Here is a 230686-nt window from a genome sequence, read left to right on the forward strand (position 1 = left end):
GCACGCATTGAGCAGACGTTCCGGGTGTACGATCCTTACGTGCTGGACCTGCTGCCGCTGACGCTTGAAGAAATCTTTATCTACGAAATGGGGGATGCCGGTTATGACGCGCAGCCGATTCTTCTTTAACGGCGGAATCTTCCGCCAGAATATGCGCCAGCATGGCTGGATCGGGATTATGTACACGCTGGGACTGCTGTTTGCCGTTCCGCTGCAAATGCTGCTCAGTGGCAGTGACGAACGGCCGCCGCTTGAAATCGACAGCTTGTTTGATATCGCCGGAAATGTGCAGATGCTGTTTATTCTTACTCTGCCCGTAGCCGCTGCGCTGTTCCAGTTCCGTTATCTGCAGTCCAAGCAGCCGTCGGATTTGTGGCATAGCCTGCCCCTGCGCCGGGAACGGCTGCTGGCCGGGCATATGCTCAGCGGCGGACTGCTTCTGCTCGTTCCAGTCTGGCTGACCTCGGTGCTGGCCGCCTTGCTGCATTCACTGGACAGCAATGCGTTTCTGTATCAGGCTGCGGATGTCTGGATCTGGTGTCTGAGTGTCAGTGTTATCACCGTATTCTTCTATTTATTCGGGGTCTTTGTCGGCATCTGTACGGGACAGACCGTGCTTCAGGGGATAGTCATTTATATCCTGCTGCTGCTCCCCGCCGTCCTGCTACTGCTGATCAATTTGCATCTCAATATGTATTTATACGGGTACTCGGATAATTTCAGCCGTATGGGAATGATCGAAAATTGGTCACCGGTCTACAAACTGATGGATATTACAGTAGAACCTTTCAGCATGACCGAAATAGGGATATATGCGGCATTAAGTGTTGTGTTCGGCGCACTTTCCTTTGTCCTGTACCGCAAACGGCAGGCGGAGAAGACGGGGTATGCGCTGGCCTTCACTTACTTTAATCCGCTGTTTAAAGCCGGTGTAATGCTGTGCGCCATGCTCATCTCCGGCACCTATTTTGCCAGTGTGCAGGCCCGGCAGCCGGGGTGGGTCATCACCGGTTATGTCCTGGGTGCGCTGATTGGCTATATTGCGGCCGAGATGATTATCCGCAAATCCTGGCACATCCTGACCCGCAGGGTTCCGCTGGAGTTTGCCTTGTATGCCGGCTTGCTGGGCCTTGCCATCTGGTTTCCGATCAGCGACTGGAACGGATATGAGAACCGTGTGCCGCAGTCTGCAAAGATTGAAGGAGTATACATCGGGGATAACTATCAGATGTTCGGCAGCGATATGGCCGGTGAAGACCGGCAGTTCGCTGATGAGCAAGCTTTATCGCAGGACAAGAATTATATCGAAGCTGTCCGCAAGCTGCATCAGGCCATCGTCACGGCTCGTCCCGGTGACGGTGACAATGATCGTGCGCAGTATTACGGGACGGGCAGTCATTATTTCAATCTTGCTTACAAGCTGGAGAGCGGCAGAGAATTGCTGCGTACCTATTGGCTCCCGGATGCCGGCTTTGAAGCGGAGCTGAAGGCGGTCATGGAACACGAGGAATTTAAACGCAAGCAATACAGAGTCTTCGCATTAAATGACGAGGTGGAAAGCTTCCGGATCGGCAATGGGGAAAAGTTCATCAGAATCTCCGAACCCGGAGAGGTTGCTGAATTCATGGATATCCTGAGACGGGAAATTCTCGCCATGTCCTATGAAGATCAGACGGGAGGGCAAATCCCCCGGGCTACCATTCAAACGGTGCCTAAACCGGGCGTCCAGTCCCAGATCTATTATAACTTCACCTATGAATGGGTGGAGTCCTATCATGAGCTGGACCGCTGGCTTGAACAGAAGGGATACGCCGATAAAGTCCGGACCTTGCCGCAGGAGGTGAAGTCTGTGGAAATCTTTCAGGATAATTACCCGGGCAAGCTGAGCTCCGAGCAGTTATACAATCTTGATGTCCATCTGCAGCTGGCCCGCAGCGAGAAGCGTACGTCTATTACAACCGATAAAACGGTGATTGCCGATATTCTGGACCACAGACGCAACTATCAAGGTACTAATGGAGCGTATGTGGTTATAATGGAGTATACCAACGGGCGATCCGAATATGTGTCGGTTGAAGAGAAAGACGCAACACCGGCGATCAAGGCATTGCTTCCGCTAAAATGACGGCCTCCGCCGTCCGGAAGCGGCAGGCCGGCCGATAAGCCGGGCATTTTCCTGAGACGGGAGGGGATAGCTTAATGAATGAGGTCCCGGATCATCTGGACCATGGTCTGAGCATTGTGTTTATCGGCTTCAATCCCAGCATCCGCTCGGGCGAGTCAGGCCATCATTATGCCAATCCGCGCAATAACTTCTGGCGCATCCTCCAGGGCTCGGGGCTGACGCCGCGCCTGTACCATGCTGCAGAGGACGGCGAGCTGCTGAAGCTGGGCTACGGGTTCACGAATATCGTTGCCCGCCCGACACGCGGAGCGGAGGATATTACGCGCGAAGAGTATGCAGAGGGACGCGAGCTGCTGCGTACCAAGCTGGCCTTGTTCAGGCCGGAAATTGCCTGCTTTGTCGGCAAGGGGGTCTACACGGAGTACAGCCGGAGGCCTAAGGCGGAGTGGGGATTTCAGGAGGGCGAGCCGGTGGTCGACGGGGTGCGGGAATTCGTCGCCCCGTCCTCCAGCGGGCTGGTACGGATGCCGATGGAGGAGATTGTAGATATTTACCGCCGGCTGGCGGAGTACATCCGGGAGCAGCCGTAACGGATGGCTGTTCCGGGATGAAAGATTGCCTGGCCGGCAAGCGCTTGGGATCAGCTTGCGCTTCCGGCAACATAGCCGTGACGGGGTTCGTTCCTTCACCGGTGTAACTATAAAGCGGCATGAAAAAAGAGCAGCGTTCTCTCCCGGAGGAGGAGCGCTGCTCTTCTTGTGCGGCACGGAGTATCTTATGTTTCAATTAACAGCAATATAATGGAGGACAGCGACAGGCAGACGCTGACCAGATACAGCACGGCGACGACCTGCTTCTGGTTGAGGCCGGCCTTCAGCAGCCGGTAATGCACCTGGGTGGCATCGGCTTGATAGATGGCCTGCCCCTTGAGGAAACGCTTGATAACAACGAAAATATTGTCGAAGATCGGTACGCCGAGAGCCAGAATCGGAATGAACAGCGACAGCACTGTAGCCTGCTTGAAGGCGCCGTCCAGGGCGATAACCGCCAGGATGAAGCCCAGGAAGGTCGCCCCCGCATCGCCCATGAAGATCTTGGCCGGCGCTTTGTTATAGCGCAGGTAAGCAAGCGTAACGCCGACAAGGATGATGGCCATCATGGCTGAGGCCGACTGTCCTTTGGTCAGAGCGACAATAAACAGCGTTACGGCGGAGATGGCGGTCAGTCCTCCCGCCAGGCCGTCCATTCCATCGGAGAAGTTGATGACTGTCGTTACTCCGAAGATCCACAGGATGGTCAGGATAAACTGCAGCAGCACCGGAAGCGAAACATAATCTCCCGAGAACGGGTTAATGAATCCGGTAAAGGCATTGCCGGAAAGGAATACAAGCACGGCTGCGCCAATCTGCACGACGAACTTCGGCAGCGCCGGGAAGTCTTTGCCTTTGGTCTTGTACCAGTCGTCAATGGTGCCTATAGTCAGCAGAAGCACGCCGCCGGCAAACAGAGCGAGCGTCTCCAGCGAGAAATCACGGGCGAATAGCAGATATGTAATGAAAAAGCCAAGAAAAATCGCATAGCTGGCGGTCAGCGGAATCGGTTCACGGTGAATCTTGCGTTCGGTATCCTGCCGGGGCCTGTCCACGAAGTCAAGCCGGAACGCCAGGCGGCCGAGCGGGGGGATCAACAGGTAAACAATTAAAAATGACACAACGAACGATAAAACGTATAAAATGACAATCACCACCGTTGTTTTTTGAAAAGCAGGGTTTAGGTTAGCCAAACGTTCAGAAGGGCTGTCCAAATTATAACGCAGATCGACAGCAGTTGTCGACGCGCAGAAGAGGGGCGAAGGTTACATATGAAATATGAGGTAATTTTGTTTGATGCCGATGATACATTGTTTGATTACGGGATGGCTGAAAGCACGGCCTTTTACAATGTGTTTGCGCATTTTGGGCTGCCGACGGGAGCGGAGGAATATGCTGCGAGCTACAGGGAGATCAATCAGGCGTTATGGAGAGATCTGGAGAAAGGCGTCATTTCCTCCGCTGCCCTGCGCGTGGAGCGCTTTAACCGGCTGTTTGCGCGCCATCAGCTGGAGCTCGATCCGTCAGCGTTCAGTGAGGCTTACCTGCGCTTTCTGGGTGAAGGCACCTATTTGATCCAGGGCGCTGCGGAGCTGTGCGGGCAGTTGTCCGGCTGCAGGCTGGCCATTATTACTAACGGGATCAAGGATGTGCAGTTGTCCAGGATTAAGGGCTCGCCGCTGGCGAAGACGTTTGAACGCATCATTATCTCTGAGGAAGCGGGCAGCCAGAAGCCGGAGCGGGCCATCTTTGATTATGCCTTTGCCGAGCTTGGCCTCAGCGACAAAGCTAAGGTGCTGATCGTCGGCGATTCGCTGACCTCCGATATCCAGGGCGGTATCAACTACGGCATTGACACCTGCTGGTTTAACCCGCTCGGACGCCCGAATGAGCTGGGCCTGCAGCCGACCTACGAAATCCGGGATTTAGCCGAACTGCTGGAGATTGTGCGTTAGAAGAAGAGTATACCCTGGATTTACCGGGATTTAGGGTTGAAACCCTCTCCCTGTGTTAAATATATAGCAACACTGCAATCACCATATTTATACACGGGAGAGGATTTGAATGAAGCGAAAATGGCTGATCGCGGCGGTAGCCGCGGGAATGATGGCGACCGGCTCGGCCGGTGTGTACGCGGGGGCGAATCTCCAGCAGATCAAGGCATATCTCAATAACAGCATCGGTGTAGAGGTGGACGGCTCGCCTTATTGGCTGCGGGACGGCAATGGCAAGACGCTGCGTCCGATCACCTATGAGGGTCTGACTTATCTGCCGATCCGCTCGGTGGCGGACGCTCTGAAGGTGCCGATTACGTATGACGCCGCCAATTATAAAGTGCGGATCGGCAGCGGCGCCGCAACGGGAGCTGGAACGGGCAGCGGCAGCGCTGCGGCTCCGGTGGAAAGCACCGTGCGTCCCGTAAATCTGCCGAAGGATTTTCCGATCCCGTCCGATGCCGTTATTGCCACTACGGTCGACACGGATGAGGGCGGCGTCAAGAAAGCGGCGTTCTCTTATTCCACCCAGGAATCGCTGGCAACGATGGGCTTCGTGTATGGCGAGTATGCGCGAATCAAGCGGCTGGATAATGCTTCGCAGACCGTAACCGCAACGACGGTCAAAATCACTGGCCGGCTTGGCGGCACCAGTCCGGTGTCCATCACCGGCAAGCCGTCCACTGCCCGCCCGGGCTATAATATTTTTACTATTACCTGGTCGGAGAGCTGATCTCCAGATATAATATTTCGTGCTATTGAACCGGTTCTGGCTTGTCTCTATCAATGTATGGTATATTATTCTCACAAAAAACATAGTAAGGAGATTGGAAATGGAAAAAACACTGGTGTTTGGACACAAAAATCCGGATACGGATACAATCTGCTCGGCAATCGCTTACGCGGCGCTGAAGAAAGAGCTGGGCTGGGATGCCGAGCCGGTTCGTCTTGGTGAAATCAACGGTGAAACCCAATATGCGCTTGATTATTTCAGCGTAGAGGCTCCGCGTCTGGTAGAACAGGTTGCCGCTGAAGCCAAGCAGGTTATTCTGGTGGATCACAACGAGCGCCAGCAAAGCGCCGGCGATATTGATCAGGTCCGTGTGGTTGAGGTTATCGACCATCACCGGATTGCCAACTTCGAAACGGCTCATCCGCTGTATTACCGCGCAGAGCCGGTCGGCTGTACCGCGACGATCCTGAACAAGCTGTACAAGGAGAATGGCGTTGCCGTAACCAAGGAGATTGCCGGCCTGCTGCTGTCCGCCATCATTTCCGACTCCCTGCTGTTCAAATCGCCTACCTGCACGGAGCAGGATGTGGCCGCTGCACGCGAACTGGCAGCTATTGCCGGAGTCGATGCCGACAGCTACGGTCTGGCTATGCTCAAGGCCGGCGCCGACCTTAGCGACAAATCGATCGCACAGCTGATCTCCCTGGACGCCAAGGAGTTTACAATGGGCAGCCACAAGGTGGAAATTGCCCAGGTTAATGCTGTGGATGTGAACGATGTGCTCTCCAAGCAGGCTGAGCTGGAGACTGCGCTCAGCGCCATCATTGACGAGAAGGGCCTGGATTTGTTCCTGTTCGTCGTTACTGACATCCTTAACAACGATTCCGTCGGTCTGGCTCTCGGCCGCATCGCCAGTGCAGTGGAGCAGGCATACAACGTGAAGCTTGACGATAACAAGGCGCTGCTGAAGGGTGTTGTCTCCCGTAAATCGCAAATTGTGCCGGTGCTTACCGAGACAATCGCCAAGCTCTAATTGAGCCACTGAAATAATGATTGAGCCGCTTTGACAGCGGCGGCAAGCTCCGCCGGCAGCCCTTGGGTATGCCGGCGGAGCTTTTTGCGTTGGCGGGGCAGGAAAGGGAAGCGGCGTGGCTGCGATTTCAGGATTTCCCGGGTATCTGCTAAACTAGGGTGAGCAGACCAAAGAGGAGGGAACTTGAATGATCCAGATATTTTCCGCCCAAACGGCGCATGTGTTTGATCATGGCTGGCTGAAGGGGAGCCATTTGTTCTCGTTCGGCGATTATTACGATCCGGAGAATACCGCCTTCGGGCCCATGCGGGTGTTCAATGACGATACGATTGCTCCGGGCAAGGGCTTCGGCGCCCACCCCCACAGTGATATGGAGATCGTCTCCATCGTGCTGGCCGGAACGCTGCGCCATGAGGATAACCTCGGCAATGTAGCGGAGAGCGGTTTCGGAGGGATTCAGCGGATGTCCGCGGGAACGGGTGTGATCCATACGGAGCATAACCCGTCGGCGGAGGAGCCGGTGCGGCTGCTGCAGCTCTGGTTCATGCCGGGCACGCGGGGAACCGCCCCCTCCTACCGTGCGGGACGCTATGATCCCGAGAAGCTGCACGGGCGGCTGCTGCCGGTAGTGTCGCCGGAGGGCGGCGCAGAGGTTATGGATATCGCCCAGGATATGACGATCTACCTGGGCCGGGCCGGTAATGGGCAGGAGCTCACCTTCCGGCAGGCGGAGGGACGGCGCGTATTTCTCTATCTGATCGATGGCCGGCTTCGGTTGAACGGGGAGCATCATCTGGCACCCGGTGACTCTGCACGGATCGTAGAGGTCGGGGAATTAACGCTGTCCGCTGATGAGGACAGTCTGGTGATGCTGATTGATTTGCCGTGAGACAGTCGAACCTTTAAGGGAGGGAAGAGGGATGGCGCAGCAGGAAAGAGTATTGGTGAAGCATGCGGTAACGGGCAGAATGCTGGTCAGCAGCACGGACGGGATTTCCTACCGCTTCGACCTGCAGGGCGGGCTGACTCTGATTACACTGCACGGCGTGTCACCCGAACAAGGCAAGGCGGTGACGGAGCTGAAGTCCGAGCTGAATGTGTTCCGCTTTGAGGAGCCGGAGGGCGGTCCGGTGGTCAAACATTGGTATTACGTCGGCAGTAATCCTGTAGAGTATGACGAAGCTGCAGGAAGCCTTGTAATTACTGTGCAATCAGAAATTGAATACCGGCCGGACCAGTATTGGGAGTGAACCCTCACATCAGAAGTTAATTTGATGTTTGTTCAGCGATTTCATAGAGGTCCTGTCCTGGTGGAAAGGACATTTGGCATTGACAATCCGCGCTGGGTATACTAGCTTTGTTATGAAACGTAACACGAAAGTATGGAGACAGGAGAAATGAACAAAATGGAACTGTTTGCGGCAATGGAGCGGGACGATTACGAAGAGCTGTTGTTTTGTCAGGATAAGGCGTCGGGCCTGAAGGCGATCATCGCCATCCATGACACGACACTTGGACCCGCACTGGGCGGGACGAGAATGTGGACATACGCTTCGGAAGAAGCGGCTGTGGTGGATGCACTGCGGCTGGCCAAAGGCATGACGTACAAGAATGCTGCTGCGGGTCTTAACCTTGGCGGAGGAAAGACCGTCATTATCGGCGATCCGAAGAAGGATAAGAATGAAGCCATGTTCCGCGCCTTCGGCAGATATGTTCAGGGCTTGAACGGCCGTTATATTACTGCCGAGGATGTCGGCACGACCGAAGCGGATATGGACATCATCCATCAGGAGACGGATTATGTGACCGGCATTTCCGCCACTTACGGCTCTTCCGGCAATCCTTCGCCGGCGACGGCTTTCGGTGTATATCAGGGGATGAAGGCCGCGGCCAAGGCCGCCTTCGGCAGTGATTCACTCGCCGGCAAGTCGGTAGCCGTGCAGGGTGTGGGCAATGTATCCTTTACCTTGTGCAAGTACCTCCACGAAGAGGGAGCGAAGCTTATCGTCACCGATATCAACAAGGATGCGGTGAACCGGGCGGTAGAGGCCTACGGTGCCAAGGCGGTTGATCCTGCCGACATTGTCTCCGTAGAGTGCGATATCTATGCGCCGTGCGCACTGGGGGCAACGATCAATGACGAGTCGCTGCCTGTACTGAAAGCGAAGGTTGTCGCGGGAGCGGCCAACAACCAGCTGAAGGAGCCGCGCCACGGCGATGCTCTCCACGAGAAGGGCGTGGTATACGCACCGGATTATGTGATCAATGCCGGAGGCGTCATCAATATCGCCGATGAACTGAACGGCTACAATAAAGACCGCGCGTTTAAGCAGATTGCCAAGATCTATGACAGCATCACCCGTGTCCTGGAAATATCCGCGCAGTCCGGTATTCCGGCGTATCAGGCGGCAGACCGTCTGGCCGAAGAGCGGATCGCCCTGCTCCGTGCAAGCCGCAGCACCTTCCTGCGCCGTGAGCATCATGCGATCAGCAGAAGAACCTTTAACTAAACCTATATCTATTGGCATGATAGCCCGGACTCTGTTACTGCGTAAGCAGGACAGGGGCCGGGTTTTTTGGTGATTTCCGTTCATGGCAAATCCATCAATTCATTATGTAAAATATTACTGGACTTAGTGAGAAATGTCGCGGTGTTCCGTGTGGTTGATCTAGGAAAATAGAAAACGATTACAGTGATATCACGAGGGGTGGAAGCCTGTGTCAGCCATCAATGCATACACGGAGTTTGATTATGGAAGCAAAGATTCTTATTTTGACGGGAAGCTGATAGAGTACATTGGCTGGAGATTGGCAGGATGGCTCGTCACCGTGTGTACGCTCGGTATTTGTTTTCCCTGGTCGGTCGTAATGATTTACCGCTGGAAAACAGAGCATACGGTAATAGAGGGGCGGCGCCTGCGATTCGAAGGCTCGGCCGTCAGCTTGTTCGGACACTGGATCAAGTGGTTTCTGCTGAGTATTATTACCCTGGGGATTTACGGCTTCTGGGTTGGCATTAAGCTTGAGCAGTGGAAGACAAAGAACATCCGGTATCAGTAGAACGGCAAATCACAAAGCCCATTTCCGCAGGCTGCGGGAATGGGCTTTGTTTACGAAGTAATTACTACATCTTCTGCGGCTCCGGATAGGCAACGTCAAGCGTGTCCACTGTTACCTTCTTCATAACAGGAGGCTGCTCCGGCCGGTCGGAATCGTCGCGCGGAAGGTTGACGATGGCGTCTACCACATCCAGTCCTTCGATGACTTTGCCGAAGGCGGCATATTGGCCATCCAGGTGGGGAGAATCCGCTGCCATGATGAAAAACTGCGAGCCGGCGGAATCCATCGCCTGGGAACGGGCCATCGACAGCACGCCAGTCGTATGCGCCAGGTTGTTGGTGAAGCCGTTGGCCGTGAACTCGCCGGCGATGCTGTAGTCCGGGCCGCCCATGCCGGTGCCATCGGGATCACCGCCCTGGATCATGAAGCCGGGGATCACCCGGTGGAAGATCGTACCGTCATAGAAGCCTTGTTTAATCAAGGAGATGAAATTATTAACGGTATTTGGGGCTACTTCCGGATACAGCTCAGCCTTGATGATTCCGCCGTCCTCCATCTCGATAGTGACCACGGGATGGCTGGCCGTCTCCGACGGTACGCCTTCGCCTTGAGCAGCTCCGGAGGCGTTGTCTTGCGGTGCCGCGCTTGGTTCTGCAGTGGCGTTGCTCTGCGGTGCATTATTGGCGGCATTGTTCGCTGCCGGCTTGTTGCCGCAGCCGGCCACTGCGAGTAGCAGCAGAGCCAGCATGAGCAGCAGCATGGATTGTTTGGTTGCGCGTTTCACGTCTTGATCTCTCTCCTTTTGTGTATAGCGATTCATTGTATTCCATTCCCCATCATACCCTCTTTGACCCGCTTCTTGCAAAACCGATGCTGTCCCAAACCTTGGCATCTGCGGCCAAAGAGGTTTACAATAAGTAAAGGTCTTCTTTGAAAATCCGGAAGAGGCGGTGCAGCAGCATGAAATTTTCATGGAAGCGGAACCTGATCGTGCTTTGGCTGGGAGTGTTTTTTTGCAGTACGGCTTATTCGATCTCGATTCCGTTTATGTCTATCTTTCTCAGTGACCAGCTCGGCGTTACGGAGCATTTGGAGCTATGGTCGGGGATCAGCTTTGGGATAACGTTTCTCGCCAGTGCGCTTATTTCCCCGTTTTGGGGATCTCTGGCCGACAAATACGGCCGCAAACCGATGCTGATCCGTTCAGGCTTTAGCCTTGCGGCGCTATATTTCATTAACTTTTTTGTTCAGGACCCTTATGTGTTCGTGATTGTGCGTATCTTCCAGGGACTCCTGGCCGGCTTTGTACCGGCGGCTATCGCCATGGTAGCCACCAACACGCCGGAGGAGAAGACGGGCTACGCGCTCAGCATTATGGCGACGTCCGGCGCCACGGGAAGCATCATCGGTCCGCTGATCGGCGGAGTGGTCAGTTATTATTCTAGCAACCGCAGCGCTTTTCTGTTCTCGGCGGTGATTGTGCTGGTATCGGCGCTAATCGCCACCTTTTTTGCAAAGGAGGAGAACTACGACCGCTCGGCGCCGCGCTCGCATGTGCGCGACGATATCCGTGAAGCGGCCCATAACCCCGCCTTCATGACACTCCTGTCCCTGGCGGGAATCGCCACCTTCTCGGTGATGATTCTTGAGCCGCTGCTGCCGATCTACTTGCTCGATATGGGCGTCTCCCGGGACAGTGCCTCCTTAAGCTCAGGAATCGTGTTCTCGGCCGTCGGCATTGCTACGGTAATCATGGCGCCGCAGTGGGGCAAGCTGGGCAGCCGCAAGGGCTTTGGCCTGATTTTGTTCATCGGGCTGATCGGCGGAGGCATCGGCAATATTCTGCAGTATTTTGTTACAGGCTATGTGGAATTTGCGGTGCTGCGTTTTGTATACGGCCTGTTCTACGCAGGGGTCCTGCCCTCGGTCAATGCGATGATTGTCCAATCGATCGATCCGGGCTTCCGCGGGCGGGCGTTCGGGCTTAACCAGGCGGCTACGCAGCTGGCGACGATGGCGGGACCGATCATCGGAGGCTTGCTGGGCGGGCTGATTCCAATCCGCTGGGTCTTTGTCGTCAACGGTGTACTGCTGCTGGTAGCGGCGGTGCTGGTGAAGACGCGCAGGCTCGAAGCCAAGGTGGAGGCCATCCGTGAGAAGGCCGTCTCCGCAGCTCTTCCGGGTTAAGCTGCTTCGGCAGGCGTACATAGCTGCGCTTCTATACTCTAATAAACAGCAGCGCCGCCGGACCCGTGGGTTCGGCGGCGCTGCTGTTGTCTGTGCAGTTATTCTTCTTCACCGGTGGAACCGTTCAGCACATCGGTTCCCGGCATAACATCCACCGGCGGAGCGGCAGGGTCTACCGCTGTGCCGGGCTGAAGCTCATCGGCATCGGGAATATCCTCCAGCGGCTGTTCCTCTTCGTCCAATGAATCCGCCGTCGTCTGCTCGTCCTCGGCATAATCAATGGCACCGCCGGCCAGCCCCGCAGCGCTGGCGGCGAAGAGCGCATCCGACTCGACGAGCTCGTCGCGCTCTGCCGGCGGTGAGCTCACAATGCCGCCATGCCGTTCAGCACGGCGGCCAAGCTCCGGCTCCGGCTGGTACAGGCCGATGTCGGCGGCCAGGATCGAATCGCCCGTCAGGGCAGGATCGGCCTCTTCGTCGGGGACCCCGTCGAAATCGATGGGATGCCGGCCGACCGGTTCATGGCTGGCCAGCGCCGACTCGAGCGGCCGGGTATTCGCCGCAATATCATCCTGGCCTGCGGTCTGTTCAGTAATCGTACCAAGAGGCCGCAGTTCCTCCAGCGGTATATCCTGATCTTCCGGTGCATTCCTCATGGTATTGTAGCGTTCATAGGCGAAATCAGCTTCGGTTTTATTGAATTCATTGCCCATAGCGGTTCAACTCCCTTTTATCTTTGGTTGATTTCCTGCCTGCGCATTACTTGTCCTCTGTCTCCTTATCCGCAGTCGGCAGTGCCTCCCGCACTGCGGCACGCTGATCGCTATCCGGCAAAGCCCCGGGATAGCTTCCTTCCTGAAACAGGCCAAAATCCTCATCAATATCCCGTTCGGTCACCAGATCCTCCTGGTGTGGCTGAGCCGCCGCGCGGAATTGTTCTTCTTCCTTCATAGGCGCCCTCCTTGTGAACTATAATCATTCTTTACCCGTTTACCCGGCGGCGAATCCATGCGGCACTCTTAATATAGGCAGCGCATGGGTTGTTTAACCGGAGAAGCAGGACGCTAATTTCGAGGGATTTTGCAATATTAGGCAGGGATGAGCGCGAAGCTTGTCGAAAGTAAGAATCATACGAACTATAAAAATACCACTTACGGTTTATTGAGGTGCCAAGATGAAGTTGCTATCGCCAAAGCGGACAGCTGCACTGCTGTTCCTGCTGCTCCTGGCCGCCGCCGTGCCATTCGGCACTGCTGTGGAATGGGACGGATATCCCGGCACTGTATTGCAGGGTTATGAATATGTGTGGGAGGGCCCGGAGTCCCTGACGCCCTTTGAGGCGGCGGGCCTTCCCGCCGAGCGCTGGAGTCCGCTGGAGGCGGAGGGGCATGTTCCGGAAGAACCGCCGGAAGCGGGAGCGGTCTGGCTGCGGGTTCCTCTTCCGGCAACGCCGGCGCAATCCGTGCTGTCTCTGGAGAGAATCTATGGCTCAGACCTGCAGGTATACAGAAATCAGACGCTTATCTATGAGTCGCTTGAACCCGTACGCTCGGGCGGCAGCAAGCTGCTGATTCCTTTAACAGGGGCCGAAGGCGAAGGGATGCTGTATCTGCGCAGCTCGGGCGGACATATTTTCGGAGTCGACGGGGACAGCAGGGTGGGAGCGTACAATCAATTGCTGGGATACCATATCAAGCGGGATCTGGTGGATCTGATTATCGGTGCGGCGCTGATCTTTATGGCGGTTGTCCTGCTGCTTGGTCTGATGTTTCTCCGGCTGGATTTCTTTGCGGGCGGCTTTTGGCTGATGCTGGTCGTACTGTCGCTGGGCGTGATGCTGATTGCCTATTCACCGGTTCTCCCGCTTGTCATGCATGGCGGAGACCGCTGGATTGAAGTGGCCTTTGATCTGGCGCTCTATACCCTGCTGCCTTCGTTCACTCTGTATTTCGAGAAAATGTTCTACCCGGAAGGGCAGCGGTGGCTGCGACTGTTCCGGAATATTCAGATTGCTTATTCGCTCGCCTGCCTTGGACTCATGGTTGCCAACTCCCTGTTATCCTTCCGGATGGATCATCTTTACCGGCTGTTCAGCGTCGGGATACTTGGAGTGGTGATGATGGGACAGCTGGTGGTCCTGCTGCTGCTTGCACTCTCCCGGGCCCGGCGCCACAACCGCTCCGCGATCTATTTCACCGCAGGCTTCGGCGTATTCGCCGTCATCACCCTTGGGGAACTGCTGGCTTACTACCTGAGCTCGGGAAGCTATCAGCTGTATTGGTGGAAATGGGGAATCGTTGTCTTTATCGTTGCGCTGATTGTTGTGCTTGGACAGAAATTTGCCGAGAACTATAAGCGCACACTGTCTTATTCCAAAGAACTGGAGAAGCTGGGCAACGAGCTGCAGCGCTCGGAAAAAATGGAAATGATCAGCGAGCTGGCCGCTTCCGTAGCGCATGAAGTGCGTAATCCGCTCCAGGTGACACGGGGCTTCCTGCAGATTCTCGGTGAACGCTCAGGCCAGAAGGAGAAGGAATATTTGCAGATGGCGCTCCAGGAGCTTGACCGGGCTTCGGTGATCATTACCGACTTCCTGACCTTTGCGAAGCCCGTTGTCGAAACTGTCGACGGGCTCGATGTGGAGGCGGAGCTGCGGCATGTTGCCGGAATTATGGTGCCGCTTGCCCACCTGCAGGGTGGCTCTATAGAGCTCCACCTGCAAAGCGGGCTGCAGGTATTGGGCAGCTCCTCCAAATTCAAGCAGGCCTTCATCAATCTGATCAAGAATAGCATCGAGTCACTGCAAGAGAACGGAGTCATCCGCATCACAGCCTGGAAGTCCGGACAGCATATCATTATCAGCATAAAAGATAACGGTGAAGGGATGAAGGTCAGCGAGCTGGCCCGGCTGGGAGAACCGTTCTACTCCAACAAATCCAAAGGCACGGGGCTCGGGCTGATGGTCACCTTCCGCATTATCGAGGCTATGGACGGAACGGTGCAGTTTCAAAGCGCCAAGGGAAAAGGCACCGAGGTCATTGTGAAATTGCCATTGTACGGAAATATAGAAAAAGATTAGCGAAAATTGTTTGGCGGGAGGGATAGGGACTGCCCGGGGCGAAATAATAACGGAGCAGAACATCGGTTCTGAAATTTTTATTCGGGGTGCTTGCATGCGATTGGTGGCTAAATTTGGACAAATCTCTCTGCTGTTATGCCTGATTTGGACGCTTTTCGGCTCCTTTGTGGCAGCGGCAGAGGGAGGATATGCCTCAATTGAAATTACAGACTGGCGGGTGAAATGGGGAGACTCGGCCGGGACCGGGTCGAATGCGATTCCTGATACCAAGGAGCCGGGATGGATCGCCGCAGACGGCGCCCAAGGAGCATTGGAGCTACCGGATGGGGCATCCTCTGCCTGGACGCGTGTTCAACTGCCGCAGTATAGCTTTACATCACCGTCTGTATACATTGAGAAGCTATATGCACTGCATGTGCGGGTATATGTAGAAGACCGGCTCGTGTTTGAAGCGGGGCGAGGCTATATCAAGGACCAGTATTCACTCCTCGTTCCGCTGAACACCGCAGACGCGGGTAAAGCCATGTATATCTGGACGGAGACGCTTCAGGACCGGATCGGTGTCAAGGATAAGATCATCATCGGGGAACATAGCGTGCTGGTCAAGGATTATATCAGGAACGGGCTGATCGACGTCATTTTGGGCGGTGCGTTTATATTTGTGGCCATCGTGCTGTTCGTGTGTTCCTTCTATTTAAACAAGGAGTATTTTCCGATTGCCGCAACTCTCGCCGTAGTGATTGCTTCCACAGGAGTGCTTTCGGTTACTTATTCGCCCTTTATCTATACCTTTTACAGTTATCTGGGACCGGCTAGCATTATCTTTTACGATATCGCCCTCTTGTCGCTGCTTCCGGCGCTCACCTATCTGTTTGAACGGATCTTTGGCGGGGGGAAATACGGCATCATCCGTAAATTCCGCAAATTTCAGGCGGGCTATTCCCTGTTCTGTCTGATTTGTCTTGTGATAAATCTAATCTCCGGCAACCGGTTTGTTGAGCTTTATTATTTCGTTTCGACCACGGTTGTGGGTGTCATCCTTATCCTACAGTTTGTATTGCTGATTGCCTGTGTCGTTCTGTTCGCCCTGAGAAGGAACCGGGATGCCATTATATTCGCGGTGGGATTCGGCTTCGCGGCACTGACCAGCGTGCTTGAGCTTAGCTGGTACTATTACCGTGAAGGGGATTATGATCTCTTTTACTGGAAATGGTCGCTGGTCGTGTTTATCCTGTCGCTGATCATTATTCTGGGACGCAGGCTGGCGCTGAATCACCAGCAGGTGGTGAAATACTCGCGCGAGCTGGAGCTGTTCAACAATGAGCTGCAGCGGTCGGAGAAAATGGAGATTATCAGCGAGCTTGCCGCCAGTGTGGCGCATGAGGTCCGCAATCCGCTTCAGGTGACGCGGGGCTTCCTGCAGCTGCTCAGCGAGAAGTCCAGCGGCGACGAGAAAAGCTATCTGACCATGGCGCTCAGCGAGCTGGACCGTGCGGCCAGTATCATTACGGATTTCCTGACCTTCGCCAAACCGGAATTCGAGCAGATTTCCTTGCTGAACGTACAGGATGAATTCAAGCATATCGAGAGTATCCTGCGTCCGCTCTGCCATTTAACCGGTGGCAAAATGGTAGTGGAAGTCGGCGACCAGCTCTGGGTAAGAGGCAATTCGTCCAAATTCAAGCAGGCATTCATTAATATCATCAAGAACAGCATTGAATCCCTTGGTGATGACGGGGTGATTCAGATGTCGGCTTATGCCAAAGGGGACAAGGTGTACATCCATATCAAGGATAACGGGGAGGGGATGGATCATGATGTGCTCGGCCGTCTCGGTGAACCGTATTTCTCCAACAAGACGAAGGGGACGGGACTTGGCCTGATGGTTACATTCCGTATTATTGAAGCGATGCGCGGCGAGATCCGGTTCATCAGCAAAAAAGGAGCCGGAACCGAATCCGTCACCGTTCTGCCGCGGGCAGACAATCCGGAGGCTTCCGACTCCCAATCATAGGACTACTGTTTACCAGGAACCGTAGGGCTTGATGTCGGCTTGCATAACTCCGGAAGAGGGACTCTGTGGAATCACGAGGTAGAATTCATTAGAGCCTTCTTCCACTGCTTTGAGTGTAATGTGGTCAGGAAGATGTACGCCCAGTGCTTCAAAGAGTGCTGCCTTTGGATCAGCGAGCAGCTTCTGCTTGAAGCCCGGGTCTTCCCATGCTTTTTGAATGACCTGATTCTTAAGAATTGCTTCGGACACAACAATCACCCTTTCGATTGGATATAATTTCCTCAACAGTATATCATAGGCTTTTCTATAATTCTATGACTCTTTCAGGTGTTTGGAGAGCCAGTAGCCGAGACCGCCGCCCTGGAGGCGGCGTTTCTCTTCTTCTATCGAAAGCGCGATGCTCTGCAGATTCTGGGAGAGTGTCCGGTGGAAGCCGGCCAAATGCGGAATCCGCAGCCTGCTGTCCGTGAGCTGTCTGTCATGGGCTGCAGCAATCTCGGAGTACTGGGTGAGGCCGCTCCGCGTAAAGATAAACGCCCTGACCTGCTCCGGGGATAGTTCCGTTCTGGCAATTCCGGACCGGCTGCTGGTAAAGGCGAGCAGGCAATTGTAATTGCCCTCCGCGAAATCCTCCTCCCAATCCTCGTAGTCGTCCAGCATCTGCAATGTAATCAGCACTGTATGAAGCAGGTCTTCCAGAGCGGAGATGTCCTCCGCACGATTGGTGAGCAGGAGAATGGCTGTACTGCAAAGCTTGAGGGGGCTGGCCTTATGGGCAATGCGGATACGGTCCTCCAGGAAGAAGTCGCTCTCTCTTTCACGGGTTACGCTGTCCGCCCATTCGCGGATATACCGGTTGAAATAGGACCAGAACGGAGAATCCGCCGGGAAGAGCGGACGGTATATATTCATGCATTCGGTGAACAGCAGATTGGCGAGCGGCAGCTTGTCCGCCGAAGCGGGGTCCCGGGTATCCATCAGATCATCCTGCAGAAAAAAATATAGCATCAGCAGAACATTCCCCGCGGACATGCCGCGTATCAGCTGGAGGTCAAGGTTATAGCCTGGGCGGAGCCAGAACGGCAGCAGATAACAAATAAAATTCTTGTGGCTGCCGTCACTGAAAGGATTAAACCGGTCAAGATAAGCCAGCCCCTGTGTGCACAGCGGCGGCGGGAAGGATGCGATAATACCGCGGCTGGTTGCAAAGACTTCGCGCAGGTCCGCTTCATAGTCATTCAGCCAATCCATAATGATATCCCCTGTCAATAAAATAAAGATAAAGTAAAAATATGGATGTATGTATGTTTTGATTATATACTTGCCTTTCGTTTCTTTACAATGAAATTATGGGAGGGAAAAGGGGATGAACTGGTACACTACCGGTCAGATGCTGCATGCAATCCGGATTGGTCAAAAAGCCTCAACTCCCGATGGACGTACAGTGCTGCGGACCGCACGCGGCCTGTTCTGGAGCGGGGGGAGAGCGGATGGCACCGTTGTCGAGCTGAAGGACTACTTGTTCACGGAGATATGGAACCTCTATGAGGATGCCGAGAGCCTTGAGGCAGGCGCCGGGCGGGAAGCGCAGGAGCGCCGCGAACGCGAGATGCTGGAGAATCAGTATGAGGAGGTACGCCGGCTGGGAAGTATCTCCGGCAAGGCAAACGCTGAGCAGGAAGGCCAGCTGTGAGGCGGAGCCAGCCGGAAAGGCCGGCTGCTGCGGGTCTGCCCGCCGCAGGCTGGCTGCCGCAAACACTGCTGCTGCAGGGATTGTCCGCCGCAGACTGGCTGTCGCAAGCTGCTGCTGCAGGTTTGCCCGCCGCAGGTTGGCTGTAGCAAACTGCTGCTGCGGGTTTGCCCGCCGCAGGCTGGCTGTCGCAACTGCTGCTGCGGGTTTGCCCGCCGCAGGCTGGCTGTCGCAAACTGCTGCTGCAGGGATTGCCTGCCGCAAGCTGGCTGTCGCAAAAACTGCTGCTGCTGCGGGGATTGCCCGCCGCAGGCTGGCTGTCGCAAGCTGCTGCTGTGGTTCGGCCGCCGCAAGTGCAACGTAAGCCCTATTTAGTATAGTTGTATTTTGTACACTTATTTCACTGAAAAGCAGCCGTCCAATGAAAATAGCTGCACTTTCTACAACTAAAAGTCCGGGGAACTGCCAAAGTAAAGGAATTCCCCCGGTTTAGTTGTATCGAGTGCAGCTATTTGCTCTTTTGCGGTTAATTTGCAGGATTTAGTTGTACAAAGTGCAATTAGCCTACATCATTCAGCCCATCCGATTCACCGATATATACATTGCGTGGCTGAGCGTTGGCGGATGTGAAGGGAGCATCGACTAACCTCCTGTATATCAGCGCACCTCCCTGGTAACAGCGCACGCTCCGGGATCAGCGCACGCTCCGGGATCAGCGCACGCACCGGGAATCAGCGCACCTCCCGGGAATCAGCGCACGCTCCCGGGAATCAGCGCACCTCTCGGGACACTAGCGAACATTCGCGAATACCGGCGAATATTCCCGGGCACGGTGTGCGCCGGGCCGTTACCGTTCCGGCGCAAGCCGCTGTGCCAGCGCTGTATATTCCCCGCGCAGCCGCAGCAGCTTCGCTGTGCTGCGCTCATAGCCGCCGGGCCGGTTGCGCCGGCTCCAGCAGCCCCGGTAATGGTGGAGCAGAGAATCAAGCTCATGAATCTGCCGCTCCACCATAGCGGTATTTATCGCTCCGGCATCCTGCTCCAGAAGCCGCTTGAGCCGGGCCAGCGAGATCGCGTGCTTGACGAACAGAATGCCGCTGCGCAGCTCCTCCAGCACCAGCTCCGCATCGTCACAGCCCAGCTCCAGCAGCGCAAGCTCCGCTTCAAGCCCTGTGATATAACGATCAAGGGCATCCAGATGCGCTGCAGTCAGCTTGCCGGACAACCGGAAATTGTCCAGACGGCTGCGCAGCAGCATTGACAATTCCGTATCGTTCGCACGGTAAGCTCCGGATTCCAAGAGGTAGTAATTGCCGAGGTCCAGCAGCAGTTGGCCGATTTTCCCCGAACGGTCACGATAGATGAAGCTGTTCAGGTAGCCTGTCACATCGGCCGTCAGGTTGTTCTCTACCTGCCAGGCCAGCGCTGCGCCATAGACGAACCCCGGATAGCTGACCGGCAGCTGCTGCCAGTGACCATGGTCGCCCCAATCGGTAATGAGGTAGCCGGCCGCTCCGTTACGTTTGCCGTGGATGGCGGCGCTGCGCAGGTTACCCAGCATATTGTCGGTTCGGCCGGTCAAGGAATTCCAGGAGCTGGTTCCCGGGCAGATATAGAACGGAATACCGGCTTCCCGGAATTTGTCCGTGTCTTCGGCGAAGGGATGATCGTCGCCATAGCCCCATTCCATAGCGATGATATTCTTCGGCAGCTGGGGAATCAGCTCCGGGTATTGCAGGATGATGTCTCCCCAGAACTGCATCGTTTTGCCGCGTGCCTCCACAAGCTCCTGTATTTTCTTCAGAAAAGACAGGTAGAGATTGCCCTTGCCCGCAGAAGCAGCCGCGGCCTTGCTTTTGCCCATCCCCACCTCATAGGTCTCATCGCAGCCTACATTAAATAAGTCCGAGGTGAAATAAGGAAGAAGGTCGTCGTACATTGTACCCAGCAGCTTCAGCACTTCAGGGTCTTCGGTATGGAATGTGCCCGGCTCCATCGACAGGCCGTCCGGATGGAAATCGCTGTCGTACATCCCTTCGGGAAGCATAAAGCCATCAGGCATTTCTGCAAGGTGGTTGAACTCCGGCCGGGTGAGCCAGCCCTCCATATGCCCGAAGCTGTTCTGATTGGGAACGAGTGCAATATAGCGCTCGCGGCAATAGTCATTCAGCAGCAGGATTTCTTCCCCGGTGATGGGGGTTTCCAGCTCCCAGACGGCGGGAAAGGACTCATAGGCAAAAGGAGCTCCTTCTATATATAGCTGCAGCTGGTTCAGTTTAAGGTCCGCCATCAGATCAACGATCCGGTACAGTGTGGCAAGCTGGGGAATTTTGTTGCGGCTGATGTCGATCATCAGCCCGCGGGCGGCGAAATCCGGCTCATCATAAATCTGCAGGCACGGCAGGCTTCTTCCGCAATGCGCCAGCAGCTGCTTCAGGGTTGCCACTGCATAATAGGCGCCTTCCGGAGAGCTGTAGGAAACGGAAATTTCTTCAACAGAGACGGCGATTTCATAAGCCTGCATGGAGAGCAGGCGGTTATAGCTGAACCGGAATGCGGCAAGGTCCTGCTCATGGTCGCCCAGCGACAGCTGCAGATGCAGGTGCAGGCTCTGCTCCAGGATTCGTTGAAGCCTGCGGACGGCGGGCAAGGCGGAGCGGTTGGCTTCTCCGGCCAGTGCAATGGTGGCTCCTGACGGAATACGGTAGTGCCCTTCCAGAAGCTGCAGGTTGCGGGGGCGCGGCAGCAGCGGCAGGCTGTTGGGATCTGACATAGCGGAACACCTCTTCTTCATGTAAAATATAGGCATCTTCGTAATCAAGATAACATTCCTGCATCAAGGGGGGAATAGAAGCTGTGTCTCAGCACATGGATTATATGATCAGTCCGTATCCTATCCGGATCATGGATCCCAAGGTGGAGGCTTCCAGGCTGCGGCTGAAATCGGTGGCGATCCATCAGGCCGGACACCTCCCCGGCAGAATCCTGTTCCGCCGAGAGGCAGAGTTCGAACATTGGGCGCTGGTACTGATTACCGCAGGTACCGGCAGTTACCTGGAGAGTGGAGGCCGGCAGCAGCAGGTGCGGTCCGGCAGCCTTTTTTTCTTCCGGCCGGGCTACAGCTACAATTTTGGCCCGCCTCCGGGAGGCTTCTGGGATGAATATTACATCAGCTTCTATGGCAAGCGGGTGGAGGAATGGCTGGAAGCGGGCCTTCTGACAGGGGGGACAGTGTTTCAGGGCGTTACGGTGCACAAACTGCAGACGTTCTTTGAAGAAGTATTGTCCCAGATGGACAGCGGCGATGCCGAAGATGCGGACCTGGCCTGCCTGACGCTTGAACGGATGCTGCTGGGAGTTGCGCGGCAGACCGGGACACAGGAGCGTCCCCAGTCCGAGGCCATGAGGAAGATCCGTACCGGTCTGCAGGCCTGTGTGTACGGGAAGACGGAGCCGGAGCAGATTGCCGCAGAACATCATATTTCGCTGTCCACGCTGCGCCGGCAGGTACGGAACAGTACGGGATACCCTTTACACGAATACATACACCGGCTAAAAATGGCCGAAGCGAAGCATCTGCTGCTAAATACCTCTCTGCAGGTGCAGGAAATTGCCGGCCTGCTGCAATACGGCGATCCGTTCTATTTCTCACGATTGTATAAAAAATATATGGGCGTATCTCCCCAATTTTCCCGCAGCAGCATGTGATTCCTGTACTGGTCCGTTTGGCAGCTGTTTGTCGGATTTTGAGGGTTTTTGTTGACACTCATAAATTTGAAATGCTATGATCTAGCTAATATTAACAGTTTTATGGGGAAATTCGACTATGTTAGGCCGGAGATGAAACCATGAGAGAGTATTACTGCATCGCTTGCCGCAGTCTCCATAAGGTGGATATGCATAAGAACCATGCCGTTCGCGTCCTTTCCACCGGGTATCATATCGTTGGCGAACAGCGCTATCAGATCTGCATATGCAATTACCGCAAGCTGCCTGCAGCCCCGCCGGTCCCTTCAAGGCAACCGACAGAGTAACTGAACCAGTTGCAGTAGTTCCGTAGAAATCAAGTGAGCGGCCTGTCTCTCCGGAGACAGGCTATTTTTGCATGCCAACCTTGGTATGTGAACTTTTCGTGAAGAATATTTTCCGCATTTCTATAGGAATTGGGCATAAATGTTTGAAACTTTGAAAAAAACTCATGGCATATTGTTATTTATTTGCAATGAAAACGGTGTCAACAAAAAGGGAAACTTGTTATTGTGATTTTTCTCATGTATGATGCTTTTAACAAAGCTTTAGAAAAGCTCGCATTTTCCAAAAAGTGGAGAATAGGGTGGTGGGATGAAAATCAAGACAACCGCAGATGACAAATGGATCGCCTTGTACAGAACCTTATGTTTGTCCCTCACATCGCTTATGTACCTCATGGACCCTACCGAAGTTTCCATTATTTCCAAATCCCTGCTGATTATCGTGTTATTTATATGCGCTTATATATTCACTTTTTATTACTGCAGACTTCGGAATCAATCGCGGGTCCTCATGATTGCTGTAGCTCTGGAGATGACGGGCGTTCTTGCACTGGCATGGTTTACAGGCGGCCACGATAGTCCGTTCGGCATTTATTTACTGAGCCCGCTGCTGATTGCCGCCGGCTTGCTGCCGCTTTATTTCAGCATCAGCCTGCTTCTGGGCTCGTCTGGGATTTATTTGTTTTTTTATAACATTTCCCCTGTGCACACCGGCATATCTTTTGTAGAAGCCTTATCGGATTTCACCAGCCTGTTTCTAGCCATGGTACTTGCGGTTATAGTTATGCAAATGGTTAATCGGGCGAAGCGGCAGCGGGATGAAGCAAACGCACGGACCAATGACACAATGGAACATATCAAATCGCTGTATCATATCGTGGAGAATTCCAGCCAGCATGACTTTATGAACATCGGCCAGGTTATTACGGATTATGTGGTGAAGCTTACCAAGCTGGATAAAGCTTTGTTCTGGTTCGCCAAGAAGAGCGGAGAGCCTGCGCCACAGAGCCGGCAGACCGGCTGGCTGCACGAAGAGGAGCGCTTCCTCTTCTCGGAATTGGATAAGCATGAGCAGGAGTGGCGGCTGCAGCGTGAACCGTTGTTCAAGAGCCTGCCGGGAATCGGCGATTTCCTGCTGATGCCGGTGCGGATGAGCACCCGTTTTGTCGGTATGATCGGCGTGAAGCTGGAAGCCTCGGAAGGTCTTGAGGGACGACGTTGGTATATCCAGCAGCTGATGTTCCTGTCCGAGCTGAGCGCCATTATTTTGGAGCGCCATGAGCTGGGCGTTATCGAGAACCGGCTGATCATTACCAACGAGCAGAACCGGATTGCCGACGAAATGCACGACAGCGTATCACAGAGCCTGTTCGGCATTGTCTATGCCACCCACTCCCTGAAGCAGACCTGGCGCAAGATGAGTGATACGGAGCTGGAGGAGCAAATCGAGCTGATCCATGATTCGGCGACCAAGGTGGCCAAGGAGCTGCGGATTACAATCTACAGCCTTAGCTCGAAGAAGAGCGGCGGTCCAACCTGGCTGGGCATGGTGAGATCGCATCTGAAGAGTCTGTCCAGACTGAACGATGTGGAGATTGAACTCAAGATAACCGGGGACGATTTCAGTCTCCCCTATCCGTACCATAAAGCCCTGTTCCGGATCATCTCCGAAGCGACGGGCAATGCCATCCGCCATGGGGCAGCGAGCCGGGTGGACGTGGAATTATCGCTCAAACCCAAATGGATCAGATTGTCGATTATCGACGACGGCGTCGGCTTTAACACCGAGCGGCTTTGGGCCGAATCCGAGGAGCACTCCGGCGGGCTAGGCATGAAGAATATGCAGTATCTGGCTCAATCGCTGGGCGGCGATTTTCAGCTGTCGAGCAGCGAGAATGCAGGGACGAGAATTTTAATTACGATACCGGTTGGTGTGGCTGAATTAAAAAATGCATAAACTTTAGGCAGGAGGTCGTTCAAGTGAATATCGTCATTGTTGATGATCACCCTTTGGTGAGAAGAGGACTCGCAGCGGTTATTTCCATGCAGCCCGATCTGAATTTTGCGGGGGAAGCGACCAACGGCCAAGAAGCGCTTCAGGTTATTGAAGAGACGCAGCCTGATCTTGTGCTGATTGATCTGAAGCTTGCTGATGAATCGGGACTCGATGTCATTAAAGCGGCACGTACGCGCGGATTCTCCAGCAAGTTCATTCTGCTGACCTCATCGGCCAGCCGGGAGGACTTCCTGAAGGCGGAGGAGGTGCTGGTGGACGGTTATGTGCTGAAGGAGGCTCTGCCCGAAGAGCTGTTATTCGCCATTCAGCTCGTGCACAAGGGACGCAAATATTATGATCCCGGTCTAATGGAAGATAAGATGCGAATCGGCGGCAGCAGTCCTACCGATGAGCTGACTCCCAAGGAGAAGGAAGTGCTGATTGAGCTGGGCCAGGGGGCTTGCAACCGGGAAATTGCGTCGCGCTTGTTCATCAGTGAATTTACGGTCAAAAAGCATGTGAGCCAGATTCTGGCGAAGCTGCAGGTGGCTGACCGCACGCAGGCGGCATTGTACGCAAATGCGGTGGGATTAAGCAAGTTTGAGATGTCATTCGAGTGAAGTTTTCAAGTAAACCCATATGATCGGCTGAGAACACGGACAATTGTCCGTGTTTTTTTGTGCTGTCTGCTCTCTGACACTGGCCCTGTTGCGGCATGGTACTAAAGTATACCATCGCCCTCCACTATCGTGCCAAACCCAATTACTCCAAAGTGAAGATGAAAGTAATGGTAGGAGCCATGTGGCAAACCCGGGGGATTGATAGAATAAAAGCAAGAAATCTGAAACTTTCATGATTGCTTTCAGAACCCAAAGATTACGGAAGGAGGTTTACTGTGGAAAAGACGATTTTGGATTACATTAACCTGATCAAGAAGAAGCTATGGTTAATTGTGGCATTTGTGTTAGTCTCCTGCTTGACCACCTTCTATGCCAGCAAGAACTTCGTTACTCCCGTCTACTCCGCCTCCGGACAACTGCTTGTCAACAACATCGCAAATGTCCCCGAGAGCAACAATCTCAACAACTTAAACTTCAGCCTTAATCTCATCGAGAGCTACAAGGAAATCATGTTATCTCCTACTATTCTGAAGAGCGTTGTTGCGGAACATCCGGAATTCAAGCTGACAGAAGAGCAACTGGCCGGAAGACTGCAGATTAAGACATCGGAGAAAAGCCAGGTCATCAACGTTAGCGTTCAGGATACGAACTACGCCAATGCCGCCAATATCGTAAACGCGGTTTCGCAGGAATTTATCCGCACCCTGCCGTCACTGATGATGCTGGATAACGTCACGCTGCTGACTCCGGCCGATCCCGCCGATGCACCGGCTCCGGTGAACGGCGGAGTGGCGATGAACCTGATTATCAGCTTTGTCGTATCGCTGATGGCTGCCGTCGGTCTCATTCTGCTGATGGAAACTTTGAGCGGTGCCTTGCGAAGCGAGCGGGAAGCAGTGCACGATCTGGGACTGCCGGTCATTGCCAGCATTCCGGTCATCCGCAAGCGCGATTTGGGCAAAGCGGCAAATGCCAATGCCAGAGTAGGGGAGGGTGCTTATGCTACGGCTGAATAAAAGCTTGATTACAGACCTTAATCCGGCTTCGCATATTTCGGAATCGTTCCGTTCGCTGCGCACGTACATCCGTCAGCTCGGTCTCCTCGGGGGAGAAGGCGGGAAGGTGCTGCTCTTCACTTCCGCCGAGGAAGGCGCAGGAAAGACGACCGTGCTGTCCAACCTGGCGGTATCCTTCGTCCAGGATGGCAAGAAGGTGGCCGTTGTCGATTGCGACCTGCGGCGGCCCGGACTCCACACGGTGTTTGAGGTCGAGGGCAGCCATGGGCTGGCAGCCTACCTCAGCGGTCAAGAGGAAGCCAAGGATGTGGCCGTGTACGGCAATCTGGCGAACCTGGCCGTTATCCCGGCCGGCATGAGCCGGGTTACTCCGCCGGATCTGCTCGGCAACGAACATATGGCGGCGCTGCTCACAGAGCTGAAGGCGAGCTTTGATCTGGTGCTGCTGGATACGCCGCCAGCGGTGGAATACAGCGATGCCCGCATCCTGGCCCCGTTGACCGACGGCGTTATCCTGGTGGCCAGACAGGGGAAATCGAAACGCGAGTCGCTCCGCAAGCTGAAGGCGGTCATGGAGCAAAGCGGCTCGAATATACTCGGGATTGCCATGAATCAGGCGAAGTAAGGAAGTCCGTACCGGCTAGGTTGTGTAAAGAGAAAGATGGGATGGAGAGAAACTTCACTTTCAGGAGGTAGTAGCGATGAAAAAGGTCAAGAAGGTAATCATTCCTGCAGCAGGTCTGGGAACGCGCTTCCTGCCTGCGACGAAGGCGATGCCGAAGGAAATGCTTCCAATCATCAACAAACCGACAATCCAGTACATTGTAGAAGAGGCGATTGCTTCCGGCATTGAGGACATTATCATCGTTACCGGTAAAGGCAAACGGGCCATCGAGGATCACTTCGACAACGCGTTTGAACTGGAATCCCGTCTGCTGGAGGACGGTAAGCTCGACTTGCTGAAAGAGGTGCAGCGATCCTCGAAGGTGGAAATCCACTATATCCGGCAAAAGGAGCCCAAGGGCCTCGGACACGCCGTATGGTGCGCCAGACGCTTCATCGGAGATGAGCCGTTCGGCGTCATGCTCGGCGATGATATCGTCACCGGCAAGGTTCCCTGCCTGAAGCAATTGATCGACCAGTACGAGGAAACGCAGAACTCGGTTATCGGCGTGCAGGAAATTCCGGATGAATTCACCAACCGTTACGGCATCATTGAGCCTGATCTTCAGGACGGACGCCTGTACCGGGTGCAGAATTTCGTGGAGAAGCCGGCGCTGGGAACAGCACCGTCCAACCTGGCCATTATGGGCCGCTACGTCTTCACTCCGAAGATCTTCAAGTACCTGGACCTGCAGGAAAAGGGTGCCGGCGGCGAGATTCAGCTGACCGATGCGATTCAGAAGCTGAATCAGAGCGAACGCGTCTATGCTTACAACTTTGATGGAACAAGATACGATGTCGGTGAACGTCTCGGTTACATTTTGACAACTCTGGAGTTTGCCCTGCAAAGCGATGATTTGCGCTATCCGGTCATGGACGCCATGGCGGAATGGCTCAGCAAAGCGGGACAAACCACCCTGAGCAGTTGAATCTGAAAAACTTGATTTAGGAGGAATGAGAAGAAATGAGCATGCAAAAACTGCCGGAAGACTATGAGGCCGTCCTGCCGAAGCTATACATGCTGCATGCCGAAGAAGGTAAAGAAATGGAATCCTACCTGTTCGTCAAGCGGATCATCGACATTATCTTCTCCGCGCTTGGCCTTCTCGCGCTGCTGCCGCTCTTCGTTCTTGTCGCCGTCCTGATCAAGCTAGAAGATCCTAAGGGCAAGGTGTTCTTCCGCCAAATGCGGGTGGGCAAGGACGAGAAATTGTTCCCCATGTACAAATTCAGATCCATGGTTTCCAATGCCGAAGAGCTGAAGGCTAATCTGCTCGCCTATAACGAAGTGAGCGGTGCGATGTTCAAGATCAAGAACGATCCGCGCATCACCCGGATGGGAAGATTCCTGCGCAAGACGAGCATTGATGAACTGCCTCAGCTCTGGAACGTGCTGATGGGCCATATGAGTCTGGTTGGCCCCCGTCCTCCGCTCGTTGAAGAGGTGGCGCAGTATACGGAATACGACAAGCAGCGCCTGATGGTTACGCCAGGCTGCACCGGTTACTGGCAAGTAACCGCACGCAATAGCGTCGGCTTCGACGAGATGGTACAGCTGGATCTGACCTACATTCAAATCCGCAGTACGATGCTGGACCTGAAGATTATCGTCAAGACCGCGCTCATGCTGCTCGGCTCCAAAAATGCTTACTAAAAATATGGGAATTAGGTGAATGCCGATGCATGAATACGGAGACGCTCCTAAGATTTCCATAATTATCTGCACTTATAACAGATCGGCTTTACTGCTTAAGACACTTCAATCGCTTCTGCCGCTCCAGGCGCTCAGCCAGGCGGAAATCATCGTGGTGGATAACGTCTCTACGGATGATACAGCGGCAGTCATCAAGAGCTTTATTGCCGCTCACGGTGCGGATATGGATATCCGCTATTTACTGGAGCCGGTACAAGGGTTGTCGGCAGCCCGAAACTCGGGCATTCTGGCCTCCAGATCGCCGATTATCGCCTTTCTCGACGACGACGCCATTCCGTGTCAGGAGTGGATCCCGACGATTATAGGCAGCTTCGCCGAACGGCCCGAGGTGATGGCGATGGGCGGCAAGATCGCCCCCATCTTCGAGAGCGCCCGCCCGGAGTGGCTGATCAAGCCGTTTGAGCTTCCTTATACGATTGTTGATTTGGGCAACCGGATCAAGGAATATCCGAAGGGGCTCCATCCCTGCGGTGCCAATATGGCGATGCGCAAGCTCGTCTTTGATATCAGCCTGTTTCCGCTGGAGCTGGGGAGAAAGGGCGACTCGCTTCTTTCCGGTGAAGAGACCTGGCTGTTCGGACAGATCAAGCAGCAAGGACACCAGATCCTGTATCATCCGCAGATGGCGGTGGATCACTTTGTCCCGGCAGGCCGGCTGACCGAAGACTGGATTATGAAACGGTATTACAGCCAGGGTATATCAAATGCAATGAAAAGCGAAGGCGTGAAAGGCCATCTGCTTCTACTGGGCAAGACGGCGGCCAAAGCGGTGTATATTATGGCCGATTCCGTCCTCGCCCGCAGCCAGGGCAGAAAGCTCCTTAACCGGTGCCGGCTGGAGAGCATTCGCGGAACGCTTCATATGGTATGGAACCGTAAGAGGGAATCTGCAGCGGGGTGAGGGAAGACAATGACCAATTTTGAGTGGGGCTCCAAATTAAGCAGTGTGCCATACGGAATGCTCTACCTGCTATCCGCCCTGTTTCTGGGAGCGGCGGTCATCTTTCAGCCGGTCATTGCGGTGGCAATGGTGCTTCTGATCCTGCTGCTAGTGGTTTCCATCTCGCGGCCGGAGCTGATCAGCTATTTCGTTCTGCTGACGACGGCCATATCCATTAACTTCTTGTATAGCGGGAGCATGTTCGGTGTCGAGATCCTTTCGCTTTACAAGCTGGTGATTCTGATGCTGCTGGTGCCATGCATCCTGGTGAACGGCCTGAAGTTCAAGCTCAGCCCGCCGCTATGGGCAATGGTGGGGCTGGTGTTTATCACCTTCGCCTTCTCGATCTGGCTGCCGGAGATGAGCGCATCGATCGCCATCAAAGCCTTTATCGGCTTGTCGCTGCCCTTCGTCTTCCTCCTGATCAACTGGAAGAAGGAAGTAGCTGAGAAGCAGATCCGCATCATCGCGCTTCTGCCGCTAGTCTCCGTACTGGCCGGGATCGTGATGCAGGCCGCTCATCTGCACAGCTTTCTGGCCGTCGAGTTCACGGGTGCAGTGCGGGTCCAGGGTGCCAACATTCCGGCGCATCTGGCAATGCTGGCCTTTATGGGCGTAGCGATTTCGTTCATCGAAATCAAGCGCAGCCCGCAGCATATCCGCTTTTTCTACACCATGCTCGCAGTCAACTTCCTGATTCTGCTCGGGACAGGAACGCGCGGCCCCATGCTGGCGCTGGTCCTGATGGTTCTGTACTATTTCTACGATATTTCCCGCCAGTACCTGAAGGGAAAGTCGCTGTATCTGATCCCGCTGCTGGGATCGGCCATCCTGCTGGGAGCGGCTGTGTACCTGCAAATGGATAATCTCATGAAACGCTCCTTCGAGCGGACTACGGACACGGCAGTAGACCTGTCGGGCCGGTCGGAGGCCTGGGAGTATTTCCTGAATAAAGCGGAAGGCTCGCCCCTGGCGGGCAGAGGCTTAGGAGCGGTGACCGTGGCGAATGACGGAAGTCTTTATAAAGGCTTTGTGGTTCCGCACAACGAGTACATCCGGTTCTACTTCGACGGTGGATATATTGGCGCCGTGCTGCTGTTTATATCCCTGATTGCCGTGTTTGTTCTGGTTTATAAAGTGTTGGCACCGCCGGCCAAACCCTATTATTTGCTGTTTATAGCAGCGTTCCTGATTTATTCGTTTTCCGATAACACGCTGTCGACGGTCCAATCCATTATTCCGTTCTGTTGGTACCTGAACTGTTTGTATCGATCTTCACAGCGGGCCGATTCTCCTCAAAAAGAAGTGATACGATGAACCAAGTGAACATGTTCGATGTCAACTTTAATAACTATGATTTCATGGATCTGCTTGACTACATCGACAAGACGATCAAGGAAAGGACACAATCCTACATCCTGACCTGCAATGTCGACCACGTGATCAAGCTGCGCAAGGACAAAGAGTTCCAGACGGTCTATTCCCAGGCCGGTGCGGTGGTGGCGGACGGCATGCCGCTGATCTGGGCCTCGAAGATGCTCGGCAAACCGCTGAAGCAGAAAGTGTCCGGCGCCGATCTCTTCAGCCGCCTTGGAGATGCCTTCGAGGAACGTAATTACCGGCTGTTCTTTCTCGGCTCAGCGGAAGGCGTGCCCGAGAAGGCGACCAAGAATCTCAAGGCCTCCTACCCGGGTATGAATATTGTCGGCTGCTATTCTCCCTCCTACGGCTTCGAACACAATGAAGAAGAGAATAAGCGGATCATTGAGATGCTGAATGAGAGCCGGCCCGATATCGTGTTTGTGGGTGTGGGAGCGCCGAAACAAGAGAAATGGATTTACCGGCATTACAACTCCTATCAGGCGCCGATTTCCATCGGTGTGGGAGCGACGTTTGATTTCCTCTCCGGTTCGGTGAAGCGGGCTCCCGACTTCATGCAGCGAACCGGCCTGGAGTGGTTCTGGCGGCTTAGCCAGGAGCCCGGCCGGTTATGGAAGAGATATCTCGTCGACGATGCCCAGTTCCTGATCTTGCTGCTGAAGGAATTGCGCAAGAAGGAGCGATTGAAGAAGGGCAGCCTGGAATAACATTGGCAAAGGTGATGGCCGTGCTGACGGAGGTGGAGGGAAAGTGATGAAAGCCAAGGATGAGGGCGGCCTGACGCTAAGGGCCCGATATTCGCTGAAGTCGGCCGGGTTAATGGCCGTGACATGTGCCGCAGGGCTTGCTCTTCCGCTGATCATCGGCTTAATCAGCGCACAGCTCAGCGATTCTGACAGCCTGCAGGGCGTCATACTGGCAGGGCTGCTGTTTCCGGCTCTTCTGCTTGCGCTGCTGAAGCCCAAGCAGCTGATTCCGTACACGCTGCTGATCTGGGCGGTGGCTCCGGAGTTGCGGCGGATCGCCGACTGGTCCGAGGGGGTTTATCACTCGGTCTCGCTGCTCAGTCTGGCCCCGATCCTGACGGGAGCGACACTGGCGATTCCGGTGCTGAAGGAGATCCACCGTATCCGCAAATCCTATGTCCGGATCATCGTGCTCTTCGGGGTCGCCCTGGCTTACGGAGCGCTGATCGGGCTGGCGAAGAACGGAATGGGCTCCGTGTACGATCTGGCCAACTATATCGTCCCGCTGCTGCTGATTCCATTCTGCGCAGTTACGCGGTTCACCGCCAAGGATATTGACCGGCTGCTGAATACCTTTGCCAACATTGCTGTGCTTGTAGCCATCTACGGCATCGTCCAGTATCTGACGGTTCCGCCCTGGGATGCCTTCTGGATGCGCAATGCCGATATGATGTCCATTGGAACGCCGTATCCTCTGGAAATCCGCGTCTTCTCCACCCTGAATTCTCCGGGCCCGGCGGCGACCTTTCTGGTCTTCGCGCTGGTGCCGATGATTCTGGAGAAGAAATGGCGGGGCATGCTGAGCTGGGCCGGTGTCCTGCTTGTGGTGGTCTGCCTGCTGACCACGCTGGTGCGTTCCGCTTGGCTGGTACTGCTGGTCATGCTGCTGGTGTACATTGCCACATCGCCTTCCAAGGGCAAGTGGAAGACGCTGCTGCAGCTTAGCATTGTCGCTGCGGCGCTCTTCTGGATTGTCCCCAAGCTGCCAGGGGCTGAAGGACTGGTAGCGCGGATGGAGACGCTGACCTCGGTGTCAGAGGACCACTCCTACAATGAGCGGCTGGTCCTGTGGCAGAACATGCTGCCGATGGTAGCTTCGAATCCGGTCGGCCAAGGCATCGGCAGCGTCGGCCAGAGCACCAAGCTCGGCAACGGAGGCGAGCTTGGCGAGTACGGTGTCATGGACAACGGCGTCATCGCCCTGCTGCTGACCTTCGGCGTATTGGGCGGGCTGTTCTTCTTCGGCGGCCTGGGCGCTGCACTGAAGCAGATTCTCGGCAAAGTCACCAGCAAGAACAGCCTGCAGCCTTATGCCCGGCTGGCTCTGGCCGCCTGGATGGGCGCTGTGGTCAGCCTGCTGTCGGACAACGGCTTTCCCGGACTGAAAGGATACCTGATTTGGATGCTGATCGGCCTCGGCCTCGGCGCCAAAGAGATGATAGAGAGCAGAAAGAAGGGAACACCGTATGCAGCAGTTGAACGCGAAATCACCGCCGGCTAATTCGGTCTGGTCTACGGTCAAGCGGTTTACGAAGAGCCGCAATAACAGCTCGGCCGCAGTCAAGACCATGATTGTCAGCATCCTGATCCTGCTGGTCAATATGCTGACCGGGGTCCTGACCGCAAGATATCTGGGCCCGACAGGACGCGGTGAGCAGACCGCCATGGTGAACTGGTCACAGTTCCTGGCCTTCAGCCTCAGCTTCGGCATCCCTTCGGCACTGATCTACAATGCGAAGAAGAATCCGGAGGATGCCGGTGCACTGTACCGCATTGCGCTGCTGATCGGCGTCGGCTTCGGGATTCTGGCGACCCTGATCGGGGTAATCGTACTGCCTTACTGGCTGGATGCCTTCGATCCGCAGGTTGTCCTGTTCGCCCAATGGTCGATGGTGCTGTGTCCCATAGTTGTGATTTCGCAGATCAACAACGCCGCCTTTCAGTTCCGGGGCGATTACAGCAAGTTCAACCTGATCCGTTATCTGGTGCCGCTGCTGACGCTGGCGGCCATCGGTATCCTGATCCTGCTGGATGCGATCACACCGTATACCACGGCGCTGGCGTATCTGCTCCCGGCGATGCCGCTGTTTATAGCGAACACCGTATCGCTGCTGCGCACTTACCGGGTGAAGATGAAGGATGCTTACCTGAACTTCAAGCGGCTGATCACCTACGGGTTCGGCTCGTACGGCAATGATCTGCTCGGCCAATTCACAACCTATATTGACCAGATTCTGATCGCCGCCCTGCTGCGGCCGGCTGATCTCGGATTGTATGCCGTGGCGGTAAGTCTCTCCCGGATGGTCAATTTCTTCTCAAACTCGGTGAAGGTGGTGCTCTTCCCGAAAGCCTCCGAGCTGTCGAAAGACGATGCAATTGCCCTGACCTTCAGGGCTTTCCGGATCAGCACCACCGTTACACTGCTCGGCTCGCTGCTTCTCATGCTGATCGCTCCGTTTATTATTCCGCTGCTGTACGGCAAGGAGTTCAACACTGCGCTGACGGTGTTCCGCCTGCTGCTGCTGGAGGTAACGATCAGCGGAGGAACGCTGATTCTGGCCCAGATGTTCATGGCGCTTGGCAAGCCGAAGTTCGTATCCATTCTCCAGGGTGTGGGCCTGGCCCTGGTCGTGCCGCTCCTGTTCTGGCTGGTTCCGGAATACGGACTGTTCGGAGCAGGAATGGCAATGCTGCTGTCGGGAGCGCTGCGCTTCCTGTTCATTATTCTCAATATCAAATTCGGGTTGAAGGTCAAGCTTCCCCGGCTGCTGATTACCGGGGGCGATCTTCAGTGGATGAAGACGACAATGAATTCTTATATCCGCAAGAAACCGGCGGATGCTTAGGCCAAACAACCAAAGGAGGAAACCTTCATGGATTCAGTGACCAGCGTGCTTGGCGGACCGGGCAGTTATCCCATCTCGGCTGTCATCATTGCACAGGATGACGAAGTTCGGATTGCCAAAGCCATCAAGTCCTGCCGGCTCTTCGCCGATGAGGTGGTTGTCATTGATGGGGGCAGCAAAGACGGGACGGTAGAGCTGTCCGAGAGCCTCGGCTGCCGGGTCTTCGTTAACCCATGGCCCGGATATGCAAAGCAGAGGGAATTCGGGGTAGAACGCGCCGTCCATGACTGGGTCTTCCTGATTGACACCGACGAGGTGGTCAGCGAAGAGCTGGCGCAGGATATCCTGCGGCGCAAGCCGGGGTTGACGGATGCTACAGTCGCCTATTCGCTGTACCGCATCGGCGACTTTCTCGGCCGGTGGCTTGACAAGGGCGAATACCTGGTGCGCCTCTACAACCGCAAGGCATACGGTATCCGCAACTCTCTGGTGCATGAGATGCCGGAGGTGTCGGAAGAGCGTACGGAGAAGCTGGACGGGGTGCTCTGGCATCAGGGCTTCCGCAGCATCAACGACCATGTCAACCGGTTCAACAAATATACCGATCTTGAGGCGCAGAGCGCCTATGCCAGCGGCAAGCCGTTCAAGCTGCGGAATCTCCTGCTGCGTCCGCCGGCACGGTTCGTGCAGAAGTACTTCCTGCATGGACTGTTCAAGAAAGGTATTGCGGGCTTCGCGGTATCTGTGTTCTGGGTGATGTACGAATTCATGGTCGGCTTCAAGCATTATGAATTGACCAGCTCCGGCAGGCTTGAGCGGCATAACGCGCTGGGCCAGGCCGAGACAGAGAAGAAAGGGGAGAGAAGCTATGCCGTACAGTGACGGACTCAATATTATGACAACCGGACTCAGCTGGCCTTCGCTGCAGCCCGGCGGCCTGAATACGTACTTCAAGCACGTATGCGAGCAGCTCTCCTTGCGCAACCGGGTGGATGCGCTGATCTGCAGTCAGGAGACGCCAGTCACCCCGAAGGATCTTATCATTCATAATGCCGGAGATCCCAAGGAGACGATCTGGAAACGCAAGGATGCGTTCCAGCGCAAAGCGGCGGAGCTGATGGGCGGCGGCAGCGGGCGGGTGGATATTCTCTACTCCCACTTTGCACCGTACGGCGTCGGTCCGGCACTTGAAGCGAAGAAGCGCGGGATTCCTGTGATTATGACCTTCCACGGTCCATGGAACGAAGAGATGAAGATTGAAGGGCAAGGCATCAAGCATAGAGTCAAGACGACGATTGCCAAGTCCATTGAGAATAAAGCCTATAAGCTGGCAGATAAATTTATTGTCCTGAGCGAGTATTTCCGCGATATGCTGCACCGCCTGCACGGCGTGCCGCTGCATAAGATTATCGTCATTCCCGGAGCGGCCAATGTGGAACGATTCGTTCCGGCAAGCAACAAGCTGGCGATCCGCCGGACGCTGAATCTGCCGGAAGGCGCAACGACGGTGCTTACCGTCCGCCGGCTGATGAACCGGATGGGGCTCTTGCAGCTGCTGGAAGCCTGGAAGCAGGTATCCGAGCGCTTCCCCAATGCCATCCTGCTGATCGGCGGCAAAGGGCCGCTGCGCGGCGAGCTGGAGGAGAAAATATCCGATTACGGCCTGGGGAACAAAGTGAGACTGCTCGGCTACATTCCCGACCAGGATCTGGCCAGCTATTATCAGGCTGCCGACATGTTCGTTGTACCGTCGCAGGCGCTGGAGGGCTTCGGACTGATTACGGTCGAGGCGCTGGCCACCGGGCTGCCGGTCATGGCGACTCCGGTCGGCGGGAACAAGGAGATTCTCCAGGGCTTCCGCCCGGAGCTGCTCTTCAAAGGCTCCGGCAGCGAGGATATGGCTGAGGGCATGATCCACATGCTGAGCAACCGCAAGCTGCTCCCGAGCCGTGAGGAATGCCGGAACCATGCACTGGAGAAATACACCTGGCAGCGTGTGGGCGACCAGGTGGAGGCAGTGTTCCATGAAATGCTCGGAAAGGATGTGGCGGCAGGATGCTAAAAGTCGCATATATCGATCATACCGCCAAGTGGAGCGGCGGGGAGGTTGCCCTGTTCAACATCCTCACCAATATCGGCAAGGAGATCCAGCCGCTGGTCATTCTGGCGGAGGAGGGGGCCCTTGCCGAGCGCCTGCGGGAGAGAGGCATCGACGTCCGCATTATTCCGCTGGACGAGAGCATCCGCAGCCGCGGACGGAATACGGTCAACCTCGGCGCACCGGCTGCAGCGCTCAAGCTGCTGTCCTACGGCGGCAAGCTTGCACCGCTGCTGAAGGAAGAGAAGGTGGACTGTGTGCACACCAATTCCCTGAAGTCGGCGCTGTACGGCGCAATTGCCGCCAAGAAAGCGGGCGTCCCGCTGATCTGGCATATCCGTGACCATATCGGCACGCCTTACCTGAAGCCGGTGGTCGCCAAGGCCATTCGGGTGCTGTCGCGGCTGCTCCCGAACGGCGTCATCGCGAACTCGCACTCCACGCTGAACGCGCTGGAGCTGCCCCGCACGAAGAAGACGCTGGTCGTCTACTCCGCCTTCGCGAAGGCGATTGGCGAAGGCGCGCTGAAGCGCAGCCAGCAGCAGGATTTCAACGTGCTGCTCGTCGGCCGCCTGGCCCACTGGAAGGGCCAGCATATCGTGCTGGAAGCGGCCAAGGCGTTCAAGCAGGACCCGCGGGTCAAGTTCTGGCTCGCCGGCGATGCGCTGTTCGGCGAAGAGGAATACAAGCAAGAATTGCTGCAGAAGATCGAGCAGGATGACCTCACGAACGTCAGCCTGCTGGGTCATGTGGATGATATACAGGGTCTCATGAGCAATGCCGATTTGCTGATCCACACCTCGATTACACCGGAGCCGTTCGGCCAGGTGATCGTCGAGGGCATGGCAGCCGGGCTTCCGGTTATCGCCTCAAATGAGGGCGGGCCAGTGGAAATTGTCGTTCCCGGTCAGACGGGGCTGCTCATTCAGCCCGGCGACCCGGCTGTACTGGCCGACGCCATTACCTGGATGCTGAACCACCCCGCCGAACGGAGACAGATGGCCGAGAATGGCATGAAGCGGGTCAAAGAGCATTTTGTCATCGAGAATACGGTGAAAGACATTGTCGATTATTACAAAGGACTGCTCGCGGCTACCTGACGCATAGCGGATAGGCGGCGGGACCCCAGGTGCTAAAGCGCCGCTCCCGCCTTCCGTCCACTCTTGATGATGCTGCTCCATAAAACTTTGAGGATGATTCACATGAAAATTGCGATAGCGCACGATTACTTAATCCAAATGGGCGGAGCGGAAAGAGTTGTGGAGGTCTTTCACCACATGTATCCGGAGGCTCCGATCTTCACAACGGTGTTCAATGGAAGCCGGTTGACCGAGAACCTGAAGGATGCGGATATCCGGGCCTCCTGGCTGCAGAAAATTCCGGGCGTGAAGACCAATTTTAAAGGGGTGCTGCCGCTTTATCCCATGGCCATCCGTGATCTGGATTTTCGCGGGTACGATATCGTCCTGAGTTCCAGCAGTGCTTTTATGAAAAGCATTCAGGTGCCCGAATCCACATTTCATCTGTGTTATTGCCATACGCCCATGCGCTTTGCCTGGGATTATGACACTTACATGGAGCGGCAGACAAATTCCGGCTTGTTCAAAAGACTGCTGAAGATTTACATGCAGCGGCTCAAGACCTGGGATCAGCGCACCTCCAAAAACGTGAACCAGTTCGTGGCGAATTCTTCCGTCGTGAAATCCCGCATTCAGAACTACTATCACCGTGATGCGGATGTGATCTTTCCGCCGATCAATACGGCCCGCTTCAGCAGCTCCAGCTCAATCGGTGATTATTATCTCATCGTTTCGCGCCTGGTCTCCTACAAGCGGATCGACCTGGCGGTTGAAGCGTTCAACCGCAATGGCCTGAAGCTGTACATTGTCGGCGACGGCCCGGACCGCAAGCGGCTCGAGGGAATGGCGAAGGATAATGTGTCCTTCCTTGGCCGTCTGGAGGATTCGGAAGTGACCGGGCTCATGGCCCAGTGCCGGGCGTTTATTTTTCCGGGGGAAGAGGATTTCGGGATTACGCCGCTGGAGGCCAACGCTGCAGGAAGACCGGTCATCGCGTATCAGGCCGGAGGCGCGCTCGACACCATCGTCCCTTATGTCAACGGCGTCTTCTTCCAGCACCAGGAGGTTGAGGATTTATTGAAGGCCATCCACGAGGTGGAATCTTACGCATGGGATATCGGCCAGATTGTGAACCATGCCCGCAAATTCGATGAACAGGCGTTTATGGTTCAGTTCAAGCAGTATGTGGAACAGGCCTACGTCAATTTTCTTAGAGGAGGACAATGAGATGAAGCTGACAGTAATCGGTACCGGCTATGTAGGTCTTGTGTCGGGGGTTTGCTTTACCCTTAACGGAAATCATGTCATCTGCGTGGATAAGGATCAGGAGAAGATCGACAAGCTGAACCGGATGGAATCGCCCATCTATGAGCCGGGGATCGAAGCGCTGATCGAAATGAACCTGCGGGAAGGCAGGCTGTCCTTCTCTTCGGATCTTGCGGAATCGGTACGCCGCTCCGAAATCATTATTCTGGCTGTGGGAACCCCTTCGCTGCCGAGCGGGGAAGCCGATCTCAGGTATATCGAGAATGCGGCTATCGAAATCGCCCAGGCGATGGAAGGCTATAAAATCATCATGACCAAGTCCACCGTTCCGGTAGGCACCAACGAAAAAATCCGCAGCATTATCGCCTCGCATACCAGCCATCCCTTCGATATCGTTTCCGCTCCCGAGTTCCTGCGCGAAGGCTCGGCCATCCGCGATACCCTGCATCCCGACCGTATCATCATCGGGCTGGATAATCCGCAGCTTGAGCCGACAATGCGCCAGCTTCATCTGGGCTTTACGGAAAATGTGTTCGTTACGGATATCCGCAGCGCGGAAATGATCAAATATGCGTCCAACGCTTTTCTGGCTACGAAGATCTCCTTCATCAACGAGATCGCCAACATTTGCGAAAAGGTGGGAGCCGATGTAACCGAAGTGGCGGAAGGCATGGGAATGGACCAGCGGATCGGCTCCAGCTTCCTGCAGGCCGGCATCGGCTATGGCGGCTCCTGCTTCCCGAAAGACACCAATGCGCTGATTCAGATTGCCGGCAACGTGGACTACGAGTTCAAGCTGCTGAAATCGGTCGTCGAGGTGAACAAGGACCAGCGGTTCATGATCATCTCCAAGCTGCATGAATCGCTGGGCAGCCTGCGCGGAGCCGTGATCGGCGTCTGGGGATTGGCGTTCAAGCCGAACACGGATGATGTCCGCGAAGCGCCGGCCCGGGAGATTGTCGAGACGCTGGTGAACGAAGGTGCGGTTGTGAAGCTCTATGATCCGATTGCCGCGGATAATTTCCGCAAGCAATACGACCATCCGCAGGTCCGCTGGTGCGGACTGCCGGAAGAAGCGGCGAACGGCAGCGACGCGGTGTGCCTGCTGACCGACTGGAGCCTGTTCAAGGAAATCAATCTGCATCAGCTTGCAGAATCCATGCGCCATCCTGTGCTGATTGACGGCCGGAATGTCTACTCCAAGGAACAGATTGAAGGCACGGGCCTGGAATACCATTCGGTGGGACGCCCGCAGATGGGCGGCCTCAGCGGCTTCTCGACAAGCGTGGCCGGAGCGGTCTAAGGGGCGGACTTGTGGGGATCGGGGTGAAACGGGCCGGAAGCGGCGCCGTTTCACCCAAGTATATGCACGTATTCGTGAACGGCGATATAGGTCCATTCCAAAAGCGGTGCACCAACATTTATTAACTCTTGAGGAGGGTTCACTTATGAAACTGGTACTTTTATCCGGAGGTTCGGGCAAACGCTTGTGGCCTTTGTCCAACGATTCGCGGTCCAAGCAATTTTTGAAGGTACTTGAGAGCCCATCGGGTGAACCGGAATCCATGGTTCAGCGCGTATGGAGACAGCTGGAGGAAGCGGGGATGGCCGGTTCCTCCTATCTGGCCACCGGCCGCAGCCAGGTGGAGAGCATCCAAAGCCAGGTCGGCGCCGGAGTGCCGATTATCGTCGAGCCGGAGCGCCGCGACACGTTCCCGGCGATTGCACTGACGGCAGCCTACCTGTATTCGATTGCAGGCGTTTCACCGAAGGAGACGGTGGCGATTCTGCCGGTTGACCCCTATGTGGAGAGCTCCTTCTTCGACACAATTGTCAAGCTGGAAGCTACGATGGAAGAAAGCGGAGCCAATCTGGCGCTGATGGGCGTCGTGCCGGAGCATCCTTCGGAGAAATACGGCTACATCATTCCGACAAGCGCCGAGGCCGAGGGCAGCGGGTTCCTGCGGGTCAGCCATTTCCAGGAGAAGCCCGACCGCAAGCTGGCCGAGGGACTGATCGGACAAGGCGCGCTCTGGAACTGCGGGGTATTCGCCTTCAGGCTCGGCTATCTGCTCGATATTCTTCAGCGGAAGGGCCTTCCGCTCAATTATGAAGAGCTGCAGAAGCAGTATAAGCTGCTGCCGTCCATCAGCTTCGATTACGAAGTCGTGGAGAAAGAGGAGAATATTGTGGTTCAGCCTTACGCCGGGTTCTGGAAGGATCTGGGCACCTGGAATACGCTGACCGAGGAAATGAACAGCAACCATGTAGGTAAAGGGTTCATTACGGAGGATTCCGAGGGCACTTCGCTGATCAATGAGCTGGATATCCCGATCACGGTCATCGGCGCCAAGGATCTTATTATCGCCGCCAGCCCGGACGGCATTCTCGTCACCCATAAGGCCGAAAGCCCGCGGATCAAGGAAGTGCTGAAATCCTTCGATCAAAGACCGATGTACGAGGAACGCCGCTGGGGCCATTACAAGGTGATTGATTATGTGAAGTACGATGAAGGCAACGAAGTGTTGACGAAGCGGATCTTTATCCGGGAGGGTAAAAATATCAGTTATCAGCTGCACCATAAACGCAGCGAAATCTGGACGATCGTCAGCGGTGAGGCGAGTATTGTGCTTAACGAGCGGATGCACAATGTGAAGGCAGGCGATGTGGTCCGAATCCCGGAAGGCACCAAGCATGCCATCCTGGCGCTTACCAATGTGGAGCTGATTGAGGTGCAGACCGGCTCAGAGCTGGTGGAAGAGGACAATATCCGCATCACACTGGATTGGGAGGATATCACGTTACAACAGTTCATTTCGTAGGTCCAAAATAACTATTTACCCAATTGTGTCAAATCCAAAACAGGTATTTGGAACCATTTTTAATTTTATTTCCAGTTTCGCTATAAACTAAAATTAAATAGCGTCGATACTTACGGTAAGAGGGATAAAACCTTCCAAAATTCGACAAAGGCAAACCTACTCGAAAGATAGGGACGCAAAGCTACAGGGCCTCCGCGAGGGTGGCAGCCTAGCTACCGAAAGGAAGATATTTTTGAGAACTTACCGTAAGCTTCGTCTGCTGTGCTTCACGTTGTCGCTGGCCGTATTGATGACAATTGTACCTATAGGCCCTTGGGCTGAACCAGGTACGGCGGAGGCGGCCTCCCAGACTAATGCGCCGGTCAATCGGAACGCATCTGCAGAGGCTGTCAAGCTGCTGAATACCCTGTATTCGATTACCGGTAAAGGCATTATTACAGGACAACATGACTATCTGGAAAGTCCGGATGAATTCAGCAACAAGCTTAAGGGAACCAGCGGCCAATTCGCCGCACTTCATGGTTATGAGCTTGGTGTAATCAGCGGCCAGTCCGAAAGCACTGCAGCGGCGCAGCGGAAGAATGTCGTGAACAGCGCGATTAACTGGCATAAGAACGGCGGAATTGTCGCCATGACGTTCCACCAGAATCTGCCGGGGACCGCCTATCAATGGTCCAATGTGCAGAAGCCGCTCAGCCAGAGCGAATTCGATAAATATGTAACTCCTGGCACTACCCAATACAACAGCCTGATTGCCGATCTCGATAAGGTGGCCGTATCGCTGAAGAGCCTGCGGGATGCCGGTGTGCCGGTACTCTGGAGACCGTATCACGAAATGAACGGCAATTGGTTCTGGTGGGGAAAAAAGAGCAATTTTGCCGTACTGTGGAATCTTATGTATGATCGTTTCGTCAATGTTCACCAGCTGAACAACCTGCTGTGGGTATGGAACCCGAATGCTCCCAACCAATGGTCCGATCCGTATAACCTGACCTATCCGGGCGCAGACAAGGTAGATGTTCTGGCAGTTGATATCTATGACAACGATTATATGAACAAATATTATGACGGCATTAACAGCCTGGCGGCCGGCAAGCCGGTAGGCATCGGCGAGAACGGCGAAATGCCAAGCACGGCCAAGCTGCAGCTCTCCCAGAAGAACTTCGTTTATATGATGAGCTGGGGAAAGATGCTTTACGAGAAGAATACCGACGCTACTATTAAAAGCTTCATGGGCGACAGCTACACCCTGACCCGTGATGAGTATAAAGCATGGGTGGCGCAGCCTGCGGCAACACCAACGGCCACGCCAACAGCGACACCAACGGCGACACCAACAGCCACGCCATCGGCCACGCCGACTGTGACACCAACGAGCACACCAACGGCGACACCAACGGCCACGCCAACAGCGACACCAACGGCCACGCCAACAGCGACACCAACGAGCACACCAACAGCTACGGCAGCGCCGGTTCCTGCACCGACTTCCGCTCCGGAAGCAGGGCTTGCAGCTCCGGCTGTAAACGGCCTGAAGGGCGAATATTTCAAGAACATGAACCTGTCCGGCACACCGGCGCTGGTGCGTACGGATGCGAATATCAACTTCAACTGGCGGCAGGGCTCGCCTGATCCCTCCATCGGCGTAGACAACTTCTCGGTCCGCTGGACCGGCAAGATCAAGCCTGCTTACAGCCAAACCTACCAGATTTATACAACCTCTGACGACGGAATCCGTGTTTATATTAATGGGGAGACCGTAATTGACAGCTGGATGAAGCAGAGCGGAACTGAACGCACCGGTAGTATTACATTGGAAGCGGGACAGCTGTACGATATTAAAGTCGAATATTATGAAAATGCGGGCGATGCACGGATTTGCCTGATGTGGCAGAGCCCCAGCCAGAGCAAGGCAACCGTGCCCGCCAGCGCTTTATATATGACCGGCGGAGCGGCAGACAGCCAGGCTGTAGCCGCAGCTCCAGCTGCAGCAGCACAGGCTGCAACCCCGGTGCCGGCGCCAACACCAACGCCGACCGCAACACCAACGGCTACGCCGGCGCCAACACCAGCGCCAACCGCAACACCAACGGCTACGCCGGCGCCAACACCAACGCCAACCGCAGCACCAACGGCTACGCCGGTACCAACGCCAGCGCCAACCGCAGCACCGACGGCTACGCCGGTACCAACGCCAGCGCCAACCGCAACACCAACGGCTACGCCGGTGCCAACACCGGTGCCAACCGCTGCGCCTGCAGCTGCTGCCAACGGGCTGATTGGCGAATATTTCGCCAATATGCAGCTTTCGGGTACACCGGCAGTTGTCCGAACTGATGCGCTGGTTGACTTCAATTGGCGTCAGGGTTCACCGGATGCCGCGCTGGGAATCGATTTCTTTTCCGTCCGCTGGACCGGCAAGATCAAACCGCTTTACAGTGAAACCTATCAGATTTATACGACTTCAGACGATGGTGTCCGTGTCTGGATCGATGGCAAGCTTGTCATCGACAGCTGGATGAAGCAGAGCGGAACCGAACGCATGGGAAGCATCAGCCTGAATGCCGGGCAATTGTACGATATCAAAGTGGAGTATTACGAGAATCAGGGGGATGCCAGAGCGCGTCTGATGTGGGAAAGCCCGAGCCAAACCAAGGGAACCGTACCTGCCAGTGCCCTGTTTCTTCCTTCCGCTTCCTAAGCCGTTAGCGACCGCTGCTGATTTCAGGGCGCAAAGCGCTGATGCCGGTAAGACACACCATAATATAATCCTGAAAGTCGAACCTTTCGGCCCTGCTTAACCGGCAGGGCCACTAGGCTATCATGCTCTGTTTTCTCATGAAGCCGGGGCTCGGGGCGAGCCGAAGGCAGTCAGCGGAAATAGCGCTCTACGACTGGAGAGAGGAGATTATGATTTGAAAACTTACCGCAAGTTCCGGTTATTTACAACGATTTTGCCTATTATTCTGCTGCTCACTTTACTGCCCTGGAGCGAAGCGCGCAGTCTCTCCGTACCCCGGACAGTGATTACCCCGGCTGCGGAGATTACTCCGATCAATCCAGCAGCTTCCAGTGAAGCCGCCGATTTGCTGAGCTATTTGTCCGATCTGGGCGGCCTGGGAATGATCGCCGGCCAGCATGACTATCTGGAGAGTCCCGATGAATTCAACAATAAGCTGAAGCAGGCAAGCGGCGAATATGCCGTGCTGCACGGCTACGAGTTGGGGGCAATCAATAACCAGTCGCAGAAGACCATTGCCAAGCAGCGTCAGGGTGTTGTTAACAGCGCAATAAAATGGCATAAGGGCGGCGGAATTGTCGTCATGACCTTTCATCAGAGCCTGCCCGGAACAGCCCCGGCATGGGCCAACGTGCAGATGGGGCTAAGCCAGGAAGAGTTCGACGCTTACGTCACTCCCGGCACAGCGCAGTATAAACGGCTGATTGCCGATATCGATGAGGTTGCTGTTTATCTGGAGCAGCTTCGCGATGCCGATGTGCCGGTGCTTTGGCGGCCGTACCACGAGATGAACGGCGACTGGTTCTGGTGGGGCGGCAAGAACAACTTCCTGAAACTTTGGGACATCATGTACAACCGGCTGACCAATGTCCACAAGCTGAACAACCTGCTGTGGGTATGGAATCCGAATGCGCCGAATGAATGGTCCGATGAATACGAGCCTTATTTTCCGGGACTCGGAAAGGTGGATGTTCTGGCTGCAGATATTTACAACAATGATTACAAACAATCCTATTATGAGAAGCTTCTGAAGCTGTCGGGCGGTAAGCCGATCGGTATCGGCGAGAGCGGCGAGCTTCCCGATCCCAAGGTCCTGTCTCAAACCCAGAGCAAATGGGTATATACGATGACATGGGGCAAGATGCTGACCGAGAATAATAACCTGCAGCAAATCAAAAGCTTTATGGGTAATAATTACATCGTTTCACGGACGGATTACATTAAGCAGCTCGCGGCAAGACCCGTAAAGCCTGTTCCGGCACAGCGCAATGGCTTAACCGGCCAGTACTATAATAATACGGACCTGTCGGGTACGCCTGTGCTTATCCGCAATGACGCCAAGATTGATTTCAACTGGCATGGAGATTCACCTGCAGCAGGCATCGGGAAGGACTCCTTTTCCGTCCGCTGGAGCGGCAAAATCAAACCGTCCTACAGCGAGGAATATACCTTCACAGCTTCCTCGGACGACGGTATACGTGTCTATATAGGCGGTAAACTGATCATCGACAGCTGGAAGAAGCAGAGCGGAGTCAGCCATAAAGGCAGCATCCGGCTGGCTGCGGGTACCTCTTACGATATCAAAGTGGAGTATTTCGAGAATCATGGTGATGCCAGCGTGCGCCTGATGTGGAAGAGTCCGAGTCAGAAGCAGGCTGTTATCTCCAAATCCGCATTCAGCTACTGAACATCAAATCTTTAAATTCCAGATCATATGTACATCAGCTCCCGAAGAAAGCGAGGGCAAAAGAAATGAGAACAAGGACGAGGAAAAAAAGAATCAAGCCATTTCATATTGTACTTAAATTTGCAGCTTTAGCCGTCTTATTTCTGTTGTCCGTCTCCGTTTTCGGAAATGACGGGACCTCCCGGACCGAGGTCGAGGTTGATATGTCCGAATTGTCCGCGGCAAAGGATATGGGGCCGGAGTTGCCGGATGGCACGCTTCTGTGGGAGATCGGCAAGGAGGACGGCTCTGCCGCCGAATTCGCCGAGTCTGTCTCTTCGGGGGCGAAGGTTATCGACGCGGCTTCCGGCACGATGAAGGCCTCGGTTGTGAAATCGGTGCCCTCCGGCCTCAAGGGAGACAGCAATCCGGAGCTGAGCATCAAATACAAACTGGATAAGATCCCGGAGCATGGGGTCTTATTTCGTGTGAGCATCCTGGATGCTTATAAATCCGTTCCACAAATGAGTGTGTTCTCGAACCGCCAGCTGTCGGGAATTATCCAGATCGCCGGCGTCTCAGGCACGGACAGCAAATATACCTTCCGCAAAACCTATGAGCTGTACATCCCCAAGGAACAGCTGGCTACAGGTGATAATGAGCTGAAGCTGAAGACTGTAAAAGGGATTTATTCTTCTTCGCTGGAAGACAAATATGATTGGTGGACCTGGGATTCCTTAAGTCTGGAGTCCCTGAAGAGTCCGATTGCAGAGCCGATTCACGGAAGCTATACCCTGACCGGAACGATGGTCAACAACAAACAGTTCTATTTCGATGAAGGTGCGGTATCGCATCTGCCGTATGTGATGAAATGGCTTGGCGTGGCTTACAGCGGCAATGTTATGCGCACAAGCTGTGCCAGCGACGTTGGCCGCTCCTGCTCCAATATGGAGGATTATTACAAGGTATTGCAGGATTACAATATGCAGGCGGTGGCGCTGTATCTGCATACCGGCGATATAACACTGAATGAAGACGGTTCGCTTCCGCAGGAAGCGGAGCAGAAGCTGACGGATTACTTCGAACAATACGGCCAGTACCTTCAGTATTACGAGGTGGATAATGAGCCGGGATTGTTTAACCGCTCCAAGGCAGTCAATCTGGCCATCGCGGACTGGTTGAATACGAAGGGGAAGACGCTCGCGCCACATATGCAGACCGTTGCCCCGGGCTGGGCTTACTGGCCAAGCTATAGCGCGGATTCCTGCGGTAACCAGAAGGGTGGCGTGAAGCAGTGCGGCGACCCCGACGGCTGGGAGCGTGATCCGGAGCAGCGCGCTGAGCTGGAGGATGTGACGGATTTGACCAATGGCCATTCCTACGGCGAATCTTATATTTTCAGCAATGGCGGCAGCTTTACAGAGAATCTAAAGACCTTCGGCGGTGCTGTGGACGGACTGCCCAAGAAAATGCTGACTACCGAATTCGGTACCTCGGACAGTCATGTTGACGCTTATCAATATGGAGCTTCCCAGCCGACGGCTGCGGTGTTCGACCGGATTATGCGGGGGCATATCGGTTATGCGGATATGTTCGTGCAGCACGCCGCATTCTTCAAGAACTTCAGCCTGTTCAAGTATGGCTTCAATCTAGAGGAACATGATCCGGCGAAAACGGAGATTTATTACACCAAAGAAGGTGAGGATTCCCGGGTCAGCATCATGAGAAGACTGAGTCTGGCCTATGCCACGCATGGAGCGCCGCTTGGTTATGAGGTGGGCAATAAGAGCGCCTTGCAGGATAAGCTGGTGTACGTGCGGGCGGTGGACACCTCTACCCTTGAGCCTCTGGCGGGCAGCGGAGCCACCTCCAACAAAGTGCTGGTGAATTTCGTGAACTTCGAGAACACCGAGCAAACCGTCAATGTGAAGGTGACGATGCCGAAAGCCGCAATATATGAAGGTGAACGTTTCGGCAACGGCGATACGTATGAGGAGGCCCGGACATATGTAACCGGAAAGAAGGCAAGCCCGGCCCTTGAATTTACAGAGACGCTTGCTCCGGGAGAGGCGGTGCAGTATATTCTGCAGCCGTCCTCGGAGGTGGCGGACGCGGCGCCGCAGGGATTCAAGGCGACGGCAGTCAAGGGAATGGCCGTTAAGCTGAGCTGGCTGGAGGCACCCGGAGCAAGCTATGAAGTGCTCCGGGCCGACGGCTCGGGCGACGATTTGAAAGTAATAGCTACCGGTGTTAAGCAAACCACTTATACGGATGCTAAGCTGGCGGAAGGAACGCTGTACACGTATGCGGTACGTGTCTCCGGTTCGGGAGTCATGTCCAAGGAGACGCAGATCACCGCTACCGGCCTGGTTCCGCTGGACCGCTCGGAATGGAAGGTATCCGCTAATCTCAACGGAAACAATATGTATCCTGTCAATGCTATTGACGGAGATAAGCGTACACGCTGGGATACGGGCAAGCACCAGAGCTCGGGCGAGTATTTCCAGATTAATCTCGGAGGTCCGCATAAAGTGGAGGCGATTGAGCTGGACTATTCATTGTCATCCTATGACTATCCGCGGGGTTACGAGGTGTTTGTATCCGATGACGCCAGCAATTGGAAGCGGATTGCAACGGGAAAAGGCAGTCTGAACCGGACGCGGATTGAATTTGAACCTATCAGCACACGTCATATCCTGATTAAGCAGACCGGTGCCGGCGGCAACTATTGGTCCATTCAGGAATTGCAGGTCTACTCCAGAGAATAAGGAACTTTAATAGATGTGCCGAAAAGGTGCCGTCTCGTTCTGAGAGGCGCTTTTTTTGATGTTGAATTTTTGGAATAGCTGCGTGTATTATTCAAGTGATAATCAGCAACAAGAGTATTGTATCTCCACATGGCAATACTATGGTTAGGTCCGGGACGAGTGTATGTAATCTTTTCTTCCGCTGTAAGGAATTTGTGGCAATCTCTGAGCTTTTAAAATGTTGTGACGGAGGTAACAGGAGAACGGCACAAGGTATGTTAGAATTTGCAGCAACAATATGAGAAAACAGATTGCAATCTGCGCATTTTTGTGTTAAATTGTATATAGATTTAGAACGAGTCTAAATACAATAAACTAATAAATATAACTGTGGGAGGTAATTGGAATGAGCACAGAAGTGAAGAACCTGACTGAATTGTATGCTGCATTGAACCGCCAAACTGCGAACTGGACACTGCTGGGAGTAAAGCTGCACCACTATCACTGGTACGTGAATGGCCCGCAATTCTTTACGCTGCATGAGAAATTTGAAGAGCTCTACAACGAAGCTGCAGGATTTGTGGATGAGCTTGCCGAGCGTCTGCTCGCCATCGGCGGAAAGCCTGCTTCCACGATGACGCAGTACCTGGCTCTTTCCGATCTGAAAGAAGCTGCTGGCGGAGAAAGCGCCAAAGAAATGGTCGCACAGCTGGTTCAGGATTTCACTTTAATTGTGGAAGAGCTGAAGGCCGGTATCGAAGCCGCCGAGGATCTGGGTGACCATCCGACCGCAGACCTGTTTATCGGAATCAGAAGCAGTGTGGAGAAGACCACCTGGATGTTGAACGCTTATCTGGGATAATGGAACTCCGGCGGAATATAGGCCGGAACGATAGCCCTGAGCCTTTGCTCGTTAAGCTGGTATAGAAGAGAAGCCCGTGTGCTGACGCACACGGGCTTTTTTGATGGGATTAGTATTCTCTAAATAGCTGCTTCTTCCTATTCCAGGCTTTATTTGATAATGACTCCGCCGAATGGAAGCGCCTCGCGCAGAAACCGTTTGATAATCCCGTCCTCCCGGTTATCCCGCTCAAAGCGCCGGTTCTGGCTGCCGGCTTGAAACAGCACATATCCGTGCCCGGTCATCTTCCAATGATAGCTCATATGCTGGCTTGCCAAATGATTGCCGTATACGGTCAATTCAAGCTTCGCGTTCTCCGGATAAGCGATGACGCTTCCGGCATCGACATAAAGCGGCTCCACCGGATGGAGAGCAGCCTCACATACAGTTCCTTCGGTGAGGATGCCGATGCTGCCTTCCCCCGAGAACTTTACCTTTACGACATCACGGGTCACCAGCATATTCTTCATATTGAGAATTCTCGACTCCATGGTAATTCCCTTGGTGTAAAAAAAGAGATGCCTGAAATCATACAGCAGATCGCTATGCCCGCCGATCCGCAGCGTCTTGATGCGGTAGCCGGGCGGCAGTGCGGCTACAAAGCTGCAGGGTCCGGACATTTCTGCCCGGATGAGCTTGCGCTTGCGGTACATGCCCTGCACATTCATTAAGCGGTCGGAACGGCCGGAGGAAGGTCCTTGATAAGCGATGATCTGCTGCGGATGCAGGACATGCACTTCTTCATGGGCGTCGACAATAATTCTGACGGCCTGTCCGCTGCCGCTGTCGCCCTCATCCTGTACCTCTACGTTCATGCCTCACTCTCCTTCAATACAGTCTATACAGTTTGAACCTGAAAATGATATCCAGGTCGGCACCGGGCATCAGCGCAGCCGGTCACTCTTGCGGGAACGGCTGCGCATGCTGAGCCGCAGCAGCCGGACCAGGAGAAAGTAGCCAATAAGAAGCGCGACTCCGGTGATGACAGTCACTTTAATCCGGTTAAAGTATTGCTCACGCGCTGTACGTTCGTTCTTTAATTCATCGACGACGAGACTGAGCTGGCGGTTCTGCTCCATCAGCGCCGCATTCTGGGAACGGTAGGATTCCATCTCCGTCAAGGTCTGGCCAAGCTGATCCTTGGCTTCTCCAAGCTCACTTTGGGTCTGCTGCAGCTCATCTATGGTCTGCTGATAGCTCTCCTGCAGCTCACTGACTTCACCAGGCAGCTCGGAAAACTTCTGCAGCCCGTTATATAAATCACTGAAATAATTGGCCTGTGCCGCCGGAGCGGGCAGAAAGGCGGACAGGCATAACAGGAGCATCGCTCCGCCTGAAATTCGGGCCAATCGTTTTCTTGTCGGTTTATTCCATTTCATCTTCTCTCACCACCTGATTAAGGGTGTTTTGTTGCCATTCTTTCTTCACATTGTAGCATAGCGGGACAAGCTTCGACACCCCGTGTCAGGCTCTCTATCCAAGGCCATAAGGCGGTTTCATGTCTGTTTATCCCTTTTTACCCGTGGGGCGGGGACAGTAATCTTGGGCTGGCAGGCATCTGGATATAATACCGCTGAGGCTGCCGGAAGGTTTCGTTTTACTGCAGTAATTATATAGAAGGAGGATGATGACGGAACGGCTCTGCCTAAACACGAAAACTATTTTTCGTCACAATTAGACAAAACACCGTTCTTTCGCAAAGAGGCAGCCGGATTTTTAGGATTGCAGCTCTTTTTTTGTCGATATTATAGGGGCGAACGTATATTCCATGACAAGGAGTTGTCCGCCAATATTGGTACATTAATAGAAGAACCAAAAAAAGAAAGAGGTGGAAATATGCAAGCAAGTATACAACCTGAATTTACCTGGAGCCGAAACCGGATTTATGCAGGCGGTGCTCATCATCTGATTTTACTTGTCGAGTGGAGGGGCATGGTCCAGCAGGAGGATACCCGGAAAAAATCACGCAAGGTGGTTGCCCGTGACATTGAGCTGCGTCTCTGGCTGGAGGCCCATGTGTCCTGCCGCGGATGCTACGGTGCTGCCGCCGAGGTGGAGGAAGGAGGGCCATTGGTGCTGAAGCTCGGCAGAATAAACGCCGGTCAGCGCAGAGCGCTCGCCCTGGAGGTCGACATGGCGCCTATGACTGCCGGCATTCATGAGGCCGTGTGGGTACAATGGCAGTATAAGCAGCCTGCAATCGAACGGGTCAGAGAGCTTCCATTGGCCAAGCTGGGCATAGAATACACCCGTCATACAGAGACGCTTAGTGCGGCAGACAGCTTTTATGTAGAAAGAACGTTTGAACTGCTGAAGACGGAGCAGGTGCTCCGGGAAGCGGAAAGAAGCGGTTTTGCGGGTGGCGGCGGCACGGAGGCTCTGGATAAACTGCGGAGGCAGGCGGATAAGCTGCTGCTGCTGGCGGCGCGGTCCGGTGATCTGCAGCTGGCCAAAGAAGCGGAAAGCCTATACCGCCGGCTGGATGCGGAGCAGGAACGGAGGAAGGCGAACAGAAGAACGGCCGACAACTCCTTTGTCCTCCGCAACTAGCGGATTATACATAACAGAAGACTTCTATACTTATATCGGACTTACTTAACAGCTAATGTAATATATATTCGTGGTAATATAGTAAAATAGTTCTATTATATTTTAGTATTTCGGTTATGTAATCGCAAGGAATAGATAAATATAACTAATTTATTTAAAATAATGGGTCTATTTTACCATAAATCAAGGGGAACTGAAGATGACAGACCGATTAATCCGGCTGATGCGTATAATAACGCTGGTGCAAGCCAAACCGGGTATTCTGGCCCGCGAACTAGCGGAACGCTGCGGCAGCAGCGAAAGAACGATTTACCGGGATATGGATGCGCTCAGCGCGATGCATATCCCCATTACCCATCTGGGGCATGGAAAGGGATATGCTTTTATCGGAAATTTTGCACTTTACCCTTTGGATTTTTCGGAAGAGGAAGCATCAGCATTTTCACAACTCCGCGGTATTATGAAGGAAATCAAGCCGCTGTTGCCTCCGGACTTCGAAGGCGCCTATGAAAAAATACTGGCGGCTGAATATAAGCATAAAACGGAGAGGGAAGAGAAGATGGAAAGTGTAAAAAAAGAAAACGGTCTGCAGCGGCTAGATCGGGGGAATACACAGGCGGAGCAGGCGCCCTGTCTGAATGAAATCATAACCTCCGTCATGAAGCAGAGAACCATTCAGGCGGATTACTATGAGAATGCCACGGAGGAAGCCGGCATTCTCATTGATCCCTATTGTCTGATTCCCCTGGAGAACCGTTACCATCTGATCGGCTTCTGCCACCGCTTCAAAACGCTGCGCGCTTTCCATATCAGCGGATTCTCCAGCATGGCCGTGCTTCCCCGCCGTTTTAACAGAAAGACTGTTGATGTACCGGCTTTTATGGAATCGAAGTGGAACCTTAAACAGGACAGTGTGCAGATTGAGTTCAAGGTGCGTTTCTCGGACCGGGCGATCGATTGGGTGATGCAGGAGGGAATTCCCGTTCAGCCGGATAGGCTGGATTTGGAGCAGGGATGCCTTTATTTCAAGGTGGGGGCGGCAGAGGATGTCGCGGCGGTAAGCTGGATTATGGAATTTGCCGAAGAGGCTGAGATTGTGGAGCCGGTATATTACCGGGATTGGCTGAAGGCTCAACTGGATAAGTGGCTGCAGTTGTATAAATGACAAGCAGAAACCGTATAGAGCAGTTTTTATTCCAATAATACCAATCGGGTTAGATTTTATGGCATTTTTTTCTTGTCTACTACGGAATTATATAGTAATGTTATACATTAAATAACAATCATGTTGGAATAACCCTTGAATTTCCCGTGTAATGTCAGTTTTGAGTTATAGATTCTGTCTCGCGGGATTTTTCGTTTCTTTCATTTGACCTTTGTTCAATTTTTAACGGAAAAGAGGGTTCGGCTTGAAGCAGCCTGTTCTGAGAATCGAGGATTTGCATACGCATTTTTTTACCGACCGCGGTGAGGTGCCTGCCGTAGACGGCGTTGATTTGGTGGTTAACTCCGGAGAAGTGCTGGGAGTGGTCGGTGAATCGGGCTGCGGCAAGAGTGTCACTTCATTATCTGTATTGAAGCTGGTGCCGAGTCCTCCCGGGCGAATCGTCGGCGGCCGCATTCTGCTGAAGGGCAAGGATCTCGTACCGCTGGGGGAGAAGGAGATGCGCGGCATCCGGGGAAACTTGGTGTCGATGATATTCCAGGAGCCGATGACTTCGCTGAATCCGCTCTTTACCGTCGGGCAGCAAATTATCGAAACGGTCCGGCTGCACCGGGGAATGTCCCGGAAGGCGGCGCGGGCCCATGCTGTCGAAATGCTGCAGAAGGTGGGCATCCCCCGGGCCGAAGAAATTGTCGATGAATACCCTCATCAGCTGTCGGGGGGGATGCGTCAGCGGGTGATGATCGCGATGTCCATCTCCCTTAATCCGGAGCTGCTGATCGCCGATGAGCCGACGACAGCGCTGGATGTAACCATCCAGGCGCAAATCCTTGATTTGATCCGCAGGCTTAATGAGGAGCAAGGGACAGCGGTCATGCTGATCACCCATGATCTGGGCGTTGTGGCCGAAATGTGCCACCGGGTAGCCGTGATGTATGCGGGCAAGGTGGTGGAAGAGGGGAGCGTATATGATATTTTCAATCATCCGCTGCATCCGTATACGCAAGGCCTGATCCAGTCCGTACCTCGGATGAATGAGCACCGGGAGCGGCTTTATTCCATTCCCGGCAATGTTCCTGTGCTGAGCAAGGACATGCAGGGCTGCCGCTTCGCGCCCCGTTGTCCCCATGTGATGGAGGTCTGCATGCGCTCGTTGCCTGAGCTGATTCGGCAGGAAGAGCATCACAGCTGCCGCTGCTGGCTGCATGGAAGCTCACAGGAGGATGCCGTATGAGTGAAATTCTGCTGGAAGTGAGCGGTCTCAAAAAGTATTACCCGATCCGCAGAGGGCTTATGAATCAAATCCGCGGCTATGTCAAAGCGGTCGACGATATTTCCTTCTCTGTCGCCAGAGGCGAGACCTTCGGTCTCGTGGGTGAGAGCGGCTGCGGCAAATCGACGACCGGACGTTCGCTGCTGCGTTTGATTGAGCCTACGGCCGGAGAGATCCGCTTCGAGGGTGAGGATATTACCAGGCTCTCCCTGGAGGCTATGCGCAGACGCCGGAGGGAGATGCAGATCGTCTTTCAGGACCCGTTCTCCTCGCTGGACCCGCGCAACACGGTGGCGCGGATTCTCGAGGAGCCGATGCGGGTACACGGTACAGGTGACGCAAGGCAGCGCCGGGCAGCCGTGGAACGGCTGGCTGAAGTGGTCGGCCTGACGAAGGCGCATCTGCAGCGTTATCCGCATCAGTTCTCCGGCGGGCAACGGCAGCGGATCGGGATCGCCCGGGCGCTGGCGCTGCAGCCGAAGCTGATCATCGCCGATGAGCCGGTCTCGGCGCTGGATGTTTCCATTCAGTCGCAGGTGATCAATCTGATGCAGGATTTACAATCGGAATTCGGACTGACCTACATATTTATCGCCCATGATCTCAGTGTGGTGAAGCATATTTGTGACCGCGTGGCCGTGATGTATCTGGGGCGGATTGTCGAGATTACAAGCAAGCATAAGTTGTATGAAAGCCCGCAGCATCCTTATACACAGGCGCTGCTGTCGGCGGTTCCCGAACCCGACCCGAATATCCGCAAGGAGCGGATTATTCTGCGGGGTGAGGTGCCAAGTCCGGCGAATGCGCCGGTCGGCTGCGCCTTTCATACCCGCTGTCCCCGGGTGATGGAGGTTTGCCGGAATGTCAGGCCGCCGCTACTGGAGACGGCTGACGGACATTTCACCGCATGTCATTTATACGTGGATTCAGCCCCTGCAAGCCAGACCCGGAACTAAGGCACCCATGAAGCTGCAAGGCGAAGGAGAGGTATATGGCTGTGCTTTGACACAGCTCCATATAAACGCTTTACCACTTTTAATGGGAGAAGGGAGTTTCGTTTCTATGGCGAAGAGAAAATGGGGTAATCTGGCACTGGTATTGACACTGGGTGCAGCTTTGGCTTTAAGCGGGTGCGGAGGCAACGGCAACAATGCAGACTCGGAAGCAACCGCCGGGACGAATGCCGGGGCGACAGCGGCTCCCGAGAGCTCGCCGGAAGCGGCGAAAGATGCGCAAGATACGTTAATTGTGGGCCGCGGCGGTGACTCCGCCTCGCTGGACCCGGCGATTGTCACTGACGGGGAGTCACTCAAGATTGCGCACCAGGTATTCGACTCTCTCCTGGAGTATAAGCCGGGCACCTCCGAGGTCCAGGCTTCGCTCGCCGACAGCTGGGAAGTATCTGCAGACGGACTGACGTACACCTTCAAGCTGCATCCTGGCGTGAAGTTCCATGACGGCACGGATTTCAATGCCGAGGCCGTGGTGTTCAACTTCACCCGCTGGAGCGATCCGGCCAGCGAGTACAAGTTCGAAGGCGATTCCTTCGATTACTACGACTCCATGTTCGGGCCGGACGGCAGCCGCGTCATCAAGGAAGTGAAGGCTGTTGATGAGACTACCGTGCAATTCGTATTGAACCAGCCGCAGGCTCCGTTTCTGCAGAACGTGGCGATGACCTGCTTCGGGATTGCCAGTCCGACTGCCATCAAGGAGAAGAAGGAGAACTTCAAGAATGAGCCGGTGGGGACAGGCCCGTTCGTCTTCAAGGAGTGGAAGCATAATGATTCCATCACGCTGGAGAAGAATGCGGATTACTGGGAAGAGGGATTGCCGAAGCTGAACAAGGTCATTGTCCGCTCTATTCCGGACAACTCGGCCCGCTTCAATGCGCTGCAGAACGGGGAGATTGATCTGATGGAAGATCTTAGCCCGGATGACCTGTCCACACTCGAGGGCAACAGTGAGCTGCAGAAGATCGAACGTCCGCCATTCAACGTAGCTTACCTGGGCTTCAATTTCAATAAGAAACCGTTCGACGACGTGAAGGTAAGACAGGCATTGAACCATGCCGTGAACAAACAAGCCATCATCGATGCTTTCTTCTCCGGCCAGGCAACCGCTGCCGTGAATCCGATGCCGCCTTCCCTGTGGGGCTACAATGATGCCGTGCAGGATTATGAGTACGATCTGGAGAAGGCCAAGGCGCTGCTGGCCGAAGCCGGCTATCCGGACGGGCTGCCGGAGACCGTGACACTTTACGCAATGCCGGTATCCCGGCCGTATATGCCGGACGGTAAGAAGGTTGCCGAAGCGATACAGGCGGACTGGGAGAAGATCGGGGTCAAGACAACCATTGAATCGCCGGAGTGGGCGACCTATCTGGATGATACCAAGGCCGGGGAGAAGGATGATATTTATATGCTCGGCTGGACAGGCGACAACGGCGACCCCGACAACTTCCTGTATACGCTGCTCGACAAGGACGCCATTCCGGGCAATAACCGCAGCTTCTATGTGAACGAAGAGCTGCATACCATTCTGATCAATGCGCAGAAGGAGACGGATCAGACCAAACGCTCCGACTTGTATAAAGAGGCCCAGGAAATTATCAAGGCGGATGCCCCGTGGATTCCGCTGGTGCATACAACACCGCTGCTGGCCGCCAAGGCTAACCTGAAGGGCTATGTTCCGGGGCCTACAGGTACGGAATATTACAGCGAAGTTTATTTCGAATAGCAGGGCTCCAAGGCAAGTCTGGCCGCCGCTCAACCGGCTGCGGTCAGACCCGTCTTTCCGGGCCGCTGGAAGGTGAGCCAACTTGAATTCCTACCTATTTAAACGTGTGATGGTTTTGATTCCTGTCCTGATCGGAATGACGCTGATCGTCTTTTCCATCATTCACGCCATTCCCGGGGACCCGGCAGAGACGATTCTCGGACAGAAAGCGACGGAGCAGTCCAAAGAGGCGCTGCGGCAGCAGCTCGGCCTGGACCAGCCATGGCTGCAGCAGTATTTTAACTATATGGGGGATTTGCTTCAGGGTGATCTCGGGACCTCCATCCGCACCAAGACACCGATTGCCGAAGAGATGCTGCCGTATCTGGCGGCAACGCTGGAGCTGACCGCTGCGAGCATGCTGTTCGCCACGTTCGTCGGCGTCAATGCGGGCATATTGAGCGCCTGGAAGCAGAACTCCTGGTTTGATTATGCCGCGATGATCGTGGCACTGATCGGAGTCTCCATGCCGATCTTCTGGCTGGGGCTCATGGAGCAGCTGCTCTTTGCGATCAAGCTACACTGGCTGCCTTCCATCGGCAGAATGGATCAGCGTGATCCGGTGGAGAGTATAACGAACCTGTATATCATTGATACCATACTTGCCGGCCGCTGGGACCAGCTGTGGACGGTAATTAAGCATTTGATCCTGCCCAGTATTGCCCTCGGCACCATTCCGATGGCGATTATCGCCCGGATGACCCGTTCCAGCATGCTGGAGGTGATGAGCTCCGACTACATCCGTACAGCCAAAGCAAAAGGAATGTCCCAGTTCCTGGTCGTGTACAAGCATGCCCTCAAGAACTCGCTTATTCCGGTCCTGACCGTTGTGGGGCTGCAGACGGGCTCGCTTCTCGGAGGCGCGGTGCTGACCGAAACCATTTTCGCGTGGCCTGGCGTTGGGCGATATATATATGAAGCAATCAGTTCGCGGGACTATCCGGTCATACAGAGCGGCATTCTCATTATCGCGTTCATCTTCGTCTTCATTAACTTGCTGGTGGACCTGCTCTATGCGGCAGTCGATCCGCGCATCAATTACAATAAGGGGTGAGACAATGGGACAGGCAACCTTAAAGATCACGCCCCCCAATGTACCTGCCGAGAAGGTATCCGGACCCTGGGGCGATGCGTGGAGGGCGTTCCGCAAGAACAAGACGGCTATGCTGGGCCTGTGCATTATTGTATTCTTCATACTGGTGGCATTGCTTGCACCGCTCCTCGCCCCATACGGCTACAAGGAGCAGGAGCTGGTCAACCGGCTGAAGCCTCCGTCGGGTGATCATTGGTTCGGTACCGATGATCTCGGAAGAGACATGTTTACGCGGATTCTATACGGGGCCCGTATTTCGCTGTGGGTGGGCTTCTTTTCCGTCATCGGCTCCATCATCGTCGGGACCTTGCTGGGAGTGCTCGCCGGCTTCTACGGCAGATGGATTGATATGCTGATTTCGCGCGTGTTTGATATCCTGCTGGCCTTTCCCAGCATCCTGCTGGCCATCGCCATTGTGGCCATCCTGGGCCCCTCACTCCGCAATGCGCTGCTGGCGATTGCCATTGTCAATATTCCGACCTATGGGCGTCTGGTGCGGGCCAGGGTGCTTTCCTTGAAGTCGGAGGAGTATATCACGGCAGCAAGGGCCATCGGAATGAAGAATTCGCGGATTCTGCTCACCCATATATTGCCGAACAGTCTGACTCCGATTATCGTGCAGGGTACACTCGGGATCGCAACGGCGATCATTGAGGCGGCTGCGCTGGGGTTCCTGGGACTTGGCGCCCAGCCACCCGATCCGGAATGGGGCAAGATGCTGTCGGATTCACGGCAGTTTATTCAGAAAGCGCCATGGACGGTCATATTCCCGGGGTTATCCATTATGCTTACCGTTCTTGGGTTTAATCTCATGGGCGACGGTTTACGGGATGTGCTTGATCCACGGATGAAGAATTAAAGATACGGAGAATTCCCCTTCAGGTGCTGTCACCTGGAGGGCTTTTTTTTGAACAATTCATTAATGTTATATTTGTGACTGGAGCACTAAAACATGCTATTAATAACCAAACATAATCAAACATAACTAATAATATAGATTTGTAAAACTGGATATGTTAGAATAGCTCCAAAATGAAAGATACATAATGGGAGGAATGGAAATGTTCAAGAAGTTGGCGTCCTTAGCGGTAGGAGCTGCGTTGCTTGTTGGGGGGATAGCGGTGCTGCCGGGACAGCAGCCGGCGGAAGCGGCCAAGAAGACCGAAATTATTGTGTCGGCGGCAGCCAGCCTGCAGGACAGTCTCGACAAGATAGCCGTTCAGTATGAGAAGCAGCATCCGGGCATCGATCTGGTGTTCAACTACGGAGCCTCGGGAACGCTGCAGAAGCAGATTGAACAAGGCGCTCCGGCTGATCTGTTCTTCTCCGCGGGCGACAAGCAGATGAATGCTCTTGTGGATGGCGGGTTCATCGGAGATCATACGGAATTGCTTAAGAATCAGCTGGTGCTTGTGGCGCCTGCCAATTCCAAAACCCCAATTACGACGATTACCCAGCTGACGGATAAAGCATTCAAGAAAGTCGCGGTGGGACAGCCTGAATCGGTACCGGCCGGACAATATGCGCAGCAAGCCTTGACGTCCAAGAAGGTGTGGGATACACTGCAGAGCAAGCTTGTATTCGCCAAGGATGTTCGGCAGGTGCTGTCCTACGTAGAAACGGGCAATGCCGATGCGGGCTTTGTCTACAAGACGGATGCATTGACTTCCAGCAAAGTTAAGATCGTGCTAACCGTAGGAGCGCATGCCCACAAAGCGATTAATTACCCTGTGGGAATCATTAAGGAATCCGATCATCAGGCGGAAGCTAAGGCATTCTATAATTATGTGCAGACCAAGGCGGCCGGCGATGTGTTTGCGAGTTACGGCTTCAAGCTTGCGGATTAGGCATAAGCTGAACAGCAGCTATTAACTATAACGAGAAAGATTGGCGGGGTGAAGGAGATGGAGATTAACTGGCAGGACTTTTTCGCCCCGGTCTGGCTGTCGCTCAAGATTACGGTAATTACCAGTATCATTGTGTTTGTTCTGGCCACCTTGGCAGCGAAAGCAATGGCCGGCCGGAAGTTTCCGGGACATAGCCTGGTAGAGACCCTGCTGCTGCTGCCGCTGGTACTGCCGCCGACGGTGGTCGGCTTCGTGCTGCTGGTGGTTCTGGGGCGGAGGAGCTGGATCGGCAGATTATATGAACAGTTTACCGACCAGCCGATTCTCTTTACCTGGGGGGCGGCTGTCATTGCTGCGGTGGTCGTGGCGTTTCCGCTGGTCTACCGGACGGTCAAGGCAGGCTTTGAAGGCGTGGAGAAAGAGCTTGAGGATTCTGCACGCGCACAGGGAGCGAATGAATGGCAGGTGCTGCGCTATGTAACGCTGCCGCTGGCCGGCCGTTCGCTGGCAGCGGGTTATGTGCTGGGCTTCGCCCGCGGGCTGGGCGAATTCGGAGCGACCATTATGGTCGCCGGCAATATCCCCGGCCGTACGCAGACGGTCCCGACAGCGATCTATGTCGCCGTCGACGGCGGTGACATGACCCTGGCCTGGCTGTGGGTCGTGGCGATTGTCGCCATCTCGGCCGTCATGCTGATGTTCGTAAACCGGAGATGGTAGCGGACGTATACAACACACAACAACCTCCGGGTGCGCGTAAGGAAAGCCGCGGACACCCGGAGGTTGTTTGCTGTTTCAAGGCTGCTGGACCTGCAGCCGTTCAGGTTTCATAGATGATTCTGCCGGTATCGGTGAGATCGTAGCCGTGCATGGAGCCCAGCTCGTTTCTGAAGGACGGTGAGCGCAGAATGTCCAGCACCGCGCCGATCCACTGCTCATGCTCCGGCTTCTTGACCATAACCAGATCGTAACGCTCCTGAATGAGCGGAATGAAATCGACGCCGTCGATAATCCGGGCCGCCTTCTCCGTGCCTACGCCTACATCGGCTTCGCCCCGCGCTACCACGCCGGCCACGGCCAAATGGCTGTTCTCTTCGCGGGCATAGCCCTTGATCCCGGCGGGGCGGATGCCGAGCAGCCGGAGCTGCTCGTCCAGCAGCACCCGCGCTCCGGCGCCCCGCTCGCGGTTGATCAGCGTAATCCCGGGCTTCTGCAGATCGGACCAGCCGGCAATCCCTTTGGGGTTGCCCTTCTGCACATACAGCCCGGCGCTGCGCGCCAGCAGATGCACAACCATATAATCGAAGCCTACCAGAATTTTGCGGATATAGGGCAGGTTGTATTCGCCGGTGTCACCATCCAGCAGATGGGTGCTGACGATATCCGATTCGCCGTTATACATCGCAATCAGACTGTCGAGGCTGCCCGCGTACGAACGAAGAGGCCGTGTGGCTGGCAGACTCCGTTCCAGGTGAGTGGCGAGAATATCCAGCGACATATCCTGGCCGGTGATAACCACCGTGACGCCGGCCGACTTAAGCGGCGCCGCCTGGGCTAGATGCGGCGGCATGACAAAAGCAGGCGGCGGCACAAACGGAACGCCCGCCGGCGGAGCAGCAGCGTTCGGAGCTTGCGCCGGGGTGCCCGGGCTGCCGCTGCGTGAATTTTGCTTGTATACCTCAAGGTCGGAAGCATCCACGCGCATCTGCTTGCCGACCCGGTAGGAGGGCAGCTCGCCCTTCTTGATCAGATCATACACCTTGAGCTTCGATATCTTCAGCAGCCGGGCGATTTCCTCGGTGGTATAGGAAGTATTCTCGGACATAGTATTGCCTCCTAGCGATGAACTGCGGCAGTCCTCCTTGCGAACCCCGAGCATAGCTCAAGACTACCCTATTTTGGAATTCCGCGCAATTGCCTTGGGTATAGGCGGCGGCAGTGCGGTCAGAACGCAAGCTTGTGGCCGTTCTTGGCCTGCTGCGTATCGGAGAGGCCAATCAGCTCCGAGACGGTGACGAAACGGTAGCCCTGCCGGGTCAGCTCGGGCAAAATAATGGTCAAAGCTTCCCTTGTCTGCGACTGCCCGTAGACATGGTCGTGGAACAGCACAATGTCACCGCTGCGGGCGTTGCGGATTACCCTTTGGGAGATGCTCCAGACCCCCGGCCGGTTCCAGTCACGGGTATCCTGATGCCAGGACCAGAGCACCGGCTTAAGCCCCAGTGCGTTGGATACCTCCACCAGCGCCTCATCGTACATTCCGCCGGGGGGCCGGAACAGTCTGCTGTGTCTCCCGGTTATTTTGACAATTTCATTCTCTGTAAGCACCAGCTCCTCGGCGACCTGCCTTTTGGAAATCGGGGGCTTAAAGTAGATATGATTATAAGTATGGTTCGCCAGCTCATGTCCTTCGCGGACGACGCGCCGGGCAATATCCGGATAGGCCTCAAGGCGTTTGCCGATGGCGAAGAAGGTGCATTTGGCCTCATATTCACGCAGCACGTCGAGAATCTGCGCGGTCTCCGCCGGATCGGGCCCATCGTCGAAGGTCAGTGCGATGACTTTCTGGTCGGTGGCGACCTCCCAGATCATGTCTCCCCGTTGCTCATAATAGTTACGGTTCTTCGCGTTCGGCTCAGCCTGTGCGCCGCTTGCCAGTCCGAAGCCCAGTGCAAGTGTCAGACATGTGATTCTCCAGTATGCATTCATCGGATAAGTTCACTCCAGACGGTTCCTGATATAGTGGGTCTAGGCCGCTTTGGTATAGGATGCGCCAGCGCCCAAGACAAATATTCACCCGTTTCGGTCCGTCTGAAAATGGCTTATAATGAAATACTAAATAAACCAAGCGATGGAGACAGGGGTGGCGGAGATGACACTTAGCGAAAAAAGAGAACACCGGCAGTATCCGGAGATTACCCGCCTCGAAACCTCAAGAGCCGTCTATGAGCGCGACTACTCGCGGCTGATCCATTCACCGACCTTCCGCCGGCTGCAGGGCAAATCCCAGGTATTCGGCGCAGGAACCGGCGATTATTACCGGACGCGGCTGACCCACTCGCTGGAGGTGGCGCAAATCGCCCGTGAGGCGGCCAAGAGCCTGCTGCGTGCTTATCCTGAAGTAGAAACAGGCCTTGCGGATAATCCCGGACTCGTCATTGATCCGGAGGTGGTGGAATGTGCGGCGATAGCCCATGATTTCGGGCATCCTCCGTTCGGACATAAAGGCGAAGAGGTGCTGGATAACATCCTGGAACAGCTGGTCGTCAAGAAGGCGGAGGAGGAGGCGCTGAAATCGGGCGCTGGACCGGTCCAGCGGTTGACCATTCAAGAGAGCCTGAAGCGGCAGTACGAGCATTTTGAAGGGAATGCCCACAACTTCCGTCTGATCATGTTCCTGGAGAAACGGGAGAATATCGACGGGCTTAATCTCTCCGATGCTGTACTGCTGGGGATCAATAAGTATCCTTTTCCCGGTACTGTGCTTAAGAAAGGGATGTACCTGCATGAATGGGAATATATTTCGCAGATCCGTAAAGACTGGGGCATACCGGATGGGAAAAAGACGCTGGAAGCCCAGCTGATGGACCTGTGTGACGACATCGCCTACTCGGCCCATGATCTGGAGGATGGCATTAAAGCGGGGAAGATCGAGGTGCATGAGCATTTCATGCATGATGCCCATACCGAGCGTATGATTGTCGAGAAGATTACTACACTGGAGGATTTCTTCTGGAAAGGCTGGAAGCCGGAGGCGATACAGCCCAAGGTCCGGGAAGTGCTCAGCTCGTTCCTGAAGGTCTGGAAGGAGAAAATGCCGACCTGTGAGAATGATTACTCCCGCACCCGCCGCGAGGTCAAGGCATACTGGGTCAGCACCTTTGTCACGAGCCTCGGGGTCGTTGAGGACGGAGACTGGAAGAAGGTCACCTTCGTCAAGGATGGCCAAGAGGATGAGGACATGCTGCGGACCGTCAGCGTGCTGAAGAGCTTCGCCTGGGTGACGATGATCCGCGACTTGCGCGTGCAGCGCCTGCAGAAACGGAGTGAGTGGATCTTGCGGCGGCTGTGGGCGGCATTCCTTGATCCGGAGACCTCCAAGGCGATTATTCCGAGCGACTGGCTGCAGCGCTTTGAGAAGGACCAGCGGAAGGCAAAGCCGATCTGGACCTGGGAGCATATGGTGATCGATTACATCGCAGGAATGACAGATGCTTTTGCCGAGAAAATATACAATGAGCTATACGGCCTGAAAGTGGGCTCCATTTATGATCTGGATTAAAGGCTAATTAACGGCAAGCTGACCTCGCGGGGAGGTTCAGCTTGCCGTTTTTCTGGTGTTTGGTTTGGAATAATGGGGTTGGTTTTGGATTTATGGTCTTCTGTTTAGATTATTTGTTATTATTTTGTTATTATAAATGTATGACTTATTCCGGACTGAAATATTGAATTTCTAATGGGTTTAATCCGGTTATAACCCTGATATTCCTTGATATATTTGCATGAATAGCGGGCCTGATCTAAATTTGAAGGTATGGGTTTGAGGCGAGAGTGAAGGCTTTGGGAGAAAATAATTAATATTTGTTATTGTTATTAGTTATTAATAATGCTAATATTGTCTTGGAATTATTAGCTGGATTATATTGGCCGGGAGGGATGCGGAAATCAAGCTGTACCCAACAAACTGAAAGCCCTTACAAATAAAAGGAGGTTGAGTTAGTGAAGAAAAAGAGCTTCAAGCAAGGTTTATTGCTGCTGCTGATCGGCATTATGATTATCTCAACGGCTGCGCCTACACTTGCCGCAAGCCGGCTGCCGGAGAAGCTGGAGGGCCACTGGGCAGAGGAGGCTATAGCCAAATGGATGCAAAACGGAGTAGTCCAGGGCTATCCGGACGGCTCATTTAAGCCGGACCGTGCGGTTACCCGGGCGGAGCTGACTGCTATTATTAACAAAATGTTTGGCTTCAGCCTTCCGGCCAGTACACCGTTCGCCGATGTGCCGCAGGATGCCTGGTATGCGAAGGATCTGGCGGTGGCGAAGCAGGCCGGCTATTACAAGGGATATCCCGGCAATGAAGCGAAAGCGGATACAGCTGTTACCCGGCAGGACGCTGCTGCGCTCTTGGCCGCGGTATTCTCGCTGAATCCGGCCACGGGTGCCGGTAAGGCTGCTTTTACAGACAGTGCTTCCATCAGCGACTACGCGCTGGAACCCATCCAGGCGCTGTCCGGAATCCTGAACGGTTACCCGGACGGCAGCTTCCGGCCGGAGCGGCAAATTACCCGGGCAGAGACGGTAAGCATTCTGGATCGGCTGGTCAGCCGCTTTTACAATCAGTCCGGAACGTTCACCGCCGGTGATATCGCCGGCAATGCTCTGGTGTCCCGCAGCGGGGTGACACTGCAGAACGGTTCAATCTCAGGCCGTCTGTATTTGGCTCCGGGCATCGGGGACGGCGATGCTGTGGTCAGTCAAGTGAGCGTGCAGGGAGCCGTATACGTTCAGGGCGGAGGCGGCAGCTCTATTCATTTTCAGGAGGCAAAGCTGAATCAGGTTCAGGTGAACCGCCTGGACGGCAAGGTCCGCGTGGTGCTGGAAGGAAAGACAGAGGTTACCCGTCTTCATATTGTAAGCGCTTCTATCTTGGATCTGGGTACAAATGCTGTCATCAGTGAGCTTCTGGTGGACAGCGGGGCGGAAGGTACAGTCGTTACCGGCAAGGGCGAAATTAAACGGCTGGAGATCAAGTCGGCGGTTACCCTGAACGGACGGCTGCTGGCTCCGGGGGTATACGCTGTAAGAAACGGGGACATTGCCGGCAGCGGGACCGTGATTTCTGCCGGAACCGGTAATACCGGCGGTGGCAATTCCGGTGGCGGCGACGGCGGACAGACCGTCGTTAAGACTGTATACATTGCCGATGCCGAGGCCACTCCTGCAACCCGTTCACTGCTGGCCTATCTTGGAGAAATGAGCGGCAAGCAGATCATGTTCGGCCATCAGCATGATACGACGGTGTCCATCTCCGGCAAGGATGAGAACGGCAAGGTGATTTCCGACGTTTACGGGGCAACCGGCGATTATCCGGCCGTATTCGGCTGGGATACCCTTAGCCTGGACGGGTACGAAACACCTCCGGGGGTGGCCGGAGACTATGAAGCCAGCCGGGAAGGACTCAGCGCGGCTATGAAAGAAGCGTATGAGCTGGGCGGTATCGTAACGCTGAGTACGCATCCGTATAATTTTGCGACCGGCGGCAGCTTCAATGATACGAGCAACACCAAAGGGGCCACCTCCTCGGTGGTGACACGGATTCTTCCCGGCGGGGACAAGAATGCCGATTTCAATGCGTATCTGGACCGGATTGCGGATTTCGCGAACCATCTGCAGGATGATGAAAGTGAGCTGATTCCGGTGCTGTTCCGCCCGTTCCATGAGCAGAACGGCAGCTGGTTCTGGTGGGGGGCAGGCACCACAACCAAAAGCGAATATGCCACGCTGTACCGTTATACGGTAGAGTATTTGCGCGACATTAAGGGCGTGCACAACTTCCTGTATGTATTCTCTCCGAACGGTTCGTTCGGCGGCAATGAAAGCGAGTATTTGAATACCTATCCGGGCGATGCCTATGTGGATATTCTCGGTATGGACCAATATGACAGCAAGGACAATGCCGGGTCGCAAGGCTTCCTGGACGGTCTGGTGAAGGATCTGAACATGATCTCGAAGCTTGCTTCGGCCAAGAATAAGATTGTTACACTGTCGGAGTACGGTTACAGCGCCGCCGGCATGAAGACCACCGGCAACAATGAGCTGGAATGGTTCACCAAGGTACTGAACGCAATCAAGGCCGATCCGGATGCGTCCAGAATCTCCTATATGCTGACCTGGGCCAACTTCGGCGAAGGCAATAATCTGTATGTGCCTTACAAGAACGTGCCAAACAAAGCGGACCACGAGCTTTTGCCGGATTTTGTCCGTTACTACAATGATCCGTTCACTGCCTTTGCCGGTGAGGTGAAGGAAGACAATAAGTATAACCGCGAAGTGAAGGCAGGCGTCAAAGAACCGCTGCTGCATATTGTGACACCGACGGATATCGGTACGGTCACCGCGGCAGAGACGGTCATCCGGGCAAAGGTGAGCGGTGTAACTCCGGATAAAGTCGTGTTCAGTGTCGGTGGGTCCGATGTAGAGACGGCAATGACCTTGGGCGCAGACGGATATTATTCGGCAGTCTGGAAGCCGGAGGCCGCACTGAACGGAACCTCCGTGGACATCGCTGTGAAGGCATACAGAACAGAGGCTGCTCCGCTTAGCGACAGCGTTACTGTGTTTGTGAAGATCGGCGAGGTACCGCTGCTGGAGCTGGGCTTTGATACAGCCGATGAGCTGCGGTTCATCCAAAATAACGGAACGTGGTCAGGACTCGCCGGCAATGGCGACACCATCAAGACGGAATTACGGCACGCTGATGTAGGTGGAAACGGCAAGCTGGATATTCATGTTACCGCCGGACTGGATGCCGCCGATACCTGGCAGGAGCTCAAATTGCAGCTTACTCCAGAGGCGCTGCAAGGTGTCGACCTTGCCAAGGCAGGCCGTGTGAAGCTGGATGTGCTGATCCCTGCAAATGCGCTGGATACGGACGACAGCGCCGCACTGCGCACCGTGGTCCAGCTGCCGGATGACTGGAATACCAAATATGGCATGGATTCCAGCTACAAGAAGCTGTCCGAACTGGAGAAGGTAGGCATTGAAGGTACAGAATACTACCGGTATGCAGCGGCAGTCGAGCTTAGTGATTCTGCGTTAACGGCGGCGGCAAAAGGACTGGCGGTGTCGATTGTGGGCAGCGGTCTGGCTTCTGCAGGTGAACTGCCTGTCTATGTGGACAATATCGGAGTGTACAATGTATATACGGCACCGGTAGCGGATAACGCGCTGGTCGATGACTTTGAGAGCTACGGCGCAAGTAACGACGCTTTGCAGGCCAAATATCCCAAGGCCGGCGGAGACGACATCGCAGCAAGCTTGAGCGCTGACCGCAAAGCCGGCGGCAAGTATGGCATGAAGCTGGACTACAATCTGGGCGCAGCCGGATATGCGGGAATCGGCAAGAATCTCGGCTCCCTCGACTGGTCGGATTATAACGCCGTCAGCATGTGGATCGCCTCCGAAGGAGACGCAAGCTACGCGGAAACGGGAGCGCCGCTGAAGCTGGTGGTGCAGCTGGTGATCGACGGGATTTATCTGGAGGCCTATCCGCAAATTGCTCCGGACAGCGAAGGCAGAGTTGTGTTTGCCTTGAAGGATCTGACCGAAATGAGCTGGGGGGCAAGCGGTCCGCTGACCCTGGAGAAGCTGGAGAAAGTCCAGAGCTTCAAGCTGTACATTAATTCGATGGATGGCCAGGCGCATGAGGGAACGCTGTTCTTTGACGATATTCAGGCGGTGTATGATCCTTCGCTGCCTGATTTCTCCGGGGGAAATGAAGGTCCGCAGCCTCATGAGCCGGGTGTTCTGTATCCGTTCAAGAGCGTAGACGACATCGCGGGCTGGACGGCAGAGAACGGCAGCACTGCCAATGCCGGAGCGGTTGAATACTCCGGTGAAGAACAGGCGGCTGCCGTACCTTTCGAGCTGAAGGCCGGGGGCTCGTTCGAGCTTGGCGTGTATCCTTCCGGGCTTAACCTCAGCGGGCTGGAGACTCTGAGCGCCAAGGTCAAGCTGTCGGCCGGATCGGCCAAGGCCCGGCTGTTCATCAAGACAGCCGGCTGGAAGTGGAGCGACAGCGGCACACCGGTCACCATCGATTCCGGCGGCTACACGACCTTGTCGATTTCGCTGCCGGCCGCTGCTGCGGCGGAAGGCGTGGACCTGTCGAGCGTACTGAGCATCGGCATCAAGGTCGAAGAGATTGCCGGTGGTGAAGGGACCGCCAAGCTGTACCTGCAGGAGGTGGCGCTTGCCGCTGCCGCGCCGGAGATCAGCTATCGGTTTGAGAATGGAGCAGAGGACTGAAGCCGGGACAACGACGGTATATGTCGATGATATCCAGGCCAGACCTTGAGTATGGCGATAAGCGTAAAGTGACTTGAAATGACAAAAGAGGGACCCGCAATGGTGCGGGTCCCTCTTTTGTTGGCCTTCGCACATATCAATACTGGCGCGAGTAGTCAACCACATTGTGAGAAGGGTTGCCTTCCTTCAGATAAGAGGCCATATTCTTGTTGAAGATTTCGATGATTCTGTCAGCATAACGGTCCGTTGATCCCGCGCAATGCGGAGTGATCACGACCTGCTCCATAGCCCACAGCGGATGGTTCTCCGGCAGCGGTTCGGCTTCAAAGACATCGAGTCCCGCTCCGGCCAGCCGGCCGCTGTCCAGTGCGGCGATCAGTGCTTCTGTATCGGTGGTGGCCCCGCGGCCGATATTGATATAATAGGAGCCTTCCTTGCAGGCGGAGAAGATCGCTTCGTTAAATAACCCGCGTGTCTCATCGGTCAGCGGCAGTGTATTGATGATGAAATCGGCTTCCTTCACGGCCTGCTCCAGAGCGCCGGTCTTGCGGACATCGTCGAAGCCTTCCACCGGCTTGCCGGAGCGGCTGACGCCCAGCGTCTTCATCCGGAATGCCTTGGCAATGCGGGCGGTTTCCGCGCCGATGGAGCCGGTTCCGCAGATGAGCGCCGTCTTGCCGGTCAGCTCGGTCAGCTTCAGATCCGGCTGCCAGATCCGCTGCTGCTGATTGCGCAGCGCGGTGTGCATGCTGCGGGTGAACAGGAGCATGAAGCTGAAAATCACCGCAGTGATCGGTTCGGCATGGACGCCGCTGGCATTGGTCAGCGCAATCCCGCGCTCTTCAAGACGGTCAAGCGGAAGCTTCTCCACGCCGGCCGACCAGGTCTGCACCCAGCGGAGCGCGGAATCGGGGGCAAGCAGCGCGTCAGCGCCGTTTTTACTCCAGCCGATTACAATTTCAGCCTGCTTGAGCAGCTCAGGATCAGGGTTCTTGGTATTATCGAGGGTCAGCGAATAACCAGGGGCGGCGGCGAGGATGGAGTCCTTCTGGCTGGATGAAAGCGGCTGCAAACAAACAATGGATTTCGTCATGACGGTTCCCTCCCGTGATATAATTTCGGCAATCAGTGAATCCTATAAATCCAATCCTGTAGAATAAGGATAACAAATCTGAGAGAAAAGGTGAAACCGACATGGAATATGCTGGTGCAGTGCGGGGGACGGAGCGCCTGTTTGTGGCGGTGAAGCTTCCGGAAACGCTTGGTGGAATGCTGGAAAAAGCCAGGAAGGAAGCGTCTTCCAAAGTGAAGTTTGCCAAATGGACACATTTTCAGGATTATCATATTACCCTCCAATTTCTGGGAGATACACCGGTGGAACAAATTCCGGCGCTGAAGGAGGCTTTGCGCGAGGCGGCAGCGGGACAGCAGCCGTTCGTGCTGGAGCTGGACCGCTGGGGGACATTTGGAGCCGGGAGTGCCCCGAGAGTGCTCTGGGCGGGGGTTTCCGGTGAGCTTGAGCGGCTGCATCAGCTTCAGCGGCGTGTTGTCGCGGCAACTGAACCGCTGGGCTTCAAGGCGGAAGCAAGAGCATACAATCCCCATATTACACTGGCCCGAAAATACAAGGACAAGCTGCCTTTTAACGAGTTAATATTGGAAGATTTAGGATGTAAAGCGAACCACACTGGGAACAATTGTTCGGAAAAGGACTGGACGGTGGACGGTTTTTTGTTGTATGCTACTAAAATGCATGCCATTCCTATGTATGAACCGATCGAAAAATTGTTTTTTTTGTAAGAAAAAATCCGCTGCGATAGTTTTCAAAGCTTCCCTTTTCGGTTACATACAGTAGGAGTGTGCCGTAAAATAGGAGGTAAATAATGGCAATTTTTAGACAAAACCGCTGCATTGCGCTGCTTGTGAGCGTTATTTTAGTGTGTTTCTCTGCGATAGTATTGATGAACCCGGAGGATATGGGCGGGTCGAATAAAGTGCAATTGGAGAAGCTGAGCGTAACGGGCCATGCTTCGGCGGAATCGGTGCCGGCAGCTTCGCTTCCCTCGTCATCCAGGACCATAACCAAACTGCAACCCATGCTCTACACCACAGCCGCAAGCCTGAGCCGCCACTGGGCAGGCAAATCGACCGCGGAATGGATCAGTGCAAGCAAGCTGGCGCCACCGAAGCCGGCCAAGACTGAGACTGTGAAGTCAACAGCGACTGTGATGAAGAAGCCGCCGGCCGTGAAGCAAACGGTGAAACAGGCGAATATTAAGGGGAGTCAGACTGTAACTCAGGCAAAAACGGCCTCTCTGCAACACCCCCCCACCACATTGTTCTTCTCTCGGACCAAGCTGTTAAGCCAGGAGCAGCAAGCGGAAGCGACCTGGAGCTATAAGGTAACCGAAGAAGACCTGCTCCTGCTGCAAAAGATAGTGATGGCAGAAGCGGAAGGCGAACCGTACCAGGGCAAAGTGGCAGTTGCCAATGTTGTTCTGAACCGGCTGCGGTCAGCCAATTTTCCCGATACAATTTATGATGTAATCTATCAAAAGAGCCAGTTCAGTCCGGTAGGCAACGGACGGATGGACCGGGTCAAGCCGGATGCGGACAGCATCAAGGCGGTCACGGCGGCGCTCTCCGGGGTGAAAGAGGTGTCGGATGACACATATTTTTTCCTGTCCCTAAAGCTGGCCCAGGATCTGACCGTGCATCATTCACGGACCTATGCCAAGACGATCGGCAATCATACATTTTATAAATAATTATAGCTACGCGACAGCTCCGGATGAGATAAAGGGTAAAATAGTTTTATCTGAACTTTGAGGAGGCGCAGTAATGATGAAGCTGACATATTACGGACATTCGGCATTGCTGGTAGAAACAGAGCAGGCGAAGGTGATCATTGATCCTTTCTTAAGCGGTAATCCGGACTCGGGAATTTCACCCGCTGATATTAAAGTAGATGCTGTACTGCTGACCCATGGCCACTCCGACCATTTCGGCGATAGCCTGGAGATTGCGAAGAACAACGATTGTCCGATCTTTGCCGTGTACGAGCTGGCGGAATACTGCCGGATGAAGGGTGCGAAAGTGCAGCACATGAATACGGGCGGAAGCCGGGCCTATGGAGGATTTACCGTAAAATACACCCAGGCCTTTCATTCTTCTTCGATCACAGAAGGCGATACCTGGATTTATGCCGGACAACCTGCCGGTATTCTGCTGACAAGCGGCGGCAAGACGCTCTTTCATGCCGGAGATACGGCCTTGTTCGGTGATATGCGGCTGATCGGCGAGCGCAACCGGATTGATGCCGCTGCCCTGCCGATTGGAGATGTGCTGACGATGGGACCCGACGACGCATTGCTAGCGGCACGCTGGCTGCGTGCGGAGAAGGTCGTCCCGCTTCATTATAATACCTTCCCGGATATTGCCCAGGATGCGTCTGAATTCTGCGACCGGCTGGGGCAGGAGGGCATACAGGGCTATGCGCTGAAGGCAGGCGAAAGTGTCGAAATTTAGGGATTTAGATTTCGCCCCAGCAATCAAATAAAAAAGACCCTCGTATCCGTGAACTTCACGGATACGAGGGTCTTTCGCTTTGAATAAGCCGATTACAGGGAAATTATGGCGTAACATAAACAGCTTCATCGTTTCTGGTCTGCTGCCGCGCCATCCAGGGCTCCATAGGGCCGCCTGCGGGCTTGCCGAGCAGGCCCAGCACCGTCGAGGCGCAGTGATGCGGTTCATGACGTTCCGGCGTAATCCGCCGCTGGCGCGGTTCCCCGAGGCCGGCATATTCGCGCAGCAGCAGGGTAGTCCATTTATTAACGACCTCGGAGTCCAGCTCCTCTGCCAATCCGACCTCGACAAAATACTGGCAGTTCTTCTCCTCCTGGCCCGGTATGGCACTGTAGAAGAGCATGGGTATGCCCTTGGCTTGCCCTTCGGTGCAGGTCATGCCGCCGGGCTTCGTAATCAGCAAATCCGATACATCCATCAGCTTGTTAATTTCGCTGCTGTAGCCGAGTATCCGTACATTAGGGTGGTTCAGCAGCGGATTAGCCCGCATTTTGGCGATGGCCTTGTCGTTGCTTCCCATACAGAAGATAAGTTGAACCTCGTTCATTCTGGCCGTCAGCGAGTTCATAACATCCTTGCCGAACATCAGACCCCAGCCGCCGCCCATAATAAGCACGGTAGGAATATCGGCCAGCCCCATTTCCTTGCGCAGCTGGGCTTTGTTATAGCGTTCCCAGAACTTCGGGTGGACGGGAATGCCGGTGACCGTAATCCGTTCAGGGGCAATTCCCCGTCCGGCCAAAATGGATTTGACCCGTGAGGTGGACACAAGATAGCGGTCCACTTCAGAGTTTACCCAGCTGGCATGCGCGTCGTAGTCCGTAATGACTGTATATAATGGAATATCCAGTCCCAGACGCTTCAACCGGGAGATGACCGACGCGGGCAGCGGGTGGGTGCAAATAATCAAATCGGGCTTAAGCTGCTCAATTACCTGTATGGCATGACTGTAAAAGACCCGGTGCAGTGCCACCTGGGTCAAACGGTTCAGCGGTTTGTTGTATTGCGTCTTATACATCATACCCACCAGCTTGGGCTGGCGGCTGACTGTTTTGCGGTAAGCGGAAAGAACCCAGGGGGCGACAGTCGGGTTCAGGAATGTTCCTAGCTCCATCACCCGGCACTGTACATCGGGGTTCAGCAGCTTGATTCCTTCGGCCAGAGCGTAGGCTGCCCCAGTATGGCCTGTGCCGAAGCCTTCCGAAAACAGCAGAACTCTTTTCTTTCGCATAAGTTCACCTGCTACTTTCCATTCGGGTGGAATAATTTCGGGAGTCCTGCAGGGTGATTGCAGGCTCCTTCGTACAAGCATCTCTTCTATTATACAGATATACGCTGCAATTAGCTTGTTTTCTCCAAATATATGCCGGTCCGCCGAATTTTTTTCGTCGCCGGAGGGTCCGGACATTCCCTGCTTCTTACATTATACAAATAAGACGTAAATAGAAAGTTAAAACACTGCAAAATAATTAAAATAAAGCTGCGGGGATATTGCAAACGGGCAGGTAACATGATAAAGTAGTCAATGACCGAATGACCGTTTTAGTAAACTGGTCATTATATGCGAGCGATTAGTGCTCACAGGGAAAGGATGTGCTGGAATGGCTGTGGTTGACCGAAGGCAGCAGGTGCTTCAGGCGGCGGCGAAATGTTTTACCCTGTTCGGGTATAAAGCGACCACCATGGACCAGGTAGCCCGGATAGCCAATGTGGGCAAAGGGACGATTTATACTTTCTTTATGAACAAGGAACAGCTGTTTGACGAGATCCTGCGTGGAGTCATTGTCGAGATGAAGAAGGTCGCGGAGCGGGAAATCAGGCGCGATAAAGCTTTCTTTGACAATTTGCACCGGGTTCTGGACGCCCTGCTGGAATTTCGCAGCGAACACGAGCTATTCATCAAGCTGTCCCAGGAAAGCCGCGATTTCGGAACGCCGCAGGCCGGTGAGGGTCTCGACAAGCTGGAGAGCGTAGTGCTTGAATATCTGGAACGGGAGGTGGAACACGCGATTCAGGACGGGGAGATCAAGCCTTGTGACCCCAAGATTGTATCGCTGGTGATGTTCAGGCTATACATTGTGCTGACTGCCGAACTGAACAAGGTGCATGAACCGCTCGGTAAAGAGCAGATCCAGCAGTATTTTCAGTTATTTATCGGCGATGGTCTGGCGCAGCGGGCTTAAGAAGAACCTGTGAGGGATGGCGCCCGTTGTCCGCTTTCCCTTAATCCCCAAGCAGGGAGCAGCAGTGGGTGGAGGATGCCGTATAGGCCTATTTTTTTGCTGAGGACTGACTGAATGGGGAAAATGGTCACCTGGTGTTACAGCAATCTTTCATCTAACTATCATTTCATTAACTATTATAAGTAAAGAGATTAAAAGGAGAGAACCAGAATGAAATCTTTGTCCGTGTTTGTCAAGGACCTTGGCGCGGCGCTTAAGAATCCGAAGGTGCTGATTCCGATGCTGGTCGTCCTCTTCATTCCGGTAATGTACAGCGGACTGTTCCTGAAGGCTTTTTGGGACCCGTACGGCAAAATGAATGAGCTGCCGGTCGCTGTCGTCAATGAAGATAAGGGCGCCGATTATGAAGGCACTAAGCTGGCTGCCGGTGAAGAGCTGGTAGCCGAGCTGAAGAATACCGACGGGTTTAAATGGAATTTCGTGACCCGCGAGCAGGCGGAAGCCGGTCTTCAGGACGATACCTATTATATGGCTATCATTGTACCCGAGGATTTCTCGGCCAAAGCGACCACACTGCTGGAAGAGCATCCGGAACCGGCCGAAATTATTTTTGAGCCGAATGAAGGGTATAACTTCCTGGCCGGCCAGATCGGCGGTACTGCCGTGAAGGAGATCAAGTCCAAGGTTTCCGCCAAGATCACGGAAGCTTACACGAATTCTGTCTTTGACAAAATCACCGATGTGTCCAGCGGTCTGGGTGAAGCCGGCGACGGCGCTTCCCAAATCGCCGACGGCGCAGGGAAGCTGGACGACGGCGCGCTTACACTGCAGGAGAACCTGGTTGTCCTGACCGAAGGTGCAGGCAAGCTGGTCGACGGTGTAGCTCCGCTCACGCAGGGCGTGAACGATCTGAACAGCGGCGCTGCCGCGCTGGAAGCAGGCAGCAGCACGCTGGCCGGCGGACTGCAGCAATTGTCCGCCGCTCATAAGCAACTGCAGGCGGGCGTGCAGCAAAGCGCCGACGGCAGCGCCAAGCTCAGCGCCGGACTGAAGCAGGCCGAAGCTGGAGCAGCTGCCCTTGCAGCCGGAACGCAGTCGGCCGTGGACGGCACAGCTAAGCTGGCGGCCGGTACGCAAAGCGTAGAGGACGGCAGCGCCAAGCTGGAGTCCGGCCTGACCGCCTCGACGGAAGGCAGCGCCAAGCTGGAAGCGGGCCTGACGGCTTCAAAGGAAGGCAGCGCGAAGGTTAGCGCCGGCGCCAAAGCCGTAGCCGACGGCCTGCAGCAGCTGGCCAAGGCCAATCCGCAGCTGGCCGCCAGCGCGGATGTGCAGAAGCTGATCGCGGCGGCAACCGCGGTCGCTGACGGCAGCGCGCAGCTGGATGCCAGCCAGCAGCAGCTCCTGGAAGGTGCGGCCGCGCTGCACAGCGGCCAGCAGCAGCTGCAGCAGGGGGCGACCCAGCTGCACAGCGGCTCGCAGCAGCTGGTGGACGGCGTCTCCCAGCTGCACGAAGGGGCGCAGCAGCTGAATGCCGGCAGCACACAGCTGCATGAGGCACAATCGCAGCTGCTCGCCGGAGCGCAGCAGCTGCAGCAGGGCGGCGGCACGCTGACCGCCGGGATGCAGCAGTTCGGCGCGAAGCTCGCCGAAGCAGCCAGCGGCGGGGCGAAGCTCGCCGAGGGCGGCAAGGCGCTGGAAGCCGGCACCTCGAAGCTGGCCGGCGGCGCTGGCCAGCTGAGCAGCGGCCTGGTCTCCGTGGCCGACGGCTCGCAGAAGCTGACCGACGGTGCGGGACAGCTGAAGGACGGACTCGATGAGCTGAAATCCGGCTCCAGCGAGCTGGCGACGAAGCTGGGCGATGCCGCCAAGCAGACCGCTGAAGTGAACAAATCCGATGAGCTGGTGTCGATGTTCGCCCAGCCGGTAGTTATCAATGAGCAGAAGTTTAATGAAGTGCCGAATTACGGCACCGGCTTCTCGCCGTACTTCCTGTCGCTTGGTCTCTTTGTCGGCGCGCTGATCTGCACCCTGGTGGTGCCGATGCGTGAATCCGCGGTAGCTGGTGCGAGCCGGTTCAACCGCTTCATCAGCCGGACGCTGACATTCTCAATGATGAGCGTCATCCAGGCGCTGCTCGCAGCCGTGATCGCATTGTACGGACTGGGCCTTGAGGTGCAGAGTGTTCCGCTCTTCTACGCATTCGCCTTCATCACCAGTCTGGCCTTTATGTGGATGATTCAGGCGATTGTAACCTGGCTTGACCAGCCTGGACGCTTTGTTGTCATCGTCATTCTGATTCTGCAGCTGACGACCAGCGCCGGCACATTCCCGCTTGAGCTGATTCCGGGCTGGATGAAGGTGCTCAACCCGCTGCTGCCAATGACCTACAGCGTCAAGGGCTTCAAGGCTGTCATCTCCAGCGGCGATTACAGCGCCATGTGGAGCGACGCCGGTACACTGGCTGTGTACGGCCTGGTGTTCCTGGCCCTGACCTTCACGTACTTCATGACCCGAGACCGGAACGATGAAGCTACCATAAAAAGTGAACAAGTTTTGACTGTATAAATTCTGATTGAAGGTTTGGTAAAATCATTGTAAAGAACGCCTCTTCCGAGGCGTTCTTTGCTTTAGTAAAGCGAAAATGCGACATTGCACTTACATCATATGGAAAGAAAACAGTTGAAGCGTTTTCAATGCATAAGGGCTTATTCATTAATAATGCATAATTATACAATCTTGAGTTTTTTTACGCTTTTATTCAGTAAAGCTGCAACGCAAAAATAAATGTTAATCAAACTCATAAAAAAGTTTAAATTGCGCTCATGTCAGGTCGATGATAAAATAATATAACCAATCTGCCTTGAATAATTATTAAGATTTCTCTGTGAAACTTTTTCCTGAAATCCGTTCACTTTATAATAGAAAGGTTGCGTAAGATGAGACACACAGAACTGCCCGGCAAACAGGGCCTTTATGATCCCCAGTTCGAAAAAGATGCATGCGGCATGGGATTTGTCGCCCATATCAAGGGGCAACCCTCCCATGATATTGTTAGTAACGCTCTGACGATGCTGTTCAACATGGAGCATCGGGGAGGGCAAGGCAGTGAACCGAATTCCGGCGACGGAGCGGGCATTATGCTGCAGCTGCCGCACCGCTTCTTTGCGGGCGAAGCCCGGAAGCTCGGCTTTGAGCTGCCGGCACAGGGCCGTTATGGCGTGGGCATGATCTTTCTGTCTCATAACGAGGAAATCCGGGGCCGCCATGAAGCGCTTCTCAGCGAGATTATCGCTGAAGAGGGCCAGCAGGTGCTCGGTTACCGCGATGTGCCAACCTATGACGAAATGCTCGGCAAGACAGCCAAGGCGGCCAAGCCTTATGTGCGCCAGGTATTTATCGGTGCAGCCGAGGGCATTCAGGATGAGATGGCATTCGAGCGCAAGCTCTATGTCATCCGCAAGCGTGCCGAGCTGGCCATCCGCTACGGCGGAGTGGAAGAAGGGGAATCCTTCTATGTGCCAAGCATGTCATGTCGCAAGATTGTTTACAAAGGCATGCTGACCACTGAACAGGTGGGCCAATTCTACCTGGATCTGCAGAATGAAGAGCTGGAATCGGCCATTGCGCTGGTTCACTCCCGCTTCAGCACGAACACGTTCCCAAGTTGGGAACGCGCACATCCGTACCGGTTCATGATCCACAACGGCGAGATCAATACGCTGCGCGGCAATGTGAACTGGATGCATGCCCGCGAATCCCTGTTCAAGAGCGAAGTATTTGGTGAGGATCTGCAGAAGATCAAGCCGGTAGTGAATCCGGACGGTTCCGACACGGCTATGTTCGATAACACCTTCGAATTCCTCTATCTGAGCGGCCGTTCCCTCCCGCATGTGGCCATGATGATGGTTCCGGAGCCTTGGAGCAACCACGACAGCATGGACGACAAGAAGAAGGCATTCTATGAATACCACAGCACGCTGATGGAGCCATGGGACGGACCTGCAGCCATGGGCTTTACCGACGGCGTGCAGATCGGCGCGATTCTTGACCGCAACGGCCTGCGCCCATCCCGTTATTATGTAACCAAAGACGATCTGATTATCCTGTCCTCCGAAGCGGGTGTTCTTGATATCCCGCCGGAGAATGTACTTTATAAAGACCGGCTGAGACCGGGCCGCATGCTCCTGGTGGACACCAAGCAGGGGCGGATTATTTCCGACGAAGAAGTGAAAGCCGAAATTGCCGCCCAGGAGAACTACCGCCAGTGGCTGGAGGAGCACCTGGTCAGCCTCGATGAGCTTCCGGATGCGCCTGAGCTGCCGAATCCGAAGCATGACAATGTCCAGCAGCTGCAGCAGTCCTTCGGCTATACGTTCGAGGACCTGCGCAAGGTGCTGGAGCCGATGGCTTCCACCGGTGCCGAAGCTGTCGGCTCGATGGGCTACGACGCTCCGCTTGCGGTGCTGTCCGACCGTCCGCAGCGTCTCTATAACTACTTCAAGCAAATGTTCGCCCAGGTCACCAATCCGCCGATCGACGCGATCCGCGAGGAACTGGTAACGTCCACGTTCACAACGATTGGTCCGGAGCGTAATCTGCTGAAGCCGGAGCCGGAAAGCTGCCGCCAGATCTCTCTGGAATCGCCGATCCTCTCGAACGAGGATTTTGCGAAGCTGCGCCATGTACGCCGCGCAGGCTTCAAGGCGATGTCGATTCCGATTCTGTTCCCGGCGGAGCTGGGCGCAGAAGGCATGCGCATTGCACTGGAGCGGATGAATGAAGCGGCTGACCGTGTAATGGCCAAAGGACATAACATCCTGATCCTGTCCGACCGCGGCGTGGACCGCGAGAATGCCGCCATTCCGGCGCTGCTCGCTGTTTCCAGCCTGCATCACCATCTGATCCGCTCCGGAACACGGACCAAGGTCAGCATCCTGCTGGAATCGGGCGAACCGCGCGAGGTGCATCACTACGCGCTGCTGCTCGGCTATGGCGTAAGTGCGGTCAATCCGTACCTCGCGTTCGAGAGCCTCGACGATATGATCGGCCAGGGCCTGCTGCGCGGCATCTCCCATGAGAAAGCCGTGAAGAACTATATCAAGGCCGCAACGAAGAGCGTAGTCAAGATTCTGTCCAAGATGGGGATTTCCACGATCCAATCGTACCGCGGCGCACAGATCTTCGAAGCTGTCGGCCTGAGACAGGATTTCGTGGACAGCTACTTTACCTGGACGCCTTCCCGTATCGGCGGCATCGGCCTGGAGGAAGTGGCGGCGGAAGCGCTGATTCACCACAACCGTGCCTTCACCGAGAAGGACGGCAACGACAAGGTGCTTGATTCCGGCGGTGAATACCAATGGCGCGCCGACGGCGAAGACCATCTGTTCAATCCGCAGACCATCCATCTGCTCCAGCACGCTGTGCGGAGCGGGGACTATCAGCTGTACAAGAAATACGCTGCGCTGGTGCAGGGCGAGACGAAGAACCATCTGACACTGCGCTCCATGCTGCAGCTGAAGCCGGCAGGCGAGCCTGTACCGCTGGAAGAAGTGGAACCGGCAGAATCGATCATGAGACGCTTCAAGACCGGCGCCATGTCCTTCGGCTCGATCAGCAAGGAAGCGCATGAGACGCTGGCCATTGCTATGAACCGCATCGGCGGCAAGAGCAACACCGGCGAAGGCGGCGAAGATCCGGCACGCTTCATCCCGGACGCTAACGGCGACTCCCGCCGCAGTGCGATCAAGCAGGTAGCCTCGGGACGCTTCGGGGTAACCTCGAACTACCTGGTGAATGCTGACGAAATCCAGATCAAGATGGCGCAGGGCGCCAAGCCGGGTGAAGGCGGACAGCTTCCGGGACGCAAGGTGTATCCTTGGGTTGCCGAAGTTCGCGGCTCCACGCCGGGCGTAGGCCTGATCTCGCCGCCGCCGCATCATGACATTTACTCCATCGAGGATTTGGCTGAGCTGATCTATGATCTGAAGAACGCCAATCCGCGTGCAAATATCAACGTGAAGCTCGTCTCTGAAGTAGGCGTTGGCACGATTGCTGCCGGCGTAGCCAAGGGACGCGCCGATATTATCCTGATCAGCGGCTATGACGGCGGCACCGGCGCTTCGCCGATGAACTCCATCCGCCATGCCGGTCTGCCGTGGGAGCTCGGCCTTGCCGAGACTCACCAGACGCTGATGCTCAACAATCTGCGCGACCGTGTCGTGCTGGAAACCGACGGCAAGATGCTCAGCGGACGCGACCTTGCGGTAGCTGTGCTGCTGGGAGCTGAAGAATACGGCTTCTCGACGGCTCCGCTGGTAGCTGTAGGCTGTATCATGATGCGTGTCTGTCAGATGGACACCTGTCCTGTCGGCGTAGCTACGCAGAACCCGGATTTGCGCAGAAACTTCACCGGCGATCCGCAGCATGTTGTGAACTTCATGACCTTTGTGGCCCAGGATCTGCGGGAAATCATGGCCAGTCTCGGCTTCCGTACCATTGAAGAGATGGTGGGACGGACCGACTGCCTTGATGCCACACAGGCTTCGACACACTGGAAGAAGAAGGGCGTCGATCTGACCAGCCTGCTGCATACGCCGGCTGTAGCGGAAGGCAGCACCCGCTTCCGCAGCAAACGACAGAACCACGGGCTGGAAGAAACACTGGATATGTCGAAGCTGCTTGAGCTGGCAGCGGCTGCTTTGGAAGACGGCCGTCCGGTGGAAGCATCCCTGCCGATCACGAACGTCAACCGTGCGGTAGGCACAATTCTCGGCAGTGAGCTGACGCGTAAGTACGGCGCTGCTGGACTGCCGGAAGACACGATCCGCCTGCACTTCTCCGGCTCAGCCGGACAGAGCTTGGGTGCGTTCGTGCCGAAGGGAATCACCCTCACGGTGGAAGGCGACTCCAATGACTATGTCGGCAAGGGGCTGTCCGGAGGCAAGCTGGTCATCAAGCCGTCGCCGAAGGCTACCTTCGCCGCGGAAGAGAATATCATTATCGGCAATACGGCATTCTACGGAGCGACCGGCGGTGAAGCCTACATCAGCGGTATCGCTGGCGAACGCTTCGCTGTCCGTAACTCCGGTGCCAATGTCGTTGTCGAAGGCGTGGGCGACCACGGCTGCGAATACATGACTGGCGGCCGCGTAGTTGTACTGGGCTCAACCGGACGCAACTTTGCGGCAGGGATGTCCGGCGGTATCGCGTATGTCTACGACCCTGAGAATACCTTCGTGAAGCGCTGCAACCTGGAAATGGTGCTGCTGGAGCGCGTGGAGGATGCGGAAGAAGCTGAACAGCTTAAGCGCATGATCTCCCGTCATACCGAATATACCAACAGCCAGGCAGGCGGAAGAGTGCTGGAGAACTGGAATGAGGCTCTGCCGAAGTTCGTCCGCGTTATTCCGAAGGATTACAAGCGGATGATGGAGCAGATCCGCAAGGTCGAAGAGACCGGGCTTACCGGCGAGGCTGCCTTGATGGCCGCATTCGAAGCGAACATGCGCGAGCTGGCCCGCGTCGGAGGCTAATCCGGCACTAATAGATGATGTAGAGGGAATAACTCCTCCTGATGTTGCTGAGTCGCTTGATTACAGGCGCGCACGGCAGGTTAGAGGGAGGGATTCCCTCTATTTTTTTCCTTGCAGGGATAAGCGCATGCACCTCGTCTAATCAACAGTGCCCTTTTTGCAATGCCGCTGTATTATTGCCTGTTGTTTTCTTGTTTTCAGAAAAAAGGCAAACTGTGGTAAACTACTAAGGGATTGCAAGTTCTGTATCGAATACTTCTTATTCTTAAAATGACGAAAGGAAGTGAAGTGATGTCGAATATGGCGGAGGTGGTGAAGCCGGTGGCGAGCCTCATGGGCGTAAGTAAAACCATCGGCTCCAAGACGCTGGTCAGCGATTTGACGCTCGATATCCCGCCTGGACAGGTATTCGGGTTCCTTGGACCGAACGGTGCCGGCAAAACAACGACCATCCGGATGATGGTAGGGCTGATCTCGATCAGCAAGGGGGATATCCTGATCTGCGGGCGCAGCGTCAAGGACCATTTTGAAGAGGCCATAGCCAATGTCGGTGCTATCGTTGAAAATCCGGAAATGTACAAGTTCCTGACCGGTTATCAGAATCTGCGGCAATATGCGCGTATGGTACGGGGCGTAGGCAAGGAACGGATCGACGAGGTCATCAAGCTGGTCGGACTGGAGCAACGGATTCATGACAAGGTCAAAACCTACTCGCTCGGCATGCGCCAACGTCTCGGAGTAGCCCAGGCGCTGCTGCACCGGCCCAAGCTGCTCATTCTCGATGAGCCGACCAACGGCCTGGACCCGCAGGGAATCCGCGAGCTGCGCGATTATTTGCGCAGACTGTGCATCGAAGAGGGGACGACGGTATTTGTCTCCAGCCACCTCCTGTCGGAGATGGAGCTGATGTGCGACAGCGTAGCGATTATCCAGAACGGGAAGCTCGTGGATGTGAAGCAGCTGAAGGCAGTCGGCGATTCGATTGCGGTAAGCAGCGTAGAGACCCTGTTCGACGTGGACAATCCGCAAGCGGCGCTGGAGCTGATCGGACGCGGACAACTGCAGCCGGGGGGCATTGTGCTGGAGGCCGGACGCGAGGAGGTTGCCGGACTGAACGCCAGGCTGGTAGCCGCCGGTATTAAGGTCTACGGCATCCGTACGCTTTCACGGTCGCTGGAGGATCAATTCCTGGAGATTACGGGAGGTGAAGGCATTGTCTGAGTTCACATCGCTCATACATAATGAGAATATCAAGATCTACAGCCGTGTCCGCACCTGGGTTATGCTATTCATTCTGGCATTTATAAGCGTGCTGTTTCCGGCACTGTTCCATTTCACCAGCAGCGGCGGCTCAGCGTCCTTGATGGGGTTATGGGAGAATTTCCAAACCACGCTGACGATCGCTTTTTTCCTCAATACGATCTTTACTGTCGTCATTGCTTCTGATTCCGTGGCTGGTGAATTCTCCTGGGGAACCATCAAGCTGCTGCTGATCCGCCCGTGGAGCCGGTCCAAAATCCTGCTCTCCAAATACATCTCTCTGGTGTTGTTCAGCTTGCTCAGCACAGCGGTTATGATGCTCTTTGCCTATGGCGCATCGCTCATCTTCTCTTCGGGAAATGCTTCGGCCAACGTAGGAAGCTTCACGGCATTTGAGTATGCGATGCTGGACGTGCTCTGCAGCTACTTCGAGATGTTTATCACTGCGGCACTGGCATTCATGGTCTCCAGTGTGTTCCGGGCCAGCGGCCTGGCCATCGGGCTGTCGCTGTTTATTATGTTTACCCAAAGCATGTTCGCCATGATCTTTAATCCGGAGCGCTATGCGTGGGCTAAATATCTGATTTTTACCCATATGGATTTGCACCGTTATATTCTCTCGGACACGGGTCCTGCCGGAATAACCTTCGGCTTCTCCGCCCTGGTGCTGGGAGTGTATTATCTGCTGTTCCTGCTTGTGGCCTGGTATGTCTTCCGCAAGAGAGATGTGGCTGCTTAAGCAGGGTTCGGGGATGAGCATGCCTATAACGATCTCATGCCCCAAAAAAGCGGGCCTCGCGGCCCGCTTAACCTGCTTCCAGTGTGCTCTGCGCCTTGGAACGCTTGCCGTTCTTGTCCGCTTTGCCGCTGCTCTGCAGCCCGCCCGCCGTTTCCGGGGCGGGCTGCTTCGCCATGGCCACCGAGCCGTTAAGCACGCTGCCCGCCGAGATGCTCAGTGCGCCGGCGACAATGTTGCCGTGCAGCTGTCCGGTCTCCATCATCGTCAGTGTGCGGTCGGCGGTGACATCGCCGAATACTTGGCCGGCGATAATAATCTCCCTGGCTTTGATGCTGGAGCGCACGGTTCCCTGTTCACCGACGGTTACGGTGCCCTGGCAGTCAATTTCTCCGCTGAAGCTGCCCTCAATCCGCAAATTCGTATCGCATAATACCTTTCCTTCCAGGGTGCCTCCATGCCCGATCAACGAATCCGTCGCTTTGACCGGCGTGTTCTTCTTCCACATTTGCTCTCCTCCTGACCTTATGGTTTGACATAATTTAAAGGATTGACCGGCTTGTTCTGCTTGACGACCTGGAAATGCAGATGGGGACCGGTGCTGCGTCCGGTATTGCCCAGCGTGCCGATCTTTTGACCCTTGATGACCTTGTCTCCGGCGGAGACGGTCATGCCGTTCAAATGCATGTACCAGGTCTCCAGCCCGTTGCTATGCTTGAGGATGATGTATTTGCCCCGCGCGCCCATCTGCTCGGATGCGGTAACGGTTCCATCCATGGCGGCATATATAGGGTCGCCGATATTCCCGGCGATATCAATGCCGGAATGGTAAGCCGAGACACCTTCGAACGGATCGGAACGGTAGCCGAAGCTGGAGGTGATGACCTTGGAGCTGGTAGGCCAGAGGACCGGCTGGGCCAGCCGCTTCTGTTCGGCTTGCTTCTGTCTGGCGGCCAGCTTCGCTTCGGCCTGGTTGGCTTCTTCGACCGCCGTGATGGTACTGGAAATGCTGGTCAGCATTTCATCGAGCATGCTGCGGATCTCTTCATAATCATCGCGCGTTTCCCGGGCCAGCTTCAGCGGGTCCTCCTCGTAGACGGCGATATACTCACCTCCAACCTGCGGAAGCACCGTTCTGCCGGCGGCTGCGTTCACCAGCGACAGACGGAACTGCAGCGCCTCTGAGGCCAAGACGGCTCCAGCATAAGCAGTTCCGGCTGCATCCCGGACGGCGGGCGCTACGAGATGGCCGGCGGCGGAAGACCCGCCGGCAAATACAGAATACTTGGCGGTGCTTACTGCGGTGCTGCCGGGCTGGACTCCGGGCGACCTCCAGGCAGCGGAAGCCTCCTGGTTCCTGTCCGTCTCCTCAGGGGTTCCCTGTTCCTGCTCAATCAGGGACTGCAGCTGCCGTTCAAGCTCGTTGACGTTCTGCAGCTTCTCTTTAATGCTATCCGCTTCCTCGGACAGTTCTGTCACCTGACTGCGCAGCAGCTGCAGTGTCTTGTCCTTGTCCTGAGCCTGAATTTCCATCTGTACATTACTCAGCTGCAGAGCGGCGGCTTCCGCTTCCAGCTCGGCAATGGAGCGGGAAGCATGAAAGTGCATGGAAGTGACCAGACTGGAAAGGGAAAGGGCGGCGACGGCAGGCAAGGCCAGGGCAAGCGGTTTGGACAGATGCAGTTGTCTGACCGGACGTCCGGCTTCACGGACGACTAGCAGCGTAATCCGGTTATGATCTGGCTGATTCTTCATTAGCTTCTCCTTCCTGCGGCCCTGTGCATGAGCCGCCGCTTGTAATCAATGAACGTTGCCCGAGGCAGCGGCGGGTGGAACAACGGTTTATGATGCGCCGAAGCGGGCTCATCCGAATGGTCCTATTACTCTATGTATTCCAGGCGGGCGGCGAACATGACTATAGTTGAATGAATAATGCGAGGGGGATCGGGCAAAACCTGTATGGGCGGCAGGCTCGCAGTATGCCCCCCCTGCTGCAAGAAGGATTCTGGAGGTGGCCGGTTTGAGGATTGCTGTAATTATTTTAAGTGTGTACATTATCCAAATTGCTCTGATTGCAATTCTGGAATTCCGCCGCCCGCAGCGGGCGGTGGCCTGGCTGATCCTCAGCCTGTGCTGCCCGCCTGCAGGGCTAGTGCTCTATTACTTCATGGGCGCAGATTATTGGCGAGGCCGTAGAATCCGCCGCCGTTCGTCAAGCGGCCACCGCGGACTGGTTACCGAGCTGCAGGGGAAGATCGACATTGTATCCGATGTTTCGCAAAGCGGGAATCCGCAGCTTATGGGCGAGGAGCACTTGCTGCGCCTGCTGTGCGGATTGTCGGAATATCCGCTTACCGGCGGGAATTCCTGCCAGATCCTTAGAGACGGGCAGGAGGCTTACCGGGCGATGCTCGAAGCAATGGAGGACGCCAGGGAGCATATTCATATCGAGTTCTACATCTTCCGCAGCGATGAGGCCGGAGAACGGTTTCAGGATGTGATGATCCGCAAGGCGCGCCAGGGGGTCAAGGTGCGGCTGCTGTGCGATGGCCTCGGGAGTCTGCGGCTGAGCCGGCCGTTTGTCCGCGCACTGAGACAGGCCGGGGTGGAAGTTCATTTCTTCCTGCGGCCGCTGCCTGCGCTGGCTTCCCGGCGGTTCAACTACCGCAATCACCGCAAGATCGTAGTTGTGGACGGAACGGTCGGGTTTACCGGCGGCTTTAATATCGGCGATGAGTACTTGGGCAAAGACCCGCATGTGGGACATTGGAGGGATACCCATGTGCGGATTGAGGGCGACGCCGTATATAGTCTGCAGGATGTGTTTCTGCAGGACTGGCAGCTGGCTGCCGGCAATGCCAGGAGCCATCCCCGGCTGTACCCGAAGCATTGCGGGCCGGGATCGGAAACGGTGCTGGTCGTCGCAAGCGGACCTGACCGGGCGGTCGACGCCACCCAGGCTTTGTTCACGGCAGCCATCGGTGCCGCCAAGCAGCGGATCTGGATTACTTCACCGTATTTCATCCCTGATCCGGCGATTAGCCGGGCGCTTAAGAATGCCGTGCTTGGCGGGACAGATGTGCGGATCATTATCCCGGGCAAGCCGGACAGCCAGCTGGTCTACCAGGCTTCTTTGTCGTATCTGGAGAATCTGCAGGATGCCGGGATCAAGTTTTACCGTTATACAGCAGGCTTCATGCATGCCAAAGTAATGGTTATCGATGATTTATTTGCGGCAGTGGGCAGCGCAAATCTTGACATGCGCAGCTGTTATTCCAATTTCGAGCTTACGACGTTGCTGTTTGATCCGGGCAGGATAACAAGCCTGGCGGAAGACTACAAGAGGGATTTGGAGCGCAGCGAATTTATTGAACCCCAACTATTCAAGCGGAGAGGGAGAAAAGTCAAGCTTATCCAAGGTCTTTGTCAGCTGTTTTCACCGCTTTTATGACAAAAAAGAGGACTAAAAACATGTTTTTCGAATGCGGGTATATACCGGAATCCGTTTTTGGGCTTCTTTTGTGATATAATATAGATAAATAATCTTTTTGATTTCGATTAGGGGGAGTTCTATGACTGTAAGCCAGCAAGTATTTACGAACGAGGAGGAGAAGCATCCGCGTAAATCCGGCGCTGCCAAGACGATGAAATTGGCCCAGCGGATTGTTATGATGGTGCTTGGAGCGGCCATGATGTCAGTGGCGCTGGAGATCTTCCTTGTTCCCAATCAGTTGATTGACGGCGGAATTACCGGTATTTCCATTATGTTGTCCCATATATTTGATATTCCCCTCGGTATATTATTGACTCTGCTGAATCTTCCATTCCTGGTTATTGGATATAAGCAAATCGGCAAGACCTTTGCCGTCTCCACCCTGTTTGCCGTTATTGTCATGTCGATTGGAACGCAGCTGCTGCATCCGGTTAAGCCGATTACTGTGGAGCCGTTGCTGGCGGCGGTATTCGGAGGCGTGATTCTCGGCGTCGGCGTCGGACTGGTCGTCAGGTACGGCGGATCGCTCGATGGAACAGAAATCGTGGCCATTCTGGTTGCGAAGAAGCTGCCTTTTTCTGTCGGCGAGGTCGTTATGTTCTTCAACGTGTTTATCCTTTCCACTGCAGGATTTGTCTTCGGCTGGAATAATGCGATGTTCTCATTAATTGCTTATTATATTGCCTTTAAATTAATTGATATAACGCTGGAAGGTCTGGATCAATCGAAATCGGTGTGGATCATTAGCGATCAATTCCGCGATATCGGTGAAGCGCTGACCGAGCGTCTCGGACGAGGCGTTACTTACCTTGATGGTGAAGGCGGCTTCTCCGGAGAGAACAAGAAAGTCATCTTTGTCGTCATTACCCGCTTGGAAGAAGCCAAGCTGAAGTCCATTGTAGAAGATTGGGATGCCGATGCGTTCATTGCCATTGGCAACATCCATGATGTCAAGGGCGGCCGCTTTAAGAAGAAAGCGATCCATTAGCTCCAGCGGAACCGATGCCCGAATGCCGTTTGAAGGAAGGTATATTTACGAAACTCAGCGTAACCAATCCGGTGCAAAGCGCCGCATTCTTATATAACATACCTTCCAAATCCACCTTTGGAACGAGGATAAGCCCGCTGCCTGAACCCAGGCGTTAGCGGGCTTATTGCTGTATTTCCAGCCTTTGCGGCGGCAGGCAGCTTCAGCTCACAGCCTGGAAGCAATGGCCTCCACCGGCTGGGGAGGCACCTGGGCAATAAGATCGCCCATGGACTGCAGGCGCTCCACGATGTTGAGCAGGTGGTAATCCAGCGGAGACACATCGCGCTTGACCTCCTCCCACAGCAGCGGTGTGGAGACTGTTGCCCGCGGCCGGGCCCGGGGGGTATAAGGCGCAGCCAGTGTCTTGCCGCCGTAATGCTGGAGATAATCAAAGTAGATTTTGTCGCCCCGGTGCTTCTTCAGCCGCTCCAGAGTAAACAGGTCGGGGCGTTTCTCCGTAACATAGCGGCCTACGAAATGCCCGATCTTGCGCAGCTCATCGAAGGTAATGCCCGGACGGATCGGCACAATAATCTGCACACCGGTCGCTCCCGAGGTCTTCGGGACGGATGCCAGCCCGAGCGATTGCAGGACATCCCCGACAAAGGCGGCCGCTTCCATAATCCGCGGCTCTATTTCCAGCGACGGATCAAGGTCGATCATCCATTCACAGGGCAGATCGCTGCCGGCCACATGCAGCGACGGATGGAATTCCAGTGCCGCCAGATTGCCCAGCCAGAGCAGCTCCGGCAGGCCCTGCAGCACGATGTACTCAATGCTGTCCTGGGTGGCCGTCTGAACATAAGGCGGGAGGGGATGCGGCGCATTCTTCTGATAAAAGGACATGCCGGATACACCGTGCGGATAACGGATGACTGTCAGCAGCCGGTTCCGGCAATACCGCAACAGATAAGGAGATAGTGCAGCAAGCTTCTCCAAATACATGCGCTTGGTGACACCGGCTTCCGGCCACAGCGGCTTATCGGGATTCGTGATGATGATCTCCTGACCGTCTACGGTGATGGAGCCTTTGATGGTTGCCGGCATATCGTTACCTCCTTCTCCACAATCGAATGCGTACCATTAACCACGCTGTTCCAGACGGCAGGCTGAGGGCGGAAGCTCCACCTGCGCCTGGATGACAGGCTGTCGGAAGGTGCCGGAGGGATTCCATTCCAGAAAATGGATCTTGAACACCAGCTCCGGCTTGAGCCACCGCGCACCCTTGCTCCGCTCCGGCAGAGCCTCGAAGGGCATGAGCGGTGACGCCAGCGTCTCCGCCAGTTCGGTCAGCCTGCGCCAATCTGCCGCCGTCATCTTGCCGGCGCCTGCATGTCCGATGTAGTGGAGCTTACCTTCGTCATCGTATAGCCCGAAAAGCAGCGCGTTGACAATGCCGTCCCGGTAGGTTACCCCGCCGGCAACAGCCGTCACATCGGCAATGATCTTGCGCTTCTGCCAGCGCGAGTCCTTGCCGCCGGGAGCATAGACGCTGGTGATATCCTTGCAGACAATGCCTTCCAGGCCATTGGTCCGCGCGGCGGTGTACAGCTGTGCTGAATCGGTATAGCTCGGCACGTTCTGGACATGCGGATGGGGCAGCAGCAGCTCACCCAGAAGCTGCTGACGGCGGGAGAGCGGCTGGTCCAGCAGCCATTTGCCGTCACAGTACAGCATGTCAAATACCATGTAGAGCACCGGAACCGCCGGCAGCGCGGCACGGATGGCCGCTTCACTTCTCAGGCTGTCGCGGCGCATCACCTCATGGAAGGACGGCTTGCCGCCGCTGAGCGCGATCACCTCGCCGTCGAGAATGAAGGAGCCGGCCCGGCAATAGCTCCTTGGTTCTGCCAGCTCTGGATATTGCAGAGTCCTGCGGTTTCCGCGCCGGTTGATCAGCTCGGTCTCCTCGCCGTCATGATAGCAGAGCATCCGCACGCCGTCCCATTTAATCTGGGCGATCCACTGGCTGCCGGACGGAAGCGCGGCCGCCAGCACAGGCTCGAACGGAATTATCGGTTTAAGCTTCATGGCTTACCTCCCCGGGGATTGTCGGTTTGAAGGCTTTATGCTGTCGGGGCAGGGCTCAGGAGACCGTCTCTTTGCTCTTGGCGGTGCGCCGCTTCGGCTTGGGAGCAATGACCGGAATCGGTCCCGTAGCTTCATCAATGACCGGTGCCGCCGCTGCTGCTTTTGATTTCGCCGTCTTCCGTTTGGGACCGGCTGCCGGCTTGGCTTTAGCCGCAACGGCACCGGCCGACGTTCCGGGATCGGCCGGAATATGCTGTACGGCCTCGATGCTGGCCTGCAGCGCGGCCATCAGGTCGATAACATTGGCCTCCTGCTTGGCAGGGGCGATATGGTATTCCTCGCCGGCGACCTTGTGCGAGATCAGATCCAGCATCCGCTGGCGGTAATCGTCGGTGTATTTCTCCGGCTCAAACGGTGTGGACAGCTGGGAGATCAGCAGCTTGGCCATATCCAGCTCCTTGTCGCTCACCGCACCCGCTTCCGGCAGTCCGGGTACCTGGGAGACCGGCCGTACCTCGTCGGGATAAAAAATCGTCTCAATGGCCAGGCAATTCGCCAGCACACGGATGGCCGCCAGACTGCTTTTGGAGCGGATGGAGATTTTGGCGATGCCGATTTTGCCGGTCTGGCGCATCGCCTCCATTAACAGCCGGTAGGCATTGGTTCCCGCCTGATCGGGCGAGAGATAATAGGTCTTCTGGAAATAGATCGGATCAATTTCCGTCAAATCCACGAAATCGAGTATCGTGATGTTCTTCGTGCTTTCTTCGGTCAGCTGGTCCAGTTCCTCTTTGTTGAACAGCACGAATTTGCCTTTTTCATACTCATAGCCCTTGCCGATCTCCTCCCAGGCTACTTCCTTGTCGCAGACAGGGCACTTGCGCACATAGGACAGCGGACTGCCGCATTCCTTGTGAATGTAGCGCAGCGAAATATCCTTGTCCTCCGTGGCAGAGAACATCTTGACCGGTACATGGACCAGCCCGAAGCTGATCGCCCCTTTCCAGACGGTATGCATGAATGATCGCCTCCTTTAAAGACGTGAATGTATAGTGTGGTTAGTTTAGTATGGGGCGGCGGGGCTTTTTCTAGCCGGGTGCATTTTTTGTGAAGCTTGGGAAAAAATATAGCCGGCAAGATGAGTTGCGGCGCGGCGGTGCAGCTATGATGACCGTCTCTCCCGCCCAGGAAGGGGATTAACGTGGACCGAACCGGAAACGAGTGGATTGATGCGCTATCAGAGCAGGATATTCCCGCAGACGTGGTCGACTGGGCGAATATTGTCGCTCCTGAGACCGGTGAAGCGTATGGGGAAGCGGAACTGCTCGATGCCGAGGATACGATTGGTGAGCCTCCGGCTCCCGAAGAATAAACCTAATTTAGCAGGAGGAAGATCATGGACATTAAACGCGCAAAGGATATTTATGCCTCCAAGGAGATGATCGCCGTACATTTGGACGGGGAGCCGGTCTGGATTGAGCATGTGGATGAGGATAACGGTATGGCGACGGTGCAGGTGGGCTCGCGCCCGACCAACGTGCATACTGTCGGCGTGGACCTTCTCCAAGAGCAGAGAAGCTAAGCTTCGGCCACAAAAGGCACAGTATTCTTAGCCCCGTGGCTGTTAAGCTATGTTCAAACAGCAGAATACAATGCTGCTTGAACGGGGGGATTCGTGCGTGCGGTCAGTCGGTTTTGATCTGGGAGACACCTTGATTTACTACGGAGGTGTAACGGGCGGAAGCTTTAAGGAGCATTTCAGAAGTGCACTGGTGCAAATATGCAGCGCGTTAGATATTGCTGCGGAAGCTGAATTTCTGCAACAGGGAGAACGGATCTTATCCGGCTACAATACCCGTGAGCATCCGCGGGACCATGAGGTTACGGATACGGCGATTTTTGCCAGCGTGCTGGAAGCCTGGCGGGTGGATGCGGTGAAGGTGCCGGTAGCGGTAAAAGCATTCTTTACTTATTTTCAGCAGACCTCCCGGGCTTATGCCGACACGGCTGCATCCCTGCGGGCACTGAAGCAAAGAGGCTTCAAGGTCGGGATTCTTACGGATGTACCTTACGGGATGAACCGGGAGTTCATAATGCGGGATGTCGCCCCGATACGGGAGTACGTGGATGTACTGGTTACTTCTGTGGAAGCCGGAGTCCGGAAGCCCCGCCCCGAGGGATACCTCATGCTGGCCGAGAAGCTGCAGTCGGAGCCGCAGCAGATGATGTATATTGGCAACGAGGCCAAGGATATTGCCGGAGCCGTGAGGGCAGGCATGACAGCAGTGCTGCTGGACCGTGATTCCGCAAGAGGGGACTGGAACCAGCGCTACACGATCTCCAATTTGCTTGAACTTGAAGACTTGCTTTAAATTGCAGTCTCAGTCTGACTATACCTGCCGGCGGAGCTATAGGCTCTGCCGGTTTTTATAGCTTACATAGAGGTTGACGCATCTGCCGCAAGGGACCTATATTGGGATGAGATTCGTGGAAAAGGATGATGATTCCAGTGCGTCCCATTATGCTTGGCGTCGCTTCGGCGCTGTTCTTCGCAATTACGTTTGTGCTCAACCGGCGGATGGAGCTGTCCGGCGGACACTGGGCCTGGAGCGGCTCACTCCGCTACCTGTTCACCTTGCCGCTGCTGCTGGCGGTTGTCGGCGTGCGGGGCAAGCTGCGGCCCTTGCTTGCGGCCATGCGGGAGCGGCCGGGCGCCTGGCTGCTGTGGGGGACGGTCGGCTTCGGCCTGTTCTATGCGCCGCTCTGCTTTGCGGCCGCTTATGCGCCGGGCTGGCTGACCGCCGGTACCTGGCAGATTACGATTATTTCCGGCTCGCTGCTGGCCCCGCTCTTCATGGAACGGGTGGACGGACCGTCAGGTCCTGTCTATAGACGGGGGCGAATTCCGCTGCGCGGTCTTGGCCTTTCCCTGATTATCCTGGCCGGCGTAGCCCTGCTTCAGGCTGAGCATGCGCGGCATATCGCGTTATCCCAGGTGCTGCTGGGCATCGTTCCGGTGCTGGTTGCATCCTTTGCTTATCCGCTCGGCAACCGCAAGACCATGGAGCTATGCGGAGAACGGCTGGATGTGTTCCAGCGTATTCTGGGAATGACGCTGGCCAGCCTGCCATTCTGGCTGGTGCTGGCCGTGTACGGGTGGGCCGACGGCGGTCTGCCGTCCGCATCGCAAGCGGGCCAATCCTTAATCGTCGCCCTTTCTTCAGGTGTGGTGGCTACGGTACTGTTCTTCCGCGCTACCGATATGGTCCGCGGCAGCATGAGCAAGCTGGCGGGAGTGGAGGCTACGCAGTCGCTGGAGGTGCTCTTTGCGCTGCTCGGCGAAATGCTTATTCTGTCCGCTCCGGCGCCTGCGCCGCTATCCTGGATTGGAATAGCCGTTATTATCGCCGGTATGGTGCTGCACAGTCTGTTCTCCGGCCATGCAAGCCGTGAATCCGCCGTGCCCCGCAAGGCCCGTCCGCGGCGTTCCGCTTAAAGTGGCGGTACCCGGCCGGGGGGCCTTAGCCGGGCTGTTGCGGTAAAAGTATCATACCGATATAATTAAACTTATTGTACCCGGGCAAGGACAGGATTTTCTTTGGAGAGGTGGTTGCAGCTTGGACAATGATGTAATGGCGGTATTCACCTGCCGTTCTGGCAGCCTGCAGGATACGCAGCTGCTGGCGGCTGAGCTGGCCGCTGCATCCACGGAGGGAATGGTGATCGGCCTTAACGGTGATCTCGGAGCGGGGAAGACGGCGTTTTCGCAAGCCTTTGCCCGCCATTTGGGCGTGGAAGGTGTGGTGAACAGCCCTACCTTCACTATTATTAAAGAGTATACGGGCCGTCTGCCCCTTTACCATATGGATGTGTACCGGTTGTCGCTGGAGGAAGCGGACGAACTGGGTCTGGATGAATATTTTTACGGGCAAGGGGTGTGTCTGGTGGAATGGAGTGTTCTGATCGAAGAGCTGCTGCCGCCGGAGCGCCTGGACATACAGATCGAAACTGCGGGAGTGGACGAGCGTTTCATTACAGTGACCGGAATCGGTGAGCCGTACGGGGAACTGTGCCGGGCTCTGACGGAGAAGTGGGGTAACTTGAGATGAGTATTCAAAATAACGGGCCGCGCAAGCGGCTTTTGGCGCTGGATACGGCGACGGCTGTGCTTGGTGTGGCAATTACCGAGAATGGACAGCTCTTGCATGAAACCAATGCCACCGGGGAGCGCAATCATTCGGTGCACCTGCTGCCGATTATTGAGCGGGCACTGGAAGAGAGCGGGACAGCCTCCGGAATGCTTGAGGGTGTGGTGGTCGGTGTCGGACCGGGTTCCTATACCGGGACGCGCATTGCGGTAACCGCCGCCAAAACCCTGGCCTGGGCCTGGAAGGTGCCGCTGACCGGTGTGTCCAGCCTGCATGCGCTGGCCTGGGGCGGGCATGAGGCCGGACTGCTGCAAAGGTCCGGCGAAGCGGAGGCGGCCAGCTCCGGCATGGACTGGATTGTGCCGCTGCTGGACGCGCGGCGTGGACAGGCCTTTACGGCGCTGTTCGCTGCGGACGGGGAGCAGCCGCCGCAGCGGCTTGAGCCGGACGGCATCCGCCTGATGGCCGACTGGGTGCAGGAGCTGGAGGCGCGCCTTCAGGACGCCGCCGCTGAAGGGACGCAGCCGCGTACCATTTGGTTCATCGGAGAGACGGGGCTGCACGGGAATGCGGCAGCGCTGGGGCTTTTGCCGGAAAAGGTGCAGGTGCAGGTGGTGCCTTATGAGCTGGAGGGACGATGGGTCGGTTATCTGGGTGAGCATGGGCCCTACAGTGAAGTGGAGCAGGTTCACGGTTTGATCCCCAATTACACTCAGCTTACGGAGGCGGAGGTCAATCTGCGCCGGGGCAGTGAAGGGAGCCTGAAGAAGCAATGACGGATTCGGAACGGACGAAAGATCCGGAAACAGAGCTTATCTTTCGCCTGATGAAGCTGGAGGATATTCCCGAAATTCTCGTGATTGAACGGGAAGCTTTTACCATGCCTTGGACGGAGGAAGCCTTCCGCAATGAGCTGACCCATAACCATTTCGCCAAATATATGGTGATGGAGCTGGGAGGACAGATTATCGGCTATGCCGGGATGTGGGCCATCGTGGACGAAGCCCATGTGACTAATATTGCCCTGCTGGAGAAATACCGGGGGCGTAAATGGGGAGAACGCCTGCTTGACGAGCTGATGCGGACGGCTGCCTTTCTGGGGATGAAGTCGATTACGCTGGAAGTGCGCGTCTCCAATTCGGTGGCACAGAATTTATATCGTAAAAAAGGGTTCCGGCCCGCCGGCACCCGCAAGGGCTATTACTCGGACAACCGCGAGGACGCGCTGATTATGTGGGCCGATCTGCCGGAGTACGGGGAAGAGCGCCTGATGGAAGGAAGAGTGGATTTCAAATGAACACCAATACAGGCGTTAATCAGCCTGTTCTGATACTGGCGATTGAAACGAGCTGCGACGAGACGTCGGTAGCTGTCGTTAAAGATGGCCGCGAGGTGCTGAGCAATGTGATCTCCAGCCAGATCGAGACGCACCGCGCCTTCGGCGGCGTCGTTCCCGAGGTCGCTTCACGCAAGCATGTGGAGGTTATCACGGTTATCATCGAAGAGGCGCTGGCACAAGCAGGTGTGGAGCCGCAGGAGCTCACCGCTGTTGCCGTCACGCAAGGCCCCGGACTCGTGGGCGCACTGCTGGTGGGCGTTGTGGCAGCCAAGAGCCTGGCGCTCGCCTGGGGCAAGCCGCTGATCGGCACGCATCATATCGCCGGGCATATTTATGCGAACCGGCTGGTCAAGGAGCTGGAATATCCCTGCATGACGCTCGTCGTCTCCGGCGGGCATACAGAGCTGGTAAACATGCCGCGCGAAGGCGAATTTGTCATCATTGGCCGCACCCGCGACGATGCGGTGGGCGAAGCTTATGACAAGGTGGCACGGGCGCTGGGCTTCCCGTATCCCGGCGGCCCCCATGTGGACCGGCTGGCGCGCGAAGCAGCCGAGGCTGTCCCGCTGCCCCGGGTGTGGCTGGAGCCGGATTCCTATGATTTCAGCTTCAGCGGCCTGAAGTCGGCGGTGCTGAACGTAGTGAACCAGAGCAAGATGAAGGGTCTGACGCCGGATGTCGCCGGAATCGCCCGCGGCTTCCAGGAATCCGTCGTTGAGGTGCTGGTGGAGAAGGCGGTGCGCGCCGTCCGCGCCTGCAGGGCACGGCAGCTGCTGCTCTCCGGCGGCGTAGCTGCGAACAAGGGGCTGCGCGAAGCTCTGACCGCCCGCTGCGCGCTGGAGAATATCGAGCTGATCATCCCGCCCCCGGTATATTGCACCGACAATGCCGCGATGATCGGCGCAGCGGCCTATGTGAAATGGCTGCACGACGGCGGCACGCCGCTGGACATGGTGGCCGATCCCGGACTGTCGCTGGAGAAGTGGTCAGTGGCTGATGGCGGCGGAGCTGCCAGAGAATAAAAGGGATTTCAAGGAATAGATTGGACGGTTAGCATTACCGGACATGAATAGCGGGAATGACCTAGAGATGGACGGAAAGAATGGCCGTAAACGGAAAGTGATAATATAATTGCAATAATGAGTGATATAAATAGCAATGAGTAAGGATTGAAAGCGATGGATAGCGGTGGGTAGCTTTGGAATGCTCCTCTAGAAATAACTAGAAACGAATGGCATTAAATTACAGAGAATAGCGATCATAGCAATGAATGGGCTATTGACAATCTTTGCACCTTGCAGGTATAATCTTGACAATTCATTTAAATAAACATGTAAAACGCGATGAACGGAAGTAGTAGGGTCATTCCGGGTTAAGAGAGCTGCGGTCCAGGTGCAACGCAGCCGATGGAGACCTGAACTCGTCCGGAAGCGGAGCAGTGGAACCGGGGGTGGCAAGTCTCACACCGGCGTACATTGTTACGGTTAACCTCCGTGAGCAGGTGGTCTGATACGGAAGCGCATAGGATACGCTTGAACCGTGTCCAGGCTGTTAAGGGGATATTGCCCGGCTGACTGAGGAAGCCGCCGAGCATATCAACAAGAGTGGTACCGCGACAGTTCAGCCTGTCGTCTCTTGATAGAGACGACAGGCTTTTTGACGTCTTCAGGTTGCTTTGCTGTAAGGTGAAGGACTGCTGCGGGGTTAATCTGCGATGGGTGAGTGAGGGATGGTTCACGGTTGGTTGATCATCGGCTGCGTGGGGTGAGTTGGTGCGTTTAATTTGCGGGCGGTTCTGGCTGCATATGTAATCGTACGATTGATCTAGTTTGATTTTCGCCACTTAATTCGGTTAAAACGTCTCATTTTAGAGATCTAAGTGGAAAACTGCAAACTAATTCTGCCTAATATGCACTGGAACTGAAGAAATGGCGGATTTAAGTGGACGAAATCGAACTAATGTCTCTGTGTGGCTTGAAAAGGCAAAATTAGTTGGCGGAAATCCACTTAGGTATGTGCTTTACAGGTGGAGAGTGTCTTGAGCTTCAAGTGACTAAGTGTACAGGAATGTTGAATCGGCGGGTTTGCAAGAATGTATAGAAGTGTGAATACAGTAAAACGCGATGAACGGGAGTAGTAGATGATTACGGTGTGCAGAGAGCTGCGGGGGTGGTGCGACGCAGTCGCCGGAGGCATTGAATCTCGCCCGGGAGCGGAGCGGCAGAAGAGAGGAGTATGCTGCTACGGTGTCCCCGTTACCGGACTCCATCTGTACCATGTGGTTCGGATGGAACAAAGCTGGACGTTAGCGGTGTGAATTGATCTTAATCAATCGCCCCGGCGTCAAGAAGAGTGGTACCGCGGAGGGTGTAACCCGCCGTCTCTTTGATGAGACGGCGGGTTTTTGTGTGGTTACGGGTACGGCGTTTTCACGTTCAAATCCCGGGACGCACGGGAGAGACTGTTCTAATACCGAATAAACGGCAACAGGCGTTTCTCCTTATCGCTGCCGGCAGCAGTGGGTGGGAAGATAAAAGCATCGTAAGTCGACGTACGGTGCTCCGACTTGGCAGGTCCAATTTCCCGGCTGAACCGGCTGTAATAGCCGCGCCAGCTGTAAGACTTCAAGCTTTAGGGATGCAAAGACAGATCCAAGGATTCCATCAATGCATACGGATGGTTTGATTAAAATGGCCATTTACCTCGCAAAGCGAGTCTGAGCAAGACTGGTTCACCATTCAAATCCAGGAGGAGATTTTATGATTATTCCAGTGAAGAAGCGGATTCAGATTTTTGATACGACGCTGCGCGACGGCGAACAGGCACCGGGTGCGAGTCTTACTCCCGAGCAGAAAATCATTCTGGCCCACAAGCTGGCCGAACTGGGCGTAGATGTGCTGGAGCCGGGGTTCCCCGTATCCAGCCCCGGCGATTTCGCGGCAGTGGAGGCAATCTCCCGGAGCCTCCAGGGCATTGAAATCTGCGGCTTCGCCCGCGCAGTCCGCGGTGACATCGACGCCGCTGTCCAGGCTACCCGAGATGCTGCCCGCCGGCGGATTCACCTCTTCATCTCCTCGTCGGACATTCATCTGCGTCACCAGCTGCGCAAGAGCCGGGCAGAGGTGGTCGCCACCGCCCGCGAGCTGACGGCGTATGCCCGCCAGTTCTGCGACGTGGTGGAGTTTACGGCCATGGATGCAGCACGGACTTCGATACCCGATCTGATCGAGATGGTTGAGGCGGTAATTGAGGAAGGGGCCAGCATTATCAATCTGCCGGATACGGTCGGCTACGCGCTGCCGCACGAGTATGGCGAGATGTTCCGGCAGGTGCGGCAGGGTGCCAGGGGCGGCGACACGGTCAGTTACAGCGCCCATTGCCATAATGACCTGGGCCTGGCGGTGGCCAACAGCCTGGCGGCAATTGCCGGCGGCGCGACGCAGATCGAAGTGACAGTCAACGGCGTAGGGGAGCGCACCGGCAATTGTGCGCTGGAGGAGCTTGTCATGGCGCTGGAAACCAGAGGCGAAGCACTGGGCGCGGAGACGGGGATTGTGCTGGATAAGCTGTATGATACTTCGCGAATCATCAGTGGAGCGATGCATTTCCCCATTGCCTACAACAAGCCGGTAGTTGGAAGAAATGCCTTCCAGCATGAGTCGGGCATCCACCAGGACGGTCTGCTCAAAGACCGCAGCACTTATGAAATTATGGACCCGGAGCGGTTGGGTATTCCGCGCAATATGATTATTTTGGGCAAGCATTCCGGCCGGCATGCCCTGAAGGACCGCGCGGCCAAATATGGCATTGTCCTCGATCCGCAGGAGTTAGAGGCACTGTATGCCTCCTTCAAGGAGACGGCTGACCGCCAGAAATCCGTCAGCGACGACGAGCTGCTGCGGATGGTCAGCAGCACTACCGGCCAGCAGGCGCAACTCTACGAACTGGGCGAGGTCCAGGTGCTGGCCGGCAGTGCACCGCGCCGGGTGGCCGCCGTCACAGTAAGGCATCTGGGAAGCGGCCGGGAAGACACTTATACCAGCAGCGGCACGGGTCCGCTGGAGGCAGTTATTGCCGCCATCGCTCAAGGAATCGCCGAGGATATCGGCTTTGACGGGTTGGAGCTTCATTCGCTGGGCAGCGGCGGGAACGCCCGGGCTGAAGCGGCTGTAATGGTGGAGTGGCAGGGCGGTAAATTCCGCGGCACGGCTATTCACCAGGATATTGTCATGGCGGCCGGACTTGCGTATGTCGCTGCTTGCAATGCCGCACTGCTCGCTGCAGAATCGGAGGCGCCGGCTTTTGCCACGGCTGATCCGGTGTAGCGTGAACTTGTGTGAAGCAAGGAGGGCTATAGATGAAATAGATTAAGAGTAACCGGTTATTTTACAAGTGGTGCTCATTCATCCCTAGCAGCTGTCTGTTATATATTTGATGGATCCGTGGGATGCTGGAACAGTTTTTTTGCTATGAACCTGCCGTAATAGAGCTTCGGTCCTTGTGAAGAACATTCCAGCATCTACCGTAACGGATTTCCACGTAATGGCTGTCAAAGTCACGCCGAGATTTAGTCCCTGAACCCAACCTAACTGCATTCTCGGTTGCTGGGAGTAACACTTGGTCTCCATGTCATGGACTCACTAGTGCTAATTCACAGAGTTACGCTGAGCTACAAATCGTAATGGATTACATTTGCTGTGTGAAACCACAACGGGTACCGTAACGGACTCAGGTGTGCTCCCTCTGTTCTTAGTGCTTTATCTCACGTATGCCCGGCCCAGCGGCTTGCTTCCCTCCAAAGGGTGCCAACGGCCAGCAAACACTTTGCCGAAAAACCTCGCAAAATAGCGAATGCTGTATTTGTCAAGTTGTGGACAACGTTATCCACATATTCCAGCTTATTTGTGTAAAAACCGTGTAAAATCAGCAATACCAACCCTTTTTGACAGACAGTAAATCGTGGATTTATTCCCGGGAAATAATCTGTGATTATTGTGGATAATGTGGATAATTCGGTGGATAAAAAGTTCTTGACAACGAAAAAGGCCATTTGAAGCCTAAAAAAAGGCCCGAAGGGCCTTTTTTAACGGTAAGTTATGCACGAATCCTGTGGATGAGCCTGTGGATAACAAATTATGAACAAATCGGGAACAGTTTAAAACTATTTATTTCATAACATTACCCTATTGCGCGGCAAGTATTTCCCATTCATCGAATAATTCGGCAAGACGGCCTTTTTTGTCACCCAGGCTCGTTTCATGGGCTTGCAGTGCGACATAATCCTGGAAAATCTCTGGTTTGGCCATTTCCTGCTCCAGTTCGGCAATCTCTGCCTCCAGCCGGGAAATCTGATCCTCCAGCTCGGTGATTTTGCGCTGACGCGTGCGTTCCTCGCGTTTCTGCTGTTTGTCGGCTTCATAGGAGTTAGCGGTCCCTTTGTCGGCAGCCAGGTTGTCGGTATCAAGGCTTCGTGCGCGTTTGGCGGCGGCCTGCTCGGCCTCCTCCAGAGCGATGGCTGCAAGCTCCCGCTTCTTCTCAATATAATCGTCATAGTTCCCGAGATAAGGATCAATGCCGCCGGGATGCAGCTCGAGTACACGCTCGGCCATTTTGTTCAGGAAGTAGCGGTCATGGGAAATGAAGAGCAGCGTGCCGTCAAAATCGATCAGCGCCGCCTCCAGCACCTCGCGGCTGACGAGATCCAGATGGTTGGTGGGTTCGTCCAGAATAAGCATATTGGCGCCGCGCAGCATCAGCTTGGAGAGCGAAACCCGCGCTTTCTCACCGCCGCTAAGCGCGGAGATCTTCTTCAGGACATCTTCGCCGCTGAAGAGGAAATTGCCCAGGACTGTACGGATACGCGCCTCCTCCAGCATCGGATATTCACTCCACAGCTCTTCGAGCACGGTGTTGCTCGGATTGAGGGCGGTCTGCTCCTGATCGTAATAAGCAATCTTGACCTTGGTGCCCCAGTTCACGGTCCCGGCCGAAGGCTGCCGGCTGCCGGTCAAACATTGCAGCAGCGTAGATTTACCGATGCCGTTCGGGCCGATGAGCGCCGCTGTATCGCCGCGCCGCAGCTCGAAGGAGGCATTCCGGAAGAGCGGCTCCGCATCTTCGCTGAAGGACACGGCCACATCACGAAGCTGCAGCACTTCCTTGCCGGACATGAAATCCGCCTCAAAGGAGAAGCTGGCTTTCTTCAGCTCACCGAGCGGCTTCTCGATCCGGTCCATTTTCTCCAGCGCTTTGCGCCGGCTTTGCGCCCGCTTGGTCGTCGAAGCGCGTACAATATTGCGCTGCACGAAATCCTCGAGACGCGCAATTTCATCCTGCTGCTTCTCATACTGCTTCATGCGGGTCTCATATTCAGCCGCTTTCAGCTCCATATATCTGCTGTAGTTGCCGGTATAACGGCGCGATTGGTGGCGTTCGATTTCCACGATGGTTGTCACCAGCCGGTCCAGGAAGTAGCGGTCATGGGAGACGACAAGGATGCCGCCCGGGTAGCTGCGCAGATAGTCCTCCAGCCAGGTGAGCGTTTCGATATCCAGATGGTTCGTCGGCTCATCCAGCATCAGGAGATCGGGAGCCTGCAGCAGAATGCGGGCCAGTGCCAGCCGCGTCTTCTGACCGCCGCTGAGTGTAGCAATCGGCGTGTCCGGCGGGAAGTCGCCGAAGCCCATTCCATGCAGTACGCTGCGGATGCGCGTCTGCATCTCGTAGCCGCCGTGGTCCTTGAACCAGTCGGAACGCTTGGCGTACCGCTCCAGGAGCTCCTCGTAACGCTTGGCATCATCGGCCAGCCGCGGATCGGAGATGCTCTCCTCGAGCTGGCGCAGCTCGGCTTCGGCCTCAATCAGCGGCGCGAAGACGGCCAGCATCTCTTCCATAATGCTCTTATCGGACTGCAGCCCGCTGTTCTGGGCCAGGTAGCCGACCGTAGTTTCCTTGGATTTATGAATTTGACCGCTGTCATAGGACATTTCACCGGCAAGGATCTGCAGGAAGGTAGACTTGCCGGCGCCATTGACGCCGACCAGGCCGACCCGTTCCTTCTCATTCACCTGCAGGCTGATGCCGTCCAGCACGTTTGTAATTCCGTAAGATTTGGTAATGCCTGTCGCTTGAAGAAGCATACTAAGTGAAACCTCCGCCCTGCAATATTAACCCGGAGCAGCTGCACTCCGGGCATCGGCAATTCTTTTTCTTAGTGTACATGAAAAGCGTTTCCGGCGCGAGTGGCAGCCCAAAAGGGTTCGTTTAACAACGTTAATGTTTCAACCTTGGCGAAGCGGGGATAAGAGTGGTAAACTGAATTTACATGCATGTGATATTCTGAGCATAGAAGAGAAGAGGAGGCGGCTGCCGATGACGGGCAGAGCAGCACCGCAGGCTGCCGTAAAGCGGGAGCTGCGGGCGGAGCGGATCTCCGTCCGCGATGCACTTCCGGCAGAGCGGCGGAGCTTCTTGTCGGCCGCAGCCTGCAGACAGGCGCTCGATTGGCTTGTGAAGGAACGGGTGAACACCGTGCTTGCCTATGTTCCATTCCGCTCCGAGCTGGACTGCCGCCCGCTGATTGAGGGCGCTTGGGCGCAGGGCATTACGGTACTGGTGCCGCGGGTCATCCCGGAAAGCGGAGCAATGAGCCTGCACCGGATTACCGGTTGGGACGAACTGGCGCCCGGGACATGGGGGATTCTGGAGCCGCCCGCGGCAGAGAACCTGCAGCCATTGCTGATTCCCGATGCCGTAATCGTGCCGGGGCTGGCCTTTGACCGGCGCGGGGGCAGGCTGGGTTACGGCCGGGGCTATTATGACCGGCTGTATGCAGCCTGGGCATCGGCTGAACGGCCGGAAGCGAAGCTGCCGGTACTGGCCGGACTGGCCTTTGGCGCGCAGCTCATCCCGGAGGTGCCGATGGATAGCCACGACGCTTATATGGACATATTGATTACGGAAGAAGGTCTTATTCCGTGCAGGAGGAGAGTTGAACCATGGAGCTGACTCATTTCAATGAGCAGGGCAGAGCGCGGATGGTGGACGTAAGCGGGAAAGAAATTACACAGCGGTCGGCGACTGCGCGGAGTATGGTGGCGATGAATCCCGGCACGCTGGATGCCATTAAGGAAGGGAAGATCGGCAAGGGCGATGTGCTCGCCGTTGCACAGGTTGCCGGAATTATGGCTGCCAAGCAGACATCGTCCTGGATTCCGATGTGCCATCCGCTGCCGCTGACCGGCATAGATGTCCGCTTTGCGGACAACGGGCAAGATGAGCTATATATTGAAGCAACCGTCAAGACCACCGGGAGGACCGGAGTGGAGATGGAGGCGTTGACCGCTGTTTCGGCAGCCGCACTCACCGTATACGATATGTGTAAAGCGCTGCAAAAGGACATGGTGATCGGACCGACCCAGCTCGCTGCGAAGAGCGGCGGTAAGAACGGGGATTACACGCTGGATCAATGAGAGCAGCATGAGGCATGCCCCCTACTGAGAACTGCACCCCATGATGGGCGGTTCTTCGACGGGGTCCTGCAGGCAACAAGCGTGAAGCAGGCTGCCAAGCGGCAGCCGACCATACATAGCACATGGAGAGGGAGGGACAACCTATGGCGTGGAAGACAGCAATCCTGACGGCCAGCGATAAAGGGGCCAGAGGCGAACGGGAAGACACGAGCGCCCAGGTTATTCGCGAGCTGGTCGAAGAGGAGCTGGGAGGAGAGATTATTGAGTACCGGATCGTGCCGGATGAGGAAGATGAGATTATCGCAGCGCTGATCGAACTGACGGATTACTTCCAGGCCGATCTGGTGCTCACCACCGGCGGAACCGAGCTGGCGATCCGCGATGTGACGCCGGAAGCTACACGGCGGGTGATTGAACGGGAAGTGCCCGGGCTGTCCGAAGCCATGCGCAGCACGGTGATGCAGAAGAACCGGGCTGTGATGCTCTTCCGCGGCATCTGCGGCATCCGCGGCAGAACGCTGATCGTCAATCTTCCGGGCACACCCAAGGGTGTGCATGAGAATCTGGCAGCCATTATGGATCAGCTGCCCGAAGCGCTGCTGATGGTCACCGGGCAATACCGTCAATAATCCGCAGAATGTGTTCCCTGCCGCTGCACAGCCAGGCGTCCGGCTGGTCGCTTGGAAAGTGTGAGATATGTTATGGTATGATAGACATACCTTTAACAGTATCAGAACGGTTGAGTGACAAGGAGGAATAGCATGCTGAATGGTATTGGTGCTCCCGGAATTATATTGCTCGTTATTTTGGCGCTCCTGCTCTTTGGTCCGAACAAGCTGCCTGAGCTTGGGCGGGCGGTCGGACGCACCTTCCGGGAATTCAAGGACGGTACACGCGATATGATTAACGAGCCGGAACCGACCAAGGCGGCTCCGGCTAACCCGGCTGTGCCGCATGCGTCCGCAGAATTGCCGCAGGACAAACGCCAGCCGGAGTAAGATATTCCATTAACCCGGGGGCGTAAGCTCCGGCTCTGTGCAGCCGGAAGGAGCGCCCCTTTGTTCAAGATGAGAGAGTCTAGGCTGAAACCTGTGAATAGCCTGATATTTTCCCGCAGAAACGGACACCGTCTTTAATTAGGATGGCTTAGCCGTTTCTTCTTGTTCAGGCTCATTCCTTGATATGTATTTTACAGGGTGGGGTGTTCCATGGCGGGCGAAGCGGAAGAAATGACAGTAGTACAGCATCTCGCCGAGCTGCGCAGACGGATTATCTATGTGCTCATTGTCTTTGCGGCCGGACTTGCAGGCGGACTGTTCGCGGCAAAGCCGGTCTACCAGTACTTGATCGGCGTGGAGCAGGCACAGCATTTCGTGCTGCATGCCTTCTCCTTCTGGGATGGCATCGGAATGTACATGAAGATTGCCATGGTTGTTGCGCTGGTGCCGGCTATACCCTTCACTGCCTATCAGCTATGGGCGTTCGTAGCTCCGGCGCTGCGGCCCCACGAGAGGAGCGCTGCGTTACGCTATGTTCCCTACGTGCTGGTTCTGTTCGTGCTCGGGCTGCTGTTTGCCTATTATATTGTGTTTCCGATGGCCCTTTCGTTCACCATCTCCGTTACCCGCAGTATGGGGCTGGAGGAGACTTATGGCATTGCCCAGTATTTCAGCTTCATGTTCGGGCTGGTGGTTCCGCTGGCGCTGCTGTTTGAGCTCCCGCTGCTGGTTATGTTTCTGACGCGGCTGCGGATTCTGAATCCGCTGCGTCTGAAGCGGATGCGCAGGTATGCTTATTTTGTCCTGGCGTTTATCGCTGTAGCGATTACGCCGCCGGATTTTATATCCGATTTCCTGGTGACCATTCCGCTGGTGATTCTCTATGAATTCAGCGTCTTTCTGTCGGCCCTGGTGTTCCGCAAGCAGCTTGCGGCGGATGCTCAGCTTGAGGCGCGTTACATCCACAAGGAAGCTTAAAGGGCATTGCCGGGCAGTAAGCGTGATTCTGAGGGGGCCGTGTGATTAGGTCAGGTGCGGCATATTTTGGCTGACGGTGGATAGAATGTTAGAGGGGATACGGAGGACGAGCCCGGAACCCTATTTTTTTCCTAAAAAAGACCGAGGATTTTACGTAAAAGACTTGAAATCCGGGAGTAAGTTGAGTATCATAAAAATTGTTGTTAGCACTGAAGGACGTCGAGTGCTAACGTTAACGGAGAAGGCCGATCCGGCCCCGAATTTGTGTTCAAGCTTAACAACATAATTTTAAAGGAGGCTATTTTTCATGATCAAACCACTAGGTGAACGCGTATTGGTACAACCCATCGAGCAGGAGCAAACGACTTCTTTCGGGATCGTGCTTCCGGACTCTTCCAAGGAGAAGCCGCAGGAAGGCACTATCGTTGCTGTAGGCAGCGGCATTCTGAAAGACGGCGTGCGTGTGCCGCTTGAAGTGAAGGAAGGCGACCGCGTTCTGTTCTCGAAATATGCCGGAACCGAAATCAAGTACGAAGGCACAGAATATTTGATTATGAAAGAAAGCGACATTCACGCGATTCTTGGTTAAGAAGACCGTTCATAAGCATAGCCCAACTTACTTACTATAATTTAAAATTCCGGGAGGTTTATACACATGGCAAAAGAAATCAAATTCAGTGAAGATGCCCGCCGTTCAATGCTGCGCGGGGTTGATGCTTTGGCAAACGCGGTAAAAGTAACACTCGGACCTAAAGGCCGCAACGTGGTGCTGGAGAAGAAATTCGGCAGCCCGCTGATCACCAACGACGGTGTGACCATCGCCAAAGAAATCGAACTGGACGACGCTTTCGAGAACATGGGTGCCCAGCTCGTTAAAGAAGTTGCCACCAAGACCAACGATGTAGCCGGTGACGGTACTACAACAGCAACGGTTCTGGCTCAAGCCATGATCCGCGAAGGTCTGAAGAACGTAACTGCCGGCGCTAACCCGATGGTTATCCGCAAAGGCATCGACAAGGCTGTTAAAGCGGCTGTTGCCGAACTGCAGAAGATCGCTAAGCCAATTGAAGATTCCCAGGCTATCGCTCAGGTAGCTGCAATCTCCGCTGCCGACGACGAAGTGGGCCAGCTGATTGCCGAAGCCATGGAAAAAGTGGGCAAAGACGGCGTTATCACCGTTGAAGAATCCCGCGGCTTCCTGACTGAGCTTGAAGTAGTAGAAGGTATGCAATTCGACCGCGGCTACATTTCCCCGTACATGATTACTGACACGGATAAGATGGAAGCTGTTCTGGATAACCCATACATCCTGATCACTGACAAGAAGATCAGCAGCACCCAGGAAATTCTGCCGCTGCTGGAGAAGATCGTACAGCAGGCCCGTCCGCTCGTGATCATCGCTGAAGACATTGAAGGCGAAGCACAAGCGATGCTGATCGTGAACAAGCTGCGCGGAACCTTCAACGCTGTTGCCGTTAAAGCTCCTGGCTTCGGCGACCGCCGTGAAGCGATGCTGCAGGATATCGCTGCCCTGACCGGCGGCCAAGTGATCACTGAGAAGCTCGGCCTTGACCTGAAGAGCACTACAGTTGATCAACTGGGTAACGCACGTCAAGTGCGCGTAACCAAAGAGAACACTACAATCGTAGACGGCAGCGGCGACAAAGCGGACATCAATGCCCGCGTTGGCCAAATCCGTGCCCAACTGGAAGAAACCACTTCCGAGTTCGACAAAGAGAAGCTGCAGGAACGTCTGGCTAAGCTGGCCGGTGGCGTAGCTGTAGTCAAAGTAGGCGCTGCAACTGAAACCGAACTGAAAGAGCGCAAGCTGCGCATCGAAGACGCCCTGAACGCAACCCGTGCTGCGGTTGAAGAAGGTATCGTTTCCGGTGGCGGTACAGCTCTCGTGAACGTATATAATGCAGTAGCCGCAGTAGATGTAACCGGCGACGAAAAGACCGGCGTAAACATCGTCCTGCGCGCACTGGAAGAGCCGATCCGCACGATCGCTGCTAACGCCGGCGAAGAAGGCTCCGTAATTGTGGACCGTCTGAAGAAAGAAACTGTAGGCATTGGCTACAACGCTGCTACCGGCGAATGGGTGAACATGTTCGAAGCAGGGATCGTTGACCCTGCCAAGGTAACCCGTTCTGCCCTGCAGAACGCCGCTTCCGTAGCTGCAATGTTCCTGACTACCGAAGCTGTCATTGCCGACAAGCCAGAACCGGAAAAGGCTGCTATGCCTGATATGGGCGGCATGGGCGGTATGGGCGGCATGATGTAAGTGAATTAACTAAACCCTTGGGGTGCCTGGTTTTACGGGCCTCTCAAGGGTTTTTTTGTGGAGGAAATGAGTAATTAACCTGAGAAGAGGTGATGGTAATGGCCTCCTGCTGATTTTGAAGCTGATTCTGGAACTGCTCCTGTATTTGAGTCTGAGCTTGCAGAATATATGGATTAGGCATAAAGTCGAACGGGGCTTATGACCGAGTATATTAGCACAATTTATGTGTTAAAGCCTAGTAAGAGAATAGTCCGACTTGCCCGGACGACAAAGACAAACTCCCGCTGCCGGCGGGAGTTTTTGTGTTCTTGTGCCTGAACCCCTACAGTCTTCACCCGCCAATCATGAAATTCTCCAGCAGCTCCAGAAGGATCTCTTGTCCGGTACTGCCGAAGTTCCGCAACTTGGAGAGATCGTCCAGACTGGAGTTGAGCAGAGCCTCAAGGGTCCGCAGGTTGTTGTCATACAGAGCATTCAAGATACGGGCGATGCTTCTCGGATTTCGTCCTGACCCCTTGCCTAAGGTGTAAATGGAGTGGCTATAGTAGGCTTCATTAATTTTGATCAATGATTTCAGGGGAGTGCTCGTTGAGATTGATATGCTGCTCATGCTGTTCACTTCCTGTTTATTTAAATGGAAACAATATGTAATTATAACCATTTTAAAGAAAAATACAATATGTTTTGTGAAAAAATGATGCTGAAATATATCGCTTTACGGATTACAGATTTCAATAAAATACTTGTACACCCAATCAAACAGGGTATTGCAAGAGTAGAGTGCTATATATACTTTTTCCGAGGAACTGGGCGAGGGTCTCCGGATGCTCCATAGCTTGACTTTGGTGAAAACGGAGGGATAATCATGGATCTCGATGCATTGACCGGCCTGTTCCAAAACAACAATGGTTCGGTCGTGCTTAATGTTCTCTTATCGGTTGCATTAATCTGGTGTATCAGGCAAATCGCCAGCAAAGAGAAGATCATTCAGAATTACCAGAAACGCGATGAGGAGAATGAGAAGCAGCTCAATGAATATAACCGTTCTCTCGTCAAGCTTCTGATTGAAAAAGGGGTCACCGATAAAGCCAATGGTGGGGAGGTCGTTGACAAGTGAAGCTCCTCGATTTATTCAGAAAAAATCAAATGCAGCCCAGCCGCGTCAAACAAGAAATTGAGAAGCTCGATAAAATCCGGGAGGCTTATGAGTCAAACGATATGGACAGCCTGATTGACCTGCACCGTTCCGGCTTAGGCAAGAGAGGAGATGATTTACATGGACGTTATTGATCTGATTCTGATTACACTGGAGGCTATCGCATGTATCGTGTTCACAGCTTATGTGATACGCTACCGTAAATATTTCGTCGGGCACGGGCCTGACCGTACGTATAACCTTTATCTCCGCAGCGTTTGGGTAACCTACGGCTGTGTTGCGCTGCTCTGTCTAAATCTGTTGTGGGGCAGATTGAATATCGTTTTTGGCTACAATGTGGACAGCTTGTCGAACACCTTCAGAGAGTTTGTCATGGTTCTGACGCTGATTCTGCTAGTGTTCGCGGGACTGCGGCATAAGGACATATGGGACAGCAATCATGAAAAATAAGCAGATGGGGCAGTCCGTCTCTTTTACAGGTATAATGAAGGAACGATGATGGAAAGGGAAGGACGGAATGGAATGTACAGAGTAGGAATTATCGGTCCTGCCGGTTCGGTGGAGCGTATCGCGGATCTGGCCCAAATGTTCGAACAGGGGATTGTCTTCCGGCCCTTTGTGTACGGACAGCCGAGGGAAACGGCGGAGATCATCCGCAGGCATGACAAGGAGGTCGATTCCTGGCTCTGTTCCGGGCCGATTCCTTACAGCTTTGCGCTGAAGGCGCTTGGTTCCGGGGAGAGGGTTGAGTATGTCTGGGTGACGGAGTCAGGCTTCTACAAAAGCCTGCTGGATCTGGCGTTTACCCGGGGCGTACTGCCCGCGCGGATCAGCATTGATATGCCAGAGAACGAGGGGATCGTCGAACATGCCCTGAAGCAGATTGAGAACGCTGGCATAGAGCTGCACACCCGTACTTATGAGATGGACGCTGATCCGGAAGAGCTGCTAGGCTTTCATGAGACTTTGTGGCAGGAGGGAGAGACGGAAGGGGTGATTACCTGTTTCCCGAGCGTTGCGGAGGGTCTGAAGGCCAAGGGTATCCCTGCTTATACGGTATCTCCCAGCAATCTGGAGATCATCCAATCGCTGCGCCTGTTCACCGAGAAGGTCCGTACCTCTTATTTCAAGGATACCCAAATCGGGATCGAGATCATTGAGTTTGAGCATTACGACCGGATTGCGGAGAAGCTGCAGACCACCTATCAGCTGCAGTATCTGGAGCTCAGAATCAAAGAAGAGCTGATTAAGCTGTGCGAACAGCTGGACGGAACGCTGATGGAGCAAGGAGGGGGCCGTTATATCATCTTCAGCACCCGGGGAGCCATCGAACGGGAGCTTACGCTGCTGGGCGACACGGCAGATTACCTGGCGGCCACGACGGACACCAGCATTGCCATAGGTATCGGGTACGGGGAAACGGTGTTCTCCGCCGAGACCAATGCATATCGCGCATTGCGGCAATCCAAGGATAAGGCGGAGCGGCGTATCGTCACCGTGCAGGAAGATGGGGTAATTGTGGAATCTGCGGGACAGGAAGTGGAATCGCTGGCCTATTCGTTCCGCACCAATGATCAGGAAGTGGCCGGCAAGCTGCGCAGCAGCGGCATCAGCGTGAAGACCTTCAACAAGGTAGTGGCGCTGGCGCGTAAAATGGGCTGGGAGCAATTTACTGCCAAAGACGTAGCGGCACAGCTGCAGATGACGGAGCGCAATGCCAGACGGATCATGACTGAATTGGCTGAAGCCGGGCTTGCCGATTGCATAGGCGAAGAAGCTCCGGGTGTACGCGGCAGACCCAGTAAAATATACCGTTTCAGCTAGGCATCCTTCAGTGGATGCTTTTTTTTGAAATGTATGTGTCATGTTTATTTACGCAGCTGTGTTATATACCGTAAAAAAGTATTGAAAAAGCGGACAACCCTCTATATTATGTATATAAGGAAATTATCCTTAATTGGTCCTTAAATAGAATTTGCGAATGGATACGGAGGGTCGCCACATGAGGAAGGCGCTGGGCAGCAACTGGATATTGGCGTTGTTATTTGTAGGATGGTCGCTTGGCAATTTGGACCGGTATGTTATGAATTATGCAATTTTGCCGATCACGGCGGATCTGGATTTAAGCGCGACGGCGAAAGGGATTGTACTCAGCTCCTTTTTTGCCGGATATGCCCTCATGCAGATGCCGGGAGGGTGGCTGGCCGATAAGCTCGGTTCGCGAAAAGTGCTGATCGCCGCGGTCGCGCTATGGTCGATCTTTACAGGGTTCACGGGGGCGGCCTGGTCGCTGGGCTCCATGCTGGTTGTGCGCTTTCTGTTCGGGATCGGCGAAGGCGGATTTCAGCCTGCCGCCTCGAAGCTGATCGCCGAGTCCTTTCCGGTAGAGAAGCGGGCCAGAGCGATGTCGATTCTGCTGACATCGGGTGGGCTGATGGCGTTCATTACACCGCTGTTCGCGACGACTGTGCTTGATTCCATCGGCTGGCGTCATATGTTTTTGTACATCGGGCTGGTGGGTATTGTCTTTGCCGTGCTGTATTGGATGTTTATTCAGAATCCGCAGTCGGGCGCTGCAGCGGAATCGGCGGCTGCACAGCCTGTCACTGTACGGACCGGATTTAAAGAATTGTTCAGGATGCCGCTGATGTGGAGCCTGCTTATCGCCTATTTCTGTATTTATGCGGTGAATTGGGGGCTGTCCGGCTGGCTGCCGACGTATTTGGTCGATGTCCGGGGCCTGTCGCTGGAATCGCTGGGAGTGCTGCAAATGATTCCGAGCCTGGCTTCCTTTGTGGGGCTGTTCGCCGGCGGATATTTGCTCGATAAGCTGTCCGGAGGCCAAGAGCGTCTGGCCGGCGCGGTCTCCTGTGCCCTTATCGGTGTCATGATTTACTTGATGTTTACGGCAGACAGTGTCACCGGGTTTATGGTCTACCAATCGGTAACCAGCTTGTTTATGGCCTTTGTGATCATTCTGCTGCCGGCTATCGTGCTGAAGCGGATTCCCAGCCATTCGACCGGCTCTGCCATGGGAATGGTGAATACAGGCGGGCAATTGGCGGGCTTTGTTGCCCCGACGGCAATCGGGTTCATGGTCGATGCATTTGACGGCTCCTACGATGCGGCATCCTGGCTGCTGATCGGCTCCGCTGCGGTCTGTGTCGTGGCGCTGCTCGGCCTGAACTATAACAAGGCTGCAGGTGCCGCCCCGAAAGAGAAGCTGTCCTAAAGAGCTGCAATATATAGCTGTTACATTATTCAGTGAGAGGGGTTCAGAATCATGACAAGATTGGCAATTATTTCTGAGATCATTGATGCCAAACGGGATGTGTTTACAGGTCTTAGCGATAAGTTGTGGGAGAAGGCTGAGGTTGCTTTTACCGAGCGGGCTTCGGCGGAGCTGTTATGCCAGGCGCTGGAGGAAGAGGGCTTCCGTGTGGAGCGGCAGGCCGCCGGTCTGGAGACGGCATTTGTCGGCAGTTACGGCAGCGGTCATCCGGTCGTTGCCATTCTTGGCGAATTTGATGCGCTGCCGGGGCTCAGCCAGAGAGCGGGTCTGTCCCGGCCGGAGCCTGTGGTGGACGGCGGGAACGGCCACGGCTGCGGACATAATCTGCTGGGAAGCGGCGCTTTGGCGGCAGCCGTAGCGGTCAAGGAGTATATGCAGCGCACCGGACTTCAAGGGACCGTGCGGTATTACGGCTGTCCGGCAGAGGAGTACGGCTCCGGCAAAGCCTATATGGCCCGGGCCGGTCTGTTCGACGATGCCGATCTGGCGCTCAGCTGGCATCCGTACACGGCGGCGCTGGTACAGAATTTGAGCTCACTGGCCAACTATGCGGTCAAGTTCAAGTTCACCGGCCGGAGCGCCCATGCGGCGGCGGGCCCTCATCTGGGGCGCAGTGCGCTTGATGCGGTCGAACTGATGAATGTCGGTGTTAATTATTTGCGGGAGCATATGATTCCGGAAGCGCGGGTGCATTATGCAATCACCGATACCGGCGGCACCTCGCCGAATGTGGTGCAGGCCTATGCGGAGGTGTCCTATCTCATCCGGGCACCGAAGCAGGAGCAGGTCACCGGGCTGTACAGCCGCGTCTATGACATCGCCAAGGGGGCGGCGCTGATGACAGGCACAAGTGTGGAGACGGAATTTGAAGGGGCTGCAAGCAGCCTGATCCCGAACCGGACGCTTGGCGAAGTAATGCATGCCAACCTGACGGCGGGCGGTGTTCCGGATTATGATGCCGATGATTTGCGCTATGCAGAGGAGATACGAGCCACCCTCTCTCCGGAGGATGTCCAGGCCGCTCTGTACGGGATGGACCCCCGGACGGCAATGGGGCTGAAGGATAAAGCCATTGCTGACGTAATTATTCCCCTCTATCCGGTAGAACCGGTAATGCCCGGCTCTACCGATGTGGGCGATGTCAGCTGGGTCGTTCCGACCGCCCAGTGCATGACCGCTTGCTGGGCGCTCGGCACAGCGCTGCACACCTGGCAGGTGGTAGCGCAGGGGACCCGGCCGATTGCCCACAAGGGGATGCTGCAGGCGGCCAAAGCCATCGCCGGCACCGCCGTCGAGGCGCTGGAGAATCCGGAGGTTATAGCCAAAGCCAAGGCGGAGCATAAAGAGCGGCTGCAGGGCCAGTCTTATGTACCGCTGATTCCGGAGGCGCAAATGCCCCCGCGCAGATAGTCAGACGAACACGAGAATTGTGCAGTTTATAATACATGAAATTCATGAAGAGGCCATCCTGTAGGTGGCCTCTTCAAACTGTATAAGGGATTTCGCCGGGTAAACTGGATTCCGCGCTGTAATTGTCGTAATATGCAGACAAGAGCCGGTGCCCGGGCCCGCCCAGGCACGAACCTGAAATTACCGGGAATTGGATTCCATGCTTACCTGTTCGAGTGCGGCCGTCTTCTTATCCCCGATAACCAGCAAATAAATAACGGTTACAGAGATAAGCAGGAGAATCGCCCCTCCAAGATAGAAGGAGGAGTTAACGCCTAACTGCTGCGAGAGCATGCCGAATACGATGGGGCTGAGAAGCTGACCTACCCGGTTCACGGTTTGGCTTACTCCTATAGTAACGGAACGCTCCTCCGGATCGGCGCTGTCAGCGACAACCGTATTGCTGAGAGGGATGGCCAGTCCCATAGCCAAGCCAATAATTACGGAGTTGATCAGTTGCAGCGGGAAATTGTTACAGAGCGGAATGATGCCAATGGAAAGGGCCAGAACAATGGAACACAGCACCAAAGCCCCGGTCCGCCCGCCCGCGAATCTGATCGCAACCTCAAGAATAGATCGGCTTGCAATGGCTGCCAGCGACCGTGCCGCCATAATAAACCCGATGGAGGTAAGCGTGTAACCGATATTCTCGAGATAAATGGGCAGGAACAGAAATCTGGCACCATGGGCAAAAAGCACTCCGCTGCCGACAAGCATGCCTATCACTATCTTCCAGTTCATCACCCGGCGCAAATCCCGAAGGCTGTTCTTCTTGCTGCTACCCTTCGTTTGTTGGCCGGAAAGCGTGTCCGACAGATAAAAGGAAAAGAACGACAAGGCAACCAGCGTAATTGTAAGCAGTAGCCAGACTGCGCCATAGCTTGCGTGATCGACCAGAAAACCGCCAATGATTGGACCAATTAAAGAACCTACGGATGCAAAGACCATAAACCAGCTGTAGTTCTTGTCCATATCATTGTTGAGATTGGTGCTGAGATTGGCCACATGTGTCTGCAGCCCCACGGCGAAGAAGATCTCGGCTACTTTCATTACGGATAGCATGGCCAGCAGTGAGATCACCGAGGGAAAGAGGAACAGCAGAAAACAAAAAGCGGCGGAAATCATGCTTGCTCCGAACAATGGAAGACGCAGTCCCCATCTCTTGATGGCAACACCGGCCGGAATGACTGCTATCAAAGGCGCCAGACTGGCGAGGGTCATGATGATGCCGACGGAGTTATAATTTCCTCCCCAGTCCGTAATCAGGATGGAGACGAATGAAGGGTACATATTGGTGCACATGAAGAAGATGGCGACCATTATTAATACAATGGCCAGTTCGCGGTTTTTAAAAAGGTTCAAGCTGTTCTTCCTTTCCTTCCAAACGGGCCCGGGTCCATTTAGCGCTGCATTATAATTCAACTAAATCTAATACTGCTATATTTGTACAATAACATCTACAATCATTAACACTGACTTTATGAAATGTGCCCTGGTAGTAGGGGCGAAGCAGGCCCAGATGTGTATAAATGATTATATGGAATGCAGCAAGGAGGGAAAGTGCAGGTGAAAGACAAAGATGACGGTGTCCAACTGGCGACCTTCGCCGGGGGCTGCTTCTGGTGCTTGGTCAAGCCCTTCGACGAGCTTCCGGGCATCCTTTCGGTGATATCGGGATATACGGGGGGACATACGGACAATCCGACCTACGAGGAAGTGGGGAGGGAGACCACCGGACATTGGGAAGCGGTACAGATTACCTTCCGGCCTGAGATCTTTCCGTACGAACGGCTGCTGGATATCTTCTGGCAGCTGATTGATCCGACGGATGACGGAGGGCAGTTTATGGACCGCGGACATTCGTACAAGACGGCGATCTTCGTGCGCAATGAACAGCAGCGGCGTGCGGCGGAACAGTCGAGGGCAGAGCTTGCTGCCAGCAAGCGGTTCAAGCGGCCGATTGTAACGGAGATCCGCGAAGCTGACTCCTTTTATCCGGCGGAGGCGCTGCATCAGGCCTATTACAAGACACATCCCATGGATTACAAAATGTATCTCAAAGCTTCCGGCCGCAGCGAGTTCACAGAGCGCCACTGGAATACCCCGGCAGATGAGAGACGGCTGCGCCGGCTGCTGACAGCGCTGCAGTATGAGGTCACGCAGAACAAGGCGATGGAGCCGGCATATGACAATGCCTACTGGAACCACTTCGAGCCGGGGCTGTATGTCGATGTCATCAGCGGCGACCCGCTGTTCGCCTCCGCCGACAAGTTCGATGCCGGGGACGGCTGGCCGGCCTTCACCGGGCCCGCATTGGAGGGGATAATCCGCAAGGAAGCCGATTACAGCGGCGGGAAAGTGCGGACAGCGCTGCGCAGCAGACTGAGCGGCGCCCACGTAGGCTATTTTCTTCAGCCAGCCGGACCGGAAGGAGCGAAGCCGCATTACCGGGTGAACTCGGCGGCCTTGCAGTTTATTCCGGAGACGGAGCTGGCGGAGCGCGGTATGGAGACGCTTAGGAATCCGCGGTGAAATGCCGTAAGTGCTATAGAGAGCCTGGCATATCTCATGCCTTCCCGCGCATAGAATTAACTGATAAAGTCCTGTCCAAGCAAAGGAGTTGTTAATGTGGTTAATGCGCTGCTGGGCAGCTTTTTGTCGGCCATGGCAACAGTGCTGGGTGCGGTTCCGATCCTGTTCGTCCGGCGGTTGTCGGAGCGGTGGAAGGATATTCTGGTCGCTTTTACCGCGGGTATTATGGTGTCCGCCTCCGCCTTTGGCCTGATGCCGCAGGCCATCGAGGAATCGGGAATTATCGCCCTCAGCCTGGGGCTGATTACCGGCGTTCTGCTGCTGGATCTGATCGAGCATAACATTCCCCACATCGATGTGGAGAACAAACCTGGCTTCACCAATATGGATTCAAAAGCATTGCTGGTTATGATCGCGCTCTTCATCCACAACATTCCCGAAGGGCTCAGCACCGGCTTCAGTTATGCCAGTGAAGAAGCCAGCCTCGGTCCCATGGTGGCGATTGCCATCGGGGCCCAGAATATGCCGGAAGGGCTCATTCTGGCCGTCTTTCTGATGAATTCGCAGGCCTCCAGGGCGAAGGCGGTGGGGATGGCTGCGCTGACGGGCCTGATGGAGATGGTATCGGCGGTAGTCGGTTATTTTACGGCCAGTTATCTGCACAATGTGGTCGGCTACGGGCTGGCATTTGCCGCAGGGGCGATGCTCTTCATCGTCTACAAGGAGCTTATTCCGGAGAGCCACGGGCATGGCTATGAGCGGCCCTCGACGTATTCTTTCATTGCCGGTCTGCTGGCGATGCTGTACATTACGCAGTTCTTCGGATGAGTCCCCGGCCTTTGTAAAATGACAACAAGAAGCAGCCCCGACCAGAGAATGGTTGGGGCTGCTTCTTGTCTTTCAGCGGTGCGCCGTGTAGCGGTTCGCCCGGCTTACGGAGCGTAGCGCCGTAAGCTCCGGCGCGCTCAGCGGCGGAGCCGAGGCCGCCGCGAGGTTGCCGCACAGCTGCTCCGCGCTGCTCGCGCCGGCAATGACGGCCGCGACCGCCGGCGCGGCCAGCGGATAACGCAGCGCCGCCTGCGGCAGGGTGCGCGGAGCCTGACAGCCGGCGAGCAGCCGGGCATGCAGCGCCGGCAGTTCCCCGGGGCTGTAGTCCAGGTAGCCCCGGGCAGCCTTGTCCTGACCGTGTTCGGTCAGGATGCCGCCGGCGAGCGGGCCGCGCGCGAGCACGCCGATGCCGTGCTGTGCAAGCAGCGGCAGCACCTCTTCCTCCGGCCGCCGGTCGAGGATGCTGTATTGGCTCATGACGCTGACGATGCCGGAGCGCCGTACATATTCGCGGATAACATTCGGACGGATGGAGGAAATGCCGTAATACCGGATGACGCCCTCCCGCTTCAATTGCTCGAACGCTTCAATCGTCTCATCGATCGGGTCCTCCAGCGTGCCGCCGTGCAGCTGATAAAGATCAATATAGTCTGTTTGCAGCCGGCGCAGGCTCTCCTTCACCGCCGACAGGATGTACGCCTTGGAAGGGTCCCAGACCCAGCCTTCCCGGCCGGGAACCCGGCGGTTGCCGACTTTGGTGGCGAGGATGACCTCTTCGCGCCGTCCGCGCAGCGCCTTGCCGATAATCTCTTCATTGCGTCCGGCATCATACAGATCGGCGGTGTCCAGGAAGTTCACGCCCTGCTCAAGCGCTTCATGGATTATGGGGATAGCCTTGCTCTCCTCGGTGCCGAGGGACATGCAGCCCAGCCCCATTTCGCTGATCACAAGTTCGGACGGGCCTAAACGGTTTCTGTTCATGGGTGCTCCTTTCGCATGCGTAGTGTCCCTATTATATCATCACCGCAGCGCAAGACGGCAACCCGGGCAGGCTCCATAGAGGGACTGCCCGGGTTGCCGTCTGTACATGCACTGTACCATAACCGGGTACTGAAGTTTATCAAGGATGAGCTGCAGGAGATTCGCGATAAGTACGGCGATGAACGTCGTACCTTGAGCGCTTCACCGTTTGCGAGATCCCGCTGCAACAGCCTGCTAGCTACGGTTATCCGCGCAGAATCGCTTCAATCTGCTCCAGCTCTTCCGCAGTCAATTCGGGAGCATGTACCGCAGCCACCGCATCCTCAATCTGGCTGACCTTGCTGGCGCCGATCAGTGCGGAGGTTACTTTACCGCCGCGCAGTACCCAGCTCAGAGCCAGCTGGGACATCTTCTGGCCGCGGGCGGCGGCCAGCTCGTTCAGCCGCCGCACCTTGTCCAGCACTTCCTCTGTGATCTCCTTCTCGGAGAGGAAGACGCTTGGTCCGGCCGCGCGGGAGTCGGGAGTGATCCCGTTCAGGTAACGGTCGGTCAGGATGCCCTTGTAGAGCGGCGAGAAGACGATAGAGCCGATGCCCTCTTCCGCCAGCACATCCTGCAGCCCGTCTTCAATCCAGCGCGACAGCATGGAGTAGTTCGGCTGGTGGATCAGGCATGGCGTGCCAAGGCGGCGGAGAATCTGCGCCGCTTCGCGGGTCTGTTCGGCGCTGTAGTTCGAGATACCGACATAGAGCGCTTTGCCCTGGCGTACGATCAGATCGAGGGCAGCCATCGTCTCCTCAAGCGGCGTATTCGGATCGGGACGGTGATGATAGAAGATATCGACATATTCCAGCCCCATCCGCTTGAGGCTCTGGTCGAGACTGGAGACAAGATTCTTCTTGGAGCCCCACTCCCCGTATGGACCGGGCCACATGTGGTAGCCGGCTTTGGTGGAGATAATCAGCTCATCGCGGTAAGGCTGCAGGTCCTTCTTCAGGATTTGGCCGAAGGTCTCTTCGGCGGAGCCGGCGGGCGGGCCGTAATTATTGGCCAGATCGAAGTGGGTGATGCCGAGATCGAAGGCCCGCCGGATCATGGCGCGGCCGTTCTCGAACACATCGATGCCGCCGAAATTATGCCACAGGCCAAGCGACACCGCCGGCAGCAGCAGACCGCTGCGGCCGGTACGGTTGTATTTCATTCCCTCATAACGGGCGGAGCTTGCTTCATACATAGGAAATCCTCCTTCACCAAGATTCGTTCCTATTGTAGCGTATGGGCCGGGACAAGCGAATGTCAGCAAGACGGCATTTTATAGAACAATGTCGCCTCCGTCATGGCGCTGCCGGTATTCCTTGGGGGAGCAGCCCTTTACCTTCTTGAACATCCGCGAGAAGAGCAGCGGGTCCTGGTAACCGACGGAACGGGCGATCTCACCGATGGTGCAGCCGGTTTCGGCCAGCAGCTCACCGGCTTTGGTCATCCGGAAGCTCAGCAGATATTGCTGCGGAGGCAGTCCGACGGTCCGCTTGAACAAGCCGGAGAGGTATTTACGGTCCAGCTTCAGAGAGGCGGACATCATCTCCATCGTGATGCTCTCGCCGTAGTGGGCATGGAGATAGTGCAGGCACTGTTCCACATATACGCTCCGCTGGCGGGGCAGCGGCAATGCCTCTTTGGATACGGGAACCGTACGCAGGAGCAGGGCGAAGAACTCGTACAGGATGCTTTTGAGCAGGAGTGCAGAGCCGATACCGCTGTCATTGCTTCCGCCGGCATCAGTTTCCGACAGCCGGTCGTACAAGGCGGGCATCAGCTTTTCGTCCATGGCGAACACCGGCTGCTCGGGCGTAAGCGAGGTCTGGGCCAATAGTGATGCAATTTCCTCCCCGGTAAAAGCGATCCATGAGTAGGTCCACGGCTCTTCAGTATCGGCCGCATAGTGGGTAACGATATGTGGATAGATCAGAAAGGCTTGTCCGGCGCCAAGTGCATGGGTCTGTCCGCCGACGCTCACCTTGCCGTTTCCCGCATGGATGAAATGGATTTTGTAGAGATCGCGTATGCCCGGACCGACGCTGTGGCCCGGCGCGCAGGCTTCCCGGCCCCAGTAGTGCAGATGCAGATCCGGCTGGCTCCGGGACGGGCGCGCGGAGTTGTATTTGAATATGGCCATGCCGCAGCCTCTTTTCTATATAATAATGATCCTGATAAACAGGGGGCTATCCCCATTATACATGACAACGCTTGCGGCAATCCAAACGCAAAAGGTCCCGGCGCTCCAAAGAGCGGGGACGAAAGTGCGGTTCTGATTCAATCTCTGACGGGGCAGCAGCTGCTAGGCTTCCATTTTGAGCATAACCAGCTCCTCCACCGGCTCGCCGCCTACCAGATGTTCTTCTACAATGCGCGGCACATCGTCAGTGGTCACATTGTAATACCAGATGCCGTCGGGATAGACGATGACAAAAGGACCGTTGCCGCAAAGACCCAGACAGCTGGTTTTGTTGATCTTCACGGTCTTGTTGATGCCTTGCTCCACCAGATGCTCCTTGAACGCCTGCATTACATCCTCGACTTCCTGATTATTGCAGTGCTCGCTGCAGCAGAACAGCAGATGCTTCTTCAATACCTTCAAACGCATATTCATGGCCGGGCCCCCTTGGAATTGTAAGAAATATTCACATATCCTATGTGGAGTATAGTCCCTTTTGCCAATTCTGTAATGAGCTTTGGCGTAATATTCGCAAAGGGTTAACAAATCAGCATAAATCACGGATTTCGTGTTATATAACTTTACTTGTTTGAATGAATTGTGTCTTTTTTCTGGTTGAGGAGTACATTTCCTGTTTCAGAAATTTAATTCTGGACCCGCTGAAATATTGATCTTTTGACAGTTTAACGCCAGGAGAGGTGGTTAATTAAAAGCTATGAAAGACTGCTTGACAAATTTCAAATCATCTGAAAATCAGGAGGGAAACGTGATGAATAAGAAAATCGTAGGTGTGTTTTATACAGAACATGAGGCATCGAGTGCTATTGAGGATCTGAAGGCGCACGGCTTCCAGACCGAGGATATTTCGGTCATAGCCAGAAACAAGGATGATGTGGAGTCGATCAGTAATGAGACAGGCACCAAGGCACCAGAGGGAATTGCCTCCGGCGCGGCGACCGGCGGTGTGCTTGGCGGTGTAACCGGACTGCTCGCCGGCATCGGGGCTTTGGCGATTCCGGGCATTGGCCCGATTATCGCCGCAGGCCCGATTGCGGCCACGCTGGCCGGCGCAGCAGTCGGTGCAGGCACAGGCGGACTGGTCGGCGGGCTGATCGGTCTTGGTATTCCCGAGGATGAAGCGCAAACTTATGATAACTATGTAGATGAAGGACGCATTCTGGTCATGGTGGATACGGATGACAGCCAGGCTGGACAAGTCTATACCGTGTTCCGCAAGCATAATTCGGCGAATTCGGACCGCTACATGACCGATGTTAACGATACCGCCGCCGATACTGCGCGCAGTTCTGTTAACGATACAGTGGATGCTGCCTTTAACGGGTCCGGACTGGAGGGTCGTAAGGATACGGGACTGGATACGATGAATTCAGCGCCCGTGCATGACCCTCTGGAAACCCGCAACTTGGACGATGTGAACAGACCGGGAATGACCGGGGATGTCTATTCCGGAACGCCGCGCGGCATCGGCGCGGAAGCCGCAGGCCTTGGCGGACCGCTGAACGAATCGGAGGAAGAGCGCAAGCTCCGTCTGCGGGAAGAGCAGCTTGATGTCTCGAAGAACAGGGTCCAGACCGGGGAAGTGAATGTCCGCAAGGAAATCGTGGAGGAACAAAAGACCATCAATGTGCCGGTATCCCACGAGGAGATTGTCGTTGAGCGCCGTCCGGTGAATAATGACACCTCGGCTTCGCCGATCGGCCAGGAGGAGACCATCCGTATCCCGGTCAGCGAGGAGAAGGTGGAGGTAACCAAGAACACGGTGGTTACCGGTGAGGTTGATATTCACAAACGCGAGGTCCAGGGTACCGAGCAGGTGAAGGATACCGTGAAGCGCGAAGAGGCGCGTGTGGACAAAACAGGCGATGTACGGGTGAACGCAAGCGATGAACTGCTGCGCGACCACAGCCGGAGCCGTTAAGCAAAGCGGTGCACGGGTGAAATAGCTGTAGCATAAATGGAGAGGCTCCCAGGGTCCGGTCAAGCCGGACTGTGGGAGCCTCTCTTTTTTGGGTTTTAGGGATAGGGGATGGCACCGCCTGAGTGTCTGAATCGGCAGGAGTGTGTGGGTGTCATATGAGCCTGTGGTGTCGGCGGCAGTAGAGTTGTGGCTAAATTGCAGATTGACGCTGGGGTGCTTGATGGGACGGATTAGCGGAATCGGCCAAGTCTGTATCGGATAAGCCGGCCGGCTGACGCTGTCTCTTCAGCATGTGCTTCAGCGCCTCCAGGTTAACCAGCACTGTACCGGCGATAATGGTGATTACCCCCAGCACCGTTATCCAGGTCACCGGCTCCCCGTAGAACAGATAACCGACAAAAACGGCAATCGGCGGCGAAATGTAGAGCCAGGTAGCAGGAAACACCGGATTGGTCTTGGCGACCAGCCAATAGAACAGCGTATGTCCCACCATGGAGCCGACTACGGTCAGATACAGCAGGGAACCGGCGGTGGGCAGGGACAGGAGGGTTTCGGGGTCGGGCCGCTCGGCGGCAAAAGACAGCAGGAACATCAGCGCCCCGCCGTACATCATCTGGACCGCGTTCAGCGCAACGGGAGACTGTTCCTTGAAGGTGGTGGTGACTTTTTTGGAATAGAGGGTACCGGCTGCGTAACAGCATTCACCGACCAGGACTGCAGTGCAGCCGATCAGCCACAGCGGGGACAACTCAATGACCAGACTGGGCAGAACCAGCAGCAGGACCCCGGTGAACCCGATCAGACAGCCGAGCAGCGAGCGGCGCGGCGCGCGCTGCCGCAGCAGAGAGGTCTGCAGCAGCAGAATCATCATCGGACCCGTTGCCGACAGCACGGCCGCCAGTCCGGAAGATACATATTGCTCGGCCCAATAGAGGGTAGAGAAGGTCCCGAAGGTCAGCAGCGCTCCGGTGAGCAGCAATTCCTTGCGCAGCAGCAGGGAGAAGCGGGCTTTGCCTTTCCAGACACACCAGAGCAGCAGGAGAGAGCCAGCCAGGAAGAAACGGATGGCAGCCGAGAAGAAAGGCGGGGCGCCCGCATCCACTCCGACTTTAATGGCCAGAAAGGTTGTGCCGAAGATCAGACAGACCAGTGAGTAAGCCAACATAATCATATTCATGTAACCCCTTTGCGGTAAATGTAGTTGCGCCGTTGAGCATTTCGTTAATCATAGCGGGTGAGGGATAGAACAGATTTTGGGATATAGAACAGATAGGATTGAAAATAGGTTACAATACAGGGAATACAAGAACGTGCAGGGCATAGCAGAACAGGGTAGAACGGGGCAAAACAGGGCAGGCAGAGCAGGGCAAGGCTGGGCAGGGCAGGGCAGGGCAGGGCAGGGCAGAGCAGGACAGGCAGGGCAGAACAGAACAGAACAGAGCAGATGTAGCCTGCGACTAATAGCGCAGAGTATACAGGGTAGACCAGATGTGGCCGCGTAGGCTGAAAAGCCGGGCAGGCGAAATACCGGGGGTAGTTGGAAGGAGAAGTAGAGCATGGCTAGAATGGCTGAAGCGGAGCATGGGCACCCGTTATTCCGGCAGGTGCATGATTATCTGATGAACCGGATAGAGCGCGGGGAATGGCGGCCCCATGACAAGCTGCCCTCCATCCGGCTGCTGGCTGAAGAGCTGCAGGTTCACCGGCTGACGGTGTTCAAGGCCTACCGCACGCTAGTGGACTGCGGCAAGGTGTATGTCAAGGATAAATCGGGATATTATGTCTCGCCGGGGCGCGGGGATGCGGAGGTTGCCGATGAGGGGGCAGCGGTGGCGACGTATTCGTTGACCAATGCTTTGTCGGACATTCAGCGGCTGCCGGTCAATTACCAGTTCTCCCAGGCGCTGATTGATCCGGGCCTGCTGCCCAATCTCTTCCTCTCTGATTATGTCAAAAAGGTTTTCGATCTCTATCCTAAGGTACTCGGGACCTACTCTTCCGTGCAGGGGGACGTCGAGCTGCGCGAGACGCTCAGCCGCCATTTCCGGCGGCAGCACCGGCTGCAGCTGACACCGGAGGAGCTTGTCATCACTTCGGGCGCACAGCAGGCGATCAATCTGATCGCCGACATCGTGCTCGGTCCGATGGATGCGGTGCTCGTGGAGCGCCCGACGTACAGTGTGGCGCTGGATATTTTCCGGCGGGCGGGTGCCCGGCTGGTGCCGGTGAACATTACGCCGGAGGGGTATGATCTGGAGGAGGTAGAGGCACTGATGCGTCGGTACAGGCCGCGGATGTTCTACATGAATCCGACGCATCATAATCCGACCGGCGTCACGGTTCCGGCCGCGCAGCGCAAGCAGATGGTCGAGCTGGCGGAGCGTTACCGCTGTCTGCTCGTGGAGGATGATCCCTTCCGCGATATGTATTTCGGCGCTGCACCGCCGCCGCCGTTCTTCGCCTATGATACGGAGGGCTGGGTGGTATATATCAGCAGCTTCAGCAAATATGTCGCTCCGGGGCTGCGGATCTGTGCGGTGGCTTGCCGCCATCCCTTCGCCGAGCGCCTGATTACCGCCAAGTCGCTGGCGGACAATGGTACTCCGCTGCTGAACCAGAAGATCTTTCTGCACTATTACACCTCGCCGCGACTTCAGCAGCATTTAGAGAAGCTGCGGATTGCGCTGCAGGTGCATAAGGAGATCGCGGAGGAGGAGCTGGCCGGTAGAGGCTGGGAGTGGACGGCGCCGCAGGGTGGCTTGAATTTGTGGGTGAAGCTGCCGGAGACGGTATCCGTCGACAGGCTGTTTGCGCGCTGCCTGGAGGAATCGATAGCCTTCGTGCCAGGGGCGATTTGCGACCCGCTTGGCGAGATGACCTCCTGGATGCGGCTCAGCTATTCCTTCGCCAGCGAGCAAGTGCTGCGCGCAGGGATCAGGCGCCTGACGGAGCTGGCGCGAGAGATGTGAGGCTGTGAGTGTATGGGAGGCGTGTCCGGTTGGCGGACTGAAGAAGTGTGGCTGACTAGAAAAGAGTGTGAAGGGTGGCAGAATGCGCAGCAGAAGACCCTTCCCGTTCATGGCTGCATAGGGTCATTTCTGCTTGCACAGTAGCAGCAAGTTGACTATGTGGTGCTTCCTGCTAATAGTTTGTTTGAAGCTTCTGTAAATGGACTATTTGAAGCTTTGCAAGGTAGATAGACAAGGCCTATTGTGCAGCTTTCTCCCTGTTCGGACGTTTCCCCCATATTGAGCTCAACCTTCTCATGTCTAAGTGTACATTTTCGTGGGGGAGGACTCCAACTTAATAAGGGGCTGTAGAGATTGTAGGCGAAAAAGCGACCACAATGGGCTGCCGCGAGGGCAAACGGTAAAATGTAGGCGAAAAAGTGACCACAATGGGCTGCCGCAAGGGTAAACAGGAAAAATGTAGGCGAAAAAGCGACCACAATGAGCTACCGCGAGGGTAAACGGTCAAAGTGTAGGCGAAAAAGCGACCACAATGGGCTGCCGCGAGGGTAAACGAGCAAAATGTAGGCGAAAAAGCGACCACAAGGGGCTTACGTGAGGGTGAACGGGCCAATTGTAGGCGAAAAAGCGACCACAACTCCACAAGCTATGTGTTGCTGGGGACGAGTAGTAGAGCTGGAGCTCTTTTGTTTAGTGACGAGTAACAGAGCATCGGGAGTTCAGTTATCTAAGTAGCAAGCAACTTGATACGGGAACCGGGTATGGCATCGAAGTTAACAATTACATAACAGCATTATTTTCAGGCATCTCTTCACGCGCTCAGATAAAAACCTGTGAACTACAAGCACCCGAACCTGCCGCAGGCTGCGGAAGTCCGGGTGCTTTGCTCTGTCTGCCGCTATCTGTCGCTGCTGTCAACCGTTGTCTGCCACTACTTGCGTTTGCTGTCTGCATCGTCTCTGGTATCAAACGCTACTGCCTGCTGCTGTCTGCACTGTCTCAGCTATCTGCTGTCTGCAGTGTCACTGCTATCTGCACTGTCGCTGCTGTCTACATCGTCTTCTAACTAACGCTATTGACTGGCTGTCTGCACTGTCTCATCTATCTGACGCTACTGACTGGCGCTGTCTGCCACTATCTGCGTCTGCTGTCTGATGCTACTATCAGAATTTTGCGAATTTTGTCTTAGGTTGGCTCTACTCTAAACCCATCCCAGCAAGCGGGCGGCCTGCGCGACAGCGAAGGTGACGGCAACGGCGATCCCGAGCGGAATGGCGGCAGAGAGTACCGCCCATTTCAGACTTTTGGTTTCTTTATAGATGTTCACCAGCGTTGTACCGCACGGATAATGCAGCAGTGAGAACAGCATCATATTCAGCGCGGTTAGCCAGGTCCAGCCCTGGCCCAGGAAGATGTCCTTAATCCCGCCGAGACCGTCGATATCGACCATCGCCCCAGAGGACATATAGCCCATAAGCAGAATCGGCAGGACGATTTCATTGGCCGGCAGGCCCAGAATGAAGGCCATAATAATGAAGCCGTCAAGGCCGAGCAGGCTGGCAAAAGGGTCGAAGAAGGCAGCCATATGGTTCAGCACGCTGTCGCCGGAGACCATCACATTGCCGAGAATCCAGGTGATGATCCCGGCGGGAGCGGCGACAACGATGGCGCGGGTCAGTACATTCAGCGACTTCTCCTTGGATGCGCGAAGAATGGTCTTGAAGATCTGCGGGCGGCGGTACGGCGGAAGCTCCAGTGTGTAATGGGTCGGTACTCCGCGCAGCGCAGTTCTCGACAGCACCCAGGAGACCGTAAGCGTAACGGCGATGCCCACCAGCACAATGCCCATCAGGACCAGGGCCGTGGCCAGCGTGCTAAATGCACCGCTTGCCGCCGAGCCGATCATGAACATGGAAGAGAGCAGAATCAGCGTGGGCCAGCGGCCATTGCACGGGACGAAATTGTTGGTCAGAATCGCCAGCATCCGCTCACGCGGCGATTCGATGATCCGGGTGGAGATGATGGCGGCAGCGTTGCAGCCGAAGCCCATGGACATGGTCAGCGCCTGCTTGCCGTGGCCGCCGGATTTCTTGAACAGGCGGTCCATGTTAAAAGCAACGCGCGGCAGATACCCGAAGTTCTCGAGCAGCGCAAAGACCGGGAAGAAGATCATCATCGGCGGCAGCATGACGCTGATGACTGAAGAGGTGCCGCGGTACAGGCCGAGCACCAGCACGCCGTGCAGCCAGGCCGGGGCGTGAAGGGCTGTGAACCCCGCCGTCAAATAGCCTTCAATGAAGCTGAACAGCGAAGCCAGCCAGCTTGACGGATAATTCGCGCCGGCGATGGTGATCCAGAAGACGAGCCCGAGTCCGGCGAGCATGATCGGAAAGCCCCAGACCCTTGAGGTGACGATATTGTCGAGCTTGTAGGTGCTGCCAAGCTTCTTGCGGTCGCGGTAAACGACGGCGCTGCTGCAGATCTCCGCCGATACACCGTAAATGCCGCCGACGATCTCGTCGCGGATGCTTCCCTTGTCAGCCAGCTTCTTCGCTGCTGTGCGCAGGGAATCGAGCGCGCCTTCCCCGTTAATGGCAGGCTGTAACTCCATGGCCGAGCACCTCCTTGCTGCTTGCGGCTTCCTTGCGTTCCATGTGCTCCTTGAGCGAAGCCAGCAGGCTGTCGTCACCGTCCAGCAGCCGCAGGGCAATCCAGCGGGCCGGGTAGCGGGAGCCGACTGTCCGCTCGACCAGCGGAGTAAGCTCGGCTATGCCTTGTTCAATCTCCTCGCTGTAGGTAATGCGGAGCGGCGGTGCGGTAACGGCGCCGGTGGCCACCCGTTCAATTTGATCAAGCAATTGCTTGATCCCGATTTCGCTGCGCGCCGAAATAGCCGCAACCGGGACGCCGAGCCGTTTCGCGATGGCCTTCAGGTCAATCTCGATCCCCAGCCGCCGGGCTTCATCGATCAGATTGATACAGATCACCGCCCGGCCCGTGATTTCGAGTACCTGCAGCGCCAGATTCAAATTACGCTCCAGAGAGGTTGCGTCCAGAACTACGAGCGTAACATCGGGCTGTTCAAAAATAATATAATCTCTGGCCGCCTCTTCATCGGCGGAATTCGAATACAGCGAATAAGTCCCCGGCAGGTCGACAGCCTTGTAGGTATGGCCGTTATGTGTAAACTCGCCTTCGGCGGTGATGACGGTCTTGCCGGCCCAGTTGCCGGTATGCTGGCGCAGACCGGTCAACAGATTAAACAGCGTACTCTTCCCGGTATTCGGGTTCCCGGCAAATGCGACCGTGAATTTACTCATCCCTTCCGCCTCCAATCCTTTCTCCGTATATGAGCGAGCTTTCCTCCCGGCGCAGGGCAATGGTGGTATTGCTCACCCGAAAGGCGACCGGGTCTCCGAGCGGACTGCGCCGCAGTACTTCTACGGCATTGCCGACCACAAATCCAAGATCGAGCAGTCTTCTCCGGAGCACCCCTTGAACATCAATACCGGTAATGCGCAATATGCTTCCGTTCGCAGCTTCGGATAACGGAGTGCCGGCAACAGTCATATTGTTCCCTTCTTTCATATGTTGGTATAGGCATCAAAAGATGGCCTCATGAATGTTTATTGTATACTTCCACAATATTAGTATATGTAAATAACTTTGTCCTGACAACAAAAAAGTTTCCCTGAGGAAAGATAATCGGCAGTACGAAAAATACCGGTAACTCAGCAACATCTGTAACACAGCAACATCTGTGAATCAGCAACATCTGTAATACAGCAACATCTGTAACACAGCAACATCTGTAACACAGCAACATCTGTAACTCAGCAACATCTGTAACTCAGCAACATCTATAACTCAGCAACATCTGTAGCCCAGCAACATCTGTAACACAGCAACATCTGTAACTCAGCAACATCTGTAACACAGCAACATCTGTAACTCAGCAACATCTGTAACTCAGCAACATCTGTAACTCAGCAACATCTGTAACTCAAAATATCTGCAGCACAAAAGTTTCTGCAGCACAAAAATCAATTAACCCATCGATATTTCCGTAAAATCCAAAAACGCCGTCTGCCAAAGGGCGGACGACGTGTTGGTTTAAATCTGATAGTGGGGATACGGGACGCCGGGCGGATCAACCGCCGAAATCAAGTGTTCCGCCGGTCTCCACCAAGGTCTTGATGTTGCTCAGAATCTGCCACCAGGCGCCGGCGCTGGGCGCATAGGAGGGATCTTCCGGATGCCATCCGTCATGAATCAGCGTCAGCCGGGTGCAGCCGCCGGCCGGCTCCAGCAGCCAGGAGATGCGGGATTCGTAATTTTCGCTGCCGCCGGAATAGGCCGGGCCCACCTTATGGGTGAAGCGCAGTGCCCGTTCAGGGACAAATTCCAGTACTGTGCCATAGACATGTACGGTTTCACTGCCTTCCGCGCCCGGACCGACATACTCCAGCATTTCACCGGGAACGAAGCTGGAGCGGATGATACTGCCGTAATAGATCTGCTTCACTTGCTCCGGCGATATGAGCGCCTCCCAGACCTTGGCCGGTGTACTTCCAATATAAAAATCGTATTTCAGATCCTGCATTACCTGGCCTCCTGTCAAGATTTACTGTCCAAGCAACCTTGGACTACATCCACTATACCCGGCCATTGCTGACAGATACGGTCAGTGATCGGAATTTTCCGCAGGCTCTTCACTGTAATGGGCGGCCAGCCCGGTGGCCACGGCTGCCATCCGCCGCTTTAAGGATGCGGGCTCGACAATGGTCAGCGCTTTGGCGTACGGCAGCAGATAGTAAGGCACATACCGGTTCATCGTGGTATCCTCCAGCAGAAAACGGGCTCTGCCGGGTTCCCGACTTTCCAGGGTGTGCCCGAACAGCCAGTGGCTGCAAAGGTCGTTTAGTACCTCAGCAGACGCTTCGATAACCAGGGATACAGGCGGGGAGTGTGTTTCCCCGCCCGGCAGCAGTCCCTGCAGCAGAAATTCCCGCGCCGAGAAGCCGTCCGGACGGACGAATATGTTGTCCGTCCGCCGGAGCCCGGCGATCCGGTCCACACGGAAACTGCGGATCTCGCCGCGCAGGTGGCAATGCCCGGCCATGTACCACCGGCCCTTCCAGAGGACGAGACCGTAGGGGTCAACCTGGCGTGAGGTGGTACCCTCTCTTTCGTTCCCCTTGCGGTAATCCATCTCCAGTGTAAGCCTTTGGGTGACGCAGGCTGTCAGGTCGGCGAGGCAGCCTGCAAGGTCGGCGCCGGGCGTATGCAGAATCTCAATGCCGCCCGCATCGCGCTCGAGCTGCGCAAGCTGGGCGTCATTGCTGTAGCGCCGCAGCTTGACCATGGCCCGGTCCAGCGCCTCCTCATGCGGGTAGCCGCTTCCGCGGGCGAAGGCGGAGGCTTGCACGAGCGCCTGCCGCTCCTGCGCGTCAAAGAACAGCGGCGCCGCCCCCGTATGCTCCGGCAGGCTGTAGCCTCCGCCGGGACCGGCGTCCGCCAGAACGGGGACACCGCTTGCGCAGAGCGCATCGATATAGCGGTATACGGAGCGGACGCTAAGCTCCAGCTCCGCTGCCAGCTCTGCGGCGGTTCGTTTACGCTGCCGCAGCATCCACAGAATTGATAGCATATGATCGGCTTTGGCCATAGCGGCGTATCCTCCTTGGTGCGCTCGGTCGGAACCGCTCAAGTGCGCACAGATATACTTTAATTCTCCAGGAAGATTGTCCTTGTTGCAATCCCTTTATGCCGCCGGCCGGGCATGGGGAAGGTCCAAAAATGCAGGGCACAGCAAAAAGGCATTCCGCTGTCTGAAACAGCAGAATGCCTGATTGAGAATCTATGGTCTAATCACAAGCACCGCGGGGCTTACTTGGTCTTGACGACAAGCGCATTGCTGATGAGCCGGCCCGGCTCGGTCAAATATCTGCCGCCGTAATACAGGCCGCTCGAAGCGCCGCCGTCCATGTTCATTGCCTGGTAAGCACCCGCCAGCTTCATAATTTGCGCCAGCTGGGGAATCGTTGCACCGCCCGTGGTCAGCAGAATCAGCTTGTGGTCACGGGTAAGCCCCAGCGCGCTGCGCGCTCCGCCCCCGGTCAGGATTTTGGGGTCCTTGAAGCCTTCGGCGACGGCGTTTATCGCCGGCTGGCCGTTAAGCAGAAGCCGGGGGCCAGCCTGAATGGCACCGGCTACCGCCCCGCTGTTGAAGCGGTCCATAAATTCGGTCCCGGGAATCACATCGGCCAGAAGATTGGCGTCATATACAAACACCGTCCGTTTGTTGCCGGGGCTGTCCATCAGCAGCTTGCCGCCGCCGGCGATATAGCCGTAAGGGGCTTTGTAGGCATCCTTGGTGTAGGCGTTGAAGAAGGTGCCGTTGATGGCGGCCTGCGCCTGGCTGCGTTTGGCAATGCTGCCGAGCGACTCGGTCTTGCCGACTGCATTGCCGGCCAGAACGGCATCCAGGCTAACCGCAGGATGCAGCAAGGATACGGTGACCATTTGCACCGTGAACGAGCGGCTGCCAACCTTGAAGGTCCGTGTGGCGCTTGTAGTTGCCGGGGCCTCCGCCTGAATCAGATTGCCGCTCTGCACCGGCATTACGATCTTGTCATCGCCCGCTGTCAGCGTCAGCGAATCAGGGGCTTTATTCCACTGCAGGCTAATGCCCAGCGTGCTGCTTACTGCAGAGAGCGGAACATACGTGGTCCCGCCGCTCGCGAAAGCCGGCTTGGCCAAGGTCAGAGTATGGTCACCGGCGGTTGCGCTTTTGCTGCCGCGCTTGAAGCTGAGGGTAAGCTTTCCCCTTGCAATGACGATGCTTCCGTCGTTTCCTGCGGTCGCAACGATGCCGTCCAGGCCGTTTAAAGAACGCAGCGGTACAAAGGACGTGTTCGCTTTATCGAGATATGCGACATTTTTGGGCGGCGGCGCCGCTTCTGCGGACCCCGGCAAGGACAATGCGGCGGTAAGCGACAGGAGGAAGGACAGGATGAGTAGGCTTGCTTTTTTCATGGGACAGGTCAGGCTCCTTTGATCTGTACAGCTGTTCTGCTGTAACCGGGATGTATGTATAGGCCACTGTAAGCAGCCGGATTAATTATTATATAGGACAAGCTTGCCGTCAATCGGTCTGAAGTAACGACGGGCAGGCAGCAGCCTCGTTCCATGCGTTATGGCGTCCGGAGGAGCAGTGTTATAATTTACATGCAACAGCAAATAACAACACACAGAAGGCGGGAGCGCAGATGACAAGAATAGGTCTTATTCGGCACGGCAGCACGGCATGGAACAAGGAAGGCCGGATTCAGGGCCATACAGACAATCCGCTGGACGAAGAGGGCTTGCGCGAGGCGGCTGCCCTCGCCGGACGGCTGAGCGGTGAAGGCTGGGAGTATCTGTATACGAGCGATCTGCTGCGGGCGAAGCAGACGGCAGAGGTTATTTCCGCGCGGCTAGGACTGCCGGTTACCGGAATCGTTCCGGAGCTGCGCGAGATGAACGGCGGACTGCTGGAGGGCTCTACGGAGCAGGAGCGCTTGGCGCGCTGGGGGCAGGACTGGAGGGAGCTGGAGCTTGGCCTGGAGCCGCACGAATCCGGCATGGAACGCGGGGTCAAGGCGGTGACGGAGCTTGCCGGGCGCCATCCCGGCGGCAATATTCTTCTTGTCAGTCACGGCGCTATATTGCGCAGCACGCTGAAAGGGCTCGTCCCCGCACTTGATGTCAGCCGGCTGCTGGGCAACACGTCGATTACCGTCCTCGTCAAGAACGGTGATGAGTGGACCTGCGAGCTTTACAATTGTGTGAAGCATGTACAAGAACAAGAGTAGAGGCCCCAGAAGCTTCCATCAAAGAACGGGCCGCATCTGCCGATAAATAGATTAACAGTACTGAAGGATGTGATTGTCCTTGGAAGAAGCACGCAATTATCTATTTATCATATGCACCGTTCTCGTTGCCGCTGCTGCCGCTTACGGCATATTGTGGTTATCCCGGCGGTTCTCCGCTAAAGCCCCCAAGACCCGTGCGGTTCGCACGAGCCTGAATATTGCCGCCGCAGGCGGCGGATTGGGTATCATGCATCTGCTGGGCAAGCAGACGATCTCCGGCTTCCTCCAGCCTGATGACAGCCAGATGGTGGCGCTGGGGCTATATGCGCTGTCCATTGCCGGTTTCCTGCGGCTGTTCATCTGGGGACGCCGGCTGCTGGCTGAACGGGAGCAGCTTAAGGAATTGGCTTACAAGGATAGCTTAACCGGTCTGCTCAATAAGAACGGTATGGAGCATTTCTGGAACCGCTGCAAACCGGGGGAGCAGCTTGCCGTGCTCTATATGGATCTCAACCGCTTCAAGTCCATCAACGACAGTCTGGGCCACCATGTCGGCGATCTGCTGCTGCAGGCGGTCGGCGGCAGCCTGCAGCAGTTCTCCCTGAAGAACAGGCGCCATCTCTTCCGGGTCGGCGGCGATGAATTTGTCATTATTGCCAAGCGCTGCGGACGTAAAGACGCCGAAAGACTTGCCGTGCAGGTTATGGAGCGGATCAACGGCCATTACCTGCTGGAGCAGCACAACCTGTATTTATCGGTCAGCATCGGCGTAACGCTCAGCCACGGCAAGGTGGACCGGGTGCGTCTTCTGAAAGAGGCTGATTCGGCCATGTACAGCGCCAAGCAGCTGGGCAAAGGCCGCTACGCCGTCTACCGCCAAGGCGGTCAGACGCAGCCCGTGCAGCAGTGGGTTGGCAGCTCCAGGGCTAATGAAGCGTGATCAGACCGGGGTCAAGGGCACTTCTGGCACTGCAGAGCCTGGCCCGGTTCAGGATTCCCGGGAGTAGGCGGGGGTTCCGGCGTCTTTGGACGGCCCTTTCATCAGAAACAGGCTGAGCAAGGCCAACGCCATACTGCCGGCTGCGGCATAGAACAGAATGGCGTAATCCGTCAGGTCGATGAGCAGCCCCAGCAGGGGCGGGGAACTGATGGCCGCCAGCGAGGAGACCAGATAATACATCCCGGTACGGGTTCCGATGCTTTCCTCGGTGCCCGTCGCCACGATATAAGGATATGAATTAATATTGATGCAGGCCCAGAACATCCCGCCCACCAGCAGCAGCCCCCGCAGCGCCAGCAAACTCTCCGTCAGGCTCACCAGAATGAATACGGCCGTCAGTCCGATGACGCCGATGGTAATGACCTTCTTTTTCCCAAAGCGCCCGCCCAGCCATCCGCTCGGAATGGCAAAGATCACAAATGCCAGCGAAAAAAAAGTAAGCGAAAAGGAAGCCGCCTGCTCGCTAAGCCCCAAATGGTTCTTGCCGTACAGGGTGAAGAGCGTCTCTACGCCCTGATAAGCGACAAACCAGAAGAAGATGGCCGTCAGCAGCCAGATTGTGGTCCGGTCCAGCTGGCGCAGCAGTGAAATACGCGGAGGTTTGCCGTTAATACCCGTCACAGCTTCTGTCAGCGCTCCGTCTGCAGGACCGTTCGCAGTGCCGTTCGCAGTGCCGTTCGCAATGCCGTTCGCAGTGCCGTTCGCAGTGCCGTTCTCCTTACCCGGCGCCCCCGGTGCATATGTCGTGGCCAGTCCAGCGTTAATCCCGTCCCTGGACTCCTTAATGCTGCGCGATACGATGAACAGGCAGAGCAGCGTGATCAGACCGGCCACCAGAAAAGGCAGCACCGGGCTTGTCTCGTACAGAAAGGAGCCTGCACCGAAAGCCAATATGGAGCCGACGCCGCCCATAAAATTGATCAGGCCGTTGGCCTTCGTGCGCCGCGCATCCGGCGTAATATCCGGCATCAGCGCCACGGTCGGCGAGCGGTAGAGGCTCATCGCCAGGTTCATCATCATCATGAACAGCAGCAGGGTGAAGAGTCCGCTGTGGAACGGCAGCAGCATCGTCAGCACGGCCGCCAGCGGCATTCCGGCCAGCAGGTAAGGCATGCGCCGTCCGAACCGGGTGACCGTCCGGTCGCTGCGGTTGCCGACCCACGGCTGCAGGAACAAGGCGAAATAATTGTCGATCGTCATCATAAAGCTGATTAATGCGACACTCTCCACATACTTCTCCAGGAAGAACGGAACAAAAGCGTTATACAAGCTCCATGTGATGCTGATGCTGAAAAAGCCAAAGCCGAGCAGCCAGACTTTTTTCACAGCTTCACACTCCCTTGGCAGCCAGCAGTCCGGCCAGCATATCGGGATGGTCGGTAATGATACCGGCCACGCCGGCGTCGATCAGTTCGGTCATCCGCTTGGGATCGTTGACGGTGAAGGGATGGTAGACTACGCCATGTTCAGCCGCTTCGGCGACGAATTCCGGCAGCACAGCGAAATGAAACGCGTGAAGCGCATCCGCGTGCACGGTAGCGGCATAATCCCATGGACGGTACAAGCCTTCCCCGTATAAAACCCCTGTGCGGATCTCCGGCGCCAGCGATTTGCAGTAGGCGAGCGAATAGTGGTTGAAGCTGGATATCACAACGCGTTCAGTCAGCCCGTAGGCCCGTACAAGCGCAATGACCTTCTCCTCCATTCCCGGGTACAGGAATACGCCGTTCTTCAGTTCGATATTGAGAATGGTGTCGCGGTTCTGCAGCAGCTCCAGCAAATCCTCCAGCAGCGGCAGGCGTTCCCCCTGAAATTCCGGAGCGAACCAGGAGCCGGAGTCAAGCAGCTGCAGCTCACTCAGAGTAAGGTCTTTAATGAAGCCGCTGCCGCTGGTGGTACGGCTTACCTCTTCGTCATGGATGAGCACCAGCCTGCCGTCCCGGGTCATTTGCACATCGGTTTCAATGCCGGTGGCGCCGAGCTCCAGACTTTTGCGGAATGCCGCCATTGTATTTTCCGGACAGACCGCCGATGCGCCGCGGTGTGCAAAATTGATAATGTTCATGAACGTGATTCCTCCGCCTCTGATAGAAGTTAGCGGGACCGCAGGATACGCGGACCTCCTTCTTTGTATTCCACACTGCGGCCGATAACCCTGTACGGATGGGGCGGGAAATTACCGCAGCGGAAAATTTTACAGAGCGTTTACCTCGCTGTGACAAAAAAAGGGGACCGCGTCAGGCCGACACGATCCCGTGGATAATTTCATGCACCTGCTTCGCTTCGCTGAAAGCCTCGTTATACTGCGGATCGGTCTTTCGGGCCGGGGCCAGGCCGGGCAGAAAGGGGATGGACAGGACGGGGGTGTCCTCGTTCAGGAGGTAGATTTTGAGCGTCAGCTCGTTAACTTCCTCGGGGATATCGGGCACTGCTTGGCCGGGCGAGCAGGGTGTGTCTGCGGGTGGGAATGCGCCGGGGTGCTGGTGATCCGGCTGGTTTTGCTGACCTTGCTGAGGGTCAGGGAATTCTCTACCAGCTCGGAGCCAAGGATAGCCTCGAAGGAATACAGCCTGGCCACAGGGGGTGCCTCGGTTCCCGGAAGATACGAGCCGACCGCCAGTGATTTGCCGTTATCGTCCAGAGCGATGATGTGCGACTGGTCGGGGGTAATGAAGCGTTCCGGAAAGCTTAAATTGAAGGGGGCAAGCGAGCGCGCCAGCGTATGCAGCGGGGCCGGGGGAGCGACCAGCCTGAATTGCAGCACAGCGGCTGCAACCAGCAAGGCAGTTCCGGCTGCGGCGCAGAAGATAGCCAGGGCAATAAGCATGGTACCGCCTCCTAAAAGTTTTTGAGCAGAGCATCCGGGAATCAGCAACGTACAAAACTTGCATCGAAAGCATGGGCCTGGTTTTGTGAGCAAAGCATCCGGGAATCAGCAACGTACAAAACTTGCATCGAAAGCACGGGAGAGTTTTGTGAGCAGCGGGGTTATTAATAGGTATGCGGATAAAGTCTCTTTCTTGCTGACTCATCGGTACATCCCCTCCATGATTTCGGGTTTGTCGTAATTATATTCCGCCCGAACCGTTCAGCCAATCAAGAGACACTCACGGCATGCCCAAGGAAGACTTGCTGTTTCTCCGTGCAAGCAGCTTGGGCAGCAGCACCAGCAGCTTCTCCCGTGTTAAGGCATCACCGAAATTCCATTTGGCGCTGTCCAGCAAATAAACGCAGCCCTGCTGCACGGCGGGCAGACTGCGCCAGAGGCGGCTCCGCAGCAGTGTCTCCATGGCTGCCCGCGAGTCCCTGCGCCCCGGAACAAGCATGAAGATCCGGTCACCCGCATAATGAGGCAGCTCAGACGGAGAGATTTCCGTGAAGCCGAGCCCCTCATCCAGGATGGACTTGACCGCTTGCGGAGGACGGAAGCCGCCGGGAACATACAGGGCGCTGGACAGTCCTGTCGTCCCCATGGCGAACAGCCGGTCACCATGATCGTAGAACAGAACGGTGGCGGATTCCCCGGAATTCAGCGACTGCCGGAAAAGCTGTGACCACATGGCTGCATTTTTGCCGGCGTATGCCGTGATCCAGGCTTCGGCTTCCTGCTGCTTGCCAAACCATTTTCCCAATATCCGCATACGGTGTTCAAGGGGCGCAAAGGTGTCAAAGGTAAGCGTGGGAGCAATGCCTGCCACTGTTTCATAGGTCCGCTCATTCGGACTCGCCAGTATAATCAGGTCCGGCTTTAAAGACCGGGTTAATACCGGGTCCAGAGGAAAGCCGACATTGGCCACTGATTTGAGCCTGTGCTTGTACACGCTGTTCAGCGTGAACGCCTTGTCCCCGCCGACCGGCCGGATTCCAAGCGCCAGCAGATCGCCCATCGTTTCTCCATGATAGACAATCCTCCGCGGACGTTCCGGAATTTCTACGGTATGGCCGGTCCAGTCAGTGGCCTTTGTCCGTGGTTTGTGCTCAAGCGCATACTGCCCCGGAGTCATGCCGGTCTTCTGGCGGAAACGGCGGCTAAAGTAATACTCATCGGAGAAGCCGACCAGTCTGGCGACCTCGCGGACGGGCTCGGCCGTTTCCTGCAGATATTGCTTGGAGCGTTCAATCCGCTGCACGGCAACATAATCAAGCGGTTTCTTCCCGGTTAATCTCTGAAAAATCGCGGTGTATTGCCAAGGGGAGACCCCGGCCATTTCGGCAAGCTGTTTTACCGTGATATTCTCGGTGTAGTTCTCCTCGATGTAGCGGACCGTGCGTTCCACAGATTGCGCCGGACCGGGCGATTGACGCGAGGGAAGATGCTGCTCGAACAGGAGCAGCAGCAGCTCCTGGAAGATCAGCTGCCGTTTGAAATGCATCACCTCATCCGCCGGTTCACCGCTTAGCGCGACAATCTCCCGGGCCAGCCGGAGAATTCTGTGGAACGGAAGACAGATCAGCTCTATTTTGGCCGGAAAAAGCTCTCCATGGAACGGCTTAGCTTCCTCTGCCGCATGCAAAGCCCGGAATGTGAACTGACAGTATTCGAGAACCCCGTGCGGTGCTTCAATCGTATAAGAGTCGCCGGCTGGCGGCAGATAGCATTTATCGGCACTTATAGGCATCACTTGGCCGTTGATATGCAGCTCTCCGGACCCCGTGGACACCAAGATAAGCGTATGATGAGCATCATTGTAAGGAAGGGCTCGGAAAGAGGGGGATTGGACCACCTGCTTGGCCTCAGCCAACTGAAAGAGCAGCGAGCGGAGCGGGACAGAAGGTGCAGGATCATGGGACATATGCGGCGCTCCTTTCACTAATGAGAATAATTATCAATTATTTAATTGTATAAAAAACAAAGAAGCATATCAACAGTTGTTGATACGCTTCTTTCGTGAATTCGGAGCCTGATCCTGTGCGTTTATGGTCTGGTCTGGCTGAGCATGCCAGGAAGCTCGTCTAACAGCCATTTTCTGGTGGTGGCATCGCTGGAGCTTTTCGTAATGTCCATCGTATAGACATAACCATTCTTGACCGCGGGCAGGCTTTGCCAGATCGGGCTTTGCATCATTGCGTCCGTTGATGCCTGAGCCTCTTCGTCAACGGGGGTCAGAATGAAAATCCGGTCACCCGCATAGTCCTCCAGCACCTCGCGGGATATTTCCTGGAAGCCCATGCCTTCATCAATAACCTTTTGAACGGCTGCGGTTGGCTTGAAGCCATTCTCCTCGTATAGCATCTGCGGCAGCCCGGTCCCGGCCATCACGAACAGCCTGTCCCCCGGATAATAAGTGAAGACCGTGGCGGTCTCGCCTTCCTTCAAGCCGGATTCCTTGAGCTGCTGCCACATTGTCGCTTCGTCCGTCTTATACTGGGTCAGCCATGCTGCGGCCTCATCGCTCTTGCCCAGAATTTTGCCGATCTCCGGCATCCGTTCCTCCAGCGGGGCGAAGGTATCAAAAATAACGGTCGGCGCTATTTTGGACAATGCCTCGTAATCGGCCTCGTCGGTGCCTGCATAGATGATCAGGTCGGGTTGAAGTTCCAGTGTCTTCTCCAGGTTAATCGGGAATCCCACATCTTCAACACCGCTGAGCTGATCCTCAAAAATTTTCCCCTCGCCCATGGACAGCGGGTAGCCGGCTGCTTTTACGCCAAGAGCTGTCAGATCCCCGTAGGTTTCGCCGGAGTATACAATCCGCTCCGGATGGGCGGGAATTTGCGAATTATGCCCCATGTAATCGGTATAAGTCCAGTCTGCCGCCTCGCTGCTCCCGGCTGTTTCAGCAGCAGGAGAGGCCTCCGCCGTGTTATTTTTGTCTGCAGCCGCCGGTTCATTCCCTCCGTTGCCGCATGCCAGCAGCAAGGTTGCCATCAGCACGATGACACTCAGGAACGTAATTGATTGTCTAAACTGTTTCATCATCTCTATGCCCCCTAAAATATCGATCACCAATAATGATAATCACTCTCAATTAAAGGATATCATAAAGGATTATTTTCTGCCGCTCAATGGACAAAACACAGACAGGATCATTGTCTTTGTCCAATGCATAGCCAAAAAGCCGCCATCCCGCAAGCAAATGGCTTGCAGGACAGCGGCGTATTACACCCGGCGATATTACTGGAAGCTGCGGCCCTGGTTCAGGGAAGAGCCGAAGGATTGTCCCATTGGCATCGGCGACGGGATATGCTGCTGCGAACCGAATGACGTGTTCAGCGGCACTTGGTTCAGATGCTGAGGCTGTTGGTTAAAAGAGGGCGTAAACGTTGAAGTGTGTACCGGATTAAAGGTTTGCCCTGCAGAATTAAAGCCCGCTACGGAACCTTGTTCGATCTGGCGCAGGCTTTGGGTTACCTGCTGCAGCTGCTGAATTGCAGTGTGATGTCCCTGCAGTGCAGTCTGGATGATTTGAGCTGCTTTATGCTCGCGCTGCGACAGCTCTTCCAGTCTGGAAGCATTCTGCTGCTCCTGCTGCAGCAATTGTTGATAGTTTTGGCTGGCTTGCTGGGTTTGGCTCACCAGCTGCTGGATAATCTGCTCACATTGATTGATCTGGTTCGAAATGTTGGAATACAAAAGGGTTGCCTCCTTGGCATTAAATTGTCCTGCAGGCTTATTATCCCGAGGCCAGGACTGGAATATTCATGCTGCCGGAGGCCGGACGAGCCGGGCAAAAAGGGTACAGGCAGTCCTGCAACTAATTACAGCGAGCTGCGTCTATGTAGAACGAGGTTACCATTATTGCCCATTACTGGAGGTGTGGCAGCATGAATCTGCAGACAGCCGTCCGGCAGCGGACTGGCGGCGCGCGCTTGCTGGCGTTTGCCCTAGCGTTACTGTTATTGTGCTTGACCGGTTTGGCGGGAAATACAGCATCAGCAGCATCTTCGTCCTCATCCAGTCTGATCGTCGTCAACAAAAAAACCAATCAGCTCGGCTATTTCACAGCAGGCAGACTGGAGCGGACGTTTCCGGTGGCGACCGGAAAGACAAGGGAGCTGACTCCCGAAGGCACGTTCAAAATTGTAGTCAAGGTAAAGAACCGCCCGTATTACAAGGAGAAGATTCCCGGCGGCGATCCGGCCAATCCGCTCGGCGACCGCTGGCTGGGGCTGGAAGTGAACGGCACGATGGGCACGACGTATGCGATTCACGGCAATAACAATGAAGCCTCTATAGGCAAGTACGTCAGCGCAGGCTGCATACGGATGCATAATGAGGACATTCACTGGCTGTATCCGCGGGTGCCGAAGAACACGGAAGTCATTATCACCTCGACAACTCTGGGGATGAAGGAGATCGCAAAGCGGCACGGCTATCCATTAGGGAAGATGACCTTCGCCGGCGCAATCACCGCCGGCGGAACAACGGTGCAGCTGGAGCAGCCCTTTCTGCTGGAGCAGTCGCGGGTATATGTTCCGCTTCGGGAAGCCGCAGGGGTGGTTGGCGCTGTCCTGGGGCAGGAAGCCGGAGGCGCGCTGGTGATTACGCGAGGCGGACACAGAGCGGTCTTGAAGCCGCTCGCCGATACTGTAACGGTAAACGGTGAGGTGCAGAAGATGCTGCCCACGCGTTACCTTAGCGGCAGACTGATGCTTCCGCTAAGCGCTTTTCCGCAGGTGTTCGGGGTGCAGTTCAAGTGGGATCAGACCTCGAAGACGGTTCATATCCTTTAACAAGTTGAAAGCCGTTCTCTCCATCTGATGAGAGAACGGCTTATCGTTTCTTACTGTGCAGGTTCAGTCAATCTGCGGCGCGGGAGTATAAGGTACCTTGAAGCCCTGGGCGATAACGGCCTCTCGTCCGCCGTGCAGGTCCAGGCGCCGCCGCTGGTCCTTGCGGGCCAGCTGATCGGTCTCCTCGGGGACGACCAGTTCCCGCAGCTTCTGCTCGAAATGCCCGAGCAGCTCTGCGAACCGGGGATCGCCGGCAAGGTCGGCGGATTCCTCCGGGTCCTCGGCAAGATTGAAGAGCTGGGGCGGGTAATCCACATAGTGGATATACTTGTAATCTCCCTCCCGCAGCATGAAGAAGCCTGTAATGCTTGCGGCGGCATGGTATTCGCTGAAGATGATGCGCTTAGGCCAGGCTTCCCCTCTGGCCAGCGGCAGCAGCGAACGGCCGGGAAGATCGCCGTCCTCCGGCGCGAGCCGGACGCCGGCTGCTTCGACCAGCGTCGGGAACACATCGACGAGTGAGACCGGCTCGTTGATCTTAACGCCCTTCGGCAGATCCAGTCCGGCAATCATACACGGAATAGCCACCGAGCCCTCATACATAGTGGACTTGAACCAGAGACCGTGTTCACCCATGGAGTCGCCGTGGTCGGAAGCGTAAATAATCCGTGTGGTCTTGTCGAGACCTGCATCGCGCAGCGCAGTCAGAACGGCTCCTGCCTGGGCATCCATAAAGCTGCACAGCCCGTAATAAGCGGCGAGGGCGTTCCGCACTGCGGAGTCATCCAGTTCATCGTCCGCTCCGATCAGCCGGCGGTACTCATCGACCACCGGATGGCTCGGACGCTCGCCAAGCCGGTAATGATGCGGGATTTCGATGTCCTCCGGGTTATACAGATCGTAATATTCCTGGGGGGCGATGAGCGGATAATGCGGTGTTACAAAAGAGACGAACAACGCCCACGGTTTCTCTTTTGCAGGAGCCTCGTCGCGCAGGAAGCGGACGGCCTCGGCTGCAATCGCCCGGTCATAGCGGGTATACTCCGATTCGCCCGGGCCTGCTGCCAGGACTTGCTTGCGGCTTAAATTCGCGCCCGGCAGCCCGGTCTCCCGGATCAGCGTCAGCAGATCCCCGATGCCCCCCAGCACGTGCAGCGGCAGGCGCTGATCGGGGAAGCCCGTATCGTCGGCGGAGTCGCGGTAATGCAGCTTGCCGATGGTGGTGACATCGACGCCCTGCTCTGTCAGACGGTGCCCCCAGCTTGCCCTTTCCCCGGTGTAGGGAGCTGCATTGTCCCACGCCCCGATGTCATGGACATAGCGCCCTGTGGCCAAAGAAGCCCGTGCAGGAACGCAGATCGGGCTGTTGGTGTAAGCATTAGTGAAGGAAACGCCTTCCCCGGCAAGGCGGTCCAGGTGCGGAGTGCGCACGTTCGGATGGCCGTGTGCGCCAAGCATGTTGCGGTTATGCTGGTCGGAGCAAATAAACAGAATATTTTGCGGTTCAGAGTTCATGCTGTCAGCCTCTTTTCCTTGTCGCTTGAGTATATAAGCCTCATTCCAGGATGGCAGAGGGATCGTTTCCAGTGGACCGGTCAATTCTCCATACCAAATGACTATAAAGTCATTTTGTGGCCTATATTAGCACTATAAAATATGGGCTGTCAATACCCGATAAAGTGGGTGAGTATAATAAGGATTTATCTCAAGCTATTCTGCCTGATCATCAGGTGATCATTTAGTGAAGATTTCTAGAAGCTGGTGTTTTTTCCTGTGACACTGCTAAACTGTAGGTATCCGATGTACTAGTCATAATCGTAGGAGGATTCATTCATGCCACGTAATCCAGAACGCGACCGGCAACTGCGCGAGGAACGGCGTAAGCAGATCCTTGCCGCCGCAGCCCGTGTGTTTGCCCGAAAGGGATTGCTTGCCAAGATCAGCGATATCGCTGTCGAAGCGGGTCTCAGCCATGGCCATGTCTATAATTCATTCAAGTCGAAGGAAGAGCTGCTGCTGGCGGTTATTGAGCAAAGCCAGCATCTTTATGAGGACAAGCTGCGTGCAGCGCTGGCGATGGAGGGAACCGCGGCAGATAAATTCCGTTATCTTGCCAGATTGTCGCTGCCGAGTGCAGGCAGCACAGGCAGTGCAGATGCTTACCTGGTGCTGCTGCAGACGCTGAACACAGATCTGGTGGGGGACAACGACAAGGATATTATCCGTGCACGGGGGAGAGTCAACCGGGAACTGCTGCTGGCACTGATCCTGGAAGGACAAAGAGACGGAACGGTTATGCAGGGTGATCCGGTGCAGCTGATGAGCCTGTTCGCGACGCTGATTCAGAATCTGATGCTGCTGGAAATGCGGATGCATGCGCAGCCGAACGAGGCCACCGTTGATCTCCTGATCCGAATGATCGGGCCTTAATGTTACATGAAAGCGAAGCTTGATAGTATCCATCGAGCTGCGGACAGAGTTATATGCAAACGGCGATTAAGCAGAGCTATTGATATAGGACAACTGGAAAGGGATGACCATGTACAATTGGAATGGGGAGCAGTCCAGCTTGGCTAAGTTTGCTATCATCACGGATATTCACGGCAATGCACCGGCCCTGGAGGCGGTGCTTCAGGATATTTCAGCGCGAGGAATCGGGCGGATCGTCTGTCTTGGCGATACGGTGGGTATCGGTCCGGACTCGGACCGGGTTCTCGAACTGCTGGCGGCTTGGCCGGACATAGCCCTGATCAGCGGCAATCATGATCTGGCTCTGGTGGCTGCCGCCCGCAAGGAGCCGCCGCCGCCGGGAAACGCTGCGGAAAGAGCCCACCATGAGTGGCTGGCCGGACGGATCAAACCTGAGTATGTAGAATGGATCAGCGGTTGGCCCATGACGCACATGGAGCTTACCGGAGATATCCGGATGCTGTTCACGCATTATCACTCCGGGAGCAATGAGCATGAGCTGTTTGCTCCTGTCGATGTCCGCCCAAGCCTGGCAGACCTGGAACGCCGCTATGCGCAGAACGGGTATGGTCTGGTAGCCTTCGGCCATCATCATGTGGTTCATCATTTTGTTTCGCCGTCTACGGTATATTTCAATCCCGGAGCGCTGGGCTGTCCGCATGGGCCGGAGCCGGTTGCAAGATACGGAATTGCAAGCATTAACGATGGACGGATTCAGACCGAGCTGATCGAGATTCCGTACGATAACGGGGCGTTTCTGCGTTCTTATGCGGAACTGGAGGTACCGGACCGCGAAGCGATCCTGCGGATTTTTCACGGAGTGGAATAAGTATGAACGGGCTGGTACCGCTCCGTGCACAGCCGGAAGCTGAAACCAGTAACTACGGTTATGCTCACAGGGATTTCACTGCTCTTCATTTTGTTGCCGTTCGGGCTGCCGCTTCTTGCATAACCGGTACAGTTTGGTTATAACTGTTGTTGGCCTTGATTTGGCCGCGAGATTTCCGGTACACTATACAAGATTAATAACTACGGACAATTAACGGAGGATTAGCCGACCGATGAATAAATAACACGTTTCCTGCTGAAGACCATTTTACTTGTGATGTGCATATGCACAAGCCACGGGACGCCCATTGTCGGGTGTACGGTCAGGGATACGTGTGTCGTCGGGAGTCTATAAACGCCTATGCTGAAATAACACGCTCCGCTCAGGCGGCTGCCTTGCTATACGTGCAAGGACTGCTGAGGGAGAGATGGTGTGTTTGCAGCGGCTTTCTCCCTTCATACGCGATTTCAACCGCAGCCCGCCGGCTGCGGTTTTTTGTTGCCCAGCCGGCCTTGCGATCCGGATGTGTGATATGCGCGGAAAATGAGGAGGAAGCTGTATGACCTTAATTAAAGCAAAGAATCTACAAAAAGAATGGAACGGAGTCCCGCTGTTTGCGGAGGTCTCCTTTGATATATCCGAAGGCGAACGTGTATTGCTGTTCGGACGCAACGGCATCGGCAAGACGACACTGCTGCAGGGGCTGCTGGGCCGTCTGGAATTCGAGCAGGGCACGATCCACTACGGCCTGCCGCCGCAGGAGTGGGGCGTACTGCAGCAGCAGCTTGAGGACGCTCCGGAGGGAAGCGTGCTGGATTATGTCATTTCCGGATCGGCGGAGCTTGCCGGACTGAGGCACAGCCTGGAGGAGCTGAACGGCAGGCTGCAGGCTAGCGGCGGCGATGAAGCTGTGCTGGCGGAGTACGGCGAGGTCTATGAGCGTTATTTGCAGCTTGACGGCTACGGCTGGGAAGCCAAGGCGCAAAAATGTCTCCGCCAGCTGAAGCTTGGGCCGGAGCAGTGGGAGCTGCCTTACCGCCAGCTCAGCGGCGGACAGAAGACCCGCGTTCAGCTGGCCGCGCTGCTCGCCCGGCAGCCGAAGCTGCTGGTGCTGGATGAGCCGACGAATCACCTGGATGAGGAAACGATGGAGTGGCTGGAGCAGTGGGTGCGTACGTACCCCGGAACCGTGCTCTACGTCTCGCATGACCGCACCTTCATCGACCGGACAGCTACGGCTGTGCTGGAGCTGAGTCCGCAGGGCTGCCGCCGTTATCCCGGCGCCTATACGGAATACCGGGAACAGAAGGCCGTCGAGGCACGGACGCTTGAGGTGCAGCACCGCAAGCAGGAGCTGGAGAAGGAGAAGCTGCTGGAGAGCATCCGGCGGTATTCGGAATGGTTCCAGCAGGCGCACCGCGCTGCGGGGAGCAATCCGTTCCTGAAGGCCAAGTCCAAGAAGAACGTCACCCGGCTTCATGCCAAGGAATCCAGCCTCGCCCGGCTGGAAGAGAACCGCGTGGAGCTGCCGAAGGCGGCCCCCAAGCTGAGCATGCGGCTGGAAGGCGGTGAGTTTCAAGGGGATGCCCTGCTCTCCATGAGCCATATCCGATTGGCCTACACTGGCCAGCCGCCGCTGCTGGAGAATGTGGATCTTACGCTGCGGCGGGGCGACCGGCTGGCTGTGCTGGGACGCAACGGCGCTGGCAAATCGACGCTGCTGAAGCTGATTGCCGGGATTCACAATCCGACCGGCGGCGAGATCAAGGCCCATCCGCAGACCAGGATCGGCTATTTCGCCCAGGAGCTGGATCATCTTGATACGGACGCCACCTTGCTGGACAGCCTGCTCGTCCTTCCGGGGATGACGCAGACGGAGGCAAGGACGATTCTGGGCTGCTTCCTCTTCTCCCGGGAGGATGTCTTCAAGCAGATCGGCGACCTCAGTCTCGGCGAGAAATGCCGGGTGGCCTTCCTGCGGCTCTACTTCGGCAAGGCTAACCTGCTCGTCCTGGATGAGCCGACCAATTACCTGGACATCGATACCCGGGAGATGGTGGAGGAGGCACTGGCCGCCTATCCCGGGGCGGTGGTTATTGTATCTCACGACCGCTACCTGCATTCCAAGGTGGCGAACCGGATTGTCCGGCTGGAGCGCGGCCGGCCGCCGCAGTTCTTCCCCGGTACTTATGCGGAGTACAGCGCCGGAGAACGCAGCCGGGTGCTTACGCCCGAGGAGCAGTGGCGCGAAGGCGAGCTGCGGCTGCTGGAGCTGCGCCTGACGCAGCTGCTGCAGTGCGAAGCCCAGGGGACGGAGGAGGAGAACCGCCGTTTGATGCGGGAAATCACCGAACTGCAACATTTGATCGGCCAGTTGCAGGAGGAAAACAGCAGAGGGTAGAGAATTCGGGTAGTGTATCTCATATAGAGGGAGGCACTCTCGAATGAAGATGAGGAGAACTAAGCTGATTGCTTCAACTTTGCTGCTATTCAGCATGGCACTGCCGGTGCAGTACACTTCGGCATCGGGCAAAACTACTTCCGCCAAAACCGTAAAGGTGCAAGTCACGCTGGTTAGCGCGGAGCTGGTTGAGAACAATCATGTAGGGAATGAATGGTACACAGAAGCTTCTGCTAACGGCAAAGCCATTGAAGAGGATTCGCCTGTAGTTCTGGATGTCAAAGCTTCGGGAAGCATTGAGCTACAGGCTTATGCGGAGGAACAGGATAAAATACCTGAATCAGATACTTCCACCGCCACTGTCAAGATATCTGAACTATCCAAACCGGTAACCAAAGCCGTCAAATTGACGGTAACCGAAAACCGCGGTAGATATTCCGGCGAAACGGCCGAGTGGAAATTTACATTTAAACTGCAGAAGAAGTAATTATATAAGTTGAATTTAAGATTAGGTTGGGAAAAGGCCGGAAAGTGAATTCGGTAAAGCGAGGGACTTCCGTCCGCGACCCGCGGCCCGCTCCTCGTTCTCCGATTTTCGGATGAATGCCGCTAATTGCTGTAGAATCCGCTGGCTGCCCGCTCTGTATAGGTATGATAAACGAAAGGCAACCCCTGTTTGCGGACTGTAGTTGGAAAATCGCCACTTAATTCTACCTGTATGGAGGATAATCACAGACTTAGTTGGATATTCGCCACTTAATATAGAGAAAAAATAGTAATTCACTCAATATGAACCAAATTAAGTGGCGATAATCCAATTATATGGCTGAAACCCGTAATATAGGCTGAAATAGTGGGCGAAAATCGAACTAATTGCAGTGAACGATCTACATTTCAGCAGCTTAAAACGGTGACAGCTCGTGCTTCGGTTATCAGCTTTCCTGTGGAAAGCAATCAGGCGGAGGCCGGAACTGCAACTAGCGGTATACATCAAGAAATCTGTGGACGGGAAGCGACCGGAAGTCTAAATATTCTCTGTCACGACTAATCCCAACGCACAATAAAATTTGTAGTTCAATCTATATAGAAGCTGAAAATGAATAGAAGAGGTAAAAGGGATAGAAGCGGGCGGCCGATCGGCGACGCCTCTATCCCTTTTTGGTATGTGCAAGCTTATGTTACCGCTGAGCCCAATAAGCGGCGGATGACTTTAATTTACACTCAGTACCGCCTTCATAAATGACTTCAGCGCCGAAGACCCGCTTGCTTCGGCCCATTGCTGCACGGCTTCCTGCTGCCCGCCCCAGTACAGCGCCAGCTTCGCCCGGAGCTCCCGGTCGAAGCTGCCCGGATCTGCAGCCCGTTCGGCCTGCAGATCCCGGAGCAGCAGCGGCCAGCGGTAGCCGCTATGACCATAGCTGTGCTCGGGGTAGCGCTCCGCAAGCTCCAGCGCTTCACTCAGCGAGGCGCCGGCATGCAGCTCGGCAGCCAGGTAGCTGCCGATATAGCGGTGGCTCCATTCGGATGCCACGTCAGCTGCGAAGGCCTCCAGCGCGGCCTCCGTCTGCCCCTGGAACATCAGGGCTGAAGCATGGGTGGAGTCGGTATACCCGTCCGGCTGATCCGGGACCAGACTGAGGTACCGGGCATGATACCGGTTATAATTCTCCCAGTCGGACTGGTTATAGTAGTAGTAGCTCAGATAGCTGACGGTCTCCCGGCTTGGCTGAAGCTCTACCAGCTTCACAAGCAGCCGGATCGCTTCCTCCTCGACCTGTGAATCCTTGGTATGCGAGGATTTGGCGAGGAGGAGGTGCACCAGCATTTTTAGGGAGTGGCTATCCTGAGGATCTGCGGCAACGTCCCGCCGGTATTCTTCGATGGCCTCGGCCAGCTTGCGATCCTTGACGAGCCGATCTGCTGCGGTGAGCGTCCGTTCTTTATAGTAAAAGAAGGGCAGGTTGCCCACAGTATTCTCGTTCAGCCGATACCCGTTGCTGCGGGTAATGATATGGCCGTCGGCGCCATATGCCTCGATATACCAGGAGAACCGGCTCTCCGGATCGGCAAAGCTGAGCAGCGAGGCAGGGTCGATCCCTTTCCAGTTGTCCGGGTCACCTGGGCTGGGGAACCCGGTCTCGGCAGTATAGCTGCTGGAAGTAGAGAAGCCGCTGCTCGTGTACAGCTGCTCCGCCGGAACCGTTACTTGGGTGTTCTCTATATACTGGCTGACGGGCGAGGAGAAGGAACCGCCTTCCGAATTCACACTAGCCCATAGTTTGTAATAAGCCGCACCTTGAACAGGCTCCCATTCAAAGGTCACGGAAGGACCGGTCACCACCTCTGAGTTCACCGGAGACTTCAGCTCCAGCAGGGGCTGCAGGGCGATATCTTCTGTGAGCTGTGTGCCTTGTTCCAGCTCCAGCCAGTCCTCGCTGCCGACCGGCCAGGTCCAGCCGTCAATCTGTTCGAAGCTGAGGCCAAGCTGCAGCTGATAGAAGCCGGGAATTACGCCGGAGAATGAGTAATGACCGTTCTCATCGGTCACGGTCTGATAAGGTTCATCGCCGTAATAGACACTGTGGTATATTTCGCTCTCTGCGCGGAGAAAGACGCCTGCACGGGCGACGGGAGTGCCGTCGCTGCGCTTCAGCGTGCCCTCCACGTTGGCCGGGCCAAGCTTCCCCATACTGACCGCCTGGCGCAATGCGGTTTGTAGCGCAGCGAGCTTTTCCTCAGTGGACGAGATGTGTACCGGCTTGGATGTGGCAGTGCCCGAATCCCCATTCCCGGCAGCTTCTGCGGAGATTGAAGCCTCGGCTTCCTGCAGACCGCGGTAGCTGCTGAGCGCCTCATCGACCAGCTTCAAGGCCTCGCTGCTCTTTCCGGCAGCGAACAGCACACGCCCGCGGAGCCAGGCGGCCTGCGCATTCCACTCCATATCGCCGGTCCAATCCTCGGCAGGCGTCAGCCGGCTTGCGAGTGCTAGATCGCCGCTGTTCAGCGCACGCTCGGCCCGGAGCAGCCGGAGCTGCCGTCCCGGGCCCGACTTCTCACTGACCCGTTCTGCCGCTGAGGCAATCAGCGCGTCGGCTTCACTGCCCTTGCCGGCGATGTCCAGCTCATATACCAGCTGCTTCACGGCGCTTAGCAGGGTATGGTCCGCAGGGCCTTCAAGGACATACTCTTTAAGCAGCACTATCGTGTCTTCGGGCAGCAACGGGGAGGCCTTGGACTCTTCCGATCCGTCCGACCACTGGCTCGAACCGCTGCCGATATATACATCGAAGTGGTATGGCGTGCCTGCAAGAGCAGGGTCAATGATTTCGCTGCGGATCAGGTCCATCCTTCGGGTTCCGCTGCTCGCAGCAAGCTTGCCCAGCAGCTCCTCGCGGTCCATGGCCTGGACAGCAGGGGACAACGGCACAGCGGAGCCCCCGAATGCCGCGCTGTACCGCAGTGACAGGCCTGCACCCAGCAGGGTGAGGGGCAGCAGGACCAGCAGGACCAGATGCTTAACCTTAATTCTAATGCTCAACCCGTCTCACCGCCTGTTCATAGATATCCTTCCAGTAGGTGTTGCCTCCGGCGACAATCAGTTCCCGGACGCCAGGTGGAGAACCGGCCTCCTGCTCTTTTCCGGACTCACCGCGCGGAGCAAGGACCAGTACAATCCCGAGCAGAACAATGGCCGCGCCTGCGCCCAGCGGCCGCAGCGGGATCTCCAGCTCCTTGTTCCACCAGGCGTGCAGCCGCCCGCTGCGCGATGCCGGGTGAGTCTGCCGCAGCACCCGCTCAGCCCCGCTGAACGTCAGCGGCTCCAGTTCTTCCTCCAGCTGCTGCCGGATACGTTCCCGTTCATTGTCCACCCTTCATTCCCTCCTTCTCCAATAGCTGTTTCAGCAGCGCTCTGCCCCGGGCCAGCCGGGATTTCACCGTATTCTCCGGCATCCTGAGCTGAGCGGAAATTTCCCGGATGCTCATTTCATGATAGTAGTACAAGGTCAGACATTCGCGGTATATGTAATCCAGGCTGCGGATGGCTTCTCCAAGCTGCGCATTCTCCCAATGCGCCATGAACAGCTCCTCGGCGGCAGCGAAGCCGCCGCTCTCTTCGTCCGCGCGGATAACGCTGCCTGCGGCGGGGAAGATGCTCCGCCAGCTCCAGGTCCGCTGCCGCATCCGGCAGCGGTTGACGGCGATGGCAATCAGCCAGGCGCGCAGCCGCTGCGGGTCCTCGAGCTGGCCGATTTTGGCATAAGCCTGAATGAAGGTGTCCTGCACCGCCTCCTCCGCGGCTTGCCGGTCCTTCAGCAGCAGCCAGGCGGTCCGCAGCAGCATATCTCCGTAATCCTCCATCAGCAGCCGGAGAGCGGATTCGTCTTTGGCTTTGATTCCTTCAATAATATCCAGCTGAAGCTCCCCCTTTAACAAGTAAGATGCGGGCTGGCGGCGGAAGGTTGCGTGGTTTGCGGAATTTTTTTGCAGCGGAATGAAGGAAATGTCTGTGATTGTTTTGATAAGAGAGAGGGCGAAGGTATGATAGTTTAGATTAAGAGTGTGATCGCTTAGATCTGAATGTGATAGTTTGGTTTGGGAACGAAGCTGATGATTCAGATAAAGCCTTATAAGGAGGAGAATACAATGGAAACCTTGGTATATATGGTACGGCATGCACAATCCGATAAAAGCACAGGTACGGAAAGCTCGCGGGGATTGTCCGAACAGGGGCGCATAGATTCGCGGAAGGTGACGGCCAGATTGCGGGAGGAAGGTCTTGCGGCGCTGTACAGCAGTCCGTATGCTAGAGCGGCAGATACCCTTGCCGGACTGGCGGAGGAATTGGGGCAGGATATCTACCTGGTGGACGATTTGCGGGAAACCCATTTCAACGGGGAGAACCGTATTATGACAAATAAAGAGCTTGACCCGATACTGGATGCCATGTTCGACGACCCGGATTACGCCCCGCCGGGCGGTGAGTCGCTGAATGCCTGCCGCCGCCGGGCGGTTGGTGCGCTGAAAGAGATTATAAGCAGACATCCTGGAGAATCGGTTGCCATTGGCACCCACGGGCTGGTGATGACGCTCATGATCAGCGAGTATGCGCCGGAGTACGGAACGGAGTTTCTGTTCGCCTCCACGACGCCGGATATCTATGCGCTGAGGTTCGCGGATGAAGCACTGAACGGTGTCGAACGGTTAAGTCTGTAGCGGGGGCCGGAGGATGAAACGCCGGATTCTGTTGATTCAGCCGGAGAACCGCAAGATCAATGCCTTCCGCAGGAAGCAGTTCAACAATTTCGTGCAGCTGACCATGCCTTATCTGGCCGGTTTTATTAATGAAGCAGACTACAGCATTACCCTTGTGGACGAGTATCGGCAAAAGATTCCCTACACGCGTCCTTTTGACCTGGTCGCCATTACCGTGAACACTCCCAATGCAGAGCATTGCTATGCGATGGCGGCGAAATTCCGGACTCAGGGTGCGACGGTGGTCATGGGCGGTCCGCATGCCACGCTGCTGCCGGAAGAAGCGGCGCAGCACTGCGATGTGCTGGTGATCGGGGAGGCGGAGGAGAGCTGGCCGAGGCTGCTGGACGATTTCATCCGGGGTGAAGTTGAGACGGTGTACCGCTCGGAGAAGGTGCCTCAGCTGGCCGGTCTTCCCCGGCCCAGGTGGTATCTGCTGCGCCGCAGCCCGCTGTTCAAAGGCGCGGTCTTCTCCACCCGAGGCTGCCCTTACCGCTGTGCCTATTGCAATCTGAAGCAGATCTACCACAGCGGGTTCCGTACACGGCCGGTTCCGGAGGTGATTCATGAGATATCGCTGCTGAAATCACGGTTTCTGGTGTTCTGGGACGATAATTTCTTCGCGGACAAAGCCCATGCCAAAGAGCTGATGCGGCACATGAGGCCTCTGGGCAAGAAATGGGCGGCACAGGTTACGCTGGCCGATTGCGCCGACGAGGAACTGCTGGAGCTGGCGAGCGCCGCCGGATGCCTGTATCTGTTCGTCGGGCTCGAATCCTTCTCGCCGTCCGCGCTGCGCGGAGTGAATAAGGGCATCAACCGGGTGGACGCTTACGGCGAGCTTGTCGGCAAGCTGCACAAGCACAGGATTATGATTCAGGCGGGGATTGTGTTCGGCTTCGATGAGGACACACCGGATACCTTCCGGCAGACGCTGGAGGGCTGCGAGGCGCTGGGGATTGACGGGGTGACCGTCAGCCTGCTGACCCCGTTGCCGCAGACGCCCGTCTACGAGCAGATGAAGCGCGAAGGGCGCCTGCTGGGGGACGACTGGAGCCTGTACAATGGCAAGACAGATGTTGTGTTTCAGCCGCGGGGGATGACTTCCGAAGAGCTGTATGCCGGGTATCTCCATTTCCGGCGGCAATTCTATTCGCTGCCGTCGCTGATCCGGCGGATGCGGAGGTCGAAGACGCACCTGTTCTACAATTTGTTCATGAATCTGGGCTACCGGCTGGCGCTCAGACGCTAAAGGCTCCGCAGCGCCGAGACCCGGTAGAACCGCGCCGTATTTGCGGTCAGCATATGCTCTGCCTGATCGGCGGAATATCCGCGCAGCTCGCCCCAGGCTGCAGCGACATCCCGGATCATCGCCGGGTGCGTCCTCCGGCCGCTGAAAGGACCCTCGAACGGCCAGGGCCCGTCCGTCTCGGCCATGACAAGCTGCGGCGGGTAGCGGCGGGCGAGCGCCTGAATCTCCGGTTCGTATACGATATCCGGAGTGAAGGAGATATAATAGCCGTGGCCGATCATCCGGGCCACGGCTGCTTCCGGTCCCTTGAACCAATGGAAATGGGCGTCACGGATGCAGTGCTTATCCAGTAAATCGCAGGCCAGCAGGGCATCTTCATATACGGCATGCAGCACCACAGGCTTCCGGTGCCTTGCCGCGAAAGCGAGGAGGGCGTCCAGCAGCCGGATATACGGCTCCATGTCAAACGACTCCCCCCGTTTGACCGCCTCCATCCGCCGGTAGTAAGGCAGACCAATCTCGCCGACGGCCGCCATGGACGAAGCATGCTCCTCCATCCAGGCCAGCAGCACGGCCAGTTCGGCTTCGCCTGGCGGCGGCTGCTCGGGATGATAGCCGTAGGCCGGCAGCACCCGCTGCGGATAACGTGCGGCGAGCTGCTGTGTACGGATGCAGGAATCCAGATTCATGGAGACTGCAACCACGGCTTCAACGCCGTGCCGGGGCAGCTCTGGAAGCAGCTCCTCCAGCTCGGGTACCGGATATTGCTCCAGATGAAGGTGGGCATCAATCATGGTCCTGAGTCTCCGTTATTTCTGCCGGATAATATTTGTCGAAGGGAATAAAGGTCACCGATTCCGGCTCCATGCCGGCCTTGCCGGCTTTGTAGACAATCTTCAGGTCGCCGATGCTTTCGGCAAAGCCGATCAATACATTGGTGTTGGCCACAAGGCGGCCGGACTCTACTTTATAATAGACGACAGAGCCGAAGCCTACCCCGGACACTTCGTCTGCGGCCCGGTCAGCGATTCGTACGGCGACAGCCGGTGTCGTTGAATACTGCAGCTTCAGGTTGACGAGCACATCCTCGCCATCTTCGGTAACGCTGGTGGAAATGAGCTGCTTGGCCGCTTCTCCGGCGGGCAAGACGGATATTTCCGACCCGTCTTCCGGACGGATGACATGGATCTCCTGGTCCACGAGTCCGGTTCCTGTGCCCAGGGTGAGCACAATAACGACTTCCTTCCGGCTGTCTGCGTTAATATCGCTATAATAAAGCTCCGGCGGGTGGCTCAAATCCCTGTAAGTCTCCCAATCAAAGCTGTGCTTCTTGCCGTTTACTTCGAGAATGTATCCTTTATAGGTACTGCCGTCCTTCAAAGCTGCGTACAGCTTGACCGAAGGGCTGCCTTCAGCCAGAGCAAGGGGCTCCTTGGGTACCCGCACCGTAGTGCTGACAGAGCCGGATTCGATGAGCACCTGATTCTTGTCTTCATCCAGCCGGTAGCTGGCTCCGCTCAGGCTGTTCAGCTCCCCTGCCGGGAGATACACATGCCCCTTGCGCAGAATGACTTTGCCTTCCATGGAATAGGAGCCGCCCCCTCCGTACAGCAGCAGGGAGGTGCCAGGCTTCAAGGTCAGGCTGCTGTAGTCCGTACTGACGGTCAGCAGCTTGCTTTGATTGTTCCAGCTCAGCTTCGCCGGATAGAATTCGTTTAATACGCGTACAGGTACATATACCAAGCCTTTATCGGTAAAAGGGCGTAAGGGTGTCAAGGCGCTCTCGCCGTCAACTACCAGCCGCAGCGGTGCGGCGGCCAGGGCATTATCTATAGAAGATGCTGCCGGGCTTCCGGCAAGCATAAGGGTGAGGGCGACGGTGCAGATCAGTAGAGATTTTTTCATGAAGAGCCTCCGCATTTATATTAAAAATTCCATGCCCTTATATTATAGAATAAATTTACCCGCTTAAGGTCTCTTTCCGGCAACAAAAGAACAACAAGCTTGTTACAGCTTATTTCATAGACTGATAGTTACCTGGTTTACCATTGCGGCGGGGTCGCCATGCAGATGGAAATGAAGTTGCGGACGGCTGCCGGCGGCTGTTCGTTTCTCCGCGTACAGACTGCAATATTGTTATACAGCTGCACCCCGTCGACCATAACCCGCGCAAGCTGTCCCCGCTCGACATACTCGCGCACGGCCAGTGCCGAGATGAAATTGACGCCATATCCGGCGATGACGGAACGGATGGCTTCTCCCAGACCGCTGAATTGCAGGGCAATTTGCGGCGGCCGTAACCCATGGGTGGTACAGAGCGCCATCAGGCGTGCGCGTGTCGAGCTGCCCTGCTCACGCATGATGAACGGCTGCTCCATCATTTCCGCCAAAGCTACCGTCTGCCCTGCATAAGGATGGGCGGGAGATACAACGAACCACAGTTCATCGCGAAGCAGCTCCTGCCACTCCACATCCACCGGTTTATTCTCCGCTCCGCCTCCGTAGAAGGCGACATCCGCCTCATGGCGTTTCAATCGCTCGAAGGCCTGGGACGTATTGACTGTCGTGATGCTCAGCTCCATGTCCGGATGTCCTGCCTTGAAGACGGCAGCCCAGCCGGGAACGAGAAAATTGGCCGGCAGATAGGTGGCAGCGATACGCAGCTTGCCTCTGCGTCCTTGCAAGTAATCCTCCACAAAGCTATCAATCTGCTGTTCATAGGTGAAGAAATTGCCGGCCTGCTGCCATAGCTCTACACCGAACGGGGTAAGGGTTACGCCGCGTCCGCTGGGGCTGAACAGCGCCATGCCTAGCTCCTTTTCGAACTTCTTGATCTGGCTGGTGACCGCCGGCTGGCTAATGTTCAAGTGGGCGGCGGCTTTGGTGACACTTCCTGTCTCTGCAACGTAATAGAACAGCCGGAGCGCATGGATATTCATCGGCAACCTCCCTTTCATAAACTAAATGTATGGATTACACAAAAACATATATTAGTATTATGGATCATTCAGGCCTACACTGAAAGCAGAACTTATCAATTCTCTGGAGGGATTACAATGAAGGAATCTGCGACTTGGAGTAAAGTGGATGAATATTTCAGTGGGAAGCTGCTGCCTGCCGACCCGGTGCTGGAGGCTGTGCTGGACGCCAATGTCAAGGCCGGGCTTCCGGCAATTGATGTGGCGCCGAACCAGGGGAAGCTGCTGTATCTGCTCGCCAAGATGCGCGGGGCAGCGAATATACTGGAGATCGGTACGCTGGGCGGCTACAGCACGATCTGGCTGGCCCGGGCTCTGCCGGAGCATGGTCGGCTGGTGTCGCTGGAATATGAGCATGAGCATGTGGTCGTTGCCGGGAGCAATCTGCGGCTGGCCGGACTGGACCGCAAGGTGACGGTGCTGGAGGGACCGGCACTGGAGACCTTGGCTACCCTTGAGGAGTCCGGCTATGGCCCCTTCGATTTGATCTTCATCGATGCCGATAAGCCGAATAATCCCGGCTATCTGGAATGGGCGGTGAAGCTGGCCCGGCCCGGTGCGGTGATTGTGGCGGATAATGTGGTCCGGGACGGAGAGGTTATTGATCCGGAAAGCGCCGATGACCGTGTACAGGGAATCCGCCGGTTCACCGATCTGCTGGCCGCCGAGCCGCGGATTGAAGCGACCGCCCTGCAGACCGTCGGCGCCAAAGGCTATGACGGATTCGTGCTCGGCATTGTGACCGGATAAATAAGTACGCGGATAAATAAGTGACCGGATAAATAAGGAACCGGTAATAAAATCGAACGGATTACGCGTTTCCCGCCAATATACAGTGTAAGCCTGAAGGGAGGGATGGCGGATGAAGCATCCGGTAGAATACACACGGCTTATCGAACGTACGCTAGCCGGCAGCCGTGAGGCGTTCGCTGAACTGTATGAAGCTACTGTGCATGATGTTTATCAGACTGTCCGTTTCTTCGTTTCGGTGCCTTCCGATGCAGAGGATGTGGTGCAGGAGATTTATTTGGAGGTTCACCGGTCTCTTGGCCGCTTTGACCTGGGCAGGCCGTTTCGGCCCTGGCTGATGGGCGTGGCCATGCGGCAGATCAAGGCCCACCGCCGCAAAGGCTGGCGGCAGTTTCGCATCCTGGAGAAAGCGGGAGCCGGCAGCCGTCTGGTGGAGGAAGAAGATATTGCACGGAAAGTTGTGGAGCGGCTCTCTAACCGGCCGCTGCTGGATTCTGTGCATGCGTTGTCCTTCAAGCTGCAGCAGGTGGTTATTCTGCATTATGGGCAGGAGTGCTCACAAGAGGAAATTGCCGCTATCCTGGGCATCCCGCCGGGAACCGTCAAATCGCGCATCCATGCCGCTCTGCAGAAGCTGCGCCGTAAACACCGGGCTGACACCATAGCTATAGGGAAGGTGGAGGATCTGCATGAGTCTGGAATATGAGCTGCGTTCTTCGCTTCAGGAGGAAGCCGCCGATTGGAGCGCCCCGCCTGAACTGAAGGCGCGGATTCTGGAGGCGATCCCGCCTGGAGAAGGGGGAAGACGACGTATGAAGAAGTGGTGGGCGGTCACAATTCTGGCTGCTGTGCTGTTACTTCCGACCGGAGCTTATGCCGGTTATCATTATTTGGCGGATGACATTTACGGGTCCGCAGAGCAGGTGGTTCCGCAGTTCGGGACACAGCAGGGTTATGACAGGCTGGAGGCCAAGCTGCAGCAGGCCAAGGAGCATCTCGGCAGCGAGGACTTTGAAGAATTTATGTCTTTGCTCCAGGAGATCGGGGCCTATAATTTGAAGATTGCCGATGCTGAAGGCAAGCTTCATCCGCAGCGGCTGAGCGCTGCTGAGCAGGAGGCTTATAGCCGTCTGGCCGATGAACTCGCCTCCTATGCGGAACAAATGGAGAATGGAGCAGGGACTGAAACTGCAGTCCCAACTCTGGACGGGGACACCTTCTGGGCGGAGCCGCTGGCGAAAGCGGAGCAGAGCTTTACAGCAGAAGAGTTTGCCGATTTCAAGGAACTCGTTGAAGAATATCGCGCTTATGAGTCAGGAAACGGGAAGACCGGTGCAAGATATACGGAACTGCTGGAGCATCTGAATGAGTATCTGAATAAGCTGGGAATCCGCATTGCACCCGGTTCCTAGCAGCATGAGGGTCCTGCGGACTATTACAGTCTGCGGACCTTTTTCTTAGATTATAGAACGTTTAAGGAAGATTTACGGATAATTACCTGCTATTTTCCGTAATGCAATGATTCTTACGTCCTATATTTTTACAGTTCCTAGTACAATATTGTACCGGGAGGTTGGTTATAGGAATGAGGAGACTGGAGTTTATCCAGAAGAGAATTGAAATTGAACGGATGAAGCTGAATTTGCTCGAACAGAGACATGGCATTCTTCATCCGGATGTCATCAGGCAGTCGATGAAGCTTGATGAATTGATAAATGAATATAATAAATTAGAGAGTTTCACCAGAAACGAACCTACATAATAATCGGTGTTATAAGCCTGAACATGCAGATTAGCCTTCTTACTCCGATAATTCCCCTGCATACAGAAGTGTCCCCCTTGAAGATCATTTAAGCAAAAAATGTCCTGTCTGCTATCTCCCTGGCTATTATACTTAGTTTAATCGTTGCAACGAGGAAGTGAAGCGCAATTGGGTTATGTTGAACTGTTGCAGAGAACGGTGGATTATATTGAAGAGCATCTGAATGAGCCGATCACTTTGGAAGATTGCGCGCGGATTTCGGGGTTTTCCAGGTTTCATTTTCATCGCTTATTCGGAATTCACCTGAACCTTAGCCTGATGGAGTACGTACGGAAGCGGCGGCTCGCCCATGCCATGCTGGACATTGTAGAGGGCAAACGGGTTTTGGATGTAGCACTTGAATACGGTTACAGCTCTGAACGTTCTTTCAGCAGGGCTTTTATGCAGGAATTCGGTCAATTGCCCAGCTGTGCGAGACAGGCCAGGTATTCATTGCCGCCCAAACCGATGCTCGGGGAGCCGGTGTTTCCGGGAGCTGGTCACGGAGGAGGAAGTATGTTGGATTATTTAAGTGAAGTAAGCATAACCGCACTTGGAGACATGAGGGTGGCCAGCGCATTCAGAGTCAGTGCCGAACCTGAAGATGAAGTGGTCAGATTTGTAGAGCATTGGGTCAAAGCAAGGGGAACAGGTAAGGAAGCAAGGCGGTTTGGTTTTGATGTGCCGGTGTCCGAGGAGCAGCAAGAGAATGGCCTGCGAGGCTATGAATATTGGGTGGAGACAGACGCGCCACTCTCTTCCCTGGATGAGGGGATGGCAGTGAAGGAGATCGAAGGCTGTAAATACGCCTCCCTGCGCATTACCGACCCCTTTGCCGATCCGTTCGTACGCATTCCGCTGGGCTGGAGACAACTGGCCGGGTGGGTGAACAGCAGGGGGTATCAGGCGTCCTGCGACCAGGAGCGGTATTGGCTGGAGGAAGTGCTGGAATGCGGCGATGGGACTGTAATGGAGCTGTATTTTCCGATTGAATAGGTAAGCAGCAGCCCCCGGCCCTCCGGGGGCATGTATGGTCTCACAAGCATTCCGGTCATGACTTTACAAACTTCAGGCATGTTCGCAGCATGCGCCGGGTGAAGATATGCGAGCAGAGCAGCACAGCTGCCAGCAGGATGCTGAACGGCAGGACGAGAATCTGCGGCAATACGGTCTCCGGTCTGAAGCTAAGCGTCACCCTCTCCCAACCGAGCAGCCCTAGCATCCCCGCAACCATTGCAATCCCCGTACAAATGAAGCTTCCTGCCGCCCATACCCCCAGAACAGGAATGACGAAGAGCAGAACAGCCCCTTTGCCGATGAACTTGAGCGTATGGAGAAGGGCAGCAGACCGCCCGCTCATTGAAAATCCTCCTTGGCGCTGAGATCGCTGCAGTACACGGAACTGCCTACCCTGGAGCCGGGCGCAACTGTCAGGCTTTGGCTGTAGCGGATTTCCCCGATATCGCAGCCCGGTCCTACCGTAATATCCGTTCCACAGACAAGTTCGGCCGTAGTGCGCTCCAGGCAGATGGTTTCCCCTTGAATCAGCCGGCAGGCCAGCCTGCGGAAAGGACCCATACTTAGCCCCAGCTTCGGAGAGGAGCGTCTGATGATAACCGGTCCGGCTGAAATCAGCTGCTCGGCCTTACATGTATTTCCCAGTACAATTTCGATTCTTTCGGTGGCATGAAGCTGCTGAAGCTTCACAGCACCTTTTGCAGCAAAGGTGATCGCCTGGATCGGCCCCGCTGACGACAGATAGCCCGCAGAGCGGACATGCTGCGCCTGCAGACGCTGCACACGCAGACTTCCCAAATTCTCTACGCTCTCCGAATAGCAAGCCTCCGCAATGCTGCATTCGCCGGATACCTTGAGCAGTGCAGTTGCTAAGGTGCTGTTGACTTTCAGATGACCGGTCACATGTATGGATGCCGCGCGGATAGGGTCCCGGGAGATGAGCGAGCCTCTGACCTTCAGGGGAGCCTCGCCTTCGACCGAAGTATGCCTATACAAGGGATAGACCGCCTTTCTGAAATTTATTTTAACAATTAAAATATATAACAGATATAATATATAGTAAAAATAATATGTTATAAAAAAAACGCCCCGGCAAAGGAGGCGATGTACATTAAGGATTCTACCGGACAATGCCGTTCATCAGCTCATGAATCTGCTGCAGATTGTCCGTAATCCGCTTAAGCTCTTCGGCGGAGAAACGGTCGAACAGCCGTAATATCCGCTGTTCGCCCTCGCCGGTGAGCGCAATATTGACTACTCTGCGGTCTTCCTTGGTCCGGACCCGTTCAATAAGGCCGGCATTCTCCAGCTTGTCGCACATGACCGATGCGGCGCCTGCCGTAATGAGAAAGCGCTCCGAAATATCGGTAATGTTCAAGCTGCCGGCGAGGCGGAGCTGGAACATCAGCATGATTTGATTCACGGAGAGCGATTCCCCGCGGGTAATCATCTCCATAAAGGCCTGCGATTTCCGCTGCACCTCGGCCATGGCCACCATTACGTTGTCCAGGGCCTGCGGGTTCACATGTTCTGTACTCATAAATACGCTCCATAGGTTATAGTTTCTCAACTATATAGAAGCTGTTACCAGGCTGTCAAGTAGAGTGGGCAGAGGCCGCCATTCAGAGTCTTCCAAAGTGAGACCGTTGTTGCTATAGTGTTTTTATAATAGAAGTCATTAGCTGACCGGTGTACATAAATTGGAATGAGGAACGGGGAATCACGATGGAAGTGGAATGGCTGGAAGCGGAATTGACAATCGTGGCAGGCGGAGAGGCCGTGGAGCTGCTGCCCAAAGAGTTCGCACTGCTGCGCTTTCTGTACCGGGGCAGGGGGCGCGTCTTTAGCCGGGAGCAGCTGCTTGATCAGGTATGGCCGCTGGAATATCCGGTAGAGCGTACGGTGGATGACCATATCTACCGCCTCCGCAAGAAGCTGGCCAAGCTGAACGGAATGGAGATTAAGACTGTCCGAGGGTTTGGCTACAGTCTAAGCATGCCGGCTTCAGCGGCCGGAGCCATAGCCAAGCCTACCGTGAAGGATGCAGGACTGCATGAGATGATGCACGGACTGCTGGGAACCTATCATAAATACGGCCAGGGCCACTCCATGCTCACCTTGGCGCGCCAGCAGGATGCTTTGGGTTATGAGCTGGACACTTTCTATCAGGTGTGCGTGCATTTTGTGCAGGGAGACCTGGAATGGTTGCTGTATACCGGTGAGGTGGAGCTGAAGGAACGGGTCTATTATCTGTTGCTGTGTTATCTCTTCGGCGAGGGTGCTCCCGGGGACAAGCTGGCGTTCTGCGAGGAGGTGCTGGAGTGCCGCAGGCTTCCTGAACTGCAGCATGAGGAGCTCTACATTCTGAATATTCTGCAGCTGTATGTACTCGCCGGAGAGCCGTACAAGGCCATAGAACGCTTGAAAGTGACATATGATGTGATTGCCGCACCGGAATATATCGAGTTCATTCCGGTTACAGCCATTTCGGAAATGGCTGTACATATTCTTGCCGGTACAGCCGACGCGCAGGTGAAGGAGCTGGCAGAGAAGGTGGACCGGATTCTCGGGGAGCAGCCGTATTTGCGAGAAATCGGCCAATATCATGTGGTACAGGGATTATGGCGCATGCGCCAGGAGGCCCCGGGGGAAGCGGAGAAGCTGTTCGACGAAGGGCTGCAGGTACTGGAGCTGAGCGGCTTTGTGCCGCTGCGGATCTATGCGCTGCAGCAGATTGTTTATTACTGTGTCTTGTTCTCCAATGAAGCACTGAAAGCCAAATATACGAAGCTTCTGGAGGCGGAACAGGAGCGGATGGGCCTTTCCCGGCTGCAGCAGCCCCTGGAGGCCCTGCTGCGGAAGTCGCTGCTCACCCTCTGATATTCCTCTGATATTTCTCCTATACAGTAACAAGCATGATCTGCATGACTTGCGCTGCTAAATGGAGGAATGAATGATGACTCGTATTCTTACAAAAAATGCCGACAGCCTGCTGCATAACAAGGTATACACACGCGTGTATACCGCATTCGCCACGGCAACCTTCGGCGACTGGTTCGACACCCTGGCCATCCAGGTGCTGGTCGGGTACCGCTGGCAGGCCAGCCCGGTGATGCTGGGACTGATTCCGGTGGCGGTGGCGCTGCCCGGCATCCTGCTGGGGGCGCTGGCGGGGAGCGTTGCCGACAGATTCAACAAGCTGAAGCTGATGCGCATCTGCGATCTGCTCACCGCGCTGATGACGGTGCTGATCCTGTTTGCGCCGAGTATGTACTGGCTGCTGCCGCTGCTTGCGCTGCGTTCCGCGCTCTCCACCCTGAATGTGCCGGCACAGCAGTCGCTGACCCGCAGCATTGTCCGCGAAGATCAGCTTATGCAGGCTTCATCGCTGAACGGGATCGTGAACCAGGGCTCCAAGATTGCCGGGCCGCTGCTCGGCGGCCTTGCCCTGTCGCTTCTCTCTCCGCAGTGGTGCATTCTGCTGAACAGCATTCTGCGGCTGGGCTCCTTCATGCTGCTGCTCACGGTCAAAAATACACCGGCTGCCGGAGAAGGTCCAAGCGGCGGGGAAGAGGAACATATTCCGCTGCGCAGGATGTGGATTGAGGGCTGGGTATTCATCTTCCGCAGCAGGCTGCTCTTGAATACGCTGCTGTTCGGTCTGTTGGGCTCACTGGCGCTTCAGATGATCGATTTTCAGTTTACCAGCCTGTTCCGGCTGCTTGCCCCGCAGCAGGAGGGGCTGCTGGGCTGGATGGTGGCTGCCTCGGGCGTAACGGCCGTAGCCACGATTCTGGCGATGAATAAGGTGAACCGGAACAAGGGCTACGGCCTGCTGCTGGGCGGCGGAGAGCTGCTGATTGGTCTCTCGGTGGCAGGCTTTGGACTGCTTCAGCCGGGAACGGCAGTCTACCCGGTACTGCTGCTGGGTGCTGTGCTCGGTGTCGGCAACGGTATCCTTATGATTACCTTCAATTATTGTCTGCAAAAAGAAACGCCGCCGCATATGATCGGCCGGGTATTCGGAATTCAGAATACCGTACTCAGCGCCATAATGATTATCGCGCCGCTGCTGGGAGGGCTGCTTGTTCAGGCCTCCGGGCCATCCAGCATCTTTACGATCATCGGAACGGTAGTGGCTGTTCTCGGTATAGGCGCCATTCTGCTCAGCCGGGTGCTGTGGCCTGAAGCCAAGCCTGCCGCACATGCTGAAGTTCCGGCTACAGAGTATCTCGGCTAATATTTCACCAGATTCAGCGAAGCTGTATAAGATCACAAGAACAAGAGCCGAGCCATAATTCTCCCTTCACCGGAGGATTATGGCTCGGCGTTTTGCTGCACCACGGCTGCTTTTCCCCGGTTATAAATTTTATAACAGCAAACTTTATATCTTTTTGGTAAGCTATGGAATGCTTGTTTATAATAGCCGGGGGATAGAAGGAGAGATTTGCATTGATGAGAAAAGTATGGAGTCTTCTGATTGTACTGATAGTTATTGCAGCTCCGTTAGACCATAAGCCCGCTTCAGCTGAAGCGGCGGTTCCGGATACAGGATTGCAGCAGTCATTGGAGCAGCAAGACCCGATCGACTTTGTTGTCGCTACGGATGAGTATAATTATTTGGGAACGGCCAACGGACTTCTGTACTTCAAGGCGCCTCTTTGGAGTAAGAATCCGCGTAATGCCAAGGGGCAGCTGCTGCAGGAGTATGTCATTACCGTCAATGCCAAGACCAATAAGGTGGAGTGGAAGCTTCCGATTTATGGGGGGTTCAAATTCGTGGAGCGTACTTTTTTTGATAAGGCAGGTAATTTGTATAGTGTAGTTGGAGCGGGGTTAAAGCAATCCTCCAATGAGACGTTTCTCTATTCCATTAGTCCAAAGGGGACAATGAACTGGCAGACGTTATTCCCCGACACGCTTGAGATTGACGGTCTGATCAATAATAAATTGTTTGTACATGGCCGAACCACCGTCTACGCAGTGAATCTGAACGGTACAGTGGCCTGGAGTAAGAGCTTCGAAAGGAAAAAAATGCAGGCTTCCCATGATGTCGGCGGGGTTACCTCGAATGAAATATTGACGCTCAAATATAATTCGCAGCATAAAGCAGTATCTTTTGATGTGCTGGACTGGAATCTAAAGACAAAATTAAGCTATCCGCTAACTGCGAGCAGTACAGTTGAACAATCGCTCAAGCTGAACAAGGAGATCTATATCCTCAAAATAAAGAAATCCGAGAGCACCACGCTGCTGGCCGCTATAGGAACAGACGGGAAACAGAAATGGACTAAGGGGATTGATCCGACCACGAAGCAAATCTATATTTTGGACGGCAAGCTCTTATTCGCCAATAATAAAGGATTCTATGTGCTGAATGGCAACGGCGAACAATTGAATCATACCCCGCTTGCTCCAATGCCTTATAAAGGATTTGGCTACAGAGTAAGGATGGATGACAAGTACATTTCTATTTCGTTTGATGGCAGAATACAAACAAAAACTGCGCTGACAGTATTGGACCGGAAAAGCTACAAAATGCTGTATTCATTCGCCTATCCGCTCCAAGTAGAAGGACAACCAGCGATCCACTATGATGATATTTTCTTTACTCAGGACAGGTTCTTCAGAGTCTATGACAATCAGCTCATTCCGTTTAAATAAAATCCAGACCCGAAGCCCGTGCGCCCGCACGGGCTTTTGCGGTGCGGCGTAACGGTCGTCCCGGATATTCCCTCCCTGCTTGTCATGCCCGTCTGCATATTGGGGCCAAGTCCCTCATAGACATGTACTAATCAATGCTTCACAAAACAGGTTAAGGGGATGATGGCATGCGCCGGATCACATGGGTACTCGCAATCATTATGAGCGTGGCCCTGATTATGACGGGATGCGGAAAGAAGGACGCCGCTTCCGTAGTCAAGGATTTGAATGACATCTCAGACAAGCTGGAGAGCAAGCAGGGAGCCTATCAGGGAGCGGGCACCATGACCCTGTATACCGGCGAACAGCCGCAGGAGTACAAGGTCGACGTCTCGTACAAGAATCCGGCATATTACCGGATCAGCCTCACCAGTGTGCAGAAGGATGTGACCCAGATTGTGCTGCGCAACGATGACGGTGTGTTCGTGCTGACGCCGAGCCTCGGGAAGAGCTTCCGCTTCCAGAGCGACTGGCCGGACGATCAGGGGCAGGTCTACCTGTACCAGACGCTGCTGCGTGGCATTATCTCCGACCAGAACCGCCAGTTCGTCGAGGACGGGGACAATTATGTGTTCGAGGTGGCGGCCAATTACCAGAGCAGCGCCCTGGTACGCCAGAAGATCTGGCTGGGCAAAAAGGATTATCAGCCGAAGCAGGTGCAGGTCTCCGATTCCGAAGCCAAGGTGGTCGTGGATGTGAAGTTCGACACCTTCAGCTTTGATCCGGAGTTCACCAAGGATTCCTTTGATATGCAGCGCAACATGACAGGCGGCTCCGCTTCGGAAAGCACTGTAGCCGAGGTAGATGAGAACGGCAACCCGCTTCCGGCCACAGAGAACGGGGAAGCTGCCGATGAACCAGCCGCCGCCGAGCCGGGTGATTTCGGCATCATCGAACCGGAATATGTTCCGGCCGGCGTGGAATTCAAGGACAGCCACAAAATTGAGAACAGCAAGGACCACTCCGTGCTGATCCGGTATGACGGAATTTACCAGTACACCATTATCGAGAGCCGTCCGCTGGACCGGACTGTCTCGCTGGCTCCGCAGACGGTAGTGGATATGGGCTTCGCCGTAGGGATGCTCAGCGGCGAGGAGCAGCAGACGCTGACCTGGATGAGCGATGGCGTGGAGTTCCGGATCACAAGCGCCAATCTGCCGCTGGATGAAATGATGCAAATTGCCGCTTCTATGGACGGACAATCGGGTAAGTAAATATCAGCAGCGGATACTGCGCCGGGCGGGGAGATTCCCTGCGGCGAGCCGTATCCGCTTTTTTCTTCAGACGGCCGAGATTGACAGTGTCTCTCCTTAGCATTACCATTGGCAGTAAGACTATAATCTAATGCTTTAATGCAGAGATGTTTTACTACAAGCTAAGAAGGTGACAGGGAAAGTGCAAGCAAGCTATCGACCTACAGTTGCCGAGATCAATCTGGACGACTTGCGTGCCAATTACGAAGCCTTCCGGGGCGCGCTGCCTGCGGAGACCAAGTTTATGGGATGCGTCAAAGGAAATGCGTATGGCCACGGTGCAGTGGAAGTAACGCGGGAGCTGGAAAGGCTGGGCGCGGATTATGTCAGCGTAGCCTTTTTGGATGAGGCATTGGAGCTGCGTCAGGCGGGAATACTGATTCCTATACTGGTGCTTGGCTACACCTCTCCGGAAGGCATTGCCGTTGCCTGGAAGAACAACGTGACCGTAACACTGTTCACACCGGATGTGCTGGAGGCGATCAAGCGGCTTCCGGATGATCCGCAGCACCGGCTGAAGGTGCACATCAAGATTGACAGCGGGATGGGCCGGCTGGGATTGCTTCCACCGGATGCCCCCGATTTCATCGCTGAAGTGCAGCGGACAGCGCAAGCGGAGCTGGAGGGAATGTTTACCCATTTTGCCAGGGCAGATGAAGAAGACAAAGACTATACACTGATGCAGTACCGACGGTTCATGAACGTGGCGGACACGCTTCGGGACAGACAGATCCACATCCCGATCATACATACGGGCAATAGCGCTACGGCCATTGATACACCTCTTCTATCCAGTAACATGGTGCGTGTAGGCATAAGCTTGTACGGATTTTATCCTTCAACAGAGGTGAACCACGAGCGTGTGGCTCTACACCCGGTAATGACGCTGAAGACCCGGGCGGTCTATGTCAAGACACTGCCGCCGGATTGGGGAATCAGCTACGGCACCCGGTACTTTACGGGCGGCGAGGAGCGGATCGCTACGCTGCCGGTAGGGTACGCAGACGGATATTCCCGCATGCTGACAGGCAAAGCGGAGGTGCTAATACGCGGACGCCGCGTTCCGGTCGTCGGAACCATCTGCATGGACCAGTGTATGGTAACGCTCAAACCTTTCGCTGAAGAAGCGAACCAAATTCAAGCCGGCGAAGAGGTTGTACTCATCGGACGCCAGGGCGCCGAAGCTATTACAGCGGATGAACTGGCGCTTCATCTGGGCACGATCCACTACGAAGTGATTTGCATGCTGGCTCACCGGGTTCCCCGCGTATATGTGCGGCAGAACGCCATTCCTAATCTGGTGAATCCCCTGCTTCAACGTGAATGCTCTGATTCATATTGACATGTACAAGGAACGACAAAAGGAAATAATTCGTGCAGACAGGTGTGACTTATGGTCTATACGAACCGCCAAATGTAGTTTATAATGGGATGCAGCATACTTGATATACTGGCGGCATATATTCCTTGTATAAAATTCCTTGTATATTGTAACAATGGAACACAAGGGCAGTAGGTTTGTGGGGGTGGAACAAGAAGGTGGCCAATTTGCAAAGCACCAAAAGAATCATGATCAGCTTGCCCGATCATCTCTTGCAGGAAGTGGATGGGATCGCCCAAATGGAGAATTCTAACCGCAGTGAATTGATCAGGCAGGCCATGAAGCTGTACTTAAGCGAACGGAAGAAGCGCACGATCCGGGAGTCGATGCAGCGCGGGTACATGGAAATGGCTAAGATCAATTTAACGATGGCATGCGAGGCATTCCTCGCGGAAGAAGATGCAGACAATACTCTGGGCCGCTTAGTAAGCGGGGTGTAGATCATTGATCGTTAAACGCGGCGACGTTTTTTTTGCCGACCTTTCGCCGGTTGTAGGTTCAGAGCAAGGCGGAGTAAGGCCGGTACTGGTCATTCAGAACGATATTGGCAATCGATTCAGCCCGACGGTGATTGTGGCGGCCATTACCGCCCAGATCCAGAAGGCCAAGCTGCCGACGCATGTGGAGATTGATGCGGCTGCCCACGGCTTTGACCGCGATTCGGTCATTCTCCTGGAGCAGGTTCGGACAATTGACAAACAACGCTTAACGGATAAGATCACCCACCTGGACGAGGAAACAATGAAAAAGGTGGATGATTCGCTGCAAATCAGCCTTGGCCTGATTGATTTCTGAGCACAGGCAGGGTAACCATATCAAATATGTATTAAAGGGCGTACCTGTTTTTGCGGGTGCGCTCTTTTAATTAATAACAGCAAGGGGCCGAGGTGGCCTCCGGAAACAGAGCTTTCCTTAATAATTTTACGGTGATATAATTGGACCGGTTGGTCGGTTTATAGGGGGTGCTGAATATAAAAGGACGTTCTGACGGAGAAGAAACAAAGAAACGGATTGTGCAAAAGGCGGCGGCGCTGTTTGTGCAGAAGGGCTATGCGGCCGTGACGGTGAGCGAAGTATGCCAGGCGGCAGGCGTCAGCAAAGGGAGCCTGTACCACCATTTTCCCAGTAAAGACGAGCTCTTTCTGCATGTGGTTGAGGACGATACCGTGCAGTGGCTGGCAGAATGGAAGGTCATACGGGAGCGTACCACCGGTATCGAAGAGCGGCTGCTCGCCCTGGCGGAGCATTATGCCAATGACTTTCAGAATCCGCTGATCCGTGCGTTAGAGGAATATGCCAGATCGCGCAATCTTCCCGAAGAGATATCCAGGCGGTTGTCGGCCATTTATGAATCGGGTTCCCAGGCCTGCCGGATGGTGCTGCAGGAAGGGATGGACAGCGGGTATCTGCTTCAGGGCAATCTGGACCATTATGTGATAATTGTCAGCGGCCTGCTGGAGGGTGTGGGCAGAGTCAGCGAGATGGCGGATCTGGCCAGTACGCGCGAGGATGTCAAGAAGTATAGCCAGGAAGCTATACGGTTGTTATTGCAGGGAATGCGCAGCCATTAGAGCCCGCTAAAAGTTTGGTATGACGGGGACAGATTTTTTTATTGTCATTAATTAGACCGGATGGTCGGTCTTGTATGACTGGAAACAATGGAAGTTGCAAAAGATATAGAATCCAAACCTGCAGAAAGGTTGCACTGAAAGATGGAGGGAACACCATGTCATTATTGTTAAGAAACCGGGGAGCGATGCTGCTCCTGATGGTGAATATTTTTCTGGCGTTTACGGGGATCGGCCTGGTCGTCCCCATTATGCCCACTTATATGAATGAGCTGGGGATCGGAGGCGGGATCGTCGGATTACTTGTGGCCGCCTTCTCATTGACCCAGCTGCTGATCTCGCCGATTGCCGGAAGATGGTCGGACCGGATGGGCCGTAAAAATATTATTGTCGGCGGGCTTATCATCTTTGCACTGTCCGAGCTGCTGTTCGGGCTGGCCGATGCTCCCTGGCAGCTGTTCATTTCCCGCATGCTTGGCGGTGTAGGTGCAGCGATGATTATGCCGGCGGTTATGGCTTATGTGGCAGATACCACGTCGATGGACGAACGTGCCAAGGGGATGGGCCTGATCAATGCGGCGATCACCACCGGATTCATCATCGGACCGGGAATCGGCGGTTATCTGGCCGAGTTCGGCATCCGCGTGCCTTTCTTTGCCGCTGCCGTTGCCGCAGCCTTCGTGGCGGTCGTGACCTTTGCGGTACTGCCCGAATCCCGCTCTGCAGCGGCTGCAGTGCCGGGAGTGGAGAAGAAGGCGAACAAAGAGAGCCTTGTCGCCCAGTTGGTCCGTTCGTACCGTGAGCCGTATTTCTTTGGGCTGGTAATTGTATTTGTGCTTTCCTTCGGACTTGCCAATTATGAGACAGTATTCGGTCTGTTCGTCGACCACAAATTCGGCTTTACGCCCAAAGACATTGCCTTTGTCCTTACCTTCGGCTCCATATCCGGTGCCGTGGTCCAGGTGACTGTCTTCAGCTGGATTCTGAATAAATTCGGTGAGAGCCGGGTGATCTCGGCTTGCCTCTTCATTGCTGCCCTGTTTATCGGCCTGACCTTGCTTGTACACGGCTTCTGGGCGATCGTCGCCGTCACGTTCATTGTCTTCCTGTCGATCGACATTCTGCGTCCGGCTGTCGGCACACAGCTCTCGAAGCTGGCGGACGAATCGCAGCAGGGCTTCGTGATGGGCATGAACTCGGCCTATACCAGTCTCGGCAACATCGCCGGTCCGATTGTCGCCGGCTTTCTGTTCGATCTGGACTTTAATTTTCCGTACTGGGCGGCTACAGGCGTGCTGGCGCTTTGCTTCCTGATGACACTGGTGTACCGCAAGCGTTCAGCTGGATCTGTCAGAACCAGAGTATAGCGTATGGAGGCTAGGATATAGAGCAAGCAGCATAACGGCACAGTGAAGAACCGGGGCAATGCGCTACAGATTACCTTTCCGGAGTCTTGCTGATATTTTGGTGCAGCCGCGATCTGTGATACTATTTGAATTATGGATTATGTATAGTAGCAGAACGTATGCAGAAAGAGGGATACTATTGGCTGCAGAGAATACTGGCTCTGCGGCGGCACCGGAAGAGGCAGCCGCCCGGCAGGAGCAGGAAACGATTATTCAGGCGATCGCCAAGGAACTCGGCATCGGCCAGAAGCAGGTCCGGACTACAGTCGGACTGCTGGACGAGGGGAATACGATTCCTTTTATCGCGAGATACCGCAAGGAAATGACGGGGGAGCTGGATGAGAACGCGCTGCGCGATATCGAGGAGCGTCTTGGTTATCTGCGCAATCTCGGCGAGCGCAAGAAGGATGTGCTCCGCAGCATTGAAGAGCAGGGCAAGCTGACCGGCGAGCTGAAAGCAAGCATCCTGAAGGCGGTCAAGCTGCAGGAAGTTGAGGACTTATACCGTCCGTACCGCCAGAAGCGCAAGACACGGGCCAGCGTGGCCAAGGAGCGGGGGCTGGAGCCGCTGGCTGACTGGATCATGGAGCAGCGCCGCCAGGGCAGCCCGCAGGAGGAAGCGGCGAAGTATATCGACGCAGACAGGGGTGTGGAGACGGCGGACCAGGCGCTGCAGGGCGCGCTGGATATCATCGCCGAGAACATCGCCGATGATCCGGCCATCCGTTCCTGGGTACGCCAATACACGGCCAGCCAGGGTGTGCTGGTCTCCGAAGCCAAGGATGCGGAGCAGGAGAGCGTCTACGAGAACTATTACAGCTACCGCGAGCCGGTGCACAAGATGCCGCCGCACCGCATTCTGGCGATCAACCGCGGTGAGCGCGAGAGTGTGCTGAAGGTCGGTATAGAAGTTACAGTCGATAAAATTCATGCCTTTATCGCCCGGAAGGTGATCAAAGGGCCGTCCCCGGTGAAGGAGCTGCTGGAGTCGGTGATCGAGGACGCCTATAAGCGGCTGATTGCTCCGTCTGTGGAACGCGAGGTGCGCGGCGAAATGACGGAGAAGGGCGAGACGCAGGCGATTTCGATCTTCTCCGGCAATCTGCGCAGCCTGCTGCTGCAGCCGCCGGTCAAGGGAAGAAACGTGCTCGGCGTTGACCCCGCTTACCGTACCGGCTGCAAGCTGGCCGTGGTGGACGACACCGGCAAGCTGCTGGAGGTGGCGGTCACCTATCCGACGCCGCCGAACAACAAGAAGCGCGAGGCGGCGGCGAAGTTCAAGGAGCTGATTGCCAAATACGGCATCCAGCTCATCGTCATCGGCAACGGCACCGGCTCGCGGGAGACGGAGCAGTTCACCGCCGAGGTCATCGCCGAGATCGGCGACCCTGATCTGGCGTACCTGATTGTCAATGAAGCGGGCGCCAGCGTGTATTCGGCCTCCAAGCTGGCGCAGGAGGAGTTCCCGGATCTCGACGTGGCGGAGCGCAGCGCCGCGTCGATTGCCCGCCGCGTGCAGGACCCGCTCGCGGAGCTGGTCAAGATCGACCCGAAGGCGATCGGGGTCGGGCAATACCAGCATGATGTCTCGCAGAAGCATCTGGAGGAGAGCCTCAAGGCCGTGGTGGAATCGGCCGTCAACCATGTCGGCGTGGACGTGAACACGGCGTCCCCGTCGCTGCTCTCGTATGTGGCGGGCGTCAACGCGACCATCGCGAAGAACATCGTCAAGTTCCGCGAGGAGAACGGCAAGTTCACGACCCGCAAGCAGCTGCAGAAGGTACCGCGCCTGGGCGCCAAGTCCTACGAGCAGTGCATCGGCTTCCTGCGGATTCCCGGCGGGGAGAACACGCTGGACCGGACGCCGATCCATCCGGAATCGTATCCGGTAGTCGACCGCCTGTTCCGCGAGCTGGGGCTGGATGTGAAACGGCTGGGCGACAAGGCTGTTGCCGAGGAGCTCGCCGCCCAGAACGCGGAGGAGCTGGCGGTGAAGCTGGATGTCGGCGTGCCGACGCTGCGCGACATCCTTGAGAGTCTCCAGCGTCCCGGCCGCGATCCGCGCGAGGAGCTGCCGGCGCCGATCTTCCGCACGGATGTGCTGAAGATCGAGGATCTCGTTCCCGGCATGGAAATGCAGGGAACGGTCCGCAATGTCATCGATTTCGGCGCCTTCGTCGATATCGGCATCAAGAATGACGGGCTGGTGCATATCTCCCAGCTCTCGGGCAGCTTCGTGAAGCACCCGATGGACGTGGTGTCTGTTGGCGACAACGTCACAGTATGGGTGCTGGGCGTTGACCTGAAGAAGGGCCGCGTCAGCCTGACAATGGTCCCACCGCGCAGCGAAGCGGGGAGCGGAAAATAAAAGGGACGCAAGCCGGGATCAGCACCGGCAGGAGTTCGTATAGCCTCTGCCGGAGCTGATCCGGCAGAATGATTGAAAGCCCGCGCCGGGTGCATGACGGCGCGGGCTTTTTGCCGTGGCAGGGAGGATGACGGCTTGGCTGTCCAGATACGTAAGGAGGATTATCGGCCGTCACTGTCATTTTAATAAAGTAACCAATATATGAATTCTCTTGTATATTCTAGATACTTAGAGCCGGAGCGAAGTTACGCCGCGGGATTAAACATACCCTTAGAGTATAAGTATGGAGGAGTATATGAGCAGATTTAGGAGAGTCTCCCTGTATGTGTCCGGCCTGGTTTCGGTGATTCATTTGGTGGTTCTGTATCTGTTCTGGGGACGGATTCCGGAGCGGATACCGCTGCATATAGGCCTTAACGGGACCATCGACAACTACGGCCATAAGACGAATTTGCTTCATTTGGCGGTGGCTGGATGGGGAGTGGCCGTGCTGTTGTTTGCCTTACACTACAAAGCCCCGAGGTATACCGGTTATGATCCGGCCGGAAATAAGAAACTGGTCCTGGGTATTGCCTCTATTCTCATCCCGCTCTTCCTGCTGCTGTTCTCGTGCGGAATTATATTTCAGTATGCCCCATGAAAATCAATCCCCGTATAAAACAAATTTAACCGACTTCTCCATTACGATATGCGTGTGGCCATGTTACGATTTGGAAAAATAACAGCAAAGGTGGCAGGACATATTGGGCGAAGTCGAAATCCGGAATTACCGCCAGGAGGATTTGCCGGCGCTGGGCGGATTGTATGAAGAGGTAAAAGCAAGCGGCAACGTGATGTTCTGGTGGGTGGGCGAAGAGGGGAATTGGTCTAACGTATGGTGTGCATTTGAAGGGGAGCGGATGGTTGCCAAAGGCCAAGTGGGCGTGTTCAATATCATGCCTCCCGGACGCTCGCCGGAGGGTACGCATAAACTGTTCCTTAATCTCAAGACCTGGCCCGGCCGGGAAGGAGACCGGGGACTGCTGGACGCCCTGTACGAGCGGGTGCTGAAGTCGGCCCGGGAGCTGGCGGCAGAATTGCCGGCGGAATACCGCACCGTTCTGTGTGTAGGCAACTATGCCGGTGAGGAGCAGAATAACCGGTATTTCACGGACTGTCTGGGGTACCAGCCGCTGTATAATCTGTATACGCTGGAGTGTGATTTGACCCGGCCGCTTCCCGTGGCGGAGCTGGCTGCCGGTCTGGAACCAGTATATTGGAGCCTGGGCACGGAGGCTGACCGCGCGAGTTATCTTCAGCTGGAGTCCGAGGTCTGGCCGGAATCGGCACTGGGCGCAGAGCGGCTGGAAGAATACCGCGGGCATGCGCTGTTTACGGCCATTGTTGTACGGGAAGCCGGTGAAATTGCCGGCAGTGTGCTGGTATGGCGTGAAGATCAGAGCGGAATCATCGAGGATATATTCGTACGGGAGCCGTGGAGACGGCGCGGCATCGCCCGGGGGTTACTTGTACAAGCACTGCGCTATCTGAAGGATCATGGTCTGGAGAAGGCACAGCTGGTCATGCACACCGACAATGCTTCGGCGCAGGCCCTGTATCAATCACTGGGATTTCAAGCGGTGGGCGAAGAAGAAGTGCGTTTCTATACCAGGCTGAATTGAGCCGTCGCCGGCGGACAAGGCTGCTGTAAGCTTGCAGCGCTATCTGCTATAACCCGGTTTCATTGCCGGAAGGCTACCCTTTCTGCTTTTGAACATAATTCACACAAGCTCTGCGTGCCAGCGGCTGCAAGCGCCTACTTATCGGGTGCGGCAGCCGCTTTTTGCTGACTATATCCAGGGCTGTCGCAGGTTTGAAGGTCAACTGGCGTATTCTTTTTCGAAGATAGGGTAATCCTATACAGGCTAAAATCCACCTATTTACTGGTAAACACGTTGGTCAACTGCACAATGCATTTCGTCTGTTCATCAATATTTTTCATCCGCCGAAAGCGTTACAATGAAACCGTATTCAACAAGTGCTATAGGGGGTCGACATCATGGAAGGATTAACAATTGGCTGGTATGGAGCATTGGCGGGTCTGGCTTTAGCCATTATCCTTATACTGAAAAAACTGAATCCGGTTTATGCGCTGTTTCTGGGGGCGATTGTCGGGGCGCTGATCGGCGGCGCCAATCTGGAGCAGACGGTTAACGTTCTTGTAAGCGGTACCCAAAGTGTCATGGGCACGGTGCTGCGTGTACTGGCGGCCGGCGTACTGGCCGGTGTTATGATGGAATCGGGGGCTGCGGAGACCATCGCCCAGGCCATTGTCCGCAAATTCGGCGGCGGTAAAGCCATTCTGGCGCTGGCGCTGGCCACGATGATTATTACGGCGGTGGGCGTGTTCATTCCGGTGGCCGTGCTGATTGTCGCTCCAATCGCGCTGTCGGTCGGCAACAAGATGGGCATCTCCAAGCTGGCCCTGCTGCTGGCCCTGTCCGGCGGCGGCAAGGCGGGGAATATCATCTCGCCCAATCCCAATACGATTGCCGCAGCGCGCGGCTTCGATCTGGATCTGAGCCATGTGATGCTGGCCGGACTGGTTCCGGCGGTGTTCGGACTGATCGTAACAGTTATTGTCGCTTCGCTGCTGAAGAAGAAGGGCGTAATGGTCTCCGACCAGGAAGCGGTTAACGGGAATGCGGATACATCCAAGTATCCGCCGCTGGGCAAAGCCATCGTCGCTCCGCTCGTAGCGGTCGTGCTGCTCATGATCAATCCGATTGGCTCGCTGTCCGGTATCGACGCTCTGGCGAACTTCAAGGTGGATGCGCTTTACATCCTGCCGCTGGCCGGAATCATCGGAATGCTGGCCATGGGCCAAGGCAACAAGATTCTGCAGTATACCTCTTCCGGTCTGACCAAAATGACAGCTACCGTCCTGATCCTGATCGGTGCGGGCGGCATTGCCGGTCTGATTTCGGCATCCGACCTGTCCACGCAGGTGGTTAGTCTGATTGAAGCTTCCGGGATTTCCGGAACGTTCCTTGCACCGATCGCCGGTATTCTGATGGCCGCAGCTACAGCTTCTACGTCAACCGGTGTTATTCTGGCGACAGGCTCGTTCGGACAAGCCATCCTGGATATGGGCACTGCACCGCTGGCCGCAGCCGTAATGGTGCATACCGGGGCAACCGTCATTGACTCCCTGCCGCAAGGTAACTACTTCCACGTTACGGCGGACAGCATGAAGATGACGATCAAGCAACGTATGGGCCTGATTCCTTACGAGGCCATTGTCGGCGGAACGATGACGATTGTGGCAACGCTTGTATACGGCTTCCTGTTCTAATTCGATATCATATCAATCATATGGGGTGAGAGAAATGGGCAACAAGACATTTGTATTGGCACCGGATTCTTTCAAGGAGAGCATGACGGCGAAGGAAGTATGTGTAGCCATGGAACGGGGGCTGCGTAAAGTCTATCCGGAGGCCGAATATATCCATGTTCCGATGGCGGACGGCGGTGAAGGCACCGTACAGTCGCTGGTCGATGCTTCCGGAGGCCGGCTGGTGGAAGTACAGGTGACAGGCCCGCTCGGCATTCCCGTCTCCGCCAGCTACGGCATCCTTGGCGACGGGGAGACCGCGGCGATTGAAATGGCTTCCGCCAGCGGTATCCAGCTGGTCGATAAGGCGGACCGCAATCCGCTGATTACGACCACCTACGGCACCGGTGAGCTGATCCGGGCCGCCCTCGACCAGGGCATCCGCAAGATCATCATCGGCATCGGCGGCAGCGCGACCAACGACGGCGGCACCGGCATGGCCGAGGCGCTGGGCGTCCGCTTCCTGGACGAGGCCGGGGAACCGCTGCCGCGCGGCGGCGGCAGCCTGGACCGGCTGGCAACGGTGGATGTCTCCGCGCTGGATCCGCGCCTCTCCGGGACGCAGCTGATCGTAGCCTGCGATGTGACCAATCCGCTGTGCGGCGAGACCGGCGCTTCCCATGTGTTCGGCCCGCAGAAAGGGGCTACGCCGGAGCTGGTGAAGCAGCTGGACGCGAATCTCGCCCATTATGCAGAGGTGGTCAAGCAGCAGCTCGGCAAGGATGTCCGCGATCTGCCGGGCGCCGGTGCAGCCGGCGGGCTGGGTGCGGGTCTGATGATCTTCACACAGGCCGAGCTGCGCAAGGGCATCGAAATTGTCATTGAATACACCGGTCTGAAGCAGAAAATGGCGGACGCGGATCTGGTATTCACCGGCGAGGGCGGCATCGACTTCCAGACCAAGTTCGGCAAGACGCCGTTCGGGGTCGCCCGCACCGCCAAAGCCAGCGGCAAGCGGGTCATCGCCGTGGCCGGTTACATCGGCGAAGGGATCGAGACCTTGTATGGCGAAGGCATCGATGCGGTATTCGGCATCGTTCCCGGCGCTTCCGCCCTCGACAAGCTGCTGGCCGAAGGCCCGGCCAATGTGGAGCGGACGCTGGAGAATATCGGCAGAGTGCTGAAGCTGGGCGAATAGAAAGATCTGCAATTGAAATTTGTGCGAAGGGGCGTCCCGGAGGCCGTGAGAATGGCTGCAGGGATCGCCCTATTTGCTAGTTGGTGATTAATCATGCGGTCGCGCTTTTTCTTTACTAGTCTCCAATTCAAATAGATCGATTTTCGCACACTAATTTTCATGTTTTTGTGGATTTTTGCAATCTTGTTGGATTATCGCCACTTAATCAGGATCTTATTGGTATGATGGATAATTTTCAACCATTTTAAGTGGTTAATTTCCAATTAGATTGGTGAAAAGCTCCAGATTGGTGAAATTAAGTAGCGATTTTCCAACTATTCAGGTTGACCAAAAGAAGAATTATACAAACCTCATGACAAAACCACATGTTACATTTCAAAAATTTCAGCTTGTTCAGTTAGGTCTCGGTAACAAGCTTGCGGTGGTGTGTTCGGTTTAGCTATACATCGCCAGGAGCTCGTACGTCAGCTCGAACAGCTGCAGAATATTGCGCGGGTCTTTGCCGGTTATGCTCTCGATCCGTTTCAGGCGGTATTGCAGCGTGTTGCGGTGAATATTCAGGGCATCCGCCGTATGGGAAACGCTGCAGTTATGGTTAATAAAGCTTTGCAGCGTCTCCAGGAGATCGAAGGTATCCTCCAGTCTGGCGGCATTGTTCGGTTCATCGGTCAGTCCCGCCTGGCTCAGCCGCACCAGAAATTCAGTGTCTGCATAGCGGATGGACGGTGCAGCCGGCTTCAGCGCCTCAAGAATACCCATAGCCGATTTGGCTTGGGTATAGCTTGCGGCAATGCTTGCTTCCTCCAGACCGGCGGCGAGCCGGACCGTGGGGCCGCTGCCGAGAATCTGGGCGGTCAGCTTGTCGCACTCCGCCGGGTTCTGTACCAGGACCAGCCAGACTCCTTCCTCCAGCTGGAAGGAGGGCTGCCGCAGCGCCAGCTTGGCCTCTTCTTCATCCGGCTGCCAATGCTTGATGTACAGCACGGTTGTTCTCAGATGGAGGTCGATATGATAAGCAGCAGCGGCCTCCTTCTTCTGCTTCTGCGTGTATGCACCCTGATGGGACAGCAGCTGCTCGAGGAAGGCTTTCTTGCGGCTCGCCGCATTGGCTAGATCCTCCAGGGCGTTCTTCTGCTCAATCAGCAGCGCGACGGTGGTCCGCACAATATTGCAGAACGGGCGAACCTCATCGGGATTGCCGGTAATGCCGATTACGCCGACCCGGGTATCGCCAATGACAATGGGCTCGTTGGTGCCTTTCCGCTCATACCGGCCGTCCTCCCACACCTCGACCATGGTCCCGGTGGCCAGAGCCTTGACGGCCCCGCGGTGGACGGTACCGACCCGCTCTCTGGTGCCGCTGCCGACGATAATGCCTTGATGGTTCATGATGTTGATATTATAGGGGATGTCCATCATCATTTTATCGACAATTTCCTGAGCCTGCTTCTCGGATAGCTGAAACAAAGGGAACACGCTCCTTCTCGGGGTTACAGATTGTGCATATGAACAAAGTATATTTCATTTGCCGGTAGGATGAAAGCATAGGGGCGGCTGTGTGCGGTTGTTTGGATTATGATGTCCAGAATATGTGCTTATTTGGGGGGATGGCGAAAATAAGCGTTATAGGGTCCGTTGGCCTAAATTTGCGCCCATTGAAACTTTATCCAGCCCGGAGCCGTCAGAGGATTATGGACCAGACTGAGGAGGGATACAATGCGAAATCGTATGGCAGTACACCTAGCGTTGGCGGGAGGCCTATTGCTTCTTGCCGGCTGCGCGGCCGCAGGCGAAAAAGGCTCCGCTCCGGCTGAAACGCCGGTGCAGACGGGGGGGCAGCTAACGGCTGCACCATCCGCCAGCCCGGCGGCGACTTCGTCGCAGGCTTCCGCCACAGCGGCGGCCACAGTCAGCCAGGCCGGCGCGACAGCTCCTGCCGGAACAGCGGCACCTGAAGTGCCGGACGAGGGGCAGCCGCCGACTGCGCTGGAAGCGGCGAAGACGGTGCTGCGGGCGCTGAGCCGCGGCGATATGGAAACGGTGGCGGCCTGGGCTCACCCGGACCGGGGAGTACGCTTCTCCCCTTACGCCTATGTCGATGTGCAGAGGGATATTGTGCTCACACGGGATGAGCTGGGCAGCGCAATGGACGATAATACCAAACGGGTATGGCGGGAGTTCGCCGGGTCCGGTGAGCTGATCGAGCTGACCTTTGCTGATTATTATAAGAAATTTGTGTATGACGCCGATTTCTTCAGCGATGCGGAGATTGCCCTTAACCAGGGACTCGGGCAGGGAACGACGGTGAATAATATCAATGAGGTCTATCCGGCGGAGACCCATGACTTCGTAGAATACCACATCGACGGCATTGATCCTGCGGTAGAAGGCATGGATTGGCGCAGTCTGCGGCTGGTGTTCGAGAAGATGGACGGGGACCATGCGCTCGTCGGCATTGTGCATGACCAGTGGACGCCGTAGCCTTGCTATGACACAAGAATGCGATACCCGCGTTCACCGCAAAGGAGGAGGCTACACCGATATCCGGTGCAGCCTCCTTTTGGCATGCATGATTAGGGACTCCAAGCGACGTTCCTGCTCCTTTAGCCGGTGGACAGATTATTCCGTGATAATCAGATTCGTGCGTTTGGTCCGGAACGAGTGCAGCCAGTTCTTGTTGAGGCCATTAAAGATCTTTTTTACTGGCACAGACAAATTAACTGAAGCTCTATTTAGCCAAAAGTACTGAATAGGGTAGCATTCGAGGACACTATTCAATATCGTAGTGAGACCTTTAACTATTAAAAGAAAACAGTTTAACCTGTTTTTTTTAGAGATGTCTTAATGATAGGTGTATTCGACAAACAATGTGGCTCTAAAAATTATAATATAATACATAAAACGACATTTATAACATGGATGTGAAATGTAAAATAGGAATAAAATATCATTTAAAATATATTATGGATGAGTATACTTGAGAAACGGCGCTGGGGTTTAACTTGAGTTACAAAAGATGAGAAGGAGACTAATACATGAAGAAAACTGTATCATTAATTGCTGGATCTTTAATATTACTCACGGTTCTTCCCTCAAGTATTTTTGCGTACACTTATTCAGATAATGGTAAACCTTTTCCGGATATGAATTTCACTTATTATTCAACTTTATCTGCAAATTATAGCGGCCCAGCCTCTGCAGCTATGACCGACTGGTCAAGAGCGGTTGGTGCGACTTATACCGCATCAAACTCAACTTCTAAAGAAATTCACTTTTCAGATAATGATTATGGTGCTACTGGGTGGAATGCTACAACGGATCACCACCATGTCCAGTTTAGTAGTTACGATTACTTAGATGAAGTGAGAGCAAATCGTCACTATATGGGGAGCATGAGTGCTGTAGATCGCGAAGGTGTTTTTGGTCATGAACTGGGCCATGTTTTTGGTTTAGGTCACACCACTGATCCATGGACTCTGATGTGCAATTCTCTTAACGGAAGAGTCGTTGTTACCCCACAACTTGACGATATTCAAGGTGTTGAATCACTTTACTAAACGGAGGGCACTATGAAAAATCAAAAAAACAAAATCTTCGGTTCTATTATTGCAGTAGTATTACTAATTGGAATCGTATTCATTATTAATGATAATAGGAAGGCTTCCCATGTACACTCTAGTGCAAATGAACTAAGACAAAACAATCAAATCTTAGTAAATGACACAACCAATGAACCGTCTTCACATACTAACGATATTATACGTTATCATGGAGACTTAGCAAATAATTATAATACAGTCACTGAACTTACCTACGATTCAGAAGCTATTTATAAAGTGGAGGTTATTAATTCAAAATCTTTTGAGTATGAGGGAGTAGTATTCACGGTTTCGACGGCAAATGTTGTAGAAAACTATAAAGGTGACGTTATAAGCTCTTTCGTAAACATCCTGGAAACAGGTGGAAACTATAATAATACGGAATATGTATTTGAAGATTCGAGTGTTTTAAAAAGTGGTGATAAGGCCGTAGTTTACCTTAAAAAATATGAAGGCCCAATTCCTGAAGCGCAAGGTGCCTTCGTAATCTCGGGAGTCTATCAAGGGAAATTTAACATTGATGAAGCGAGTGGTGATTTACTAGTACCTGCAGCTGTCGAACAACAAGAATTGACTGAAGTTCGATCGCTTATTGATTTGAACTTAGAATAATTAAATATTCCTTTTGTGATAGAACGTCTAGGATTTTCTTTAGACGTTCTATCACATTTTATAGAAAATGGTGGGGGTGATAAATATGAACTTAAAAAGATTCTTTATTGTTTTGTTATTTCTAACTTTTTTCGTTGTCGCTTGTTCTAAGTCGTTGAAGTCCGATGAAGCAGCAGAAAAAGGATACGTAGTTTTTAGTAATGATGGGGTAATGAATTATGAGAAGTTCGAGCTGTTTATTGATAAAGTAGATAATGATGAAAATGCACGTGTTAAAATAGTGAATTATACGGATGAGGGAGATCCCATATTCCATACTCTTGAATATACTAGTGAGCAGAATACGATTTCCTATACGTTTGACAGCAGTGAGGATGAGTTTGGTGAAAGAAAAAAGGTAAACACTCAGTGTAAGTATATAATCGAAAACGAAGCTATCTTTACTTTAAGTGACTGTGAAGATGAGCTGATAGGGAATCATTTTTATGTTAAACAACAGAGGTAATAAAACCAGTCTCTCATTCTTAGCTGATGATAACGGTGAAGCCGGCGACTTCACGGAGGGCAAAGAACAGACGGGGAGTTGGCGGAATGACTGCTCTATTCATTGCCTGTGTAACGCGGTAGCAGCTTTTCTTTGCGGCAAGTTATACAGTCTCCCCCGCTAAACGGACTGTATTAACATTAATCGGGGGGGAAGCGGTGGCAGAACATAGTACAGGCCGTATTTCCCGATTGTCGGAAATACGGCCTGTTTGTTGTTGCCAATGGGGCTTTGGGTCACTACGTCCGTTGATCCTGTGCAAGCGTCCGTGAGTGCTATCCATCCGCAAGACGCCAGCCTGATCTCGGATTCCAGGGCCCGCCCCGGTCCGGAATTCTGGTTACTTACTTCGTCGGGTTAGCCGGCAAGGTTCTTGAGCTTGCATTTTCATTCGGGCTCGTCAGGCTCTTCACTGTCGCCGTATAGCCATCCGGCAGATACGTTACCGCAGAAGCGCTGGAGATCACCTGCGGATACATGCCGCCTGGAGCGGGCTTCGTTACGCGGTAGTAAATAACAGCTGACTTGTCCTTGAATTCAATCTTGTCAATCTTCAGGCCATAGCCCGGATTCGGCAGATTGTTAACGGTGACGGTGGCTTTGTTGACGCCTTCGCCCGCTTTCTCCAAATTCACGGTTGCGTCATATTCATAGGACGGGGTTTCATTTCCGTTGTCCGTGCCAATTACCTCCTTGGCGAATTTCGCCGCATCATGGAGCCATTCCGCCGCTTCGGCGCGGGTAACTGCATCGGTCGGACGGAAGGTGCCGTTCTTTTCCAGAGTGACAATCTTCGTATTAATCAGGATTTGCAGGCTGTTCATTTCCGCGTTCGACAGCTTGCTGCCGTCAGTTACCATTGCATACATCAGAGTAACCGGGAAGTTACCCTTGCTCTGCAGGGCCTGGGTCAGCAGATGTGCGAACTGGGCGCGTGTCATCACCCCGTTCGGGTCCACAGTCTTGTCCAGAGTCAGCCCGCTTTCCTTGGCTGCAACAAAGGCGGATGCATACCATGCTTTATCCTTGACCTTGTCGAAGTAGTCGCTGGCTTTGGCAGTGCTGCCGGCCTCAGGCGACAGCTTCAGGCCGTTGACAATAAACAGTACGCCCTGCGCGTAGGTCACCTTGGATTTCGGGGCGAACTTGTCGCTGGATACACCGTTTACGATGCCCTGCTTATGCAGGGACTCAATTTTGGCTTCGGCCGAATGGCCCTTCAGATCGGAAAATGCAAACGCCGATGTACCGAAAGATACGCTGGCTGCCAGAATGCTGCACGCTATCATCATTTTTTTAGCGGACATCTGGTAGGATGGTTTTCTCATTGTGCCTCACCTCTTGTATCCTTAGATGATGGAAGACGGCAAAATGTTGCAGGACGGAGACAAAAATCGAAAATTTATGTGACTAACCGCGCAGCAGCAACTCAGCCCCATCCACAAAAATCTCCGTCCCCGTCACATGGAACGATTCGTCCGAAGCCAGAAACAGCACCAGATTGGCCACCTGCTCCGGCTTGCCGGGCGCCTGCTCCAGCGGATGGCCGCCGTCCGGGAATTCCACTGGAATCTTGACTTCCTCCACATCTTCGCTCTTGTACGTATTATCGCCAATTTTGGTGTCGATTGATCCGGGACAACTTCAGTAACTAATACCCGCTGCACCCGGGGTGAACCAGTATTATATTGCGGCCGGTGATTGAACGGAAGGCTGCTTTGGCTGTACACTTAGGAATGATAGCGCTATATCATATTGAACGCTTAGGACAGAGGAGAACATAGATGGCTATGCAGCAGAGAACAGAGCGGATTAACGTCGGGATCTTCGCCCATGTCGATGCCGGGAAGACAACGACAACAGAGCATATTCTATATGAAAGCGGACGGACGCGGGCGCTGGGGAGCGTTGACGCCGGGACGGCGGTGACGGATTCGCTGGAAGTGGAACGTCAGCGGGGGATCTCGGTCCGTGCGGCACTGGCTTCCTTCAGCTGGAAGGGCGTGCAGGTCAATCTGGTCGATACGCCGGGACATGTCGATTTCCTGTCCGAGGTAGAGCGGAGTCTGCGGGTCATGGACTGTGCGGTGCTGGTTCTGTCGGCGGTCGAGGGTGTGCAGGCACAGAGTGAGATGATCTGGAATGCGCTGCGCAAGCTGGGGATTCCCACCCTGATCTTCGTCAACAAGATGGACCGGACCGGGGCGAACCCGCAGGCTGTGCTCAAGCAGGTGCGGACCTATCTGTCCGACGCTATTATTCCGGTGCAGCGGCCGCTGGGAAGTGAACAATCCTATACAGGGGCGGCAGATCTGTGGAGTGAACCCGGGGATTCGGCAGAGCGGACCGGGCTGCTGGAGACACTGGCCGAGCGGGATGAGCGGCTGCTCGATCTGTACATGTCCGGCGAGCCTGCGGAGCTTGCCGTCTGGAAGTCGCACCTGCAGGCGGAGACGGCTGCAGGGCGGCTGTATCCGCTGGTATACGGAGCGGCTGCCAAAGGATTGGGCATCCGGGAACTCCTTGATGCGATGATCGACTACCTGCCCCGGGCGGGGGGAGATCCGGAGCAGCCGGTGTCCGGGATCGTGTATAACATTCAGCGCGACAAAAGCATGGGACGCATGGCGTATGTCCGCCTGTATGAAGGCACCATCCGCAACCGCGATGCGGTGAGGATTCATACGCAGGATGTGCAGGCCAAGGTGACGCAGATCCGCAAGGTGGAGGGCGGCAAGGCCGAGGATGTCGGCGAGCTGGCCGCCGGCGATATCGCCGTCCTGTACGGGCTCGCCGGCGTGCGTATCGGCGATGTACTGGGCAGCCCGGATGCGATCCCGCAGGAGGCGAAGCTGGCCGTGCCGCTCCTGACGGTGCGCGTCTTCTGGCCGGCGGACACCGACGACCAGAAGGTGATAGCCGCGCTGCAGGAGCTGGCGGACGAAGATCCGCTGCTGGACGCGCAGTGGCTGCCGGATGAGCGGGAGCTGCACATCAAGGTGATGGGGCCGATCCAGCTGGAAGTCCTGGGCAGCGTGCTGGCGGAACGCTACGGCCTGAAGGTCACCTTCGGCCAGCCGTCGGTGATCTATCAAGAGACGCCCGCGCAGGCGGGCGAGGGCTACGTCGCTTATCTGATGCCGAAGCCGTGCTGGGCGATCCTGCGCTTCAAGATCGAGCCGCTGCCCCGGGGGAGCGGGCTCGTCTATGAGTCGGTCGTGCGCAGCTCCGACCTCCTGCCGCAGTACCAGAGCGAGACGGCGCGCCGCGTGCCGGAGGCGCTGCAGCAGGGCCTGCGCGGCTGGGAGGTCACCGACCTGAAGGTGACGCTGGTGGAGGGCAACCACCATGTGTGGCACACCCATCCGCTCGACTTCGCCGTCGCCACGCCGATGGGCCTTATGGACGGGCTGGCCCGCACCGGCACGAAGCTGCTGGAGCCGGTGCTCGCCGTACGCATCGTCGTGCCGGAGGAGAACGGCGGCCGCGTGATGAACGACCTCGTGCAGATGCGCGGCAGCTTCGAGCCGCCCGTGCTGCAGGGCGGGCGGATGGTCATCGAGGGACGGCTGCCGCTGGCGACGTCGCTCGATTACCCCGTGACGTTAAGCTCCTTCACCAAGGGGCGGAGTACGTTCACCTCGTTCTTCGCGGGCTATGAGGAATGCCCGCCGGATGTCAGCGCCGAGCGCACCCGCCGGGGCGTGAACCCCCTTGACCAGGCCAAATATATCCTAAGCGTGCGCAATGCGCTGCAGGGGTAGCAGTCGTATGGGGGACCGGACCTGCCCGCTTAGTTCCCAGACAATGTGAACTCCATATTGAATTTCCGGAACGCAGTTTCAGCACAAACCGTTGCTGGGACTGTGTTTTTCTTTGTATTTTGCTTAAATAATGCTTTAACGCTGTGAAAGATTAAAAAGTAAAATATTGACATGTTAAGTATTGGAAATGCATAATTTGATTATATCGGTTATGAAACCTTTTTTCTCTATTTTATATCGCTTGGAGAGGGGATATATCATTGTTTGAAATCATGAGTTATTACCTGGACAACGGGATTAGAGTGATGCTGCACCGGGAACCGCGGATCAAGGTCGTGAGTGTCGGTCTTGTTGTTAACCAGGGCAGCATGAACGAGAGTGATGACAATAATGGTATTTCCCATTTTATAGAGCATATGCTGATCAGCAATAACGACGAGAACCCGAAGATCAATAAGTATTACAATGATTTGCTGCTGTACGGGGCCTCCTACAATGCCAGAACGGATAAATCGAGCACAGCTTTTTACATAAACGGATTAGCTACAGGATTGGAAACCTACCTGAATTTGCTGAAGGAAATCGTCTTCAACAACACCAGATTCACCAATGAGATTCTGGAGAATGAGAAGAACATTGTAGAAAGAGAATTGGTATCCTATTACTCATCCTTTAATCAAATATCGGACAGGGCCGTTCAGTCTCTGTATGGCGAGAGCGGTATAGGCCGTATCGTAGTTGGAAAGAAAGAATGTGTAAGAGGCTTTGAAATGGATGAAATTGTGGAGAAGATTAACAATGTCTATACACCGGAGAATTCGGCAATCGCGATCTTCGGCGATATTGATTATTCCAAGGTCTCCAAGCTGATCGAGGAATGCTTCGGTGATCTGAAGGATGTGCCTACGAAGCAATACTTCGAGCCCGTGCAGAAATCAGCCAGCATTTATTTCAATCCCAACTACCAGGGGGAGAACGCGGTTGTCTCCGTCTGCTTCCGCAAGATCACCAACGAGAATTATGACCTGGTATCCAATGTGCTGGAGTTAATGCTGTATGCGCTGTGTAATCCGTCGCTTAGCAAGAGAATGGGCTATGTCCTCCGGAAGGAAACGGGGTTATCCTACAATCTGGGCGGATTCAGCAGCATTATCAAGCAGTTCATGGCCTTTGGCGTAACCTCGGTCTTCAAATCGGAGAATTCAGAGCAGGTCGTGGAGATCATTCTGGAGAGCCTCAATGAGATGAGGGAGCAGGGTTTTACCGAGGAAGAGCTGTTAAAGGTCAAGAAGAATGTAATCACGGAGAAGCTCTATATGAAGAATGACCTGAAAAAGCAATCCGACCAGTTGCTGAAGATGGCGACCAGCCAATATGCATACTCGCCCGACAATGAGATCCGCATCATTGAACAGATTACGCTGGAGGACATCAATCTCAAGATCAAGGATTTTATCAATTCGGATAACATCGGCCTTGCGTGCATCGGAAAATGTGACATAGACAAAGTTGTGAATAGATTCACTCTCTAATAACGAAAGGGGATTATTCTGTGGAGAAGACACTGAAGGTAAGTCTGGGTGAGTATGTCAACGACTGCAATAGTGAGCGGCTCGACAGCGGTACGCTGACATCGATAATTTCCTTTATTTACGGTGATAAAAAAACGATCGAACAGATTGCCAAATCGTTAAAAGTCCACAAAATCCAGATTCTGCATTACGTAGACTATTTGGTCCAAACCGGGGTTCTGGGCTTTACGGAAGAAGACAACATGGGAATGAACGAGAAGTATTTCTTCGTCCAGAATGAAAGCACCCATGCGGACATCAAGATTCAAGAGACCGAAACACAGCTGTTCTACGCCAAGAAGCTGGCGGGTGCACTGGAGGATATCGTCGTCTCCCTTAAAGGCGAGGATTTGAACTACATTACACTGACTACCGTGGAGTTATCGCATGCCGACGCTGAGGCTGTAATTCAGGAAGCCAAAGTGCTGCATGAATTAATAGAGAAGCTGGAAACCAACTGTAAGGACGCGGAGGCGGAGGACAAACAGAAATACACCCTGATCACAGCCTTCTCTCCCACTAAAGAGTAAGAGGATTATCCCATCGTTATCAACGCTCCCAAGTGTGAAAATAGCAAACAACTACATTTTAGGAGGTTTTACAATGGCTGAGGAAAGCAAGAAACTCACGCTCAAGCGCAATGATGTGCAGATCGTCGACGGCAAGGTCATTTTGAACAACACCGATTTGGCCCATGTTTTTGAAGAAGAAAGCTTCCTGGTAGATTCAACCGAAGGGCAGGAAGGGATTAGCTTAACCATCAGCAAGACCTAATACATTCCAATACATTCGGGTGATGTAAAGCGTTGATATGCAAGGTGTTTGCTATTTTTCACATGCTTTAACGGGAGGCTTTACTATTATGGATATACTTTTAGTCAATGGCGTTGATTTTCTGTATACCAATATCGTAACCCAGCTTGGCCTGCTTTCATTAAAAAATGTGTTATCCGGAAAATATGCGGTGGACATTGTTAATTTTGATTATCTGCACCATTCCGGTGAGCTTCCGTTTAAGGATACGGTGGAAGAGAATATCGAGCTGTTCGTAGATTACCTCTTAAGGCTGAACCCGAAGGTCGTGGGTTTCTATACCATATGCAACTCTTATGCGATTACGCTAACTCTGGCAAGAAGAATCAAAGAGAGCAACAGGGACATACAGATTGTGTTTGGCGGTCCGCAGGCAACGTTAACGGCCGAAGATACGCTATCCTACTTTCCCTTTGTCGATGTCGTGGCGCTGGGGGAAAGTGAGCTCTTTATCGAAGAGCTGATGGATGCACTGGTGAACAACAAGGAGCTGGCTGCTGTCCCGAGCATTGCCTACAGAGAAGACGGGGTGTTTGTACGGAAGGAAATGTGTCCGCTCATCCCCGGAGATCAGTTAGGCAGCTATACTGTGTTCAATTATGATTCCGAGGAATTCGAGGAGTTTCCAAGGTTCTTTCTGGAGGCCGGCCGCGGCTGTCCTTTCGGCTGCACCTTCTGCTCGACCAGTGTCTTCTGGGGCCGGAAATTCAGAATCAAGCCGGTTGGCGTGCTGATCGATGAAATGAAGATATTTTATGAAAAATATGATGTGAAGCTGTTTGGGCTTACACACGATATGCTGACCGTGAACCGGAAATATATTCACGAATTCTGCAACCGGCTCATCGCCGAGGATTTACCGTTTCATTGGTCATGCTCCTCCAGAATTGATATTCTCGACGATGAGACGATCAGGCTGATGTGGGAAGCCAAATGCACCGATATTTATATCGGCATTGAGACAGGCTCCCAGCACATGCAGCAGAATGTGAAGAAGAATATCAATATCGACAAGGCGCGCAGCACCATCCTCAAGCTGAAGGAAACGGGCTTCTCGCTTACCGTCTCGTTTATCTATGGCTTCCCCGATGAGACGGCCCGGGATTTGCATGAGACGCTCTCCATGATGGAATTTCTGTACAAACATGATATCCGCAGAGTACAGCTCCATCTGTACATGCCGCTGCCCAGCACAATTGAAACGGACAAAATCAAAGAACAGCTGTATTTCGATGAAACCGACGTGGACTTATCCATTTATAATGCGAAGATATTCAATCATGAATTAAATGATATGGTCCGTAAATATCCCAGCGTGTTCTTGCAGTTCTACACGTTTGAGTCGGATGTCAGAAACCGGTATAAGCGGCTGGATCTGCTGATCAGCTTAATTTCAACCGTGATGAGCTATTACAGCTCCTGTATTAATTATTTGATTCAGAAATACGGCTTGGCCCGGCTCTATGACAGGTATCGTCCGCAAATTAACGACTGCCACAACCGGATTAACGAGATGCCGATTGATGTGAGATTTGATTATGAATCGCTGATTCCCGTCTATTTTGGTTTGGCGGATACGATGTTCCGGGATGAAATCGCCGGAAGTCCTTCATTATATTTTGAGCAGGTGTACCGGTGTGAGGACCTTCTGTACCGTTACTTTACGGACAAAACACAGGAGGATGTTGTATACAAATTCGATATCGACATTATCCAGGCCAGACGCAGCGGCGTCTGCATAGAGAAAGAGAGCTTTATTAAATTCTCCAGACAGAACGATAAGATCAAGGTATCCAGTCTGAAGCTGGAATTGGTTTAGCCGGATTCAGGTTGGATATGGAGAGGAGAAGGAGATGACCAGGTACTTTTTTCGTAGCAAAACGCTTGCTGTATTCTACGTGCTCTGCTCCATCGCGGCGTATGCTGCACTAACCTTGGTGTTTCATGCTTACTCATGGATTACCGAAGCCACCGAACACCTGAGTCTGTCTGAAGGCTACAGGGTCACCTTCCTCAGTGCCGCCATACTTATTATCCTGCTGCTGCTGCTGATTGTACTGGCTGTGCTAAAACGGTTTATGCTGTTTGAGATTACAAAATCCCTGCGCCAGGATGTGTTCTCCCGAATTTCAGGCCTGAGCCTGCCGGATTACTTCGCACACAACACCTCCCATTATTCATCCATCCTGCTGAACGATCTGGACACCATTGAAGAGGGTTATTTCTCGACGATGCTGGAATTAGCCGGCGATGTTATCCAGCTGCTGATTATGCTGATCTCCATCTACCTGATCGGTCCATCCTATCTGCTCGTCGTTCTGATATTCTGTATACCTTCAGCCATTCAGCCGTTTCTGATGAAGAATAGGCTCGGCAGGCTGGGCGCGAAGGTGTCCGGAGAATTGTCCCGGTATACCGGTAAAGTGCAGGAATATATCTACTCCTTCGAGCTGGTCAAGACCTTCAGGAAGGAAGCGCTGATCAAGAGTCTGTTCGCAGGGGATGTTGAACAGCTTGAACAGCAGCGGCAGCGGCAAAATGCGGCGAAAGTCATCAATATGACGCTCGTGATTCTCGCAGTCTACGTGCTGAAGGTTGGCTCGCAGATGTATTTTACCCACGCAGCGCTCACAGGATTAATCTCTGTAGCTACGGTATCGCTGCTGTTTGGTCTGGCGAATAATGTGGGGAATCCGCTGGCGAGTATCCTCGGATATTTCACGGCGCTTCACGGAACAAGAGAAGTCAGGGGCAAGGTGATGGAGCTGTTGTCCAGCGCTGCGGATCATAACTTGAAGAGCGGCGGAGGTTCGGCGCTGACCCGGTTTGGCGAGGAGATTTCGCTGCAGCAGGCCGGTTTTGCTTACGGGGATAACCTTATTCTGCGGAATATTACGTTCCGGTTCGCTAAAGGCAAGAAATACGCCCTCGTCGGCAAGAGCGGGAGCGGAAAAAGCACTCTCCTGCGGCTGATGATGGGCTACCATTCGGATACATATACAGGCAGCATCCAAATTGACGGACAGGAGCTTAAGGACCTGGAGCTGTCCAGCCTGTGGTCACATATTGCGGTGATTCACCAGCAGGTGTTCATTATGGAAGGAACACTGCGCGATAACATTACATTGTTCAACGAAATGTACAGCGGGGAACAGATTGAGGCGGCTCTTCAGGCTGCAGGTCTCGGCCCATTGGTTCAGTCTCTGCCGGACGGACTGGATACGGTCATTACCGAAGGCGGCAAGAATTTCTCCGGCGGAGAGAAGCAGCGGATTGCCATTGCCAGAGCTGCGCTCTTGAATGCGGAAATCCTGCTCATTGATGAAGGAACCTCTGCACTGGATAACATCACGGCGCTCGAAGTGGAGAACACTCTGCTTTCTCTAGCGGGTACAACCGTCATTGCCATTGTTCACCGGATCAATGATACCATCCGCAATTATGATGAGATCTGTGTACTCGACAACGGCGAGATCGTCAGATCCGGAACCTATGAAGACCTGATGCGCCGGGGCGGCATTTACCCCGGGGAGCTTCTGGAGAAGGGAGGGGCAAGTGCATGAGGAGAAATGCACTACAGCGCAGCTTTTTATCCGGAAAAGGCTGGCTCATACTGTTTCTCGTCGTATATCTTGGCTACGCGTGGGTTACCGTTACATTCTCAAGGCAATTGGGCCTTTCGCTTGATGTGGCACAGGGGGAGGACCGGAGCGCGTTTCATGATTTTTTGGGCCAAATCGCAGGCATCACCGCTGCGGTTATCGTGCTCTATTTCATCTACGGTTATTTGGAGAGCAAGTATATGCGCCGGGTTCTGGTTACGGTACGGACGAAGCTGCTGCATGGCATCCTCGATAAATCGCTTCCGGAATTCCAGCAGGAGGGGGAAGCGGCGTTCACCTCCGATCTGATCAATGATATTAAGGTGCTTGAGACTAATTATGTGAAGCCCGTAATCGATATCACCAAGGAGCTGCTGCTGCTTGTTATTACATTGGCAGCGCTGCTGCAGATGAACGTATGGGTGACCTTGTTTATTGCGGCGGTAAGCTTTATTCCAATCCTGCTGCCGAACCTGTTCATGAAGAGACTGGAGGCCAAGATGGGGGCCTACTCCCAGGAGCTTCAGCTGTACACGCTAAGGACCGGCGATTTCTTGAACGGATATGAGGTGTTCAAGAATTTTCAGGCCGAAGCCAAAATGCGGGAGAAGCATCAGATTTACAGTGAGGCCCTGGCTGCCCAAAAGAGAAAAACCTTTTTATTTCTGGATATCGTTTCGAATTCCGTCGCCATCTCCTCCATTATGATTACCATCGGCGTGCTGCTGGTGGGCATGTTTCTGGCGATTCATGGCCATCTGACCATCGGCGAGGTGTTCGCCGTCAGTTTTATTTCAGGCGGAGTCTCGGCGCCGCTGGGCAACATCAGCAATTATCTGCCGATGATCCGGGGAGCGAAAACCTTTGTTCATAAATACAATGAGCTGATTCCAGAGCCGGCTTCAAAGCCTGCCATTCCTCACATGAAGGAATCCATTGAAGCAGTGGACGTGTCCCTTGTGCTGAACGGGAAGCCGGTGCTGCAAAATGTATCACTGCGGCTGGACAAAGGGAAACGGTATGCAATTGCCGGTGCGAGCGGCTCCGGGAAAAGCTCCTTGCTGAAGCTGATCATGGGGTATTACGAAACATATACCGGCGATGTCCGGGTCGATCAAGCTTCCATTTCCGATTCGGACCGCAGCACTGTCTTTGAGTTTGCAAGCAGCGTCTCGCAGAATATGTTTCTGTTCCAGGCCAGTGTCAGAGACAATCTTACACTGTTTGACCCGGAGATTAGCGATGAGCAGATATGGGCGGCGCTGGGAGCCGTGGACTTAAAGAGCCGAATCGGGGCGCTGGCCCAAGGGCTGGATACCGGCATTGAGGAAGGCGGCAAGAACTTCTCCGGCGGGGAGAAGCAGCGGCTGGGCATTGCCCGTGCGTTATTGCGGAACAAGGAGCTGCTGATTATGGATGAAGCCACGTCAGCACTGGACGGCGGTACGTATCTGGAGATTGAGCATAACATCAGCGCCATGACCGACCTGACGCTCGTCTCCATCACTCACCGTCTCGACGGCGGTGTGCTTGCCCGTTATGACGAGATTATCGTCATGGATAGCGGGCGTATTGTGGAGCAGGGCACATTCAGTGACCTGATGGAGCGCCAAGGGTATTTCTATGAATTGTATTTGAGCCAGGAGAATGCGGAGCAGGCGGGGTGAGGGCTGGGCTCCGGGTTCACCTTGAGAAGACCTGTGCCCGTCGCTTTTAAGCGGCCCTGCACAGGTCTTGTTATTTGAGTCAATACGAATGCCAAGCTCCCATGTATTTTCCCGGGGGTTCTTCCGATGCGGATGTTCCTATTTGGCAGGATTCCAACGAAAGTGTTTAACTGCATCATGGAGTTCCTTATCGAACTGAAACCTTCCGAATGCATTAAATTCATCCTTATTATTCAAAGTAGATCCATTGAGCGGTTGAACCTGAATCTCTTGATTGGATTCTTCAAAAGCAACGGGATAATCAACAATCACACCATCTTGTCTGCAAATCCAGGCGTGGGTCCCATCTTCATATTCGTAGAAATTCGCTATATAAACATCCGCATCTTTCCATTCTTCATAGGTATGATCCGCACCTTTATAAAAATCCTCTAAAGCCCATCTGATCTTCGCTTCCACTGCAGCAATCATCCTGTCCTTACGTGGAGACGTCCCGTAATAAGGCTGTTGGGGTTCTGCGATAACGAATGAATACTTGTCGATTACCATATAGTTTCCGGTGTTGTCAGGCCAGCCGCTTTCACCTTTGCTTACTTGCCCGTCACAATAGATGATTCCATTTTTTATTTTGAATACAGCCAGCCATTCCCCAATACTGGTCTTTGCATATACAGATTCGTTAGACCCGGTACTGTATACACGAACTTCTACGTCTACAGATTTTCCGATATATGGATCGAAATCCTTGTCTGATACAGCGTCAAGTATTTTTTGGGGATACAGCCACAAGCGGTAATTCACATATTCGGATAAAGCGTTCTTAATTGTATCTTTTGTAAAACCTTCCGGCAGCTTTATTTCCCGACTGTGCTGTAAGTCACTGGTGTTTGCCGCAGTTCCTTCATTGGAATTGGCCTTATGAACTTCGTTCATGGAGCAGGCAGACAATAAAGTAGTAAAAAAAACGATAATTACTAATTGTTTTATTTTCATACCATCACCTCTCGACACGTAACTGACAATAAGTATCCCCAGATCAGATAATGGCTCTTCCGATCTGGGGATAGTATTCAATACAAGTACGACTTAGTAGTTAAAGAATATATTGTGCGATGCCCGTTCACCGGAAGTATCTAGTTGAGAATTGCTGGTAATAGCAGACTTGCTACCCGGATTTTGAAGTGTAGTTAAATCAAAAACTATGACTACATCTTTGATCTTAACATAAGAGCTGCCACTGCTAAAGCTATACATCAGTCCTATGATTGCTTGTGTTGGGTACACGTGATAGGGTCATATTTTATTTCATTGAAACCCTAAATTATCCATGATTTAATATCCATAGCAGAGAACGCAAAATACACCTAAAGACAGACGGTTAGAAACCTGTTGGGAGAAAGGATAAGCATACATGGTTAAATGGGGAAGGGTGCTTATTGTCTTATTGGTAATTGGAGCGTCTTTATACCTCGGCGCCTATGGTATAGGTTTGACGGGGATTATTGTACTTGGTCTACTCCTGAGCATTTATTTCCGTACAAAGGCAATCGAAGCCGACCTCCAAGACATTAAGAGACATCTCGGACTTATAAAAGAAGAGCGGCCGGTGAGCAACGAGGAGATTGAAGCGGAATTGGAGCGGGAGATGAGTGCGGGGGCGGATGGGAAAAAGGGATAGGCTATGCGCTCCTACTAAGCGGGAAGGTTATACGACAAATTCAATATATAATATATAGAAATATTATATCGGTCCTTATATCCGGTTAGATAGCTTTATATCCAAGTGACATTCGCATTTCACAAGATAATCTATCTTGAGGTGCGAATGCCAAGCTCCCATGAAATTCCCGGGTGATTCGCACCTCAAAATTTGTCGATTGCAGACGAAAATGCATAAATTCTCATAAGTCAATATCTGATCTATATCCAATATGATATTGTTAGGGAAGAGTTACATAGAAATGATACGAAATTCAGATCGAACAGGGATGTTTTGCTGTCGCACTCCGTGTGGAGTGCGTGGATTGAAATCTTTGGGATGCTTGTGTAGTTATATGATTTTTTGGTCGCACTCCGTGTGGAGTGCGTGGATTGAAATCTGGTTGGATAAAGGATGATTATGAGAAACATTGGGTCGCACTCCGTGTGGAGTGCGTGGATTGAAATAATGATGCCGACCGTAAGGGCATGTTTGGTATTAAGTCGCACTCCGTGTGGAGTGCGTGGATTGAAATTCCTCGCTCTTAATTATCAAACATCAAACATCAAGTCGCACTCCGTGTGGAGTGCGTGGATTGAAATGTAAACGAAAAAGGGCGAAAACGGAATGTTACGAGCGTCGCACTCCGTGTGGAGTGCGTGGATTGAAATGTCTTCAGATCAATGCTTTTGGTGCTGTTGTCGGTCGCACTCCGTGTGGAGTGCGTGGATTGAAATCTATGCTGGATAAATCAAAAGCTGAAGTTGCCGGTCGCACTCCGTGTGGAGTGCGTGGATTGAAATGCTAAAAAACGCGAACGATGAGAACAAAAACGAGTCGCACTCCGTGTGGAGTGCGTGGATTGAAATAAAATCACATCTAATTCCCAGAAGCAATCTGATAACGTCGCACTCCGTGTGGAGTGCGTGGATTGAAATGTCGTCGGCCGTTTGGAATAGCGAGTGTGTTGCGGGTCGCACTCCGTGTGGAGTGCGTGGATTGAAATTCTGCGCCAGTGGTGCAGAAGGAACAGGCCGTCGTCGCACTCCGTATGGAGTGTGTGGATTGAAATATTCCGGCCGGTGGCCGGGAACTTGTCCGCGAACGTCGCACTCCGTATGGAGTGCGTGGATTGAAATAATGATAATTAAAAAAGACCCGCACAGGTCCGCTATCGCACTCCGTATGGAGTGCGTGGATTGAAATTCTATTGACTGGATTTTGTCGATCCTGTCTTCCTAGTCGCACTCCGTATGGAGTGCGTAGATTGAAATGAGCAGCGACTGTAATCGAAAACAAAGGGAAGACGCGTCTCACTCCGTGTGGAGTGATGGAATGAGATTAGACACTATTTTCAAGGAAGCGAGCTGCTAGGAACGTAACCGAATCGGCGGCAGCAGATTTGAAGGTTTTCCAGACTTCCTTGACAACATCGAATTTTTAGGAAACGATGAACATGGTATACTATTGGTAAAGGGGGGATTTAAGTGCACGATTTGCTTGATCCGCGTGTGGATATTATTTTTAAGCGTATTTTTGGCAGTGAACATAACAAGGATGTGCTGCTCGCATTCCTTAATAGCACGTTTCGTGCGGCAGGCGAAGCGCCACTAACAGAAATTATTCTACTGAATCCCTACACTGAACCGGATAGTCCCAACGATAAGATGTCCATAATGGATATTAAAGCACGTACAGCCAAAGGGGAACTGCTGAATATTGAGATGCAGCTGTTCAATCCTTATCATATGGAGAAACGAACGTTATTTTATTGGTCAGAGATGTATTATCATCAAATTCCACGTGGCGGTAATTACAGCACCCTGCAAAAATGCGTAACAATCAACATTCTGAACTATTCCTGTTTGCCTAATGACCGCTTCCATAGTGTGTTTCATCTGCGGGAAGATTTTAGCGGAATTTCCTTGCTCGATGATATTGAAATTCATGTAATTGAACTAACCAAGTTGGACCAGCAGGCCGTTACGTTGGAGGAAGGCGGACTGGTTAACTGGCTGCTGTTCCTAAAAGGCATAGACAAAACAAGCTGGGAGGTGCTTTCAATGAAGGAACCGATGTTGAAAAAAGCGATGGATACTCTGGAATTCCTAAGTCAGGATGCGACTGCACGTATGGCGTACGACGCTCGGATGAAGGCGCTCAGTGATGAAAAGTCCAGGATCGAAGGAGCGTTGGCAACTGGAAGAGTTGAAGGGAGAGCAGAGGGTAGAGCTGAAGAAAAATCTGCGACAGCTGTTAAATTGCTGGAACTCGGTGTGGATATTGAAACTATTGTTAAAGCGACTGGACTGACGGTTGAAGAGATTCGGGCTCTGTCTCCTATCCAATAACTCAACTGTTTTAGAGAAGCAACTCAGACATAGCAGTGGTACTTAACGGCTCGTTAATAATTGAAGCAGAATCAGCTTTAGTTAAAAATAAGTTTACCGTTAATGGTACGGTTATAGAACCACGTAAGGTTGAGTAAAATACATTGAAAATGACTTGTTCTGGAGGCGTTATGCTTACTTTGAATAGGTCATTTTTTTGTATTTACTATTTTAAGCGTTTAAAGAGTGGGCGAATTTACTATCAAGTGTAAAATGCATTGGCTGAATTCTGGTACAAATAGAATTGAGTTGAAGTCTAAAAGTGAAATGAAATCGAATGAAAAAGGGACGAAGAGCACTGGTGCGAATGGTAAGCTCCCATGAAATTCCCGGGAGATTCGCACCTCGAAATTTGTCGAAACACTGCAATGGACCATAAGTCTCAAAAAAGTCAATATTCTATCTATATCCATTATGATAAAGTTATGGAACAGTCGCTTTGAAATGATATGGATTTTAGATGGAATAAGTATGAATTTGCTGTCGCACTCCACACGGAGTGCGTGGATTGAAATTATCTTACCCGAACCGGGTATATTTGGCAATGACGTCGCACTCCACACGGAGTGCGTGGATTGAAATCTGTATCCACGCCTGCTTGCTGGGGATTGTCTTGTGTCGCACTCCACACGGAGTGCGTGGATTGAAATGGCAATCCCAGCATACGGCCGGATTCGCGGAACCTAGTCGCACTCCACACGGAGTGCGTGGATTGAAATCGCAAGTTGTTACTGATGCGGTCTATAGTGCGGCGTCGCACTCCACACGGAGTGCGTGGATTGAAATATCGTTGCAATGGGAGGTAGACTCTCATGAATAAGTCGCACTCCACACGGAGTGCGTGGATTGAAATGTACACATAGAGAAGAAAAAAGCCCATCAGTCATAGTCGCACTCCACACGGAGTGCGTGGATTGAAATTTTAATATGGTTGTTTCTGGCGGTTCGCTGTATGTCGCACTCCACACGGAGTGCGTGGATTGAAATCTGTAACGTTACGCCGCAAGCGTCTGTTTCCAGGTCGCACTCCACACGGAGTGCGTGGATTGAAATATTTTTGTTACCTCCTTATTGGTTACCTTTATTATGTCGCACTCCACACGGAGTGCGTGGATTGAAATCTGGTTGGATAAAGGATGATTATGAGAAACATTGGAGTCGCACTCCACACGGAGTGCGTGGATTGAAATCGAGGACTGGAGAGGACTATAAGATTAAGATTCCGTCGCACTCCACACGGAGTGCGTGGATTGAAATCACATCCGCATACCCTTCGTAAACGAAAAAGGGCGTCGCACTCCACACGGAGTGCGTGGATTGAAATGTCCAATGGAACCTTACCAGCAGTAAAGTGGTCAAAGTCGCACTCCACACGGAGTGCGTGGATTGAAATTGGTTTCGAGGAGGATTTTGATAGACGAGAGTTTTTGTCGCACTCCACACGGAGTGCGTGGATTGAAATCGGAGGATATCGCAGGCCCGGCGTCACGCGAGTATGTCGCACTCCACACGGAGTGCGTGGATTGAAATCTCGGCAGCGACTTGTCGTCTATTGAGCCCCGTCGTCGCACTCCACACGGAGTGCGTGGATTGAAATCATAATGTAAATTAAGTATTACAGGAAGGAGTGATTGAGTCGCACTCCACACGGAGTGCGTGGATTGAAATCTTTCCCAGTCTCGCAAATTCGGTTATGACTTCGTCGCACTCCACACGGAGTGCGTGGATTGAAATCTTCGCTGCCCGTAGCGGTCAGAGTTTGGAAGAGTCGCACTCCACACGGAGTGCGTGGATTGAAATCTACCATAGCAGCCGTGATACTACCGACCATTTGGTCGCACTCCACACGGAGTGCGTGGATTGAAATAATGTCCGTGGACACGGAAGACTGACTCCGGTTCCAGTCGCACTCCACACGGAGTGCGTGGATTGAAATCCGAGAAAAGATCAGTTACAGTACCTGCCAATTTGTCGCACTCCACACGGAGTGCGTGGATTGAAATCTTACAAAAGGATCAAAAAATTTGTGAGGGAATTTAGTCGCACTCCACACGGAGTGCGTGGATTGAAATAACGGTGCCAATGGTTAGGTGGTCAAATGATTTGGTCGCACTCCACACGGAGTGCGTGGATTGAAATGTTTAAGGCTCTTATTGAATATTACGAGACGATAGTCGCACTCCACACGGAGTGCGTGGATTGAAATAATAGCTTTCACTACTTCACTCAAGATGTCGCATAGATTTAAATAGTGTCCTATTAGAGGAAAAAACATCCTTATGTCGAATTGTAAAATATAAGTCGGATTTCCTGGGTTTAATTAGTTTTTTCTTCCTAATCTGAGGAAAGGAGAACAGGAGCTTATGACCTATGTTGCGCATATTCGTCAAAGTGATGATGTTGCTCAGAGCGTACCAGAACATCTTCGTGGTGTGAGCAAGGCCAGTGGAGAGGCTGGTGCTAAGATTGGAGTAAAGCATTTGGCTGAGTTAGCAGGTTTACTCCATGATATGGGAAAGTTCACCGATGAATTTCTAGACTATATTAACCAAGCGGTGTCCAATCCTGACAAACCTCCTCGAAAAGGTTCCGTAGATCATTCTACTGCCGGCGGGAAACTGCTGCACAGTCGGTATCATACCTCTCAAGCTAAGCAAGCTGCTAAGCTTACAGCCGAATGGCTTGCCAATTGTATTATTTCACATCACCAAGGGCTGCGGGACTATATTCCACCTGAAGGTGAATCCCCCTATCTTAAGCGTGTATTGAATCCGGAACTACCTGGATATGAACAAGCGAAACAACAGTTTTTTCATCATTTCCCAGAGGAAGAACTGGATCGGCTCTTTAATTGCGCCGTTGCTGAGTTCAAAAGTTATTTTCAAAAAGTAAAACAACATACCTTACCCCCTATTGCAACCTCCTTGATGATCAAATACATATTTAGTTGCCTGATTTATGCAGATCGCAGCAATACCCGTGAGTTTGAAGAACAGGAACAACCCGGAGAAGTACCGGATTATAGACCATTTTTTCAAAAAAGCTACGATAAGCTCATGCAGTATTTGGACGAGCTTAATGCCATTGCCGACCCTGATAACCCGATTCCGGCTTTGCGGCGGGCGATGTCTGAACAATGTGAAACGTTTGCTTATCGCATATCGGGGATTTATACCCTCTCTATTCCTACAGGCGGCGGCAAGACTTTGGCCAGTATGAGGTATGCGTTGAGGCACGCTCTCCAGTGGAATAAGCAACGCATTATTTACGTGGTGCCTTATACGACAATCATCGAACAGAACGCAGCCCAGATTCGGGCCATTTTTAATGACAATGACATGATTCTCGAACATCACTCCAACGTGGTGGACAACGCAGATGATGAACGGCAAGACGGCGATGAAGGCGAACGTTATGATACTCGCCGCAAAAAGCTGAAGCTGGCTCGTGACAACTGGGATCGACCAGTGATTTTTACGACAATGGTACAGTTTCTGAATACTTTCTTTGCCAAAGGAACGCGCAATGTCAGAAGGCTGCATCAATTGTCCAACGCGGTCATTATTTTTGACGAGGCCCAGTCGGTACCGGTAAATTGCATTTCGTTATTTAACGAAGCGCTTAATTTTCTTCATGTTCTGGCTAACTCCACATTGCTGTTATGTACAGCGACTCAACCGGCATTGGATCAAGTACAGCACAAGCTTCGGTTAACCACACAGGGCGAGATCGTTGAGCAACTTGACGAGGTCAGCCAAGCATTTAAGCGGGTGGAACTGATTGATATGACTGAACAAGCTCCTGCCGGATGGAATGCGGAGGAATTGTCCTTGTTTATAGAAGAACAGATGAAGGAGGTCAACAGTACACTCGTCATTTTGAATACGAAGACGGCAGTGCGCAAATTGTTTCGTGAACTACAAAGCTCAGCTTGGGTTAATGAGCAAGGAGTTCGGTTGGTGCATCTTAGCACGAATATGTGTGCCGCTCATCGAAAAACAGTGTTATCGGGAGTGAACGGAGTCATACCGGCATTATCTGCAAAAGATCGCGTGATCTGTATCAGCACTCAACTAATTGAGGCCGGAGTAGACATTAGCTTCGAATGCGTAATCCGTTCCTTGGCCGGGCTAGATTCGATCGCGCAGGCAGCTGGCAGATGTAACCGAAACAGAGAAGCTCCAATGCGCAAGGTGTATATTATCAGATCGGCGGATGAAGTGCTGAACCATTTGCCGGAGATTAAGCTGGGAGCTGAGACTACGGATTGGCTACTATACCAATTCCGAAAGAATTCAGATGAGTACGGAGAGGAACTGCTGTCGGTTAAAGCGATGACCTGTTATTTTAACAAGTATTTAAAAGGTCTAGGAGATAAGCTGCTATATCCGATAAGCGAATTGGAACAAAACCTGTTTGACCTGCTCAACTACAATCAATTCAATGTGGGAGCGTACAATAACAGATTTAAATCAGGTACTCAATTGGCTAACCAATCTGCAATCGCAACCGCTGAACGCTATTTCGAAGCGATCTCAACTAAGGCAAAGGCTGTTCTCGTCCCTTATAACGAAGAAGGACGCAGTATTATCGCTGAAATAAACGGTGAACTGGGACCGGGCCGTTTAGGGGAGCTGCTTAGGGCTGCACAACAGTATACGGTAAACCTCTATGAACATGAACTGAAGGTACTTGATAAAAATGATGAGCTGTTCCCGCTATTAAATGGACAAGCATTAGCCTTGCGGGACACAGCGTATTCGGACGAGTTTGGTGTTCAGTTGGAGGGCAATGGGGAGTGGGGGAGCTTGATTTTTTAAAAGGCTTGTTACCACGGGGACAGCATGCCATGCTCTCCCCGTGCACATTCCATTCTGCCAGAGAGGAGGAGCAACATGCGGAATCAAATTGAATTTAAGGTATCCGGAAAATACGCGTTGTTCACTGATCCGCTTACTAAGCTTGGCGGTGAGAAGTTCAGTTACCAGGTGCCGACATACCAAGCTCTAAAGGGAATCGTGGAGTCAATTTATTGGAAGCCGACCTTGATCTGGATTATTGATAAAGTCAGAGTTATGAACCCGATCCAGACGGAATCCAAGGGTATGCGTCCTATTGAGTATGCAGGCGGCAATACGCTTGCCTATTATACTTATCTGAAGGATGTAAGCTATCAGGTGCAGGCTCATTTCATCTTTAATCCATACCGTGAAGATTTGGCTGCAGACCGAAATGAGCATAAACATCACAATATTGCTAAGCGTGCAGTGGATGCCGGAGGACGTCGGGATGTTTTTTTGGGTACTAGGGAGTGTCAGGCATACGTTGAGCCTTGTCAATTCGGTGAAGAAGAGGGCGCATACGATAGTCTTTCGGAGCTTCATTTCGGAACCATGTTTCACGGCATCAACTATCCGGATGAGACTGGACGTAATGAGCGGGAAATTAGACTATGGAGAGCGACTATGAAGCAGGGCATCATTTCATTCGACCCCCCAGACGAATGTTCACTGATTCGTAAAGCCGGAGAGGGAACGCCGAAAGTATTCAGCGGAGATAACATGCAGATGGTTGATTCATTACATGGAGAGATGTTTGAAGGGCGGGAGACGGTATGAGTTGGCTGGCCAATCTAACACAAACCTATGATGACCATATTGAATTGGTTGGGCAGTTTGAACGCAAAGCAAACGGCAGGGAGTATGCGCTAATCCCAATATCTCACACTACGCAAACCGCCCATATTGAAGTACACCTGGATGAGGAAGGGAACTTCATCGCGGCCTATGTCCGGGACAAGGTGGAAGGCAGTACGATCATTCCTTGTACAGAGGCAGCTGCCAGCAGAACCAGTGCCCCAGTGCCTTATCCCCTTTTTGACAAACTGCTATATGTCGCTGGAGATTATGTCCAGTATTGTGGTGAGGTCAAGGGAACGCCATATCAGGATTACTTGGATCAGCTGAAAGCCTGGTGTGATTCGCCATACGGTCATCCTAAGGTCCAAGTAGTGTATGACTATGTGAGCAGAGGAACGCTGATTGCTGACCTTGTTACTCGCAAGGTGTTGCATACGGATGGAAACGGTAAGCTGCTTAAAAAGTGGGAGGCTCCTTCAGAGGATAAAACAATAGCAAAGCCTGAGATATTTAATGTATTAGCTGGTGATCAGAGCAGCGCCTTTATCCGTTTTGCTGTGAATATTCCAGGCGACGAAGAGCACCGGTTGTGGCGCGATACAAGTGTGCAACAATCCTTTATCCGATTTCATGAGAGTAGCTTGAGTGATACGGATATTTGTTACGTTACCGGAGAAGTGCTGCCCATCGCGGAAAAGCATACGTCGCGTATCCGGCATTCCGGCGATAAATCGAAGTTGATTTCGGCCAACGATTCTGCGGGCTTTACGTATCGCGGGCGGTTTCGTACCAGCCGGGAAGCGGCTTCCGTTAGCTACATGGCATCACAGAAAGGACATAATGCGCTCAAATGGCTTATCGACCGGCAAGGCATTACGCTTGACGGAAAGGTTTTTCTGGTGTGGGGAAACCAGAATTTGGACATGCCGGAGCCGCATCAGGACACGCTTGATTTATATGAAGAGGCTGGGGTAGATTCCATTCTGGAAGACTTGGATATGGATGATGACTTTGACATTTACGGTGTTGAGAGCGCAGCGGGCATTCCACGGCCGGCAGGTATGGGGGACTCAACCCTTAAGGCGTATACCAGACAGATTATGAAAGCAATCGGCGGCTATCGTTATGATGGCCAGCAGCATGCACATGTAACGATTATGATCCTGGATGCAGCTACACCGGGTCGAATGTCCATTACCTACTACCGTGATTTGAATCATGAGGAATATTTGAACCGTTTGGAAGCTTGGCATACCTCTTGTTACTGGCAGCATCGCTATCGTAAGAATGGGATCGGAGAATGGCAGACTTTTGTCGGAGCACCTGCCACACGGGATATCGCCTTTGCGGCTTACGGTCCGCGTGCAAGCGACAAGGTAGTGAAGGGGCTGATGGAGCGTATATTGCCTTGTATAGTGGAGACGAACAGAAATGTGCCGCAGGATATCGTTCGCAGCGCTGTCCAGCGTGCATCCAATCCGGTAGGTATGGAGCCCTGGGAATGGGAGAAGACGCTGAGCATCACTTGCGCACTTGTTAATAAGTACGAGGAAGGGAAGGGGTTTGAGGTGGGCTTAAATACGGAAACGACTGATCGTAGTTATCTATTCGGCAGAATGCTGGCTATTGCAGATATATTGGAACGGGAAGCTTTAGGACGGGAAGAGAAGCGGGCAACTAATGCTATCCGTTATATGAACGCTTTTGCTCAGCATCCGTGTCGCACCTGGAAGGTAATTGCATCGAATCTCCAACCTTATCAAGAAAGAATGGGAATAGCAGCCAATAAGTATACTAAATTGCTAGTTGAGGTTGGCTCAAAGATTAAATTCGAAGATTTCAATGATGTGCCGCTAACCGGGCTGTATTTACTAGGTTATTATAGTCAGCGCAACGATTGGTTTACGAGTAAAAAGGACAAGAATACTGGAAGCATAACAGATGCGGTAGTAGATTTAGCAGACCAAAATGAACAAAGAGAAGGGGAGATATAAATGTCCGTACTGGATCATAAAATTGACTTTGCTGTTGTACTGTCTGTCCACAATGCTAATCCAAATGGAGACCCCCTGAACGGAAATCGTCCACGGCAAAATTATGATGGCTTCGGCGAAATATCCGATGTCTGCATCAAACGCAAAATTCGTAACCGTCTGCAGGATTTAGGAGAGTCCATTCTGGTGCAATCGGATGACCGCAGAGATGATAGCTACCGTTCAATCAAAGATCGGGTGGATGCGAACGAGGCGGTACAGGAGCACGCCAAAGGCAAAAAGGCAAACAAAGAATTGTATGCAGAAGCAGCCTGCCGCTCTTGGATGGACGTGCGCAGCTTCGGTCAGGTGTTTGCTTTTAGTGGTTCAGATGTGTCGGTTGGCATTCGCGGTCCGGTTTCTGTACATACGGCGGTTAGTTTAGAGCGTATCGATATTAGCAGTATGCAAATTACCAAAAGTGTGAATTCTGTAACCTCGGCAAGCGATCCCGACAAACGCGGCTCCGACACCATGGGCATGAAGCACCGCGTCGATTTTGGAGTGTATGTATTTTACGGAAGCATTAACACCCAACTGGCAGAGAAGACCGGATTTACCTATGAAGATGCGCAGAAAATTCGCGAAGCATTGATTACTCTTTTTGAGAATGATACCTCTTCGGCTCGTCCGGACGGCAGCATGGAAGTCCACAAAGTATACTGGTGGGAGCATAAATCCAAACTCGGGCAATATTCTTCTGCCAAAGTACATCGGTCACTGGACGTTAAGCCGAATCCGGAGGTGGCGACTCCCAAGTCTTTTAAAGACTACGAAGTAAAGCTTGAGCCACTCGACGGGCTGGAAGTTCATGAGTATGACGGATTATAACGAAGACGATTATCTCATGCTGTCGGGCATACAACACTTTAATTTTTGCCGGCGGCAGTGGGCGTTGATTCACATCGAACAGCAGTGGGCGGAGAACGTGCGAACACTTGAAGGTAGTTATGTACATCGGGTAGCAGATCAGGCACATTTGCGCGAAAAAAGAGGCGATAAACTGATTGTCCGTGCTCTTCCGGTCCAGTCCCGCCAGCTTGGGATTAGCGGTATTTGCGACGTGGTCGAATTTGTCCGGGACTCCTTGGGGGTCCCGCTTTCCGGCGAAGAAGGAACTTATCTGCCATACCCCGTGGAGTACAAAAGAGGTAGGCCAAAGAAAGATGACTCTGACCGCTCACAGTTAGTTGCCCAAGCCATATGTCTGGAGGAAATGCTGGCCTGCGAGATAACGGTAGGCTATTTATTTTATGATGAGATTAAACACAGGGTTGAAATTCCAATTACAGAGTCTGACCGCCAAAGAGTTCAGGACACTTTTCGAGAAATGCACGGCTATTACTCAAGGCGTTATACTCCTAAAGCTAAGGCGGGGCCACATTGTGACAGCTGTTCACTGAACATGGTCTGCCTGCCCCATATGATGGAACGTAGAAGCGTTGCCAGCTATATTGAAAGCAGGTTGAACGAATGAAGAAGCTGCTCAATACCTTGTTTGTAACGACGCCGGAAGCTTATTTGTCACTTGATGGGGAGAATGTAGTAGTCAAAAAAGAGGAGACGGTGCTGCAACGTTACCCGCTGCATAATTTGGAGGCTATCTGTACTTTTGGATATACAGGTGCAAGTCCTGCCTTAATGGGCACATGCGCTGAGCGCAACATCGGGCTGACTTTTCTCACTCGTAATGGACGTTTTATTGCCAGAGTGACAGGCGAGAGCCGGGGGAATGTGGTTCTGCGCAAAGAGCAATATCGGATTTCCGACGATCAACGCAGAAGCGCTTTGTTTTCCAGAAATATGATTCTTGGGAAAATTTATAACGCCAAATGGATTTTGGAGCGCGCTACTCGGGACTATGCCCTTAGGCTGGACGTCGTGAAGTTGAAGAAAATATCTGCTTCCCTATCGGAAATTATGAAGATTGTAAGGGATGTCGAGGATCTCGATATTTTGCGTGGCTTGGAAGGAACAGCGGCGGTTCAATACAATTCTGTGTTCGATGAACTTATTCTTCAACAAAAAGAAGACTTTTACTTTCATGGACGCAATAAGCGCCCTCCCTTGGATAACGTTAACGCGTTGTTGTCGTTTGCCTACACTCTACTTTCCAATGATATGACTTCGGCACTTGAAGGTGTGGGACTGGACGCTTATGTGGGATTTTTGCACCGGGATCGGCCGGGACGGGCCTCACTTGCGTTAGATATGATGGAGGAGCTTCGCGGTATTTATGCGGACCGCTTTGTTCTCTCCTTGATTAACAAAAAGCAAATTCAGACCAAGGGGTTTCAGCGTAAAGAGAATGGCGCCGTAATCATGGACGACTCAACCCGTAAGCAGGTATTGATTGCCTGGCAGGAAAAGAAACAGGAGAAGATCATCCATCCTTATTTAAAAGAAAAAATTTCCTGGGGGCTCGTTCCGCATGCCCAAGCTCTTCTGCTTGCTCGAACACTGCGCGGGGATCTGGATGAGTATCCGCCATTCCTGTGGAAGTAGGTGGTCTAAGTTGCTTGTACTGATTACTTATGATGTAAGTACCAAGAGTAAAGAAGGAAGAAGACGTCTATCCCAAGTCTCGAAGAAGTGCTTGGACTACGGCCAGCGGGTGCAGAATTCTGTATTTGAATGTATCGTTGATGCTACAGAGTTCCGTAAGTTAAAGTTTGAACTGGAAAATTTAATAGATGAAGAAACAGATAGCCTGCGGTTTTATAATTTGGGTGAGAAGCATAAGACCAAGGTAGAACATATCGGAGCGAAGGCTTCCTATGATATGGAGGGGCCGTTGATCTTGTGAGTAGTCTCAGGTGCGAATGCCAAGCTCCCATGAATTCCCCGGGAGATTCGCACCTCGAAATTCGTCGATGGTTGTCGAAAATCTATGACCACAAAAAATGTCAAGATGGAAACGATGTAATTAATAGAATGATGAAAGCGGAATACAGCCCGTTCTATAGCAATGAGAGAATAGTTGGGTGGATTTTCGCAGTCGCACTCCGTATGGAGTGCGTGGATTGAAATTTCCGTGCGCTGGAAGTTACTCATAATCCTGAGACAGTCGCACTCCGTATGGAGTGCGTGGATTGAAATATCAATGTGCACCAAATCAGCATCTTCAACGTCTGGTCGCACTCCGTATGGAGTGCGTGGATTGAAATCGCAAGATCAGACCCGACGAGCTGCAGGAGCCGCCGTCGCACTCCGTATGGAGTGCGTGGATTGAAATAGGCTCTTATCCCTCCTATTCGTGGTTACCTGACGGTCGCACTCCGTATGGAGTGCGTGGATTGAAATCCCATCGCCTACAGCGCTGCCGGATCTGGGACAAGTCGCACTCCGTATGGAGTGCGTGGATTGAAATCAAGACGAAATCACTGTTGAGTGGTTGATGGCCATGAGGTCGCACTCCGTATGGAGTGCGTGGATTGAAATATCAGCATTTGCAGCGTCGCTATGTCCTTCGTCCTTGTCGCACTCCGTATGGAGTGCGTGGATTGAAATTATTAAGCATAACAAAAAGCCCTCCATCAGTACCATGTCGCACTCCGTATGGAGTGCGTGGATTGAAATAGGGCCGCCCTGCAGCACTCCAGGGTGCAAGAATCGCGTCGCACTCCGTATGGAGTGCGTGGATTGAAATTGAGAAACATCATGCTTGTAAATGGCGATGGAACGTCGCACTCCGTATGGAGTGCGTGGATTGAAATCCCATGTCGGAATTAGATTAATAACTCACAAACGTCGCACTCCGTATGGAGTGCGTGGATTGAAATAGGGCCGCCCTGCAGCACTCCAGGGTGCAAGAATGTCGCACTCCGTATGGAGTGCGTGGATTGAAATCGTGGTGTGGTTGATGGCATCTTGCAGCAGATCGTCGCACTCCGTATGGAGTGCGTGGATTGAAATCCACCAAGGATGAACCGACCAACGTGTCCGGCGTGTCGCACTCCGTATGGAGTGCGTGGATTGAAATAAATTCACAAGATCAAGAGTGGGTCTGCCATTAAACGTCGCACTCCGTATGGAGTGCGTGGATTGAAATACGTTGATGTATTGTATCCGCAAGATATCGACTCTGTCGCACTCCGTATGGAGTGCGTGGATTGAAATGTAAACTAAATATCTAAAGAAGACGCAGATATTTGTCGCACTCCGTATGGAGTGCGTGGATTGAAATCATTAATCCCATCCACCTTATGAGCGAAGAGTATCAGGTCGCACTCCGTATGGAGTGCGTGGATTGAAATCTTCCGGAAGTTATTATAACGACCGCCAGAGCTAAGTCGCACTCCGTATGGAGTGCGTGGATTGAAATCAGTACCCGGCAAACTCGGACCATGGAATGTCTGGCGTCGCACTCCGTATGGAGTGCGTGGATTGAAATCTGTACAACCACATGCGGAGTTGTCGTAGGTAGTTGTCGCACTCCGTATGGAGTGCGTGGATTGAAATTAATCATATCGTAGAGGCTATTGGAGTACTCACGTCGCACTCCGTATGGAGTGCGTGGATTGAAATGGATACAACAAGCTCCGGGGCGTTGAGTCGGAATCGTGTCGCACTCCGTATGGAGTGCGTGGATTGAAATATAATCTCATGATCAGCGCAGGAGGACGGCCGCGTCGCACTCCGTATGGAGTGCGTGGATTGAAATATTGGCACCCAGAAAGGCACCGGGCAGGAAGAAGTCGCACTCCGTATGGAGTGCGTGGATTGAAATTACGCCGAGAACATGGCCTATTTCACATCGACCGCGTCGCACTCCGTATGGAGTGCGTGGATTGAAATCATTAATATCTCTCCTATTAATAAGAATGAAATCCGTCGCACTCCGTATGGAGTGCGTGGATTGAAATTGATAATTGACGTTGTATGTCTGTGATCCAGGCGTGTCGCACTCCGTATGGAGTGCGTGGATTGAAATGCACTATGGCTAAAAGTCAAAGTAACCATTGTACAGTCGCACTCCGTATGGAGTGCGTGGATTGAAATGAAGCCTACGCTGCTTATCGTCGTGGTGAAGATGCAGTCGCACTCCGTATGGAGTGCGTGGATTGAAATGCGCTTTTGAGTAAAGTTTTCTGGATTGTACCGATTGTCGCACTCCGTATGGAGTGCGTGGATTGAAATTGCAAAGTGAGGTTGTGCCCGATGTGCAGCTGGGTCGCACTCCGTATGGAGTGCGTGGATTGAAATATTGACTTGCTTGGAACGGTATAACTCAAAGTATTAGTCGCACTCCGTATGGAGTGCGTGGATTGAAATAATGCCCGAATAGTCCGTCATTATCGGTGCTGGCGTCGCACTCCGTATGGAGTGCGTGGATTGAAATAATCTCTTCGAGTGGATACTGCGCCAGCTGATGGTCGCACTCCGTATGGAGTGCGTGGATTGAAATAAGTAGCTGAAGAATCATTTTAGCCTATGGTTACTGTCGCACTCCGTATGGAGTGCGTGGATTGAAATCGGTTTCCTCTCTATCTTGCTTAGATGCCGATCCAGTCGCACTCCGTGTGGAGTGCGTGGATTGAAATCTTAACGCTGTAGCTACGAACATTGAAGCAAGAAGTCGCACTCCGTGTGGAGTGCGTGGATTGAAATATACACGGCATACACGTCTCAACAAAAATGGTTTTTTCGCACTCCGTGTGGAGTGCGTGGATTGAAATCGCAGAGTCACAGTGATGTCATCAATTCCCGGGACGTCGCACTCCGTATGGAGTGCGTGGATTAAAATTTTTTTGGGTTTGGGTTTTCGGTTTGGGTTTTCGGTCGCACTCCGCGTGGAGTGCGTGGATTGAAATTTCACGTTGCAGGAGGCGCAGGCCGGGACTTTGTTGTCGTCGCACTCCGTGTGGAGTGCGTGGATTGAAATTTCTATGAGGTCCCCATAATAAGTGGGCTTAGTGGTCGCACTCCGTATGGAGTGCGTGGATTGAAAACCTCAGCATAGGGAGGTTCGGCGTGGCGGATGAAGTCGCACTCCATACGGAGTGCGTGAATTGAAATCTGGTCATGGCTGATGCGAAGCAGGCGGTTTATCGCGATTTCTCCTGCTCCTTCCCCGGAGGAGAATCCAGCAGGGAAGCGCAGAGCAGAAGCGCCAAGGTCATTGAAGCGCTGCTGGAGGAACATCCCGGCGGAGCAATCGTGATCGGAACGCATGGTGACGTGATGACCCTGATGCTGAATTATTATGATCCGCAGTATGAATTCCGGTTCTGGGAGTCTACCTCCATGCCGGATATTTACAAGGCGGAGTTTACCGGACGGAAGTTGATCCGGGTAACCAGAGAATGGGGCAAAGGCGATTAGGATAGCAGGATGGCACAAATAAGAGCTTACGCATGATCCTCACGGGGACCCATCGGTCTCCGCCTTCTTCCGCGCCCGGAACCGCCTGACCTTCATCAGGTTCCCGCACAGCTTGTCGTCGCAATACCGCTTGGAGCGGTTGCGGGTGTCGTCATAGTAGACCCATAGGCAATCGGGGTTCCCGCAGATGCGGATGCGACAGGGCTCTTTCTCCAGCAATACCTCGGCGTAAGAAGCCGCAATCTCCGCCATTACCTGGCCCCAATCGGCCCGCTGCGGCAACAGGGCGATCCTGGCTTCACCCTCGGGAGCCAACGTGATCTGCCGGATTACCGGTCCACCCTTCATATATTCATTCAGCTGTTTCAGCAGCTGCTGTCCTGGCGGATGGCCCTGCACCAGCTGCTGCACGGATTCCCATAGGAGGCTACGCAGCTCTTTGAGCTGCGCCAGCTCTTCCGTACTCAGCGGCGTTCCCGCCTGCAATGAGCGCTCCTCCAGCCATTTGGCCAGCCACTCCTGATCCTCCAGCTTGTCTCTATCCTTGCTGCGGTCACCGGTCCGCCAATCCCGCCAATAGCTGTTAATGTAATCATCCCAGAGCACCGCCTGATCCTTCCTTTCCACTACTCAGCTCTTTATGCACAGCTGGGCCTCTCCTGTTTCCGGCCGAATTTTATTTTAATTGTAACAGGTAAAAAAGTCGTTTGCTAGTTACTTGATTCCACCCGCTACATATGCTACATTTTCTTGTGTAACCATTATTATGTGGTTTAAGTCGTTACGATAACAATACTTAACCGGAGGTGTAACATGCACAACAAAATCAGTGAAGTGCTGCTGCAAAATTGGGATTACGCGATGGACATCGAGGATTGGTCGCCGCCGCTGAGTGACGCATTGGACGGGGTCGACAGTGAACAGGCCAGCTGGAAGCCACAGGGAGCAGCAGGTAACTCCATCTGGGAAACAGTCAATCATCTGACCTATTACAAGGAACGGCTGCTGCGCAAGCTGAAGGGTCTTCCGAAGCTGCCCGATCTGGAGAACAATGACGCGACATTTGCAGTGACCGAGAGCGGCGAAGAAGCCTGGCAGCAGGCTGTCGCCAAGCTGAAGACCGTGCATGCCGGATTGCGTGAAATCATCGAAGCGCTAGAGGAAGGGGCCTACGATTGGGGCGGCTCCGGACATGCCCCGGGAGAAGAGGTAATGAGCCTGATTCTGCATGATGCTTACCACACCGGACAGATTGTACTGGTCCGCAAGCTGCAGGGCTCGTGGCCGACGAACCGGAGCTTTAACTAACTTCATGAGCGTTTCATGTCAAAAATCCCGGGTTAATGGATGCTATACCAACCTTAGCGTCTGAGAGGAGAGATTGACATGGAACCGAGCACCAAGGATAGAAGCGTAGAAGTGGAACGGACAGAGGTACACCGGAAGTCGGATTCCAGCCTTGTCGCATCAACCTTTATCAAGTACGCGGCGTATATCATCATTATCTTCGGGATTTTGTACTTCCTGGTAAGATACGTCTTCCCGATGTTCTAAAGCAATGGAGCGGGTCCGAAGGACCTGGAGAACAACAAAGCCACGGCTGCCCTCAGCGGCAGACGTGGCTTTTTAAGGTTGACGGGATTACCCGTCCTTCTCGATCCTGTTGCGGCTTTCGGCGGAGTTGCGGTAGAAGAACCAGCACTCGTTGAGCATCTTGATCTGGCGGCGGTCTTTCTTATAGTACGCTCTCATAAGCTGATGGCAGAGCCATTGCGGCAAGAGAACCCCTCCTCTGCATGCTTCCTTGTGTATCCATAGTATATGGAACAAAGCGCCCAAAGGTGCAGCCGCCACCATGATCTGCGGTTAATGCGCGTTCTCTGCTTCCTCTTCGTACCACTGCTCCAGCTGTGCTTGCAGCGCGCGGATTTCTGTTAACAGGGCGATCAGCGGATAGTTATTCTCCTCAATGGCGGCAAAAGCTTTCTCCAGTCGGTTAATGTACGCCAGCCCCGATTCCAGAGCATATCCCTCGCGCAGCAGCTCGAGCTGATCACATTCGGCCACAGCCAGCGGCAGGTCCGGCACATTGGCGGCCGTCAGCTTGTCGATTTCTTTGTTGAGCCTTAGATTCAGCGCACTTAGCTGATATGCGTATTCCTCCGGCATTTCCACGAATTGCAAATCCTGTCCCTGCTGCAAAATGACATACCGCATTTTCGGCATCACACATTCTCCCTCCGTACTTGTCTTCCTTCTTGACAGTTTAGCCTATGGGCAAGTTACAATTCAAGTAGAGAGTTTACCAGTAGAGATACCAATTCCTGCGGAGAGGACCTGTGAGAGAACGCCATGACGATCATGAGCAATGAAGAGCTGCAGCAGTGGATTGAGCGGATCTCGCTCAGCAGCTTTGGCGTGCCGTTCCGGCACAAGGCCAGCTTTAACGGCAGGCTTAGTACGACAGGCGGGCGATATTTTGTCAAAAGCCATAATATAGAGATCAATCCGCGGCAGCTTGAGATCTTCGGACATGAGGAGACGGAGAAAATCATCAAGCACGAGCTGTGCCATTACCACCTGCATTTGGCCAAACGGGGGTATATGCACCGCGATGCCGATTTCAAGACCTTGCTGGCCCAGGTCGGCGGCAGCCGCTTTTGCCAGACCCTTCCGGGGAACAAAGCCCGGCGGACGCTGCCGTACCGCTATAAGCTCGTATGTACAGCCTGCGGCATGGAGTATCCGCGCAAACGAAGGCCCGACCCGAAGCGCTACCGCTGCGGGAAGTGCGCGGGCAAGCTGAAGCTGCTGGCGATTGAAGAGACGAAGGGCAAGCCATAACGGCCATTCCCGGCCTGTGAGCGAAGGCTTACTTGATCACCAGACCAAGCAATCCGGCAAAAGCAGCCGCCTGCCCCGCAGAGATCACACATCCCTGCAAGTCGGAAATGTCCACCAGCAAGCCGGTGAAATCACAATCGCTGAGGTCGATGTCCTTGAGCTTGCAGCCTGCCAGGTTGGCCTGGTCAATATCGCATTTGCTGAAGGCTACCGAGCTTAGGCCGCAGCGGTAATAGTCGGAGCTGACCAGCGAACAGGACTCGAAGGACACCTGCTTGAAGCTGCCCATCCGGAAGTTGGTGAAATCGCCGAGGCAGTCGATCAGGCGGACATTTTGCAGCCGTGCATCGCTGAAGTCGGTTCCGAGCATTTTACATTGTCTGAACTCGGTCCGGTGGATGAAGGCTTCGTTGAACTTCACATTGGATAAATCACAGTTCTCGAAGATCACATCGGTCAATTCAATAGAAGGAAACGCAGACTCGGCAATGGTTACATTTCTGAAAATCACCTTGTCACAGGAGACCCGGGCCGCCTCCTGATATTCAATGTGGCAGTCGCTGATCGCGCAGCGGACGAGCTCATCCCTGTCGTTCAAGGTGCGGAGTTCGCGGGCTTCGAGCGCGGTCCGTTCGTTTAGTTTGGGCGGGTCGATTTTAATAGTCATAAGTACCTCCGAAATTGGGCTTGCGCGGCAGTTGCAATATTTGTGCTGTACGGCGTCTTTGGGCTGTTGTATGATGGAACAAATTTTACGAAAAAGCGGGTGGATCACAGATGATGGCTGCGCCACGATATGAATGCGATGTACCTGCAGTTATTCTCCCTTAATGGAGGAATTTCTGCAACTCCGTTAAGGACAAGGAACATGTTCTAAACAAACGGAGGGTACATTTTATGAGAAGCAAGCTGCTGGGTTCATTGTATTTATCATTGGCCGCTGCCATTTGGGGCGGCATGTATGTTGTGGTTAAGGTCGTTGTCGATGTGGTGCCGCCGCTGGAGCTGGTATGGCTGCGGTATATCATCGCACTGGTCGCGCTGCTGACGGTTGGTGCGGTAACGAAGCAATCCTGGCGTGTGGCGCGGAAGGACTGGCCGCTGATAATATCCATCGGGCTAATCGGTAACACGGTGTCCATCGTTACCCAGGAGATCGGTACGATGTTGTCGAGCGCGCAGACGGGGGCGATTATTACGGCGACTACACCGGCATTTATGGTCGTGTTCGCATGGATGATCCTTAAAGAACGGATTACGCTGCGCAAGGCCGGCTCTGTTATTCTTGCTACAGCGGGCGTGCTGCTGATCGTCGGGAAAGCGGGCATCGACCCCTCATACCGTCTGGGCGGGTTGTCGCTGCTGGTTGCGGCGCTGACCTGGGCGCTGATGTCTGTGCTCGTGAAGAAGGTGCCGGGGCGCTATTCACAGGTGACCGTCACTACCTATGCCGTAATGGTGGCGCTGATACTATTGACGCCATGGATGTTCAGCCGGCTTCCGGAGCTGGACTGGCAGGCCATGCGTGAGCCGTCCATCTGGGGCGGGCTGCTCTATCTGGGCGTCGTCTCGACCGCCTGCGGCTTTCTGCTGTGGAACCGCGGCCTGCAGATGCTGAACGCGGCAAGCGGGGGATTGTTCTTCTTCGTGCAGCCGGTGGTCGGGGCGCTGCTGGGCTGGCTCCTGCTGGGAGAGAGCATCGGACTGGCCTTCTGGGCCGGTACGGTGCTGATCTTCGGCGGAGTGCTTCTGGTTATCCGGGATAACTGATTATTGCCTGTGCGGATTACCGCCGGCCATGGTGCTGCTTGCACCTGGCCGGCGGTATTTGTTTGTTATGGATCAGCTGGCCGGGTTCACGATCTTATTTGAGCTGGGCCATGCCCAGATTTACCCGGTAATTGCCGAACTGCAGCAGCTCATCGAGAAAAGCGTTCAGCTCCTCCTGATTCCCGGTGCGCACCCGCATCCAGTAACAGCCTTCACCGCTGACGCGGTGCAGCTCAATGACACCGGAATGCTCCTGGGCGAAGCGCTGGAACGGAGCGTGGGAAGTATTCGAACTGAGGAATACGGTAACGAAGGCGTGAATGTGCTGTCCCGTCTTGCGCGGATTCCAGCGGATGGTGTAGCCCTCGATAATCTCCAGCTCCCGCATCCGGCGGATGCGCGCGCCCACAGCCTGCCCGGTCAGATGCACCAGCTCGCCGATTTCTTTGTGGCTGCGGGTCGAGTCGGCAATTAACAGCTGCAGAATGCGGTAATCCGTATCGTCGAAGAGCGGGGTGGTCATTGCTGCATTTTCCTTTCCGTTTGAAATTAGAACGGGCATATCTCTTTCAGTGGGTTATGTCCCGGCAAGGCCGGTGACCCCTATAATTGTAATTGTACCAGAGATGAAGCTGAAGGAAGAGGTGTTAACGATGAAAATCAAGCTGATCCGCCATGCCACGCTCTGGCTGGAATATGGCGGGGTCACTTTTCTGATCGATCCGATGTTCAGCGGACAGGGCGTAAATCCACCGATTGTAAATACGGCCAATAGCCTGAATAATCCGCTGGTTCCGCTGCCGGAACCAGTGGAACAATGGCTGGCGCCGGATGCTGTGCTGGTTACGCACTTGCATCAAGACCACTGGGATACGGCGGCAGCTGCGCTGTTGCCGCATGAAACGCCCCTGCTGTGTCAGGAAGGGGACCAGGAGAAGCTTGCCGCTCAAGGGTTCGCGGGAGTAACACCTGTGGATGAAGCGGCAGGGACGGTGTACCGCGGCGTGACGCTGCGGCGGACCGGCGGCCGGCACGGCACGGGCGAAATCGGGGAGCGGATGGGCAAGGTGTCCGGGTTTGTGTTTCAGGCAACCGGCGAGCCGAGCCTGTATATAGCCGGTGACACGATCTGGTGCGAAGAGGTGAAGGAAGCGCTGGATACGTACCGGCCGGAGGTGCTCGTGCTGAATGCCGGAGGGGCGCGCTTCTTGGAAGGAGGCCATATTACAATGGATGCCGTAGATGTGGCAGAGGTATGCCGGTATGCGCCGCAAGCGGCGGTCGTAGCCGTGCACATGGACGCGATTAACCACTGTCTGGTGACGCGTAAGCATCTGAAGGAGCACCTGCAGCAGCAGGGGCTGCTGGAGCGGGTGAGGGTGCCGCTGGACGGAGAGTGGGTGTAAGGGTTCGCCGCTGTTCGCCACGGCTGGTCGCTGCCGCTTGTCGCCACGGCTGGTCGCTGCCGCTGGTCGCTGCCGCTGGTCGCTGCCGCTGTTCGCCACGGCTGTTCGCCACGGCTGTTCGCTACGGCTGTTCGCCACGGCTGTTCGCCACGGCTGTTCGCCACGGCTGTTCGCCACGGCTGTTCGCCGCCGCTGATCCCCGGTGCTCGCTGCTGCCGCTGTCCGCTGCTGTCCGCCGATGTCCGCCACCGCCCAACTAATTGGATTTTCGCCAACTAATTCTGTCCGAATCATGATTTCTGCGAATCTAGTTCGATAATCGTCACTTAATTTGGTCAAAGTCGGGGTAAAAGCTTACTTTCACCCAAATTAAGTGGCGGATTTCCAATTAGATATGTGAAAATCTTCAATTCGGCTGAATTAGATTGCGATTTTCCAACTAGCAGCTGATGGTTACTAGCTTCGTATGTTACTAGCCGCTGATGCTTACTAGCAGCCGATAGTTACCAGCCTGGCGCTTTCTTGCGACTCAAAAAGCCCCCGGCCTTCTGGCCGGGGGCTGCTTCCATATGAGGGTTGGCGTTTGCGCTACCGGCGTGCCGGACACAGGAGAAGGGGCTGCGCCGCATCTTCTGCCCTTCGCGAGCAGATGCCCACGCCGCCATCCCCTGCCCAGCAGGAGCGGAGGGCTCACGCCGCCATCTCCTGCCCAGCAGGAGCGGAGGGCTCACGCCGCCATCTCCTGCCCAGCAGGAGCGGAGGGCCCACGCCGCCATCTCCTGCCCAGCAGGAGCGGAGGGCCCACGTCGCCATCTCCTGCCCGGCACGGGCAGGTAGCCCACGCCGCCATCTCCTGCCCGGCACGGGCAGGTAGCCTCCGCCATCTCTTGCTTGGCGCGAGCAGAGATAGCTTACGCCTCCATCTTCTGCGCGGAGTGCAGGCGGTAGTACAGGCCACGGCGGGCGATCAGCTCGTCATGCGAGCCGGATTCGGCCACGCCCTTGTCCGCAATGTACATGATGCGGTCGCAGTTCTTCACCGTCGAGAGGCGGTGCGCAATGATGAACGAGGTGCGTCCTTTGAGCAGCTCGTTCAAGCCCTGCTGCAGCAGCCGCTCGGTCTTGGCGTCGATCGAGGAGGTAGCCTCGTCGAGAATCAGGATCCGCGGATCGGCGAGCAGCGTGCGAGCGAACGAGATCAGCTGCCGCTGTCCCTGGGACAGCTTGGAGCCGCGTTCGTTGACCTCCGTCATATAGCCTTCCGGGAATTCGCGGATGAACTCATCGGCGCAGACCGTCTTGGCCGCGGCGATAATTTCTTCCTCGGTGGCGTCAAGACGCCCGTACCGGATGTTGTCGAGAATCGTCCCGGAGAAAATAAAGCTGTCCTGCAGCATAATCCCCATCTGGCTACGCAGCGAATCGAGCGTTACCTGGGAAATGTCATGCCCGTCGACTTCGATTTTTCCGCCAGTCAGATTATAGAAGCGGGAGATCAGATTGACCACCGTTGTCTTCCCGGCGCCTGTCGGACCGACCAGAGCGACACTCTCACCAGGTTTCACATCGAAGGACAGATTCTCCAGAATGTTGAGGCCCGGATCATAGGCGAAGGTTACATCATCAAAAGTCACCCGGCCCGCCACCTGCGGCAGCGCCTTGGCTCCCGGAATGTCGCTGACGGTTACCGGTTCATCCAGCGTCTCGAAGATACGCTCCAGATAAGCCACGGCATTGATGAAGCTGTTGTACAGGTTCGACAGGTTGAGAATCGGCTGCCAGAAGCGGGCCGCGTAGCTGCTCATGGCCAGGATGACCCCGAAGGTCACATCCGCCGGACTCAGTGTCAGCAAGCCGACCAGATAGATGGCTGTCGTTACCCCTGTCGCCAGGTTATCGACTGTGAACGGAATCAGCGCATTGTAGCGCAGCGCCCGCATCCACTCCTTGCGGAAATTGCCGGCCAGGCGGGTGAAGATGCCTTCATTGCGTGTCTCACGCGTGAAAATCTGTGTAACACGGATACCGCTGATGCTCTCCTGCATATAGGCGTTCAGGTTGGAGCTCTTGTTGGATACAGCCTGCCAGGCCCGGCGCTGTCTGGTCTTGATCAGCAGCATGACACCGAGGAAGACCGGCAGTCCGGCCAGCGTGACCAGCGACAGCTTCACGTCGACAGCGAACATAAAGGCGGCGATAAAGATCAGGTTCACGATTTCCAGAATAAAGTTGATGATACCGTTCGAGAGTACATCCGATACCGAGTTGACATAGTTGACGACACGGATCAGAATCTTGCCCTGCGGGCGGTCATCGTAATACTTGAACGGCAGCCGCTGCAGATGCGTGAATAAGTCGGTACGGATGTCAAAAATAATATCCTGGCCCACCCGCGTCATAATGCGCGAGCGGATCGTCGCCAGGATGACGCTGACCACGATGGTCGCCAGCATGAGCAGAGACCAGCCGACCAGTGCCCCTCCGTCCTTGTCCGGAATGGTTACGTCGACGACATGCTGCATGATCAGCGGCGCCGACAGTGCAATCGCGGCAGACAGGGCGCTCAGTACAAAGGCGATAATCATCGGCTTCTGCTGACGCCTTATATAAACCATCGCGCGGCGGAAATGCTTGATGTCAAACGGTGATTCCAGATTCTCGTCAATGTCGAATTTATTTCTAGCCACGGGTGTTCACCCCTCTTCCAATCCCTTCGTTCTGCAGCATAAATACATCATAATAATAGCCGCGTTTAGCCAGCAGCTCGGTGTGCGTGCCTTCTTCGATCAGCCGTCCGTTGTCGAGGATCAGGATGCGGTCCGCTTCGGCGGTGGTGGACACGCGCTGGGCGATAATGATCTTGGTGCACGGGAATTCAAGCTCGCGCAGACTCTTCTGGATATGCTCCTCGGTCTCCAGGTCGACTGCCGATGTTGTGTCGTCCAGAATCAGGATCGGACGGCCCACCGCCAGCGCCCGGGCGAGGGCGATCCGCTGCTTCTGACCGCCGGACAGGCCGACGCCGCGTTCGCCGACAATCGTATCGTAGCCTTCCGGCATCTTGGTAATGAAGCTGTGTGCTGCGGCGAGCTCGGCGTAATGCACCGTTTCCGCTTCCGGCAGCTCCGGATCACCGTAGGCAATGTTGCCGTCAATGGTGTCGGAGAAGAGCAGCACATCCTGGGTGGCGATGCCGATGTTGCTGCGCAGCTCATCCAGCTCCAGCTTGCGGACATCATGGCCGTCCACCAGCACCTGACCCTTGGCGACATCATAGAAACGCGGGATCAGGTTGATGAGCGAGGTTTTGCCCGAGCCGGTAGAGCCCATGATGGCAACGGTTTCACCTGCTTCAATCGTGAAGCTTACATTATCCAGGACCAGCTTGTTGTCATATTTAAAGCTGACATGATCGAATTCAATATGTCCGTCATAACGGCGCGTGTCCGTTGTGCTGTGGTTGTTGACGATGTTAGGCCGGGAATAGTAGACCTCAACGATTTTGGCCAAGCTGGCGAAGAACCGCTGAATATCATTAATAATAATCCCGATATTGCGCATCGGATTCGCCAGACCCCAGATGAGGGACGAGAAAGCGGCGAACTCCCCGAAGGTGATGCGTCCGTTCATCACGAAGAACCCGCCTGCAATCATCAGAATCACGCTGAAGCCGTTTGCAAAGGTCTCAAGGTACGGGAAATAATCAAGCCAGACCATTGCTGCGGTCTTGTTGGCTTTGGAATACTCCACATTCTTCTCGGTGAATTTCTCGATTTCGTAATCTTCGCGGGCGAAGGCCTTGACCACCCGGTTGCCGGAGATGTTCTCCTGGGTGATTGTATTGAGCTGGGATAGACGTTCCCGCAGGTCTATATACATCGGCCGCACACGCTTGGCGAATAAATACGCTACTATAAATATAGGAGGCGAGAGAATCAGCAGCCAGAGCGTCAGCTCTACATCAATAGTAAAGAAGTAAATAACCGCGGCCAGGAAAATCGTCAGCGATTCGATGATCGTCTTGATGATCCACGCCATGGAATGCCGGACCATATCGAGGTCGCCCGTCATTTTGGTCATCAGGTCGCCGGTACGATTGCGGTCATAGTAGCCCATATCCTGGTTCTGAATCTTGTTGTACAGGAAGATACGGACCCGGTAAAGCATGTTTTGCGAAGAAATTTCATACTGCATTGTCGTCAGATAGGCCAGACCTGTGCGCAGCAGCGAGAATCCGACCATGGCCAGAGCGAGACCGATCAGCAGCCCGCGCTTATCCGTCAGATTCTGTACCGCATCATCGCCGGCAATGAACGTGTCGACGATCTGTTGGCTGATGTACGGATTGATGATAGTCATCGTACAGCCGATGACGGAAAGGAACAGCGCTGCGATATACCTCGTCCTGTCTCCCTCCAGATTGTGCCACAGCCATTTCAGTTGGAACATGTAATCACCTGTTTCTTTTTTTTGTCAAATTCCTGTTGAACAAACCTTCCCCTTATCCATCCAACAAAAAACTAAGGTGATTATAGCATGAATGCCGGGAACGATCTTTTGCGAAAATGTTTCAGACTGAGCCCTTCATTCTGATATATTGGAAACAATGCCCCGATTCCTCGGTTATCCGTACAGATGCATCAAATATTGCCCGATAGCTTGAGGTTTGCAGGGGTGTCCGGCAATAAATCTGACATTCCTGTAAACGATGCCAAAAGTGAAACATTCAGCTTGACTCACCCCGCGATTCATGATAAATTATTTCTTGTTCATGTTAATGTTCCCTGATAGCTCAGTTGGTAGAGCACTCGACTGTTAATCGAGTTGTCACAGGTTCGAGTCCTGTTCGGGGAGCCATTTACTTGGAGAGATACCCAAGTGGCTATAAGGGGACCCTCTGCTAAGGGGTTAGACTGCGTAAGCGGTGCGAGGGTTCGAATCCCTCTCTCTCCGTAGGATTACTTCCCTGTTAGGGATGAGAACCCTCAGTGGTTCGTTGGAGCATAGGCTTCGTTAGCAATACTTCGCAATCTCTTGCGTAGCAAGAGTATCCCTCTCTCTCCGTAGGATTACTAAACACACATTAATGTACAGAAAGAGCTCCCGCGCGGGGCTCTTTTTTTCGTTTGAAAGAATCCTTTGCTTCGCCAGAAATTAAAGTCAGCGCAATAATCAGCGGATTCGACAGGAATCAGCACATTATGCCCCGTTAATCCTTTAATAAATTGAAGGAATGATGCTGTAAAGAGACAAATGTTATATTATTTACGCTGAAATCAAGTATTGTATTAGAAAAGGGAAAAAATTCAAAACGCAATAATCGCACGAATCCTCCGCAATCCTCTCGATTCCTCCGCTTTTTCAATTATCCTGCTTAAACATTACTCAATTATAACTTTACAAGTCATGTTATCTAACTCACAATTTCGAATTTTATTTTAAAACGATGCAATTCTTAGTGACGGCTAGTAAGGCCTGTGTTAATATAAATAACATCTTAAAGGAAAAAAGAGAAGGCAAGGAAGAGAAAGGGGAATATTGATTATTATGGGGAAAAGGGGATGGCGATGGAGTATTTCATTCAGCAGTTAATCAACGGAATTTCCGTAGGCAGCATTTACGCTCTGATCGCCCTGGGGTACACCATGGTTTACGGTATTATCAAGCTGATCAATTTTGCACATGGGGATGTGTTTATGGTCGGCTCGTTTATCGGGCTCTACAGTGCCAGGAATTTATCGAACGCTGGTCTGCCGCCGGTGCTGGTATTGCTTCTGTCGCTGGTGATTTCTATGACGGTCAGTGCCCTGCTTGGCATCTCGATTGAACGTCTGGCTTACAAGCCGCTGCGCAAGGCATCACGTATCGCTGTTCTGATTACGGCTATCGGCGTTTCGTTTTTGCTCGAATACACAGGCGTGGCCATTGTCGGCCCGCAGGCTCAAGGCTTTCCGGAAATTCTGAATAAGAAGCAATACACGCTCTTCGGTTCGATCCAGGTGGATTCCAACCAAATCATGATTCTGGGCACTACAGTCGTACTGATGATTATCCTGCAATTTATTGTTCACCGTACCAAGATCGGCAAGGCGATGCGGGCGGTATCTTATGATATGGAAGCGGCGCGTTTAATGGGGATTAACGTGGACCGCACCATCTCGGCTACCTTTGCCATCGGTTCCGCACTGGCTGCGGCCGCAGGTGTAATCTTCGGCATGACGTATAACTCGGTTGACCCGATGATGGGCGTTCTTCCGGGACTTAAAGCGTTCGTGGCGGCGGTGCTTGGCGGTATCGGCAGCATTCCCGGCGCACTGGTGGGCGGCTTGCTGCTGGGCACAGTGGAAACGGAAGTCTCTTCGCTCGGATACTCCTCCTGGCGTGACGGCGTAGCCTTTGCCGTACTGATCCTCATCCTGATCTTCAAACCATCCGGACTATTCGGCAAGAATGTCCGTGAGAAAGTGTAGGTGGGACGGATGAAGATGCTGAATCCATTGAACAAGCGGTTCTGGGGCGGTATTGTGCTGGCTCTGGTTGTATATGCGGTTATACAAATTCTCTTAACAACAGGAATATTTGATGATGTGACCCGCTCCACCCTGTTTCTGATCTGTATTAATATTATGCTGGCGGTTTCGCTTAACCTGATTAACGGTGTGACGGGGCAATTCTCCATCGGACATGCGGGATTTATGTCGGTAGGTGCTTATGTGTCGGCTATCCTGACACTGAATTTCGATGTTCCGTTTGTTCTGGCTTTGATTATTGCCGGCATTGTTGCCGCCTTATGCGGAATTCTGATCGGTATTCCGACGCTGCGGCTGAACGGAGATTATCTGGCGATTGCGACCTTGGGCTTCGGTGAAATTATCCGCATCGTGATGCTGAACACCGAATATGTAGGCGGGGCCTCAGGTCTGAGCGGTATTCCCAACAAGGCGACCTGGACAATCATGTTCCTGTTCACCCTGATCACCATTGTCATTATTACGAATTTTATCCGTTCCACCCACGGCCGGGCTTGTATTGCCATCCGTGAGAATGAAATCGCCGCCGAAGCGATGGGCATTAATACGACGCTGTATAAAGTCATTGCCTTCTCGCTGGGTGCGTTGTTTGCGGGGATGGCCGGCGGCTTGTCCGCACACACCTTTTATGTTATCAATCCGGGCAGCTTCAACTTCCTGAAGTCGTTCGAGATTCTCGTTATGGTCGTATTGGGCGGACTGGGAAGTACAGCGGGTGCGGTCGTGGGGGCTGTTGTGTTGACCGTGCTGTTCACTGTACTGCAGGATTTCCCGGAACTGCGGATGATTCTGTACTCGGGCATCCTGATTCTGATGATGATCTTCCGTCCAAAAGGACTCCTTGGCTCAACCGGCATCTCACTTAAGAAATTTGCCAAGAAGGAGGCGACCAAGAATGACAGCATCTCCAGCGAAAGTGCTTCTTGACGTCAAAGGAGCCAGCCGTTCCTTCGGTGGATTGAAGGCGCTCAGCGAAGTTTCCCTTCATATTAATAAAGGCGAGCTGATTGGTCTGATCGGTCCGAACGGTGCAGGAAAGACGACATTGTTCAACCTCCTGACCGGTGTGTATCCGCCATCCAGCGGAACGATCATTCTGAATGACCAGTCCGTCGGAGGGATGAAGCCTTACAAGATCAACCGGATGGGCGCAGCCCGTACCTTTCAGAATATCCGGCTGTTCACGGCGATGACCGTGCTCGACAACGTCAAGATTGCCTACCACCAGCATGCCAAGCATTCGATGTTCACGTCGATGCTTCGCCTGCCCAATCATTTCAAAGGTGAAGACGTCATTACCCGGCAAGCCATGGAAATGCTCAAAATCTTCAATCTGGCAGACCAGGCCCATGAATTTGCCGGCAACATGAGCTATGGCAACCAGCGGCGCCTGGAGATCGCCCGCGCTCTGGCGGCGGGGCCGAAGCTGCTGCTGCTGGATGAACCGGCGGCGGGGATGAATCCGAACGAAACCCGCGATCTGATGAATCTGATCGCCTGGATCCGCAAGGAATTCGATCTCACGATTCTGCTGATCGAGCATGATATGTCGCTTGTTATGGGGGTATGCGACCGGATTTATGTTCTGGACCGCGGGATGCTGATTGCCGACGGGACGCCTGTGGAGATCCGGAACAACCCGAAGGTTATCGAAGCATATCTCGGACAGGAGGCGTAGGACTTATGTTATCAGTACAGGGGATCAATGTATTTTACGGAGCCATCCACGCCTTGAAGGACCTGAGCATCACCGTAAATGAAGGTGAAATCGTTACGTTGATCGGGGCCAACGGTGCCGGTAAATCGACGCTGCTCAAGACTTTGTCGGGCCTGCTGAAGCCGAAGACGGGCACGGTTGAATTTCTCGGTAAATCGATTACCAACCAAAGCGTGCAGGCCATTGTAAAGCAGGGGCTGATTCACTGCCCCGAAGGCCGGCGCGTATTTGCCAACATGTCGGTAGAGGAGAATCTGGAGCTTGGCGCCTACCTGCAGAATTCCAGCAGTCTGGCTGCCGATTTCGATAAAGTCTACAAGACCTTTCCGCGGCTCCTGGAGCGCAAGAAGCAGCTGGCCGGCACCTTGTCCGGCGGCGAGCAGCAGATGCTGGCCATGGGCCGCGCCCTGATGGGTCATCCCAAGCTCCTGCTGCTGGATGAACCGTCCATGGGACTTGCGCCGCTGCTGGTGCAGGATATTTTCCGGATTATCCAGGAGGTCAATGCCACGGGCACTACGGTGCTGCTTGTTGAACAGAACGCCCACCAGGCGCTAAAGATCGCCCACCGGGCTTATGTGCTGGAGACCGGCAGAGTGGTGCTTGAAGGGGATGCCAAGGCATTGGCCGATTCCGAAGATATCAAATCCGCTTATCTCGGCGGGCATTAGAGCTTCATCTTTAGTTGCGGCATCAAAGAAATACTATATAAATATATTATTTTGTGGGAGGCTGGAAGAGGATGAAAAAAATCGGGGCCATTATTATGACAACACTGCTTGCGGGGTCTTTGCTGGCAGGCTGCGGCAACAACGCTGAGAACAACGCATCCGGAGGCAGCGGCAATTCCGGCGGAGACACGATCAAGATCGGGGCGGACCTGGAGCTTACAGGCGGCCAGGCATCTTTCGGCGACTCCGCACTCAAAGGCGCACAGCTGGCGGTCAAAGAAATCAACGATGCCGGCGGCGTACTCGGCAAGAAGCTTGAGCTGATTGAAGCGGACAATGCTTCGAAGTCCGAGGAAGCTACACGCGCAGCGCAAAAGCTGATCACCACCAACAAGGTAGTAGCCATCATCGGGTCGACCACTTCCACGAATACACTCGGTATCGTACCGGTTGCCCAGGAAAAGGGTATTCCGCTGGTCAGCTCTTCGGCAACCAACCCTAAGGTAACAGTCGACGAACGCAGCGGTGAGCTGAATGAGTGGGTCTTCCGCGCTTCCTTCATCGATCCGTTCCAAGGAGAAGTAATGGCTAACTTTGCTACCGATACCCTGGGTGCCAAAACAGCAGTTATTTATACCGATACTTCCAGTGACTATTCCAAGGGTCTGCAGACTTTCTTTGAAGAAACCTTCACCAAAAACGGGGGTACTATCGTCAGCCAAGAATCCTACCAACAGAAGGATTCCGACTTCAAAGCCGTGCTGACACGCATTAAAGAAGCTAATCCGGATGTGATTTACCTGCCGGGCTATTATGAAGAAGTAGGCAAAATCATCAAGCAGGCCCGCGAAATGGGCATCACTGTTCCGTTCATGGGCGGCGACGGCTGGGATTCCCCGCAGCTGGCGGAGATTGCCGGAGCCGAAGCGCTTGAGAACACCTTCATGTCCAACCACTACTCGCCGGAGGATACAGCCCCTGAAGTGAAGACCTTCGTGGACGCATTCAAAGCTGCCAACGGCGACCTGGTGCCGGACGGTATGGCCGCACTCGGCTACGATGCCGTGAAGCTGATTGCCG

At 54.4% G+C, this 230686-nt stretch carries 204 protein-coding genes, 2 tRNA genes, 1 pseudogene, 3 CRISPR repeat arrays, 1 riboswitch and 1 other annotated feature (2 of these 212 cut by a window edge); of the genes and pseudogenes, 147 read left to right on the top strand and 60 right to left on the bottom strand.

Features of this window, described 5'->3' with window-relative positions:
* The 3 genes from F1379_RS00760 to F1379_RS00770 all read left to right on the top strand — a co-directional run.
* Window positions 1–129 carry the 3' end of an ABC transporter ATP-binding protein gene (locus F1379_RS00760; RefSeq protein ID WP_150265292.1) on the top strand. The gene continues 774 nt to the left of window position 1, outside the view, so the window shows 129 of its 903 coding nt (coding positions 775–903); its start codon lies beyond the left edge, outside the window; the stop codon is at window positions 127–129.
* Window positions 104–2125 (top strand): DUF6449 domain-containing protein, encoded by a 2022-nt coding sequence (locus F1379_RS00765; protein WP_150265294.1) that lies wholly within the window; start codon window positions 104–106, stop codon window positions 2123–2125. Before F1379_RS00760 ends, F1379_RS00765 begins: the two co-directional genes overlap by 26 nt.
* A gap of 74 nt (window positions 2126–2199) precedes the next feature.
* Window positions 2200–2715, top strand: coding sequence for a mismatch-specific DNA-glycosylase (locus F1379_RS00770; RefSeq protein ID WP_150265297.1), 516 nt, complete (start codon window positions 2200–2202; stop codon window positions 2713–2715).
* Between the two features lie 185 nt (window positions 2716–2900).
* Here the strand turns inward: F1379_RS00770 and F1379_RS00775 are convergent, their stop codons facing one another.
* Complete coding sequence (locus F1379_RS00775) at window positions 2901–3860, bottom strand: MraY family glycosyltransferase (RefSeq protein ID WP_420850468.1); 960 nt, start codon at window positions 3858–3860, stop codon at window positions 2901–2903.
* Window positions 3861–3986: 126 nt separating this feature from the next.
* Here F1379_RS00775 and F1379_RS00780 point away from each other — a divergent pair, with 126 nt between their 5' ends.
* The 7 genes from F1379_RS00780 (at window position 3987) to F1379_RS00810 (ending at window position 9535) form a co-directional block, all read left to right on the top strand.
* Entirely contained in the window at window positions 3987–4670 is a 684-nt protein-coding gene (locus F1379_RS00780; RefSeq protein WP_150265301.1) for a YjjG family noncanonical pyrimidine nucleotidase, read from the top strand.
* 109 nt (window positions 4671–4779) lie between these two features.
* Window positions 4780–5442, top strand: coding sequence for a hypothetical protein (locus F1379_RS00785; RefSeq protein WP_150265303.1), 663 nt, complete (start codon window positions 4780–4782; stop codon window positions 5440–5442).
* Between the two features lie 100 nt (window positions 5443–5542).
* On the top strand, window positions 5543–6475 hold the full coding sequence (locus tag F1379_RS00790; protein ID WP_150265305.1) for a manganese-dependent inorganic pyrophosphatase: 933 nt from the start codon (window positions 5543–5545) through the stop codon (window positions 6473–6475).
* 187 nt (window positions 6476–6662) lie between these two features.
* On the top strand, window positions 6663–7364 hold the full coding sequence (locus tag F1379_RS00795; protein ID WP_150265307.1) for a pirin family protein: 702 nt from the start codon (window positions 6663–6665) through the stop codon (window positions 7362–7364).
* Between the two features lie 31 nt (window positions 7365–7395).
* Window positions 7396–7725, top strand: coding sequence for a hypothetical protein (locus F1379_RS00800; RefSeq protein WP_150265309.1), 330 nt, complete (start codon window positions 7396–7398; stop codon window positions 7723–7725).
* A 156-nt stretch (window positions 7726–7881) separates the two neighbouring features.
* On the top strand, window positions 7882–8985 hold the full coding sequence (locus F1379_RS00805) for a Glu/Leu/Phe/Val family dehydrogenase (protein WP_150265854.1): 1104 nt from the start codon (window positions 7882–7884) through the stop codon (window positions 8983–8985).
* Window positions 8986–9202: 217 nt separating this feature from the next.
* A complete protein-coding gene (locus F1379_RS00810) occupies window positions 9203–9535 on the top strand; it encodes a DUF898 family protein (RefSeq protein WP_150265856.1) in 333 nt (110 codons plus the stop codon).
* 64 nt (window positions 9536–9599) lie between these two features.
* Here the strand turns inward: F1379_RS00810 and F1379_RS00815 are convergent, their stop codons facing one another.
* A complete protein-coding gene (locus F1379_RS00815) occupies window positions 9600–10295 on the bottom strand; it encodes a peptidylprolyl isomerase (RefSeq protein WP_150265858.1) in 696 nt (231 codons plus the stop codon).
* 200 nt (window positions 10296–10495) lie between these two features.
* Here F1379_RS00815 and F1379_RS00820 point away from each other — a divergent pair, with 200 nt between their 5' ends.
* On the top strand, window positions 10496–11722 hold the full coding sequence (locus F1379_RS00820; RefSeq protein ID WP_150265311.1) for an MFS transporter: 1227 nt from the start codon (window positions 10496–10498) through the stop codon (window positions 11720–11722).
* A gap of 98 nt (window positions 11723–11820) precedes the next feature.
* On the opposite strand, the gene F1379_RS30150 is transcribed toward F1379_RS00820, so the two are convergent.
* The gene (locus tag F1379_RS30150; protein ID WP_239004502.1) at window positions 11821–12435 is read right to left on the bottom strand and encodes a hypothetical protein; all 615 of its coding nucleotides are present in this window, start codon (window positions 12433–12435) and stop codon (window positions 11821–11823) included.
* Window positions 12436–12481: 46 nt separating this feature from the next.
* Window positions 12482–12673 (bottom strand): hypothetical protein, encoded by a 192-nt coding sequence (locus F1379_RS00830; protein WP_150265313.1) that lies wholly within the window; start codon window positions 12671–12673, stop codon window positions 12482–12484.
* A gap of 223 nt (window positions 12674–12896) precedes the next feature.
* Between F1379_RS00830 and F1379_RS00835 the strand changes: the two genes are divergently transcribed.
* A complete protein-coding gene (locus F1379_RS00835) occupies window positions 12897–14801 on the top strand; it encodes a sensor histidine kinase (protein ID WP_150265315.1) in 1905 nt (634 codons plus the stop codon).
* A gap of 94 nt (window positions 14802–14895) precedes the next feature.
* Window positions 14896–16815 carry a sensor histidine kinase gene (locus F1379_RS00840; RefSeq protein ID WP_150265317.1) on the top strand — a complete coding sequence of 640 codons (1920 nt, stop codon included), beginning with the start codon at window positions 14896–14898 and terminating at the stop codon, window positions 16813–16815.
* A gap of 9 nt (window positions 16816–16824) precedes the next feature.
* On the opposite strand, the gene F1379_RS00845 is transcribed toward F1379_RS00840, so the two are convergent.
* Together F1379_RS00845 and F1379_RS00850 are read right to left on the bottom strand one after the other, a co-directional pair.
* Entirely contained in the window at window positions 16825–17064 is a 240-nt protein-coding gene (locus F1379_RS00845) for an NHLP leader peptide family RiPP precursor (protein ID WP_150265319.1), read from the bottom strand.
* Between the two features lie 63 nt (window positions 17065–17127).
* On the bottom strand, window positions 17128–18066 hold the full coding sequence (locus tag F1379_RS00850) for a hypothetical protein (protein ID WP_150265321.1): 939 nt from the start codon (window positions 18064–18066) through the stop codon (window positions 17128–17130).
* A 115-nt stretch (window positions 18067–18181) separates the two neighbouring features.
* On the opposite strand from F1379_RS00850, the gene F1379_RS00855 reads away from it, so the two are divergent.
* On the top strand, window positions 18182–18508 hold the full coding sequence (locus F1379_RS00855; protein ID WP_150265324.1) for a hypothetical protein: 327 nt from the start codon (window positions 18182–18184) through the stop codon (window positions 18506–18508).
* Window positions 18505–18654 carry a hypothetical protein gene (locus tag F1379_RS29655; RefSeq protein WP_162551040.1) on the top strand — a complete coding sequence of 50 codons (150 nt, stop codon included), beginning with the start codon at window positions 18505–18507 and terminating at the stop codon, window positions 18652–18654. Before F1379_RS00855 ends, F1379_RS29655 begins: the two co-directional genes overlap by 4 nt.
* Before the next feature lie 698 nt (window positions 18655–19352).
* On the opposite strand, the gene F1379_RS00860 is transcribed toward F1379_RS29655, so the two are convergent.
* Window positions 19353–21278: a beta-N-acetylhexosaminidase gene (locus F1379_RS00860; RefSeq protein WP_162551041.1), complete on the bottom strand. Its 1926-nt coding sequence runs from the start codon at window positions 21276–21278 to the stop codon at window positions 19353–19355.
* Between the two features lie 83 nt (window positions 21279–21361).
* Between F1379_RS00860 and F1379_RS00865 the strand changes: the two genes are divergently transcribed.
* From F1379_RS00865 to F1379_RS00985, 23 genes are all read left to right on the top strand, one after another.
* Complete coding sequence (locus F1379_RS00865) at window positions 21362–22213, top strand: helix-turn-helix transcriptional regulator (RefSeq protein ID WP_150265328.1); 852 nt, start codon at window positions 21362–21364, stop codon at window positions 22211–22213.
* Window positions 22214–22353: 140 nt separating this feature from the next.
* A complete protein-coding gene (locus F1379_RS00870) occupies window positions 22354–22539 on the top strand; it encodes a hypothetical protein (RefSeq protein ID WP_150265330.1) in 186 nt (61 codons plus the stop codon).
* 508 nt (window positions 22540–23047) lie between these two features.
* Window positions 23048–24493, top strand: a complete 1446-nt coding sequence (locus F1379_RS00875) for an ATP-binding protein (RefSeq protein ID WP_239004503.1) — start codon at window positions 23048–23050, stop codon at window positions 24491–24493.
* Window positions 24494–24516: 23 nt separating this feature from the next.
* Window positions 24517–25152, top strand: coding sequence for a response regulator (locus F1379_RS00880; protein ID WP_150265334.1), 636 nt, complete (start codon window positions 24517–24519; stop codon window positions 25150–25152).
* 275 nt (window positions 25153–25427) lie between these two features.
* The gene (locus tag F1379_RS00885) at window positions 25428–26168 is read left to right on the top strand and encodes a YveK family protein (RefSeq protein WP_150265336.1); all 741 of its coding nucleotides are present in this window, start codon (window positions 25428–25430) and stop codon (window positions 26166–26168) included.
* Complete coding sequence (locus F1379_RS00890) at window positions 26152–26793, top strand: CpsD/CapB family tyrosine-protein kinase (RefSeq protein ID WP_150265338.1); 642 nt, start codon at window positions 26152–26154, stop codon at window positions 26791–26793. Before F1379_RS00885 ends, F1379_RS00890 begins: the two co-directional genes overlap by 17 nt.
* A gap of 76 nt (window positions 26794–26869) precedes the next feature.
* The gene (gene galU / locus F1379_RS00895) at window positions 26870–27760 is read left to right on the top strand and encodes a UTP--glucose-1-phosphate uridylyltransferase GalU (RefSeq protein WP_150265340.1); all 891 of its coding nucleotides are present in this window, start codon (window positions 26870–26872) and stop codon (window positions 27758–27760) included.
* A gap of 35 nt (window positions 27761–27795) precedes the next feature.
* Window positions 27796–28485, top strand: a complete 690-nt coding sequence (locus tag F1379_RS00900) for a sugar transferase (RefSeq protein WP_150265342.1) — start codon at window positions 27796–27798, stop codon at window positions 28483–28485.
* Between the two features lie 19 nt (window positions 28486–28504).
* The gene (locus tag F1379_RS00905; protein WP_239004504.1) at window positions 28505–29446 is read left to right on the top strand and encodes a glycosyltransferase; all 942 of its coding nucleotides are present in this window, start codon (window positions 28505–28507) and stop codon (window positions 29444–29446) included.
* 9 nt (window positions 29447–29455) lie between these two features.
* Window positions 29456–30802, top strand: coding sequence for an O-antigen ligase family protein (locus F1379_RS00910; RefSeq protein ID WP_150265344.1), 1347 nt, complete (start codon window positions 29456–29458; stop codon window positions 30800–30802).
* Entirely contained in the window at window positions 30799–31572 is a 774-nt protein-coding gene (locus tag F1379_RS00915; RefSeq protein ID WP_150265346.1) for a WecB/TagA/CpsF family glycosyltransferase, read from the top strand. The genes F1379_RS00910 and F1379_RS00915 overlap by 4 nt, the downstream gene beginning before the upstream one ends.
* A gap of 46 nt (window positions 31573–31618) precedes the next feature.
* Entirely contained in the window at window positions 31619–33112 is a 1494-nt protein-coding gene (locus F1379_RS00920) for an O-antigen ligase family protein (RefSeq protein ID WP_239004505.1), read from the top strand.
* Window positions 33078–34457, top strand: coding sequence for a lipopolysaccharide biosynthesis protein (locus F1379_RS00925; RefSeq protein WP_150265348.1), 1380 nt, complete (start codon window positions 33078–33080; stop codon window positions 34455–34457). Before F1379_RS00920 ends, F1379_RS00925 begins: the two co-directional genes overlap by 35 nt.
* Window positions 34458–34484: 27 nt before the next feature.
* Complete coding sequence (locus F1379_RS00930) at window positions 34485–35339, top strand: glycosyltransferase family 2 protein (protein WP_150265350.1); 855 nt, start codon at window positions 34485–34487, stop codon at window positions 35337–35339.
* A complete protein-coding gene (locus F1379_RS00935; protein ID WP_150265352.1) occupies window positions 35326–36519 on the top strand; it encodes a glycosyltransferase family 4 protein in 1194 nt (397 codons plus the stop codon). The genes F1379_RS00930 and F1379_RS00935 overlap by 14 nt, the downstream gene beginning before the upstream one ends.
* Window positions 36513–37655, top strand: a complete 1143-nt coding sequence (locus tag F1379_RS00940; RefSeq protein ID WP_150265354.1) for a glycosyltransferase family 4 protein — start codon at window positions 36513–36515, stop codon at window positions 37653–37655. The genes F1379_RS00935 and F1379_RS00940 overlap by 7 nt, the downstream gene beginning before the upstream one ends.
* 102 nt (window positions 37656–37757) lie before the next feature.
* On the top strand, window positions 37758–38861 hold the full coding sequence (locus F1379_RS00945) for a glycosyltransferase (RefSeq protein ID WP_150265356.1): 1104 nt from the start codon (window positions 37758–37760) through the stop codon (window positions 38859–38861).
* A gap of 1 nt (window position 38862) precedes the next feature.
* Window positions 38863–40203: a UDP-glucose dehydrogenase family protein gene (locus F1379_RS00950; protein WP_150265358.1), complete on the top strand. Its 1341-nt coding sequence runs from the start codon at window positions 38863–38865 to the stop codon at window positions 40201–40203.
* A 145-nt stretch (window positions 40204–40348) separates the two neighbouring features.
* On the top strand, window positions 40349–41722 hold the full coding sequence (locus F1379_RS00955) for a sugar phosphate nucleotidyltransferase (RefSeq protein ID WP_150265360.1): 1374 nt from the start codon (window positions 40349–40351) through the stop codon (window positions 41720–41722).
* Window positions 41723–41861: 139 nt separating this feature from the next.
* Window positions 41862–41942: riboswitch (cyclic di-GMP riboswitch) on the top strand.
* Between the two features lie 69 nt (window positions 41943–42011).
* Window positions 42012–44423 (top strand): PA14 domain-containing protein, encoded by a 2412-nt coding sequence (locus tag F1379_RS00960; protein ID WP_239004514.1) that lies wholly within the window; start codon window positions 42012–42014, stop codon window positions 44421–44423.
* 214 nt (window positions 44424–44637) lie between these two features.
* Window positions 44638–46149, top strand: a complete 1512-nt coding sequence (locus tag F1379_RS00975; RefSeq protein WP_150265362.1) for a glycosyl hydrolase — start codon at window positions 44638–44640, stop codon at window positions 46147–46149.
* A gap of 203 nt (window positions 46150–46352) precedes the next feature.
* The gene (locus F1379_RS00980; protein WP_150265364.1) at window positions 46353–48896 is read left to right on the top strand and encodes a discoidin domain-containing protein; all 2544 of its coding nucleotides are present in this window, start codon (window positions 46353–46355) and stop codon (window positions 48894–48896) included.
* A gap of 385 nt (window positions 48897–49281) precedes the next feature.
* The gene (locus tag F1379_RS00985) at window positions 49282–49737 is read left to right on the top strand and encodes a Dps family protein (RefSeq protein ID WP_150265366.1); all 456 of its coding nucleotides are present in this window, start codon (window positions 49282–49284) and stop codon (window positions 49735–49737) included.
* Between the two features lie 149 nt (window positions 49738–49886).
* On the opposite strand, the gene F1379_RS00990 is transcribed toward F1379_RS00985, so the two are convergent.
* Window positions 49887–50591 carry an AIM24 family protein gene (locus F1379_RS00990; RefSeq protein WP_150265368.1) on the bottom strand — a complete coding sequence of 235 codons (705 nt, stop codon included), beginning with the start codon at window positions 50589–50591 and terminating at the stop codon, window positions 49887–49889.
* A gap of 69 nt (window positions 50592–50660) precedes the next feature.
* Entirely contained in the window at window positions 50661–51155 is a 495-nt protein-coding gene (locus F1379_RS00995) for a hypothetical protein (protein WP_150265371.1), read from the bottom strand.
* A 457-nt stretch (window positions 51156–51612) separates the two neighbouring features.
* On the opposite strand from F1379_RS00995, the gene F1379_RS01000 reads away from it, so the two are divergent.
* The 9 genes from F1379_RS01000 (at window position 51613) to modB (ending at window position 61202) form a co-directional block, all read left to right on the top strand.
* On the top strand, window positions 51613–52326 hold the full coding sequence (locus tag F1379_RS01000; protein ID WP_150265373.1) for a hypothetical protein: 714 nt from the start codon (window positions 51613–51615) through the stop codon (window positions 52324–52326).
* 199 nt (window positions 52327–52525) lie between these two features.
* Window positions 52526–53491: a helix-turn-helix transcriptional regulator gene (locus F1379_RS01005; RefSeq protein ID WP_150265375.1), complete on the top strand. Its 966-nt coding sequence runs from the start codon at window positions 52526–52528 to the stop codon at window positions 53489–53491.
* 244 nt (window positions 53492–53735) lie between these two features.
* Entirely contained in the window at window positions 53736–54725 is a 990-nt protein-coding gene (locus F1379_RS01010; protein WP_150265377.1) for an ABC transporter ATP-binding protein, read from the top strand.
* Entirely contained in the window at window positions 54722–55720 is a 999-nt protein-coding gene (locus F1379_RS01015; RefSeq protein WP_150265379.1) for an ABC transporter ATP-binding protein, read from the top strand. The genes F1379_RS01010 and F1379_RS01015 overlap by 4 nt, the downstream gene beginning before the upstream one ends.
* 106 nt (window positions 55721–55826) lie before the next feature.
* Window positions 55827–57503, top strand: a complete 1677-nt coding sequence (locus F1379_RS01020; RefSeq protein WP_150265381.1) for an ABC transporter substrate-binding protein — start codon at window positions 55827–55829, stop codon at window positions 57501–57503.
* 82 nt (window positions 57504–57585) lie between these two features.
* A complete protein-coding gene (locus F1379_RS01025) occupies window positions 57586–58596 on the top strand; it encodes an ABC transporter permease (RefSeq protein WP_150265383.1) in 1011 nt (336 codons plus the stop codon).
* Window positions 58597–58600: 4 nt separating this feature from the next.
* Entirely contained in the window at window positions 58601–59494 is an 894-nt protein-coding gene (gene nikC / locus F1379_RS01030) for a nickel transporter permease (protein WP_150265385.1), read from the top strand.
* A gap of 202 nt (window positions 59495–59696) precedes the next feature.
* Entirely contained in the window at window positions 59697–60482 is a 786-nt protein-coding gene (gene modA, locus F1379_RS01035; RefSeq protein ID WP_150265387.1) for a molybdate ABC transporter substrate-binding protein, read from the top strand.
* 57 nt (window positions 60483–60539) lie between these two features.
* Entirely contained in the window at window positions 60540–61202 is a 663-nt protein-coding gene (modB, locus tag F1379_RS01040) for a molybdate ABC transporter permease subunit (protein WP_150265389.1), read from the top strand.
* 100 nt (window positions 61203–61302) lie between these two features.
* Here the strand turns inward: modB and F1379_RS01045 are convergent, their stop codons facing one another.
* Window positions 61303–62307: a substrate-binding domain-containing protein gene (locus tag F1379_RS01045; protein WP_150265391.1), complete on the bottom strand. Its 1005-nt coding sequence runs from the start codon at window positions 62305–62307 to the stop codon at window positions 61303–61305.
* 119 nt (window positions 62308–62426) lie between these two features.
* Entirely contained in the window at window positions 62427–63191 is a 765-nt protein-coding gene (locus tag F1379_RS01050; protein WP_150265393.1) for a polysaccharide deacetylase family protein, read from the bottom strand.
* A 163-nt stretch (window positions 63192–63354) separates the two neighbouring features.
* Between F1379_RS01050 and F1379_RS01055 the strand changes: the two genes are divergently transcribed.
* Complete coding sequence (locus tag F1379_RS01055; protein ID WP_150265395.1) at window positions 63355–64764, top strand: deoxyguanosinetriphosphate triphosphohydrolase family protein; 1410 nt, start codon at window positions 63355–63357, stop codon at window positions 64762–64764.
* A gap of 437 nt (window positions 64765–65201) precedes the next feature.
* Window positions 65202–69509, top strand: coding sequence for a glycosyl hydrolase (locus tag F1379_RS01060; protein ID WP_150265397.1), 4308 nt, complete (start codon window positions 65202–65204; stop codon window positions 69507–69509).
* Window positions 69510–69645: 136 nt separating this feature from the next.
* On the opposite strand, the gene F1379_RS01065 is transcribed toward F1379_RS01060, so the two are convergent.
* Window positions 69646–70602, bottom strand: a complete 957-nt coding sequence (locus F1379_RS01065) for a D-2-hydroxyacid dehydrogenase (protein WP_150265399.1) — start codon at window positions 70600–70602, stop codon at window positions 69646–69648.
* Window positions 70603–70703: 101 nt separating this feature from the next.
* Between F1379_RS01065 and thpR the strand changes: the two genes are divergently transcribed.
* The 3 genes from thpR to F1379_RS01080 all read left to right on the top strand — a co-directional run bounded on the left by thpR (window position 70704) and on the right by F1379_RS01080 (window position 73037).
* Window positions 70704–71309, top strand: coding sequence for an RNA 2',3'-cyclic phosphodiesterase (gene thpR, locus F1379_RS01070; RefSeq protein ID WP_150265401.1), 606 nt, complete (start codon window positions 70704–70706; stop codon window positions 71307–71309).
* Window positions 71310–71392: 83 nt separating this feature from the next.
* Window positions 71393–72277, top strand: coding sequence for a cell wall hydrolase (locus tag F1379_RS01075; RefSeq protein WP_150265403.1), 885 nt, complete (start codon window positions 71393–71395; stop codon window positions 72275–72277).
* A gap of 76 nt (window positions 72278–72353) precedes the next feature.
* Window positions 72354–73037 carry a metal-dependent hydrolase gene (locus tag F1379_RS01080; RefSeq protein ID WP_150265868.1) on the top strand — a complete coding sequence of 228 codons (684 nt, stop codon included), beginning with the start codon at window positions 72354–72356 and terminating at the stop codon, window positions 73035–73037.
* Window positions 73038–73140: 103 nt separating this feature from the next.
* On the opposite strand, the gene F1379_RS01085 is transcribed toward F1379_RS01080, so the two are convergent.
* Window positions 73141–74328, bottom strand: a complete 1188-nt coding sequence (locus F1379_RS01085; protein ID WP_150265405.1) for an MGDG synthase family glycosyltransferase — start codon at window positions 74326–74328, stop codon at window positions 73141–73143.
* Window positions 74329–74698: 370 nt separating this feature from the next.
* On the opposite strand from F1379_RS01085, the gene F1379_RS01090 reads away from it, so the two are divergent.
* The 5 genes from F1379_RS01090 to F1379_RS01110 all read left to right on the top strand — a co-directional run bounded on the left by F1379_RS01090 (window position 74699) and on the right by F1379_RS01110 (window position 84811).
* The gene (locus F1379_RS01090) at window positions 74699–75280 is read left to right on the top strand and encodes a TetR/AcrR family transcriptional regulator (protein WP_150265407.1); all 582 of its coding nucleotides are present in this window, start codon (window positions 74699–74701) and stop codon (window positions 75278–75280) included.
* Window positions 75281–75490: 210 nt separating this feature from the next.
* Window positions 75491–77845 carry a YhgE/Pip domain-containing protein gene (locus F1379_RS01095; protein WP_150265409.1) on the top strand — a complete coding sequence of 785 codons (2355 nt, stop codon included), beginning with the start codon at window positions 75491–75493 and terminating at the stop codon, window positions 77843–77845.
* 371 nt (window positions 77846–78216) lie between these two features.
* A complete protein-coding gene (gene gltB, locus F1379_RS01100; protein ID WP_150265411.1) occupies window positions 78217–82812 on the top strand; it encodes a glutamate synthase large subunit in 4596 nt (1531 codons plus the stop codon).
* Between the two features lie 291 nt (window positions 82813–83103).
* Entirely contained in the window at window positions 83104–84033 is a 930-nt protein-coding gene (locus tag F1379_RS01105) for an ABC transporter ATP-binding protein (protein WP_420850461.1), read from the top strand.
* On the top strand, window positions 84026–84811 hold the full coding sequence (locus tag F1379_RS01110) for an ABC transporter permease (RefSeq protein WP_150265415.1): 786 nt from the start codon (window positions 84026–84028) through the stop codon (window positions 84809–84811). Before F1379_RS01105 ends, F1379_RS01110 begins: the two co-directional genes overlap by 8 nt.
* 67 nt (window positions 84812–84878) lie before the next feature.
* On the opposite strand, the gene F1379_RS01115 is transcribed toward F1379_RS01110, so the two are convergent.
* On the bottom strand, window positions 84879–85316 hold the full coding sequence (locus tag F1379_RS01115; RefSeq protein WP_150265418.1) for a bactofilin family protein: 438 nt from the start codon (window positions 85314–85316) through the stop codon (window positions 84879–84881).
* A 17-nt stretch (window positions 85317–85333) separates the two neighbouring features.
* Window positions 85334–86563: a peptidoglycan DD-metalloendopeptidase family protein gene (locus F1379_RS30495; protein ID WP_275262019.1), complete on the bottom strand. Its 1230-nt coding sequence runs from the start codon at window positions 86561–86563 to the stop codon at window positions 85334–85336.
* A gap of 265 nt (window positions 86564–86828) precedes the next feature.
* Between F1379_RS30495 and cls the strand changes: the two genes are divergently transcribed.
* Both cls and F1379_RS01130 read left to right on the top strand, forming a co-directional pair.
* On the top strand, window positions 86829–88259 hold the full coding sequence (gene cls, locus F1379_RS01125) for a cardiolipin synthase (protein WP_150265420.1): 1431 nt from the start codon (window positions 86829–86831) through the stop codon (window positions 88257–88259).
* A gap of 193 nt (window positions 88260–88452) precedes the next feature.
* Window positions 88453–89289, top strand: coding sequence for a YitT family protein (locus F1379_RS01130; protein ID WP_239004517.1), 837 nt, complete (start codon window positions 88453–88455; stop codon window positions 89287–89289).
* A gap of 207 nt (window positions 89290–89496) precedes the next feature.
* On the opposite strand, the gene ligD is transcribed toward F1379_RS01130, so the two are convergent.
* From ligD to ku, 3 genes are read right to left on the bottom strand one after another with little or no spacing between them, the layout of a single operon-like run.
* Window positions 89497–90378, bottom strand: a complete 882-nt coding sequence (ligD, locus tag F1379_RS01135) for a non-homologous end-joining DNA ligase (RefSeq protein WP_150265424.1) — start codon at window positions 90376–90378, stop codon at window positions 89497–89499.
* Window positions 90379–90414: 36 nt separating this feature from the next.
* On the bottom strand, window positions 90415–91362 hold the full coding sequence (locus F1379_RS01140) for an ATP-dependent DNA ligase (protein ID WP_150265426.1): 948 nt from the start codon (window positions 91360–91362) through the stop codon (window positions 90415–90417).
* A gap of 55 nt (window positions 91363–91417) precedes the next feature.
* Window positions 91418–92380 carry a non-homologous end joining protein Ku gene (ku, locus tag F1379_RS01145; RefSeq protein ID WP_150265428.1) on the bottom strand — a complete coding sequence of 321 codons (963 nt, stop codon included), beginning with the start codon at window positions 92378–92380 and terminating at the stop codon, window positions 91418–91420.
* Between the two features lie 183 nt (window positions 92381–92563).
* On the opposite strand from ku, the gene F1379_RS29660 reads away from it, so the two are divergent.
* The 9 genes from F1379_RS29660 (at window position 92564) to F1379_RS01185 (ending at window position 101174) form a co-directional block, all read left to right on the top strand.
* Window positions 92564–92734, top strand: coding sequence for a hypothetical protein (locus tag F1379_RS29660; protein ID WP_162551042.1), 171 nt, complete (start codon window positions 92564–92566; stop codon window positions 92732–92734).
* A gap of 24 nt (window positions 92735–92758) precedes the next feature.
* Window positions 92759–92944, top strand: a complete 186-nt coding sequence (locus tag F1379_RS01150; RefSeq protein WP_150265430.1) for an H-type small acid-soluble spore protein — start codon at window positions 92759–92761, stop codon at window positions 92942–92944.
* Window positions 92945–93041: 97 nt separating this feature from the next.
* Window positions 93042–93734 carry an HAD family hydrolase gene (locus F1379_RS01155; RefSeq protein WP_162551043.1) on the top strand — a complete coding sequence of 231 codons (693 nt, stop codon included), beginning with the start codon at window positions 93042–93044 and terminating at the stop codon, window positions 93732–93734.
* A 137-nt stretch (window positions 93735–93871) separates the two neighbouring features.
* Window positions 93872–94858, top strand: a complete 987-nt coding sequence (locus tag F1379_RS01160) for a DMT family transporter (protein WP_150265434.1) — start codon at window positions 93872–93874, stop codon at window positions 94856–94858.
* Window positions 94859–94994: 136 nt separating this feature from the next.
* Window positions 94995–95471: a tRNA (adenosine(37)-N6)-threonylcarbamoyltransferase complex ATPase subunit type 1 TsaE gene (gene tsaE / locus F1379_RS01165; RefSeq protein ID WP_150265872.1), complete on the top strand. Its 477-nt coding sequence runs from the start codon at window positions 94995–94997 to the stop codon at window positions 95469–95471.
* Window positions 95468–96286 (top strand): tRNA (adenosine(37)-N6)-threonylcarbamoyltransferase complex dimerization subunit type 1 TsaB, encoded by an 819-nt coding sequence (gene tsaB, locus F1379_RS01170; RefSeq protein WP_150265436.1) that lies wholly within the window; start codon window positions 95468–95470, stop codon window positions 96284–96286. Before tsaE ends, tsaB begins: the two co-directional genes overlap by 4 nt.
* Window positions 96283–96807 (top strand): ribosomal protein S18-alanine N-acetyltransferase, encoded by a 525-nt coding sequence (gene rimI, locus F1379_RS01175; RefSeq protein WP_150265438.1) that lies wholly within the window; start codon window positions 96283–96285, stop codon window positions 96805–96807. The genes tsaB and rimI overlap by 4 nt, the downstream gene beginning before the upstream one ends.
* Window positions 96804–97871 (top strand): tRNA (adenosine(37)-N6)-threonylcarbamoyltransferase complex transferase subunit TsaD, encoded by a 1068-nt coding sequence (tsaD, locus tag F1379_RS01180; protein ID WP_150265440.1) that lies wholly within the window; start codon window positions 96804–96806, stop codon window positions 97869–97871. Before rimI ends, tsaD begins: the two co-directional genes overlap by 4 nt.
* Window positions 97872–98963: 1092 nt before the next feature.
* Window positions 98964–99237: a binding site (T-box leader), on the top strand.
* Between the two features lie 371 nt (window positions 99238–99608).
* Window positions 99609–101174: a 2-isopropylmalate synthase gene (locus tag F1379_RS01185; RefSeq protein ID WP_150265442.1), complete on the top strand. Its 1566-nt coding sequence runs from the start codon at window positions 99609–99611 to the stop codon at window positions 101172–101174.
* Window positions 101175–102032: 858 nt separating this feature from the next.
* Here the strand turns inward: F1379_RS01185 and F1379_RS01190 are convergent.
* Complete coding sequence (locus F1379_RS01190) at window positions 102033–103988, bottom strand: ABC-F family ATP-binding cassette domain-containing protein (RefSeq protein WP_150265445.1); 1956 nt, start codon at window positions 103986–103988, stop codon at window positions 102033–102035.
* A 232-nt stretch (window positions 103989–104220) separates the two neighbouring features.
* Between F1379_RS01190 and F1379_RS01195 the strand changes: the two genes are divergently transcribed.
* From F1379_RS01195 to groL, 7 genes are all read left to right on the top strand, one after another.
* Window positions 104221–104856, top strand: a complete 636-nt coding sequence (locus tag F1379_RS01195; RefSeq protein ID WP_162551044.1) for a 5-formyltetrahydrofolate cyclo-ligase — start codon at window positions 104221–104223, stop codon at window positions 104854–104856.
* Window positions 104847–105320, top strand: coding sequence for a cyclic pyranopterin monophosphate synthase MoaC (moaC, locus tag F1379_RS01200; RefSeq protein ID WP_150265449.1), 474 nt, complete (start codon window positions 104847–104849; stop codon window positions 105318–105320). The genes F1379_RS01195 and moaC overlap by 10 nt, the downstream gene beginning before the upstream one ends.
* A 143-nt stretch (window positions 105321–105463) precedes the next feature.
* Entirely contained in the window at window positions 105464–105949 is a 486-nt protein-coding gene (locus F1379_RS01205; RefSeq protein ID WP_150265451.1) for a MogA/MoaB family molybdenum cofactor biosynthesis protein, read from the top strand.
* Window positions 105950–106081: 132 nt separating this feature from the next.
* Window positions 106082–106318, top strand: coding sequence for a twin-arginine translocase TatA/TatE family subunit (tatA, locus tag F1379_RS01210; RefSeq protein ID WP_203457003.1), 237 nt, complete (start codon window positions 106082–106084; stop codon window positions 106316–106318).
* Window positions 106319–106528: 210 nt separating this feature from the next.
* The gene (gene tatC, locus F1379_RS01215; protein ID WP_150265453.1) at window positions 106529–107296 is read left to right on the top strand and encodes a twin-arginine translocase subunit TatC; all 768 of its coding nucleotides are present in this window, start codon (window positions 106529–106531) and stop codon (window positions 107294–107296) included.
* A 307-nt stretch (window positions 107297–107603) separates the two neighbouring features.
* Complete coding sequence (gene groES / locus F1379_RS01220) at window positions 107604–107885, top strand: co-chaperone GroES (RefSeq protein WP_150265456.1); 282 nt, start codon at window positions 107604–107606, stop codon at window positions 107883–107885.
* A 66-nt stretch (window positions 107886–107951) separates the two neighbouring features.
* Entirely contained in the window at window positions 107952–109580 is a 1629-nt protein-coding gene (groL, locus tag F1379_RS01225; protein WP_150265458.1) for a chaperonin GroEL, read from the top strand.
* 331 nt (window positions 109581–109911) lie between these two features.
* Here the strand turns inward: groL and F1379_RS01230 are convergent, their stop codons facing one another.
* Window positions 109912–110190, bottom strand: a complete 279-nt coding sequence (locus F1379_RS01230; protein ID WP_162551045.1) for a DNA-directed RNA polymerase subunit alpha C-terminal domain-containing protein — start codon at window positions 110188–110190, stop codon at window positions 109912–109914.
* A gap of 255 nt (window positions 110191–110445) precedes the next feature.
* Between F1379_RS01230 and F1379_RS01235 the strand changes: the two genes are divergently transcribed.
* The 6 genes from F1379_RS01235 (at window position 110446) to F1379_RS01255 (ending at window position 115438) form a co-directional block, all read left to right on the top strand.
* The gene (locus tag F1379_RS01235; protein ID WP_150265463.1) at window positions 110446–110697 is read left to right on the top strand and encodes a hypothetical protein; all 252 of its coding nucleotides are present in this window, start codon (window positions 110446–110448) and stop codon (window positions 110695–110697) included.
* Window positions 110694–110870 carry a hypothetical protein gene (locus F1379_RS29665; protein ID WP_162551046.1) on the top strand — a complete coding sequence of 59 codons (177 nt, stop codon included), beginning with the start codon at window positions 110694–110696 and terminating at the stop codon, window positions 110868–110870. The genes F1379_RS01235 and F1379_RS29665 overlap by 4 nt, the downstream gene beginning before the upstream one ends.
* Entirely contained in the window at window positions 110857–111186 is a 330-nt protein-coding gene (locus tag F1379_RS30785) for a hypothetical protein (RefSeq protein WP_239004506.1), read from the top strand. Before F1379_RS29665 ends, F1379_RS30785 begins: the two co-directional genes overlap by 14 nt.
* A 72-nt stretch (window positions 111187–111258) precedes the next feature.
* Window positions 111259–112560 carry a helix-turn-helix domain-containing protein gene (locus tag F1379_RS01245; RefSeq protein WP_150265467.1) on the top strand — a complete coding sequence of 434 codons (1302 nt, stop codon included), beginning with the start codon at window positions 111259–111261 and terminating at the stop codon, window positions 112558–112560.
* 178 nt (window positions 112561–112738) lie between these two features.
* Window positions 112739–113968 carry an MFS transporter gene (locus F1379_RS01250; protein WP_150265470.1) on the top strand — a complete coding sequence of 410 codons (1230 nt, stop codon included), beginning with the start codon at window positions 112739–112741 and terminating at the stop codon, window positions 113966–113968.
* Between the two features lie 51 nt (window positions 113969–114019).
* Window positions 114020–115438, top strand: coding sequence for a M20 family metallopeptidase (locus F1379_RS01255; protein WP_150265472.1), 1419 nt, complete (start codon window positions 114020–114022; stop codon window positions 115436–115438).
* A gap of 180 nt (window positions 115439–115618) precedes the next feature.
* Here the strand turns inward: F1379_RS01255 and F1379_RS01260 are convergent, their stop codons facing one another.
* Window positions 115619–116839: an MFS transporter gene (locus F1379_RS01260; RefSeq protein ID WP_150265474.1), complete on the bottom strand. Its 1221-nt coding sequence runs from the start codon at window positions 116837–116839 to the stop codon at window positions 115619–115621.
* Between the two features lie 204 nt (window positions 116840–117043).
* Between F1379_RS01260 and msrA the strand changes: the two genes are divergently transcribed.
* Entirely contained in the window at window positions 117044–118009 is a 966-nt protein-coding gene (msrA, locus tag F1379_RS01265; protein ID WP_420850462.1) for a peptide-methionine (S)-S-oxide reductase MsrA, read from the top strand.
* A gap of 96 nt (window positions 118010–118105) precedes the next feature.
* Window positions 118106–118837: a ZIP family metal transporter gene (locus F1379_RS01270; RefSeq protein WP_150265479.1), complete on the top strand. Its 732-nt coding sequence runs from the start codon at window positions 118106–118108 to the stop codon at window positions 118835–118837.
* Window positions 118838–118909: 72 nt separating this feature from the next.
* On the opposite strand, the gene F1379_RS01275 is transcribed toward F1379_RS01270, so the two are convergent.
* The 4 genes from F1379_RS01275 to F1379_RS01290 form a co-directional block, all read right to left on the bottom strand.
* Window positions 118910–119818 carry an aldo/keto reductase gene (locus tag F1379_RS01275; protein WP_150265481.1) on the bottom strand — a complete coding sequence of 303 codons (909 nt, stop codon included), beginning with the start codon at window positions 119816–119818 and terminating at the stop codon, window positions 118910–118912.
* A gap of 244 nt (window positions 119819–120062) precedes the next feature.
* A complete protein-coding gene (locus F1379_RS01280; RefSeq protein WP_150265483.1) occupies window positions 120063–121052 on the bottom strand; it encodes an aldo/keto reductase in 990 nt (329 codons plus the stop codon).
* 78 nt (window positions 121053–121130) lie between these two features.
* On the bottom strand, window positions 121131–121994 hold the full coding sequence (locus tag F1379_RS01285; RefSeq protein ID WP_150265485.1) for an AraC family transcriptional regulator: 864 nt from the start codon (window positions 121992–121994) through the stop codon (window positions 121131–121133).
* 162 nt (window positions 121995–122156) lie between these two features.
* Complete coding sequence (locus F1379_RS01290) at window positions 122157–122468, bottom strand: (2Fe-2S) ferredoxin domain-containing protein (RefSeq protein ID WP_150265487.1); 312 nt, start codon at window positions 122466–122468, stop codon at window positions 122157–122159.
* Window positions 122469–122802: 334 nt separating this feature from the next.
* Here F1379_RS01290 and F1379_RS01295 point away from each other — a divergent pair, with 334 nt between their 5' ends.
* Window positions 122803–123972 carry a YsnF/AvaK domain-containing protein gene (locus F1379_RS01295; protein ID WP_150265489.1) on the top strand — a complete coding sequence of 390 codons (1170 nt, stop codon included), beginning with the start codon at window positions 122803–122805 and terminating at the stop codon, window positions 123970–123972.
* Between the two features lie 190 nt (window positions 123973–124162).
* Here F1379_RS01295 and F1379_RS01300 read toward each other — a convergent pair whose 3' ends face one another.
* Entirely contained in the window at window positions 124163–125143 is a 981-nt protein-coding gene (locus tag F1379_RS01300; protein ID WP_150265491.1) for a DMT family transporter, read from the bottom strand.
* A gap of 385 nt (window positions 125144–125528) precedes the next feature.
* On the opposite strand from F1379_RS01300, the gene F1379_RS01310 reads away from it, so the two are divergent.
* Together F1379_RS01310 and F1379_RS01315 are read left to right on the top strand one after the other, a co-directional pair.
* A complete protein-coding gene (locus F1379_RS01310; RefSeq protein ID WP_150265496.1) occupies window positions 125529–126941 on the top strand; it encodes an aminotransferase-like domain-containing protein in 1413 nt (470 codons plus the stop codon).
* A gap of 833 nt (window positions 126942–127774) precedes the next feature.
* Window positions 127775–128011, top strand: a complete 237-nt coding sequence (locus F1379_RS01315) for a hypothetical protein (RefSeq protein WP_150265498.1) — start codon at window positions 127775–127777, stop codon at window positions 128009–128011.
* Window positions 128012–128142: 131 nt separating this feature from the next.
* Here F1379_RS01315 and F1379_RS01320 read toward each other — a convergent pair whose 3' ends face one another.
* The 6 genes from F1379_RS01320 to F1379_RS01345 all read right to left on the bottom strand — a co-directional run bounded on the left by F1379_RS01320 (window position 128143) and on the right by F1379_RS01345 (window position 133979).
* Window positions 128143–129552, bottom strand: a complete 1410-nt coding sequence (locus tag F1379_RS01320; RefSeq protein ID WP_150265500.1) for a nucleoside recognition domain-containing protein — start codon at window positions 129550–129552, stop codon at window positions 128143–128145.
* The gene (locus tag F1379_RS01325; RefSeq protein WP_150265502.1) at window positions 129530–130261 is read right to left on the bottom strand and encodes a FeoB small GTPase domain-containing protein; all 732 of its coding nucleotides are present in this window, start codon (window positions 130259–130261) and stop codon (window positions 129530–129532) included. The genes F1379_RS01320 and F1379_RS01325 overlap by 23 nt, the downstream gene beginning before the upstream one ends.
* Window positions 130254–130511 (bottom strand): FeoA family protein, encoded by a 258-nt coding sequence (locus F1379_RS01330; protein ID WP_150265504.1) that lies wholly within the window; start codon window positions 130509–130511, stop codon window positions 130254–130256. The genes F1379_RS01325 and F1379_RS01330 overlap by 8 nt, the downstream gene beginning before the upstream one ends.
* A gap of 580 nt (window positions 130512–131091) precedes the next feature.
* A complete protein-coding gene (locus F1379_RS01335) occupies window positions 131092–131544 on the bottom strand; it encodes an SRPBCC domain-containing protein (protein WP_150265506.1) in 453 nt (150 codons plus the stop codon).
* Window positions 131545–131625: 81 nt separating this feature from the next.
* Complete coding sequence (locus F1379_RS01340; protein ID WP_150265508.1) at window positions 131626–132609, bottom strand: helix-turn-helix transcriptional regulator; 984 nt, start codon at window positions 132607–132609, stop codon at window positions 131626–131628.
* Window positions 132610–132830: 221 nt separating this feature from the next.
* Window positions 132831–133979 carry a phosphodiester glycosidase family protein gene (locus tag F1379_RS01345; RefSeq protein WP_150265510.1) on the bottom strand — a complete coding sequence of 383 codons (1149 nt, stop codon included), beginning with the start codon at window positions 133977–133979 and terminating at the stop codon, window positions 132831–132833.
* Window positions 133980–134212: 233 nt separating this feature from the next.
* On the opposite strand from F1379_RS01345, the gene F1379_RS01350 reads away from it, so the two are divergent.
* Both F1379_RS01350 and F1379_RS01355 read left to right on the top strand, forming a co-directional pair.
* Window positions 134213–134797: a histidine phosphatase family protein gene (locus tag F1379_RS01350; RefSeq protein WP_150265512.1), complete on the top strand. Its 585-nt coding sequence runs from the start codon at window positions 134213–134215 to the stop codon at window positions 134795–134797.
* Between the two features lie 79 nt (window positions 134798–134876).
* On the top strand, window positions 134877–135737 hold the full coding sequence (locus tag F1379_RS01355; RefSeq protein WP_150265514.1) for a GGDEF domain-containing protein: 861 nt from the start codon (window positions 134877–134879) through the stop codon (window positions 135735–135737).
* Window positions 135738–135785: 48 nt separating this feature from the next.
* Here F1379_RS01355 and F1379_RS01360 read toward each other — a convergent pair whose 3' ends face one another.
* From F1379_RS01360 to F1379_RS30165, 7 genes are all read right to left on the bottom strand, one after another.
* Window positions 135786–137123: an MFS transporter gene (locus tag F1379_RS01360; protein WP_150265517.1), complete on the bottom strand. Its 1338-nt coding sequence runs from the start codon at window positions 137121–137123 to the stop codon at window positions 135786–135788.
* 4 nt (window positions 137124–137127) lie between these two features.
* Window positions 137128–137862, bottom strand: coding sequence for a glycerophosphodiester phosphodiesterase (locus F1379_RS01365; protein WP_150265519.1), 735 nt, complete (start codon window positions 137860–137862; stop codon window positions 137128–137130).
* Window positions 137863–138034: 172 nt separating this feature from the next.
* Complete coding sequence (locus F1379_RS01370) at window positions 138035–138226, bottom strand: hypothetical protein (RefSeq protein ID WP_150265522.1); 192 nt, start codon at window positions 138224–138226, stop codon at window positions 138035–138037.
* Window positions 138193–138624 (bottom strand): hypothetical protein, encoded by a 432-nt coding sequence (locus tag F1379_RS01375; RefSeq protein ID WP_150265523.1) that lies wholly within the window; start codon window positions 138622–138624, stop codon window positions 138193–138195. The genes F1379_RS01370 and F1379_RS01375 overlap by 34 nt, the downstream gene beginning before the upstream one ends.
* Window positions 138625–138904: 280 nt before the next feature.
* Window positions 138905–140590, bottom strand: a complete 1686-nt coding sequence (locus tag F1379_RS01380; RefSeq protein WP_150265525.1) for an AraC family transcriptional regulator — start codon at window positions 140588–140590, stop codon at window positions 138905–138907.
* Between the two features lie 122 nt (window positions 140591–140712).
* The gene (locus F1379_RS01385; RefSeq protein WP_338046053.1) at window positions 140713–141717 is read right to left on the bottom strand and encodes an ABC transporter substrate-binding protein; all 1005 of its coding nucleotides are present in this window, start codon (window positions 141715–141717) and stop codon (window positions 140713–140715) included.
* Between the two features lie 195 nt (window positions 141718–141912).
* Window positions 141913–142371, bottom strand: a complete 459-nt coding sequence (locus F1379_RS30165; RefSeq protein WP_239004507.1) for a hypothetical protein — start codon at window positions 142369–142371, stop codon at window positions 141913–141915.
* 191 nt (window positions 142372–142562) lie between these two features.
* Here F1379_RS30165 and F1379_RS01395 point away from each other — a divergent pair, with 191 nt between their 5' ends.
* Window positions 142563–143471, top strand: a complete 909-nt coding sequence (locus F1379_RS01395; protein WP_150265527.1) for a L,D-transpeptidase family protein — start codon at window positions 142563–142565, stop codon at window positions 143469–143471.
* A gap of 63 nt (window positions 143472–143534) precedes the next feature.
* Here F1379_RS01395 and F1379_RS01400 read toward each other — a convergent pair whose 3' ends face one another.
* Complete coding sequence (locus F1379_RS01400) at window positions 143535–144986, bottom strand: sulfatase family protein (RefSeq protein ID WP_150265529.1); 1452 nt, start codon at window positions 144984–144986, stop codon at window positions 143535–143537.
* A 318-nt stretch (window positions 144987–145304) separates the two neighbouring features.
* Here F1379_RS01400 and F1379_RS01405 point away from each other — a divergent pair, with 318 nt between their 5' ends.
* The 4 genes from F1379_RS01405 to F1379_RS01420 all read left to right on the top strand — a co-directional run bounded on the left by F1379_RS01405 (window position 145305) and on the right by F1379_RS01420 (window position 149657).
* A complete protein-coding gene (locus F1379_RS01405; protein WP_150265531.1) occupies window positions 145305–145901 on the top strand; it encodes a TetR/AcrR family transcriptional regulator in 597 nt (198 codons plus the stop codon).
* A gap of 139 nt (window positions 145902–146040) precedes the next feature.
* Window positions 146041–146769, top strand: a complete 729-nt coding sequence (locus F1379_RS01410; protein WP_162551048.1) for a metallophosphoesterase family protein — start codon at window positions 146041–146043, stop codon at window positions 146767–146769.
* Window positions 146770–147328: 559 nt separating this feature from the next.
* Window positions 147329–149170 carry a ribosomal protection-like ABC-F family protein gene (gene abc-f / locus F1379_RS01415; protein WP_150265535.1) on the top strand — a complete coding sequence of 614 codons (1842 nt, stop codon included), beginning with the start codon at window positions 147329–147331 and terminating at the stop codon, window positions 149168–149170.
* A 43-nt stretch (window positions 149171–149213) separates the two neighbouring features.
* Window positions 149214–149657 (top strand): hypothetical protein, encoded by a 444-nt coding sequence (locus F1379_RS01420; protein WP_150265537.1) that lies wholly within the window; start codon window positions 149214–149216, stop codon window positions 149655–149657.
* A 723-nt stretch (window positions 149658–150380) separates the two neighbouring features.
* Here the strand turns inward: F1379_RS01420 and F1379_RS01425 are convergent.
* Genes F1379_RS01425 through F1379_RS01435 form a run of 3 tightly spaced genes read right to left on the bottom strand, consistent with a single transcriptional unit; the run spans window position 150381 to window position 153604 of the window.
* Complete coding sequence (locus F1379_RS01425; protein ID WP_150265539.1) at window positions 150381–152708, bottom strand: hypothetical protein; 2328 nt, start codon at window positions 152706–152708, stop codon at window positions 150381–150383.
* A complete protein-coding gene (locus F1379_RS01430) occupies window positions 152698–153039 on the bottom strand; it encodes a hypothetical protein (protein WP_150265541.1) in 342 nt (113 codons plus the stop codon). Before F1379_RS01430 ends, F1379_RS01425 begins: the two co-directional genes overlap by 11 nt.
* A complete protein-coding gene (locus F1379_RS01435; RefSeq protein WP_275262029.1) occupies window positions 153029–153604 on the bottom strand; it encodes an RNA polymerase sigma factor in 576 nt (191 codons plus the stop codon). The genes F1379_RS01430 and F1379_RS01435 overlap by 11 nt, the downstream gene beginning before the upstream one ends.
* Before the next feature lie 210 nt (window positions 153605–153814).
* Here F1379_RS01435 and F1379_RS01440 point away from each other — a divergent pair, with 210 nt between their 5' ends.
* Window positions 153815–154384 carry a histidine phosphatase family protein gene (locus tag F1379_RS01440; protein ID WP_150265543.1) on the top strand — a complete coding sequence of 190 codons (570 nt, stop codon included), beginning with the start codon at window positions 153815–153817 and terminating at the stop codon, window positions 154382–154384.
* Window positions 154385–154397: 13 nt separating this feature from the next.
* Complete coding sequence (locus F1379_RS01445) at window positions 154398–155675, top strand: B12-binding domain-containing radical SAM protein (protein ID WP_150265545.1); 1278 nt, start codon at window positions 154398–154400, stop codon at window positions 155673–155675.
* Here F1379_RS01445 and F1379_RS01450 read toward each other — a convergent pair.
* The 3 genes from F1379_RS01450 to F1379_RS01460 form a co-directional block, all read right to left on the bottom strand.
* Entirely contained in the window at window positions 155672–156469 is a 798-nt protein-coding gene (locus F1379_RS01450; RefSeq protein WP_150265547.1) for a TatD family hydrolase, read from the bottom strand. The genes F1379_RS01445 and F1379_RS01450 overlap by 4 nt on opposite strands.
* Window positions 156462–157580 (bottom strand): copper amine oxidase N-terminal domain-containing protein, encoded by a 1119-nt coding sequence (locus F1379_RS01455; protein WP_162551049.1) that lies wholly within the window; start codon window positions 157578–157580, stop codon window positions 156462–156464. Before F1379_RS01455 ends, F1379_RS01450 begins: the two co-directional genes overlap by 8 nt.
* A 137-nt stretch (window positions 157581–157717) precedes the next feature.
* A complete protein-coding gene (locus tag F1379_RS01460) occupies window positions 157718–158614 on the bottom strand; it encodes a LysR family transcriptional regulator (protein ID WP_150265551.1) in 897 nt (298 codons plus the stop codon).
* A 117-nt stretch (window positions 158615–158731) separates the two neighbouring features.
* Between F1379_RS01460 and F1379_RS01465 the strand changes: the two genes are divergently transcribed.
* The 5 genes from F1379_RS01465 to F1379_RS01485 all read left to right on the top strand — a co-directional run bounded on the left by F1379_RS01465 (window position 158732) and on the right by F1379_RS01485 (window position 162200).
* Window positions 158732–159403: an O-methyltransferase gene (locus tag F1379_RS01465; RefSeq protein WP_150265553.1), complete on the top strand. Its 672-nt coding sequence runs from the start codon at window positions 158732–158734 to the stop codon at window positions 159401–159403.
* Window positions 159404–159515: 112 nt separating this feature from the next.
* Window positions 159516–160109 (top strand): sigma-70 family RNA polymerase sigma factor, encoded by a 594-nt coding sequence (locus F1379_RS01470; protein WP_150265555.1) that lies wholly within the window; start codon window positions 159516–159518, stop codon window positions 160107–160109.
* On the top strand, window positions 160093–160815 hold the full coding sequence (locus tag F1379_RS01475; RefSeq protein WP_150265557.1) for a DUF3600 domain-containing protein: 723 nt from the start codon (window positions 160093–160095) through the stop codon (window positions 160813–160815). The genes F1379_RS01470 and F1379_RS01475 overlap by 17 nt, the downstream gene beginning before the upstream one ends.
* A 173-nt stretch (window positions 160816–160988) precedes the next feature.
* Complete coding sequence (locus tag F1379_RS01480; protein ID WP_150265559.1) at window positions 160989–161165, top strand: aspartyl-phosphate phosphatase Spo0E family protein; 177 nt, start codon at window positions 160989–160991, stop codon at window positions 161163–161165.
* Window positions 161166–161333: 168 nt separating this feature from the next.
* Complete coding sequence (locus F1379_RS01485) at window positions 161334–162200, top strand: AraC family transcriptional regulator (protein ID WP_162551050.1); 867 nt, start codon at window positions 161334–161336, stop codon at window positions 162198–162200.
* Between the two features lie 55 nt (window positions 162201–162255).
* Here F1379_RS01485 and F1379_RS01490 read toward each other — a convergent pair whose 3' ends face one another.
* The 3 genes from F1379_RS01490 to F1379_RS01500 all read right to left on the bottom strand — a co-directional run bounded on the left by F1379_RS01490 (window position 162256) and on the right by F1379_RS01500 (window position 163761).
* The gene (locus F1379_RS01490; RefSeq protein WP_150265564.1) at window positions 162256–162564 is read right to left on the bottom strand and encodes a hypothetical protein; all 309 of its coding nucleotides are present in this window, start codon (window positions 162562–162564) and stop codon (window positions 162256–162258) included.
* Complete coding sequence (locus tag F1379_RS01495) at window positions 162561–163217, bottom strand: hypothetical protein (protein ID WP_150265566.1); 657 nt, start codon at window positions 163215–163217, stop codon at window positions 162561–162563. The genes F1379_RS01490 and F1379_RS01495 overlap by 4 nt, the downstream gene beginning before the upstream one ends.
* Before the next feature lie 124 nt (window positions 163218–163341).
* The gene (locus F1379_RS01500) at window positions 163342–163761 is read right to left on the bottom strand and encodes a MarR family winged helix-turn-helix transcriptional regulator (RefSeq protein ID WP_150265568.1); all 420 of its coding nucleotides are present in this window, start codon (window positions 163759–163761) and stop codon (window positions 163342–163344) included.
* A 185-nt stretch (window positions 163762–163946) separates the two neighbouring features.
* Between F1379_RS01500 and F1379_RS30500 the strand changes: the two genes are divergently transcribed.
* From F1379_RS30500 to F1379_RS01570, 14 genes are all read left to right on the top strand, one after another.
* Entirely contained in the window at window positions 163947–165101 is a 1155-nt protein-coding gene (locus F1379_RS30500) for a winged helix-turn-helix domain-containing protein (protein ID WP_150265570.1), read from the top strand.
* Between the two features lie 73 nt (window positions 165102–165174).
* Entirely contained in the window at window positions 165175–166461 is a 1287-nt protein-coding gene (locus F1379_RS01510; protein ID WP_239004508.1) for an MFS transporter, read from the top strand.
* A gap of 215 nt (window positions 166462–166676) precedes the next feature.
* Window positions 166677–167885 (top strand): hypothetical protein, encoded by a 1209-nt coding sequence (locus F1379_RS01515; RefSeq protein ID WP_150265574.1) that lies wholly within the window; start codon window positions 166677–166679, stop codon window positions 167883–167885.
* 167 nt (window positions 167886–168052) lie between these two features.
* Window positions 168053–169138 carry a LolA family protein gene (locus F1379_RS01520; protein WP_150265576.1) on the top strand — a complete coding sequence of 362 codons (1086 nt, stop codon included), beginning with the start codon at window positions 168053–168055 and terminating at the stop codon, window positions 169136–169138.
* Window positions 169139–169319: 181 nt separating this feature from the next.
* On the top strand, window positions 169320–170519 hold the full coding sequence (gene alr, locus F1379_RS01525; RefSeq protein ID WP_150265578.1) for an alanine racemase: 1200 nt from the start codon (window positions 169320–169322) through the stop codon (window positions 170517–170519).
* 197 nt (window positions 170520–170716) lie between these two features.
* On the top strand, window positions 170717–170998 hold the full coding sequence (locus F1379_RS01530) for a CopG family ribbon-helix-helix protein (protein ID WP_150265580.1): 282 nt from the start codon (window positions 170717–170719) through the stop codon (window positions 170996–170998).
* A gap of 4 nt (window positions 170999–171002) precedes the next feature.
* Window positions 171003–171353: a type II toxin-antitoxin system PemK/MazF family toxin gene (locus F1379_RS01535; RefSeq protein WP_150265582.1), complete on the top strand. Its 351-nt coding sequence runs from the start codon at window positions 171003–171005 to the stop codon at window positions 171351–171353.
* Between the two features lie 167 nt (window positions 171354–171520).
* A complete protein-coding gene (locus F1379_RS01540) occupies window positions 171521–172129 on the top strand; it encodes a TetR/AcrR family transcriptional regulator (RefSeq protein WP_150265584.1) in 609 nt (202 codons plus the stop codon).
* A gap of 155 nt (window positions 172130–172284) precedes the next feature.
* Complete coding sequence (locus F1379_RS01545; RefSeq protein WP_150265587.1) at window positions 172285–173493, top strand: MFS transporter; 1209 nt, start codon at window positions 172285–172287, stop codon at window positions 173491–173493.
* A 139-nt stretch (window positions 173494–173632) separates the two neighbouring features.
* Entirely contained in the window at window positions 173633–175900 is a 2268-nt protein-coding gene (locus tag F1379_RS01550) for a Tex family protein (protein WP_420850466.1), read from the top strand.
* 295 nt (window positions 175901–176195) lie between these two features.
* On the top strand, window positions 176196–176540 hold the full coding sequence (locus tag F1379_RS01555; RefSeq protein WP_162551051.1) for a DUF1648 domain-containing protein: 345 nt from the start codon (window positions 176196–176198) through the stop codon (window positions 176538–176540).
* Between the two features lie 103 nt (window positions 176541–176643).
* A complete protein-coding gene (locus tag F1379_RS01560) occupies window positions 176644–177561 on the top strand; it encodes a GNAT family N-acetyltransferase (RefSeq protein ID WP_150265593.1) in 918 nt (305 codons plus the stop codon).
* Between the two features lie 377 nt (window positions 177562–177938).
* The gene (locus F1379_RS01565; RefSeq protein ID WP_150265595.1) at window positions 177939–179234 is read left to right on the top strand and encodes a GntP family permease; all 1296 of its coding nucleotides are present in this window, start codon (window positions 177939–177941) and stop codon (window positions 179232–179234) included.
* 34 nt (window positions 179235–179268) lie between these two features.
* Complete coding sequence (locus F1379_RS01570; RefSeq protein WP_150265597.1) at window positions 179269–180411, top strand: glycerate kinase; 1143 nt, start codon at window positions 179269–179271, stop codon at window positions 180409–180411.
* 435 nt (window positions 180412–180846) lie between these two features.
* Here F1379_RS01570 and F1379_RS01575 read toward each other — a convergent pair whose 3' ends face one another.
* Window positions 180847–181878, bottom strand: a complete 1032-nt coding sequence (locus tag F1379_RS01575) for a CdaR family transcriptional regulator (RefSeq protein ID WP_150265599.1) — start codon at window positions 181876–181878, stop codon at window positions 180847–180849.
* Between the two features lie 249 nt (window positions 181879–182127).
* On the opposite strand from F1379_RS01575, the gene F1379_RS01580 reads away from it, so the two are divergent.
* From F1379_RS01580 to F1379_RS01595, 4 genes are all read left to right on the top strand, one after another.
* Entirely contained in the window at window positions 182128–182892 is a 765-nt protein-coding gene (locus tag F1379_RS01580) for a hypothetical protein (RefSeq protein ID WP_203457004.1), read from the top strand.
* Between the two features lie 554 nt (window positions 182893–183446).
* Complete coding sequence (locus F1379_RS01585) at window positions 183447–183968, top strand: matrixin family metalloprotease (protein ID WP_150265601.1); 522 nt, start codon at window positions 183447–183449, stop codon at window positions 183966–183968.
* A 12-nt stretch (window positions 183969–183980) separates the two neighbouring features.
* A complete protein-coding gene (locus tag F1379_RS01590) occupies window positions 183981–184622 on the top strand; it encodes a hypothetical protein (RefSeq protein WP_150265603.1) in 642 nt (213 codons plus the stop codon).
* An 85-nt stretch (window positions 184623–184707) separates the two neighbouring features.
* Window positions 184708–185127, top strand: a complete 420-nt coding sequence (locus F1379_RS01595) for a DUF4362 domain-containing protein (protein WP_162551052.1) — start codon at window positions 184708–184710, stop codon at window positions 185125–185127.
* 383 nt (window positions 185128–185510) lie between these two features.
* On the opposite strand, the gene F1379_RS01600 is transcribed toward F1379_RS01595, so the two are convergent.
* Together F1379_RS01600 and F1379_RS01605 are read right to left on the bottom strand one after the other, a co-directional pair.
* Complete coding sequence (locus tag F1379_RS01600) at window positions 185511–186494, bottom strand: S-layer homology domain-containing protein (RefSeq protein WP_150265608.1); 984 nt, start codon at window positions 186492–186494, stop codon at window positions 185511–185513.
* A gap of 82 nt (window positions 186495–186576) precedes the next feature.
* Window positions 186577–186807: pseudogene (locus F1379_RS01605) on the bottom strand (SDR family oxidoreductase); the annotation flags it as partial.
* 143 nt (window positions 186808–186950) lie between these two features.
* On the opposite strand from F1379_RS01605, the gene F1379_RS01610 reads away from it, so the two are divergent.
* The 7 genes from F1379_RS01610 (at window position 186951) to F1379_RS01635 (ending at window position 196583) form a co-directional block, all read left to right on the top strand.
* On the top strand, window positions 186951–188930 hold the full coding sequence (locus F1379_RS01610) for a GTP-binding protein (protein WP_150265609.1): 1980 nt from the start codon (window positions 186951–186953) through the stop codon (window positions 188928–188930).
* A gap of 260 nt (window positions 188931–189190) precedes the next feature.
* The gene (locus F1379_RS01615) at window positions 189191–190462 is read left to right on the top strand and encodes a M16 family metallopeptidase (protein WP_150265611.1); all 1272 of its coding nucleotides are present in this window, start codon (window positions 189191–189193) and stop codon (window positions 190460–190462) included.
* Window positions 190463–190482: 20 nt separating this feature from the next.
* Entirely contained in the window at window positions 190483–191031 is a 549-nt protein-coding gene (locus F1379_RS01620; RefSeq protein ID WP_150265613.1) for a hypothetical protein, read from the top strand.
* Window positions 191032–191104: 73 nt separating this feature from the next.
* Window positions 191105–191275 (top strand): hypothetical protein, encoded by a 171-nt coding sequence (locus tag F1379_RS29670; RefSeq protein WP_162551053.1) that lies wholly within the window; start codon window positions 191105–191107, stop codon window positions 191273–191275.
* Window positions 191276–191363: 88 nt separating this feature from the next.
* Window positions 191364–193133, top strand: coding sequence for a B12-binding domain-containing radical SAM protein (locus F1379_RS01625; protein WP_162551054.1), 1770 nt, complete (start codon window positions 191364–191366; stop codon window positions 193131–193133).
* 34 nt (window positions 193134–193167) lie between these two features.
* Entirely contained in the window at window positions 193168–194877 is a 1710-nt protein-coding gene (locus tag F1379_RS01630; RefSeq protein ID WP_150265617.1) for an ABC transporter ATP-binding protein, read from the top strand.
* The gene (locus F1379_RS01635) at window positions 194874–196583 is read left to right on the top strand and encodes an ABC transporter ATP-binding protein (protein WP_150265620.1); all 1710 of its coding nucleotides are present in this window, start codon (window positions 194874–194876) and stop codon (window positions 196581–196583) included. Before F1379_RS01630 ends, F1379_RS01635 begins: the two co-directional genes overlap by 4 nt.
* A gap of 138 nt (window positions 196584–196721) precedes the next feature.
* On the opposite strand, the gene F1379_RS01640 is transcribed toward F1379_RS01635, so the two are convergent.
* Window positions 196722–197576: a hypothetical protein gene (locus tag F1379_RS01640; RefSeq protein ID WP_150265622.1), complete on the bottom strand. Its 855-nt coding sequence runs from the start codon at window positions 197574–197576 to the stop codon at window positions 196722–196724.
* 418 nt (window positions 197577–197994) lie between these two features.
* On the opposite strand from F1379_RS01640, the gene F1379_RS01645 reads away from it, so the two are divergent.
* The 10 genes from F1379_RS01645 to F1379_RS01690 all read left to right on the top strand — a co-directional run bounded on the left by F1379_RS01645 (window position 197995) and on the right by F1379_RS01690 (window position 214668).
* A complete protein-coding gene (locus F1379_RS01645) occupies window positions 197995–198261 on the top strand; it encodes a hypothetical protein (protein ID WP_150265625.1) in 267 nt (88 codons plus the stop codon).
* Between the two features lie 320 nt (window positions 198262–198581).
* A CRISPR array of direct repeats spans window positions 198582–199556; the repeat unit is 33 nt; unit sequence GTCGCACTCCGTGTGGAGTGCGTGGATTGAAAT.
* Window positions 199557–199769: 213 nt separating this feature from the next.
* Complete coding sequence (locus F1379_RS01650) at window positions 199770–200633, top strand: Rpn family recombination-promoting nuclease/putative transposase (RefSeq protein WP_150265627.1); 864 nt, start codon at window positions 199770–199772, stop codon at window positions 200631–200633.
* 521 nt (window positions 200634–201154) lie between these two features.
* A CRISPR array of direct repeats spans window positions 201155–202878; the repeat unit is 33 nt; unit sequence GTCGCACTCCACACGGAGTGCGTGGATTGAAAT.
* Between the two features lie 157 nt (window positions 202879–203035).
* Complete coding sequence (gene cas3 / locus F1379_RS01655; protein WP_150265629.1) at window positions 203036–205492, top strand: CRISPR-associated helicase Cas3'; 2457 nt, start codon at window positions 203036–203038, stop codon at window positions 205490–205492.
* Between the two features lie 75 nt (window positions 205493–205567).
* Window positions 205568–206290: a type I-C CRISPR-associated protein Cas5c gene (gene cas5c, locus F1379_RS01660; RefSeq protein ID WP_150265631.1), complete on the top strand. Its 723-nt coding sequence runs from the start codon at window positions 205568–205570 to the stop codon at window positions 206288–206290.
* On the top strand, window positions 206287–208305 hold the full coding sequence (cas8c, locus tag F1379_RS01665; protein ID WP_150265633.1) for a type I-C CRISPR-associated protein Cas8c/Csd1: 2019 nt from the start codon (window positions 206287–206289) through the stop codon (window positions 208303–208305). The genes cas5c and cas8c overlap by 4 nt, the downstream gene beginning before the upstream one ends.
* Complete coding sequence (gene cas7c, locus F1379_RS01670; protein ID WP_150265635.1) at window positions 208306–209175, top strand: type I-C CRISPR-associated protein Cas7/Csd2; 870 nt, start codon at window positions 208306–208308, stop codon at window positions 209173–209175.
* On the top strand, window positions 209162–209821 hold the full coding sequence (cas4, locus tag F1379_RS01675) for a CRISPR-associated protein Cas4 (RefSeq protein WP_150265637.1): 660 nt from the start codon (window positions 209162–209164) through the stop codon (window positions 209819–209821). Before cas7c ends, cas4 begins: the two co-directional genes overlap by 14 nt.
* Entirely contained in the window at window positions 209818–210849 is a 1032-nt protein-coding gene (cas1c, locus tag F1379_RS01680; RefSeq protein WP_150265639.1) for a type I-C CRISPR-associated endonuclease Cas1c, read from the top strand. Before cas4 ends, cas1c begins: the two co-directional genes overlap by 4 nt.
* Before the next feature lie 10 nt (window positions 210850–210859).
* The gene (cas2, locus tag F1379_RS01685; protein WP_150265641.1) at window positions 210860–211150 is read left to right on the top strand and encodes a CRISPR-associated endonuclease Cas2; all 291 of its coding nucleotides are present in this window, start codon (window positions 210860–210862) and stop codon (window positions 211148–211150) included.
* A 191-nt stretch (window positions 211151–211341) separates the two neighbouring features.
* Window positions 211342–214362: direct repeats of the CRISPR family, unit length 33 nt; unit sequence GTCGCACTCCGTATGGAGTGCGTGGATTGAAAT.
* Between the two features lie 6 nt (window positions 214363–214368).
* On the top strand, window positions 214369–214668 hold the full coding sequence (locus F1379_RS01690) for a histidine phosphatase family protein (protein WP_150265644.1): 300 nt from the start codon (window positions 214369–214371) through the stop codon (window positions 214666–214668).
* A 39-nt stretch (window positions 214669–214707) separates the two neighbouring features.
* Here the strand turns inward: F1379_RS01690 and F1379_RS01695 are convergent, their stop codons facing one another.
* A complete protein-coding gene (locus tag F1379_RS01695; protein ID WP_338046054.1) occupies window positions 214708–215295 on the bottom strand; it encodes a CGNR zinc finger domain-containing protein in 588 nt (195 codons plus the stop codon).
* A gap of 186 nt (window positions 215296–215481) precedes the next feature.
* Here F1379_RS01695 and F1379_RS01700 point away from each other — a divergent pair, with 186 nt between their 5' ends.
* Both F1379_RS01700 and F1379_RS29930 read left to right on the top strand, forming a co-directional pair.
* A complete protein-coding gene (locus F1379_RS01700; protein ID WP_150265646.1) occupies window positions 215482–215976 on the top strand; it encodes a DinB family protein in 495 nt (164 codons plus the stop codon).
* Between the two features lie 78 nt (window positions 215977–216054).
* Window positions 216055–216222 carry a hypothetical protein gene (locus tag F1379_RS29930; RefSeq protein WP_203457005.1) on the top strand — a complete coding sequence of 56 codons (168 nt, stop codon included), beginning with the start codon at window positions 216055–216057 and terminating at the stop codon, window positions 216220–216222.
* 87 nt (window positions 216223–216309) lie between these two features.
* On the opposite strand, the gene cmpA is transcribed toward F1379_RS29930, so the two are convergent.
* Window positions 216310–216447 (bottom strand): cortex morphogenetic protein CmpA, encoded by a 138-nt coding sequence (gene cmpA / locus F1379_RS01705; RefSeq protein ID WP_150265648.1) that lies wholly within the window; start codon window positions 216445–216447, stop codon window positions 216310–216312.
* An 87-nt stretch (window positions 216448–216534) separates the two neighbouring features.
* Window positions 216535–216894: a hydrolase/acyltransferase gene (locus F1379_RS01710; RefSeq protein ID WP_150265884.1), complete on the bottom strand. Its 360-nt coding sequence runs from the start codon at window positions 216892–216894 to the stop codon at window positions 216535–216537.
* Between the two features lie 135 nt (window positions 216895–217029).
* Here F1379_RS01710 and F1379_RS01715 point away from each other — a divergent pair, with 135 nt between their 5' ends.
* Complete coding sequence (locus tag F1379_RS01715) at window positions 217030–217512, top strand: SprT family protein (protein WP_150265886.1); 483 nt, start codon at window positions 217030–217032, stop codon at window positions 217510–217512.
* A gap of 28 nt (window positions 217513–217540) precedes the next feature.
* On the opposite strand, the gene F1379_RS01720 is transcribed toward F1379_RS01715, so the two are convergent.
* Complete coding sequence (locus F1379_RS01720; RefSeq protein WP_150265650.1) at window positions 217541–218179, bottom strand: pentapeptide repeat-containing protein; 639 nt, start codon at window positions 218177–218179, stop codon at window positions 217541–217543.
* 230 nt (window positions 218180–218409) lie between these two features.
* Between F1379_RS01720 and F1379_RS01725 the strand changes: the two genes are divergently transcribed.
* A complete protein-coding gene (locus tag F1379_RS01725; protein WP_150265652.1) occupies window positions 218410–219282 on the top strand; it encodes a DMT family transporter in 873 nt (290 codons plus the stop codon).
* Window positions 219283–219376: 94 nt separating this feature from the next.
* On the opposite strand, the gene F1379_RS01730 is transcribed toward F1379_RS01725, so the two are convergent.
* A complete protein-coding gene (locus F1379_RS01730) occupies window positions 219377–219805 on the bottom strand; it encodes an Lrp/AsnC family transcriptional regulator (RefSeq protein ID WP_150265654.1) in 429 nt (142 codons plus the stop codon).
* A 130-nt stretch (window positions 219806–219935) separates the two neighbouring features.
* Between F1379_RS01730 and F1379_RS01735 the strand changes: the two genes are divergently transcribed.
* Window positions 219936–220688: an MBL fold metallo-hydrolase gene (locus tag F1379_RS01735; RefSeq protein ID WP_150265656.1), complete on the top strand. Its 753-nt coding sequence runs from the start codon at window positions 219936–219938 to the stop codon at window positions 220686–220688.
* Between the two features lie 911 nt (window positions 220689–221599).
* On the opposite strand, the gene F1379_RS01740 is transcribed toward F1379_RS01735, so the two are convergent.
* Window positions 221600–223375 carry an ABC transporter ATP-binding protein gene (locus F1379_RS01740; protein ID WP_150265659.1) on the bottom strand — a complete coding sequence of 592 codons (1776 nt, stop codon included), beginning with the start codon at window positions 223373–223375 and terminating at the stop codon, window positions 221600–221602.
* Window positions 223368–225137, bottom strand: a complete 1770-nt coding sequence (locus tag F1379_RS01745; RefSeq protein ID WP_150265661.1) for an ABC transporter ATP-binding protein — start codon at window positions 225135–225137, stop codon at window positions 223368–223370. Before F1379_RS01745 ends, F1379_RS01740 begins: the two co-directional genes overlap by 8 nt.
* Before the next feature lie 332 nt (window positions 225138–225469).
* Here F1379_RS01745 and F1379_RS01750 point away from each other — a divergent pair.
* From F1379_RS01750 to F1379_RS01780, 7 genes are all read left to right on the top strand, one after another.
* Window positions 225470–225545: transfer RNA gene (locus tag F1379_RS01750), tRNA-Asn, on the top strand.
* A gap of 7 nt (window positions 225546–225552) precedes the next feature.
* Window positions 225553–225641, top strand: a tRNA-Ser gene (locus F1379_RS01755).
* A gap of 614 nt (window positions 225642–226255) precedes the next feature.
* A complete protein-coding gene (locus tag F1379_RS01760) occupies window positions 226256–227158 on the top strand; it encodes a branched-chain amino acid ABC transporter permease (protein ID WP_150265888.1) in 903 nt (300 codons plus the stop codon).
* A 9-nt stretch (window positions 227159–227167) separates the two neighbouring features.
* Window positions 227168–228145 (top strand): branched-chain amino acid ABC transporter permease, encoded by a 978-nt coding sequence (locus tag F1379_RS01765; RefSeq protein WP_150265663.1) that lies wholly within the window; start codon window positions 227168–227170, stop codon window positions 228143–228145.
* On the top strand, window positions 228114–228896 hold the full coding sequence (locus tag F1379_RS01770; RefSeq protein WP_150265665.1) for an ABC transporter ATP-binding protein: 783 nt from the start codon (window positions 228114–228116) through the stop codon (window positions 228894–228896). The genes F1379_RS01765 and F1379_RS01770 overlap by 32 nt, the downstream gene beginning before the upstream one ends.
* Window positions 228897–228901: 5 nt before the next feature.
* A complete protein-coding gene (locus F1379_RS01775) occupies window positions 228902–229606 on the top strand; it encodes an ABC transporter ATP-binding protein (RefSeq protein WP_150265667.1) in 705 nt (234 codons plus the stop codon).
* A 71-nt stretch (window positions 229607–229677) separates the two neighbouring features.
* A protein-coding gene (locus F1379_RS01780; protein WP_150265669.1) for an ABC transporter substrate-binding protein crosses the window boundary here: on the top strand, window positions 229678–230686 show its 5' portion. The gene runs 185 nt beyond the window's last position; only the first 1009 of its 1194 coding nucleotides appear in the window; the start codon lies at window positions 229678–229680; its stop codon lies beyond the right edge, outside the window.

Origin of the sequence: Paenibacillus tepidiphilus, assembly GCF_008635795.1 — a bacterium.
GTDB classification, from domain to species: Bacteria; Bacillota; Bacilli; order Paenibacillales; family Paenibacillaceae; genus Paenibacillus_AQ; species Paenibacillus_AQ tepidiphilus.

Bases quoted from the DNA above. Each gene is read 5' to 3' on its own strand.
- F1379_RS00765 (WP_150265294.1), top strand. From the start codon at position 104: ATGACGCGCAGCCGATTCTTCTTTAACGGCGGAATCTTCCGCCAGAAT.
- F1379_RS00770 (WP_150265297.1), top strand. From the start codon at position 2,200: ATGAATGAGGTCCCGGATCATCTGGACCATGGTCTGAGCATTGTGTTT.
- F1379_RS00780 (WP_150265301.1), top strand. From the start codon at position 3,987: ATGAAATATGAGGTAATTTTGTTTGATGCCGATGATACATTGTTTGAT.
- F1379_RS00785 (WP_150265303.1), top strand. From the start codon at position 4,780: ATGAAGCGAAAATGGCTGATCGCGGCGGTAGCCGCGGGAATGATGGCG.
- F1379_RS00790 (WP_150265305.1), top strand. From the start codon at position 5,543: ATGGAAAAAACACTGGTGTTTGGACACAAAAATCCGGATACGGATACA.
- F1379_RS00795 (WP_150265307.1), top strand. From the start codon at position 6,663: ATGATCCAGATATTTTCCGCCCAAACGGCGCATGTGTTTGATCATGGC.
- F1379_RS00800 (WP_150265309.1), top strand. From the start codon at position 7,396: ATGGCGCAGCAGGAAAGAGTATTGGTGAAGCATGCGGTAACGGGCAGA.
- F1379_RS00805 (WP_150265854.1), top strand. From the start codon at position 7,882: ATGGAACTGTTTGCGGCAATGGAGCGGGACGATTACGAAGAGCTGTTG.
- F1379_RS00815 (WP_150265858.1), bottom strand. From the start codon at position 10,295: ATGCTGCTGCTCATGCTGGCTCTGCTGCTACTCGCAGTGGCCGGCTGC.
- F1379_RS00820 (WP_150265311.1), top strand. From the start codon at position 10,496: ATGAAATTTTCATGGAAGCGGAACCTGATCGTGCTTTGGCTGGGAGTG.
- F1379_RS30150 (WP_239004502.1), bottom strand. From the start codon at position 12,435: ATGGGCAATGAATTCAATAAAACCGAAGCTGATTTCGCCTATGAACGC.
- F1379_RS00830 (WP_150265313.1), bottom strand. From the start codon at position 12,673: ATGAAGGAAGAAGAACAATTCCGCGCGGCGGCTCAGCCACACCAGGAG.
- F1379_RS00835 (WP_150265315.1), top strand. From the start codon at position 12,897: ATGAAGTTGCTATCGCCAAAGCGGACAGCTGCACTGCTGTTCCTGCTG.
- F1379_RS00840 (WP_150265317.1), top strand. From the start codon at position 14,896: ATGCGATTGGTGGCTAAATTTGGACAAATCTCTCTGCTGTTATGCCTG.
- F1379_RS00850 (WP_150265321.1), bottom strand. From the start codon at position 18,066: ATGGATTGGCTGAATGACTATGAAGCGGACCTGCGCGAAGTCTTTGCA.
- F1379_RS00855 (WP_150265324.1), top strand. From the start codon at position 18,182: ATGAACTGGTACACTACCGGTCAGATGCTGCATGCAATCCGGATTGGT.
- F1379_RS00860 (WP_162551041.1), bottom strand. From the start codon at position 21,278: ATGTCAGATCCCAACAGCCTGCCGCTGCTGCCGCGCCCCCGCAACCTG.
- F1379_RS00870 (WP_150265330.1), top strand. From the start codon at position 22,354: ATGAGAGAGTATTACTGCATCGCTTGCCGCAGTCTCCATAAGGTGGAT.
- F1379_RS00875 (WP_239004503.1), top strand. From the start codon at position 23,048: ATGATTGCTGTAGCTCTGGAGATGACGGGCGTTCTTGCACTGGCATGG.
- F1379_RS00890 (WP_150265338.1), top strand. From the start codon at position 26,152: ATGCTACGGCTGAATAAAAGCTTGATTACAGACCTTAATCCGGCTTCG.
- galU (WP_150265340.1), top strand. From the start codon at position 26,870: ATGAAAAAGGTCAAGAAGGTAATCATTCCTGCAGCAGGTCTGGGAACG.
- F1379_RS00900 (WP_150265342.1), top strand. From the start codon at position 27,796: ATGAGCATGCAAAAACTGCCGGAAGACTATGAGGCCGTCCTGCCGAAG.
- F1379_RS00905 (WP_239004504.1), top strand. From the start codon at position 28,505: ATGCCGATGCATGAATACGGAGACGCTCCTAAGATTTCCATAATTATC.
- F1379_RS00910 (WP_150265344.1), top strand. From the start codon at position 29,456: ATGACCAATTTTGAGTGGGGCTCCAAATTAAGCAGTGTGCCATACGGA.
- F1379_RS00915 (WP_150265346.1), top strand. From the start codon at position 30,799: ATGAACCAAGTGAACATGTTCGATGTCAACTTTAATAACTATGATTTC.
- F1379_RS00920 (WP_239004505.1), top strand. From the start codon at position 31,619: ATGAAAGCCAAGGATGAGGGCGGCCTGACGCTAAGGGCCCGATATTCG.
- F1379_RS00925 (WP_150265348.1), top strand. From the start codon at position 33,078: ATGCAGCAGTTGAACGCGAAATCACCGCCGGCTAATTCGGTCTGGTCT.
- F1379_RS00930 (WP_150265350.1), top strand. From the start codon at position 34,485: ATGGATTCAGTGACCAGCGTGCTTGGCGGACCGGGCAGTTATCCCATC.
- F1379_RS00935 (WP_150265352.1), top strand. From the start codon at position 35,326: ATGCCGTACAGTGACGGACTCAATATTATGACAACCGGACTCAGCTGG.
- F1379_RS00940 (WP_150265354.1), top strand. From the start codon at position 36,513: ATGCTAAAAGTCGCATATATCGATCATACCGCCAAGTGGAGCGGCGGG.
- F1379_RS00945 (WP_150265356.1), top strand. From the start codon at position 37,758: ATGAAAATTGCGATAGCGCACGATTACTTAATCCAAATGGGCGGAGCG.
- F1379_RS00950 (WP_150265358.1), top strand. From the start codon at position 38,863: ATGAAGCTGACAGTAATCGGTACCGGCTATGTAGGTCTTGTGTCGGGG.
- F1379_RS00955 (WP_150265360.1), top strand. From the start codon at position 40,349: ATGAAACTGGTACTTTTATCCGGAGGTTCGGGCAAACGCTTGTGGCCT.
- F1379_RS00960 (WP_239004514.1), top strand. From the start codon at position 42,012: ATGACAATTGTACCTATAGGCCCTTGGGCTGAACCAGGTACGGCGGAG.
- F1379_RS00980 (WP_150265364.1), top strand. From the start codon at position 46,353: ATGTCCGAATTGTCCGCGGCAAAGGATATGGGGCCGGAGTTGCCGGAT.
- F1379_RS00985 (WP_150265366.1), top strand. From the start codon at position 49,282: ATGAGCACAGAAGTGAAGAACCTGACTGAATTGTATGCTGCATTGAAC.
- F1379_RS00990 (WP_150265368.1), bottom strand. From the start codon at position 50,591: ATGAACGTAGAGGTACAGGATGAGGGCGACAGCGGCAGCGGACAGGCC.
- F1379_RS00995 (WP_150265371.1), bottom strand. From the start codon at position 51,155: ATGAAATGGAATAAACCGACAAGAAAACGATTGGCCCGAATTTCAGGC.
- F1379_RS01000 (WP_150265373.1), top strand. From the start codon at position 51,613: ATGCAAGCAAGTATACAACCTGAATTTACCTGGAGCCGAAACCGGATT.
- F1379_RS01005 (WP_150265375.1), top strand. From the start codon at position 52,526: ATGACAGACCGATTAATCCGGCTGATGCGTATAATAACGCTGGTGCAA.
- F1379_RS01015 (WP_150265379.1), top strand. From the start codon at position 54,722: ATGAGTGAAATTCTGCTGGAAGTGAGCGGTCTCAAAAAGTATTACCCG.
- F1379_RS01020 (WP_150265381.1), top strand. From the start codon at position 55,827: ATGGCGAAGAGAAAATGGGGTAATCTGGCACTGGTATTGACACTGGGT.
- nikC (WP_150265385.1), top strand. From the start codon at position 58,601: ATGGGACAGGCAACCTTAAAGATCACGCCCCCCAATGTACCTGCCGAG.
- modA (WP_150265387.1), top strand. From the start codon at position 59,697: ATGTTCAAGAAGTTGGCGTCCTTAGCGGTAGGAGCTGCGTTGCTTGTT.
- modB (WP_150265389.1), top strand. From the start codon at position 60,540: ATGGAGATTAACTGGCAGGACTTTTTCGCCCCGGTCTGGCTGTCGCTC.
- F1379_RS01045 (WP_150265391.1), bottom strand. From the start codon at position 62,307: ATGTCCGAGAATACTTCCTATACCACCGAGGAAATCGCCCGGCTGCTG.
- F1379_RS01050 (WP_150265393.1), bottom strand. From the start codon at position 63,191: ATGAATGCATACTGGAGAATCACATGTCTGACACTTGCACTGGGCTTC.
- F1379_RS01055 (WP_150265395.1), top strand. From the start codon at position 63,355: ATGACACTTAGCGAAAAAAGAGAACACCGGCAGTATCCGGAGATTACC.
- F1379_RS01065 (WP_150265399.1), bottom strand. From the start codon at position 70,602: ATGACGAAATCCATTGTTTGTTTGCAGCCGCTTTCATCCAGCCAGAAG.
- thpR (WP_150265401.1), top strand. From the start codon at position 70,704: ATGGAATATGCTGGTGCAGTGCGGGGGACGGAGCGCCTGTTTGTGGCG.
- F1379_RS01075 (WP_150265403.1), top strand. From the start codon at position 71,393: ATGGCAATTTTTAGACAAAACCGCTGCATTGCGCTGCTTGTGAGCGTT.
- F1379_RS01080 (WP_150265868.1), top strand. From the start codon at position 72,354: ATGAAGCTGACATATTACGGACATTCGGCATTGCTGGTAGAAACAGAG.
- F1379_RS01085 (WP_150265405.1), bottom strand. From the start codon at position 74,328: ATGCGAAAGAAAAGAGTTCTGCTGTTTTCGGAAGGCTTCGGCACAGGC.
- F1379_RS01090 (WP_150265407.1), top strand. From the start codon at position 74,699: ATGGCTGTGGTTGACCGAAGGCAGCAGGTGCTTCAGGCGGCGGCGAAA.
- F1379_RS01095 (WP_150265409.1), top strand. From the start codon at position 75,491: ATGAAATCTTTGTCCGTGTTTGTCAAGGACCTTGGCGCGGCGCTTAAG.
- gltB (WP_150265411.1), top strand. From the start codon at position 78,217: ATGAGACACACAGAACTGCCCGGCAAACAGGGCCTTTATGATCCCCAG.
- F1379_RS01105 (WP_420850461.1), top strand. From the start codon at position 83,104: ATGTCGAATATGGCGGAGGTGGTGAAGCCGGTGGCGAGCCTCATGGGC.
- F1379_RS01115 (WP_150265418.1), bottom strand. From the start codon at position 85,316: ATGTGGAAGAAGAACACGCCGGTCAAAGCGACGGATTCGTTGATCGGG.
- F1379_RS30495 (WP_275262019.1), bottom strand. From the start codon at position 86,563: ATGAAGAATCAGCCAGATCATAACCGGATTACGCTGCTAGTCGTCCGT.
- F1379_RS01130 (WP_239004517.1), top strand. From the start codon at position 88,453: ATGAAATTGGCCCAGCGGATTGTTATGATGGTGCTTGGAGCGGCCATG.
- ligD (WP_150265424.1), bottom strand. From the start codon at position 90,378: ATGCCGGCAACCATCAAAGGCTCCATCACCGTAGACGGTCAGGAGATC.
- F1379_RS01140 (WP_150265426.1), bottom strand. From the start codon at position 91,362: ATGAAGCTTAAACCGATAATTCCGTTCGAGCCTGTGCTGGCGGCCGCG.
- ku (WP_150265428.1), bottom strand. From the start codon at position 92,380: ATGCATACCGTCTGGAAAGGGGCGATCAGCTTCGGGCTGGTCCATGTA.
- F1379_RS01150 (WP_150265430.1), top strand. From the start codon at position 92,759: ATGGACATTAAACGCGCAAAGGATATTTATGCCTCCAAGGAGATGATC.
- tsaE (WP_150265872.1), top strand. From the start codon at position 94,995: ATGGCGGTATTCACCTGCCGTTCTGGCAGCCTGCAGGATACGCAGCTG.
- tsaB (WP_150265436.1), top strand. From the start codon at position 95,468: ATGAGTATTCAAAATAACGGGCCGCGCAAGCGGCTTTTGGCGCTGGAT.
- rimI (WP_150265438.1), top strand. From the start codon at position 96,283: ATGACGGATTCGGAACGGACGAAAGATCCGGAAACAGAGCTTATCTTT.
- tsaD (WP_150265440.1), top strand. From the start codon at position 96,804: ATGAACACCAATACAGGCGTTAATCAGCCTGTTCTGATACTGGCGATT.
- F1379_RS01185 (WP_150265442.1), top strand. From the start codon at position 99,609: ATGATTATTCCAGTGAAGAAGCGGATTCAGATTTTTGATACGACGCTG.
- F1379_RS01190 (WP_150265445.1), bottom strand. From the start codon at position 103,988: ATGCTTCTTCAAGCGACAGGCATTACCAAATCTTACGGAATTACAAAC.
- F1379_RS01195 (WP_162551044.1), top strand. From the start codon at position 104,221: ATGACGGGCAGAGCAGCACCGCAGGCTGCCGTAAAGCGGGAGCTGCGG.
- moaC (WP_150265449.1), top strand. From the start codon at position 104,847: ATGGAGCTGACTCATTTCAATGAGCAGGGCAGAGCGCGGATGGTGGAC.
- F1379_RS01205 (WP_150265451.1), top strand. From the start codon at position 105,464: ATGGCGTGGAAGACAGCAATCCTGACGGCCAGCGATAAAGGGGCCAGA.
- tatA (WP_203457003.1), top strand. From the start codon at position 106,082: ATGCTGAATGGTATTGGTGCTCCCGGAATTATATTGCTCGTTATTTTG.
- tatC (WP_150265453.1), top strand. From the start codon at position 106,529: ATGGCGGGCGAAGCGGAAGAAATGACAGTAGTACAGCATCTCGCCGAG.
- groES (WP_150265456.1), top strand. From the start codon at position 107,604: ATGATCAAACCACTAGGTGAACGCGTATTGGTACAACCCATCGAGCAG.
- groL (WP_150265458.1), top strand. From the start codon at position 107,952: ATGGCAAAAGAAATCAAATTCAGTGAAGATGCCCGCCGTTCAATGCTG.
- F1379_RS01230 (WP_162551045.1), bottom strand. From the start codon at position 110,190: ATGAGCAGCATATCAATCTCAACGAGCACTCCCCTGAAATCATTGATC.
- F1379_RS01235 (WP_150265463.1), top strand. From the start codon at position 110,446: ATGGATCTCGATGCATTGACCGGCCTGTTCCAAAACAACAATGGTTCG.
- F1379_RS30785 (WP_239004506.1), top strand. From the start codon at position 110,857: ATGGACGTTATTGATCTGATTCTGATTACACTGGAGGCTATCGCATGT.
- F1379_RS01245 (WP_150265467.1), top strand. From the start codon at position 111,259: ATGTACAGAGTAGGAATTATCGGTCCTGCCGGTTCGGTGGAGCGTATC.
- F1379_RS01250 (WP_150265470.1), top strand. From the start codon at position 112,739: ATGAGGAAGGCGCTGGGCAGCAACTGGATATTGGCGTTGTTATTTGTA.
- F1379_RS01255 (WP_150265472.1), top strand. From the start codon at position 114,020: ATGACAAGATTGGCAATTATTTCTGAGATCATTGATGCCAAACGGGAT.
- F1379_RS01275 (WP_150265481.1), bottom strand. From the start codon at position 119,818: ATGAACAGAAACCGTTTAGGCCCGTCCGAACTTGTGATCAGCGAAATG.
- F1379_RS01280 (WP_150265483.1), bottom strand. From the start codon at position 121,052: ATGTATGAAGCAAGCTCCGCCCGTTATGAGGGAATGAAATACAACCGT.
- F1379_RS01285 (WP_150265485.1), bottom strand. From the start codon at position 121,994: ATGGCCATATTCAAATACAACTCCGCGCGCCCGTCCCGGAGCCAGCCG.
- F1379_RS01290 (WP_150265487.1), bottom strand. From the start codon at position 122,468: ATGAATATGCGTTTGAAGGTATTGAAGAAGCATCTGCTGTTCTGCTGC.
- F1379_RS01295 (WP_150265489.1), top strand. From the start codon at position 122,803: ATGAATAAGAAAATCGTAGGTGTGTTTTATACAGAACATGAGGCATCG.
- F1379_RS01300 (WP_150265491.1), bottom strand. From the start codon at position 125,143: ATGATTATGTTGGCTTACTCACTGGTCTGTCTGATCTTCGGCACAACC.
- F1379_RS01310 (WP_150265496.1), top strand. From the start codon at position 125,529: ATGGCTAGAATGGCTGAAGCGGAGCATGGGCACCCGTTATTCCGGCAG.
- F1379_RS01320 (WP_150265500.1), bottom strand. From the start codon at position 129,552: ATGGAGTTACAGCCTGCCATTAACGGGGAAGGCGCGCTCGATTCCCTG.
- F1379_RS01325 (WP_150265502.1), bottom strand. From the start codon at position 130,261: ATGAGTAAATTCACGGTCGCATTTGCCGGGAACCCGAATACCGGGAAG.
- F1379_RS01330 (WP_150265504.1), bottom strand. From the start codon at position 130,511: ATGACTGTTGCCGGCACTCCGTTATCCGAAGCTGCGAACGGAAGCATA.
- F1379_RS01335 (WP_150265506.1), bottom strand. From the start codon at position 131,544: ATGCAGGATCTGAAATACGATTTTTATATTGGAAGTACACCGGCCAAG.
- F1379_RS01340 (WP_150265508.1), bottom strand. From the start codon at position 132,609: ATGGCCAAAGCCGATCATATGCTATCAATTCTGTGGATGCTGCGGCAG.
- F1379_RS01345 (WP_150265510.1), bottom strand. From the start codon at position 133,979: ATGAAAAAAGCAAGCCTACTCATCCTGTCCTTCCTCCTGTCGCTTACC.
- F1379_RS01350 (WP_150265512.1), top strand. From the start codon at position 134,213: ATGACAAGAATAGGTCTTATTCGGCACGGCAGCACGGCATGGAACAAG.
- F1379_RS01365 (WP_150265519.1), bottom strand. From the start codon at position 137,862: ATGAACATTATCAATTTTGCACACCGCGGCGCATCGGCGGTCTGTCCG.
- F1379_RS01375 (WP_150265523.1), bottom strand. From the start codon at position 138,624: ATGCTTATTGCCCTGGCTATCTTCTGCGCCGCAGCCGGAACTGCCTTG.
- F1379_RS01380 (WP_150265525.1), bottom strand. From the start codon at position 140,590: ATGTCCCATGATCCTGCACCTTCTGTCCCGCTCCGCTCGCTGCTCTTT.
- F1379_RS01385 (WP_338046053.1), bottom strand. From the start codon at position 141,717: ATGATGAAACAGTTTAGACAATCAATTACGTTCCTGAGTGTCATCGTG.
- F1379_RS01395 (WP_150265527.1), top strand. From the start codon at position 142,563: ATGAATCTGCAGACAGCCGTCCGGCAGCGGACTGGCGGCGCGCGCTTG.
- F1379_RS01400 (WP_150265529.1), bottom strand. From the start codon at position 144,986: ATGAACTCTGAACCGCAAAATATTCTGTTTATTTGCTCCGACCAGCAT.
- F1379_RS01405 (WP_150265531.1), top strand. From the start codon at position 145,305: ATGCCACGTAATCCAGAACGCGACCGGCAACTGCGCGAGGAACGGCGT.
- abc-f (WP_150265535.1), top strand. From the start codon at position 147,329: ATGACCTTAATTAAAGCAAAGAATCTACAAAAAGAATGGAACGGAGTC.
- F1379_RS01420 (WP_150265537.1), top strand. From the start codon at position 149,214: ATGAAGATGAGGAGAACTAAGCTGATTGCTTCAACTTTGCTGCTATTC.
- F1379_RS01440 (WP_150265543.1), top strand. From the start codon at position 153,815: ATGGAAACCTTGGTATATATGGTACGGCATGCACAATCCGATAAAAGC.
- F1379_RS01445 (WP_150265545.1), top strand. From the start codon at position 154,398: ATGAAACGCCGGATTCTGTTGATTCAGCCGGAGAACCGCAAGATCAAT.
- F1379_RS01450 (WP_150265547.1), bottom strand. From the start codon at position 156,469: ATGATTGATGCCCACCTTCATCTGGAGCAATATCCGGTACCCGAGCTG.
- F1379_RS01455 (WP_162551049.1), bottom strand. From the start codon at position 157,580: ATGAAAAAATCTCTACTGATCTGCACCGTCGCCCTCACCCTTATGCTT.
- F1379_RS01460 (WP_150265551.1), bottom strand. From the start codon at position 158,614: ATGAATATCCATGCGCTCCGGCTGTTCTATTACGTTGCAGAGACAGGA.
- F1379_RS01465 (WP_150265553.1), top strand. From the start codon at position 158,732: ATGAAGGAATCTGCGACTTGGAGTAAAGTGGATGAATATTTCAGTGGG.
- F1379_RS01470 (WP_150265555.1), top strand. From the start codon at position 159,516: ATGAAGCATCCGGTAGAATACACACGGCTTATCGAACGTACGCTAGCC.
- F1379_RS01475 (WP_150265557.1), top strand. From the start codon at position 160,093: ATGAGTCTGGAATATGAGCTGCGTTCTTCGCTTCAGGAGGAAGCCGCC.
- F1379_RS01480 (WP_150265559.1), top strand. From the start codon at position 160,989: ATGAGGAGACTGGAGTTTATCCAGAAGAGAATTGAAATTGAACGGATG.
- F1379_RS01490 (WP_150265564.1), bottom strand. From the start codon at position 162,564: ATGAGCGGGCGGTCTGCTGCCCTTCTCCATACGCTCAAGTTCATCGGC.
- F1379_RS01500 (WP_150265568.1), bottom strand. From the start codon at position 163,761: ATGAGTACAGAACATGTGAACCCGCAGGCCCTGGACAACGTAATGGTG.
- F1379_RS30500 (WP_150265570.1), top strand. From the start codon at position 163,947: ATGGAAGTGGAATGGCTGGAAGCGGAATTGACAATCGTGGCAGGCGGA.
- F1379_RS01510 (WP_239004508.1), top strand. From the start codon at position 165,175: ATGATGACTCGTATTCTTACAAAAAATGCCGACAGCCTGCTGCATAAC.
- F1379_RS01515 (WP_150265574.1), top strand. From the start codon at position 166,677: ATGAGAAAAGTATGGAGTCTTCTGATTGTACTGATAGTTATTGCAGCT.
- F1379_RS01520 (WP_150265576.1), top strand. From the start codon at position 168,053: ATGCGCCGGATCACATGGGTACTCGCAATCATTATGAGCGTGGCCCTG.
- F1379_RS01545 (WP_150265587.1), top strand. From the start codon at position 172,285: ATGTCATTATTGTTAAGAAACCGGGGAGCGATGCTGCTCCTGATGGTG.
- F1379_RS01550 (WP_420850466.1), top strand. From the start codon at position 173,633: ATGTATAGTAGCAGAACGTATGCAGAAAGAGGGATACTATTGGCTGCA.
- F1379_RS01555 (WP_162551051.1), top strand. From the start codon at position 176,196: ATGAGCAGATTTAGGAGAGTCTCCCTGTATGTGTCCGGCCTGGTTTCG.
- F1379_RS01565 (WP_150265595.1), top strand. From the start codon at position 177,939: ATGGAAGGATTAACAATTGGCTGGTATGGAGCATTGGCGGGTCTGGCT.
- F1379_RS01570 (WP_150265597.1), top strand. From the start codon at position 179,269: ATGGGCAACAAGACATTTGTATTGGCACCGGATTCTTTCAAGGAGAGC.
- F1379_RS01580 (WP_203457004.1), top strand. From the start codon at position 182,128: ATGCGAAATCGTATGGCAGTACACCTAGCGTTGGCGGGAGGCCTATTG.
- F1379_RS01585 (WP_150265601.1), top strand. From the start codon at position 183,447: ATGAAGAAAACTGTATCATTAATTGCTGGATCTTTAATATTACTCACG.
- F1379_RS01590 (WP_150265603.1), top strand. From the start codon at position 183,981: ATGAAAAATCAAAAAAACAAAATCTTCGGTTCTATTATTGCAGTAGTA.
- F1379_RS01595 (WP_162551052.1), top strand. From the start codon at position 184,708: ATGAACTTAAAAAGATTCTTTATTGTTTTGTTATTTCTAACTTTTTTC.
- F1379_RS01600 (WP_150265608.1), bottom strand. From the start codon at position 186,494: ATGAGAAAACCATCCTACCAGATGTCCGCTAAAAAAATGATGATAGCG.
- F1379_RS01610 (WP_150265609.1), top strand. From the start codon at position 186,951: ATGGCTATGCAGCAGAGAACAGAGCGGATTAACGTCGGGATCTTCGCC.
- F1379_RS29670 (WP_162551053.1), top strand. From the start codon at position 191,105: ATGGCTGAGGAAAGCAAGAAACTCACGCTCAAGCGCAATGATGTGCAG.
- F1379_RS01625 (WP_162551054.1), top strand. From the start codon at position 191,364: ATGGATATACTTTTAGTCAATGGCGTTGATTTTCTGTATACCAATATC.
- F1379_RS01630 (WP_150265617.1), top strand. From the start codon at position 193,168: ATGACCAGGTACTTTTTTCGTAGCAAAACGCTTGCTGTATTCTACGTG.
- F1379_RS01635 (WP_150265620.1), top strand. From the start codon at position 194,874: ATGAGGAGAAATGCACTACAGCGCAGCTTTTTATCCGGAAAAGGCTGG.
- F1379_RS01640 (WP_150265622.1), bottom strand. From the start codon at position 197,576: ATGAAAATAAAACAATTAGTAATTATCGTTTTTTTTACTACTTTATTG.
- F1379_RS01645 (WP_150265625.1), top strand. From the start codon at position 197,995: ATGGTTAAATGGGGAAGGGTGCTTATTGTCTTATTGGTAATTGGAGCG.
- cas3 (WP_150265629.1), top strand. From the start codon at position 203,036: ATGACCTATGTTGCGCATATTCGTCAAAGTGATGATGTTGCTCAGAGC.
- cas5c (WP_150265631.1), top strand. From the start codon at position 205,568: ATGCGGAATCAAATTGAATTTAAGGTATCCGGAAAATACGCGTTGTTC.
- cas8c (WP_150265633.1), top strand. From the start codon at position 206,287: ATGAGTTGGCTGGCCAATCTAACACAAACCTATGATGACCATATTGAA.
- cas7c (WP_150265635.1), top strand. From the start codon at position 208,306: ATGTCCGTACTGGATCATAAAATTGACTTTGCTGTTGTACTGTCTGTC.
- cas4 (WP_150265637.1), top strand. From the start codon at position 209,162: ATGACGGATTATAACGAAGACGATTATCTCATGCTGTCGGGCATACAA.
- cas1c (WP_150265639.1), top strand. From the start codon at position 209,818: ATGAAGAAGCTGCTCAATACCTTGTTTGTAACGACGCCGGAAGCTTAT.
- F1379_RS01690 (WP_150265644.1), top strand. From the start codon at position 214,369: ATGGCTGATGCGAAGCAGGCGGTTTATCGCGATTTCTCCTGCTCCTTC.
- F1379_RS01700 (WP_150265646.1), top strand. From the start codon at position 215,482: ATGCACAACAAAATCAGTGAAGTGCTGCTGCAAAATTGGGATTACGCG.
- F1379_RS29930 (WP_203457005.1), top strand. From the start codon at position 216,055: ATGGAACCGAGCACCAAGGATAGAAGCGTAGAAGTGGAACGGACAGAG.
- F1379_RS01710 (WP_150265884.1), bottom strand. From the start codon at position 216,894: ATGCCGAAAATGCGGTATGTCATTTTGCAGCAGGGACAGGATTTGCAA.
- F1379_RS01715 (WP_150265886.1), top strand. From the start codon at position 217,030: ATGAGCAATGAAGAGCTGCAGCAGTGGATTGAGCGGATCTCGCTCAGC.
- F1379_RS01720 (WP_150265650.1), bottom strand. From the start codon at position 218,179: ATGACTATTAAAATCGACCCGCCCAAACTAAACGAACGGACCGCGCTC.
- F1379_RS01725 (WP_150265652.1), top strand. From the start codon at position 218,410: ATGAGAAGCAAGCTGCTGGGTTCATTGTATTTATCATTGGCCGCTGCC.
- F1379_RS01730 (WP_150265654.1), bottom strand. From the start codon at position 219,805: ATGACCACCCCGCTCTTCGACGATACGGATTACCGCATTCTGCAGCTG.
- F1379_RS01735 (WP_150265656.1), top strand. From the start codon at position 219,936: ATGAAAATCAAGCTGATCCGCCATGCCACGCTCTGGCTGGAATATGGC.
- F1379_RS01745 (WP_150265661.1), bottom strand. From the start codon at position 225,137: ATGTTCCAACTGAAATGGCTGTGGCACAATCTGGAGGGAGACAGGACG.
- F1379_RS01760 (WP_150265888.1), top strand. From the start codon at position 226,256: ATGGAGTATTTCATTCAGCAGTTAATCAACGGAATTTCCGTAGGCAGC.
- F1379_RS01765 (WP_150265663.1), top strand. From the start codon at position 227,168: ATGAAGATGCTGAATCCATTGAACAAGCGGTTCTGGGGCGGTATTGTG.
- F1379_RS01770 (WP_150265665.1), top strand. From the start codon at position 228,114: ATGACAGCATCTCCAGCGAAAGTGCTTCTTGACGTCAAAGGAGCCAGC.
- F1379_RS01775 (WP_150265667.1), top strand. From the start codon at position 228,902: ATGTTATCAGTACAGGGGATCAATGTATTTTACGGAGCCATCCACGCC.